The 230,686-nt window shown below is 35.1% G+C and carries 194 protein-coding genes, 5 tRNA genes and 1 rRNA gene (1 of these 200 cut by a window edge); 92 read left to right on the forward strand and 108 right to left on the reverse strand.

Annotated elements, in window-relative coordinates:
* The 10 genes from rrf to G3A47_RS11800 form a co-directional block, all read left to right on the forward strand.
* Window positions 1–73, forward strand: a 5S ribosomal RNA gene (rrf, locus tag G3A47_RS24735); the annotation flags it as partial.
* Between the two features lie 383 nt (window positions 74–456).
* On the forward strand, window positions 457–780 hold the full coding sequence (locus G3A47_RS11760) for a LytR/AlgR family response regulator transcription factor (protein ID WP_166922522.1): 324 nt from the start codon (window positions 457–459) through the stop codon (window positions 778–780).
* Window positions 781–887: 107 nt separating this feature from the next.
* The gene (locus G3A47_RS11765; RefSeq protein WP_243860432.1) at window positions 888–1,412 is read left to right on the forward strand and encodes a hypothetical protein; all 525 of its coding nucleotides are present in this window, start codon (window positions 888–890) and stop codon (window positions 1,410–1,412) included.
* A 196-nt stretch (window positions 1,413–1,608) separates the two neighbouring features.
* On the forward strand, window positions 1,609–1,971 hold the full coding sequence (locus G3A47_RS11770) for an S-adenosylmethionine decarboxylase family protein (RefSeq protein WP_166922524.1): 363 nt from the start codon (window positions 1,609–1,611) through the stop codon (window positions 1,969–1,971).
* 3 nt (window positions 1,972–1,974) lie between these two features.
* Window positions 1,975–3,204, forward strand: a complete 1,230-nt coding sequence (locus G3A47_RS11775; RefSeq protein ID WP_166922526.1) for a DUF4178 domain-containing protein — start codon at window positions 1,975–1,977, stop codon at window positions 3,202–3,204.
* Between the two features lie 5 nt (window positions 3,205–3,209).
* Window positions 3,210–3,389, forward strand: a complete 180-nt coding sequence (locus G3A47_RS11780; RefSeq protein ID WP_243860434.1) for a hypothetical protein — start codon at window positions 3,210–3,212, stop codon at window positions 3,387–3,389.
* Between the two features lie 11 nt (window positions 3,390–3,400).
* Window positions 3,401–3,616 (forward strand): DUF350 domain-containing protein, encoded by a 216-nt coding sequence (locus G3A47_RS11785; protein WP_166922528.1) that lies wholly within the window; start codon window positions 3,401–3,403, stop codon window positions 3,614–3,616.
* Window positions 3,609–5,129 (forward strand): polyamine aminopropyltransferase, encoded by a 1,521-nt coding sequence (locus tag G3A47_RS11790; protein ID WP_166922530.1) that lies wholly within the window; start codon window positions 3,609–3,611, stop codon window positions 5,127–5,129. Before G3A47_RS11785 ends, G3A47_RS11790 begins: the two co-directional genes overlap by 8 nt.
* Window positions 5,104–6,732, forward strand: a complete 1,629-nt coding sequence (locus G3A47_RS11795) for an NAD(P)/FAD-dependent oxidoreductase (RefSeq protein WP_166922532.1) — start codon at window positions 5,104–5,106, stop codon at window positions 6,730–6,732. The genes G3A47_RS11790 and G3A47_RS11795 overlap by 26 nt, the downstream gene beginning before the upstream one ends.
* Window positions 6,710–7,732: a hypothetical protein gene (locus G3A47_RS11800; RefSeq protein WP_166922534.1), complete on the forward strand. Its 1,023-nt coding sequence runs from the start codon at window positions 6,710–6,712 to the stop codon at window positions 7,730–7,732. Before G3A47_RS11795 ends, G3A47_RS11800 begins: the two co-directional genes overlap by 23 nt.
* Before the next feature lie 132 nt (window positions 7,733–7,864).
* Here the strand turns inward: G3A47_RS11800 and G3A47_RS11805 are convergent, their stop codons facing one another.
* From G3A47_RS11805 to G3A47_RS11830, 6 genes are all read right to left on the reverse strand, one after another.
* Window positions 7,865–8,371 carry a GNAT family N-acetyltransferase gene (locus tag G3A47_RS11805; RefSeq protein ID WP_166922536.1) on the reverse strand — a complete coding sequence of 169 codons (507 nt, stop codon included), beginning with the start codon at window positions 8,369–8,371 and terminating at the stop codon, window positions 7,865–7,867.
* Between the two features lie 77 nt (window positions 8,372–8,448).
* A complete protein-coding gene (locus tag G3A47_RS11810; protein ID WP_166922538.1) occupies window positions 8,449–9,411 on the reverse strand; it encodes a nitrilase family protein in 963 nt (320 codons plus the stop codon).
* A 344-nt stretch (window positions 9,412–9,755) separates the two neighbouring features.
* Complete coding sequence (locus G3A47_RS11815; protein WP_166922923.1) at window positions 9,756–10,583, reverse strand: helix-turn-helix domain-containing protein; 828 nt, start codon at window positions 10,581–10,583, stop codon at window positions 9,756–9,758.
* 403 nt (window positions 10,584–10,986) lie between these two features.
* Window positions 10,987–11,718: an SGNH/GDSL hydrolase family protein gene (locus G3A47_RS11820; protein ID WP_166922540.1), complete on the reverse strand. Its 732-nt coding sequence runs from the start codon at window positions 11,716–11,718 to the stop codon at window positions 10,987–10,989.
* Window positions 11,719–11,779: 61 nt separating this feature from the next.
* Window positions 11,780–12,562 (reverse strand): DUF3050 domain-containing protein, encoded by a 783-nt coding sequence (locus G3A47_RS11825; protein ID WP_166922541.1) that lies wholly within the window; start codon window positions 12,560–12,562, stop codon window positions 11,780–11,782.
* A gap of 85 nt (window positions 12,563–12,647) precedes the next feature.
* Complete coding sequence (locus G3A47_RS11830) at window positions 12,648–13,829, reverse strand: acyl-CoA dehydrogenase family protein (RefSeq protein WP_166922543.1); 1,182 nt, start codon at window positions 13,827–13,829, stop codon at window positions 12,648–12,650.
* A 165-nt stretch (window positions 13,830–13,994) separates the two neighbouring features.
* Here G3A47_RS11830 and G3A47_RS11835 point away from each other — a divergent pair, with 165 nt between their 5' ends.
* Window positions 13,995–15,740: a helix-turn-helix domain-containing protein gene (locus G3A47_RS11835; RefSeq protein ID WP_166922545.1), complete on the forward strand. Its 1,746-nt coding sequence runs from the start codon at window positions 13,995–13,997 to the stop codon at window positions 15,738–15,740.
* 36 nt (window positions 15,741–15,776) lie between these two features.
* On the opposite strand, the gene G3A47_RS23665 is transcribed toward G3A47_RS11835, so the two are convergent.
* Genes G3A47_RS23665 through G3A47_RS11855 form a run of 4 tightly spaced genes read right to left on the reverse strand, consistent with a single transcriptional unit; the run spans window position 15,777 to window position 16,504 of the window.
* The gene (locus G3A47_RS23665) at window positions 15,777–15,929 is read right to left on the reverse strand and encodes an rSAM-modified peptide (protein WP_208328362.1); all 153 of its coding nucleotides are present in this window, start codon (window positions 15,927–15,929) and stop codon (window positions 15,777–15,779) included.
* Between the two features lie 45 nt (window positions 15,930–15,974).
* Window positions 15,975–16,118, reverse strand: coding sequence for an rSAM-modified peptide (locus G3A47_RS11845; protein WP_166922547.1), 144 nt, complete (start codon window positions 16,116–16,118; stop codon window positions 15,975–15,977).
* Between the two features lie 52 nt (window positions 16,119–16,170).
* Window positions 16,171–16,314, reverse strand: coding sequence for an rSAM-modified peptide (locus G3A47_RS11850; RefSeq protein WP_166922549.1), 144 nt, complete (start codon window positions 16,312–16,314; stop codon window positions 16,171–16,173).
* 46 nt (window positions 16,315–16,360) lie between these two features.
* Window positions 16,361–16,504 (reverse strand): rSAM-modified peptide, encoded by a 144-nt coding sequence (locus tag G3A47_RS11855; RefSeq protein WP_166922550.1) that lies wholly within the window; start codon window positions 16,502–16,504, stop codon window positions 16,361–16,363.
* 259 nt (window positions 16,505–16,763) lie between these two features.
* On the opposite strand from G3A47_RS11855, the gene G3A47_RS11860 reads away from it, so the two are divergent.
* The 5 genes from G3A47_RS11860 (at window position 16,764) to G3A47_RS11880 (ending at window position 22,973) form a co-directional block, all read left to right on the forward strand.
* Window positions 16,764–18,323, forward strand: a complete 1,560-nt coding sequence (locus G3A47_RS11860) for a vitamin K epoxide reductase family protein (protein WP_166922552.1) — start codon at window positions 16,764–16,766, stop codon at window positions 18,321–18,323.
* A gap of 75 nt (window positions 18,324–18,398) precedes the next feature.
* The gene (locus G3A47_RS11865; RefSeq protein ID WP_166922554.1) at window positions 18,399–18,551 is read left to right on the forward strand and encodes a hypothetical protein; all 153 of its coding nucleotides are present in this window, start codon (window positions 18,399–18,401) and stop codon (window positions 18,549–18,551) included.
* Window positions 18,552–18,613: 62 nt separating this feature from the next.
* Window positions 18,614–18,850 (forward strand): hypothetical protein, encoded by a 237-nt coding sequence (locus tag G3A47_RS11870; protein ID WP_166922556.1) that lies wholly within the window; start codon window positions 18,614–18,616, stop codon window positions 18,848–18,850.
* Between the two features lie 632 nt (window positions 18,851–19,482).
* Window positions 19,483–21,675 (forward strand): peptidase domain-containing ABC transporter, encoded by a 2,193-nt coding sequence (locus G3A47_RS11875; protein ID WP_166922558.1) that lies wholly within the window; start codon window positions 19,483–19,485, stop codon window positions 21,673–21,675.
* Between the two features lie 2 nt (window positions 21,676–21,677).
* Window positions 21,678–22,973, forward strand: a complete 1,296-nt coding sequence (locus G3A47_RS11880) for an HlyD family secretion protein (RefSeq protein WP_166922560.1) — start codon at window positions 21,678–21,680, stop codon at window positions 22,971–22,973.
* Between the two features lie 174 nt (window positions 22,974–23,147).
* On the opposite strand, the gene G3A47_RS11885 is transcribed toward G3A47_RS11880, so the two are convergent.
* The 4 genes from G3A47_RS11885 to G3A47_RS11900 all read right to left on the reverse strand — a co-directional run bounded on the left by G3A47_RS11885 (window position 23,148) and on the right by G3A47_RS11900 (window position 25,637).
* Window positions 23,148–23,855 carry a tRNA1(Val) (adenine(37)-N6)-methyltransferase gene (locus G3A47_RS11885; RefSeq protein ID WP_166922562.1) on the reverse strand — a complete coding sequence of 236 codons (708 nt, stop codon included), beginning with the start codon at window positions 23,853–23,855 and terminating at the stop codon, window positions 23,148–23,150.
* 141 nt (window positions 23,856–23,996) lie between these two features.
* Complete coding sequence (locus G3A47_RS11890) at window positions 23,997–24,347, reverse strand: four helix bundle protein (RefSeq protein WP_166922564.1); 351 nt, start codon at window positions 24,345–24,347, stop codon at window positions 23,997–23,999.
* A 195-nt stretch (window positions 24,348–24,542) separates the two neighbouring features.
* The gene (rimM, locus tag G3A47_RS11895; RefSeq protein ID WP_166922566.1) at window positions 24,543–25,067 is read right to left on the reverse strand and encodes a ribosome maturation factor RimM; all 525 of its coding nucleotides are present in this window, start codon (window positions 25,065–25,067) and stop codon (window positions 24,543–24,545) included.
* 15 nt (window positions 25,068–25,082) lie between these two features.
* Window positions 25,083–25,637, reverse strand: a complete 555-nt coding sequence (locus G3A47_RS11900; protein ID WP_166922568.1) for a 30S ribosomal protein S16 — start codon at window positions 25,635–25,637, stop codon at window positions 25,083–25,085.
* A gap of 194 nt (window positions 25,638–25,831) precedes the next feature.
* On the opposite strand from G3A47_RS11900, the gene G3A47_RS11905 reads away from it, so the two are divergent.
* Complete coding sequence (locus G3A47_RS11905) at window positions 25,832–26,308, forward strand: DUF6252 family protein (protein ID WP_166922570.1); 477 nt, start codon at window positions 25,832–25,834, stop codon at window positions 26,306–26,308.
* A 145-nt stretch (window positions 26,309–26,453) separates the two neighbouring features.
* Complete coding sequence (locus G3A47_RS11910; protein ID WP_166922572.1) at window positions 26,454–26,801, forward strand: RNA recognition motif domain-containing protein; 348 nt, start codon at window positions 26,454–26,456, stop codon at window positions 26,799–26,801.
* 118 nt (window positions 26,802–26,919) lie between these two features.
* On the opposite strand, the gene leuB is transcribed toward G3A47_RS11910, so the two are convergent.
* The 4 genes from leuB to leuC all read right to left on the reverse strand — a co-directional run bounded on the left by leuB (window position 26,920) and on the right by leuC (window position 31,900).
* A complete protein-coding gene (gene leuB / locus G3A47_RS11915) occupies window positions 26,920–27,984 on the reverse strand; it encodes a 3-isopropylmalate dehydrogenase (RefSeq protein WP_166922574.1) in 1,065 nt (354 codons plus the stop codon).
* A 115-nt stretch (window positions 27,985–28,099) separates the two neighbouring features.
* Window positions 28,100–29,620 carry an alpha-isopropylmalate synthase regulatory domain-containing protein gene (locus tag G3A47_RS11920; protein WP_166922576.1) on the reverse strand — a complete coding sequence of 507 codons (1,521 nt, stop codon included), beginning with the start codon at window positions 29,618–29,620 and terminating at the stop codon, window positions 28,100–28,102.
* Between the two features lie 125 nt (window positions 29,621–29,745).
* A complete protein-coding gene (gene leuD, locus G3A47_RS11925) occupies window positions 29,746–30,342 on the reverse strand; it encodes a 3-isopropylmalate dehydratase small subunit (RefSeq protein ID WP_166922578.1) in 597 nt (198 codons plus the stop codon).
* Between the two features lie 163 nt (window positions 30,343–30,505).
* Complete coding sequence (gene leuC, locus G3A47_RS11930; RefSeq protein ID WP_166922580.1) at window positions 30,506–31,900, reverse strand: 3-isopropylmalate dehydratase large subunit; 1,395 nt, start codon at window positions 31,898–31,900, stop codon at window positions 30,506–30,508.
* A 589-nt stretch (window positions 31,901–32,489) separates the two neighbouring features.
* Here leuC and G3A47_RS11935 point away from each other — a divergent pair.
* Entirely contained in the window at window positions 32,490–32,909 is a 420-nt protein-coding gene (locus G3A47_RS11935; RefSeq protein WP_166922582.1) for a DUF417 family protein, read from the forward strand.
* 15 nt (window positions 32,910–32,924) lie between these two features.
* On the opposite strand, the gene G3A47_RS11940 is transcribed toward G3A47_RS11935, so the two are convergent.
* From G3A47_RS11940 to G3A47_RS11950, 3 genes are read right to left on the reverse strand one after another with little or no spacing between them, the layout of a single operon-like run.
* On the reverse strand, window positions 32,925–35,546 hold the full coding sequence (locus G3A47_RS11940) for a carboxypeptidase regulatory-like domain-containing protein (protein ID WP_166922584.1): 2,622 nt from the start codon (window positions 35,544–35,546) through the stop codon (window positions 32,925–32,927).
* 6 nt (window positions 35,547–35,552) lie between these two features.
* A complete protein-coding gene (locus G3A47_RS11945; protein ID WP_166922586.1) occupies window positions 35,553–36,338 on the reverse strand; it encodes a GLPGLI family protein in 786 nt (261 codons plus the stop codon).
* A 41-nt stretch (window positions 36,339–36,379) separates the two neighbouring features.
* Window positions 36,380–36,655: a hypothetical protein gene (locus G3A47_RS11950; protein WP_166922588.1), complete on the reverse strand. Its 276-nt coding sequence runs from the start codon at window positions 36,653–36,655 to the stop codon at window positions 36,380–36,382.
* A 742-nt stretch (window positions 36,656–37,397) separates the two neighbouring features.
* On the opposite strand from G3A47_RS11950, the gene dnaE reads away from it, so the two are divergent.
* Both dnaE and G3A47_RS11960 read left to right on the forward strand, forming a co-directional pair.
* Window positions 37,398–41,936 carry a DNA polymerase III subunit alpha gene (dnaE, locus tag G3A47_RS11955; protein WP_166922590.1) on the forward strand — a complete coding sequence of 1,513 codons (4,539 nt, stop codon included), beginning with the start codon at window positions 37,398–37,400 and terminating at the stop codon, window positions 41,934–41,936.
* A 177-nt stretch (window positions 41,937–42,113) separates the two neighbouring features.
* Complete coding sequence (locus G3A47_RS11960) at window positions 42,114–43,034, forward strand: outer membrane beta-barrel protein (protein WP_166922592.1); 921 nt, start codon at window positions 42,114–42,116, stop codon at window positions 43,032–43,034.
* Between the two features lie 94 nt (window positions 43,035–43,128).
* Here the strand turns inward: G3A47_RS11960 and G3A47_RS11965 are convergent, their stop codons facing one another.
* The 3 genes from G3A47_RS11965 to G3A47_RS11975 all read right to left on the reverse strand — a co-directional run bounded on the left by G3A47_RS11965 (window position 43,129) and on the right by G3A47_RS11975 (window position 47,191).
* On the reverse strand, window positions 43,129–44,121 hold the full coding sequence (locus G3A47_RS11965) for a Gfo/Idh/MocA family protein (protein ID WP_166922594.1): 993 nt from the start codon (window positions 44,119–44,121) through the stop codon (window positions 43,129–43,131).
* Between the two features lie 352 nt (window positions 44,122–44,473).
* Window positions 44,474–46,681, reverse strand: a complete 2,208-nt coding sequence (locus G3A47_RS11970) for a TonB-dependent receptor (RefSeq protein WP_166922596.1) — start codon at window positions 46,679–46,681, stop codon at window positions 44,474–44,476.
* Window positions 46,682–46,837: 156 nt separating this feature from the next.
* Window positions 46,838–47,191 (reverse strand): hypothetical protein, encoded by a 354-nt coding sequence (locus tag G3A47_RS11975; protein WP_166922598.1) that lies wholly within the window; start codon window positions 47,189–47,191, stop codon window positions 46,838–46,840.
* Window positions 47,192–47,382: 191 nt separating this feature from the next.
* Between G3A47_RS11975 and G3A47_RS11980 the strand changes: the two genes are divergently transcribed.
* On the forward strand, window positions 47,383–48,117 hold the full coding sequence (locus tag G3A47_RS11980) for a porin family protein (RefSeq protein WP_306783635.1): 735 nt from the start codon (window positions 47,383–47,385) through the stop codon (window positions 48,115–48,117).
* On the opposite strand, the gene G3A47_RS11985 is transcribed toward G3A47_RS11980, so the two are convergent.
* Window positions 48,112–48,717 carry a hypothetical protein gene (locus G3A47_RS11985; RefSeq protein WP_243860436.1) on the reverse strand — a complete coding sequence of 202 codons (606 nt, stop codon included), beginning with the start codon at window positions 48,715–48,717 and terminating at the stop codon, window positions 48,112–48,114. The two genes, G3A47_RS11980 and G3A47_RS11985, sit on opposite strands and share 6 nt — an antisense overlap.
* Before the next feature lie 591 nt (window positions 48,718–49,308).
* Between G3A47_RS11985 and G3A47_RS11990 the strand changes: the two genes are divergently transcribed.
* The 3 genes from G3A47_RS11990 (at window position 49,309) to G3A47_RS12000 (ending at window position 53,382) form a co-directional block, all read left to right on the forward strand.
* Complete coding sequence (locus tag G3A47_RS11990) at window positions 49,309–51,777, forward strand: bifunctional UDP-N-acetylmuramoyl-tripeptide:D-alanyl-D-alanine ligase/alanine racemase (protein WP_166922600.1); 2,469 nt, start codon at window positions 49,309–49,311, stop codon at window positions 51,775–51,777.
* A gap of 70 nt (window positions 51,778–51,847) precedes the next feature.
* Complete coding sequence (gene mscL, locus G3A47_RS11995) at window positions 51,848–52,225, forward strand: large conductance mechanosensitive channel protein MscL (protein WP_166922601.1); 378 nt, start codon at window positions 51,848–51,850, stop codon at window positions 52,223–52,225.
* A 167-nt stretch (window positions 52,226–52,392) separates the two neighbouring features.
* Window positions 52,393–53,382 carry an aspartate-semialdehyde dehydrogenase gene (locus tag G3A47_RS12000; protein ID WP_166922610.1) on the forward strand — a complete coding sequence of 330 codons (990 nt, stop codon included), beginning with the start codon at window positions 52,393–52,395 and terminating at the stop codon, window positions 53,380–53,382.
* A gap of 331 nt (window positions 53,383–53,713) precedes the next feature.
* On the opposite strand, the gene G3A47_RS12005 is transcribed toward G3A47_RS12000, so the two are convergent.
* The 5 genes from G3A47_RS12005 to G3A47_RS12025 form a co-directional block, all read right to left on the reverse strand.
* Window positions 53,714–55,042, reverse strand: a complete 1,329-nt coding sequence (locus G3A47_RS12005) for a zinc-dependent metalloprotease family protein (protein ID WP_166922612.1) — start codon at window positions 55,040–55,042, stop codon at window positions 53,714–53,716.
* 229 nt (window positions 55,043–55,271) lie between these two features.
* Window positions 55,272–55,589, reverse strand: coding sequence for a 2Fe-2S iron-sulfur cluster-binding family protein (locus G3A47_RS12010; protein WP_166922614.1), 318 nt, complete (start codon window positions 55,587–55,589; stop codon window positions 55,272–55,274).
* A gap of 63 nt (window positions 55,590–55,652) precedes the next feature.
* Window positions 55,653–56,138, reverse strand: a complete 486-nt coding sequence (locus G3A47_RS12015) for a hypothetical protein (RefSeq protein WP_166922615.1) — start codon at window positions 56,136–56,138, stop codon at window positions 55,653–55,655.
* A gap of 216 nt (window positions 56,139–56,354) precedes the next feature.
* Window positions 56,355–56,594, reverse strand: a complete 240-nt coding sequence (locus tag G3A47_RS12020; protein WP_026982674.1) for a NifU family protein — start codon at window positions 56,592–56,594, stop codon at window positions 56,355–56,357.
* 118 nt (window positions 56,595–56,712) lie between these two features.
* Window positions 56,713–57,843: an Mrp/NBP35 family ATP-binding protein gene (locus G3A47_RS12025; RefSeq protein ID WP_166922617.1), complete on the reverse strand. Its 1,131-nt coding sequence runs from the start codon at window positions 57,841–57,843 to the stop codon at window positions 56,713–56,715.
* A gap of 425 nt (window positions 57,844–58,268) precedes the next feature.
* Between G3A47_RS12025 and G3A47_RS12030 the strand changes: the two genes are divergently transcribed.
* The gene (locus G3A47_RS12030; protein ID WP_166922619.1) at window positions 58,269–59,894 is read left to right on the forward strand and encodes a L,D-transpeptidase family protein; all 1,626 of its coding nucleotides are present in this window, start codon (window positions 58,269–58,271) and stop codon (window positions 59,892–59,894) included.
* Between the two features lie 24 nt (window positions 59,895–59,918).
* Here the strand turns inward: G3A47_RS12030 and G3A47_RS12035 are convergent, their stop codons facing one another.
* Entirely contained in the window at window positions 59,919–61,304 is a 1,386-nt protein-coding gene (locus G3A47_RS12035; protein ID WP_166922621.1) for a T9SS type A sorting domain-containing protein, read from the reverse strand.
* Between the two features lie 250 nt (window positions 61,305–61,554).
* Between G3A47_RS12035 and G3A47_RS23880 the strand changes: the two genes are divergently transcribed.
* Window positions 61,555–61,713 carry a hypothetical protein gene (locus G3A47_RS23880; protein WP_243860438.1) on the forward strand — a complete coding sequence of 53 codons (159 nt, stop codon included), beginning with the start codon at window positions 61,555–61,557 and terminating at the stop codon, window positions 61,711–61,713.
* 24 nt (window positions 61,714–61,737) lie between these two features.
* Here the strand turns inward: G3A47_RS23880 and G3A47_RS12045 are convergent, their stop codons facing one another.
* On the reverse strand, window positions 61,738–63,132 hold the full coding sequence (locus G3A47_RS12045) for a T9SS type A sorting domain-containing protein (protein WP_166922623.1): 1,395 nt from the start codon (window positions 63,130–63,132) through the stop codon (window positions 61,738–61,740).
* 250 nt (window positions 63,133–63,382) lie between these two features.
* Here G3A47_RS12045 and G3A47_RS23885 point away from each other — a divergent pair, with 250 nt between their 5' ends.
* Window positions 63,383–63,532: a hypothetical protein gene (locus G3A47_RS23885; protein WP_243860440.1), complete on the forward strand. Its 150-nt coding sequence runs from the start codon at window positions 63,383–63,385 to the stop codon at window positions 63,530–63,532.
* A gap of 82 nt (window positions 63,533–63,614) precedes the next feature.
* Here the strand turns inward: G3A47_RS23885 and G3A47_RS12055 are convergent, their stop codons facing one another.
* The 3 genes from G3A47_RS12055 to G3A47_RS12065 form a co-directional block, all read right to left on the reverse strand.
* Complete coding sequence (locus G3A47_RS12055; RefSeq protein ID WP_166922625.1) at window positions 63,615–66,050, reverse strand: ABC transporter permease; 2,436 nt, start codon at window positions 66,048–66,050, stop codon at window positions 63,615–63,617.
* 151 nt (window positions 66,051–66,201) lie between these two features.
* The gene (locus G3A47_RS12060) at window positions 66,202–66,909 is read right to left on the reverse strand and encodes an ABC transporter ATP-binding protein (protein WP_166922627.1); all 708 of its coding nucleotides are present in this window, start codon (window positions 66,907–66,909) and stop codon (window positions 66,202–66,204) included.
* Between the two features lie 147 nt (window positions 66,910–67,056).
* Window positions 67,057–68,301 carry an efflux RND transporter periplasmic adaptor subunit gene (locus G3A47_RS12065; RefSeq protein ID WP_166922628.1) on the reverse strand — a complete coding sequence of 415 codons (1,245 nt, stop codon included), beginning with the start codon at window positions 68,299–68,301 and terminating at the stop codon, window positions 67,057–67,059.
* A gap of 159 nt (window positions 68,302–68,460) precedes the next feature.
* Here G3A47_RS12065 and G3A47_RS12070 point away from each other — a divergent pair, with 159 nt between their 5' ends.
* Both G3A47_RS12070 and G3A47_RS12075 read left to right on the forward strand, forming a co-directional pair.
* A complete protein-coding gene (locus tag G3A47_RS12070; protein ID WP_166922630.1) occupies window positions 68,461–69,807 on the forward strand; it encodes a sigma-54-dependent transcriptional regulator in 1,347 nt (448 codons plus the stop codon).
* Between the two features lie 2 nt (window positions 69,808–69,809).
* Entirely contained in the window at window positions 69,810–71,135 is a 1,326-nt protein-coding gene (locus G3A47_RS12075; protein ID WP_166922632.1) for a sensor histidine kinase, read from the forward strand.
* Window positions 71,136–71,289: 154 nt separating this feature from the next.
* On the opposite strand, the gene G3A47_RS12080 is transcribed toward G3A47_RS12075, so the two are convergent.
* From G3A47_RS12080 to G3A47_RS12100, 5 genes are all read right to left on the reverse strand, one after another.
* On the reverse strand, window positions 71,290–71,616 hold the full coding sequence (locus G3A47_RS12080; RefSeq protein ID WP_166922633.1) for an MGMT family protein: 327 nt from the start codon (window positions 71,614–71,616) through the stop codon (window positions 71,290–71,292).
* Between the two features lie 173 nt (window positions 71,617–71,789).
* Window positions 71,790–72,425 (reverse strand): LysE family transporter, encoded by a 636-nt coding sequence (locus G3A47_RS12085; RefSeq protein WP_166922635.1) that lies wholly within the window; start codon window positions 72,423–72,425, stop codon window positions 71,790–71,792.
* Window positions 72,426–72,468: 43 nt separating this feature from the next.
* Window positions 72,469–73,146 carry a tRNA (guanosine(46)-N7)-methyltransferase TrmB gene (trmB, locus tag G3A47_RS12090; protein WP_166922929.1) on the reverse strand — a complete coding sequence of 226 codons (678 nt, stop codon included), beginning with the start codon at window positions 73,144–73,146 and terminating at the stop codon, window positions 72,469–72,471.
* Between the two features lie 281 nt (window positions 73,147–73,427).
* A complete protein-coding gene (locus G3A47_RS12095) occupies window positions 73,428–74,810 on the reverse strand; it encodes an ammonium transporter (RefSeq protein ID WP_166922637.1) in 1,383 nt (460 codons plus the stop codon).
* A 263-nt stretch (window positions 74,811–75,073) separates the two neighbouring features.
* Entirely contained in the window at window positions 75,074–75,565 is a 492-nt protein-coding gene (locus G3A47_RS12100) for a nuclear transport factor 2 family protein (protein ID WP_166922638.1), read from the reverse strand.
* Between the two features lie 535 nt (window positions 75,566–76,100).
* On the opposite strand from G3A47_RS12100, the gene G3A47_RS12105 reads away from it, so the two are divergent.
* Entirely contained in the window at window positions 76,101–76,781 is a 681-nt protein-coding gene (locus G3A47_RS12105; RefSeq protein WP_166922640.1) for a hypothetical protein, read from the forward strand.
* A 127-nt stretch (window positions 76,782–76,908) separates the two neighbouring features.
* On the opposite strand, the gene wrbA is transcribed toward G3A47_RS12105, so the two are convergent.
* Both wrbA and G3A47_RS12115 read right to left on the reverse strand, forming a co-directional pair.
* The gene (gene wrbA, locus G3A47_RS12110) at window positions 76,909–78,075 is read right to left on the reverse strand and encodes an NAD(P)H:quinone oxidoreductase (protein WP_166922642.1); all 1,167 of its coding nucleotides are present in this window, start codon (window positions 78,073–78,075) and stop codon (window positions 76,909–76,911) included.
* Window positions 78,076–78,300: 225 nt separating this feature from the next.
* Entirely contained in the window at window positions 78,301–78,615 is a 315-nt protein-coding gene (locus G3A47_RS12115) for an HPF/RaiA family ribosome-associated protein (RefSeq protein WP_166922643.1), read from the reverse strand.
* A 365-nt stretch (window positions 78,616–78,980) separates the two neighbouring features.
* Here G3A47_RS12115 and G3A47_RS12120 point away from each other — a divergent pair, with 365 nt between their 5' ends.
* The gene (locus G3A47_RS12120; RefSeq protein ID WP_166922645.1) at window positions 78,981–79,214 is read left to right on the forward strand and encodes a hypothetical protein; all 234 of its coding nucleotides are present in this window, start codon (window positions 78,981–78,983) and stop codon (window positions 79,212–79,214) included.
* 294 nt (window positions 79,215–79,508) lie between these two features.
* Here the strand turns inward: G3A47_RS12120 and G3A47_RS12125 are convergent, their stop codons facing one another.
* The gene (locus G3A47_RS12125) at window positions 79,509–81,971 is read right to left on the reverse strand and encodes an AsmA family protein (RefSeq protein WP_166922647.1); all 2,463 of its coding nucleotides are present in this window, start codon (window positions 81,969–81,971) and stop codon (window positions 79,509–79,511) included.
* 531 nt (window positions 81,972–82,502) lie between these two features.
* On the opposite strand from G3A47_RS12125, the gene trxA reads away from it, so the two are divergent.
* The 9 genes from trxA (at window position 82,503) to G3A47_RS12170 (ending at window position 93,118) form a co-directional block, all read left to right on the forward strand.
* Window positions 82,503–82,820, forward strand: coding sequence for a thioredoxin (trxA, locus tag G3A47_RS12130; RefSeq protein ID WP_166922649.1), 318 nt, complete (start codon window positions 82,503–82,505; stop codon window positions 82,818–82,820).
* Window positions 82,821–82,991: 171 nt separating this feature from the next.
* The gene (locus tag G3A47_RS12135) at window positions 82,992–85,568 is read left to right on the forward strand and encodes a M1 family metallopeptidase (RefSeq protein ID WP_166922650.1); all 2,577 of its coding nucleotides are present in this window, start codon (window positions 82,992–82,994) and stop codon (window positions 85,566–85,568) included.
* Window positions 85,565–86,491 carry a DUF58 domain-containing protein gene (locus tag G3A47_RS12140; protein WP_166922652.1) on the forward strand — a complete coding sequence of 309 codons (927 nt, stop codon included), beginning with the start codon at window positions 85,565–85,567 and terminating at the stop codon, window positions 86,489–86,491. Before G3A47_RS12135 ends, G3A47_RS12140 begins: the two co-directional genes overlap by 4 nt.
* Before the next feature lie 86 nt (window positions 86,492–86,577).
* A tRNA-Asp gene (locus G3A47_RS12145) sits at window positions 86,578–86,651 on the forward strand.
* Window positions 86,652–87,217: 566 nt separating this feature from the next.
* Window positions 87,218–87,291: transfer RNA gene (locus tag G3A47_RS12150), tRNA-Asp, on the forward strand.
* 400 nt (window positions 87,292–87,691) lie between these two features.
* Complete coding sequence (locus G3A47_RS12155; RefSeq protein ID WP_166922654.1) at window positions 87,692–88,522, forward strand: helix-turn-helix transcriptional regulator; 831 nt, start codon at window positions 87,692–87,694, stop codon at window positions 88,520–88,522.
* A gap of 580 nt (window positions 88,523–89,102) precedes the next feature.
* Window positions 89,103–90,467: a TolC family protein gene (locus G3A47_RS12160; protein WP_166922655.1), complete on the forward strand. Its 1,365-nt coding sequence runs from the start codon at window positions 89,103–89,105 to the stop codon at window positions 90,465–90,467.
* Between the two features lie 19 nt (window positions 90,468–90,486).
* Window positions 90,487–91,533 (forward strand): HlyD family secretion protein, encoded by a 1,047-nt coding sequence (locus G3A47_RS12165; RefSeq protein WP_166922657.1) that lies wholly within the window; start codon window positions 90,487–90,489, stop codon window positions 91,531–91,533.
* Window position 91,534: 1 nt separating this feature from the next.
* Window positions 91,535–93,118 (forward strand): efflux MFS transporter permease, encoded by a 1,584-nt coding sequence (locus tag G3A47_RS12170; RefSeq protein ID WP_166922659.1) that lies wholly within the window; start codon window positions 91,535–91,537, stop codon window positions 93,116–93,118.
* 143 nt (window positions 93,119–93,261) lie between these two features.
* On the opposite strand, the gene G3A47_RS12175 is transcribed toward G3A47_RS12170, so the two are convergent.
* Both G3A47_RS12175 and G3A47_RS12180 read right to left on the reverse strand, forming a co-directional pair.
* Entirely contained in the window at window positions 93,262–93,666 is a 405-nt protein-coding gene (locus G3A47_RS12175; protein WP_166922660.1) for a HEPN domain-containing protein, read from the reverse strand.
* Entirely contained in the window at window positions 93,659–94,162 is a 504-nt protein-coding gene (locus G3A47_RS12180; protein WP_166922662.1) for a hypothetical protein, read from the reverse strand. Before G3A47_RS12180 ends, G3A47_RS12175 begins: the two co-directional genes overlap by 8 nt.
* Window positions 94,163–95,035: 873 nt before the next feature.
* Here G3A47_RS12180 and G3A47_RS12185 point away from each other — a divergent pair.
* The 8 genes from G3A47_RS12185 (at window position 95,036) to G3A47_RS12220 (ending at window position 104,597) form a co-directional block, all read left to right on the forward strand.
* A complete protein-coding gene (locus G3A47_RS12185) occupies window positions 95,036–96,343 on the forward strand; it encodes a tyrosine-type recombinase/integrase (RefSeq protein WP_166922664.1) in 1,308 nt (435 codons plus the stop codon).
* Entirely contained in the window at window positions 96,327–96,575 is a 249-nt protein-coding gene (locus G3A47_RS12190) for a hypothetical protein (protein ID WP_166922666.1), read from the forward strand. Before G3A47_RS12185 ends, G3A47_RS12190 begins: the two co-directional genes overlap by 17 nt.
* Before the next feature lie 133 nt (window positions 96,576–96,708).
* The gene (locus G3A47_RS12195; RefSeq protein ID WP_166922668.1) at window positions 96,709–96,999 is read left to right on the forward strand and encodes a helix-turn-helix domain-containing protein; all 291 of its coding nucleotides are present in this window, start codon (window positions 96,709–96,711) and stop codon (window positions 96,997–96,999) included.
* A 184-nt stretch (window positions 97,000–97,183) separates the two neighbouring features.
* Window positions 97,184–97,423: a hypothetical protein gene (locus G3A47_RS12200; protein ID WP_166922670.1), complete on the forward strand. Its 240-nt coding sequence runs from the start codon at window positions 97,184–97,186 to the stop codon at window positions 97,421–97,423.
* 438 nt (window positions 97,424–97,861) lie between these two features.
* A complete protein-coding gene (locus G3A47_RS12205) occupies window positions 97,862–100,693 on the forward strand; it encodes a CHC2 zinc finger domain-containing protein (protein WP_166922672.1) in 2,832 nt (943 codons plus the stop codon).
* Between the two features lie 645 nt (window positions 100,694–101,338).
* Window positions 101,339–102,784 (forward strand): hypothetical protein, encoded by a 1,446-nt coding sequence (locus G3A47_RS12210; RefSeq protein WP_166922673.1) that lies wholly within the window; start codon window positions 101,339–101,341, stop codon window positions 102,782–102,784.
* Window positions 102,785–102,794: 10 nt separating this feature from the next.
* A complete protein-coding gene (locus G3A47_RS12215; RefSeq protein WP_166922675.1) occupies window positions 102,795–103,394 on the forward strand; it encodes a DUF6705 family protein in 600 nt (199 codons plus the stop codon).
* 66 nt (window positions 103,395–103,460) lie between these two features.
* Window positions 103,461–104,597, forward strand: coding sequence for a hypothetical protein (locus tag G3A47_RS12220; protein ID WP_166922677.1), 1,137 nt, complete (start codon window positions 103,461–103,463; stop codon window positions 104,595–104,597).
* Window positions 104,598–104,682: 85 nt separating this feature from the next.
* On the opposite strand, the gene G3A47_RS12225 is transcribed toward G3A47_RS12220, so the two are convergent.
* Window positions 104,683–104,764: transfer RNA gene (locus G3A47_RS12225), tRNA-Leu, on the reverse strand.
* Window positions 104,765–104,872: 108 nt separating this feature from the next.
* Between G3A47_RS12225 and G3A47_RS12230 the strand changes: the two genes are divergently transcribed.
* The 4 genes from G3A47_RS12230 to G3A47_RS12245 all read left to right on the forward strand — a co-directional run bounded on the left by G3A47_RS12230 (window position 104,873) and on the right by G3A47_RS12245 (window position 109,110).
* Window positions 104,873–106,261: a dipeptidase gene (locus tag G3A47_RS12230; RefSeq protein ID WP_166922678.1), complete on the forward strand. Its 1,389-nt coding sequence runs from the start codon at window positions 104,873–104,875 to the stop codon at window positions 106,259–106,261.
* A 417-nt stretch (window positions 106,262–106,678) separates the two neighbouring features.
* On the forward strand, window positions 106,679–107,101 hold the full coding sequence (locus G3A47_RS12235) for a hypothetical protein (protein WP_166922680.1): 423 nt from the start codon (window positions 106,679–106,681) through the stop codon (window positions 107,099–107,101).
* Window positions 107,102–107,317: 216 nt separating this feature from the next.
* On the forward strand, window positions 107,318–107,689 hold the full coding sequence (locus G3A47_RS12240) for a BlaI/MecI/CopY family transcriptional regulator (RefSeq protein WP_208328363.1): 372 nt from the start codon (window positions 107,318–107,320) through the stop codon (window positions 107,687–107,689).
* A complete protein-coding gene (locus G3A47_RS12245; RefSeq protein WP_166922682.1) occupies window positions 107,686–109,110 on the forward strand; it encodes a M56 family metallopeptidase in 1,425 nt (474 codons plus the stop codon). The genes G3A47_RS12240 and G3A47_RS12245 overlap by 4 nt, the downstream gene beginning before the upstream one ends.
* Window positions 109,111–109,193: 83 nt before the next feature.
* Here the strand turns inward: G3A47_RS12245 and G3A47_RS12250 are convergent, their stop codons facing one another.
* Window positions 109,194–110,558, reverse strand: coding sequence for a saccharopine dehydrogenase family protein (locus tag G3A47_RS12250; RefSeq protein WP_166922684.1), 1,365 nt, complete (start codon window positions 110,556–110,558; stop codon window positions 109,194–109,196).
* A gap of 192 nt (window positions 110,559–110,750) precedes the next feature.
* Between G3A47_RS12250 and G3A47_RS12255 the strand changes: the two genes are divergently transcribed.
* A complete protein-coding gene (locus tag G3A47_RS12255; protein WP_166922685.1) occupies window positions 110,751–111,137 on the forward strand; it encodes a DUF423 domain-containing protein in 387 nt (128 codons plus the stop codon).
* 209 nt (window positions 111,138–111,346) lie between these two features.
* Window positions 111,347–112,951 (forward strand): phosphoenolpyruvate carboxykinase (ATP), encoded by a 1,605-nt coding sequence (gene pckA / locus G3A47_RS12260; RefSeq protein ID WP_166922687.1) that lies wholly within the window; start codon window positions 111,347–111,349, stop codon window positions 112,949–112,951.
* Window positions 112,952–113,158: 207 nt separating this feature from the next.
* Here pckA and G3A47_RS12265 read toward each other — a convergent pair whose 3' ends face one another.
* Window positions 113,159–114,214 (reverse strand): phytase, encoded by a 1,056-nt coding sequence (locus G3A47_RS12265; protein ID WP_166922689.1) that lies wholly within the window; start codon window positions 114,212–114,214, stop codon window positions 113,159–113,161.
* A gap of 75 nt (window positions 114,215–114,289) precedes the next feature.
* Window positions 114,290–117,100 carry a TonB-dependent receptor gene (locus G3A47_RS12270; protein ID WP_166922691.1) on the reverse strand — a complete coding sequence of 937 codons (2,811 nt, stop codon included), beginning with the start codon at window positions 117,098–117,100 and terminating at the stop codon, window positions 114,290–114,292.
* 240 nt (window positions 117,101–117,340) lie between these two features.
* Between G3A47_RS12270 and G3A47_RS12275 the strand changes: the two genes are divergently transcribed.
* Window positions 117,341–118,441, forward strand: coding sequence for a DUF4407 domain-containing protein (locus G3A47_RS12275; protein ID WP_166922693.1), 1,101 nt, complete (start codon window positions 117,341–117,343; stop codon window positions 118,439–118,441).
* A 266-nt stretch (window positions 118,442–118,707) separates the two neighbouring features.
* On the opposite strand, the gene G3A47_RS12280 is transcribed toward G3A47_RS12275, so the two are convergent.
* The 8 genes from G3A47_RS12280 to ruvC all read right to left on the reverse strand — a co-directional run bounded on the left by G3A47_RS12280 (window position 118,708) and on the right by ruvC (window position 124,715).
* Complete coding sequence (locus G3A47_RS12280; RefSeq protein ID WP_166922695.1) at window positions 118,708–119,412, reverse strand: PH domain-containing protein; 705 nt, start codon at window positions 119,410–119,412, stop codon at window positions 118,708–118,710.
* A gap of 71 nt (window positions 119,413–119,483) precedes the next feature.
* Window positions 119,484–119,855 (reverse strand): MmcQ/YjbR family DNA-binding protein, encoded by a 372-nt coding sequence (locus G3A47_RS12285; protein ID WP_166922697.1) that lies wholly within the window; start codon window positions 119,853–119,855, stop codon window positions 119,484–119,486.
* A 5-nt stretch (window positions 119,856–119,860) separates the two neighbouring features.
* Window positions 119,861–120,922: a DUF4421 family protein gene (locus tag G3A47_RS12290; protein ID WP_166922699.1), complete on the reverse strand. Its 1,062-nt coding sequence runs from the start codon at window positions 120,920–120,922 to the stop codon at window positions 119,861–119,863.
* Between the two features lie 100 nt (window positions 120,923–121,022).
* A complete protein-coding gene (locus G3A47_RS12295) occupies window positions 121,023–121,376 on the reverse strand; it encodes a DUF4260 domain-containing protein (protein ID WP_166922701.1) in 354 nt (117 codons plus the stop codon).
* Window positions 121,373–121,774 carry a GNAT family N-acetyltransferase gene (locus G3A47_RS12300; RefSeq protein WP_166922703.1) on the reverse strand — a complete coding sequence of 134 codons (402 nt, stop codon included), beginning with the start codon at window positions 121,772–121,774 and terminating at the stop codon, window positions 121,373–121,375. The genes G3A47_RS12295 and G3A47_RS12300 overlap by 4 nt, the downstream gene beginning before the upstream one ends.
* Window positions 121,775–121,826: 52 nt before the next feature.
* Entirely contained in the window at window positions 121,827–122,609 is a 783-nt protein-coding gene (locus tag G3A47_RS12305) for a cyclase family protein (protein ID WP_166922705.1), read from the reverse strand.
* Window positions 122,610–122,936: 327 nt separating this feature from the next.
* Window positions 122,937–124,070 carry a radical SAM family heme chaperone HemW gene (gene hemW / locus G3A47_RS12310; protein ID WP_166922707.1) on the reverse strand — a complete coding sequence of 378 codons (1,134 nt, stop codon included), beginning with the start codon at window positions 124,068–124,070 and terminating at the stop codon, window positions 122,937–122,939.
* Between the two features lie 90 nt (window positions 124,071–124,160).
* Window positions 124,161–124,715: a crossover junction endodeoxyribonuclease RuvC gene (gene ruvC, locus G3A47_RS12315; RefSeq protein WP_166922709.1), complete on the reverse strand. Its 555-nt coding sequence runs from the start codon at window positions 124,713–124,715 to the stop codon at window positions 124,161–124,163.
* Window positions 124,716–124,838: 123 nt separating this feature from the next.
* Here ruvC and G3A47_RS12320 point away from each other — a divergent pair, with 123 nt between their 5' ends.
* Complete coding sequence (locus tag G3A47_RS12320) at window positions 124,839–125,783, forward strand: lysylphosphatidylglycerol synthase transmembrane domain-containing protein (protein ID WP_166922711.1); 945 nt, start codon at window positions 124,839–124,841, stop codon at window positions 125,781–125,783.
* Window positions 125,780–126,883: a glycosyltransferase family 2 protein gene (locus tag G3A47_RS12325; protein ID WP_166922713.1), complete on the forward strand. Its 1,104-nt coding sequence runs from the start codon at window positions 125,780–125,782 to the stop codon at window positions 126,881–126,883. The genes G3A47_RS12320 and G3A47_RS12325 overlap by 4 nt, the downstream gene beginning before the upstream one ends.
* 239 nt (window positions 126,884–127,122) lie before the next feature.
* On the opposite strand, the gene G3A47_RS12330 is transcribed toward G3A47_RS12325, so the two are convergent.
* Together G3A47_RS12330 and G3A47_RS12335 are read right to left on the reverse strand one after the other, a co-directional pair.
* A complete protein-coding gene (locus G3A47_RS12330; protein ID WP_166922715.1) occupies window positions 127,123–127,608 on the reverse strand; it encodes a hypothetical protein in 486 nt (161 codons plus the stop codon).
* 48 nt (window positions 127,609–127,656) lie between these two features.
* Window positions 127,657–127,995 carry a hypothetical protein gene (locus G3A47_RS12335; RefSeq protein WP_166922717.1) on the reverse strand — a complete coding sequence of 113 codons (339 nt, stop codon included), beginning with the start codon at window positions 127,993–127,995 and terminating at the stop codon, window positions 127,657–127,659.
* Between the two features lie 93 nt (window positions 127,996–128,088).
* Here G3A47_RS12335 and G3A47_RS12340 point away from each other — a divergent pair, with 93 nt between their 5' ends.
* Entirely contained in the window at window positions 128,089–128,589 is a 501-nt protein-coding gene (locus tag G3A47_RS12340) for a DUF456 domain-containing protein (protein WP_166922719.1), read from the forward strand.
* A gap of 284 nt (window positions 128,590–128,873) precedes the next feature.
* Window positions 128,874–129,473, forward strand: a complete 600-nt coding sequence (locus tag G3A47_RS12345; protein ID WP_166922721.1) for a DUF937 domain-containing protein — start codon at window positions 128,874–128,876, stop codon at window positions 129,471–129,473.
* Window positions 129,474–129,559: 86 nt separating this feature from the next.
* On the opposite strand, the gene G3A47_RS12350 is transcribed toward G3A47_RS12345, so the two are convergent.
* The 7 genes from G3A47_RS12350 to G3A47_RS12380 all read right to left on the reverse strand — a co-directional run bounded on the left by G3A47_RS12350 (window position 129,560) and on the right by G3A47_RS12380 (window position 134,978).
* The gene (locus G3A47_RS12350; RefSeq protein WP_166922723.1) at window positions 129,560–130,468 is read right to left on the reverse strand and encodes a pseudouridine synthase; all 909 of its coding nucleotides are present in this window, start codon (window positions 130,466–130,468) and stop codon (window positions 129,560–129,562) included.
* A 211-nt stretch (window positions 130,469–130,679) separates the two neighbouring features.
* On the reverse strand, window positions 130,680–131,636 hold the full coding sequence (locus G3A47_RS12355; protein WP_166922725.1) for a geranylgeranylglycerol-phosphate geranylgeranyltransferase: 957 nt from the start codon (window positions 131,634–131,636) through the stop codon (window positions 130,680–130,682).
* A 147-nt stretch (window positions 131,637–131,783) separates the two neighbouring features.
* Window positions 131,784–132,293: a DUF502 domain-containing protein gene (locus G3A47_RS12360; protein ID WP_243860442.1), complete on the reverse strand. Its 510-nt coding sequence runs from the start codon at window positions 132,291–132,293 to the stop codon at window positions 131,784–131,786.
* A 75-nt stretch (window positions 132,294–132,368) separates the two neighbouring features.
* The gene (locus G3A47_RS12365; RefSeq protein WP_166922727.1) at window positions 132,369–133,307 is read right to left on the reverse strand and encodes a mevalonate kinase family protein; all 939 of its coding nucleotides are present in this window, start codon (window positions 133,305–133,307) and stop codon (window positions 132,369–132,371) included.
* 3 nt (window positions 133,308–133,310) lie between these two features.
* A complete protein-coding gene (locus tag G3A47_RS12370) occupies window positions 133,311–133,613 on the reverse strand; it encodes a type II toxin-antitoxin system RelE/ParE family toxin (protein ID WP_166922729.1) in 303 nt (100 codons plus the stop codon).
* 12 nt (window positions 133,614–133,625) lie between these two features.
* On the reverse strand, window positions 133,626–133,844 hold the full coding sequence (locus tag G3A47_RS12375) for a hypothetical protein (RefSeq protein ID WP_166922731.1): 219 nt from the start codon (window positions 133,842–133,844) through the stop codon (window positions 133,626–133,628).
* Between the two features lie 30 nt (window positions 133,845–133,874).
* Window positions 133,875–134,978, reverse strand: a complete 1,104-nt coding sequence (locus G3A47_RS12380) for a diphosphomevalonate decarboxylase (protein WP_166922733.1) — start codon at window positions 134,976–134,978, stop codon at window positions 133,875–133,877.
* Between the two features lie 276 nt (window positions 134,979–135,254).
* On the opposite strand from G3A47_RS12380, the gene G3A47_RS12385 reads away from it, so the two are divergent.
* Entirely contained in the window at window positions 135,255–135,728 is a 474-nt protein-coding gene (locus G3A47_RS12385) for a TspO/MBR family protein (RefSeq protein WP_166922735.1), read from the forward strand.
* A gap of 63 nt (window positions 135,729–135,791) precedes the next feature.
* A complete protein-coding gene (locus tag G3A47_RS12390; RefSeq protein ID WP_166922737.1) occupies window positions 135,792–136,781 on the forward strand; it encodes a tetratricopeptide repeat protein in 990 nt (329 codons plus the stop codon).
* A 59-nt stretch (window positions 136,782–136,840) separates the two neighbouring features.
* Here G3A47_RS12390 and G3A47_RS12395 read toward each other — a convergent pair whose 3' ends face one another.
* Window positions 136,841–138,004 (reverse strand): AraC family transcriptional regulator, encoded by a 1,164-nt coding sequence (locus tag G3A47_RS12395; RefSeq protein WP_166922739.1) that lies wholly within the window; start codon window positions 138,002–138,004, stop codon window positions 136,841–136,843.
* 384 nt (window positions 138,005–138,388) lie between these two features.
* On the opposite strand from G3A47_RS12395, the gene G3A47_RS12400 reads away from it, so the two are divergent.
* The 5 genes from G3A47_RS12400 (at window position 138,389) to G3A47_RS12420 (ending at window position 148,221) form a co-directional block, all read left to right on the forward strand.
* Complete coding sequence (locus G3A47_RS12400) at window positions 138,389–141,001, forward strand: glycosyl hydrolase 2 galactose-binding domain-containing protein (RefSeq protein ID WP_166922741.1); 2,613 nt, start codon at window positions 138,389–138,391, stop codon at window positions 140,999–141,001.
* Window positions 141,002–141,394: 393 nt separating this feature from the next.
* The gene (locus G3A47_RS12405; protein ID WP_166922743.1) at window positions 141,395–142,654 is read left to right on the forward strand and encodes an MFS transporter; all 1,260 of its coding nucleotides are present in this window, start codon (window positions 141,395–141,397) and stop codon (window positions 142,652–142,654) included.
* A gap of 18 nt (window positions 142,655–142,672) precedes the next feature.
* Complete coding sequence (locus G3A47_RS12410; protein WP_166922745.1) at window positions 142,673–143,530, forward strand: ROK family protein; 858 nt, start codon at window positions 142,673–142,675, stop codon at window positions 143,528–143,530.
* 78 nt (window positions 143,531–143,608) lie between these two features.
* Window positions 143,609–146,650, forward strand: coding sequence for a SusC/RagA family TonB-linked outer membrane protein (locus G3A47_RS12415; RefSeq protein WP_243860444.1), 3,042 nt, complete (start codon window positions 143,609–143,611; stop codon window positions 146,648–146,650).
* Between the two features lie 11 nt (window positions 146,651–146,661).
* Window positions 146,662–148,221: a RagB/SusD family nutrient uptake outer membrane protein gene (locus tag G3A47_RS12420; protein WP_166922747.1), complete on the forward strand. Its 1,560-nt coding sequence runs from the start codon at window positions 146,662–146,664 to the stop codon at window positions 148,219–148,221.
* A gap of 167 nt (window positions 148,222–148,388) precedes the next feature.
* Here G3A47_RS12420 and G3A47_RS12425 read toward each other — a convergent pair whose 3' ends face one another.
* The 12 genes from G3A47_RS12425 to G3A47_RS12480 form a co-directional block, all read right to left on the reverse strand.
* Window positions 148,389–149,114 (reverse strand): transthyretin-like family protein, encoded by a 726-nt coding sequence (locus G3A47_RS12425; protein ID WP_166922749.1) that lies wholly within the window; start codon window positions 149,112–149,114, stop codon window positions 148,389–148,391.
* A 122-nt stretch (window positions 149,115–149,236) separates the two neighbouring features.
* Window positions 149,237–149,908 carry an MBL fold metallo-hydrolase gene (locus G3A47_RS12430; RefSeq protein WP_166922751.1) on the reverse strand — a complete coding sequence of 224 codons (672 nt, stop codon included), beginning with the start codon at window positions 149,906–149,908 and terminating at the stop codon, window positions 149,237–149,239.
* 60 nt (window positions 149,909–149,968) lie between these two features.
* The gene (locus G3A47_RS12435) at window positions 149,969–150,541 is read right to left on the reverse strand and encodes a Crp/Fnr family transcriptional regulator (protein ID WP_166922753.1); all 573 of its coding nucleotides are present in this window, start codon (window positions 150,539–150,541) and stop codon (window positions 149,969–149,971) included.
* 10 nt (window positions 150,542–150,551) lie between these two features.
* Complete coding sequence (locus tag G3A47_RS12440; protein WP_166922755.1) at window positions 150,552–151,760, reverse strand: BaiN/RdsA family NAD(P)/FAD-dependent oxidoreductase; 1,209 nt, start codon at window positions 151,758–151,760, stop codon at window positions 150,552–150,554.
* A gap of 328 nt (window positions 151,761–152,088) precedes the next feature.
* Window positions 152,089–152,766: a glycerophosphodiester phosphodiesterase gene (locus G3A47_RS12445; protein WP_166922757.1), complete on the reverse strand. Its 678-nt coding sequence runs from the start codon at window positions 152,764–152,766 to the stop codon at window positions 152,089–152,091.
* Between the two features lie 298 nt (window positions 152,767–153,064).
* Window positions 153,065–154,729, reverse strand: coding sequence for an alpha-amylase family glycosyl hydrolase (locus tag G3A47_RS12450; RefSeq protein ID WP_166922759.1), 1,665 nt, complete (start codon window positions 154,727–154,729; stop codon window positions 153,065–153,067).
* A 356-nt stretch (window positions 154,730–155,085) separates the two neighbouring features.
* On the reverse strand, window positions 155,086–156,960 hold the full coding sequence (locus G3A47_RS12455) for a glycoside hydrolase family 13 protein (RefSeq protein WP_166922761.1): 1,875 nt from the start codon (window positions 156,958–156,960) through the stop codon (window positions 155,086–155,088).
* Window positions 156,961–157,062: 102 nt separating this feature from the next.
* Window positions 157,063–159,177: a glycoside hydrolase family 97 protein gene (locus G3A47_RS12460; RefSeq protein WP_166922763.1), complete on the reverse strand. Its 2,115-nt coding sequence runs from the start codon at window positions 159,175–159,177 to the stop codon at window positions 157,063–157,065.
* A gap of 26 nt (window positions 159,178–159,203) precedes the next feature.
* Window positions 159,204–161,507 carry a glycoside hydrolase family 65 protein gene (locus G3A47_RS12465; protein ID WP_166922765.1) on the reverse strand — a complete coding sequence of 768 codons (2,304 nt, stop codon included), beginning with the start codon at window positions 161,505–161,507 and terminating at the stop codon, window positions 159,204–159,206.
* Between the two features lie 65 nt (window positions 161,508–161,572).
* On the reverse strand, window positions 161,573–162,232 hold the full coding sequence (gene pgmB / locus G3A47_RS12470) for a beta-phosphoglucomutase (protein ID WP_166922767.1): 660 nt from the start codon (window positions 162,230–162,232) through the stop codon (window positions 161,573–161,575).
* A complete protein-coding gene (locus G3A47_RS12475; RefSeq protein WP_166922769.1) occupies window positions 162,225–163,742 on the reverse strand; it encodes an MFS transporter in 1,518 nt (505 codons plus the stop codon). The genes pgmB and G3A47_RS12475 overlap by 8 nt, the downstream gene beginning before the upstream one ends.
* A gap of 181 nt (window positions 163,743–163,923) precedes the next feature.
* Window positions 163,924–164,955 (reverse strand): LacI family DNA-binding transcriptional regulator, encoded by a 1,032-nt coding sequence (locus G3A47_RS12480; protein ID WP_166922771.1) that lies wholly within the window; start codon window positions 164,953–164,955, stop codon window positions 163,924–163,926.
* A 236-nt stretch (window positions 164,956–165,191) separates the two neighbouring features.
* Between G3A47_RS12480 and G3A47_RS12485 the strand changes: the two genes are divergently transcribed.
* The 4 genes from G3A47_RS12485 (at window position 165,192) to G3A47_RS12500 (ending at window position 173,888) form a co-directional block, all read left to right on the forward strand.
* Entirely contained in the window at window positions 165,192–168,167 is a 2,976-nt protein-coding gene (locus G3A47_RS12485; RefSeq protein WP_166922774.1) for a SusC/RagA family TonB-linked outer membrane protein, read from the forward strand.
* A gap of 36 nt (window positions 168,168–168,203) precedes the next feature.
* Window positions 168,204–169,832, forward strand: coding sequence for a RagB/SusD family nutrient uptake outer membrane protein (locus G3A47_RS12490; protein WP_166922776.1), 1,629 nt, complete (start codon window positions 168,204–168,206; stop codon window positions 169,830–169,832).
* A 19-nt stretch (window positions 169,833–169,851) separates the two neighbouring features.
* On the forward strand, window positions 169,852–170,949 hold the full coding sequence (locus G3A47_RS12495; protein ID WP_166922777.1) for a SusE domain-containing protein: 1,098 nt from the start codon (window positions 169,852–169,854) through the stop codon (window positions 170,947–170,949).
* A 71-nt stretch (window positions 170,950–171,020) separates the two neighbouring features.
* Window positions 171,021–173,888: an alpha-amylase family glycosyl hydrolase gene (locus G3A47_RS12500; protein WP_166922779.1), complete on the forward strand. Its 2,868-nt coding sequence runs from the start codon at window positions 171,021–171,023 to the stop codon at window positions 173,886–173,888.
* 580 nt (window positions 173,889–174,468) lie between these two features.
* Here the strand turns inward: G3A47_RS12500 and G3A47_RS12505 are convergent.
* The 4 genes from G3A47_RS12505 to G3A47_RS12520 form a co-directional block, all read right to left on the reverse strand.
* Complete coding sequence (locus G3A47_RS12505) at window positions 174,469–174,690, reverse strand: DUF6814 family protein (RefSeq protein WP_166922781.1); 222 nt, start codon at window positions 174,688–174,690, stop codon at window positions 174,469–174,471.
* 11 nt (window positions 174,691–174,701) lie between these two features.
* Window positions 174,702–176,195, reverse strand: coding sequence for an MFS transporter (locus G3A47_RS12510; protein WP_166922783.1), 1,494 nt, complete (start codon window positions 176,193–176,195; stop codon window positions 174,702–174,704).
* Window positions 176,196–176,598: 403 nt separating this feature from the next.
* Window positions 176,599–176,674, reverse strand: a tRNA-Phe gene (locus G3A47_RS12515).
* Window positions 176,675–176,939: 265 nt separating this feature from the next.
* Window positions 176,940–177,015, reverse strand: a tRNA-Phe gene (locus G3A47_RS12520).
* Between the two features lie 100 nt (window positions 177,016–177,115).
* Between G3A47_RS12520 and G3A47_RS12525 the strand changes: the two genes are divergently transcribed.
* From G3A47_RS12525 to G3A47_RS12550, 6 genes are all read left to right on the forward strand, one after another.
* Window positions 177,116–177,850, forward strand: coding sequence for a type III pantothenate kinase (locus tag G3A47_RS12525; protein ID WP_166922785.1), 735 nt, complete (start codon window positions 177,116–177,118; stop codon window positions 177,848–177,850).
* Window positions 177,843–179,075, forward strand: a complete 1,233-nt coding sequence (locus G3A47_RS12530; protein ID WP_166922787.1) for a porin family protein — start codon at window positions 177,843–177,845, stop codon at window positions 179,073–179,075. Before G3A47_RS12525 ends, G3A47_RS12530 begins: the two co-directional genes overlap by 8 nt.
* A 50-nt stretch (window positions 179,076–179,125) precedes the next feature.
* On the forward strand, window positions 179,126–179,677 hold the full coding sequence (gene lptC, locus G3A47_RS12535) for an LPS export ABC transporter periplasmic protein LptC (RefSeq protein WP_166922789.1): 552 nt from the start codon (window positions 179,126–179,128) through the stop codon (window positions 179,675–179,677).
* A 10-nt stretch (window positions 179,678–179,687) separates the two neighbouring features.
* Complete coding sequence (locus tag G3A47_RS12540) at window positions 179,688–179,882, forward strand: hypothetical protein (protein WP_166922791.1); 195 nt, start codon at window positions 179,688–179,690, stop codon at window positions 179,880–179,882.
* A gap of 2 nt (window positions 179,883–179,884) precedes the next feature.
* Entirely contained in the window at window positions 179,885–181,144 is a 1,260-nt protein-coding gene (locus G3A47_RS12545; RefSeq protein WP_166922793.1) for a hemolysin family protein, read from the forward strand.
* A 107-nt stretch (window positions 181,145–181,251) separates the two neighbouring features.
* Window positions 181,252–183,351 carry a peptidylprolyl isomerase gene (locus G3A47_RS12550; protein ID WP_166922795.1) on the forward strand — a complete coding sequence of 700 codons (2,100 nt, stop codon included), beginning with the start codon at window positions 181,252–181,254 and terminating at the stop codon, window positions 183,349–183,351.
* Window positions 183,352–183,417: 66 nt separating this feature from the next.
* Here the strand turns inward: G3A47_RS12550 and G3A47_RS12555 are convergent, their stop codons facing one another.
* From G3A47_RS12555 to G3A47_RS12565, 3 genes are all read right to left on the reverse strand, one after another.
* Complete coding sequence (locus tag G3A47_RS12555) at window positions 183,418–183,750, reverse strand: hypothetical protein (RefSeq protein WP_166922797.1); 333 nt, start codon at window positions 183,748–183,750, stop codon at window positions 183,418–183,420.
* Window positions 183,751–184,164: 414 nt separating this feature from the next.
* Entirely contained in the window at window positions 184,165–185,079 is a 915-nt protein-coding gene (locus G3A47_RS12560; RefSeq protein ID WP_166922799.1) for a GYDIA family GHMP kinase, read from the reverse strand.
* Window positions 185,080–185,175: 96 nt separating this feature from the next.
* On the reverse strand, window positions 185,176–186,489 hold the full coding sequence (locus G3A47_RS12565) for a hydroxymethylglutaryl-CoA reductase, degradative (protein ID WP_166922801.1): 1,314 nt from the start codon (window positions 186,487–186,489) through the stop codon (window positions 185,176–185,178).
* A 184-nt stretch (window positions 186,490–186,673) separates the two neighbouring features.
* Here G3A47_RS12565 and G3A47_RS12570 point away from each other — a divergent pair, with 184 nt between their 5' ends.
* From G3A47_RS12570 to G3A47_RS12590, 5 genes are all read left to right on the forward strand, one after another.
* Entirely contained in the window at window positions 186,674–188,845 is a 2,172-nt protein-coding gene (locus G3A47_RS12570) for a S9 family peptidase (RefSeq protein WP_166922803.1), read from the forward strand.
* A 37-nt stretch (window positions 188,846–188,882) separates the two neighbouring features.
* Entirely contained in the window at window positions 188,883–190,559 is a 1,677-nt protein-coding gene (locus G3A47_RS12575) for a peptide MFS transporter (RefSeq protein ID WP_166922805.1), read from the forward strand.
* A gap of 78 nt (window positions 190,560–190,637) precedes the next feature.
* Window positions 190,638–192,296 (forward strand): peptide MFS transporter, encoded by a 1,659-nt coding sequence (locus G3A47_RS12580; RefSeq protein ID WP_166922807.1) that lies wholly within the window; start codon window positions 190,638–190,640, stop codon window positions 192,294–192,296.
* A gap of 14 nt (window positions 192,297–192,310) precedes the next feature.
* Window positions 192,311–193,795, forward strand: coding sequence for a peptide MFS transporter (locus tag G3A47_RS12585; RefSeq protein WP_166922809.1), 1,485 nt, complete (start codon window positions 192,311–192,313; stop codon window positions 193,793–193,795).
* Window positions 193,796–193,847: 52 nt separating this feature from the next.
* Window positions 193,848–194,315 (forward strand): thioredoxin family protein, encoded by a 468-nt coding sequence (locus tag G3A47_RS12590; protein WP_166922811.1) that lies wholly within the window; start codon window positions 193,848–193,850, stop codon window positions 194,313–194,315.
* A gap of 157 nt (window positions 194,316–194,472) precedes the next feature.
* Here the strand turns inward: G3A47_RS12590 and G3A47_RS12595 are convergent, their stop codons facing one another.
* The 3 genes from G3A47_RS12595 to G3A47_RS12605 all read right to left on the reverse strand — a co-directional run bounded on the left by G3A47_RS12595 (window position 194,473) and on the right by G3A47_RS12605 (window position 197,880).
* Window positions 194,473–195,423: a hypothetical protein gene (locus G3A47_RS12595; RefSeq protein ID WP_166922813.1), complete on the reverse strand. Its 951-nt coding sequence runs from the start codon at window positions 195,421–195,423 to the stop codon at window positions 194,473–194,475.
* A gap of 687 nt (window positions 195,424–196,110) precedes the next feature.
* Window positions 196,111–197,067 carry a hypothetical protein gene (locus G3A47_RS12600; protein ID WP_166922815.1) on the reverse strand — a complete coding sequence of 319 codons (957 nt, stop codon included), beginning with the start codon at window positions 197,065–197,067 and terminating at the stop codon, window positions 196,111–196,113.
* A 165-nt stretch (window positions 197,068–197,232) separates the two neighbouring features.
* Window positions 197,233–197,880: a hypothetical protein gene (locus tag G3A47_RS12605; protein ID WP_166922817.1), complete on the reverse strand. Its 648-nt coding sequence runs from the start codon at window positions 197,878–197,880 to the stop codon at window positions 197,233–197,235.
* A 435-nt stretch (window positions 197,881–198,315) separates the two neighbouring features.
* Here G3A47_RS12605 and G3A47_RS12610 point away from each other — a divergent pair, with 435 nt between their 5' ends.
* On the forward strand, window positions 198,316–198,768 hold the full coding sequence (locus G3A47_RS12610; protein ID WP_166922819.1) for a thioredoxin family protein: 453 nt from the start codon (window positions 198,316–198,318) through the stop codon (window positions 198,766–198,768).
* A 305-nt stretch (window positions 198,769–199,073) separates the two neighbouring features.
* On the opposite strand, the gene G3A47_RS12615 is transcribed toward G3A47_RS12610, so the two are convergent.
* Window positions 199,074–201,110 (reverse strand): ComEC/Rec2 family competence protein, encoded by a 2,037-nt coding sequence (locus G3A47_RS12615; RefSeq protein ID WP_166922821.1) that lies wholly within the window; start codon window positions 201,108–201,110, stop codon window positions 199,074–199,076.
* A gap of 153 nt (window positions 201,111–201,263) precedes the next feature.
* Between G3A47_RS12615 and G3A47_RS12620 the strand changes: the two genes are divergently transcribed.
* Complete coding sequence (locus tag G3A47_RS12620) at window positions 201,264–201,428, forward strand: hypothetical protein (RefSeq protein WP_166922823.1); 165 nt, start codon at window positions 201,264–201,266, stop codon at window positions 201,426–201,428.
* A 318-nt stretch (window positions 201,429–201,746) separates the two neighbouring features.
* Here G3A47_RS12620 and G3A47_RS12625 read toward each other — a convergent pair whose 3' ends face one another.
* The 4 genes from G3A47_RS12625 to surE all read right to left on the reverse strand — a co-directional run bounded on the left by G3A47_RS12625 (window position 201,747) and on the right by surE (window position 204,479).
* On the reverse strand, window positions 201,747–202,235 hold the full coding sequence (locus G3A47_RS12625; protein WP_166922825.1) for a C40 family peptidase: 489 nt from the start codon (window positions 202,233–202,235) through the stop codon (window positions 201,747–201,749).
* A gap of 13 nt (window positions 202,236–202,248) precedes the next feature.
* Complete coding sequence (lpxB, locus tag G3A47_RS12630) at window positions 202,249–203,367, reverse strand: lipid-A-disaccharide synthase (RefSeq protein WP_166922827.1); 1,119 nt, start codon at window positions 203,365–203,367, stop codon at window positions 202,249–202,251.
* A 67-nt stretch (window positions 203,368–203,434) separates the two neighbouring features.
* Window positions 203,435–203,707 (reverse strand): hypothetical protein, encoded by a 273-nt coding sequence (locus tag G3A47_RS12635; protein WP_166922829.1) that lies wholly within the window; start codon window positions 203,705–203,707, stop codon window positions 203,435–203,437.
* Entirely contained in the window at window positions 203,700–204,479 is a 780-nt protein-coding gene (gene surE, locus G3A47_RS12640) for a 5'/3'-nucleotidase SurE (protein WP_166922831.1), read from the reverse strand. The genes G3A47_RS12635 and surE overlap by 8 nt, the downstream gene beginning before the upstream one ends.
* A gap of 203 nt (window positions 204,480–204,682) precedes the next feature.
* Between surE and G3A47_RS12645 the strand changes: the two genes are divergently transcribed.
* A complete protein-coding gene (locus G3A47_RS12645; RefSeq protein WP_166922833.1) occupies window positions 204,683–206,866 on the forward strand; it encodes a carboxy terminal-processing peptidase in 2,184 nt (727 codons plus the stop codon).
* An 84-nt stretch (window positions 206,867–206,950) separates the two neighbouring features.
* Window positions 206,951–207,730 carry a DNA/RNA non-specific endonuclease gene (locus G3A47_RS12650; protein WP_166922835.1) on the forward strand — a complete coding sequence of 260 codons (780 nt, stop codon included), beginning with the start codon at window positions 206,951–206,953 and terminating at the stop codon, window positions 207,728–207,730.
* On the opposite strand, the gene rpe is transcribed toward G3A47_RS12650, so the two are convergent.
* The 12 genes from rpe to G3A47_RS12710 all read right to left on the reverse strand — a co-directional run bounded on the left by rpe (window position 207,707) and on the right by G3A47_RS12710 (window position 222,403).
* The gene (gene rpe, locus G3A47_RS12655; RefSeq protein ID WP_166922837.1) at window positions 207,707–208,369 is read right to left on the reverse strand and encodes a ribulose-phosphate 3-epimerase; all 663 of its coding nucleotides are present in this window, start codon (window positions 208,367–208,369) and stop codon (window positions 207,707–207,709) included. The genes G3A47_RS12650 and rpe overlap by 24 nt on opposite strands.
* Before the next feature lie 197 nt (window positions 208,370–208,566).
* A complete protein-coding gene (locus G3A47_RS12660; protein WP_007804760.1) occupies window positions 208,567–209,430 on the reverse strand; it encodes a sigma-70 family RNA polymerase sigma factor in 864 nt (287 codons plus the stop codon).
* 85 nt (window positions 209,431–209,515) lie between these two features.
* A complete protein-coding gene (locus G3A47_RS12665; RefSeq protein WP_166922839.1) occupies window positions 209,516–210,985 on the reverse strand; it encodes a hypothetical protein in 1,470 nt (489 codons plus the stop codon).
* Window positions 210,975–211,526: an RNA polymerase sigma factor gene (locus tag G3A47_RS12670; protein WP_166922841.1), complete on the reverse strand. Its 552-nt coding sequence runs from the start codon at window positions 211,524–211,526 to the stop codon at window positions 210,975–210,977. Before G3A47_RS12670 ends, G3A47_RS12665 begins: the two co-directional genes overlap by 11 nt.
* Before the next feature lie 9 nt (window positions 211,527–211,535).
* The gene (locus G3A47_RS12675; protein WP_166922843.1) at window positions 211,536–211,934 is read right to left on the reverse strand and encodes a hypothetical protein; all 399 of its coding nucleotides are present in this window, start codon (window positions 211,932–211,934) and stop codon (window positions 211,536–211,538) included.
* Between the two features lie 134 nt (window positions 211,935–212,068).
* The gene (locus G3A47_RS12680) at window positions 212,069–213,823 is read right to left on the reverse strand and encodes a hypothetical protein (protein ID WP_166922845.1); all 1,755 of its coding nucleotides are present in this window, start codon (window positions 213,821–213,823) and stop codon (window positions 212,069–212,071) included.
* Between the two features lie 20 nt (window positions 213,824–213,843).
* Window positions 213,844–215,070 carry a DUF4249 domain-containing protein gene (locus tag G3A47_RS12685; RefSeq protein WP_166922847.1) on the reverse strand — a complete coding sequence of 409 codons (1,227 nt, stop codon included), beginning with the start codon at window positions 215,068–215,070 and terminating at the stop codon, window positions 213,844–213,846.
* A gap of 12 nt (window positions 215,071–215,082) precedes the next feature.
* Window positions 215,083–217,863 (reverse strand): TonB-dependent receptor, encoded by a 2,781-nt coding sequence (locus G3A47_RS12690; RefSeq protein WP_166922849.1) that lies wholly within the window; start codon window positions 217,861–217,863, stop codon window positions 215,083–215,085.
* 4 nt (window positions 217,864–217,867) lie between these two features.
* Complete coding sequence (locus G3A47_RS12695; RefSeq protein ID WP_166922850.1) at window positions 217,868–218,638, reverse strand: hypothetical protein; 771 nt, start codon at window positions 218,636–218,638, stop codon at window positions 217,868–217,870.
* A 560-nt stretch (window positions 218,639–219,198) separates the two neighbouring features.
* The gene (locus G3A47_RS12700) at window positions 219,199–221,334 is read right to left on the reverse strand and encodes a polyribonucleotide nucleotidyltransferase (RefSeq protein WP_166922852.1); all 2,136 of its coding nucleotides are present in this window, start codon (window positions 221,332–221,334) and stop codon (window positions 219,199–219,201) included.
* Between the two features lie 178 nt (window positions 221,335–221,512).
* Window positions 221,513–221,779: a 30S ribosomal protein S15 gene (gene rpsO, locus G3A47_RS12705; protein ID WP_012023524.1), complete on the reverse strand. Its 267-nt coding sequence runs from the start codon at window positions 221,777–221,779 to the stop codon at window positions 221,513–221,515.
* 168 nt (window positions 221,780–221,947) lie between these two features.
* Complete coding sequence (locus G3A47_RS12710; protein ID WP_166922854.1) at window positions 221,948–222,403, reverse strand: GAF domain-containing protein; 456 nt, start codon at window positions 222,401–222,403, stop codon at window positions 221,948–221,950.
* Between the two features lie 71 nt (window positions 222,404–222,474).
* Here G3A47_RS12710 and xrtF point away from each other — a divergent pair, with 71 nt between their 5' ends.
* From xrtF to G3A47_RS12740, 6 genes are all read left to right on the forward strand, one after another.
* The gene (xrtF, locus tag G3A47_RS12715) at window positions 222,475–223,011 is read left to right on the forward strand and encodes an exosortase family protein XrtF (protein WP_166922856.1); all 537 of its coding nucleotides are present in this window, start codon (window positions 222,475–222,477) and stop codon (window positions 223,009–223,011) included.
* On the forward strand, window positions 223,001–223,447 hold the full coding sequence (locus G3A47_RS12720) for an exosortase F system-associated membrane protein (RefSeq protein ID WP_166922858.1): 447 nt from the start codon (window positions 223,001–223,003) through the stop codon (window positions 223,445–223,447). The genes xrtF and G3A47_RS12720 overlap by 11 nt, the downstream gene beginning before the upstream one ends.
* 43 nt (window positions 223,448–223,490) lie before the next feature.
* Entirely contained in the window at window positions 223,491–223,889 is a 399-nt protein-coding gene (locus tag G3A47_RS12725) for an HYC_CC_PP family protein (protein WP_166922860.1), read from the forward strand.
* A gap of 114 nt (window positions 223,890–224,003) precedes the next feature.
* On the forward strand, window positions 224,004–226,010 hold the full coding sequence (locus tag G3A47_RS12730) for a TonB-dependent receptor plug domain-containing protein (protein ID WP_166922862.1): 2,007 nt from the start codon (window positions 224,004–224,006) through the stop codon (window positions 226,008–226,010).
* A gap of 116 nt (window positions 226,011–226,126) precedes the next feature.
* Complete coding sequence (locus G3A47_RS12735) at window positions 226,127–226,468, forward strand: heavy-metal-associated domain-containing protein (protein WP_166922864.1); 342 nt, start codon at window positions 226,127–226,129, stop codon at window positions 226,466–226,468.
* A gap of 130 nt (window positions 226,469–226,598) precedes the next feature.
* Window positions 226,599–227,279, forward strand: coding sequence for a DedA family protein (locus G3A47_RS12740; RefSeq protein WP_166922866.1), 681 nt, complete (start codon window positions 226,599–226,601; stop codon window positions 227,277–227,279).
* A gap of 571 nt (window positions 227,280–227,850) precedes the next feature.
* On the opposite strand, the gene rodA is transcribed toward G3A47_RS12740, so the two are convergent.
* Together rodA and mrdA are read right to left on the reverse strand one after the other, a co-directional pair.
* Window positions 227,851–229,086 carry a rod shape-determining protein RodA gene (rodA, locus tag G3A47_RS12745; protein WP_166922868.1) on the reverse strand — a complete coding sequence of 412 codons (1,236 nt, stop codon included), beginning with the start codon at window positions 229,084–229,086 and terminating at the stop codon, window positions 227,851–227,853.
* Between the two features lie 15 nt (window positions 229,087–229,101).
* Window positions 229,102–230,686, reverse strand: the 3' portion of a protein-coding gene (gene mrdA, locus G3A47_RS12750) for a penicillin-binding protein 2 (RefSeq protein WP_166922870.1). It continues 383 nt past the right edge of the window; the window shows 1,585 of its 1,968 coding nt (coding positions 384–1,968); its start codon lies off the right edge, out of view — the gene reads right to left on this strand; the stop codon is at window positions 229,102–229,104.

Raw genomic sequence — 230,686 nt, forward strand, 5'->3', positions numbered from 1 at the left:
CCCGAACAGAGAAGTTAAGCCCGCCTGCGCAGATGGTACTGCAGTTATGTGGGAGAGTATGTCGTCGCCTTTCTTTTGAAAACCCTGTTCTAACGAACGGGGTTTTTTGTTTTATAACGTTTTTTAAATTCCGCAGAGATTCGCAAAGAAGACACAGAGAGACACAGAGTTTAATCTAAATTTTTGTGAATCTCTGTGTTTGCTTTGTGCAGCTCTGTGTAATCCTTGGGGATCGGGTATTATTTATAAATAAACGGTTCGTATAAAAACTCTTCCTCCTCTTAAAATAGTGTTGTTTGCTTCGAAAAAATCTATCTTCGTTAATTAAGAAGTATCGCTTAACTTTTAGTAAAGAAGAACCAATCTAGAAAAAAAAGTAAAATGGTTAAAAATTAGAGCTTCAATTTTGAGGAGCTTTGGTATTTAATAGAATTTTACGCTAACAATATTGTGGAAATGACAAATACTTTCGCTTTTATAAAAACAGATAAAAAACTGATTAAGATTTGCTTTGATGAAATAACGGTCATAAAAGGCTTAGGTAATTATGTTGAAATATTGACGGTTGAAAACAAAAGACATATTTATTATAAATCATTAAAGGAATTAATTGACAATTTGCCGGACGAATTCATGAGAGTTCATAATTCTTATATCGTAAACTTGACTAACATCGATTCTTTTGAGGATAATCATTTACTGGTAAATGGAATTAGAATTTCTGTTGCGAAAAGTTATCGGGAATGTCTAAGTTCGAGGATTAATACGTTTATGCTTTAACATTCAAATAAAATTTAATACCAGTCACATAAATAATCCGTTCAAGGAAATAAATATTTTTTTTGACATCATCTAAGCGTGTTAATTTGTTCTCAAATCATAAAAAAATGAAAAGAACAATTTTAAAATTAGCAGTATTAATTATGGTGATGCAAAATGTTAATGCACAGAAAACAAAAACATTTCCTTTAAAGGACGATGTTTTAACAATAGATGGTTTGGTAAAAGCTTTCTACGAAGTAGTGTCAGGTGAAGCAGGGGAAAAGAGACAATGGGAAAGAGATTCATCTCTTCACAACCCCAAGGCTATTTATTCTTATTTATCAAATGAAAAAGGGGAATTGAAACAAGTAGCTTTGTCTGTGGAAGAGTTTCATAAAGAAACAGATGATATGGTGCTGAAAACTGCATTTTATGAAACGGAAATTAACAGGGAAGTAAACGTGTTTGGTGCCATTGCAAACGTCTGGAGTACCTATGAAACCCGATTAGAAAAAAACGGAGCTGTTGTAAGACGTGGCATAAATAGTATTCAGCTTTTTTATTCGAATAATAGATGGGAAATTATTTCTGTAGTTTTTGATAAAGAAAGTGAGCATAATAGAATTCCGCAAACTTTTAATGTGAAATAAAATGGAGCAAAGTTATATGTAGGTTAGAGAAATAGGATTCAAAAGGAATTAAGCGCTTAGTACTTTGGGGTTTCATGTAATAACCGAAATGATACTCAAAAATAACTGGTGAGTAATGATTTTGAATCTTATTTTATGTTAATATTATTAAATAAAATAGTATATATTTGCCCACTTTTGTACCTAAATAACTTTAATGGATTTACCTCCTTACTCACCAGGATTGCATAAACTGGTTACGCTACATGTTGATGAAACTCATAAACTAACCGATAGTAAGGGTTTTGTTGATGTTACCAATTTGATTTTGGAGAAATATTTTCTGGAAAAAGTGGGTGTTGTTGTTCATGATTTTGAAAACGACAGTTTTACGATTTCATTCTGTTTAAAAGAATCTCATATTTGTATACATACCTGGCCGGAATACAATCAGTTAACACTTGATGTTTATTTGTGTAATTATCTTCAGGACAATTCACAGAAGGTAAAAGATGTGATGGCAGATTATGTTGCTTATTTTGAAGGAACAATTATAAAAGATTTTGAAATTAACCGTTAGTATATGAAAGTTCCTTGTTACGATTGCAATACTGTCACCGAATTAGAGGTTGGTTTTGAGGTGATTAATTTTGTTTGTCCAAAGTGTCATAGCGTTTATGAAAAAGACGAAGGCGGAGCGTTCAAACGAAAATCAAAACTTAAGGGAGGTAATAATGATTTTGCCTTTACTATTGGAAACAAAGGATCTTTAAAAGGAGTTGAATATACCATTACAGGTATGATGGTAAAAAAAGTAGGTAGGGCTCATTTGTGGAGGGAGTACATCCTGACAAGCGCAAAAAATGAGTTCGTCTATCTTTCTGAAGTAGATGGCCATTGGATATTTTTAAAAGAAATTGAAGATAAATATGATGTTAAGGGACATCCTCGGTCATTAGATTATAAAGAGGATAAATTTAATTTATATGAATATTGTGATGTTGCAATAGAAAAAGCAGAGGGGTTTTTCGATTTTTCGTTGCCCAATACCTGGATTCACATGGTGGAGTATATTAGACCTCCTTTTATGATTTCTATTGAAAAGATGAGTAATGTTGAAACTACTTATTTAGGAGAGTATATCAGTAAAAATGAAATCGCAAAAGGATTTCCTAATGGTATATTAAGATACCAAACGGGTGTAAGTGTTACGCAGCCTTTTTACTTTAATCTGAATAATACAGCCATAATATTTTGTTTTTTTGCTTTATTGATTATTTCTTCGAACTGGTATATTTATAAAGATCAGGCGAAGCAACAGGTGTTTGACAAGGAAATAACTTTTGATCAGTACAATAATAAAGAGCTCATAAGTGACTCGTTTGAGTTAAAAGGAGGTTCGGCGCCGTTGTCTATTTTAGTGGCAACAGAGGTTGATAATTCGTGGGCCAATGTGGATGTCGCTTTGGTTAACGAAAGAACCAATGAAGAAATTCACGCCAATAAAGACATTGAGTATTATTCGGGCTACGAAGATGGAACAAGTTGGACAGAGGGAAATCAGTCTGAAGAATTTAATATTTGCGGGGTAAAAGAAGGAAAATACCATCTTTTGATTACACCTCAGAAAGCCCCGGAAGATGTTCGTAATAATGTGATGAGAATTAAGGTAGTCTGGAACGAACCTTCAAGTCGAAATGTTTGGTTGGTTATTATCTTTATGGTAGTGGTTCTGGCGATCATATGGTATGCCAGGCTAAATTATGAGAAAAGAAGATGGTCCGACAGTAATTATTCTCCTTATAGCGAATAAAAAGTATGAAAAATATATTTGATTTTATAAAGAGTAATGTAGCGGCACTAGTAATAGGGCTGTTTAGTTTTGGTGTTTATTTGTATTTTGCTTATTCGGGAAACCGAATTTGTGATTGCGAAACAACAGAAAGTTACAGCTCATCAGGAAATAGAAGTTCAGTAAATCGTTTTTATCATAAATAAATCTTTAAACTATGGATTTAATACATTATCAACCCATTGTCAATTCGATTCTTTTCTCTTTGTTAGGAATTATTATTTTGTTGGTCGCTTATTTTATAATCGAGAAAATTACTCCGGAGAATACATGGAAAGAAGTAGTAGAGAAAAACAATGTTGCCGTTGCCATTGTGCTAGCCTCATTTATCATTGGAATCTCAATGATTATTAGTGCAGCAATTCATGGGTAAAAAGTTTATTAAGTTTGAATTTTTGCTTCTCTTTGCGGTTTTCATAATCGCAACCTGTGGACTCGTTTATGAACTTGTAGCAGGAACTCTTGCGAGTTATTTGTTGGGCGATTCTGTAAAGCAATTTTCATTTATCATTGGAGTATACCTGTTTTCTATGGGTATAGGCTCCTTTTTTTCTAAGTTTTTCAATAAAAATCTGCTGAATACTTTCGTTGAAATCGAAATACTCGTTGGATTAATTGGAGGACTGAGCTCTGTTGTCTTGTTTTTATTGTTTGAAAGTGTAGCTTCCTTTCAATTCATTTTATACCTGCTTGTTTTTGTAACCGGTTTTTTGGTTGGACTGGAAATTCCGTTACTGATGAACATATTAAAAGACAAAGTCGAGTTTAAAGATCTGGTGTCAAATGTATTTACTTTCGATTATATTGGAGCGTTATTAGCATCCATACTTTTTCCTTTGATTTTAGTCCCGAAGTTAGGTATCATGGGGACTTCATTGTTCTTTGGAATGATTAATATCAGTATTGCTATTGTACTATGTTTTATTCTGAAATCAGAATTAAAAAGAAGCTATTTTTTAAAAGCAAAAGCTATTTTTTCATTTCTATTATTGTTGACAGTTTTTATATTTTCAGAATCTATTTTGTCTTATTCTGAAGGAAAGTTATACGGAGAAAATATAATTTATACCAATTCAACACCCTATCAGCGCATTGTTTTAACGCACAATAAAAGTGATTACAGGCTTTATCTTAACAACAATCTACAGTTTAGTTCTGCCGATGAATACCGTTATCACGAAGCATTGGTGCATCCCGTAATGTCGATTGCTAAAAAAATCGATCGCGTCTTGGTTTTGGGCGGAGGAGACGGTTTGGCGGTAAGGGAAATTTTAAAATATAAGGATGTAAAAGCAATTACTCTGGTCGATTTAGATCAGGGGATGACGAAGTTGTTTAAAACCAATAAAGTTTTGACCGATTTTAATCAAAATTCATTAAACAACTCAAAAGTTACCGTAATCAATACCGATGCCTATATTTGGGCAAAAAGTTGTAAAGTAAAATATGATGTCGTAATTATCGATTTTCCGGACCCTTCAAATTACAGTTTAGGGAAATTGTATTCTTTAAATTTTTATCAAACAATTCAAAATATTATTCAGCCAGATGCAGCAGTCGTGGTACAAACAACGTCGCCTTATTTTGCCCCAAAATCTTTTTGGTGTATCAATAAAACGGTGATGGCTGTTTTCCCTCAGGTCGATGCCTATCATGCTTATGTACCTTCTTTTGGAGAATGGGGATTCACCATTGCCATAAATGGTTTTAATACCACTTTTAATACGGTGAACAGAAAAGTGTCCGGATTGAAATTTTACAATTATCAGTTTGATCGATTCAATTATTTTACCGGAGATATGATTTCAAATGAAATAGAGATTAATCGTTTAGACAACCAAATTTTAGTACGCTATTTTGATGAAGAATGGGGAAAGTTACAGTAGTTCCAGAAGAAGCTTTGTAAAAGGAATTACGGCCTCATTGCTTCTTGTTCCGTTTTTGCAGTTTTGTACCGATAAAATAGCTGTTTTAATGATTCGTTTGTCAGGTACAAAACATCTTTTGGGACACCGCTTATGGATCAAAGATTTTCCGGAACCTGTTTCTCAGATACAAACTTCCTATCTTATTGTTGGAGGTGGAATTTCGGGCTTAAGCGCTGCACGTCAACTAACAAAAAGAGGTATTTCCGATTTTGTGTTGGTGGAGATGGAAGGACATCTAGGAGGAAATTCTTCAAACGGAGAAAACCAATATTCCAAGTATCCTCTTGGGGCTCATTATCTGCCTTTGCCTAATTTTCAGGATAAAGAATTATTGAATTTTTTGGAAGAAGAAAAAATAATCCTGAGTTATGATACAAAAGGCTTTCCTGTTTTTGATGAATTGCAGCTCACTTTTGCGCCCGACGAAAGATTGTTTTATAAAAACAGTTGGCAGGAAGGTGTAGTTCCGAAAGAAGGAAATTCTAAGGCAGAAGAGGAAGAATTAGTAGCCTTTTTTAAGCTAATGGATACTTTTAGAGCCGGAAAAGGACAAGATGGAAAATACCTGTTTGATATTCCGCTTTATCTTTCTTCTACTGATGAAAATTCGAGAAGTTTAGACAAAATAACGATGAAAGAATGGTTTGTGAAAAACAATTTCACATCGGAACCTTTATTCAATTATATCGACTATTGTTGCAAAGACGATTTTGGTTTGGGAATCGAATATGTTTCTGCTTGGGCAGGAATTCATTATTTTGCCGGAAGAAAGCAGGATGTTACATCAGATAAAATAGAAAGTGTTTTAACATGGCCTGAAGGAAATGCCAGATTAACAAGTCATTTAAAGAGATATTCAAAAGACAAAGCACTTAAAAATCATTTGGTTTACGAACTCAAAATCGAGAATAATAAAGTAATTGCGAAAACATTTGATGACCATAAAAAAACGACTGTTGCTATTGTTGCCGATAAAGTCATTATGGCAACACCTCAATTTGTAAATCAATATATTCTAAAAGAGAGAAAGCAGTATGCAAAAGAGTTTCATTATGCGCCCTGGCTTTTGGCAACTCTTGTTGTTTCGGATTTGGGAGATAATTTTAGTTTTCCGTTGTCTTGGGATAATGTCATTTATGGAGCAAAAGGCTTGGGATATGTATACGATCAGCATCAGTCTTTAAATCAGGTACAATCTAAAAAAGTGATTACGTATTATTACAGTTTTTCGGGCCCTGATCTCAAAAAGACCAGAAAAGAAATTCATAAAAAGAAAACGGACTATTGGAAACAAATGGTTTTTGACGATTTAAAGATGGCGCATCCGGATATCGAAAGTGTAACCGAAGAAATGAATGTTTTTGTGTTAGGCCACGGAATGATTAGTCCGGTTCCGGGTTTTATCTTTGGAGAAGCTAAAAAACAAGCATCAAAAAGTATTGAAAATCGAGTGTATTTTGCGCACACTGATTTATCGGGGATTTCTATTTTTGAAGAAGCCTTCCATCAGGGGGTTAATGTTGTAAATCAGATTCTAGATGAGACAACCCTGGATTCATAAATCTAAAACAGATTTCTTTTTTATAATTGGTCCATCCTTTTTTGTGCTGGCTGTCATTTTCCTGTTTCAGGATTTTATAAGCAAGATCGAGGAGCAATATTCATTTTATACTTGGCTTTTTTTAATTGTTTTTATAGATGTTGCACATGTTTATGCGACTTTATTTAAAACCTATTTTGTGAAAAATGAGTTTGAAAAGAGGAAAAAACTCCTGACAATTTTACCTCTAATCTGTTTCTTTATAGGTTTTGTTTTGTATGCTTTTGGTGCAATTGTATTTTGGTCTTTTCTGGCTTATGTTGCTGTTTATCATTTTGTCAGACAGCAATATGGTTTTATGCGACTGTATGCCCGAAATGAGAACAAAACAAAAATGTCGGTTTGTATAGACAATCTGGCCATTTATGCGTCAACCGGATACCCAATGTTGTATTGGTTTTTGTCGTCCCCAAGAAAATTTAATTGGTTTGTGGAGAATGAATTTTTCCATTTTCATAATCAACAGGTTTTGACAATTGCATTTTGGATCTACCTTACGATTTTAATGGTATATCTGATTTATACTTTGTACAAATCATTAAGAAACAGCTTCTTTAATATACCTAAAAACAGCATTATTTTAGGGACTGCGCTTTCTTGGTATTTTGGGATTGTGTATTTTAATAATGACTTAATTTTTACATTGTTGAATGTTATTTCTCACGGCATCCCTTACATGGCGCTGGTTTATTTTAGAGAAATAGAGAATAAAACAGCTGTTGAGTTGGGAATGTTGCGGTATTTAAAAAAGTACAAAGGTATTTTTTGCTATGCCTTAATTTTAGTGTGTATAGCTTTTGCAGAAGAATTTCTTTGGGAAGTTTTTGTGTGGAATGAAAATATCTCTTTTGAAGCAACTAGTTTTTCAGGATGGGAATTTTTGGCAGTACCTTTATTGAGTGTCCCGCAGTTTACGCACTACATTCTGGATGGATTTATATGGAAATCGAATAAGGGGTAATAGAGTATCGAATTTGTTTTATAAAATTGGAGATTACAAACAATAAGTTCAAATAGGATTTGAAAATTATACTAAAAACCCTTGTAAAAATATTCTACAAGGGTTTTTTTACTATTCTGTAAAACCGAATTATTAAAGTTTAATCTCAAATAAACTAAAAGAACCTTCTTTATAATGTTCCGGTAATTCCGATGTCCATTCGATCGTACTGATTCCTTTATAATTAAAACCGCAACTGGTGTAATATTTATTTATTCTTTCATTTCCGCTGTGGGTGTCAAGTCTGATATAGGTTTTGTCATTTTGAGCAGCATATATTTTGACCCATTCTATGATCTTTTTGACATAAGAACGTCCTCGGAATTTTGGATTCGTAGCAATACGATGTATATATACTGCAGGATCTGCAGCGGCTTCTTTCCAGATGATTAAGTCATTAAAAGTTAAAACAAATGTACAGGCAATTTCACTCTCTTCTTTGATTATAAAATGTCGCCCCTCTTTGATTTCGGTTTCTATCAGTGATTTTTCAAAGCCTCTCCAACTCTTTATGTTAACTGTTTTTTGATAAGATGTAGCCTGATTATAGATATCGAAAACGGTATCGATATCTTTGTGCGTTGTATTAAGAAATTCCATTTATTGTATTTATGCGGTAAATTGATCTATACCAAAGATAAAATTTTGAGAAGGGAAAGGTTTTAAAATTTTTGATTTTAACTTTTTTTAATTTCTGCAGTAAGCCACACTACATTTTGTTCCGATTGATGATCCTGACCAATGATAGCTCGATATAAATCGGGTCTTCGGGCTTTTATGTATCGATTTCCTCCTGCCTGAAGACATTTTTCAGGAGTAAGTAGTGCGGTTGTAAAAGAATTTTCAAAAGAGCGACATTCGGCAATGATATCACCGAAAGGATCAATGATCATCGAACAGCCATTTTTCAACTGATCATCATCCATGCCAATGGGATTTGAGAAAACAGCATATATAGCATTGTCATAGGCTCTTGCCGGTAGCCATTTCATTAACCAGTCACGACCTTTCATTCCATCAAATTCTATTCGTAAAGAAGTTGGGTCGATTTCGCGGTTTTTCCAAAGTTCTGGTGCGACAAAACCTGCTCCGGGCCTTGTAGAAGGAGTGCACATGGTCACATGTGGCATAAAAATAATCTGAGCTCCCAGTAGTGCTGTTGCGCGTACATTTTCGATAATGTTATTGTCATAACAAATTAAGATGCCGCACTTCCATCCCTTGATTTCGAAAATGCAATATTGGTCTCCGGGAGTGAGATACGGGTTTATAAAAGGATGCAGTTTGCGGTATTTGGCAACTAAACCATTTTTATCAACGCAAACATAAGCTTTGAATAAATTATCATTTTGGTCTTTCTCAAAAAGTCCCGCAAGGATTATAATATCGTGAGTTTTGGCTATTTCGATAAGTTTTAGAATGCTTTCCCCAGTTGGGATAATTTCTGCAATATCCAGCATTTGTTCTTTCGATAAATGTCTGGCAAAAGTATAACCGGTTATGGAGCATTCATGAAAGGCAATGGCATCACAGCCTTCTTCGGAAGCTTTTTGCGAAAGTTCTTCAATTACGGATAAGTTGTAATTTTTGTCACCGCTTTTATTTTCAAACTGAGCAGTAGCTATTTTTAAATTTTTCATTTGATGGACTATTAAGAATAGACCAAAAGTAGGAGTAGAGGTAATTTAGAAATTGTATAAAACCGACATTTAAAACTGGCCACTAATTGCGCAGATTTTCACGAATTGTTATTTTTTTAACTAAGAAACAATCCATTTAATTCTTTAAATCTGTGGAAAAAAAAGTAGCCACAGATTGCACTGATTGAAAGGATTTTTTTGATTCAACAAGTACGATTCAATAATGGAGTTCAAAGCAATCCATTTAATCCTTTAAATCTATGGCAAAAAAGTGGCCACAGATTTCACTGATTTAAAGGATTTTTTTCTGGTTCAATAGCACTATTCAACAATCGAATTTGGGTTTAAAGAATGTTTTTTGGAAAAGTTTCGATAAAATTGTTGGTCAGTTTTCCGGTGTTGCGTAGATATTCTTTTGGTGTCATTCCTGTGTGCTTTTTAAACGCTTTTATGAGGTGTGATTGATCAGAAAATCCCGTTTCATAAGAGATTGATGTAAGCGAGGTATTCTCGGGTTTGTTTTTAAGAAGTTTTAGAAAATGATGCAGTTTTATAATATTGCCAAATTTTTTAGGATTTAGCCCCACACCTTCCGTGAATTTTCTTTCAATATGTCTTTCCGTATAACCGGTGTAAGCTACTAATTGGTTTAGAGAAAACTGTCCTTTGTTTTTGATGATAAAATCTAAGGAAGCTTCTGTTATCACTTGGTTTGTCTTTGGTTTTTTCTCCTGAATTGTTTTGAAAAACCGATTCAAGAGCTGTAGACGATCTGGAATTGTTAGTTGTTCCGCTAATTTTTCTTCAAGCTCTGTACCTATTTGACCAAAGATAGTATCAATAGTGACGATGGCATCTCGAAACTCACCACTGTCAACTCCTAACAGCTGGTTTATGCCATTAGGTTGAAAAACGACAATTATAATCAACATTTCACTACCGGAATAGACATCTTTAAAATTATTTAGTTGTCCATATAAGAACGAAGCAGGGAGATGATTTTGTGCTTCATAGTTACTTAATCCGGATATAAGTCTGCTTTTTAGAGAGAAGACCATACCGGTATTACCATCAGAGAAAAAGCGAAGTTTCTGAGTGATATCACCTTTATTTTCTAAAAAAAGGTAATGTTTTATATAGGTTGATAATTCTTTTGAAGGTAAAACTTGCATAGTATAAAGTAGTTTCAACTTGTCCTTTTAGTAGTAAGAGGTAAAATTAAGCTTATTTTTTGAGATTTTATTTTTACCGTAGATGTTAAATATAGATATTTTTTTTAAAGGTAATATTTGTCTTAATCAGTTATTTTAATGTCTTTTACGGATCATCTGTTTCTTTGGGGATTTTAATTTTACAGAATAAATTTATGTTATGAGTGATCAGGATAAAATGGAAATTATACGTGACAATAGAGTTTCAAGACTTTTGTGGTTTGCGCTTGGTGCAATTTCATATTTTGTGATTAGTTTATTGCTGTGAAAAAAACGTCTAAAGACTTAGCAGGGAGCAAAATAACTGATATACAGAGTTATTCTATTGTACTGTTTGTCATTTAGATGGTATTTTGCTGAAATCTCACTTCTGAAGCGTTATTATTGCTTTAGGTAACATTCTGTCAACGAATAATTTATAAGCGCTCTCCGATGGATGTAGGCCGTCTGAGGCGACTAAAGCGGGGTTGTCTAGTCCTTGTCTTGTAATATCTGTTACTGAAACAAATACAATATCGTTGTTTTTGCAATAATTCTCCGCAAAATTATTGTATTGGTTTATTTCCAGACTTATTTTTTCGCTTTGGTCTCCCATTAATCTTTGACCAAAAGGAGTGTAAGCATAATCCGGAATCGAAAGAACAATCACATTTTTTTTATTGCCTTTGGCCAAAGTGATTGCCTTGCTGATTAATTCTGGAAAATCTTTTTCATAGATCGAAAAATTTCTTCCCTGGTATTGATTGTTAACACCAATTAGTAAAGTTACCAGATCATAATTTGATTCGGGATTCTCTGTGTTTATTGCCGAAATTAGATTAGAAGTTGTCCATCCGGTCGTAGCAATTATTTTTAATGAAAAGCTGGTTTGCGGATAAATTGCTTTGAGGCTTGTTTTAAGCTGTTCGGGATACCTGCAGGTTTCACAGACACTTTGGCCAATTGTATAACTGTCTCCTAGGGCTAAGTACCGTATTGAACTTGCAATTGGTATTGGGTGGGTAGTGCCCGTTTCTGATAATGTCTCATCAGAAGTGCAGCTCATCAGGAAAATAGAAAGTAAAACGATAACTATTTGTTTGAACATTGTTGTCATGATTTATCTCAATTAAGATCATTCTAAACAAATAGTTACGTTAAATAGGTGGTTTTGGTTTTTACACCATTTCTGCTTTCATTATGATTTCTTCTTCAATAGCATTCCAAAGACCGATTCTTTTTTCTAATGCCAAAATAGAAATTTCTTCAACATCTTTCCACTTCTGTGCGTCATCACCACATAAATCTGTGATCATTTGCATGGCCATTGGTCCATGTTCATCAGCATCAAGTTCGATATGTCTTTCAAAATAATAAAGCAGTTTATTTAAATTGACTTCCGGTAAGTTCTTTTGGAAATTTTTTAGAATTTCGGTAAACATACTCGGAATTAAATCTTCTCTTCCAAAGGTAAAGGCAGCAGCAATTTCATGCGGTTTTCCTTGTTCAATAACTCTGAAGGTAAAATCAAGAAAGGCTTTTACATCAATAGGTAAAGCACTTTGTTTGATACTGACAAAGATGTTATGAAGTGAATTTACGTCAGCTAAAAAGGTATTTATTCCGCTTGTATCAGCTCCACAGTCTTCCATGGCTTCCAGATACATTTCGTAATGGCTTTGTCTTCTTCCGTCAAGCGTTAAATCGGTTTCTTCCGCCAGAACAATTTCGTTGATTAAATATCTCGTTTCCGGATTTTTTGTTGCAAACCAAGGTGTTGTCGTACAGGTAAGTTTTGTTTGTAGTGCTTTTAGCAATGACATAAAATCCCAAACCGCAAAAACATGGTTTTCAAGAAAACTATGCAAATCATCGATATTTTGAATTTTATTGTATAAAGAATGTTGTAATAATTTGTCTTTTTGGGGTTGAATGCTATTGTTTATAGTTTCAATATTCATTGTTCTAAATTTTGGTACAAAGATAAAAAGCTTCTTGGTAAGAAGAAGCTTTTAATATTGATTTTGTGTATATTTTAATAGTTATTTACGATTTAAATGCTGGAATTCCAGTTACATCCATACCTGTAATAAGTAAATGAATGTCATGTGTTCCTTCGTAAGTAATAACGCTTTCCAGGTTCATCATATGACGCATAATTGAATATTCGCCCGTGATTCCCATTCCGCCTAACATTTGTCTGGCCTCACGTGCAATATGAATTGCCATGTCTACATTGTTTCTTTTTGCCATCGAAATCTGAGAGGTTGTTGCCTTTCCTTCATTTCTCAAAACACCCAAACGCCAGGTCAATAATTGCGCTTTCGTGATTTCGGTAATCATTTCGGCTAATTTCTTTTGCTGTAATTGTGTTCCTGCAATTGGTTTTCCAAACTGAATTCTTTCTTTTGCATAACGCAAAGCCGTATCGTAACAATCCATCGCAGCTCCGATAGCTCCCCAGGCAATTCCGTATCGGGCAGAATCTAAACATCCAAGAGGTGCGCCTAGACCTGATTTATTTGGTAAAAGATTTTCTTTTGGAACTTTTACGTTATCAAAAATTAATTCACCTGTTGATGATGCACGAAGTGACCATTTATTATGAGTTTCAGGAGTAGAAAAACCTTGCATACCACGTTCTACGATTAAACCGTGAATTCTTCCTTCTTCATTTTTAGCCCAAACTACAGCAATATCTGCAAAAGGGGCGTTTGAAATCCACATTTTGGCACCGTTCAAAAGATAATGATCTCCCATATCTTTAAAATTGGTAATCATACTTCCTGGATCCGAACCATGATCCGGTTCTGTTAAACCGAAGCAGCCAATAAATTCACCGGTAGCCAATTTTGGAAGGTATTTTACTCTTTGCTCTTCGTTACCATATTTCCAGATTGGATACATAACCAAAGAGGATTGTACCGAAGAAGTCGATCGTACACCGGAATCACCGCGTTCGATTTCTTGCATAATCAACCCATAAGAAATCTGGTCTAATCCTGCTCCGCCATATTCTACCGGAATGTACGGACCAAAACCACCAATTTCTCCAAGACCTTTGATAATCTGTTTAGGAAATTCTGCTTTTTGAGCGTATTCTTCTATAATAGGAGAAACTTCTCTTTTTACCCATGCTCGTGCTGAGTCGCGAACCAATTTGTGTTCGTCTGTCAATAAATCGTCAAGATTGTAATAATCCGGGGCCTGAAATAAGTCTGGTTTCATTTTTAGTTAGTTTTACAAAACAAATTTACGTAATATAAATATAACAAAATACAGTTAATTTGTTATATTTCTATATCATTGAATAAAAAAAAATAAGAATAAGAGAAACTAATACTAGTTTATTGGTTATTTATAAACTAATTTTGAGTTTCAAATATAATTTAAATGAGGCTGATCATCTCTTTTTTACTTCTTTTTGTTCTAAATGTCACTTTTGCTCAGCAAAAGAAAGAATTAACGGAACAGGAATATTTACTCTTGCAGGATAAAATACGGATAAGCGGGAATACAGATAGAGACCTGGCTATTACGTATGCCTCTGAGATGCTCAAATCCAATAATGACAAACATTTGGCTTTCGCAAATGGTGCATTGGCCTATTTATATCAATTAAAATCAGAAACGGCAAAATCAAAAGAAAAATACATACTGGCATTTAATTATTTGAATAAAATGCCGGAGTCAAGAGATAAAACACAGCTTAAATCGTATCTCTATAATTATGGTGGTTTGATTGAATGGAAAAGAGGAAATTTTGGTGAAGCTCTTGAAAACTATCAGACGGGGATAAAACTTTCGATACAATTAGGCGATATCATTCAGATTGTAAAGTTTAAAAGTAATATTGCTATTATTAATGAAGAAGTTGGTAATTACCAGTTGGCTATAAAAAATTTGAGACATCTTAATGATTTTATAGACAAAAATCAAAGTTATTATTCCAAAGAACAATACAATATTATAAAGAGTAATAATAATATCCATTTGGCAGGATCTTATGAAGGCTGGTATATGAAAAATCGTACACAGCTATCTTTGTTGGATTCTGCGGCATACTTCTACAAAAAAACAGTTTCTTTTTCTCATGATTTTCCAATTAATAATATTAATGCGAAGATAAGTCTGGGGAATGTTTATTACATGAAGAATGATTTTAAGAATGCTGAAAAGACATACTACGATATTATATTCTTTTCTAAACAGAATAATTTCAAATCAGAATTTAAAGTAGCCAATTACAATTTAGGTAATTTATATTATGAAGTGAAAAAATATGATAAAGCATTGGTCTTTTTCAAAAAAGTAGATTCGGTCTGTTTGATAGACAATTCAAAAGATGAAAGCTTTTTAAAGTCAAATTATTATCAGGCAAAAATCTACAATATATATAAGGAACCGGAATTGGCCTTTAAATATTCAAAAATCTATCTGGACAATTATGAAAAAACAGAGGCCAAACTAAATAATGAAGCCTTAGAAGTGAATTATAAATTGGGCGTTGGAGATTTGAGTGAGGAGATGGTCACCATTCAGAAAAAGTATGAATTTGAAGTTTTCTTCAACAAAGCATTAAAGGTATTTTATGTTTTACTTGTAGTTGGAATTGTCTTTTTGCTTGTAAAAAATATAAGGGATAAGAATAAGGCGCATAAGAAAATGAATGCACTTATTGAAGAATTTAAAGCCAATCTGGAGAAAAAAGAGAAGCTCGAAACGCAGACAGTATTGCTTGAACAGGAAGAGGATCCGCTTACTAAGAAGGAAAATGTTAATCTGAGTATCGATGAGGATAAAGAGAATAAAATTGTCGAAAAACTTCTGGCCTTAGAAAACAAGCTGGAATATCTAAATGCAGATTTTACATTGTCTTATGTGGCCAAAAAAATAAAAACAAATACCACTTATTTGTCCTATATAGTAAACAAACGATTTGGTAAATCTTTTGGAGAGTATTCTAATGAACTTAAAATTAATTATGTAATTAATCAAATGATTACAAATCACATGTATCGAAAGTACTCTACTCAGGCTATTGCAGAAAGTGTAGGATTTAAGAATGCAGTCTCTTTTGCCAAATCATTTCGCAAAAGAACTGGAGTATCTCCAGCTCAGTTTGCGAATAATATTTAATGAAGAAATTGTATTTAACAATACAGTTTTAGGGAGCTACCCGTTACCACCTGTACCGCCAGTATGTCCTGTGCCTCTTATCGGGTCTTTTCCATCTACCCAGTCATCTCCGCCTCGGACCGTTTTTTGTTGATTTACAGGTAATTTTTCTGTTCCAAAGTCTTCAAAGTTAAATGTTCTAATTTTCATGGTTTTCTAAATTATTGGTTTGTTTGAGTTAAGTTTTTATAGCTTTTATCCGTTTCCTCCAGTATTTCCACCACCTCTTATCGGATCTTTTCCGTCACCCGGGCCATCTCCGCCACGAACTGTTTTTTGCTCTTTTTTAGACAATTTCTCTGTTCTAAAATCTTCGAATTTTAATTTTTTAGTTTTCATGATGTTGTAAATTATGATTTATATTTTAAGTATCAATATTTTATATTAAATTTTATCCATTTCCTCCGGTATTTCCACCGCCTCTTATCGGGTCTTTTCCATCTATCGGCGCATCTCCGCCGTGAACCATTTTTTGTTGTTTTTTGGATAATTTTTCTGCTTCAAAATCTTCGAATTTTACTATTTTAGTTTTCATGATTTGAGTATTTAGAATTCACAATAATTATATTTTTAGGATTTTTTTATCCGTTCCCACCGGTATTTCCACCACCCCGAATTGGGTCTTTGTCTTCCTCCAGAGGACATCCTCCAAGTACTTTTTTTTGTTGATTTTTAGGTAATTTTTCTACTTGAAAATCTTCGATTGTTGTGTTTTTTTTTGTCATGTTTTAATGTGTTATGGATTATCTTTTTCAAAACTAGACAAAAAGCAAAACCCTTAATCGAGAATGGGCTTTTTGAGATTTTTCGAAGATGTAATTTGGTTTAAAATGCTGTATTTCAAATAGTTGACCAATGTATTCAGACTGGTATAATTTATAAATTGTATGTGCTATAATTAATAAAAAGTATATACATAGGCATTTTTTCTCAATAAAAACCGCAATATTTGCATCGTAGTTATGAATTAAACGGCACAAAAAGATGTTAAAACTGGTTCAGAAATTTCTTCTAATAAACAAGTACTCGGAGGTGAAAAATGAGTTCAAAGATTTGTTTCTTTCTCATCCAAATTATCCAAGCTTGTTTGCGATAACAGATTCGTTGGATTTGTTGTCTGTGGAGAATGCTGCCGTAAGAGTTTCGAAAGAACAAATAGAAAATTTACCGTCTAATTTTCTGGCCTATTTTAAAGAGGAACTTATTTTGGTTGAAAGAGCAAAAGAGTTTGTTCGTATCAATACAATTAAAAAAGGAAGTCAGAAAATATCCTACGATAATTTTCTGTTAGATTGGAATGGAGTTATTGTGGCCATAGAGCCAAATAATGTAGTGGGAAGAGAAAGTTTCAGAGACGAGTACAAAACTTTGAAATATTATGTTCCGTTATTTCTTTTGGTTGGGTTGTCATTTTTTTACAATGCATATAATTTATTCAGCAGCATATTTTTAATAACATCGCTTTTAGGATTAATTGTAAGTGTTTTTATAGTACAGGAAAAATTAGGCATTAAAAGTAGCATTATTTCAAAATTTTGTAATCTAACGCCAAATACTTCTTGTAACTCTGTTCTTAATTTTGATGGTTCAGGTAGAAAATGGGTTAGTTTCTCAGATTTGCCTTTGATGTTTTTTGGTGCAAGCTTTTTAGCCATTTTGATTGAGCCTTCCAATTCATCAATTTTTATTGGATTTTTAAGTTTATTGGCTATTCCGGTGGTAGTAACCTCGGTTTGGATACAGAAATTTGAGATTCAAAAATGGTGTGTGATGTGTTTGGGAGTATCATTTCTGATTTTAGTACAAAGTATTATTTGGTTCGCATCAGATTTTTTTACGCTAAGCTTTAGTGTTGATAGTATTTTTCCTTTTGTGTTCTCATTGATTTTTTTAGCAGCATTTTGGACGGCTTTAAAACCAATTATCAAAAACATGCTAAATGTTGATACGGACTTGAAGGAGTTGAAAAAATTTAAAAGAAATTTTTCGCTATTAAATTTTTTATCGCAAAAAGTACCTTATACAGCAGATTTTGAAGATTTAAGAGGATTGAATTTTGGAAATAGAAATGCAGCAATAAAATTGTCGATTATAATAAGTCCAAGTTGCGGGCATTGTCATAAATCATTTCAGGAAGCATTTGATCTGGTTCTAAGATTTCCGGAGAAAATATTTTTAAATGTATTGTTTAATGTTAATCCTGAAAATGTTGATAATCCATATAAAATTGTTGTGGAAAGATTGTTAACGATTAACAGAGCTACACCCGGAAAAACGGTGGAGGCCATTTCAGACTGGCATATTAAAAAAATGGGACTCAAAAAGTGGTTGAAAAAATGGAATGCTGAGCCTGTTGGATTAATAATAAATCAGGAAATACAAAAACAATACGATTGGTGTTCTAAGAATAATTTTAATTATACACCGGTTAAGATTGTAAACGAAAAAATATTTCCTAATGAATATGAATTAAACGAACTCAAGTATTTTTTAAATGATTTTGTGGAAGAGAAAGAAATTGAAGTTTTAGAGAAAATAGCCTAAGACAAAAAATCAGTTAAAAAAGAGATTCAAGATTCTTAAAATGATTTTAAACATTAACTAAAAAACCAAATAATCATGTTAAAAAACATTTTGAAATTAGAAGGAGCTCAAGAGCTTACTAAAAAGGAGAAAAAAAGCATCCAAGGTGGGTTAGCTTGTGATCAGGATGGAAGATGTCCTAAAGGTTCTTATTGTGATTATGATTCGTCTCTTTGTAAACGTGTCTAGTTACTAAAAGTAATCTTTAGTATTTTTTAAAATCACAATAGTAACCTAATTAAAACCTAAGTATGTTAAAAAAAATTTTAAATCTTGAAGGTTCGCAAAAATTGCAAGCCACTGAGTTAAAAAGTATTATGGGCGGACTGCCGGTTCAGCCTGCGAATTGCAAATGTTTTTGCTATTCTGGTGGACAACAGGTAAATGCTTATTGTTTCTCTTATTGTCCGGACGGATCAATTCCGGGATTATCACCAGGAAGTACAGGAAACTGTAAATTCCCGAATAATCCGAAACCAGAATTATAGAATACGTTCATCTCTTTAAATTGTTTAAAGAAAATTTTAGAATTGTAAAGTTACTTGGAAAATTAGAATGACAGGTTAAAAAAACAAGGAAGGAGGAATTCCGGACTGTTGTGTTCCTGTTGTAGGTTTTCTAAGTTTTTGAAAATATTGAATTGAAAGCCTTATTTAAAATTTAGTCATGTTTTTTTTGAATTTGTAGGCGCCCGATCGTGGAACATTGGGCAAACATCCCCACATTGATGATTGGTGTTGGGATTCTCAGGAAAATTGGTCACTGAGTTGGTTTTATTTGGTTAGAGCTAACCGGTGCCATCTCCTAGAGAAATTGATGTTGACTCTCATTGAAGTTAGAAACTTTTTGTTAAGAGCAGCATTTCTTTAAAGTATGGAAAAAATATAGGACCTAAAAGTCTGAAAGAAGTTCAAATATTGAAGAAGTAAGGTAACAAGTTGTATAAGTGCGGAACTTTATTTTAATTGAAATATGGGACAAATATGTTACGAAATGACAATTGTAGAAAGATCATTTATTGTAATATAAATATAACAGTTTTGAATAATTTTAACAGAGAGGAAGTATTTTCCTCTCTGTTTTTTTTAAATAATGTAGATTTGTATAAATCAAAAGTAAATTGAAAAAATTCGCCAATTATAAACAAGCTGATTTTAAGGATTGTGGCCCCACATGTTTAAAGATTATTGCAAAGCACTACGGCAAGACAATCCATATTCAGGAGTTGAGGGATCATAGTGAAACAACTCGTGAAGGGAGCAATTTGCTTTTTTTAAGCGATGCAGCTGAGAAAATTGGTTTTAGGACTTTAGGCGTTAAGTTAAGTCCCGAGCGGTTAGAAGAAGCACCGTTACCTTGCGTTTTGCACTGGAATCGGAATCACTATGTTGTACTTTATAAAATAAAAAAAGATACTTATTATATATCAGATCCGGGTTTTGGTTTGATCGAATACAATAAAGAAGACTTTATTAAATTCTGGATCGGAAATAATGCCGATGAATCAACTCAGGAGGGAATTGCCTTGTTGATTGAAGCAACCCCAAAATTCTTTCAGACCGATTTCGACAAAGAAGATAATAAAGGCATCGGATTCGGATTGTTATCTCAGTATGTTTTAAGATATAAAACCTTTTTAGTTCAGTTAAGCATAGGGTTATTGGCCAGTAGTTTGCTGCAATTAATTTTTCCTTTTTTAACCCAGAGTATAGTCGATATCGGTATACAAAATCAGAACATTAATTTTATTTATCTGATTCTGTTTGCGCAATTGTTTCTTTTTGCCGGAAGGACAGGTTTAGAACTCATTCGAAGCTGGATATTACTGCATCTTTCAACGCGAATAAACATTTCGCTCATCTCTGATTTCTTTATTAAATTAATGAATCTGCCCATTTCGTTTTTTGATGTGCGAATGACGGGGGATATTATGCAACGTATAAATGATCACCGTAGAATTGAGCGTATTTTGACCACATCTTCATTAAACGTTTTATTCTCTGTAATCAATATGTTTGTGATGGGAGGCGTTTTGGCTTATTTTAATCTCAAGATATTTCTTGTGTTTTTTGCAGGAAGCGTTCTCTATTTTGCGTGGATAACATTGTTTTTAAAACGAAGAGAAGTTTTAGATTACAAGCGTTTTGCAGAGATTTCTCAAGAGCAAAGCAAAGTGATGGAACTTATCAACGGCATGCAGGAGATTAAGCTCCACAATGCCGAAAAACAAAAGCGCTGGGGCTGGGAATACGTACAGGCAAGATTATTCAGAGTTTCGATAAAAGGACTAGTTTTAGAGCAAACACAAACCATTGGTTCCTCAGTGATCAACGAATTAAAGAATATTTTTATCATTTTTTTATCGGCCAAATTAGTTATTGACGGTTCCATTACACTGGGTATGATGCTGGCAATAAGCTCCATTGTAGGGAGTTTAAATGGGCCAATCACGCAACTTATAGAGTTTGTTCGGGAGCTTCAGGATGCTAAAATTTCATTGGCAAGACTATCTGAAATTCATGAAAAGGAAGATGAAACACAGCAAGAAGTACATCAAACCAGCGAAGTTCCTTTTGACGCTGATATCGAGATAAAAAACCTGTCCTATCGTTATTTAGGATCTGATACACCTGTGTTAGATGATTTAAGCCTGATAATTCCTGCTAATAAAGTTACCGCAATTGTTGGTGTGAGCGGAAGTGGAAAAACAACGCTAATGAAATTATTGCTTAAATTTTATGAACCGGAAAAAGGAGAGATCCATATTGGTCCTACACAATTAAAAAATGTGTCGCAAAAAGCATGGAGGGCAAATATTGGTGCTGTTATGCAGGAAGGTTTTATTTTTAGCGACACTATTGCCAATAATATTGCTATTGGTGTTGATAAAGTAAATAAAGAACGATTGGTTTATGCAGCTGATGTAGCAAATATAAAGGAATACGTTAGTGGTTTGCCGCTGGGTTTTAATACCAAAATTGGTTCTGAGGGACTAGGAATGAGCACAGGTCAGAAACAACGATTGCTTATTGCCAGAGCTGTGTATAAAAATCCGGAGATCTTGTTTTTTGATGAAGCCACTTCGGCTTTAGATGCCAATAATGAAAAGGAAATTATGAGAAAATTAGATATTTTCTTCAAAGATAAAACGGTAGTTGTAATTGCGCATCGTTTGAGTACGGTAATGAATGCAGATCAAATCGTGGTTTTAGACAAAGGACGCATTATAGAAATAGGAAGTCATTCGGCTTTAGTGGAACAAAAAGGGAATTATTTTGAATTGGTCAGGAATCAATTACAATTAGGAAACTAATCATGGCAGAAGATAATAGTACATTCGAATTAAGAAGTGAAGAAGTTCAGGACATACTTACCAAAGTGCCACATTGGATGATACGTTGGGGAACAGTACTGATTTTTACCATAATTGTAATGCTGTTTTTTGTTTCCTGGTTTATTAAATATCCGGATGTTGTCAATACCGAAATTGTAATTACAACGAATATTCCGCCCGAGAAAATAGTTTCTAAAACTTCCGGGCGAATAGAAGCGATATTAGTTAAAGATAAAGCGATAATACAGAAAAACACGACTTTGGCAGTTATTGAAAACACAGCCAATTACAAAGATGTTTTTTTATTGAAAGGGATTGTTGATGGTTACAATATTAATGATTCTAAAAAAGATTTTCCTTTTGCATTGTTGAAAAATACACAATTAGGTGAGATTGAAAGTGCTTATGCCGTTTTTCAAAAAGACTATCAGGCACAGGAATTAAATGAAAATTTACAACCTTTTGAAGTAGAAAATAGAGCGCAAACATCAGAAAATATTCAAATAAAAGAACGGCTGGATATTTTGCAGCAGCAAAAAGCAATCAATGAAAGTGAGTTGCAGCTTCAGAAGAATGAAGTAGCGCGTTTTGAAACATTGTTTAATAAAGGAATAGTCTCCACTCAGGAAATGGAAGCTAAAAAATTAAATTATCTTCAGGCGCAAAAGAATTACAGAAGTCTATTGTCTTCGATTTCGCAATTGAGATCTTCATTAATTGATAATAGAAAATCAAGCCAAAGTTCACATATTAACAGCACTAAAGAGGAAGTTAATTTAGGACGGAATATGGCGCAGTCTTTTTATCTGCTCAAAAAGGTAATAAAAGATTGGGAGCTTAGCTATACGCTGAAATCCTCCGTTAGTGGTGTTGTTACTTTTTTGCAGGTTTGGACAGAAAATCAAACGATTAATATGGGGGACAATGTTTTTTCGATAATTCCGGATGAAAGAAATGGTTTTGTCGGAAAAGTAAAAGCGCCTGCTTTAAACTCCGGAAAAATAAAGATAGGTCAAAGAGTAAATATAAGATTGTCTAATTTTCCGGATAGGGAATTTGGAGTATTATATGGTAAAATTCAGAACATTTCGCTGGTTCCGGATAAAGATGGAAATTTATTACTGGATGTTGCTTTGCCAAACGGATTAAAAACCTCTTATAAAAAGAAGATCCCGTTTCAGCAAGAAATGAAAGGAAGTGCCGAAATCGTGACAGAAGATTTACGATTATTGGAAAGAATTTTATATCAGTTCAAAAGTATTTTTGAGCAGGTCTAATTAAAGAAAAAGTGGAGCTGCTCTCAAAAATCAGTCTCACAGATAAACTGATTAGTTCAATTTTAGATTTTTGGCCAAGTCTTATTTTGGTTTTTAGTTTGGAAAGCTACTAAAAACTTTTGCTTACTGCGTTAGAAAGGTAGCAAATTAGAATGGCAAATTTGTAAAGACTATTTACATCTTCAGATAAAAATCCTGCGTCAGTGCAATATATTCAGGTGTGTAGATATGTCTTTCGATTTCGATTGTTAGTTCGTCGATTTCAATTTCGGGATTTTCATTTCGGCTAAAAGCCATTAAACTACGCTTAATGCTTGAAGTCGGAGTTCCTTTTACACGCGTGATTTTTGTGGGATATAGTTCTGATTCCTTTGCCAGAGCAATAAAACGACCTTCTTCTTTATAGGGAAGGATAACGGCAAATATTCCATTTTCAGAAAGCAATAAATCGGCAGCCTCAATTAATTCTTCAAAGGGCATAGCATCTTGAAAACGAGCTAAATCGCGTTGTTCATTCTCGGTTTTGTAATCTTCAGAATAAAAAGGAGGATTTGAAACAATTAAATCATACTCATCTTCCGGTTCTTCTATAAATTCATCTAAACCGGCATGAAAGCAAAACAGACGGTCTCCCCATGGAGAATTTTCGAAATTTTCTACGGCTTGTTCGTAGGCATCTTCATCAATTTCCAAAGCGTCTATTTGCTCCGCAGCTGTGCGTTGCGCAAGCATGAGAGCGATAATTCCGGTCCCGGCGCCAACATCTAAAATACTAAACGGATTATGAGTTATGGGAGCCCATGCGCCTAATAAAACACCATCGGTTCCTACTTTCATAGCGGTTTTGTCTTGTTGAATAGCGAATTGTTTGAATGTAAACATAGTTTTAATAAAATTCCAAGATTTTTTAAATTCCAAATTCCAACTTATAATCCTGAGCGAAGGACAAATTCCAAAATTAATGGGGATGCGAAATTTATAATGTGATTTTTTTTGCAAAAGTAAGGCTAAAATCTTGATTAATCAGTGTGTAGTTTTGGTAATTATTGTTGATAAAATCTTCCACAGTTGTTCTATTTCAAGTAAAAGAGATTCAGAAAATGTTTGTTCCTCGGGATTTAGATCATGTAGCAAACACAACCAGTATTTGGATTCTTTAGCTTCTTTTCGGGCTACTTTAAGTCTAAAGACTAAATCTCTATCGCTAAGTTTTTCATTAGCTTCAATATAGTTTGCTCCAACAGAACCGGAAGAGCGTATTAATTGTTTCCCATCTTCAATATTGGATATCGTTTTGGGTAAAATCTTAATGTAGTGACGACATTCCTTAGCAAACAAAAAGGTCCTCTCTTCTAAATCATAAGGTTTATCCATATTCAAAGTAAGTTAAATAGATGGAATTAAGATTTTTCTTTCAAATCAAAAAATAACCACAAATAAATATTTGGAACTTGTCTTTCGGCTTCGCTCAGGATGACAAGTTGGAATTTGTCCTTCGGCTTCGCTCGGGATGACAAGTTGGAATTTGTCCTTCGGCTTCGCTCAGGATGACAGATATGGGATTTTACTCTACATGTACATCTCAACCAATCCTTCCGGAAGGTTCATGATGATTTTTTTATTTTCGCGATCTACTTTTACTAAGAAATGATCGATCATAGGAATCAGCATTTCGACTTCACCATTTAAAACTTCAAAAAGTGGTTGTGCAGTGCTATCGTTTACAGCAGCTATTTTTCCGAAAACGCCCAAACGCTGGTCTTCTATTTCGAAACCGATAACTTCGTGAAAATAAAATTTGTTACCGGAAAGTTTTGGTAACATTGATAATGGAAGGTAAATAGCGTTGCCAAGAAGAGCATCAGCTTCTTCTTCTGTATTTACATCTTCAAAACGAATTCTAAGAAAATCGTTTTTGTGTAAGGAGCTTTTTTCAATAAAAAAAGGAACCAAGTGTTTGTTGCATTCAACAAACACTGATTCCAGATTTTCGTATAACTCAGGTTCGTCTGTGTCTAGATAAGCCAAGACTTCTCCTTTGAAACTAAATTTTTTAGCGATCTTACCTAAATAAAAACATTCTTCTTTACGCATTCCCGCTAACTAAAATTATGCTTCAGTTGTTTCGTTATTCTCTTCAGCAGCAGGAGCTTCTTCAGTTGCAGCAACTTCTTCTTCAACTGCAGGAGTCGCAGCAGCAATAGCATCAGCTTCAGCCTGAGCTGCAGCAGCTAAACGCTTAGCGTTAACTTCTTGTTCTGCTTTAAGAGCTTTAGCTTTAACATCAGCTTGTGCTTTTGTTAAACCATCTTTCTTAGCATTAACTTTTCCAGATTTAGCTTCCAACCAAGCAGCTAACTTAGCATCAGCTTGCTCTTGAGTTAAAGCACCTTTACGAATACCTCCATCAAGGTGGTGTTTCAATAAAGCCCCTTTGTAAGAAAGGATAGCTCTGGCAGTATCAGTTGGTTGTGCACCATTGTGTAACCATTTAACTGCACTATCAAGGTTTAAGTCGATAGTTGCTGGGTTTGTGTTTGGATTGTAAGTACCGATTTTCTCTAAGTATTTACCATCTCTTTTTGAGCGTGCATCTGCAGCTACAACCCAGTAAAAAGGTTTTCCTTTTTTACCGTGTCTTTGTAATCTAATTTTTACTGACATAATCGTATGATTAAATTTTGAGGTACTCGACCTCTGTTAATTAAGGGCGCAAAGATATAATTTTTTTCTGAATTGTACGTTCAAAACTATATTAAATGTCTTCAAGCTGAATTATTCTTAAAGTTTTGTTGTTTTTGAGGCTCTGTTTTAGCTATTTCTTTTAAATCAAATACTTTTGCATTAAATTATTCTGTATGAAAAAATATTTTTATTTTCTTTCATTACTTTTAGTACTCACCTCTTGCACAGAAGAGATAAAGTTCAATAATCCCGCATTTCAAACTTTAAAAGATAATGTTTTCTGGAGAGCTCAGAGTTATAGTGCGCATATCGGAACAAATGGGAGAGTGGTTATTGAAGGGACATTGGGTTTTGAAAAAGTAAGCCTGCAAACAGCTTCTACAGCCGAAAAAACATATTTTCTGGGCGTTGATGATATTTCAAAAGCATCCTATTTTAATACACTCCCGGCAGAATTAGCCGAATTTTCTACAGGAACTAATCTTGGAGACGGGCAGATTGTGGTTACCGATTTTAATACTGAAACGAACACTATTTCAGGGACTTTCAAATTTAATGCAGTCAATTTAAAAGAAGGTAATACCGATAAATCAGAGGTTCATTTTACAGAAGGAGTCTTTTACAAAGTTCCGCTCGAAGCGGCCAAATAAGGCGTTGATTATAATTTGATTTCTCATTGATTGATTTCTTTCGAAATTTATTTTTTTAAATCAAAATAAAAGCATAAATAAACTAATATATAGTGTATTAGAGAAAAATAAGATTACATTTGCTATATATTATAAATAAGTATCTATGAATATTTTTGTTGGAAGCCTTCCATTCAGTATTGAGGAAGCAGATTTAAGAGAGTCTTTTGAGGCTTACGGAGCAGTTGATTCTGTTAAAATTATTACTGATAAATTTACTGGAAGAAGTAAAGGATTTGGTTTTGTTGAGATGCCAAATGATAGCGAAGCTCAAAAAGCAATCGATGAATTGAACGGAGCTACTGTTCAAGGTCGTGCTATCGTGGTTAACAAATCTGAGCCAAAACCGGAAGGTGAAAGAAGAAGTTTTAATAACAACCGTGGTGGAGATCGTGGAGGTTACGGAAACAACCGTGGTGGAAATGACCGTGGTGGAAACAGAGGAGGATATTAATATTTTTTTCTAAAATATATAAAAGGCGTCAATTTTTATTGACGCCTTTTTTTTGTTTCATATTACACCTGCATCTGTAGAGACGCACAGCAGTGCGTCTCTACAGAGCAATGCGTTTTTAAGATAGATTAGCAACCAACCAGTCTCCAACTTCGCTGGTTTTGTATGTTTTGGCACCTTTCGCAGCTAGATCTTCTGTTACAAACCCTTGTTCTAAAGATTTATTAACCACTGCTCTTATAGCTTCTGCTTCTTCTTTTAGTCCGAAAGCATCTTCAAACATCATAGCGGCAGATAAAATAGTCGCCAAAGGGTTGGCGATATTCAGACCTGTAGCTTGTGGGTAAGATCCGTGAATTGGTTCGTAAAGAGAAGTGTGTGTACCAACAGAAGCGGAAGGCATTAATCCCATGGAACCTGAAATTACAGAAGCCTCGTCTGTTAAAATATCTCCAAATAAATTTTCGGTGATTAAGACGTCATAAGAATTGGGCCATTGTACTAAACGCATGGCAACAGCATCTACAAATTCATAAGAAACCGTTACTTCGGGATAGTCTTTTTCCATTGCTTGTACTGTTTCTCTCCATAAGCGTGAAGTTTCTAATACGTTAGCTTTGTCAACGCAGCATAATTTTTTGCTACGGGTCATAGCCAATTCAAAGCCTTTTTTTGCCAGACGTTGCACTTCAACTCTTGTGTAAACACAATTGTCAAAAGCAGTTTCGCCATTATCTTTTCTTCCTTTTTCGCCAAAGTAAATTCCGCCCGTAAGTTCTCTTAAGAAAACTAAATCGGTTCCTTCTATTCTTTCTCTTTTTAAAGGAGAATTATCGATTAAAGAAGGGAAAGTAAAAGTTGGACGAACATTGGCAAATAAACCTAGTTTTTTGCGCATCAATAATAAACCTTGTTCTGGACGAACCGGTGCGCTCGGGTCGTTATCATATTTTGGGTGTCCGATGGCTCCAAATAAAACCGCATCTGATTTCATACAGATTTCATGTGTTTCATCCGGATAAGGAACACCAACGGCATCAATTGCACAAGCACCTGTAAGTGCCGGTGTCCATGTTATTTCGTGATTGAATTTTTTTGCAATAGCATCAGATACTTTTACGGCTTCATTAATTACTTCAGGACCAATTCCGTCTCCTGCTAATAGGGCTATGTTTAATTTCATTATTTTGTTTTTTTAGGTTCAAAGGTTCAAAGGCACAGAGGTTCAAAGGGCAAAGTTTTAAAGTCAGATTCTGAGACCTCTGTACCTTTGCATCTTTGTATCTCTGTACCTTTTTTTAAGCAACTACGTTCAACATTTTTTGAGTTGCAATAATTGCGGCAACAGTCTGGTCGGAATCCAGACCTCTGGTTTTGAATTCTTTTCCGTTGTTTATCCAGGTAATGATGGTTTCGCATAAAGCGTCTGAACTACTTCCCGGAGGAATTCTGACGGCATAATCGATTAACTTGGGCAATGTTAGTTTTTTTTGCTTGTAAATTTTAGCCAAAGCATTCATAAAAGCATCAAACTGACCGTCTCCTTGTGCATTTTCTTCGATTATTTCTCCGTCAAATTTTAGGCATAAAGTAGTTGACGGACGCATTCCTTTTGAGTGTACTAATATATAGGACTCGATTTTTATTCTTTCTTCGTAAGTGTGACTGTCTAAAACATCAGAAATAATATAAGGAAGGTCTTCTTTGGTAACCGTTTCTTTTTTGTCTCCTAATTCGATAATTCTTTGTGTGACCAATTTTAAATCTTCCTGATTTAGTTTTAGGCCTAATTCCTGAAGGTTTTTTTCGATATTGGCTTTCCCGGAAGTTTTTCCAAGAGCATATTTTCTTTTTCGGCCAAAGCGCTCCGGAAGTAAATCATTAAAATACAAGTTGTTTTTGTTGTCACCATCAGCATGAATACCGGCAGTCTGGGTAAAAACATTATCACCGACAATGGGTTTGTTGGCAGGAATTCTGTACCCAGTAAAAGTCTCCACTAATTTGCTTACACTATAAAGAGAGGTTTCTTTTATCGTAATGCTAACTTCGGGCATATAATCGTTTATTACCGCTACAGTGCTTTCCAGTGGGGCATTTCCGGCACGTTCCCCCATTCCGTTTACGGTAACGTGCAGGCCATGAATGCCTGCTTTTATAGCCTCCATAACATTGGCAACGCTTAAATCGTAATCGTTATGGGCGTGAAAATCAAAATGGGTATTCGGATATCGGGCTGTGATTTTTGAAATAAATTCAAAAGCTTGTGAAGGAATTAATACGCCAAGAGTGTCCGGGAGCAAAATTCTTTTTACAGGTTGTTGAGTTAAAAAATCTAAGTATTGAAACACATATTCAGGAGAGTTGCGCATACCGTTGCTCCAGTCTTCCAGATAAACATTGGTGTCTATGTTGTTTTCCTTGGCAAGTGTGATGGTTTGGGCAATTTCAGAAAAATGCTGTTCCGGTGTTTTTTTTAATTGATGTGTCAGATGATTCAAAGAGCCTTTCGTTAGTAAATTCTGAACTTTAGCTCCAGTTTTTTTCATCCATTCAATCGAAAGACCACCGTCAACAAAAGTTAAAACTTCGATTCGGTTGGTATAGCCTCTTTCTTCGGCCCAGGACATGATGCCTTTTACGCCTTGAAATTCTCCCTCGCTTACACGGGCAGAGGCAATTTCGATTCTGTCAATATTCAGTTCTTCCAACAGCAATTGGGCAATGGTTAGTTTTTCTGCAGCAGAAAAGGAGACTCCTGAGGTTTGTTCACCATCGCGGAGTGTCGTATCCATTATTTCAATTTTTCTTTTTTTCATAGTCAGCTTCGGAATTCCTTTTTTAAAAGTAAAATTTAGTTGTGTTGTTTTGCTTGGTCTAACTTATAAAGACCCGACAGGTTTCAAAAAAAACCAGTCGGGCCTACTAGACGGAATTTGATTTTTTAGTACGGAAGTTTATCGGCAAAAGCGACAATATCTTCTCTGATGTTTTGTAGGTAATCAATGTCGTCAAAGCCATTGATCATGTTGTTTTTTTTGTATCCGTTAATGACAAAAGATTCTTTTTGGCCTGTTGTCAACAAAGTAATTGTTTGTTCCGGTAAATTGATTTCTAATTCTGTTTTAGGATCGGCTTCGATTGCTTTAAAAATAGTTTCAGCAAATTCCGGGCTTACCTGAACCGGTAAAACACCAATATTCAGACAGTTTCCTTTGAAAATATCAGCAAAAAAACTGGAAACTACAGCGCGAAATCCATAGTCGTAAACTGCCCAGGCGGCATGTTCTCTTGAAGACCCTGAACCGAAGTTTTTTCCTCCGACTAAAATTTTTCCGGAATAAGTAGCATCGTTTAAAACGAAATCTGTTTTCGGAGTATCGTCTCCATTGTATCTCCAGTCTCTAAAAAGGTTGTCTCCAAAACCTTCACGTTTTGTGGCTTTTAAGAAACGGGCCGGAATGATCTGATCGGTATCTACGTTTTCTATTGGCAGCGGCACAGCGCTGCTGGTAAGTATATTAAATTTATCGTATGCCATTTTTGTAATTTTAGATTTTAGATTTTAGATTTTAGATTTTCTGCGAAAACTTAAAATTTGAAAGCTAAAAATGTTTTGTATTAGATGAAAGTGAGTGAATCTTTAGTAGAAGGTTACAGATTTTAAAGTAGCAAAGCAAAATCTAAAATCTAAACTCAGCAATCTAAAATAATTCCCTCGGGTCAGTTAGTTTTCCGGTAACAGCAGCGGCAGCAGCCATAATTGGACTTGCCAAAAGTGTTCTTGATCCAGGGCCCTGACGACCTTCGAAATTTCTGTTTGAAGTACTCACTGCATATTTTCCGGCAGGAACTTTGTCATCATTCATAGCCAGACAAGCAGAGCATCCGGGCTGACGTAATACAAAACCGGCTTCTGTCAGAATATCCAATATCCCTTCTTCTTTAATTTGAGCTTCAACCACGTGAGAACCCGGAACTAACCAAGCGGTGACATTTTCTGCTTTTTTTCTTCCTTTTACAATTTCGGCAAAAGCTCTGAAATCTTCAATACGGCCATTGGTACAGCTTCCTAAGAAAACATAGTCAATTGGTTTTCCAATCATAACGTCGTCTTCCTGAAAGCCCATGTAGGCAAGCGATTTTTTATAGGTTTCCTCGCCGCCTTCTACTTGTTTAGCACTCGGAATATGTTTGGAGATACCAATTCCCATTCCCGGGTTGGTACCGTAAGTAATCATAGGTTCGATGTCTGAAGCTTTGATGTTTAATTCGGCATCAAAAACAGCATCAGGATCTGTTTTAAGGGTTTTCCAGTAGGCTACAGCATTGTCCCAGATCTCGCCTTTGGGAGCGTATAGTTTTCCTTCAAGGAAATCAAATGTGGTTTGGTCGGGAGCAATCATACCACCACGGGCACCCATTTCGATACTTAGGTTACAAACTGTCATACGGCCTTCCATAGTCATGTTTTCAAAAACATCACCGGCATATTCTACAAAATATCCGGTACCTCCCGAAGTAGTTAATTGAGCAATAATATATAGAGCAACATCTTTTGGTCCGACCCCTTTGCTTAATTCGCCGTTTACGTTAATACGCATTTTCTTTGGTTTAGGCTGCATAATACATTGTGTAGAAAGTACCATTTCAACCTCAGAAGTTCCGATACCGAAGGCAATAGCTCCAAAAGCACCATGAGTAGAAGTATGAGAATCTCCACAAACAATGGTGGAGCCTGGCAAAGTAATTCCGTTTTCAGGACCAACTACGTGTACAATTCCATTTTTCTGATGTCCTAATCCCCAGTGCGAAATGCCATATTCGGCTGCATTATCTTCAAGGGCTTTTAGCTGATTGGCTGATAAAGCATCCTGGACTGGTAAATGCTGGTTTATGGTTGGTGTATTGTGATCGGCAGTTGCAAAAGTGCGTTCCGGATATAAAACCTTTACGCCTCTGGCTTTTAATCCTAAAAAAGCAACAGGACTCGTAACTTCGTGAATGAAATGACGGTCAATAAAAAACACATCCGGTCCATCTTCAATTTTACGTACTACATGCGAATCCCATACTTTGTCAAATAATGTCTTACTCATTTTTTATTTTTTTTAATTGTAATTTTATAACTACAGCAATTTTCTGATAATTACAAATGGAAAAACAAAATTAAAAAAAGGTGTAAAATCGTCAATTTGAATATTTCATTATATACGATGCCCAAACTAAAATACAAATTAAGATTCGCTTTTATTCTGTAAATCTAAAATCAAAAAATAGAGTGGAAATTGATTTTGTATTCCTTTTGAGGATTATAGGTTTTGTGGTTGTTATAGTTTTCCGGAATTTACATTTTTTCCTTAAAATCAATGCGAAATGACTGTTTTTGTGGGTTGTAATACAGTGAAATAGTGAAAATTGATAGTTTTGTTTTTGTTTTTGAATTTCTGAAATCTCGGATAAACCCTCTTTTTTGAGGTGTAGAATCGAGATTTTTGAAAGAGTTTATTTGTTTTTTTTTGATTGCAATACTACGACATCCAAGAAAGTGAATTTTTGTTTTTTTAGAATGTAAACAAATAAAAATATTCTTGTTTAGAGTGAATTTAGGACTAATGACAGCTATCTGACATTTGCCTTGCATAAAGGCTCTTAATTTTGATATTTCTAATAAAAACAAATAAAATTATGAATTTGAATCAGATTGCTTACAGAATTGGTGTTTTCGGAACGGTTATTATTTTGCTTTGGGTTGGGCTTTTTAAGTTTACTGCCGTAGAGGCGGGGGCGATAAAAGAATTAGTCGAAAATCATTTTGCGATGGGCTGGATGTACAAAGTAATGTCTGTGCAGCAGGTTTCGAATGTAATAGGAATATTTGAAGTGGTTACAGCAATTGGATTGGCGCTTTCTTTTTTTAATAAAAAAGTAGCCATGTATTCCGGTTTGGCATCAGCGGTTATTTTTGTTACAACACTGAGCTTCCTTTTTACAACACCGGGTGTTTTTAAAATGGTGGAGAATTTCCCTGTTACTGATTTTTTTATCCTTAAAGATATTCCTTATCTGGCTATTTCGCTGATGGTGTATGTGAAAGGCAAAGAATAATTAACGGCTTTTATTTTAAAACCGATATTTTACTGTTGCCAGTAAATATCTTGGCACTAGATTTATGGTAGACTTAAAAGAGGTGTAATTGTCTAATGTAACCAATGTAAATTCGTTTTCATTGGTTATATTATTGAATAGAAAACGATAGGAAAAACGGCTGTTTTCCGGAGTATAGTTGGCGATGATATTAATGAAACTGTAATTCTGGGAGTTCATTTGATAAAAAGTGGTGTTGACTTCGGCTAACCAGACTTTCGAGATTTTATAATTGCAATTAATAAAAGCATCTTTTGTTTTATTTGTAGTAACAGTATTGTTGAAATTGGTTTGATAATAGTTGTAATTGAAACCAAAATCAAAATTTACAGGTAACTTGTAATAAGTCGTTGCAGAGAAAGTGTATTGGCTGTTGTAACTTTTTAGGTTTGTAAAGTCTTGGTTGTTTACTTTTGTCGGACTATTACTCCAGGTTTGTTGTGTGGCTATCTTGGTGGCCCATTTTAGTTTTTTCAGGTAATTAATGAGGTTAAAAGAGGCGTTATAATTTTCTCCTCCGTTTGTAACGATATAGTTTTTGAAGTTGAAATTCTGAGTAATCAGGTTATCGATATTAAGTGTTTTCTTCAATTTTGTATAGACTAAATTGGTCTTAACAGAAAATCCCTTTTCATCTTTGTACAAGGTGTGTAAAAAAGAAATGGTTTTGTTTTTTAAAAGTGCAACATCAGAAACTCCCTTTTCGAAAGTTCGATAGTCTGCCAGTAAATAGTTTGTTTTTAGATAATTGATTTCAGGCAGAGAACTGTTTTCGGAATAGCTTAACCGGAATGTCCCTAAGCGTGTTTTTTTTAGATTAAATGAAAATACAGGATTAAAAAAATGAAAATGTTGCTCAGAGATATTGCGTGCAAAATTATTTTGAACATATTTCAGATTAGCTGTAAAATCTGTTTCAGAAGTAAAATTGTACCGGATTCCCGCATCTAAAGAAAATAGGGTTTGATTGGAGTTTGTGTCTACCTGGTAGTCTGTCTTTTGTTTTTGGTCGATATGAAAATCTGAAACGATTGATTCTTTGCTTTTTTCGTATTGAAAAGCAAGAACAGATTCTAGTTTTTTGTACTTCGAAATCAGTTTACTTTTGATTCCAAAATACTGGTTTTTAGTATCCCCCTTTTGGTCAATCTGAGCTTCCGGATCTATTTTGAAAAATTCATTTAAAAAGGGAGATTTTAATCTGTTTTTCTCATTCAGATAATCGCTTCCCAAATAAATATAATTGTTTAATATTGTTTGATTCGATAAGCTGTAACTGTGGTTAAGATGATTGTAAAAAGTATAATTGCTGTTTTTGGAATTCTGATTGATTTGCTCATTATTAAATATGAGATTTGAATTTATGATATCAGGATTGTTCTTGTAAATAAATAAGTTGGTGAGATAATTGTCTTCATTCCCTGAATATTTAAGTTCAATTTCTCCTGATGAAAGTGTTTTTTTGCCGGAATAGTGATTGGCTTCGGAGTTGATTATAGGTTGTTGGTCTATGTTGTAAATTGTTTCGGAGAAAGAATTCTGAATCTGATTGTCATTTGTGAAATAGCCTACTCCGCGAATTGATAATGAGGGTTTTAGTTTTGTGGTAAAACTTAAAGAATTAAAAAGTGCTTTGTTAAAGACGCTTTGAGATTTACTGAAAGAACTGTTTTCATTACTGTTGATAACGTACTGTTTTCTTGCCTTTTTTTCGATTCGGTCTGCCCCAAAAAAATCAAGATTTATACTGGATTCTTTTATAAGTGAAGTTGCTTTTTCGCCTGAATTGTTGTAGTCTGCCAAGTAAAAGATTTTGACCTTCTTTTTTAATAGTCCGAGATTAATACCTTCTTTCCATCGGTTTTCAGAAATTATGCCTGCTCCGGCCGTTATGTTGCCGAACCAGATATTTTGCTTGTCTTTTTTTAACTTCAGATTCAACGCAACTTTATCCGAATTATTCATTTTTTTGAAAATGGGATTATCTTCAAATGCTTCTATTATTTGCACTTCATCAAGTGTTTTTGCATCCAGATTTTTGGACAGTAAGGTGTAGTTCTTATCAAACAAATCTTCTCCTTCAACAAGTAATTTATCAATAGGTTTTCCATGGGCTTTTATAGAGCCGTCTTTCTGAACTTCGATACCGGGTAATTTTTTTAAAATGTCTTCTATGGTTTGCTCTGTTTGGTTAGAAAAAGCGCTCGTCTTTATAGTGGTCGTATCTTGATTGATTCTTACTTTTTTGTGCGATTCTATTACCACTTCCTTCAAGCTTTCTTGTTGGGATTCCAGAGAAACAGAGTGGTTTATTTCAGTCTTTGTGCTGAGATCAACTACGTTTGTGCTTTTAGCAAAGCCTAAGCAAGAAATTTCTATACTTACAATTCCGCTGGCTGGTTTTTTTAATTGAAGAGTATAGTTTCCATCTTCATTAGCAAAAGTATAGAATAGAATATTCCCGGAGTTGTCTAAAATAATAACAGAAGCCCTTTCGACGCTTCTGTTCTGTTTGTCTTTTATAGTTCCCGATATTTTAATATTTTGGGAAAATGCAATAAAAGGGATGAAAAAAATAAAAGAGAATAGTTTTAGCATTTAATTTCAGAATATTTCGGTGCTAATATCATTCATTCCAGCTGCTTTTATCGTAACACCATGTTCTTTACCTAATAAAATAGCCTTGTTTTTGTTTTTTTCTATCAATTTTTCTAAAATCACTTTATACTCGTCAATTGAGACCCAATGGGTAGGAGTGCCTTGATTGATGGGCTTAATTTTCGGAACAGATACATTTTTCGACGGGTATTCTAGTGATTTGAAATAGATGTATAATTCCTTTTTGGTGTCATAAGCTTCGAGTATTAATCCGGGTAATCCCTGCAGTTTCCAAGGCCCAAACGGAACAGGAATCTCTTTGGTAAACCAGGCGGTGTAATCCCGTCCTCTAAAATGCCCGGTTGCTTTATTGCAAAGAAGATTTCCAATTTTTTTCGTTTCAGGGTCAATTTTCCATTCTATTGCTTCACGCTTTTCTTTTCCGTAAATCTCATTAGAATATTTTTTATTCCACCACAAACTATCTTTGGCTCTGTCGTAATATACCTGTTTTCCTTGTTCTAAGGTATGTTTCCCGAGGTAAATCTGTTTGATTTCCCCTTCTGCCTTTTTTTTCTTTTGACTTTCAATATTAGATTCATTTTCCAGAGAATCTTTGGCGCTAACATAATAGGACTGGTTTTGGTCAAAAATAAGGTAAGAGTTAAAATCTAAGCCATTAGGACCTCCTTTGCCCGGACTTTCGATGTGCCCATAATACACAATTCCTTTGTTTTGAGCATAAGAGTAGGTGTAAATTGTAAATACTGTGAGGAGTAGTAGTTTTTTCATAAGTATTATTTTATAATGCTTTATGCTGTTGTTTTTAGATTTTAGTCACAAAGTGCTAAAGCTATATCTACTATTTGTCCAATGGAACATCCGTCGCAAGTAAATGCCCAGCCGGTGCCGTCTCCACAATCAACAGTTACATCGTATACTTGAATTAAGGGGTTTGATTCTAAAACGGGTTCAACAATTTTATTTTCGATTACAAAGGATTTGTCGATTTCCTTATTTACTTCTGGATTTATGTTTTTTGAGCTGCTATTTGCGAAAACTCCAACAGACATAAGAACTGTAATGGCTAATGTGAATATTGTTTTCATAATTTTTTGGTTTTTTGGTTAAATTAATAAAATTTTAACAGCATAAAGCAGGCTAATTTATAGAATAAAACCATATAAAAATTAAAAAATTAACAGGTTTTTTTTTAATCAAGTATAATTACGCAGGAATAATAGTATAATTAATAAAAAACTTATGTGGTTTTATCGGCAAGCCTCCTTAAGTATTTCTGCTATTGTTTCAGGGGAGCAATAATGACAATGTACGTAATAAAGGCTGCCATTTCCGCAATCAATAGCGATTAAAGTTACTTCATCTGCAATTATGGAATTTGATTCTAAAATTGTTTCTGGTGCATTATTTTTTGATCGCGAAAGGTTTAATAATGTTTTTTGAGTCGTTGTTTGCGAAAGCACCAACAGACGTAAGAACTGTGAGGACTAATGTGAATATTGTTTTCATCGTTTTTCTAGTTCTTTCAGCTTAATTAATAGGTGGTAACAGCATAAAACGCAGCTAATTTACAGAAAAGGATTAAAATTAATAAAAAATTAACAGGTTTTATTTTAAAAAAAACGACAATCCCGATAGGATTTTGCTCAAAAAAGAGAATGTCGGGAAAAATCCTGATGTTGATAAAATGTATTTCGTCAATAGCCTAAAAAAGACTAAATTTGAACTTCCTCCATTTTTTAATTTAAAGTTCTTTAAGATTCATGAAATCAGTGTTTTATGAATGATGAGGTTTTGAATTTGGGGGTTTAATTTTTGTCTTTTAAACCTATGTATTTAATATTCGATACTGAAACAACCGGATTACCAAAACGTTGGGATGCTCCAATTACCGATTCTGATAACTGGCCTCGCTGTATACAAATTGCCTGGCAGTTGCATGACGATATGGGGAAACTGATAGAACATCAGGACTATCTGGTAAAACCTGACGGATTTAATATCCCGTATGACGCAGAACGTATTCACGGTATTTCTACAGAATTAGCAGATGCCGATGGAATTACGCTGGCCGAAGTTTTAGAGAAATTTAATATCGCTTTAAGCAAAACCAAATATATTGTAGGTCAGAACTTAGGTTTTGACGTTAATATTATGGGAGCTGAATTTCATAGGATGGGTGTGGACTCTCCGATGAGCTCGATGCCTGTTTTAGATACCTGTACAGAAGTTACGGCTTCTTTATTGCAAATTCCCGGAGGTAGAGGTGGAAAATTCAAATTACCAACTTTAACAGAATTACACAGTTATCTTTTTGATAAACCTTTTGCAGAAGCGCACAACGCAACTGCCGACGTTGAGGCTACTACCCGTTGTTTCCTGGAGTTAATCAGAAGAGAGGTTTTTACCAAAGAAGAGCTTGATGTTCCGAAGGATTATTTTAGAGAATTTCAAAGTAAAAACCCGGAACCGATCAAACTTATTGGTCTAAAACACATTAATTTAAAAGCCGCTTCTGATAAAATCAGAGAACAGTTGCGAGCCTTAGAATCTGATGACAAACAAACGGTTGTTTCAGAGTCTGATCAAAGAGAATTTAAAGAAGCAAAATTTTCACATCTACACAATCATACACAGTTTTCGGTTTTACAATCTACTATTGGTGTGGGGAATATCGTTGCGGCTACAGCCAAAAATGGTATGCCGGCCGTTGCCATGACCGATACCGGAAATATGATGGGAGCCTTTCATTTTGTGAGTGCAGTGATGAATCACAATAAAGCGGCATCCGGTAAAAATAAAGCTTTGGTTGATGCAGGCGAAGAGCCGACAGAAATGGAAATTAAGCCAATTGTCGGTTGTGAATTTAATGTCTGCGATAATCATTTAGACAAAAGTAAAAAAGACAACGGTAATCAGATTGTGTTGTTGGCCAAGAATAAAAATGGCTACCACAATTTAGCTAAAATGTCTTCGATTGCCTTTACCGATGGATTCTATTATGTTCCCAGAGTCGATCGAAAAATTATCGAGCAATATAAGGAAGATATTATGGTGCTTTCCGGGAATTTGTACGGAGAGATTCCCAGTAAGATTTTAAATGTCGGTGAAAATCAAGCCGAAGAGGCCTTGATTTGGTGGAAAGAGCAATTCGGAGCTGATTTTTATCTTGAGCTCATGCGCCACAATCAGGAAGATGAAAATCGTGTCAATAAAACCCTGATTGATTTTTCGAAGAAACACAATGTCAAGTTAATTGCGACAAACAATACCTACTATTTAAATAAAGAAGATGCCAATGCACACGATATTTTATTGTGTGTAAAAGACGGCGAGAAACAAGCCACACCAATTGGCCGTGGCCGTGGTTATCGTTACGGATTGCCAAATCAGGAATACTATTACAAGTCGCAGGATGAGATGAAAAAGCTCTTTACCGACTTGCCGGATGCGATTATCAACATTCAGGAAATTGTCGACAAGGTTGAGATCTATTCGCTTTATCGTGATGTATTGCTTCCTAAATTTGATATCCCGCAAGAATTTGTGGTTCCGGAAGATGAAATAGATGAAGGGGTAAGAGGAGAGAACAAATATTTGCGACACCTTACTATGGTTGGCGCGAAAAAAAGATACGGTGAAATTACCGAATCAATTCAGGAGCGTCTGGATTTTGAATTGTTAACGATTTCGAATTCAGGATATCCGGGGTATTTCTTAATTGTTCAGGATTTTATTGCCGAAGCCAGAAACATGGATGTTTCGGTTGGTCCCGGTCGTGGATCTGCAGCAGGTTCGGCAGTAGCGTATTGTTTGGGAATTACCAATATTGACCCGATTAAATACGATTTGCTTTTTGAGCGTTTCCTGAATCCTGACCGTGTATCCATGCCCGATATTGATATCGATTTTGACGACGAGGGTCGTGGTCGAGTTATGGATTACGTAATCAATAAATACGGTAAAAATCAGGTAGCACAAATTATCACCTATGGTAAAATGGCTACCAAATCAGCGATTCGTGATACGGCTCGTGTATTGGATTTGCCTTTATTTGAAGCCGATAGAATCGCAAAATTGATTCCGGGTATGATGCCGTCAAAATGGAATTTGGCGCGTTTTATATCTGAAAGCGAAGACGATGTTAAAAAAGCGCTTCGTTCGGATGAGTTTGATAATATAAAGGAATTAATCGCTATTGCCAACGAAGGTGATTTGGCAGGTGAGACTATTCAACAGGCAAAAATTCTGGAAGGATCGATGCGAAATACGGGTATACATGCCTGTGGGGTAATTATTACGCCATCGGATATTACCAATTTCGTTCCGGTGACAACCGCAAAAGATTCGGATTTATATGTAACACAGTTTGATAACTCGGTTGCGGAAAGTGCCGGATTGCTTAAAATGGACTTCTTGGGTCTGAAGACCCTTACACTAATAAAAGATACTGTTAAACTGGTGAAGTACAGAAATGGAATCGATCTGAATCCGGATGAATTTCCGATTGACGATGCTCCGACTTATGAGCTTTTCCAAAGAGGAGAAACAGTTGGAATCTTCCAATACGAGTCACCCGGAATGCAGAAATACATGAAGGAGTTGAAACCAACGGTTTTTGGGGATTTAATTGCAATGAATGCTTTGTATCGTCCGGGACCGTTAGAGTATATTCCTTCTTTCGTTCGAAGAAAAAATGGAGAGGAAGAAATCAAATACGATTTAGATGCCTGTGAAGAATATTTAGGAGAAACCTACGGAATTACTGTTTATCAGGAGCAGGTAATGCTTTTGTCTCAGTCACTCGCTGATTTTACAAAAGGTGAGGCCGACGTTTTGCGTAAGGCGATGGGTAAGAAACAAAAGGACGTTCTGGATAAAATGAAACCTAAATTTGTGGAGCAAGCCGCAAAAAAAGGCCATGATGCAAAGGTCTTAGAGAAGATCTGGAAAGACTGGGAGGCTTTTGCGAGTTACGCCTTCAACAAATCCCACTCGACTTGTTATGCCTGGATTGCTTATCAAACGGCTTATTTAAAAGCGCATTATCCGGCAGAATATATGGCGGCGGTTCTTTCGAATAATATGAATGATATTAAACAGGTATCCTTCTTTATGGAAGAATGTAAACGTATGGGGCTTTCGGTTTTAGGTCCTGATGTAAATGAGTCGTACTATAAATTTACAGTAAATGATGATTACGCGGTTCGTTTCGGAATGGGAGCAATCAAAGGGGTAGGTTCCGGAGCTGTAGAGACCATTGTTGAAAGCAGAAAAGACGGAAAATATAAATCTATTTTTGATTTAGCCAAACGAATTGATTTGCGTGCAGCTAATAAAAAAGCGATCGAGAATCTGGCTCTTGCCGGTGGTTTTGATTCGTTTGAAGGAACTACCAGAGCGCAGTATTTTCATGATGATGGCGATGGAATTACATTTTATGAAAAAGCAATGCGTTACGGATCTAAGTTTCAGGAGAATGAAAACTCATCACAAGTGAGTTTGTTTGGGGAAACAAGTGAAGTACAAATTGCAGAACCTATTGTGCCTCCTTGTGAAGACTGGAGTACAATGGAAAAGCTTTCCAGAGAAAAAGAGGTTGTTGGAATTTACATTTCGGGTCATCCGCTGGATGATTTTAGATTTGAAATGAAATATTTCTGTAATGCCCGACTGGAAGCTCTAAAAAATATGGAACTTTATGTAGGTAAGAGTTTAAACTTTGCCGGTATTGTGAGTAATTTTCAACGGAGAACGGCTAAAAATGGTAAGGATTGGGCGATTTTCACTCTAGAAGGATACGATGAGAGTTTTGAATTTAAAATTTTTGGAGAGGAGTATCTGAAGTTCTATCATTTCCTATATAACAACCAGTTTGTTTACCTGAAAATTTTAATTAAGGAGGGTTGGGTAAACAGGGATACCGGTAAAAAAACAGATCCGAGGATGCAGTTTGTTGAGGTTAGACAATTGCAGGATATCCTGGAGACATTTGCTAAAAAATTGATTTTGTTATTAAATATTAAAGATCTGCAGGCGGAGTTTATTCATAAATTGAGTCATTTATTTAATGAAAATAAAGGGGATAATTCGGTGACTTTTGAGATCATGGAATTAGAAAAGGTCAAGCGATTGGTTGAGGTAGAAACGCCAACAAATTTTGAAGAAACAGAAGATGCTGTTTTTGAAGATGAGAATGAAGGTGAGGATAACGCAATTGAAGAAACCAAAATTCAGGAAGTAAATGAGGTAGAAGAAATAAAAGTGGTGACCAAATTAACAATGCCAAGCCGCAGACTAAAGGTTAAGATTTCGGCGGAACTATTACAGGAATTGGAAAAAATGCAGATTAATTTTAAGCTGAACTAAATTTTAACAGTTAAAATTTAGAAGGATGTATTTTTTTTTAGTTAAAATTATGCATGCATAATAGTTTTTTAGTAATATTGCCCAAAATTACAACGATTTCGTTCCAAGTCTAACCATGCAAACTCGCGGATTATGTTAAAATAATCTAAGTTTGTATAAATTAATTAAAACAAAATTATGAAAAAGAACCTATTTTTATTAGGGTTATTAGTTTGCTCTATGGCCACAATGGCGCAGACAGGAAAAGCAGAAAAACCGGAAAGCTGGTATTTTAAATTGGGAGGGTCGTATTTTAATCAGACTGCATCCACAGAATTTCCAACAGTAGGAGGAAATGACGCTTTAGACAGAACTTATGTAGGAGGAAAATTAGTATCTGAAAAAAGTATTACAGGTTCTTTTGGACAGGGTTTTAGAACAGGTATAACTGCAGGATACCGTTTTTCAGTTCGTTTGGGAGTTGAATTAGGAGTTAATTATTATAGTAGTACTGATAAAAAGATGGCACAAACGACTACAGATGCAATTTTTGTATCAGGAGGTAAGCCAATTTATAACTTTAAATCAGTGGGGCAAATTACAGCTTTTGATGTTGCTCCTGCACTTGTTATGTTTTTAGGAGAATCTCATGGTTTTGAACCTTATACTAAAGTTGGGGTTTTGGTGCCTATTCATGGAGATTTAGAAATTACTACTGATGCAATCGCTCCAACTGGTGTTGCTAATCCGGCAACAGTTGCAGTTCATAGTGTTGATAAGATAAAACCAAATCCAACAATCGGATTTACTGCTGCTTTAGGAACTTCTTACAAATTAGGAAAACACATATCTGCTTTTGCAGAATTAGAATACCGTAACTTTACAGTACACGGGAAAACGAAAGAAACTACTAAGTTTACTCAAAATGGGCAAGATGCTTTAGCGACTAGAACTCCTTCTCAAATTCATACCAATTATCAAGATCATTTAGATGTTAATTCTAATAACGCTTTAACGAATCCGAATGGGGTTGATAAAACGAAACCAACGGACGAATTAAGTTCTTATGTTGGAATTAGTGGTTTAGGTTTGACTTTAGGTCTTAAATACAGCCTATAATCTTTTTGCAATTTTAGTTTTTAGAAAAAAGAGGATATTCAGATTTGAGTATCCTCTTTTTGTCTTTACATTTCAGTCAAAGTCATATAGATTTCTACTTTAAACCCCTAAACTCCTTCAAAACTTCATCAATAACCCAGGTGGTTCTTGAGGCGGAGATCCCTTTAGACGGAGAGGCATTTTCGTTACCCAGAAGTTCAGCAACTATTGTTTCGATAAGAGGTTGTTGTATGTGAAGCGGATTTTCGATAGTGATGCTTTCTTTTTCGCCATTTGTAAGTTGAATGTGAATTGGGTCATTGCCAAAAGTAGCGAAAGAGATTTTTCCTTTGTCCCCCACAATTTCAGTATGGTCATAACGTTCAAAACTGGCAAAATTCCATAAACCCGAACCGTGAATTCCATTCTCAAACAAAAAAGACATCGAAACGGTATCTTCCGCCGGATAAGCCAAAAGTTGAGAACTCGCATGTCCCCGAACAGATTGGATTGGGCCTAATACATAATCCAGAAAATCGAGTGTATGACAGGCTAAATCAACAAAAATCCCACCACCTGAAAGATGTGGTAAAACGGTCCACGGCAAATTGATCTCGTCATCATAACGTTGCTCAAACGGGTGGTACAAAACACAATTTACATGTCTTACAGTTCCTATTTTTCCTTGGTCGATTAATTCTTTTATTTTAAGAAATCGGGGCAAACGTCTTCTGTAGTAAGCTACAAACAAAGGTACATTATGGGCTTTACAGGTGCTTATCATTTCGTTGCATTCTTCAAATGTCAATGCCATAGGTTTTTCTACATAAACCGGTTTTCCGGCTTTGGCACACAAAATAGTGTATTCTTTGTGAGAAGAAGGAGGTGTCGCAATATATACCGCATTGACTTCAGGATCGTTTATTAAATCAACGGCATTTGAATACCATTTTGGGACATTATGACGTTTGGCATAATCTTCAGCAAGTTTAGGATCTCTCCGCATTACCGCAACTAAAGCAGAGTTTGGTGTTTTTTGAAAGGCAGGCCCACTTTTGACTTCGGTTACATTACCGCAGCCAATAATTCCCCATTTTACAATTTTCATTTCTTGGATTTTTTAGTTGTTTCAAATTTAAGAGAAAAGGATTGGTTAAAAAAGGGTTGCCGCGAATTACACAAATTAGCACGAATTTTTATTTCGAAATGTTTTGCTCAAAAGTACTGCCACAGATTGAAATGATTCTCACAGATTGAAAAATCATTTCAATCTGCCAAATCTGCGTGAAAAAAAATCTCGCAAAGTCGCAGAGTCACAAAGAAAAACAACTTTGCGCTTTTGCGTCTTTGCGAGAAAATGTAACCGTAAAGAAATACGCAAGATAATCAGCGCAAAGCCTTATAATAAAACTCTGCGAACCTTGCGTAACTCCTTTGCGCTCCTTGCGGTTAAGAAAAAACTACAAATTGAAGTTAATCCCTAAAACAATATTTCTTCCAATATTAGGAATCCCGTCTGTTTTTAATCTCGAAAGGTGTGCAATGTATTTTTGGTCAAATAAATTGTTTCCGTTCAGGCTCAGATCAAAAGCGGTTTTACCTAGTTTTACGGTTCCGCCTAAACCAAAATTCACCAAAGTATAACCTTTAGAAGCCGTTTCAAAACCACTTACATTATTCTGACTGAAAGTTGATGAAACGTTTAAAGAAGCAAATCCCTCTTTTAGCCAGTTTTTAATATTGAACTCAGTTCTAAGCGTATTGTTCCAATTGTTAGCCGGAATTAAAGGCAAATAATCGTTGTTGTCTTTTTTGCCCGTTACGGTTTCAAAACTGGTTTCAAAATGCAACCAATCCAGTGGATGTGGATGTAGGTGTAAACCAACTTCACCACCAAATAATTTCGCATTGTCCTGTACATAAGCAAAAACATCATTTTCGTCTAAGACTTCTCCGGTTGGGGAAGTATAGATGTAATTGTTTATATGATTGTAGAAACCATTAATGAAAAATTCAAAATGGGTGTTTTTATATTCTAAATTCAGGTCGGTCTGAACGTTTTGTTCTGTTTTTAAATTAGCATTTCCAATCTCGTATCGGTTGGTTCCTTCATGAACTCCGTTTGAAGTTAACTCTGCTAAATTTGGTGCTCTGAATCCGGTAGCTACATTTAAACGAAGCGTCAAAGGTTCTGCCAGTTTGGTTTTGTAGCCTAAAGAAGCATTAAAGCTGTCAAAAGAGCGATCTAAAGCCTGAAAATAGCCTTCCTCACCTTCAGTTCCATGTGCTTGAGAAGTGATGTTTCGGTTGTCAAAGCGCAATCCGGCTTGGATAACACTATTGTCCCATTCGTAATTTGCTGTTCCGAAAACACCAAAATCATTGGTTGTAGCGTCCGGAATTAAGAACTCTTCACCGGAATTTTTATTGGTCTGATGCATTCCCTGTACGCCAAGAATTGTTTCGATTTTGCCAAATTTCGGAAAATGATATTTTGCATTGTAATTGAAGGTGTTCAGTTTCATTCGCAAAGCTGCATTGTTGCTGTCCTCAAATTCGCTTCTGTCATTAGAAATATAACCCAAATCAACATCTAATTTTGAGTTCTGAAAAAAGATAACGTTGTTTAAACTCAATAAATGATTAAAAATTCCCTGTCTTGGAAACTGAGTGTCTTTACTGGAAGATTGCTCTGCGATTCCTTCTTCAGGGATTCCGATATCTAATTTGTTGTAATTGTATCTTAAAACACTTGAGAAACTGGAGTTGCTGTATCCGATTCCGGTTTTAAAATCGGTTTCGTTGTAACGGGTATTGGTCACGCGATCTCCATCGGCAATTTTATAATCAGAATGCGTATTGAAACTTCCTCGGGCTAAAAATTTCCAGTTATCGGTAGACGTTTTTAGTCCAATAGAGGAATTACTACCTTCTGTATTGGTAAAATATTTTTGACTGAAATTGGCTTTGAAGGTATTGGCATCAGCAAATTTTTCAGGATTGAAATATAAAACACCTCCCAAAGCATCCGATCCGTAGAGCAAAGAAGCAGGGCCTTTGATTACTTCAACACTTTCAATTCCGGCGTCATTTAGTCCTAAACCATGTTCGTCTCCAAACTGCTGATTTTCGATACGAACTCCCTGTGAATATACCAAAACACGATTGCCGCTAAGTCCTCTGATTACCGGTTTTCCGATTGAAGTTCCAGTTGAAATTTGAGAAACTCCCGGAATGGTCGCCAAGCCTTCAATTAAGGTTGAAGTTCCTTTTTGTTGTAATGTTTTGATGCTTTCGTGCTCAATTTTCATTACGTTCTGGGATTGCAATTTATTAAAAGGTGTAGAGACAATTACTTCGTCCATTTCAAAAACAGATTCCTGAAGTGTCACATCTAAGGTGTTTTCTTTTACCAGTTTGACAATAGTTTTGTTTTCAGCTGTAAAACCAACAAAAGTAAAAGAAAGTCGTAAGCTTCCGTTTGGAAGATTAGAGAGTTCGTACTTTCCGTTTGCGTCGGTAGTGGTGCCTTTGTGTAATTCCGGGGCATAAACCGAAACTCCGGGCATTGGTTGATTTTGAAGATTGGATACGGTTCCGGAAACAACGTTTTGAGCTGAAAGCAGCCCTGAAAATCCTATAATAAGGATTAATATTATTTTTTTCATTTGAAAATGATGCTATAGTTAAATGGATTTTTCCTGACTAAATAAAAAACGAGAACAACAATAACGCCTGCCAATTCTGATCCAGTCAGAATGGAAAGATGCTGTGTTCTTTTTTAATTAAGAAAGTAATGATTTATGTTTCGAGTGTTTCGAAATTCAGGCAACTATAGCAACAGGTGGTCCGCGCAATAAATAAGCGCTTTCCGGAAAGGAGAATATCTTTTCTGAAAGGGTGAAGAAATAAGGAATTCCTTCGGTTGTGGTGTGGAACTGAAATGAAAATTGTTCAGGAAGTACATAACTTTCAAAAGAAAAATGGCATACAAAACAAACGTCATAATTATGATGCTGGTGGGTGATTTCACCGCTTGGATCATTGTAGTCGTGATGACATTGTTTCTCCGAGAGTTGTTTTACAATATGCTCATAACTGTGTATCGACTGAAACAATATTGAGAACAATACTGTTAGAGCGAAAGAGACACTTAATATGAGTTGCTTTTTCTTCATGCCTCACAAAGGTATAAAAGAACTATCAAAAATGAATTTATTTTTTTAATTCTATTGTTGATTCCTTAAAAATAGGACTTTAAATCGTTTTATTTTCAATGAAAAAGAGAATAATTGCTTTCAAATTGCCTCCTGAGTTGTCATTATAGTATATTTGTAATTGAAATAAATCAACTCCAAAAAACGTTTACTTGAAAAACTCTTTAAAACCAAAATACGATATGCGATTACTTTTTAGTTGTTTGTTTTTAGTGTCTTTTCTTTCTGTTTTTTCGCAGGAGGAAACAAAGCCTAAAATAGAACCGGTCGTTAAAATCGATTCGTTGTATCGTGAAGATCAGTTTTATTTTTCGGTTACCTATAATCTTCTTACCAATAGTCCGGTTGGGCTTAAGCAGGATAAGTTCTCAGTAGGACTTTCCGGCGGTTTTCTGCGCGATATGCCTATCAATAAAAAAAGAACCTTTGCAATTGCTACAGGTTTAGGGTTGAGTTATCAGAATTTCAATCAGGATCTGACAATCTCAGAGGATGCTGAGGGAAATATAGTGGGAGGAACAAAAAAAAACAGCGAAATTGTTTCCAACAAATTCAGGCAATATTTGCTGGATGTTCCGATAGAGTTCCGATGGAGAAATTCAACCTATGAAAGTTATAGATTCTGGAGGATTTATGGAGGGATTAAATTGAGTTATATGTTTTCTAACAGATCGGTACTGAGTGATGGAGAAACGACTTATAAAATTACAAACAATCCTAATATTACGAAGTTTCAATACGGGGCTTATGTAGCAACGGGCTACAATACCTGGAATATTTATTTTTATTATGGTTTAAACCCTTTGTTTAAGTCTATCAAGACAAGTTCAGGTGAAAATGTTGTGGTAAGAACCATTAATGCCGGCTTGATTTTCTATATTTTATAACCACAAATACAAAAATAACAGTTGCGGAAGTACTCCAATTGCCAGGCCAATAAGTAATTCTTTAGGGGTATGTGCCTCCATTTCCAAGCGGGAGGACGCTACTATTCCGGTCAATAAAACGAGCAAAGCGCTCCAATACGGATTTTGCATCTGCAAATGAATATTTAATCCGAGGACAAAAATAGTGAGTCCGCTAATGGCCATTAGGTGCAAACTCGCTTTTGTTTTAAAAAGAGTAAATACCAAAGCTAAAATGGTACTAAACAGCGCTCCGAGAAAAAAGAAATGAAGCTCCGGATATCGTGTGATAATAATACTTCTCTTTACCAACAAAATATATAAGAAACACTGTAAAATCAATGGGATTTTGCGCTGAGAAGTTTCGTGAACCATAACCGATTTTACATGTCCGGTCGAACGAAGCAGCATAAAAAACAATATAGGAACCAAAATAGTTATAATCAGAATCTGAAATAAAACATAGTATTTTTCTCTGTCCGTAAAAATATCTTCTTTGCAGTACAGATAAAACAAAGTGGCGTACATCGATATAAAAATCGGATGAAAGATATAAGAGAACAGTGGCAGTATTTTTTTCAAAACGTGATACTTTATGGTAGTAAACAAATATAATAAAATAAAGGTTTTTGCTTCGGTTTTTGCAAATTTTAACCAATTAGCTACTGGGAATTGGGTTTTGTAAGTTTTTTTATATTTTGTAGTTCTGAAAAGTAAAATCTTATTTATTTAATTCAAGTTGATAGTTGTATACTGTAAGATGCAAAATGTGAAATGTATACTGTAAAATGTGAAATGTAAAATGTGATACATTAGTCTGAAAGGGCAAATACTTTAATTAACGGATTTTCGTATCTTTAAACGAAGCATTAGAATTTTTAAGTATATTGTTACTGTATTTCGGTGATCTGGCACAACAATATGCTCTTACAATGTAAGCCGGTAATCAATTAAGAAAAACGTATTATTTTTCGCATTTCACATTTCACATTTCACATTTTACATTTCACATTTTACAATATACATTATTATTCAACTAGCAACTTGAGTTATTTAGTTGGAATTTAAGAATTGATGCCCTGCTTTTTTGGAATATTTTGTCTTTGTATTTTTAAGAAAATCACAACTCTTTTCTGTCTTTAATGTTTTAAATTTGACAAAAAGAATTTTTAAATGAGCATTAACCTAAGAAACCTTATTCCGGTTCTTCAAGCCGAATGGATTGGTTTAAATACAGCTATTTTTGTTGATCATGTTTCGATTGACAGTCGTTCGTTGCAAAACGGATCTCAAACCTTGTTTTTTGCCTTATCAGGTGTTAATAACGATGCTCATCTGTACATTTCTGAACTTATAGATAAAGGCGTTCAGAACTTTGTAGTACAATATGTGCCTGATAATTGTAAAGGAAGAGCTAATTTTCTAATCGTAAAAGACACCTTAAAAGCCTTGCAGGAATTTGCGGCTTATTATCGTGCTCTTTTTGATTTTCCTGTAATCGGACTAACAGGAAGTAACGGTAAAACCATTGTAAAAGAATGGCTTAATTTTTTACTGAGTCCGGATTTTAATGTTATAAGAAGTCCTAAAAGTTATAATTCTCAGGTTGGTGTTCCGCTTTCGGTTATTGCGATAAATGAAAAACATAATTTAGGCATTTTTGAGGCCGGAATTTCCACAGTGAATGAAATGACCAATCTCGAGAAAATCATTAAACCAACTATTGGTGTTTTAACCAATATTGGATCGGCACATGATGAGGGATTCCAGAATTTAGAACAGAAAATAAACGAGAAGCTGCAACTTTTTAAAGATTCAACGGTTGTTATTTATCAAAAAAATGAAATTGTCGATTTGTGTCTGGCTGATTTTACAAAAGAAAATCAATTAAAAGAGCAGGTTCTTTTTTCCTGGAGTTTCACCGATAGAACCGCCGCTGTTTTTGTCTTAAAAAAAGAAAGTAAGGACGATAAAACACAGATTCAATATCAGTATAAAAATGAAATTTTCAATTTAGAAATCCCTTTTCAGGATTCTGCTTCTGTAGAAAATGCTATTTCCTGTTTATTGGTTCTGCTTTATTTTAAGTATGATTTTGAAACCGTCCAGAATCGCATGCAAATGTTGTATCCGGTAGAAATGCGTCTTGAAGTAAAAAACGGAATCAACAATTGCAGTATTATTGATGATAGTTACAGTTCCGACTTTCAATCACTCAAAATTGCTTTGGACTTTCTGGAAAGCCAAAAAAAGAATGCGGCTAAAACCGTTATCTTATCGGATATTTTTCAAAGCGGATTTTCAAACGAAGAGTTGTATTCTAAAGTGGCACAGTTAATTGCCGATAATAAAATAAATCGCGTAATTGGAATAGGAACGACGATTTCTTCTTTTTCGGATAAGTTTTCAAATGCCGTAGTGTTTGATAGTACGGCTGATTTTATTGCTCATTTTGAAAGTCTGAATTTTGCCAATGAAACCATTCTGATAAAAGGAGCAAGATCATTTCAGTTTGAAGAAATTGTCGCCTTATTGGAGGAGAAAACACATGAAACGATACTGGAGATTAATTTGAACTCCATCAGTCATAATCTTAATTTCTTTAAATCGAAGTTAGCCACCAATGTAAAAATGATGGTGATGGTGAAGGCTTTTGGTTATGGAAACGGAGGTTTGGAGATCGCAAAGCTGCTCGAGCATCATAAAGTAGATTATTTAGGTGTGGCTTTTGCCGATGAAGGGATCTCGCTTAAGAATGGCGGAATCAAATTGCCTATTATGGTTTTGAATCCGGAGTCTACCAGTTTTCCGTCAATTATTCAATATCAGTTGGAGCCGGAGATTTACAGTATAAAAGGATTAAATGCCTTTTTGAAAATTGCCCGGGAAAAGAATCTTAAAGATTTTCCGGTTCACATTAAACTCGATACCGGAATGCATCGTTTGGGTTTTGAAGAAAACACGATCGACGAATTGATTGCAACCTTAAAAGGAAATTCCACCATTCGGATACAAAGTATTTTGTCGCATTTGGCTACAAGTGACGATATGGATCATTATGAATTTGTGCTTTCTCAAATTCGTTTATTTGAAAAACTGTCTTCGAGACTAATGTCTGAGTTGGGTGTAAATCCGATCCGTCATATTCTGAATACGTCGGGGATCAGTAATTTTCCGGATGCACAGTTTAATATGGTACGTTTAGGAATCGGTCTTTATGGCGTTTCGAATGATGCAAATGAGCAAAAGTTTTTAGAAAATGTAGGGACTTTAAAATCGATTATTTCTCAGGTTCGTACGATTCCGGCAGGAGACAGTGTGGGTTATGGCAGGCGATTTATGGCAGCTAAAGAAACAAAAATAGCCACGATCCCGATTGGGTATGCCGATGGCATTTCGAGGTTATGGGGAAATCAGGTTGGTTATGTAATAGTTAGGAATCAAAAAGCATCAATTGTAGGTAGTGTTTGTATGGATATGCTCATGATCGATGTTAGTGAAATTGATTGTAAAGAAGGGGATTCTGTAATCATTTTTGGAGAGAATCCAACCGTGACCGAAATTGCAAATGCTTTAAAAACAATACCATATGAGATCCTGACGAGTATTTCACAACGTGTAAAAAGAGTATTTTTTAGGTGATTTTTAACAACTTTGAAGAAAATTATGTATTTTCGATATTCATTTAATTATAAACTTAAACAAATCAATTATGGGATTTTTTTCTGAATTTAAGGAATTTGCAATGAAAGGCAATGTGGTTGATCTGGCTGTCGGGGTAATCATTGGAGCTGCTTTTAGTAAAATTATCACCTCATTTATTGAAGATGTGATTACACCATTGTTACTGAAGCCTGCTTTAGAGGCGGCAAATTTGTCTAAAATCGAAGATTTGACGGCTTTTGGTGGTGTCAAGTATGGTTTGTTTCTGTCAGCAGTAATTAATTTTGTAATTGTTGCTTTTGTGTTATTTCTAATTATTAAAGGAATAAATGCTTCAAAAAAGAAAGAGGAAGTTATTGCTCCTCCGCCTGCAGGACCAACTCAGGAAGAGTTACTTACACAAATTAGAGATTTGTTGAAAAAATAAATACCGCTACACTAAGTCTAATTTAACCGCTTCTTAACTGAGGCGGTTTTTTTGTGTAATTGTTTCATTTATAACATTTTGTTATTTTTTGTGAAGCTCTTGTTTTGTTTTTATTTATACCTACTTTTGTGTAAATATTTACATTAATTCATACTAAAAATATAAAAATGAGAATAGCGGTTGTAGGTGCCACTGGTATGGTTGGCGAAATAATGCTTAAGGTTTTGGCGGAAAGAAATTTCCCTGTTACCGAATTGATTCCTGTTGCTTCTGAGCGATCAGTAGGAAAGGAAATTGAATATAAAGGAACAAAATATAAAGTAGTAGGAATGCAAACAGCTGTTGATATGAAGGCTGATATTGCTGTTTTTTCTGCCGGAGGAGATACTTCGTTAGAGTGGGCACCAAAGTTTGCCGCTGCCGGGACTACTGTTATTGATAATTCTTCTGCCTGGAGAATGGATCCGACAAAAAAATTAGTCGTTCCGGAAATCAATGCATCCTTATTAACAAAAGAAGATAAAATTATTGCAAATCCAAATTGCTCTACGATACAAATGGTATTGGCATTGGCACCTTTGCATAAAAAATACAACATTAAAAGAATTATTGTTTCTACCTACCAATCTATCACCGGAACAGGTGTGAAAGCGGTAAGACAGCTTGAAAATGAGTATGCAGGAGTGCAGGGAGATATGGCTTACAAATATCCAATTCACAGAAATGCAATTCCACATTGTGATAGTTTTGAAGAGAACGGGTATACTAAAGAAGAAATGAAACTAGTTCGTGAGACGCAAAAGATCCTTGGCGATAATACCATAAGAGTTACGGCTACCGCAGTTCGTGTGCCTGTTGTTGGCGGTCACAGTGAAGCGGTAAATGTAGAGTTTACAAATGATTTTGATGTAAATGAAGTTCGTGAAATTTTGCACCACACAGACGGAGTAGTAGTTCAGGATAATTTAGATACTTTTACCTATCCAATGCCATTATATGCTGAAGGTAAAAATGATGTTTTTGTTGGAAGAATCCGTCGTGATGAAAGCCAGGAAAACACATTAAACTTATGGATTGTTGCTGATAACTTAAGAAAAGGAGCAGCTACAAACACTATCCAAATCGCGGAGTATTTACTTGCAGTGGGTTTGGTATAATCAGAGATTAAAGTAAATTGTTATAGAGAAAGAGCCGTAATTGCAGTAATGCAATTGCGGTTTTTTCGTTTGTGAAAGATAGTTTCGGATTTTTAGCAGTTAGTAATTGCTTCCGGTTTGAACAGGAGATGAAGAATTGATTCATAATAAAAAGGCTTTAGCCAAACACTTTGAAGGTTTGGCTAAAGCTTTTGTGTTTTTCTTGTTACTATAGTTTTAACTAAAGGAGGTTCAAATAAAACTTAGATTATTTGTATTCGGCTAAAAACAAAGTAATCAATTAATAACTTGAATTACTGGGGTATGTTTATAAGTATGCAAATTAAAATTATTATAAATCACTTTTAATAATTTCAATATTGGAAATATTAAAATGTATTGCTTTTTTTCCGGCTCCTGAAGTAGTATTTGGAAACATGAGGTCCTCAATATTACTCTGATCGTGAAAAGCACCTAAGGCATGACCACATTCATGTGCCAGAGTTTTGTTATCGTAGTCTGCTGAAGAAGAAATGAGTATAGATTGAGCATATGGACCAGGAGGTAGGTTCGTGGAATTTACATATGCTCCTATATTTGCCATTCCCAAAGTCATTTTATCCCAAGAATCGCCATATAAAAGACATCTGACCAAATTCTTTTTTGAAGTGTCAGGATTCTTAACTGTAAACATTCCAAGATTATAATATTGTGCATCAGGATCCGGTTTTTTGTCCAGTAATAACATGTATTCAAAATAAATACTTGCATTTCGTTTTATCTGTTCTTGTGTATCGCCTGATTGGATTGTAGGAATAGTATATTGAGAAACAGTAGGAACCGCAGAAAAATAAGATTCAATATTTTTGCCGTATTTTGATTCCTTTAATTTCATAAAAGAAAAGATCAGATTTACGTAGCTCGGTAAAAAATCATAATTGGGATCCATATAAACGACTTCCATGTTAAAGCTATCGGCATTGCTACTATTTTTTTTAGATTCGGAAGATCTTAGATTACTTGGGGTGTAAATTTTTGGCTCGGAACAATGACCAACACCCATCAATGAATTGCTATTTTCTAAGTTATAGTTGTTTCTGTTTTGGAATTTTGAACCGGAAGTTTTGCTTCTGGTTATTCGATTTCTAAAATTGCTAATCAATGTTTCACCATTTTGACCTTGTTTTTTCGCTAAATCAAGAAAAATAGTTTTAAAGTTATTGTCAAAATCCAGACTAATATTTTTGTAACCTATGTCCAGATTTTCTTTACTGTCAATATGAAAAAAGGCATTGGTGTTATCTTCAAAAAAAAGTTCAAAACCATTCTCTCCAATTATCATTATTGCTTTTCCGGATTCGGATCCATTTAAATTTACACTTCCCGTAAAAGTTCGCATTTTTCCAAACAATTGCTGTTTTGAGCTTTCTAAAATAAAATTAAGTTTTGAACCATCATCTTTGATCAGCGTAAAACTTCGCTTTTCGCCTTCTTTAATTATCGGCGTTGCAAAGTCAGGGATTTTGGGTAATTGAGAAATTTTGTAAGCTTTGTTTCCATCAGGTTGAACAGGAGTTGTAATTTTGATTTCTTTAGTCGGGATTGTCTCATCTTCACTGTTTTTAGAGCAAGAAGCAATGATTATGATCATGATTAATCCTAAAGTCAAATTTCTTTTCATAATTAATTTTTTTTGAATAGAAATAAAGTTATGTATAAGTTCCCGGATGCATTTTTAATACTTAATAGATGTGGCCTTTTTTTAGATAAATGGTACAATTTGTTGTTGACGTTGATATGAAGTAGCGATATGAAAAAAGGATCTAAGGAAGTTTAAAAAATAAAAATCCCGATTGCAATTTGCAATCGGGATTTTAAATATTAATTTGTAAACCTAAATTTGGTGCGATTTAATATTCAGGTGCTAACTCCAGCTCTAATCCTTCTAAGTCTGTAGTGATTGGAATCTGACAACCTAAACGACTATTTGATTTAACGTAAAATGCTTCCGAAAGCATGGCTTCTTCTTCATCACCCATTTCCGGTAATGCAACATCATTTAGAACATAACACTGACAAGAGGCGCACATTGCCATTCCTCCGCAGGTTCCTTCAACAGGAAGTTCGTATGCTTTGCATAACTCCATTACATTCATTGCCATATCAGTTGGAGCTTGTAATTCGTGTATAACTCCTTCTCGATCTTTAATCTTTATTAATACATCCATTTTAGTTGGTTGAATTTTTCTTATTCAGGATTCGAAAACGTGAACAAATCCTAAGGTTTAAAACTAACTGTTAGGTTTTAAGCTAAAAGCATATTCTCTTGTGTTGTTGTCTTTTAAATGCATCTTTACACCAAGCATATTTCCTCCTTTTTCCAGTAAGGTAACTACAGCAATTACGGAATAATAATCTCTGTCGTCCTGAAAAATTAAAGTCCCTTCATAAGTAGAGTTTACAACTCCTTGTTTGTCTGTGGTTACAGAAACTTTTCTTGGGTGAGCAAATTCTGCTGCGCTGTAAGTTGCTTTGTTGGCAAATTTAGCTTTTCCTTCGCAGAAATCATATAAAAAATCATAATTACCAATTCTTAGTGCTCCTTCTTCACTGTTTGTATTTCTTGAAAATACAATTTGTCCGGCGTAGGTAAAATCAGACCATTCTTCAGAGTCGTTTACCCAGGCTTTGTCAACTACTAAGGTCTTGGTGCTTTGTTGTGCATGACTCGTTAAAACAAAAAATAACAATAAAATTAGAGCGTAATAATTTCTCATAAGATTTGTGATTTAAGGGTTATGTCACAAATTTAAGTTAAAAATGTAAAAATAACGCAATGAAATCCCCTAAATCTTTGTGTAGTTTTCTGTTAAAACCGCAAAAACAAGCATTTTTATGAATGTTTTTTTGATTTTTTCAAATAAAAACAGCTTAAGACCTATTATTCTTGTTAATTTATTGAAAATGAAAAACTTGCAAAATCAATGTTTTGATTACATGATATTTACTACAGTTTCAATCTGTGGCGCGTATTTTTTTATTGTTGTTTCAACGCCTGCTTTCAAAGTCATCTGATTCACGCTACAGCTAATGCATGCTCCTTCAAGACGAACTTTAACATGTTTATCATCGTCAATAGAAATGAGTGTAATGTCTCCTCCATCAGAATTTAAAAATGGTCTGATCTCGTCAAGAGCCAATAATACGTTGCTTGTTAATTCTTCTGTTGTCATAATTTAATGTGTCAATTAGAAAATGTGTCAATTAAACAATATGGAAATTAGAAAATCGGTCAATAGGCCCAAAGTATTTAATTTCCTTATTGTCAAATTATAGCATCATCTAAATTATCTAATTTTTCTTTACTGCTGAACAACCTGCCATAGTTGTAATTTTGATGGCTTCTGTAGCAGGTAAACTATCGTTTCTGTTTACTGTTTCTTGTACAACATTTCGGGTAATCGCTTCAAAAACAGTTTCGATTACAGAAGCTGTCTGTAAAGCTGCCGGGCGACCATAGTCTCCTGCTTCACGAATAGATTGTACAATTGGTACCTCTCCTAAGAAAGGAACATTTAAATCTTCGGCCAGGTTTTTAGCTCCTTCTTGTCCAAAGATATAATATTTATTGTCAGGTAATTCTTCCGGTGTAAAGTACGCCATATTTTCTATAATTCCCAAAACAGGAACATTGATATTATCCTGCATAAACATCGCTACTCCTTTTTTAGCATCAGCAAGCGCTACGGCTTGTGGTGTACTTACCACTACAGCTCCTGTAATGGGTAAGGATTGCATGATAGAAAGGTGGATATCACCTGTTCCCGGAGGTAAGTCGATTAACATAAAATCTAATTCTCCCCAGTCTGCATCAAAAATCATTTGGTTTAATGCTTTTGCAGCCATTGGTCCTCTCCAGATTACAGCCTGACTTGGCGCTGTGAAAAATCCGATAGAAAGTATTTTGATTTCATAACTTTCAACCGGTTTCATTTTTGATTTCCCGTCAACGGTAGTCGAAATTGGTTTTTCATTCTCTACATCAAACATAATTGGCATAGATGGACCATAAATATCAGCATCAAGAATACCAACTGCAAACCCCATTTTTGCTAATGTTACCGCTAAATTTGCTGTTACAGTAGATTTTCCAACACCACCTTTACCGGATGCAACGGCAATTATATTTTTAATTCCCGGAATAGCACGACCTTTAATTTCGTTTTTCTCAGGAGTTTCAACTTTAATATTTACTTTGATTTTTGCTTCAGGTGATATCAATTCATGAATTGTTTTTTTAATATCATCTTCAGCTCTTTTTTTGATGTGCATAGCAGGCGTATGGATCACTAGATCGACTACAACTTCATCGCCAAAAGTAATTACATTGGCAACAGCTCCGCTTTCAACCATATTTTTTCCTTCTCCCGCTATAGTAATTGTTTCTAGAGCTTTAAGAATTTCTTTTCTGTCTAATTTCATTTTTAACGTCGTGTTTTTCTATTGAGCGAAATGATTTTAAAAACTATTTTTATTTAAACGCATTTCAGAGTGCAAAGATAGCGGATTATGTTTGGATTTTTAACTTTTTTAGATTGGATTTGTTGATATAGAGATTACTCAAAATTATACCGTCTTACTTTAAGTTTGTTTTTCTTTTCCAAAATGGACTCATTTTTTTTTAGAAAATTGTTCCGGAAAACGGGTTGTTAAAATAATATGAATTTTAATACAAGTTTCTAATCTTGTATAGATGTTAATTTCAATAATCTTCTGTATCTTTGATCTGCCACTAATCCTTGATTTTTAATGTGTTAAAAGAATATGTGAGAGCTAGTTATAACCTGCCTCGTAGGCTTTCGCTATTTTTCGTAAAGATTTATTTATATAACTTAAATAAGATAATTATGCGAAATTCTACTTTTTTAATTCTAATTGGTACGATTAGTTTTTTTACATCTTCTTTTAAATCATTTCGTAATAATGAAGTAATAACAAAGAAGACTTTTGAGAATTCTATTGTGGTTCCCAATACTATTTCGGCAGTTTCTCTGGATAGTGTTGTGGTGAATCAGTTTTTTAAAAAATATTCCAAACTAAAGAAATACAAAAAAGATGTTGTGGATATTTATAAAAAAAGAGCCTACAAATCGATTTGGTACGATGAAAAGAACATCACCGAGTTTGGTAATTTATTGTATCAAAAGGTAAATGTGCTTAAAGACCAGGGGATAGAAAATGTGATGCCCTATAAAGAAGATATTGATGAAGCTTTTAACGAAAGCTCGACAGAACAACCGAGTGAGATCGATACGGAATTATTGCTGACCAATATGTACGTCTTTTATGCCAGTAATGTTTATTCGGGTGTTGATCCTGCAACACTCAAGAAAATAGGGTGGTATCTTCCTGCCAAGACTATTTCGTATTCCAGAATATTAGATTCGCTTATTGTTGATTCTAATCGTTTAGACAAAGATGATAATCTTTTATTTGAGCAGTATTATAAACTTCAGGCGGCACTAAAAAGATACCGAAAGATAGAAACGGATAGTTTGTGGAAGCCCATTAGGATTGATGCTGCGACTTATAAAGATTTAAAACCGTTTGATATTTCTAATACGGTAAAGGATGTGAGACAACGTTTATTTGCGGTCGGAGATCTTGCTCAGGATTCTAAAAGCGATGTTTACGATGAAGAGCTTATGGCAGGTGTTCTCAATTATAAAAAGAGATACGGTCTGAAGCTGAATTATGCTTTAACAAAAGAACACATTGATCAGCTGAACGAACCTATCTCTAAACGCATCAAGACCATTATGCTCAATATGGAGCGCTGCCGATGGATTCCTACTAAATTGGCGAGAGCTGAGGAGTACATTATGGTAAACATCCCTTCGTTTAGACTGATTTATGTAAAGGATGGCAAATACAATCTGGTATCTGATATTTTTGTGGGTACCCGAATGACCGAAACCGTGATTTTTAGTGGTAATATGGATCGAATTGTTTTTAGTCCGTATTGGTATGTGCCAACCAGTATTATTAAAAACGAATTGAAGCTTCAGATTGCCAGCAATAAAAATTATCTGGCAGAGCATAATATGGAGTGGAATGGCGGTCGTGTACGACAAAAACCCGGACCCAAAAACTCTTTAGGATTGGTTAAGTTTATGTTTCCAAATCCGAATGATATTTATCTGCATGACACTCCTGCAAAAAGTTTGTTTGATTTTGAGAAGCGTACATTCAGCCATGGCTGTATCAATGTAAAAGAAGCAAAAGGGCTGGCGCTTGCCATTTTAAAAGACGATCCGGACTGGCCTGTTGATAAAATCGATACTGCGATGAGCGGTGAAAAAGAAACCACCTGTATGCTTAAAAGAAAAATCCCGATTTATATAGGCTATTTTACCTCCTGGGTAAATGACAAAGGAGAAATTAGTTTTTTTCCTGATGTTTACGGAAGAGATGCAAACCTGGACAAACTGCTTTATTCTGATTCGGCGGTTAGTATGAATCTAAAAAATTAATAACTTGATGTTCGATCTGTCTTTTTAATTTTTTAACACTGTTTTGGTCGTTTTTCCTTTATCGGTAATTATTTCAAAAAAATAAGTTCCGCTTGAAAGAGTGCTCACATCAATGACATTCTTTTTGGCAGGTTTTATCAATTTACCTAATACATCGTAAATGTTTACTTCTTTTAGCTGTACATTTTTTTGAAGATCGAGTGTTATTAGCTGTGAGGCAGGATTAGGATATAACACGGCAGCTATAGTTTCAGAACGATCTGTGCCTAAGGTAGAGGATAAATCAAATATCTGAATCTTTGTCCTAAAACTATTGTTATAACTAAAGCTAGAGTTAATAGCTAAGGTTAAGCCATCGCCGGATAATAAAACATCTGTAATTTCATTCTTGTTTTCTGCAAAGATATTTTTTCCTATCTGTGTCCAGGCTCCTGCGGTATATTTATAAATTATAACATGACTTGAATTTTCTCTGATAGAAGGAGCAGTAAAAGCCAAAACGGTGCCATCATCAGAAAGTGATGCATAACTATTGTTAGCAATGTTTTCATGTTGAATATCGGTACCTAGCTGAACCCAAGTCCCGGAAATATTGCGATATACTTTTGCAATACTTGTACCGTAATCCGAAAGAGTAGCTAAAGTAGTACCATCATGGGATAGTAAGACCTTATAACCTATTTCACCAAACCTATCGTTTTGTTTTTTTTTTCCATAAATGTTTTTGCCTATTTGTGTCCAAGTTTCTGCAATATTGGCGTATACCCGTACTACGCCCGAAAAGTTTGAACTACTTTCAGAAGGATTTCCAATGGCTAAAACATGACCATCGCTAGAGAGAGAATTTGTAGAATATTCGGAACTTATCTTGTCTCCGATCTGTCTCCAGACTCCGGTGCTATTTTTATAGACTATATTTCCTGTGTCACTCCCAATAACTAAAGTACTACCATCTGCATTTAGTGAAATAGTGTAGCCCAATCGATCACTAGTCCCTACTTCATTAAAAGAATCTCCTATCTGTGTCCAAACATCCATTGTATTTTTATATACCCGAACTTGGCCCTGATATTTCCAATTTACCTCTTTTTTATGTACTCCAACAGCTAATATACTGCCATCTGCATTCAGAGAAATAGTAGAGCCAAATTGTTCTCCGGCTTCTTCTCCATTAAGAGATTCTGTTAGTTTCCAGATATCGCCGGTTTTTTTATATACCTGAACCTGACCTGACCTGTTGGCGTTTACACTGCTGTTAGGTAATCCAACAGCCAGAACAGTACCGTCTTTAGAGAGTGAAATAGTTGTATCGGAGTCAAATCCATTGCTAGCATCTCCAATTTGTGTTTGCCCGAAACCTACTATAGGAAACAAGAGAATAAAAAATTTTGCTTTTAATTTTGTTCTCATTTTGCTATATTTTTTAAATTAACATGAGAAAATTACCACTTTTATGAGATGTAATTCTTCGGGGTTTGATTTTAGATATAGATAAAATTATATTCGTTTTTTTTAGATTTGATTTATGGTCTTAGTACCTAATATATAGTTGTGGCTCTGTCTTTAGTTTAAAAATTAAGATTGCGATTGTAAAAACAATCCGGATTGACCTGTCGATAAAATCGATATTGCGATGCGTGGCGAAAAAGAAACCACCTGTATGCTCAAAAGAAAAATCCCGATTTATATAGGCTATTTTACCTCCTGGGTAAATGACAAAGGAGAAATTAGTTTTTTTCCTGATGTTTACGGAAGAGATGCAAACCTGGACAAACTGCTTTATTCTGATTCGGCGGTTAGTATGAATCTAAAAAATTAATAACTTGATGTTCGATTTGTCTTTTTAATTTTTTAACACTGTTTTGGTCGTTTTTCCTTTATCGGTAATTATTTCAAAAAAATAAGTTCCGCTTGACAGAGTGCTCACATCAATGATATTCTTTTTGGCAGTTTTTATCAATTTGCCTAGTGCATCGTAAATGTTTACTTCTTTTAGCTGTACATTTTTTTGAAGATCAAGTGTTACAAGTTCTGAGGCCGGATTAGGATATAGTATGGCGGTTATTGTTTCAAAACGGTCTGTGCTTAAGGGGGGAAAAAGAGAGGATAAATCATATACCCTGAAAAGCTTGTTATATTGGTTGTTAACAATAAATTGACTGGAAGTAGCCAGAGTTAGACCATCACCAGAAAGTGAAACGTTGATAAAATATTCTCTTTTTTTTGTATAAATTTCTTTTCCTATTGGCGTCCAGTTTCCTTTAGTATATTTATATATGATAATACTAGTATTGGGATTTCCGTTAGAAGAATTAGTTTTAAGAGCCAGAATGGTGCCGTCATCAGAAAGTGATACGTCAATAGTGTTGGGATAATATCCATTCGGGTTAATAGGTTGTATATCAGCGCCTAATTGAACCATCTCACCTAAAATATTGCGATATATCCTTACAAGTGCTGGGCTATCATAGCCGGAGGTGACGGCTAAAGTAGTTCCATCACCGGATAGTATGACATTAAACCCCATCTTCTCAAGTTTTTTTCCATGAATATCTTTTCCTATTTGTGTCCAAGTATCTGAAATATTAGCGTATACCCGCACTACGCCCGAAAAGTCTAAACCACTTTCATCGTATTTTCCGATAGCCAAAATGTTACCGTCTCCGGAGAGTGAAAATGTAGAAGGGTCTTTTAGATCGATCTTATTTCCTATCTGTCTCCAAGTTCTGGCGTTATTGTTGTATGTTTTTATTTCACTATAACTTTTAATAGCTAAGATTTTGCCATTTTCATTCAGTGAGATTTTAATACCAAAGTAATTGTCAGTGTTTTTCTCGTTAAAAGAATCACTTAGCTGCGTCCAGACATTCATGGTCTTTTGATATATGCGAACTCGACCTCGTTTTGCGTTTTCTAAAGGAGCTCCAATGGCTACAATACTGCCATCTGTGTTCAGTGAAATACGTGAGCCAAAAAAGTCTTGAGCTCCTCCTTCATTAATAAAATTTCCCTGCTGTTTCCAAACATCGCCGTTTTTTTTATATATCTGTACCTGACCTGGAATTTTGGGATTCAACTTGTCGAAAGGTATTCCAATGGCCAAAACAGTACCATCTTTAGAGAGTGAAAAACTGGAACTTTCTATATTAGAAGTAAAATCATCTCCAATTTGTGTTTGCCCGAAACCTACTATAGGAAACAAGAGAATAAAAAACTTTGTTTTTAATTTTGTTCTCATTTTGCGATATTTTTTAATTTAACATAAGAAAATTACTACTTTTATGAGATATAATTCTTCGGGGTTTAATTTTAGATACGGATAAAATTATATTCGTTTTTTTTAGATTTGATTTATGGTCTTAGTACCCAATATATAGTTGTGGCTCTGTCTTTAGTTTAAAAATTAAGATTGCGATTGTAAAGACGATCCGGATTGACCTGTCGATAAAATCGATATTGCGATGCGTGGCGAAAAAGAAACCACCTGTATGCTCAAAAGAAAAATCCCGATTTACATAGGCTATTTTACCTCCTGGGTTAATGACAAAGGAGAAATTAGTTTTTTTTCTGATGTTTACGGAAGAGATGAAAACTTAGATAAATTACTTTATTCTGATTCGACGGTTAGTATGAAATAATTGGAATATTCAAAAAAACAAACCCGACAGCTTTTAAAAAACTGTCGGGTTTAAATTAAAAAAATGGTATTGGTCTACAAGTTTATTCGTATTTTAAGTATTTCAGTACATCTATTTTAGTTACCTGATAAGCTTTTGTTAAAACAATCAATAGCGTTAAGGACAGTAAAGAAATAAGAGCAATACTAAAAGGGACAGGCGAAATTCCGATTCGGAAAGCGAAATCTTCAAGCCATTTCTGCAATAAAATGTAAGCAGGGACGATTCCCACAAGAAATCCCATCAGACAGAAAAGAATGTATTGTTTGGATAATTCTTTCAATAAAATATTGGTTTCCGCACCTAAGGTTTTTCGGATTGCAATTTCTTTTAATCGTCGCTCCATTGAAAAGGATGCCAAAGCAAAAAGTCCAAAAATGGCGATGATAATTACAACAAGATTTAGAATAAAAAACAAGTCTTTCTGTTTTATCTGCTCTTCGTAGGTTTTTGCAAAATCTTTATTGACAAATTCATATTCAAAAGGATAATCTGCGTTTATATTTTTTTCCATGTAAGCTTGTAATTTTGCTAAAGTTTCCTTTAGGTTATTGGGAGAAACTTTTACATAGATATTGTTGAAATTATTCCATTCTAAAGTTTCAAGATTTATAAAAACCATAGGAGGAACTTTCTCTTGTAATCCGGTAATATGAAAGTCTTTTACAACTCCAACAATTCTAAATTTCATATTTTCACCCTGATCATTCGCCCAGCCTGAGCTAATAATAGTGTTTATAGGGTTTTTAAGGTTTAGGGCTTTAACAAGGGTTTCATTGAGTAGCATGTTGCTCACCGTGTCTGAAGCAAATTGAGGAGACAAATCACGACCTTTTACTATTTTGATTTTCATCATTTCAAGAAAACCAAAATCCATTTCAACATTTCGAGGTTGAACAAAAATGCCATTATGTGTAAATCCTGAACTCGAATTGGTACTGTTTCCAAAAGTTCCGGCAAAAGTAGAAACATCTTCAACTCCCGGAATTTTTCGGATCTCTTGTTTTGATGCCAGATATTTGTCTGTTCTTTTAATACGTTCCGGAGTGTTAAAAGGAATTCTGATGACCTGACTGCCACTAAATCCGAGGTCTTTGTTCATCATGTAGTTTACTTGCGAGTTTACGATTAAAGCACCTACAATAAAAAAGGCCGCGATTCCAAATTGGAAAATAAGCATGGAGTTTCTAATCCAGATACCGCTTTTACTTCTGGAAAAATTACCTTTTAAAACCTTAAGTGTTTCAAAATTGGAGATATAAACGGCAGGGAAAATACCCGCAAGAATAATTACTAATCCAAAAATAAAAATAAGCTGCAGGTAAAATTCACCACCATTCATGGTTAGGTTTTTATTTAAAAAGCTGTTGTAAAAAGGTAATGAAAGCTCGACTATAGCCAAAGCAAAGAGAATAGCCAAAACAACAATTATAGTAGTTTCAAATATAAACTGCTGGATAATTTGATTTTTTGAAGCCCCGACAATTTTACGAACGCCAACTTCTTTAGCTCTTTTTATAGCCGATGCTGTTGCCAGATTGATATAGTTTACTAATGATAAAACCAAGATCAAAATCGACAGACCAATTATGATATAAAGCAATTGCAAGTTTCCTCTTCCTTCAGGATAATTGCGCCCTGTAGAAGATTTGGTACCATGCAAACGAGAGGTTTTTAACTGGTCAATTATTACAGTGGTTTCGCCATTTTCTTTTACGTAGTCGGCAACTGTTTTACCGCTTTCTTTGGCTTCTTTTTCGGTTCTGTTGACAAAGTTAACATGCTGCATTTTTTTTAAAACAGCATCCGGATCGGCTCCTTTTTTGGTTTTAACTAACAAACCATAATTAAAATTACCCCAGCTGTTTTTGTCAGAATCTCTGAGAATTCCGCCAAAAACATAATTTGGCTCGATTGAAGAGGGACTGATTATGCGGTAAACCGATTTTACGATGTAAAATTTATTGGCATAATTAATTGATTTGCCAATCGGATCTTCGTTTTTAAAAATTAATTCTGCCGCTTCTTCAGATAGAGCAACACTATTAAGCTCTTTAAGAATATTCGTTTTGGCTCCTTTTATGATTGGGAAAGGAAAAACATCAAAAAAGCCATTGTCGGATAAGGTGATTTTTGAACCGATTATCTTTTTTCCATTGTATTTTATAGGAGCATCGTCATACCAAATATTATTAAGGAAACAGATCGATTCAATTTCAGGAATAGTGGCTTTACAGGTTTCCCCAAAAGGAATAGAATTGGATGCCCAAATGTCGCCGGTCATGCCGATTTTGTTTAGGACCTGATAAGTGTTTTCTTTTTCGGGATTCCATTGGTCATATGCATTTTCGTTGTTCCAATATAAAATAGCGAAAATAATACTTGCAATACCGATGCTTAATCCTAAAACATTTAAAAAGGAAAACAGCTTGTTTTGTTTTAAATGGTAAATAAATATTTTGAACCAGTTAGAAATCATTTTTTTAAATTTATAGTTGTTACAGTTACTTTTTAAGTAACTAAAAAGTTTTACAAACCCGTTTTGGGTTTTTAAATCATTGCTAAAATTTTGCTAACAAATCCTAACAGGATTACGATTGCAGTTACGATAAATTTGATCATTTTGTCTTTTATTTTACGTCCATAAAAACATCTACATTTCTCTGATTTAATTTCTCAGAGAAAATAACTCCATCCTTCATGTGAATTGTTCTTTGCGAAAAAGAAGCATCATAATCAGAGTGGGTAACCATCAGAATTGTAGCACCTTTAGCGTGCAAATCTGTTAAGAGTTCCATTACTTCGTTACCGTTTTTACTGTCCAGATTTCCGGTTGGCTCATCGGCAAGGATAATTTTAGGGTCATTTACCAAAGCTCTTGCAACGGCAACTCTTTGCTGTTGTCCCCCTGAAAGCTGTTGCGGGAAGTGTTTTAGTCGGTGCGAGATATTCAGTTTTTCAGCAATTGCTTCGATTTTTTGTTTTCTGTCGGCAGCTTTTACATTGTTGTAAAGCAAAGGCAATTCGATATTGTCATAAACCGAAAGTTCATCGATCAGATTGAAATTCTGAAAAATGAAACCGATATTTTCTTTGCGCACCTGCGCTCTTCCTTTTTCCTTTAGGCCGATCATCTCCTGATCTAATAATTTGTAGCTGCCGTCAGAGGCACTGTCCAATAGTCCTATTATATTTAGTAAAGTTGATTTCCCACAGCCCGAAGGTCCCATAATGGTTAAAAAATCCCCTTTTTTAATGGTTAAGTTAATTCCGCTTAAAGCTGAGGTTTCTACTTCTTCAGTTCTAAAAACTTTGGTTAAATTCTGAATGGTTATCATATTTTTAAGATGTAAGTTGTTATTAAAAACGTTTTTTGATTGATGATTGATGATTTTTTTTGTTGTAAAATGTAAAATGTAAAATGTAAAATGTAAAATGTGAGATGTGAGATGTGAGATGTGACTGACACTGCGATTGCAAACGAACTATTCAGTGCCGATCGATAACTCATCGATATCTTTGTAGTCTGTGTAAGAAGAAGTAATCACGGATTCTCCTTCTTTTAATCCTTCCAGAACCTCGTAATAAGAAGGGTTTTCACGACCTAGTTTGATATTTCTTCGTTCGGCTTTATTGCCTTTGACTACAAAAATCCATTTCCCGGCTGTTTCCTGATTAAAGCTTCCTTTTGAGATGACCAAGGTTTTGTTTTTCTCAGATAAAATTAGTTTTACCCCAAAGCTTAAACCGTCTTGCAGTGTGATTTTTTCTTTAGAAGTAAAAACCAATTCTGCTGTAAAATGACCGCCTTTTACTTCCGGAATCACTTTGGTTACCAAAACTTCAAGAGTTTGTCCTTTAAATTCAACCTGACCTTTTAAACCTTCTCTGATTTTTTCGAGATAAAATTCGTCAACGTCTGCAACAAGTTTATATCCTTTTTTAGAATCTATTTTTCCGATGCTTGCGCCAGCCTGAAATGTTTTTCCTAAAACCGGTTCAAAAGAAGTCAGTCTTCCGGATTCCGGAGCTGTAATCAAAAAGTTCTTTTTGTTGTTTCTTAAGATATCCAGACTTTTTTCCATGGTTTGTATCGAAAGGTTGATTTGTGAAATCTGAACCTGATTGCTCGCCTTTTCTTTTTGAATACTTTGCTGAATCGTCTTTTTTCGCTCTTCCTGAAAACGTAAGCTCTCTTTAAAAGTATTCCAGTCATTTTTCGAAATCACATCTTTGGCAAATAATTTCGAGTTCATGTCGTACAATCTTTTGGCGTCGTTATAATCGTGTTCTATTAAAACCAAATCCTTGGTTAGGTTTAGTTCCTGATTTCTGATGTTTAGTTTACCTGTATTCAGATTATTGATTTGTTCGATAATTGCTGTTTCCTGAGTCAGATAATTTAGTTCGGTATTCGGATTGTATAAGCGGGCCAAAGATTGTCCTTTGGTTACCATTGCCCCATTTTCAACAAAAATCTCTTTTACAGATCCTCCTTCGGTTACATTTACCAACATTACATTTAGAGGTTCTACTTTGGCTTGGAAAACGACAAAATCTTCAAAAAAAGCTCTTTCGACATTTTGTATTGTTAGTTCATTTGCTTTTACATTTAGATTTCGTTTCGTGCTAAACGAAAAAAAGAAGAGTGCGGCCAAAACTAAAAAAACACCAATTAGTATTGTGAGATTTCTAAATTTTCTATTTTTACGAGGGATTATCGTGTCCATTTTTTAAAATAATTTACTGATAGTCAATAGGTAAATACTGTGCCACAAAAAGTATTATTTGTAAAGCCTTGATTTTAAAGAGGCTTTAAAAACAACCCAAAAAAAGGACTGTTCGATAATGAACAGTTGACCGTTCGAAATCGAACAAAAATAAAAACCATGCGAAAAAAACTAGCTCAAATATTAATCGTTGACGATCAGGAAGAGATTCTTTTTTCGGCGAAAATGATCCTCAAAAAACATTTTGAAACCATTTTTACGACAAACAGCCCTAAAAAAATCATTTCAATTTTAAGTGAAAATGAAATTAATGTGGTTTTATTAGACATGAATTACCGAATTGGTTTTGAAGACGGACGGGAGGGAATTCATTGGCTCAAAGAAATTAAGGCACTTTCGCCACAAACCGTTGTTATTTTAATGACTGCTTTTGGTAAAATTGATACCGCCGTCGAGGGCATAAAAATCGGTGCGTTCGATTATGTGCTCAAACCCTGGCACAATGAAAAATTATTGGAGACCATAGATAAAGCGGTTTCCGAAAGCAGGAAAAACATAAAGAAAACACCAACAGAAACAACAGAGAAAAGATACTTTACAGGGACTTCTGCTAAAATCAAACAAGCCTATTCTATTGCTGAAAAAGTAGCCCGAACCGATGCCAATGTTTTAATTCTGGGAGAAAACGGAACCGGGAAATATGTCTTTGCGGACTTTATTCACCAAAAATCAGAAAGAAAGAAACAGCCTTTTGTGCATGTTGATCTAGGGTCATTAAGCGATAGTTTGTTCGAAAGTGAACTTTTTGGATATGCAAAAGGCGCTTTTACCGATGCAAAGGTCGATACAGCAGGAAGATTCGAAATGGCTTCAGAAGGAACTATTTTTCTGGATGAAATTGGTAATATTCCCTTGCATCTTCAGGCTAAATTATTGCATGTACTACAAACGAAAACCGTTACCCGTCTGGGCGAAAGTAAGGCAAGACCTTTGAATGTGAGGATTATTGCCGCAACAAACAATGATATTAAAGCTGAGGTAAAGAACAAAACGTTTCGGGAGGATTTACTGTACCGGATCAATACGATGGAAATTTATCTGCCACCCCTGCGCGATCGAAAAGAAGATATTGTCCCGATGGCTGATTTTATTTTAGATCAGATTGCCGAAAAGTACAATCAGGAAAACTGGTATTTTGAAGATAATGTGGCGCCTTATTTAGAGAAATATCCATGGAAAGGAAATATTCGAGAAATGGAAAATAAGATCGAGCGTGCTTTGATTTTAGCTGAGAACAATACGATTTCGGTAACCGATCTGGATATTCTTGACTTTGAGGATTTTCAGGAAAACGATGATAATCCGTTATCTGAAATGGAAAAACATGCAATTGAAAAGGTTTTGTTTAAGCACAATGGCAACATCAGTAAAACAGCCGAAGAGCTGGGTTTATCAAGAGCGGCTTTGTACAGAAGATTGGAGAAATATGACTTAAAAAACAACTGATCATGAGAGACTGGAAGTTTTATAACGGTTTGTTTGTTCGCGTATTATTGGTAATGGTACTGTTCTTCTTTTGTGCCTTTTTGTTTTATAAAGGCTTTCATTATAACTCAATCCTGGTTGGTGCAGCTGTAATTATAGCCTTGTCAGAAATGTATTTTTATATGAAAAGCGAATTGGTTTTTTATGATAAAATAGTGCTTTCGATATTAAAAAATGACTTTTCGACCAATTTTCCGGAAGAGAATAAAAAAGGTAATTTCAGTAATTTGTACCTTTTATACGAGACCTTAAAAGTCCAAAAACAGGAACATACATCCAAAGAATTGGTTTATCGTTCGATTCTGAATAGTATCGACACGGCCACTTTGATTTTGGAAAAAAACAATGAAGAATGGGATATTTTTTTGATGAATGATTGTTTCTCCAATTTATTCAAAGTCCCGAAAGTTAGTCATTGGAATTACCTCAAAAATTATCTGCCCTCCCTTTGTGATGAAATTGAGAACGTAGAGTTTGCCGAATTAAAAACAGCGATTTCAATTAAAATAGAAGATCAGGATTTGCAGACTTTTATGTTACAAACCTCGCGTACAAAAACCTACGACAAAGAATATTTTATTATTTTATTGGATAGTATTCAACGTGTAATTGAGAAAAAAGAGAAAGAAGCCTGGATCAATTTGATGAAAATTATTTCTCATGAATTGATGAATTCCTTAACACCAATTCGTGCGCTTTCTCAGAATCTGTTACATATTGTGGATCAGGAAGCACTCGAAGAAGAAGATTTTGATGATATTAAAAGCAGTATTTCGACCATTATAAACAGAAGTGATCATCTGCAGGTTTTTGTCGAAAATTACCGAAAACTGGCGATGCTTCCAACTCCGAATAAGGCAATGACACCTATAAATGCGCTTTTTGAGGATTGTCTGAGAGTTATGATGCCAATTCTGAAAGCGGAAAATATCGAGTTGATAAATGAAATCAATAGTTCACGTTATATTTTGATTGATAAAAACCAAATGGAGCAGGTGATTATCAATCTAATTACCAATAGCGTTTATGCGCTGAAGGACAAAAGTGAAAAGAAGATGTTTTTGTCCAGTTATACCGAGAATAATCGATTTTTCATCGTGATTTCGGATAATGGAAAAGGAATCGATCCCGAAATTAAAGACAAAGTTTTCCTGCCGTTTTTCACCACCAGAAAAGACGGCGCCGGAATTGGATTAACACTTTCAAAAAACATTATAGAAGCTCACGGAGGCTATCTGAGCTACCAAACCGACGAAGATAAAACCGACTTTGTGATTTGCCTTATCTAAATTTTGAACCATATAAGTTATGTAAGTTTATTTAAGCTTTGTGGGTAAAGTCTTTGCTCGCTTGTAGTTGCAACTCAAATACCCGCCCACAATTAATATGAACTTACATCACTTATATGTTGGAAAAAAAATACTTATATGTTTTAAAAAAAAACTAGGAGTCTATTTTTGGTTCCCAAAAATGTTTGTCAAAATCTACAATTTGATTGTTGACAACTTCAATACCTTCGCTTTCGAGTAGTTGTTGCATTAGATTGGTTCCGTCAAAATGATGTTTTCCGGTTAGAAGTCCTTTTCGGTTTACCACACGATGTGCAGGAATATCGTCTCTATTGTGACAGGCATTCATTGCCCAGCCGACCATTCTGGCAGAACGAGCCGTTCCCAAAGCCTTTGCAATGGCGCCATAAGAAGTGATCTTTCCATATGGAATTTGTTTGGCGATACTATAAACTCTTTCGAAAAAATTATCTTCAGCCATTTTTTTGAAATTAAAGTTAATTTTAAAGAAGGTTCTGAGGCACTAAGTTGCTAAGATTCTGAGTTATATTTTTACGCAAATTCGTAGTAATTTCCCCTAACGGTTAATTTAATATTTCGGAACTCAAAACCTCTGCACCTTTGAGCCTCTGTACCTTTGTACCTTTCTAAAGTTTAACTAAAATAGTAATTTAAAATATTAAAAAGCGTAGCAATTGAAATCAATCCGGTAATGCTTCCAATGATGGTATTCATGTTTCGCATCATGTAATCCGTTTTTTTTTCGATTCTTCCAAAGAAAGCGATATAGCTGTACAAAGCCATAAAGGAACCCAAAACAGAACCTAAAACAAAAGTAAAGATAATGTTGTTTTCAAAGGCAAAAAGGTGGTAAGACGCCAAAGTGACACTTACCACTACATAATAAGGAATCGGAAAGAAATTTAAACCCGAAAGCAACATACCTAAAAAGAAGCGGCTTTTTTTGCTGCTTTTTTTAATTTTTGACTTTTTGGCTTTGGGTTCTTTTGCTATAAACAGAAAATAAATCGTTAGTATAGAAAAAATACCAAAACCAACTTCACGTAATAAAGTAACAACATCCGGTCGGCTATCAATCACCCTGGCAAATAAAACGGCCAGGGAAACCTGAAATAAAATAACCAAAACGGCTCCGACCGTAAACCATAAAGCATTCTTTTTTCCTTCTTTCAGGTTTATTTTAGCGGCTGTCATATTAATTAATCCGGGTGGGATAATTCCAATGAAAGCAGCAATAAAACCGGAAAGTAGAGGAGTGAGTAATGTCATTCAGTTGATTGATGGGTTAAAAAAAGGTGTTTTTAAAATTAAACTAGTCTTTAATTTTAAAACGAATATACGTAATTGCCTTGTTAATTTCTAAATATTGTTTTTCATAGAAAGTCTGAAAAGCAGTAACTTCTTCAGGGCTACCTTCGTTTTTGTATACATTGTGATTTGCATATAAAACTTCATGACCTTCTCCGTGTAACAATCCAAGTGTATAACCGTGCATAAATTCGCTGTCGGTTTTAAGATTGACTACACCGTCTTTTTTAAGGATTCTTTTGTACAATTTCAAAAATTCAGAATTGGTCATTCTGTGTTTTGTTCTTTTGTATTTGATTTGCGGATCCGGAAAAGTAATCCAGATTTCGTCTACTTCGTTCTCTGCGAAAATATGATTGATTAATTCGATTTGAGTTCTGACGAAAGCAACATTATGCAAACCTGTTTCCACTGCAGTTTTAGCTCCTCTCCAGAAACGGGCACCTTTAATATCAATTCCAATGAAATTTTTGTTGGGATATTTTTCTGCTAATCCAACAGAATATTCACCCTTTCCACATCCTAATTCTAAAACTAATGGATTGTCATTTTTAAAGAAATCAGAATTCCATTTCCCTTTCAGAGGCATTAAATCACCTACAACCTCTTCTCTGGTCGGTTGAAAAACGTTTTGAAATGTTTCGTTTTCTCTGAATCTTTTTAGTTTATTTTTACTTCCCACTTTTACAAAAATTTTCAGCAAAATTAAGGAATATAAACGGAATGACTATAGCGCTGATGGGTTTAAATTTTTTCCCACGAATTTCACGAGTTGCCGCGAATTTTTTTATTGATGTTTTCCTGGTCTTGAATTTGTTTTAATCGTGTACATAGATTGCGTCGAAATGGACGCGGATTATACGGGTTTGTTATCGCAAAAACGCGGATAAAACGCGGATTCTTTTGAATTAAAAACAGAAAATAATTCGTGTAGATTCGTGCAATTCGCGGCAAACGATACTGTTAAGTGTAAACTGTTTCGGGTACTGCTAACATTTTGGGATCCAGTGTCTCGTCATGTTGGGATAGATCGAGACCGATGTGTTCAGATTCTTCGGAGACACGGAGTGGAATAATGAAATTTGTTAATTTGAATAAAAAATAAGCACCAAAGAAAGTAAATACAGAAACCAGAATCAATGCCATCATATGATGTGCAAATACGTTCCAGCCACCGTGTAATAAACTTGCTTTTTCACCATGGGCAAAGATAGCTGTTAGAATCATTCCCATAATCCCGCCAACACCATGGCAGGCAAAAACATCTAGTGTGTCATCAAATCTTCTTGAGAAACTGCAGTTCACCACCGAGTTGGAAACCAAAGCGGTAATAAAACCAAAAAACATACTCTCAGGAACTGAGACATAACCTGCTGCAGGGGTTATAGAAACCAGGCCTACAACTGCCCCGATACAGGCTCCCAGAGCTGAAACTTTTCTGCCGTTCATTCGGTCAAAGAAAACCCAAGTCAACATGGCAGCGGCCGATGCTGTAGTGGTTGTGGCAAAAGCCATTGCAGCCGTTCCGTTGGCAGCAAGTGCCGAACCGGCGTTGAATCCGAACCATCCAAACCACAACATTCCTGTTCCTAATAATACAAAAGGAATGTTCGTTGGTATATGCAGACTGTTTTTTCTTTTTCCTAAAACCAAAACTCCGGCCAGTGCTGCAAAACCCGAACTCATATGCACTACTGTTCCTCCTGCAAAATCTTTCACGCCAAAATAACTTCCTAAAATACCTGTTGGGTACCAAACCATGTGACACAACGGAGCGTAAATGAAAATGGTAAACAAACTAATAAAAATCAGATACGAAATAAAACGAACACGTTCTGCAAAGGAACCGGTAATAATAGCCGGAGCGATAATCGCAAATTTCATTTGAAATAAAGCAAACAACATAAACGGAATCGTACTCGCAAGTTTTTTATGTGGAAGAACACCAACATAATCCATGAAGGCAAAAGTGGTCGGATTGCCAAAGAAACTGTAAAAATGGTCTCCTGAGCCAAATCCTATAGGATCTCCAAAAGCAAGGCTAAAACCAACAGTAACCCATAAAAGCGTTACAACGCCCAGACAAATAAAACTTTGTAACATGGTCGAAATAACATTCTTTTTACCCACCATTCCTCCGTAAAAGAAGGATAGTCCCGGAGTCATAATCAAAACGAGACAGCAGGAGGTGAGCATCCAGGCAACATCGGCAGGAATGATATGTTCAGTAGTACCAAATTCAGATCGTATATAATCGTTTTCTGTAACAGTTGGCCAAATGGCACCTGTGATACTAACGATACTGATAATAATAAAGGAAATGATCCAGCGTTTTTCTATTTTCATTTTTCAAATACTTTATATTGACCCTGTTTTAATTAGGGGTAAAGTTATGAAAAAATAAATATTTTGAATTTAATAGCTTAAAAAATAGGGGTATGAGTTCTATTTTGATGTATTTTATAAAATCAGGCTCGTTTTTTTGATAGTATTCTATTTTGAAGATCAAAAAAAGAGCCCTAATTGATAAATGTGATACAATTAAATACGCATTTGGTTTTGTAAAGTGTTCGAAAAGTTACAATTGTAAAAAGAAAACGCGAAAATGTTTATTTTTTTCGAAGTTTTTCGATTAACACGTCTTCAATTGGTGCTTTTATTTTAATAGCGGCATCCACTTCGTCATTTGGAACGGTCATGGATAAAACATAATGTTGAATTTTCCATTCTTTTCCAACTTTTACTAAAACACCCGATCCGCGGCAGATTTTCATCTGTGTATTTAGTAATTCATCAAACCAGGCTGTTTTTCCGGACTTATCAAAAAAGATATGACGTTCTAAAGTGGTAAAGTTCCAGGTGGTTCCTTTATCGAAAAAGGGTTTTGCCCAGATTTTAAAGTCAGGTTTTACCCAGTTTTCTGTTGCATCTGTACCAATAAAAATGGCATCGTCGGTCATGAAATCAAAATAAGTTTCAAACTTTACATCGGCAGCTGCTTTGTGCCAGGCGTTAAGGACCTGGTTGATTTTTTCCTTTTCTGCATTTTGTGCATTCGTGAAGGTGGTAATGAAGAATAGGAGTAAGAGTAGTTTTTTCATAAGTGAGATTATTTGGTTTTAAAGTTAAGAAATATAGTAAAAGTTTTTTTAAACCATATAAGTGATGTGAATTCATATATATTTTGTGCCGGGGTTTAACCGCAAGGTGCGCAAAGGGTTTTCGCAAAGGGCGCTGGGAGTTTTTATATAAAGCTTTGTATACTTTGCGTTTAAAATTTCACGCCAAGTCGCAAAAGCGCAAAGTGATTTTGAAATAAAAACTTTGCGACTTCGCGTCTCCTATGTTCGCAGTGAAATTTTTTCACGCAGATTTAGCAGATTTATTTAGATTGTTTTTACCAAAATAACAAAACAAAAATATCGGCTTAATCTGCTTAATCTGCGTGCGAAAGGCTTTCCGTCTTTGCGAGCAAAAACAGACCCTTTGTAAAAAAAACTTTGCGAAACACCACTACAAGTAGCCATAAAGTTTACATGAACTTACATCACTTACATGGTTTCAATTTTTTGCCAAATACAATTATAAAATCAATCAAAAACGAGTATATTTGATTGCACTAAAAAATGAAAAATTATGAATCCGAAAATCTATATAAGCGCTCTGGTAATCTCCTCTTTAGTTCTGGTGTCTTGCAAAAAAGAACTGGAACCACAGGAAAATACTCCGGCATCAGAATTGATAAAATTAGGATTGATGAAAGATACGACGAAAGTCAATCCGGTAGCTCAGGCACCCGTTGCAAATCAAAATACAGTTATGAATGCAACAGGAGGAATAAATCCGGCGCACGGAAAACCCGGACATCGTTGTGATATTGCCGTAGGCGCACCTTTAAATTCAGCTCCGACACAAACGCAGCAAACACAACAAACGACTACTGCGCAACCGGTGCAAACGATGCAAGTAAAACCGGGTCAACCGGTCGTTACAACGTCTACGGTTGCTCCTGTAAAAGTAGCCAAAGGAATGAATCCATCGCACGGACAACCCGGACACAGATGTGATATTCCGGTGGGAGCTCCTTTGAACTCTCCGGCAGGGACTAAACCTGTTGCGGCTTCGCAAGCGGGAACTCCCTCACAAAGCGGAACTTCAACGCAGAAATTTACCGTAACTCCACCCGCAAATAATCCGGTTCCGGCATTGTTAAGCACAGAAACCGAAACAAAAGTAGCCGAAGGAATGAATCCGGCACACGGACAACCCGGACATCGTTGTGATGTTGCTGTTGGTGCACCCTTACCAAAATCATAAAACATAATTTCATATAAACAAGAAACCCGAATACAGCAGTTGTATTCGGGTTTCTTGTTTTGTGAAAAATTGGAATTTGGAATTTCAAAAGATTGGAATTTTTACCCCTTTATGTCTGTCCTAAAACTTATTCTATTTCAAAAACAGCCTGAATCTCAACAGCTGAGTTGACTGGCAATGAAAAAGCACCAATTGTTGCTCTGGCGTGTTTGCCTTTCTCTCCGAAAACCAAAGCGGTTAAATTCGAAGCCGAATTCATGATCGCAGCATGTTGCGTGTATTCGGGAGTAGTGTTAAAATAACCCGTTAGTTGCACACATTGTTTTACTTTGTTTAAATCACCACCGCAAGCTTCTTTTAACACGGCAATTACATTTAGCATCGTTTGATAAGTAGCTTCTTTGGCTTGTTCATCAGAAACGGTTGCACCGATTTTTCCGGGATTTAAAATTTTCCCTTCTTTTAGAGCTACTTGATTGATGTAAACTTTATGGTCCGAAATGGTAAACGGCACATAATTTCCAACCGGTTTTGGAGCTTCGGGAAGTGTGATATTATTCTCTTTTAAAGTTTTATTGATGTCAGAACCAACATTAGATTCTATCGAAGTTGTTTTTAGAATTTTGGCACTTACCGTATTTTTCAATCCGGAAGCGGCTCTTGCTAAAGCTTTTCCTTGTTCTTTGGCTAGATTCAATTCGCTTTGAGAAGGTCTTGTTCCCGTTGATCCGGCTAAGGAAGTAGCACCAAAAGGCGTATTTCCTTGTGGAACTGTTTTGTCTAAAGTGGCTGTTCCCATAATTCCTGTTGGAACAATGATCATTCCGTGTGAAGCGAGGATATTCCAAAAAGATAAAATGGCAGCTTCTTTTCCTGCTCCCGATCCTGCCGACATGAAAACGGTTGCCGGTTTTCCTTCTAAAGCTCTCGAAGTCCAAAGTGGAATGCTCTGGCTGAAAAAGGAGCTTATCTCTGCGCTGATATTCGCAAAATGAACAGGGCCTCCAAAAGCGATTCCGTCGTAATTAGCCAATTCGTCAATCGTTGCGATGAGTAATTTCTCTACCTCGGCATTTAGTTTTTCTTTTGTATTTATGGATGGAACTCTTTTTATAGTCGCTTTTGCGTTTGGATATTCCTGAATTCCTTCGGCAATTGCTTTTGCCATTTTGTAAGTTCCTCCGCCTTGCGAATGAATCAGAATTAAAACGTTTGTTTCGGTGGTTTTTACCTGTGCATTTGCACTAAAGCCAATAAATAGTACTGCCAGTAGTACGAGTAGTTGCTTTTTCATGGATGTATTTTAAATGATTTGTTATTGAAAATCCTTAAAAGAAGTAGGTTTCATGAGAAAGTACAAGCCTCTTTTTTGGGACAGCAAATTTACTTCTTACAATATCGAAAACCGTTATTATTATCTTAATAGATTGATAAAGTTTAGTCGAAGTGGTAACAGCAGGAAATAAAAAATGGCATTATCCCGTAAGACAATGCCATTTTTTATTTGTTAGTATATAGATTAATACGCTTTCATTTTTTCGAAAGTAGTAGTAAGTGATTTTTTAATTTTAGCAGAGGCACCCTGAAAAGCTTTTTCGATACTTTCCGCATGTTCCGTAACGGTGATGGGTTGTAATTTTGCCGTACGAACTTCAATAACACATTTCTTGTCGTGCAGGCTGAATTTCTCACCATTTTCGTCTCCAAAATGTATTTCTACGCGTGTAATTTTATCTTCAAAACGGGCTAATGTTTTTTCTAATTCGCCAGAAAAATAAGCTCCTAATCTCTCATGTCCCTCAATGTTTTTGTCTGTGTTGATTTGAATTTTCATATTACTTATTGTTTATATGTTCTTTCTCAAAGCTATTATTTTTAGCATTAAAAAACAATCGAGTTAAGGAAATATTATGAAAATGTAAAGAAAAAAATTAGCTGTATTTTGTTTCGGTAATCTTGTCATTTCTGAGGGATAAAGAATTTGGATAACAGTTATAAAATGACAGTAGATAAAAATTAAAGAGAGTACCGATAACTTTTTTGGTTTTTGTATGTTTGCAGTCCTAAACACAAAGATCATGAATTCAGAAAAACTTTTGCCCGTGTGGTATGGTGACAGTATTGGAAACAACTGTAACGCACTTTGTGGCGTAGGACACCTAAGCTATGCGGGTTTTATATTTCCTAACCACAAAGATTATGAGTACAAACACCTTTTCGAAAGAAACAGAATTGAGAGTAATTGATTTTTTCAATAATTCAATTGACTCTAAAAGTATGGCTAAAACCATTAGACAAGTAAATTATTTATTTGCTCTAAATGTAATGCGAGAACAGGAATCCCTTCAGTTGGATAATACAAACTTCGATGATAGCTTTTACTGGCTGAACAAATTAGCAGAAACTCTGGATCCTTATTTGGAGGTTGAATGATTAAACGGGAAAAGCCACTGAAGAGTGGCTTTTTTTGTTTTTGACTCCTATTTGCACTTAGTTTGTCATTCGGAATGACAGATGAATAAGATTAAGCGACAATTTTGTCATTCCGAAGAATGAGGAATCGCACAAGAAATTCAACAAAGATTGGCGACATGCTGTATGGAGCTACTACTGCGATTCCTCATTCTTCGGAATGACAACAAGACGGCAACTCTGCAAACATAGAATGACAAAAAGAGAGTGAGTTGACAGGTGTTCTTTATCTCACTCCAGAACAAATTACAACGTCTATTTATCCCTCTTTCCCCACTTAATTTTCATCTTCCCTTCATCATCCAAAGCTATCAAATGCAACACAATACCACGTTGGCGGACGGCATCACGTTCGGCTTTGCTGGCTAGTTTGACGTCATTTTTGGAGTTGCGGAGTGGAATGGTGAGGCCTAGATTAGTGCCACGGCCAAAAGAATAAATGCCTTCGATGTCAAAGTTTAAGACACTTGAGCTGATGGTTAGATTGTGGACATCGATTTGTTCTCCACGTAAATTGACATTGCCGGATAAATCGCTAAAGGTGATGTTTTTGACATCTCGAAACGGAAAAGCAAATTTGCCGACTCTTACAATTGGTTCGAAATCCAGCAGGGCTCCCTGATTGACTTTGAAATTCAGACTTCCCGTCATAGAGTTGGTGACTAGTTCACCTTTGCTGTTTATTAAACCACTTACATTGGCATTCGAACTGAGTTTTCCCTTGATGTTTTTTGGACTGAAAGACTGAATTCCGAAGTTGTTGAACGAATGCAAAAAGCTTGCAATATCAACACGGCTAACTTGTGCATTAGAGCGGAACGTATAATTAGTTCCTTTTGGTTCGATTGATCCGCTAAATGCGATGCTTCCACCTGAAGTTTGCACCGAACCGTTTTTTAAGGACAATTTTGAATCTAACATCTGAATCACGGCCGATGTATGGGTGGCGGTTAGTTTTCCGTAGTTGATTTTATCGGCTTTGAGGTCGATTACTACCGCGCATTTTTCGATTACAGACCGCATCTGATTAGAGAAATTGATATTTTTGGCCGCCTTTTGCGTGGATCTTTTGGTTTGAGAGGTTTTTAAGATTCCTAAAAATTGTTTTACATCGATGTTTGGGCAATAGACATTCCAGTTGACAACCATTTTTTCGGGAGCGTCATAATAGAGGTTCAGGAAGTTGTCGATTTTTCCGTTTATGCGAAAACTGTTGTTCTTGTGTTTGTAGGTAATTTGTTTAATGATAAGCGCCTGCTCGGTAAAATTGAGTTCAATGTTTGTTTTTTCGGCGTGAATTTTTTTTGGCACATAGTCAAACGAGGCGTCGCTTATGTTTACATTGCCCGTAAATCGGGGTTTGGTGATGTACAGATCGACAATGTTAAATTGAAAATTCAAACCTGCATGCGCATGGCCACTAGTAAAATGAATCCATTTATCACTGCACATTTCGTTGATATTCTGAATGTCAAAATCAGAACTCATGTTTCCTGTGGCAATGGGATTTTCTAAATTATTGATGACGACACGTGGAATTTTAACTGGAATTTTATGGTATTTCGCATCAAAATAACTCAGAATAATGGCTGAGTTGGCATCGTTGAATCCGTCTTTGGACTTGAAATTATTGGTAAAAATCCCTTTAAAATTACAATCGGTAAAAAGTCCGTCGGGGATGGTGAGTTCGTTGTTGGCGATTTCGGCTTGAACCACAATTCTCGGATCGCCCTGATCATTAAAGTCTCCTTTGATGTCGCAATTGACGTCAATTTCTTTTTTTAGATTAAATCGGTTAAGCTTAGAACTGATGTTATCCGATAATAAGTTCGAAGCATTTTGCCATAAAATAGTAGTCCCGATATTGATTCCGAATTGGGAATTGGCTTTGCCGACATTAAAAAAAGCACGAATATCAAAAGAATCCGTTCCGATTTTTAAGTTACGGGTGTTCACATTTATTTTCTGATTTTTGGAGGAGTACGAAATGTCAAAAGTACCCTGAAGTACTTTTTGCTTAGCGAAACTTCCATGAACGGTATTAAAGGCCAGACTTTTAATAGTAGTTTTTAAAAATAAATTGGTCTGCCAGTCGTCGCCATCGTAATCTACTTTTGATTTTAAACGGGCAACATCAAAATCAAAGAGTTTATGACCAATGCGATTGTCTAAAGTAAAATGTACATTGTTGAGTTCGATCTGACCAATTGTAGTTTCCGTTTCGGATTTGTCCTCTGGCGTTTTTTTCTTTTTAGGTTTAAAGATATCCGAATTCGAATAACCATTTTCGGCTTTATAAAGGTAGATTTCGGCCTCGTTTATCAGGATTTTACGAATGTTGATTTCGTGTTGCAGCAAACTCCAAACGTTCAGGCGTACTTCTATTTCTTTGGTTTTTAGTAAGGTATGTTTGTGTGTTTTCCATTGTTTGTCTTTGAGGCTGACCTCTTTTAAAGCCAGAGTAAAGTTCGGAAAACCGGTTAGAAACTTGTACTGAAAATCACCAATATGAAAATCACCGTTGATGTTTTCGTTTATTTTAGCATTTACTTTGGTTATAATTTCAGGCTTATTCCGGTTGAAATAAAAAGACAAAGTACCCGAAGCAAGAAGAAGAAGTGCGATGCAACTCAGAATAAAAAAGCCAAAGCGTTTGGCATATTTTTTAAAATGAACCGATTGCAAAAAGTCTTTTATTTGAAGTAAAGTTGCTTTCATCTTAACAAATTTTCGGAATGATTAAAGATACATTAAAAAAGAAAGGTATTTTTAAAAAGATGTTTGGGTTTAAATTTACGGATCAAACCTAATAAACCTGAAACTGATATAATAAAGAGGGGGCTTCGACTTCGCTCAGCTTGATAAACGGGTTTTAATCAATTTAGGTTGTGAGTTGTAAAAGGTAAATTGTAAAATGTAAGCTTGAAAGGTTTTGTGTTTTGTTTGATATTTCTAAATGTAATATTATATTCATAAGTGTTTGTATGCTATAAACAAAACTTACTGCTTTCAGTATCTCACATCTCACATTTTACAACTTACAACCTGAATTAATTATTAATCGAGTTAAGGTCAAAAACAGGAATTCTATCATTAATATAAGTATTGACAATACATTTATAATGAAAACTAATTTACGAATTGCGTTTGATTGGTTTTAAATTTCTAAATTTGTACCTCAGATTAAAAAACGAATTAAGAAATGTTCCCTGAGAAATTTCAAAGGGATGAACTTTAAATGAATTTATTATGGCATTAGCAATTACAGATGCTACTTTTGAAGAAGTAGTTTTGAAATCAGATAAACCGGTAATGGTAGATTTTTGGGCAGCATGGTGTGGTCCTTGTCGTATGGTTGGTCCAATCATTGACCAATTAAGTGACGAATACGCAGGAAAAGTAGTTGTTGGTAAGGTAGATGTAGATGCAAACCAGGAATTCGCTGCAAAATATGGTGTGCGTAACATACCAACTGTTTTGGTTTTCCATAACGGTGAAGTAGTAGGGAAACAAGTAGGAGTTGCTCCGAAACAAACCTATGCAGATAGCTTAGACGCTTTGTTGTAATCGTAAGATTATAATTTATACTCAAGGTCTGACGAAAGTCGGACCTTTTTTATTGAAAGAGTATGGTGAAAATTGTTTCTTTCTTTGATTAAATAAAATAAAAAAAGCAGGTTGTTTAGTAAAAGCTAAGAAAGTGTTTTTTATTTTTAACGAATCTTAACTTCTTTAAAAATGAAAATTTTCTACAGCCTTCTTTTCTGTTTTACGATCGCAACAACCGGATTCTCTCAAACGAAAGAAAAAGGAACCCTTGTTTTAGATAATGGTGTTTCAGAGCAATTGGCTCGTTTTCGAAAGCAGCAAATTTCAGAGTTGTCTTATGGATTGTCGTTTGAGATTCCGAATCAAAAAGACCAAGATATCAACTCCAATCTGGTTTTGAATCTTACGCTGTCTACTTTAAAAGAGCCTTTGTACTTAGATTTTAAAGAGCAAACGCAAAACATAAAAGCAATCAAAATAAACGGAAAAGGCAGTGCCATTTTGCATGAAAAAGGCCATGTCGTTATTCCGGCTCAAGATTTGATTTTAGGCAAAAACACGATCGAGATTTCTTTTATTGCGGGGAACTTATCCCTAAATCGTAACGATGATTTTCTGTATACTTTATTAGTTCCGGATCGTGCAAGTACATTATTTCCGTGTTTTGATCAGCCTGATATTAAGGCGACTTATAAACTGAGTCTTACCGTTCCAAAAGAATGGTCGGTTTTGGCAGGCGGTTTTGTAAAAGAGAAACAAGAGCAAGGTGATTTTGTAAAATATACTTTTGGTGAATCAGATAAGATGAGTACCTATCTGTTTTCATTTGTTGCCGGGAAGTTTAAAAGCGTTACCCAAAAACCGGGTAATTTACAGATGACGATGTTGTATCGAGAGAACAATCCTGAAAAATTGCAAACCAGTACCGATACTATTTTTAGACTGCATCAACAATCGTTGGATTTTTTAGAAAAATATACGAATTGTAAATTCCCTTTTCAAAAGCTGGATTACGCTTCGATTCCTGTTTTTCAATATGGAGGAATGGAACATGTTGGCGCCATTCAATACAAAGAATCGACTTTGTTTTTGGATAATACGACAACGGATAGCGAGAAACTGGACCGTGCTAAACTAATCGCTCACGAAACATCGCATATGTGGTTTGGAGATTTGGTGACGATGAAATGGTTTAATGATGTCTGGATGAAAGAGGTGTTTGCAAATTTTATGGCAGATAAAATTATGAATCCGATTTTCCCGAAGGTCAATCATAATCTGCAGTTTTTTACCGCTCATTATGCCAGTGCTTATGCCGAAGATCGCTCATTGGGAACACATCCGATCAGACAAAATTTAGCAAATCTGAAAGACGCCGGTTCACTTTATGGAAGTATCATTTACAATAAAGCGCCTATTATGATGCGTCAGTTAGAAGCTTCAATGGGAAAAGAAGCTTTTCAGAAAGGAATTGAAAAATACATTAAAAAATACGCCAACGACAATGCAGAATGGAATAATCTGGTTGAAATTCTGGATGCCGAAACGCCGCTGGATATGAAGAAATGGAGTACCGTGTGGGTAAATAAGTCAGGAAGACCTCTACTGAAAGACAAAATAACATACGATGCTCAAAACCGAATCTCGAGCTTTGAAATTCTACAAGTAGCAGAAGATAAATCAGCAAACGTTTGGCCTCAGATTTTCGAAATCGGTTTGGTTTATGCGGATAAGGTAAAAGTGGTAAGCGTAAATCTAAAAGGCAAAAGTATTGCTTTGAAACAGTTAATCGGACTTCCAAAGCCGATTAGTGTGGTTTACAATTACAATGGTTTTGGATATGGCGTTTTTCCGCTTGACGGGAATAATTCGGAGGTTGTCTTGACTTTAAAAGAGGAGGTTGCTAGAGCATCAACATACAGCAATATTTATGAAAATACCTTAACAGGAACTATTTTACCGGTTAAAGCGTTTGATTGTTTTATAAAAGGAATTCAAAGTGAACAAAACGAATTGGTTCTAAAAATAATTGCCAATCAGACCAGCGCTATTTTTTGGAAATTCCTGACCGAAAAGCAGCAAGCTGAAAGACAAAAACAATTAGAAGATATTGTTTACGATCGTTTGCAGGCTAATTTACCGGGGAACATCAAAAAGACGCTGTTTAATTTGTTTAGTTCAATTGTCTATTCAGATTCAGGTAAAGAGAAGCTGTATAAGATTTGGACTAAAGAAACGGTTATTTCAGGTTTGAAATTAAACGAAGACGATTATACCAATATCGCAATGAATTTGGCTATATTTAAACATCAAAAAGCAGTTGAGATTTTGGATAAAACCAAAACAGCGATTTCAAATCCGGACAAACAAAAACGTTTCGAGTTTCTGCTTCCTTCTTTATCTAGTGAAGAATCCGTTCGAAATGGCTTCATGGAATCTTTAAAAGACGATAAAAACAGAGAAAAAGAATCATGGGTTTCCGTAGGTTTGGCTAACATACATCATCCGTTACGTCAGGAAAGCGCGCAAAAGTATATTAGATTTTCATTAGATTTGACAGATGAAATTCAACGTACAGGAGATATCTTCTTTCCAAAAGACTGGTTGAATAATACCGTTGGTAAATATTCTTCAAAATATGCTTTTGATGAAGTACAGCGATTTCTAAAAGAGAATCCGGGGTTTAGTCCAATTCTCAAAAGAAAATTATTGCAGGCAACAGACGGGTTGTACCGTGCTCAAAAAATTAAAAAAGAAACCGAATGAAAATTGAATCGGAAATAGAGAAAGTCTCCAGTTTTCAGCATCTCGAAATGCTGGCCAATCAGGTGGTGGAAGGTTTTATCTCCGGAATGCATAAAAGTCCGTTTCACGGCTTCTCGGCTGAATTTGCCGAACATAAAGTGTATAATGCCGGCGAAAGCACCAAACATATCGATTGGAAATTATTTGCCAAAACAGACCGTTTGTATACCAAACGTTTTGAGGAAGAAACCAATTTGCGTTGTCATATTATTGTCGACAATTCGTCGTCAATGCATTATCCGGAGCTAAAATCAAATCAGCCTTTTTACGAAAAGAAGATTGGTTTTTCGGTTCTGGCCTCAGCAGTTTTAATGAACATCCTAAAGAAACAGCGTGATGCCGTTGGTTTGAGTGTTTTCTCAGATACGTATGAATATTATGCTCCCGAAAAAGGAAGTGATCGCCATCACAGAATGTTGCTGAACAAATTAGAGCAACTGCTGGAACAACCAAAAGTCAAAAAAAGCACCGATACTATTACCTATTTGCATCAGATCGCGGAGAAAATACACCGTCGTTCGATGATTATCCTGTTTACAGATATGTTGCAGTCTGAAGAAGATGAAAAGTTGTTTAATGCGCTGCAACATCTGAAACACAACAAACACAAAGTGGTTTTGTTTCACGTGATAGATGATAAAACAGAGCTGAAATTTGACTTTGATAATACGCCGCGTAAGTTTATAGACGTAGAAACAGGAGAAGAAGTATCGATTTTTGCCGATAATGTAAAAGAGGAATATGAAAAAAGAGCAGAGGAGTACTTTAAAAAATTGTATTTGACCTGTGCAAAGAACCAAATTAAGTACGTTCCGGTAAATGTTGGCGATAATTTTGAAAAAATACTCACGACATATTTGGTTGAAAAACAAAACTTTGCGTAATTTTTTGAAAATTTATTTAAATTTTTTTACAAAAACGCTTGCAGAAACGAAATTCTGTACTATCTTTGCAACCGCAATAACGCAGAGGTTTGGTAGTTCAGTTGGTTAGAATACATGCCTGTCACGCATGGGGTCGCGGGTTCGAGTCCCGTCCAGACCGCAATATTGGGAAAAGCCTTTCTTAACGGAAAGGCTTTTTTGCCCAAATACGGTATCTAAGATTAGTTGTGTTGTTTTGCTACGAATTTGTAACTCGTAGCTGGTTTAGTAGTTAGACCAATGAAAAGCTTTCCACTTTTGTGGATGGCTTTTTTGATTTATACCATTTCGGGTTTTCTTTTCGAGTTTCGAGTTTCAAGTTTCGAGTTTCAAGTTTCGAGTTTCAAGTTTCGGGCTTCAATAACTTTGCGTTTTCGCGACTTTGCGAGAGGTATAAAGAGAATTTGTTTTTCAACTCCCATTATTGGAATTTGGGATTTTAAAAATTTGGAATTTCCCTCCCATTCCGTAGTCATTTCCAAATACACCCTATATCTTATGACTAAAAAAAGTAGTCTTCCCGCTTCAAAATTGGAATTTGGAATTTTTAATCATTGGAATTTTAATTTCAATCAACCTAGTTATCAGACTGTTCTAAAAATTAACATTTTTATTTGTTTAAAAAACGCGAAAAAGCTTGTGAAATCAGAACTTCTGTCGTAGTTTTGCACTCACAATAACGCAGTTGGTTTGGTAGTTCAGTTGGTTAGAATACATGCCTGTCACGCATGGGGTCGCGGGTTCGAGTCCCGTCCAGACCGCAATATTGGAAGAAGCCTTTCTTAACGGAAAGGCTTTTTTATTTTGGAGTAATTTTAGATCTTATCCTTGTATTTAGCTAACTTTATGTTTTTAACCGCAAAGTCGAAAAGTCTTTTGCACGCAGATTTAGCAGATTAAGTTGATATTTTTGTTTGTTATTTCGATAAAAACAATCTGAATAAATCTGCGTGAAAAAATTTCACTGCGAACATAGGAGTTCGCAAAGGTTTTACGCAAGGTCCGCTAAGATGAAAAAAGTTGTTTCGGTATAGCTTTGTGCACTTTGCGATTAGCTTGAACAAAAATCCTTACGATCTCTGCGGTTAAAATAGAAGTTTCTATAAAAACACACACAGTTTTTAATCTTAATCCAAAGTTTGTCGATATTCAGGTACTTCAATGGAACAATCAGCTCATAAATTAGACAAGTATTACATCAAAAAAGTAGATGCCGATAAAAAAAGTATTTACTGTCATCATGATTTGATGGGAGAGTTATTTGTTCCGACGCATAAACACAACAAAGCACAGTTGCTTTATGCTGAAGGCGATGTTGTATTTGTGACTACCGAAACCAAAACCTATTTTTTACCCGCACGACATTTTATATGGATTCCAAGTGGAGTAGCGCACAGCATTCAGCCGAAATCTGAAAATGTGATGATGCGAAATTTATATTTTCCTGTTGAAAAGAACGAAAATGATTTTTACGGAAACGAAGGAATTTATCCGGTGAATAACCTACTTCTTCAAATGATGCTTTTTACGAATCAGTGGAATGGGGATCTAAAAAAGGGAAGTCCCAATTTTGTAATTGCCAAAGCGATAAAAGCTATCCTTCCTCAAATTTGTCTGTCCCACTTGCCTTTGGAGCTGCCTTTGCCAAAAGATCCCCGCTTAGGTAAAATTTTGCGTTATGTAGAGAATAATTTAGGCGAAACAATTTTGTTTGCTGAGGTTGCGCATGAATTTGGATACAGCGAACGCTCTTTGTATCGCTTGTTTCAAAAGGATCTTAAAATGTCATTCATTCAATATTATACCATTAGAAGGATTTTAAAAGCAATTGAACTTTTACTAGAAAGAAAACTTTCCGTAAAAGAAGTAGCTCAGGAAGTAGGGTACAGTAGTGTTCCGACTTTTAGTAATACCTTTTATAAGATTTTAGGACAGCGCCCCTCTGATTACCTAAGTGGAGAAGAGGTCTTGGTAGGGACAAAGCAGAAATAGTTTTAGACAGTTTTCTGTCATTCCGAAGAATGAGGAATCGCACTAGTAGCTCCGCACAGAATATCACCAATCTTTGTCGATTTACGTGTGTGACTTCTCCTTTGTCGAAGTGACAGAAGTAGGGGGTGATCGGATTACTAAAAGCTGCAAGTTTCACTAATCTGCGCACAGTATGTCATTCCGAAGAATGAGGAATCGCACTAGTAGCTCCACGTAGAATATCGCCAATCTTTGTCGATTTACGTGTGTGATTCCTCGTACCTCGAAATTGACAGGCGAGTAGGGGGCTCAGGTAAATAGGGCTAAGTGATGAATTGCGTCAAGAGGCGGTTCTATTATCCCGACAGAGAAGGAGTCTTCATTATTTACTCCCGTTGTAAAATTCGCCATTATAGCTATTACAAAATAAATCTGCTGAATCTTCGTGAGACTTATGTAGCTGTTTTGTAGTGATTTAAAGCGGTTCTTCTCAAAGCAATAATTTTAAAAAATGTCCGAAATGAATATGTTGTTGGCTTTTTAGGATTATCAGTCAATAAAAAAATGCAGGAACTTTGCATTATTATTTATTTAAGTATTCATGTTCCTTATAAAACCGATTTCTACACTAGAAAGTTTCCTGAAAAAATCAGCTTTATTGTTGCTTTTTTTAGGGTTTGCAACTTTACACGCTCAGCGGGTTACTACGATTTCACTAAATGAAGCCATAAAAATAGCCCGTGAAAAAAACAGAAATATTCTCAAATCAAATCTGGAGGTCACGCTTTCTGAAGAGAATATAAAAGAAAACAAAGAACTCCGTTTGCCTGAAGTGGAATTGAACGGTATGTATTCCCGAATTACCAATTTAACCGAGTTTAAAAGTGGTTTTCTAAAAGACAAAGAGGTGATCAATACGATTCCTGAAATTTATCAGGTTGAAACTACGATCAAAATGCCAATTTATGCCGGGAATAAAATCAACAATGCAATTAAGATTGCCAATCAGGAAAGTAAAATTGCTCTTATAAAAAAGGAGAAATCCGAAAATGACATTCAATTGGAAGTAATTGGAACGTATCTGGGGATTTATAAAATGATGGAACTTCAGAAAATCATTGATGAGAACATTAAAGAAGAACAAAACCGACTGAAAGAGGTTCAATCTCTGCGAAAACATGGAATAGTGACCCGAAATGAAGTACTTCGTGCCGAGCTTCAGCTTTCGGATCGGGAGTTAAACGCTTTGACGAATGCTAAAAACATGAAAATTGCGCTTCATGATTTCAAAACGCTGCTTCAATTACCGGAAGAAGAGGAAATCACCATTGATACCACGGCAAATATTGACGAAATAGAAGGGATTGATCCTTACGATTCTTATATGAATCATGCTTTGCAAAATGAAGAAATGAGGATTTCGAGCCAGGAACTTGCTATTAAAAAAACAGAATTGAATTTAGTGAAAGGGAATTATTATCCCAGCATTCATTTTTTTGGGAATTACAGTTTGAATTATCCTAATTACAAGTTTTTTCCGCCGGAACCGTATTTGTATTCGCTGGGACAGGTGGGTATTGCGGCTAGTTTTGATCTTTCGGGTTTGTATAAAAACAGAACGAAAGTAGAGATAGCGAACACTAAAATTAAATGGCAGGAAATGCAATCCGAAATTGTGAGGGACAGGGTGAAAGATAAGTTGTATCGAGATCATACACAATATCAGGAAATCCTTGAAAAATTCAGAGTGGTGGATAAGGCTTTAGAATTAGCAGGCGAGAATTACCGCATCGTTAAGCTGAAATACTTTAATCAGTTGGTTTTGGTGACCGAAATGGTCGATGCTGATAACGCTTTGCTACAGGCGAAGTTCAATAAAATTTCGACCCGAATTGATGCGGCAATGAAACATTACGAATTATTGCACACAGCTGGTATGCTAAAAGAAGAGTTTAAAATTCAATAAAAAATTAGGAATAAAATTTATGGCAAATAAAGGAAAAAGAACCAATTTGTTCTTTCATGTTTTTGTAAAGTTAGTAGCGGGTGGTCTTATTGTAAGTGGAATTGCTCTTGGAATCTGGTTTTATGTTTTTACTAAAAACCACGAAGAAACCAACGATGCGCAAGTAGAGCAATATGTTACCCCGATTATGTCCAGGATTACAGGTTATGTGCAGGAGGTTCGTTATGAAGAAAATCAATTGGTACATAAAGGCGATACATTGGTTGTGATGGATAGCAGAGAATACAAATCAAAGTTGGATGTGGCTTTAGCTGATGTTCAGAATGCGAGGCAAAATAATGTTGTTGCCGAGAAAAATGTGAGAACAACATCTGGAACGGCGGCCATTAATGAATCACAACTAACGGCCGCTAAAACAGATTTGTGGCAGGCAAAATTAGAATACGATCGTTACAAGGCTCTGGTAAAAGAAGAGGCGGCAACGCAACAACAATTAGAAAAAGTAAAAGCAGATTTCGAATTGGCCCAGGCGCACTGTCAGGAAATCAAAAACCGAATACAATTAGCGGGTTTAACTACTTCTCAGGCAGAAGCAAATGTTCCTACCACGACAACGATAATCCAGTCCAAACAGGCAATTGCAGATAATGCGGCTTTGTATCTTTCTTATACAGTTATTACGGCTCCATATGATGGATGGGTCGGGAAGAAAACAATTCAGTCCGGACAACTAATTAAAGAAGGGCAATCGTTGGTTGCTATTGTAAGTAAAGAAAAATGGATTACAGCCAATTTTAAGGAAACGCAACTTCAGTATTTAAAAGTAGGGGAAAAGGTAACTGTTAAAGCAGATGCAATAAAAGGAAGAGAGTTTGTGGGGGTTATTACTTCCGTGTCACCGGCAAGTGGTGCCCGATTTTCATTATTACCGCCGGATAATGCTACCGGAAATTTTGTTAAAATAGAACAGAGAATACCGGTAAAAATTAAACTTCAGGAAAATGATGCACAAACCGATTTTCTTAGAGCAGGAATGAATACAACCGTTATTGCGCAACACGAGTAAAATGAATGACAGAACTATTTTTAAATCCTGGGTGCCTAATTGGTTAATTGTTGTAATTCTGTTTATTTGTTTGCTGCATTCCATGATTTTGTTGGGAGTTTATACGTCAAACGTAACCTATGCGGCCAGTTTTTTAGATATCGAGGCCGAGGATTTGCAGTTTGCTATGTGTGTAACCTATGGCACATTGCTGGCAACAATTTTGATTGAAGCCCGATTCTCTAATTTTTTTCCGACCAAAAATTATCTGATGGCGGTTTATTCCTTAATAGGGATTACCATAGTTTCATCGGCTTACATTACTAATTTTGCTGTTTTTTTGGTGTTAAGAGTTGCTGAGGGAATTCTAATGGCGTTGCCGGTAATTACCGTCAGACAATTATTAATTCAGCAATTTAATTCTAAAAATGCCATTATCATTGGTTTCTCCTTTTATTATGGGGCGTTATTGTTGTCAACACCGTTTATTATGAATATTGCGGTTTGGTTTCTGGATCATTACGATTGGAAATACATGCTGTATGTTTCAGGAATGCTTCAGGTTTTGAATGTTTTTTTGATTCTGATTACTTTTAAAGGACATCGAATAACAAAGAAAATTCCTTTGTATCAAATAGACTGGATCAGTTATGTTTTGGTATTGACTGCAATTCTCACAGGAGCGTATTTTTTTGTTTATGCCGAAAAAAAGTATTGGTTTGAGTCTTCTCAAATGGTTTTGATGTTGTTAATTTCTTTGGTTACAGCGGGTTTATTTGTTTTTAAAGAGCTTTCGGTTAAACGACCTAGTTTTAATTTTGAAGTGTTTAAATATGCAAATCTGCGTATCGGATTTCTGTTGTTTTTTCTTTTTTATATTAGCAGAGCTACACTTAGTCTTTGTCATGCCGCCATGTTTTCAATTTGGAATTGGGATCCGTCACGTGTGGCAGGAGTGCAATACATTAACGGACTGGGTAATGTAATCGGATTGATTCTGGCAGCCGTTTTTTTGATGAAATCAATGTCAACTAAATATATTTTTCTGATTGGATTCTCGCTTATAATGCTGTTTCATTTCTGGTTTACGTTTCTTTTTGTGCCCGATGTTGCTTTGAGCGATATTATAATTCCATATGTTTTACAAGGAATTGGAGTGGGGCTTTTGTTTGTGCCCTTGATTTTGTTTACTACCTCTTCAGTGCCACCTACATTGGCGGTATCATCCGGAATTGTGGGTGTTTCCGGAAGATTCTGGGGAAGTACAATAGGTTTTTGTATCATGCAGAATGTAATGGCATTTTTGAATAAAAAACACTTTTTGAAATTAAGTCAGTTTGTAACCGATAATAGTACCGAGACTCAGCAAGCGATTGCAAGAGCAACCCAGAGTTTTATCACAAAAGGATACACTGAGGAAAATGCCAATACACTGGCTTTAAAAAAGATTTTTAGTACGGTCACCAAACAAGCTGTTTTGTTGTCTGATATGGAAATTTTTACGGTTGTAGGTTACGGTCTGTTGGTTTTGATTGTGTTGATTGCGTTTAATCAACATTTGAAACAGACGGTGAGTTTGGTTAAGAGTAAGGTTTGGATTGGGTGATTTTGGGGTAGAAAAATCTAATCTTTAAAATTGTTTCGGATGCTAATTGAAGTTTGGGTTCAAATTTCAAAGACAAAAGGAATTGATACAATATGTAGAATTACTAACATTCATTTCCGGAAAATGATCATTATTTGTGGTTGTTATATTTGAAGACCTTGGCCTTTCATATATTTTTTGAAGTTGTCTAAATGTTGTAGGCAGTATTCGTAATCAGATTTCATTAGAGCTTCAAAAGTTTCAGAATCAGTATTTATGCCATCATAGCGGGAATTTTTGGAATATCGCAAAAGATTTTTGTATTCCTTCCAGACAGTTTTGCTTATTCGCATAGAAGAATTGTGTCTGTCAGGATTTACATTTAGTTCTATTTCATGATGCGTTTGACCAATGTCGATACCTCTTTTTGAGGCTAAAGCTTTTAAATAGTGTATAGCAGTATAGAAAAGCGAAGTTATCTTCCAATCATAAAAATTATCCGAAAATTTTTCGCAAATACAGCTGTGAAAGTTTTCATTGTGAGAAGCTTGGGTTAAAAATCTATTCATTCTTTGTTAGCTTAATTTCTTGTTCAAATTTTATTTTTTCAACTAGTTTCGATGGAATAAACTGAAAATGAATATGATGTTTGTTTGAAGTGTTGGTTAAGTCGATGTTGTTTAAAAAATCAAAAAAAATAGCTCTGTTTTTGATGTTGTCTTCTCTTAAAACGATGGAATAATGTAAATCATTAGGATTTTTTCTCGTTTTGAAAGCTTTCTCAATTAAAGAGTGATTTTCACTAAAACAACTTCTTGCCAGTTTGTCAAGTAGGTAATTTGTTTGACTCTCAATTTTATCGGATAATTGAAATATATCTCGGATAGGGTTTTCAGTAGTTTGTTTCAGACATTTATACAATGTATTTCTTTCTTCTACTTTTAGAACGTAGCTATCATCATCTTCCTCTTTGAAATCTTCTAAATGCGTTTGCAATAGATACAGTAGAGCCCTTAGTTGATTGATTTTGGTGTCGTTTTTTTTGTCTAATGCTGAACTGTCCATGATAATGAAGTATTAATCTTAAAGGTACTATAAGTTTTAGCCCAGAGGGTTAGCGGGTATGTTTTTTAACGTTTTGTGGGATTGTATAAGTTGTAAATCGATTTATATTGTTTGTTTTTGGCTAATTCTGTGGTAATATTCAATTTCGGGATTTAATAAACGATACTTATAACTTTTGGAGGTGTTGCCAAAAGAAAATTTATCTAAAAAAATTGCAGATAGCTATAGTGATGTTTTTGTAACCCGTAAAACGTACTCTCTGTGGAGCTGCAATTTTTTTATGTTTAAGTGTCTCCTGTTATGGGTATTAAGCTAATTAGTTATTTAATACAAATGTAGGATAAATTTTACTTTAAAGAGTTTTTTATTTTAAATTTTATGTTTTTTAACGTTTAGATGGGTTGTAGTTATTTTGGGCTATGAGATATTTTGTGTTGATCCCTAATTTTTTTTAAATAAAGATGTAGTATTTCTTCTTCTTTGTTGTAAGAGGTAAGTTCAAAATAATCAGTTGTGGTTTCAGGAAGTAATAACTTAAGGATGTTTAAAAAAGAATCTTGCGTGGTGTGTAGAATTGGAAAATGTAATTTTTAATATTTCTCCAGAACTTTTTTGAGCTGACTAAAAGCCCTAAAAACACAAAAGCTTCTGATTTCTCAGAAGCTTTTTCAGTGCGGATAATAGTTTGATAACTTTCTTAATTTGTAAGAATTTAAAAAAGCTGTATAAAACGATTAGTACCAATTAATTTGAGACTTAATTGTTTTAATTCTTACAAATAAAATTAAAGTAAATTAGGTTGAATTAAGATAAATTAAGATATTTTCGGCAATATTTCGGCAAAAAGTTATATTTGTTCTCTAATTTATTTTTATGAGAGTATCATTTTTTGTGGTTAAAGGAAAAAACGAAATATGCAGTATTTACGTTCGATTTGCAGATAGTAAAAGATTTGATAAAAAAGCTAGAACGGGGCTATCTGTAAATTTCAAAGACTGGAGCGAAAAAAAAGAACAGGTAAAAATAACGAGCTCTAACAGTCAAAAAGATTTTATCAATAATAAATTACGAGTACTTCAAAATTATTTAATTGAGCAATACAATTTAGACTATAACACACAACAATATATTGGTGATAATTGGCTTAAAGACAATATTAAAAGTTTTTTTGGAAGAGCCGATAAAAACGAACAACACAAAATTTATTTTGTAGAGTGGATACAAAAATTTATTGACGATTGCAGCAAAAGACTGTATAAAGGTAAACCAATAGCAAAAAGAACCATACAACACTATCAGACTACAATAAATAAGATTAACAACTACGAAAAACAATTTAAAACGAAGTTGCGTTTTCAAGATATTGGACTGGAATTTTATCGAAACTTTTTATCTTACTGTCTTACCGTCGAAAAATTAAATGAAAATACTACTGGCGGTTATGTCACAAACATTAAAAAATGGTGCAAAGAAATTGAGATTGAAGGACTTCCTATAAATCCACAGTATCGACATTCTGAATTTTGTGTTATTTCAAACAAAACAAAAGATATTTATTTAACTGAAAAAGAAATAGATATAGTTTTTAATTATGATTTCTGTTATTCTGAGAAATTAAGCAATGTGAAAGATAATTTTATTATTGGAATGCGAACGGGATTAAGAATCTCTGATTTTCTGCGATTAAAAAAAATTGACATTAAAGATGGATTTATTGAAATTGAAACTACAAAAACTTCTCATCCTGTTGTAATACCATTACATCCGCAAGTAAAAGATATATTATTGAAAAGAAATGGAAATTTACCAACCCAAATTTCCGACCAAAAATTTAACGAATATGTAAAAGAAGTTTGCAAAGCGGTTGGTTTTACTGAAATGGTTGAAGGTGCAAAAATGATAAATAAAAAAGACGAAAAAGACTTTTTTGGAAATAGCACGATTGAACTAAAAAACAAATCTCGCAAAGAGTTCGGAATTTATCCAAAATATGAATTAATAACCTCACATACCTGTCGACGTTCTTTTGCTTCAAATTTATACGGGAAATTATCTAATATGACCATTATGGCTATAACAGGGCATAAAACAGAAACACAGTTTTTAAAGTACATTAAAATTACTCCAAGAGAAAACGCAGAAAAATTAAAAGAGCATTGGGAAAATGAGAACAATTCCTGATAAAATAACGAAAGCTTTTATGTTTGAAGCCTACAGCGACCAACTACCGGAAAAAATAATTAGAAAGACAATTAATCATTATATTAAGCTTTTAGGGGGTAATATTAGAAACAAAATAGTCTCAGATATTGTTTTTGTTTCATTTATAAAAATTTTCGGGATTCCTAATGGTTATGAAGCTTCAAAGGAGTTAAAAGAAAAGTGTCAGAAAGTAGGTGTGTACTGTCGTTAAAATGTTAAAATTTAATTGTAGACTTCCTTAAGTTAAGCTATCCTAAACTATCCTGACGAATACTCTCTAATCCCCTTACGTCTAACTTAATCTAACTTAAGTTTGTCATATCAATCTAAAAAAGATTTAAATTATGACAAATGTACTTCAATTAGAGAACACAAATGCTCAGGATTTCAAGAACGAAATTTCAGTGCTCATGGAAAATTTACTAAATAGATTTTCTAATAATTTACAAAGCCCCGAGAGTGAAAAGCTTTTAACTAGAGAAGAAACAGCTAAAATGTTATCTGTTTCATTAGTTACTTTGTGGGACTGGACACGAAAAGACCTTATTCCTGCCTATCGAATCGGAAACAAAGTACGTTATAAAAAAAGCGAGGTTTTCGAAGCTTTACAGAAAATGAATAAATTTCAATCTTAATCTCATTTAATTGAAATTTATTTGTACGTTTGCTATGCAATCATATTACAGAGAACTATCTCTAAAAATCTTATCGACAATAACGAAGCGCCCTAAGGGTCTCAACTGCGAAAGCGTTGTTATCTATTCTCTGAATATGATTGCAACCCTAAGGGGTGCTTCGCCTATAAAAAACTTTTTTCTTATGCAATCAGAAAAAACACCACAGCAGTTATTACAGGAGAACTACGATTTTTTAATAAAAAGCCACGAAACAACACGTTGGTTAAAAAACGTCTACAAGCAAAAAGTTGAAATTCAAAACATTGAAATTGAATTGCTAAAAAAAGGAGTTAAATCTGAACCGGCAATTGCTTTTATAGATTTTAAAAAGGCGGAAATCTTAATAAAACCCAATTTTTTTGAACTACAAATGCTCAATTAAGATCGTTACTATTCTGAGAATTATTTTCTATAACAATCCTTTGCAAAAGCTTTGCAACTCACCCATTAATCCATTGCAATTTTGTGATGGGTTCTAAATACTTATAATATTATGAATCTAAAAGTATTACAAGCTATAAATAATAAAGCGGAACTACAGAATTTATACATAAGTCAAATGTCCTGCGAATGTATCCGCAAAGAAATAAACGCAATAATCAGAGAAACAAGAAAGTCTATTACTATGGGATCGATAATTCACGCTAAGCGAATATCTACTATAGAATCAATAATTTTCATATCTAAACGTGGGACACCTGATGGTTATATACTATCGGAGAGATTGAAAAAAGCTGTAGATAACTACAAAGAAACCAATTCGTAAAAAGAAAAACCCATTGCAATTCCCTTTGCAATGGGTTCTAAAATATATAATGATATGATGTCAAATATTTTAACCAAAGATATAATTTTTAGCCATACTACGGCAGAAAATATTTATCTAAAATTTTTAAATCTCACAGAAACACCAAGAGGAAATATTTCGAGTCCTTTTTCAGAAGATAAAAATGCCTCGTTTAAACTTTACAAAAATGGAACTTTTAAGTGTAATAGTTCAGGAAAACAAGGGGATGCGTTCGAGTTCGTGGCCAACTTAAAACAACTGGATTGTAAAGTACAATTTAATAAAGTTTTAAGTGTGATTGCGAAGGAAATGAATTTGCCGGTATCTGCTGAAACGAATAAAAAAAACGTTGCAATGAAAAATCAAATCGTTGCAAAGCAATTGCAAAGCTCTACCATAGAAGAAAAGCCTTTTGTACTTAATGTTGTTAATACTCAAATGAAAGAACGACATTTTGCTTTCTGGAATAATTTAGGCGTGCAAAAAGAACTTTTAGAGAAGTACAATATTAGAGCTGTTGAGAAATATAGTTTCTTTAGTAGCGCTAAGAATAAAGATTTCAATTTTACCATAAAGGAAAATGTTTTGGCTTTCAGCTATGAAGTAAACGGAAATTTTGAAGTTTATGCTCCTGCCCAACCTGATAAGAAACAACCTAAAATATTTAGTAATGGTTTACAGAATGGGGATATCTTCGGACTTGAACAATTAGAAGAGGAGAAAACAGAAAATCTAATTATCTGTGCAGGAAAAAAAGATACTATTGTAGCGGTTTCAAGAGGTTATAAAGCAGTCACATTTAGAAGTGAAACCCATAACCCGACAAGTGCTCAAATTAAGGCTTTGCAAAGCCTTTGCAAAAATTTGTTTATCTGCTACGATAACGATAAAGGTGGCGAGACTGGGCGTAATGCAATTACTAGTAAATTCCCCCAAATTATACCGTTACAATTACCAAAAAAGGAAAGTATTAAAGGTTATGATCTGACTGATTATTTCCAAGAACACACGCCCGAAGATTTTCAAAAAATCATTGATTTAGCAATAAAAACCAAAAACGACATTCTTTGTTTACAGAAAAATAAAGAGTTGTATACTCAGTACGAATTACCTAAGGAGGTAAAAACGCCCATTAAAGAGCTTATCGATGATATAGAGAAATATAGAATGTTTATGGCAAACAATCAAATTTGGATAATGCAGGGGGACACAAAAAAATACTTTAAATCAGTCTCTAATTTTGTTGTAAAAATCATTCAGCATATGCAAGACGAAAAGCTCCCTATGAAGCTTATTAAAATTAGGAATGTATACAAACAGGAGAAAATATTTGATGTCCTTTCCGATAAATTAAACACTCCGCAAAAATTTGATGATATTGTTACCTCTCACGGGAATTATCTTTGGTCGGGAACTCCTAAGGATTTCCACCTTTTAAAAGCATTCTTATTTGACAAAATGGGAAACGGAAAGAAAATTGATTGTTTAGGGTGGCAAAAAGAGGATAATTTTTGGTTATGGAATAACAAAGTAAATCTTTGTGATGGTAATAAAATTGAAATTGACGAAAACGGAATTTTTAAGCACAAAGAAACTTCGTACTATGTGCCGTCAGCAAACAAGGTTTATAAAGAAAATGTCTTTAAATATGAACCTCAAAAAAGAGTCTGTATTAAGGCTTCAAATGTAACTATTGATACCTATTTGTCTAAGATGTTTGAGGTACATAGAAGTAATGCCATATCTGCAATACTTTTTACTGTAGCGAGTATATTTCAGGATATCGTAGTAGACGAGCTAAAAGCTTTTCCAATATTGTTTTTTCATGGTAAGGCTTCATCGGGAAAAGATCAACTAGCGAATTGTTGTCAAAGTTTTTTTGGCAAACCACAATCGGCAATTAATATCGAGGGCGGAGCATCTACATTAAAGGCTCACATTAGAGAATTTGCACAATTCGTTAATATAATTTGTCAATTTTCGGAGTATAAAAACGGAGATAAACAGCTCGACGGAATATTAAAAGGTATTTGGGATAGAAACGGTTATAAAAGAGGGACATTAGATAGTCATGTTAGTACTGAAACAGTACCGATATTGTCTTCATTAATTTTAACGGGTAATCATTCTCCGGACGATGAAGCTTTGATAACTCGTTTGCTTTGGTTAGATATGAGTAAGAACACTTTTACGGAGGATGAAGTAAAAAAATACGATGAACTTGCAGATATGACCGAGAAAGGAATTAGTTCGTTTACGGATGATTTATTAAAAGAAAGGAGTCGATTTTTGACCGATTTTAAAACGAAATTCAGACTCTACAAAACTAGTATATCGGCAAAAATGCCAATTGGTTCACCAAGTCGATTCTCTACAAATTTTGCAATTTTGGGGGCTACTTACGACATTTTTAAAGACACTATTCTTTTTCCTTTTACCGCTGTTCAAATGATGGATCACTTTGTTAAAATTAGTGAATTCCAAATGAACAAAATTAGCTCTGCAAGTGCTTCGAATAAATGGTGGGATTGCTTTTTGGTTTGTATAAAAACCAATGGAGAGAACAAATTAGATTATGACAGGGATATAAAAGTAGAGGGTAATATTTTATATTTTAATTTTTCGAATACTTACAATAAAATACAAAGACAATGGTATAATCAATACAAAGAAATGATACCGACTAAAGCAACGATGCAGGAAACAGTAAAAAAAGAAAATTCATTTATAGAAGTTAAAAGCAGCTATCGTTTTCGAACAGGGAGAGACGGTTCGGTAACTTCCGCTTTTGTTGTTGATTTTAGCAAATTGAGCAATTTTGATGAAATAAATGAAGCTGTTCATTTTATGAATACACTACCATAAATTAAAAAAAACAGAAAAAATAAAAGCTTTTTTGTTTTTTGTCTATACTTTTTTGAAAATTTTGTTTTTCCCGACCTACACAACCTACAAAAATATTTTTCATGTTATTTATTTAGAAATCAAGCAATTGTGTTTTTAGATTATAATAAAAGGTGTAGTATTTATGTAGGTTTGTGTAGGTTTGTGTATTTTCAAAAAATCGAAAACCTACACAAACCTACATGTTTTACCCCGTTTTTGAGTATAAGTAATTGATTTACAATATCTGTAGGTTGTGTAGGTTTGTAGGTTTTTGATTTTGCCAATTTAAGATTTTTAAAGATTTATTTTTTACTGTTAAAAATGTAGATTTTTATTGATTCCTGGAAAAGCAGCAGGGGCAAAGCTTCTTAAAATTAATCTACTTTTTTTTAAATAAAAATCTTCTTACAATTGCTTTGAAAGCCTAAAATGTATATTTTCGTCCTTTTTTTAAGAAAAAACTGTAATGTAATACCCTCTTCATTACAGGAAATAGTACAGAAAACTATAGTGTTTATCAAATAACAGGTAGTATGAAGTAGTATTTAAAATTGAAAAATGGGAACTAACCAAATCCAATTCAGCCCTGCAAAATGCGAAATGAAATGGTAAATAAGCAAAAGAATGAAAATTAAAAATGCGATTAAAGCTGTTTTTATTTTTAGTATTGCTATGCTTACGGTCAATTGCGAAACTGAAAAGTTAGCAATGGATGAATCAGCGCATCAAACTAAAACGATCTTATCAGCTAAAAAATGGTTTAAGGAGTATGAATCCAATGGTAAAAATTATGAATTAGTTCAAAATTTAAATTACGATTGGCAAGAAGCAAGCCTTACAGAATCGGAAGACGGTACACCGACTATTGTTGTGCCAGTTTTGGAACTCAAAAAAGACGAGCGAGAATTTTGGGAACAAAAATTGTATATTTATAAATTAGATGATAACAAGTTTAAAGCTCTTGTGTTTGAAGCGTATTCTAATAAAAATGTGAAACCGGAGAGTCAAGTTGTAGACGGGGGAGATTTTACGGGTTATATGACGGTTTGGGATTTAAAAACGGGTCCGGTGAGAGCTGCTAAATTTGAAAATAACCATTTAGTTGAAGAGGGAGTTGCTGAATTTTCGATTGATAGAAATAAGACAGGTAAAGCTCCGCCTGATCCTCCATGTGTTTACGCTGATTTTGGTGATGGTGGCTGTGGCGGTTTAGGAGACGGTGAAAGTCCAATTCCGTTAAGACCGGTTATTGTAACGGGACCAAGTACAGGAACTCCAGTAATATACAATCCACGTCCTCCTATACCAACACCGACGGGGGGCGGTACGACTCCGGGCGGTTATACAAACCCGGGGGGCGGTAGCAGCAATGGCGGAACACCTCCACCTAATGCTACAAATCCGTGTAATCAACTCAAAGGGCTTACTGATGTTACTAAAACGGGAAACATGAAACCTTCTATCGATTGGTTAATAGGAAAAGTAAAGGCTGCCAAAAACGATAAGGAACATGCCATAGAAGTAGAAAGAAGAATTAATTATGATGCGACTTATAGGTATGACTACACTCAGATATCGTCACAAAATGAGTTTTCGGCTCCAGTGACAACGGGTGAAAGATTTGTTGGTAGTGCACATTCACATCCGAAAAAAGGAGTTGCAATGTTTTCTTTTCAGGATGTACGACTTTTAAGAGATACTTATGAACAAGCTGGTCCAGAGATAAAACAGGATACCTTTGTAATGGTAGTTGTTAAAGATAATTCAAACAAAGTACATGTTTATGCTATTAAAGTAAATGATTTTAACGCATTAAACACCAAAGTAAATGCAAAATGGAATGATCCTAAATATGCTAGATATAACACAGAAGAAGGAAGACTTGATGAAATTCACAAGAAGCAGGCAGTTGATTATGACGAAAGTGGAGGAAAGTTGGAGAAGAGTTTTCTACAGCAATTTGATGCTTTCGGAATAACCCTTTATGAAGCAGATGAATTGCTTACGAAATGGGATAAAATAGAGATTGATAAAACAACAAAAGATGCAACCGCAGTACCTTGCACATAAACAACAAATAATGATGAAAAACTATATTAATTTTGCAGTATTCTTTATTCTTTTAAACAGCTGCGTGGCCCAAAGTCCAGTACTTGATATTAAAGATAACTCATTTTCTAAAGGAAGTATTAGTGGTGCTTATTATAAAGACACTAAAAATGTATTAAGTGGGTATGACGGCACTTATTTATATACCAATGGTAATACGTCATTTAAAATAAAACTGCAAAAAAATGTCATGGTCAACAATGGTTATTATTATGAAGATTTGATAGTAGGAGAATACCAATTAATTGAAAACGGAGTTGAAAAAGTCAATACATTACATAAATTAACGTCAACAAGTTTCAATAACAATATAAGTGGCGCATTGGTGTTAACGGGTACTAAATGGGGCTGTGACGATTGTAGAGTTGATGAAAAGCGATTAAGACTTGGTTTTATCGAAGCGACATCTCCCCATATAGGAGAAATTGAAATTAGAAAGACAACCGTAGGAGGTAAAGAAGCTATTCTAGTAAATCTTTGGTATACAGGGCCTATTATTGTTAAAGAAGGCGCTCCAAAGCCAAAGGATGGGGTTGTTAGGGCAGGTGAATATATTATGATAAAACAGTAAAAATGAAGTAATAAAAAATCCTCAAATTGAAATATTTGGGGATTTTTGTTAAAACAGATCGTCAGAATGAAAAGAAAGATAATGTACTCCTTTTTATTGTTGTCTCTTGTGTCTATCAATGCAAAATCACAAATTTTGAAGGATAGTCTATATGGCAATGTAAAAAGGTTAAGTGAAAAAGTGATTTTTTTAACTAAAAAAGAAAATCCGCAATTAATGTACTATCAAGATTATGGACATTCCGGTTTTATGGGACCTCAATCAACTATTTCTAAGTTTCGTGACTTTTGGTATACCTCACCATGGTGTTATTACTTAAATTACGTACGGGATTTCGATAAAAAAAGAAGAGTTGTAAAAGACATGTGGTTTGGTAAAAAGAATAATTTTATGAATGCTTATAGATATACCTATGATAAAGAAGAGAGGTTAATAAGTGTAGTCGACTCGACTGAATATTCAAAAGGAACAGAGAATCATTATTATACAGATAACGGTGAAGAAAATATCATTAAAGAATATTTAAGTTATAACTTGTTTTCTCATACTTATAAAAAATATAAACACGGGAAAATTATATTTTTAAAAAAATATAATAAGCATGGAGTAGTTGATGAATGTGGGTATCATTATTCTGAAAATGGTAAACTAGAATATAGTGTACGTAAAAATTCCAATAATTGGAGACACGAAGATGAAAAAAACTTTTCCTATGGGCTTGCAGATTCTACAGCAAGAACTTATAAGAATTTAATCAATGTATATGACAATAAAAATAGACTTATAAAGCGACAAATGTTCAGTTTAGAGGATGAAGAAAAAAGTCAAAATCCGGTCTTAACAAATGAAAAGATATATAAATATAAAAACGATAGCATTGTTGCTACTATCGAGTATTTTCAAGGAGGAGGATCTCTCAGCTATTTACACCTTAAAAGAGATAAGTTTGATAGAATAGTCGAAAGATATTGTTGCGGTAAAGAAATTTCTCAAGCAACGATAGTTGAGAAATACCGTTACAAAGACAATAAAATATCAATTCTGGATTATGCAGAGGAATCGCTTAACGATAAAGGGAAAATGGATAAATATCATGTTGTCTTCACCTATAAATTTGACAATCAAAATAACTGGATTGAAATAATTAAAAATGTAAATGGAGAGAATTTGTATAAATGGATTAGAGAAATTGAGTATTATTAAAAAATATTTTCGGCAAATTTTCGGCAAAAAAGAAAACAAAAAACCCTTAAAATATTGATTTTAAGGGTTTTGCTTGTTTATTAAGTGCGGATAATAGGACTCGAACCTACACGCCTTGCGGCACCAGATCCTAAGTCTGGCATGTCTACCAATTTCACCATATCCGCTCAATTGTGGGTGCAAAGATAGACATAACTTTGAATATTCAAAGCATTTTATCAAAAAAAAATGAATATTTTTTTTCGTATTTTTGAATTTCTATAAAAATCAATTAAATGGAAAATATTAAGGCTTACGTTCAACAACATAAAGATCGCTTTATCAATGAGTTGGTCGAATTATTGAAAATTCCGTCGGTAAGTGCCGACACTGCATACTCGCAAGATGTTATCGATACGGCCGAGGCTGTTAAGGAAAGTTTATCAAAAGCTGGCTGTGATTTAGTCGAAATTTGCGATACTCCGGGTTATCCAATTATTTATGGAGAGAAAATAATCGATCCAAATTTGCCTACAGTATTAGTATACGGGCATTATGATGTTCAACCACCGGATCCAATCGAATTATGGACGTCTCCTCCTTTTGAGCCTGTTATTAAAACTACAGAAATTCACCCTGAAGGAGCGATTTTCGCTCGTGGAGCTTGTGACGATAAAGGTCAGATGTACATGCATGTAAAAGCACTTGAATATATGGTGCAGACGAATACGTTGCCATGTAACGTAAAATTCATGATCGAAGGAGAAGAAGAAGTAGGGTCTAAAAGTTTAGGCTGGTTTGTAGAACGCAATCAGGAAAAATTAAAGAACGATGTGATCTTAATCTCGGATACAGGAATGATCTCTAATCAACAACCGTCAATTACGACAGGTTTACGTGGTTTGAGTTATGTTGAGGTTGAGGTGACTGGACCAAACCGTGATTTACACTCAGGATTGTATGGTGGAGCAGTGGCGAACCCGATCAATGTTTTGGCAAAAATGATTGCTTCGCTTCATGATGAGAACAATCATATTACGATTCCGGGATTTTATGATAAAGTAGAAGAATTGTCGCTTGAAGAAAGAGCCGAAATGGCAAAAGCGCCTTTTAATCTGGAAAATTATAAAAAAGCATTAGACCTAAACGATGTTTATGGTGAAAAAGGGTATGTGACGAACGAACGCAATTCAATTCGTCCAACTTTAGATGTAAACGGAATTTGGGGTGGTTATCAAGGTGAAGGAGCAAAGACAGTTATTGCAAGCAAAGCTTTTGCAAAAATCTCAATGCGTTTAGTTCCAAATCAGGATTGGGAAGAAATCACAGAACTTTTTGCAAAACATTTCACAAATATTGCTCCGGCTGGAGTTACTGTAAAAGTTTCACCACATCACGGTGGACAAGGTTATGTTACGCCAATAGATAGTATTGGTTATAAAGCAGCGAATATGGCGTACACAGAAACTTTTGGAGTGCCGGCAATTCCGGTTCGTTCCGGTGGAAGTATTCCAATTGTAGCTTTGTTCGAAAAAGAACTTAAAAGTAAAACTATCTTAATGGGATTCGGACTTGACAGTGATGCTATTCACTCGCCAAATGAGCATTTTGGAATCTTTAATTATCTAAAAGGTATCGAAACTATTCCTTTGTTTTATAAGTATTTTGTAGAGCTTTCTAAATAGAGTTTAACCGCAAGGAACACAAAGTTTTCGCAAAGTGCGCAAAGTTTAAATAACTAAATCCGTTTACTTCTTAGTAAGCGGATTTTTTTTGCCTTCTTATTTCAGTTCCAGTCTCAGTCTCAGAATTTGCCCTTCGGCTTCGCTAAGGGTGACATCAGGTATCTATTTGTGCTTCCTCTGGGTTTTGGAATTTGCCCTTCGGCTTCGCTCAGGGTGACATCGAGTATTGATTTGTGCTTTCTTCGAGTTTTGGAATTTCATTCTTCATTCCTTACTTCCGTTAGGTACTTTAAGGTGTTTTTGCAAGTCTTAGTATCTCAGTACCTTATCATCTCACTAACTTTTTTGAAAAACCTCTTGCGCAATTAAAAATTATTTCTACATTTGTAGAATGACATCTATAAATGTAGAAATAAAATGGCTAAGAAAATATTTTTTATATTATTTCTGTTTACATTTTTTGGATGTAAAACACTGCCTATTAATCAGAAGATTGATAAAAAGAAAGAAGGTAAATGGGTTGATGTTTATGTTCAGGATAGTATCGAGTATAGATCAACAGAATATTACAGACACGACGTTCCTGTAAAGAAATGGAAGACCTATATTGGTGGAAAAATTTACAAAACCGAGAAATATAAAAACGGAATCTGTATTGTGAAAAATTATTATGAAAATGGAAAACTGGAGTCTAAAGGAAATACAAAACTGGAAGTAACTGCCCTGCAATCGCATTGGTTTTATTTTGGAGATTGGAAATTCTATTCAGACAAAGGAAAGCTTAAGGGGATTAAGAAATATGAAAAAGGAGAATTGCTATCGGAAGAAAAGTTTAATTAATTCAAGTTGCCGGTTGTGAAATGTAAAATGTAAAATGTGAATTGCTACTGTATTTCAGTGATCCGAAGCAGCTATATGTTCATAAAAAGTAAGATCGTAATCAATCAAACAAAACGTATTACTTTTTGTATTTCACATTTTACATCTCACATTTTACAACTTGAATTAATTAACGGATTGCAGAAAAATAAAAAATTAAAAAACCTTAAAATAATTATGCAACTATCAAATTCAGAAGAACAGTTAATGGAACATCTTTGGAAGCTTGAAAAAGCATTCATGAAAGATCTGCTCGAGGCTTATCCCGAGCCAAAACCGGCCACAACAACGGTGGCGACTTTGTTGAAGCGGATGATTGACAAAAAATTCATCGCTTATAAGGAGTTCGGAAATTCAAGAGAATATTATCCGTTGGTAAAGAAAACAGCTTATTTCTCGAAGCATGTCAATGGCTTGATTAGCAATTTCTTTAATAACTCGGCTTCGCAATTTGCTTCGTTTTTTACGACTGAAACCGATTTGTCGACTTCGGAATTAGAGGAGTTGAAAAAAATTATCGATAGTCAAATTCAAAAAAAGAAAAAATGACAGACTTTCTTGTAAAATCAACGATTGCGTTAGGGGTGCTTTTGGTAGCCTACTATTTGCTTTTGGAAAAAGAAAAATTTCACCAGTTTAATAGGTTTTTCTTGTTGGGAAGTCTTTTGATTTCTTTTATTATTCCGTTTGTAACTATCGAAGTAATAGAAGAGGTTTCTAATGTTGCGGCTAGTAATAGGGTGGTTCCGGGGCAAATTACGACGCAAATAATAGAAGAGAAAATGTCTGTTTATGAAATTGCAGGCTGGATTTTATATGGGATGGTTACGGCAGTTTTGTTTTTTAGATTTATAAAAAATGTGTCTAAACTAATCAAAATGACAAAAGCGGTTCCGGTGATAAAGTACCAGAATGCCCAACTGATTTTGTTGAAAGAAAAAACACTACCCTATACTTTTTTGAATGCCATCTTTATAAATGAAGAAGATTATCAAAACAAAAAAATAGAAAGCGAATTGTTTACCCACGAGTTGATACACGTCAATCAAAAGCATTCTTTAGATGTTTTATTAGTTGAAATCATAAAAATGGTCTTTTGGTTCAATCCGATTTTTATTTTTTATAAAAAAGCAATACAGCTAAATCACGAATTTCTTGCTGATACTAAAGTTGTTAAATCACATAACAATGTCTCGTTCTACCAGAATCTATTATTATCTAAAGCGAGTCAAAGACCGATATATTACCTGGCCAGTAATTTGAACTATTCTGTAACTAAAAAAAGATTAATTATGATGACAACCACGACATCTGTTTCAAGAGGATTGTTTAAAAGGACAATTCTTGTGCCTTTATTAACCGGACTTGTGTATTCTTTGTGTACGAAAACTGTTGCACAGGAAAAAAAGCCAGCAGTAACTTTAAGTAAAGAGAGTGCTAAAAAGTCAAGTCCTGCCAATAAAACAACTGGGATAACAGCGGGAAAACAAAAAGAATTTACTTCGGGAGAAAAGGAGGTGGTTTCGAATAAGCTTGATGAGGCAATATCGCTGCAGGCTTATGAGGAATTGAGAAAAAAGAGCAAAAAGGATGGGGGGAAATCCGGAGGGGATGATTTGCATGATTCAAAGAATCAGACTGAAGGGACAGTTTATAAAACAGCCGATTTAACAGAAAATCCTGTCTATCCTGAAGGGATAGAAAAGTTTTACCTATTTGTTGGTCAGAATTATAAAATGCCGACAACGCCGCCAGATGTAAAGCTAAAAGGGAAGGTGTATGTAACTTTCGTAGTGGAAAAAGACGGTGCTTTGTCCGATTTTAAATTACTAAGAGATATTGGGTACGGAACCGGAGAGGAAGTAATAAGAGTGCTTAAATTATGTCCAAAATGGATTCCCGGGAAAGTTAATGGGGAGCCAGTAGCTACTATGTACAGCTTGCCTGTTACTATCCAATCTGATAAATAGGAATAAAAAAATCCGCTTCTTGAAAAACAGAAGCGGATAAAATTAAAAACTAAAAAAAAATCTCAAAAAAAATAAACCTGAACCTAAAATAGATCCGGATTGTATCCAAAGTAAGGCATGGTTTGTTCGTTAAAAATAACGCCATACTCTTCTAATTCTTTCAAAATAGGTAAATACACTTCTTTGTTTATAGGAAGTTGTACACCAGGGGTTGTGATTTTGCCATTCAAAATCAACAGGGTGGCCATGGCAACCGGCAGACCAACTGTTTTTGCCATTGCCGTATAAGTCTGATCGTCTCCGATGCAAACCATTTTAGAGTCGATTTGTTTTTTCTCTCCGTTTAATTCGTAACCGAATTTGTGATACATGACAATCATGTCCTTGTCGTCGGGCTCTAAAGACCAACTGTCAGAAAGTATTTTTTCTAGTATCTGAGCCGGAGTAGCATTGGGAAGATTGATTTTTTTGTTCGGATTGAACAAATCTAATTCCAAAAGTTTGTCCCACATGATATCGTCCTGATCAATCTTTAAAATCAATCGTGTTTTAATTTCTACAGAATCGGTTGGGTGATACGGTAGAAAAGAATTCACAAACTGGCGATAGCTCATGTTTTCGGAATCTTCCATGATGTAGCTGTCATCGGTCATCCCGAGTTGTACAAACATATTCCAGGCTTTCGAAAATCCAACTCTTCTGATGGTTCCACGATATAAAGTCAGGATATCGTCTAAGCCGTATATAGAGCGGTATTTTAAAGAATCGCGGTTGGAGTAGGCTTCGAACTTGCCGTAATCTTCTACTTCAAGAAATTCGGTTCTTCTAAATAAATTGCAATACGGGATGTATTTGTAAGTGCCTTCCTGAATAAATTTTGCAGCACCACCCTGACCTGCTAAAACGACATTTCTTGGAGCCCAGGTAAATTTGTAATTCCATAAATTATTGTCTGATTCAGGAGCTACTAATCCGCCGCAAAAAGATTCAAAAAGCAACATATTTCCACCTTTTGCCCTGATTTCATCAATGACTTTCATGGCGCTCATATGATCTATTCCCGGGTCAAGGCCAATTTCGTTCATGAAGATCAGATTGTTCTTTTTAGCTTCTTCGTCTAAAGCTTGCATCGCATCACTGATATAGGAAGCCGTTACAAGATGTTTTTTAAATTGAAGACAGTCTTTCGCAATCTCAATATGTAAATGGGCGGGCAACATCGAAATTACAATGGATGCTTTTTCTATTGCCGCTTTTCTTTCTGCGGTATTAAATATGTCTAAAGCCATTGGAGTGGCGTTCGGGTGTTTCTGTGTCTTTTTTTCGGCCAAGGCCAAAGACAGATCGGCTACTATAAGATGTAACTTTTCACTTTCAGATTTTGCTAGTAAATAACGTATCAGGGAAGAGGCAGATCGACCGGCTCCAATAATTAAAATGCTTCTCATAATTTATATTTATAACACAAATATATTAAAATGTTATAAATATAACAATGTAGTGCGCTAAAAAAAATCATTTATTTTTAATTTTAAGAGTAAAGCAGCTGAATTCCTTTTATTGAAAAAGATTTTTAAAAAGTGAAAAGCTTTTCAGATTGTTTGCAGTATTTTTGTTAGTGTATTAAAAACATAGAAAAAATGAAAAGAAAAATTGTTTTGACAGGTGCTTTTTTAGGGATGGTGGCTATTATCTTAGGAGCTTTCGGAGCTCATCTCTTAAAAAAATGGTTATCGGTTGAACAATTAAATACGTTTGAAGTTGGAGTTCGTTATCAAATGTATCATGCTTTTTTTCTGTTTTTTCTTTCTACCAGAAAAGAGATTGCTGAGAAAACTTTAAAAACAATCTACAGCCTTGCTGTTGCTGGTGTTCTGCTGTTTAGTGGGTCTATCTATTTATTAGTTACAAAAGACTACACTATTTTTGATTCGAAAATTATTGTATTCGCAACACCTGTGGGCGGATTTCTATTAATTCTAGCCTGGTTGGTGTTATTTGTTACTATTTTGAAGAAAAAATCATAAAATTCAGAATAAAAAATTCTATCTAAAAATTAATTTTTAATTTTGTCTCATAAATAACATATGATATTGCTTATGTGAATTTTTATTGGATTTTATCGGTATTGGTAAAAAATTTAACAATTCGTATTTCAAGAGTATAACAGCTTAAGAATCAAAGTAAAAATTATGTTTGTTCACTAAAAAAAGAAACATACACAACAACAAAATTTATGGACGCTAACACACTTTACACGCAATCGATTTCGTTAAAGGAACTAGGAATTGAAAATGCAAAAGTTCGCTATCAATTATCAGCTGATGAATTGCATGCGATTACTTTGCAGTCAGGCCAAGGTGTTGAGAACTCTACTGGAGCATTGGCAATTAATACAGGTGAGTTCACAGGACGATCTCCTCAGGATCGTTATATCGTAAAGGACAGTATTACTGAAGACCAGGTATGGTGGGGAAAAGTAAATATTCCGTTTTCTTCTGAAGCTTTTGAAAAATTATATAATAAAGTAGCACAGTTTTTATCTAACAAAGAAGTTTTTGTTAGAGACTCTTATGTTTGTTCTGATGCAAATTATAGATTAAATGTTCGTGTAGTAACAGAAACGGCATGGTCTAACTTGTTTTGTTACAACATGTTTTTAAGACCGGAAGAATCAGAATTAGCTAATTTTAGCCCGGAATGGACTGTAGTTTGTGCACCAAGTTTTATGGCAGATCCTGCTGTAGACGGAACACGTCAGTCTAATTTTGCTATCTTGGATTTTACTAAAAAAATTGCACTTATTGGAGGAACTGGATATACAGGTGAAATGAAAAAGGGAATTTTCTCAGCTTTAAATTTCATTTTACCGGTTTTCAAAAATACATTACCAATGCACTGCAGCGCCAATGTTGGTGAAGCAGGAGATACAGCAATTTTCTTCGGATTGTCAGGAACTGGAAAAACAACTTTATCAGCAGATCCACAGCGTAAGTTAATTGGAGATGATGAGCACGGATGGACAAGCGAAAACTCTGTTTTTAACTTTGAAGGAGGTTGTTATGCTAAAGTTATTAATTTAACAGAAGAAAACGAACCGGACATTTTCAGAGCAATTAAAAAAGGAGCGCTTTTAGAAAATGTAGTTTTCAAAGCCGGAACTAACGAAGTTGATTTTGATGATGTTTCAATCACTCAAAATACTCGTGTAAGTTACCCAATAACACATATTGATAATATTCAACCGGGATCTATAGGACATAATCCTAAAAATATATTCTTTTTGACGGCGGATTCTTTCGGAATTTTGCCTCCAATCTCAAAATTGACTCCAGGTCAGGCTGCTTACCACTTTATTTCAGGATATACTGCAAAAGTTGCCGGAACTGAAGCAGGAGTTACAGAGCCACAACCTAATTTCTCAGCTTGTTTCGGAGCGCCATTTATGCCGTTACACCCAACACGTTATGCAGAAATGTTAACTAAAAAAATGAAAGATGCAGACGTAAAAGTTTGGTTGATCAATACAGGTTGGACAGGTGGAGCATACGGAACAGGAAGCCGTATGAAATTAAAATACACCCGTGCAATGATTACCGCTGCATTAAATGGTGAATTAGACAATGTTGAATTTGAAAATCATAAGATATTTGGAATTGCAAAACCGCAAACTTGTCCAAATGTTCCAAACGAAATCCTTAACCCTAGAAATACTTGGGAAGATAAAGATTTATACGATAAAAAAGCAATTGAATTAGCTCAGAAATTCAAAGCTAATTTTGCCAAATTTGAAGAGTTTGCCAATGCCGAAATTTTGGCTGGTGCACCGATTACAGAATAAGGAAAATTACTAATTCAAATTTTAAAAAGCTGTTCGTTAAGAACAGCTTTTTTTGTTTTTGGTGATTTCGGTTTACGTTAACCTTAGTGCTGTCAGGCTGAGCGAAGTCGAAGTCCTCTCCGTAAAGCCCTTCGACTTCGCTCAGGGAGACAAATAGGACTGAATACGGTTTACAGCGACTAAAAACTGAAGACCGCGACTAAAAAACTATTTCCCCTTATCAATACGCTGTTGCATTAAATCCCAGGTGTAGTAATGAAAAGTCATTCCGTTGCTCATGGCTACTAAAAGGCCATTTTTAAATTTTCCTCCTAAGTTTATACTGGTGGCATCCGCTCCGTCGCATTCAATTGTCGAGGTTGGAATTTCTGCCAATAAAGGATATTTGTTTGGATTTCCATTAGCGCCTTCTCTTGGGTAAACCATAAAGGTATTGGCTTGTTGGTTGGATACTAAGATGTAACCTGTGGTAGCTGTTTTTTTATAAATTGCGATTCCTTCGTTATCTGCTTTGAATCCTGTTTTCCCAAAGAGAGCCAGTTCTTTATTGTCATTTAAAGCAGGGTCAGCCTTGTACTTTCTGATTCCGAATTGCTCATCACAATACAAAATAGTTCCTAATTCGTTATCAATGGCTATAGCTTCGATTTCTTTTTTGCCACTATAAGCACCAAACTTTCTAACGACTTTGGCAATTGCTGTCTTTCCGGTTGATGAAAGTTCATATTGCCATAAATAACTTCCTGATGGTCCTGATTTTCTCCCTACGATTGCAAAGATCTTTTTGTCGCCAGGGCGCGTGTACAAAGCGACTCCCATTGGATCTCGTAACGATTCACCTTCAAAAACAGGGATTCCGCCATTGTCAATTGGTTCTAAATCAGGCAGACTGAAAATTCTGATTTTATTGCTTTCTCGTTCTGTAGTAACGGCTATATCTGTTTTTTTACCGTTAATCAATAAGCCGTAAGCGATGTCCACATTGTTTGGACGTTTTAAAGGAATTGATTTTTTTAGAATTTTTCCATTCAGATCAAAAGCATACAAGGCACCATCTGTGTCTTTGTCTGTTCCTACAATAATACTTTTTGTAGCATCAGTTGGATGAATCCAGATCGAAGGATCATCTGTGTCATGAGGCAGCGCTTTTGTAACGATAGTTGGCTTTACCGCATTTTTGGCTACAGGAGCTAATTTGTCTTCTTTGCAAGCGATGCATAAAAAGGTAAAAAGTAAAAAGGTCAGTGCTGATATATTTTTCATTTTGTTTGGTTTTTTTAATGCAATTAGACAGAGCGATTAAACCCTGTCTAATTTAAGAATTATATAAATGGATTATTACAAGTCGAGTTTCAAGCCAAAATTATATCTGGCCTGATAGTATTCTACTTGTTTGGTGTGCGCCTCAACTCCCTGGTAGTAGCGTAGAGGCTGGTTAGTTAAATTGTTGGCCTCGGCAAAAAGACGAAGTTTAGGTGTGATTTTGAAAGAAGCATTGGCGTCAACAAAAAGTTGTTTGTCATAATAGCTGTCTTTGTAGGATTCTGAACCTAATTCATCTAAATAATCTGAGGTAAAATTGGTTGAAACTCTCGCAGAAAAGCGTTTGTTTTCCCAAGACAATGATCCGTTAAACATGTGTGGAGTTGTTCCCGGAAGACTGATGTTGTTTCTTTCGTTTCCGTCTTCATCCGCAATTCCCTTTGCTTTAGATTTGGTGTACGTATAGTTTAAATAGATACCAAAACCTTTAAGGAATTTCCCTGGCAAGAAATCTAACTGACGTTGAAAAGCAATTTCAAAACCGTAAACATCTACATTATCTCCATTTCGGGATTGCACAAACGACCAGTTTTCGCCAACCGGAATCGGGTTGATCTGACTTGGAAAATCATTTGCGAATTTTGCAGCTGTATATTGATTGTCGCTATAATTGTAAATGAAATCATTTAATTTTTTATAGAAAACGCCACCTGAAATTAATCCGACAGATTTAAAATAATTCTCCGCCATGAAATCATAGTTGTAAGAATACGTTACATTCAGATCCGGATTTCCTGCTGTAATGGCTTTGTCAGCAGCAATATTGTTTACGTATGGAGCTAATGCATAATAATTAGGTCTTGCTAATGCGGTCGTAGCTGCAGCTCTTAAAACCAAATCCTTAGTGGCATTGTATTGGAAAGAAATACTTGGCAGTACATTCGTATAAGAATTGGTATTGTTGATTTTGCTTTCTAATTCTTCTTCGTCAAGAACACGATTTCCTGTATAATTGATATGTGTATTCTCAACGCGGAAACCTAAAACCATCGATAATTGATCATTAAAATCCTGATCCCATCTCACATAAGCAGCATAAATGTTTTCTTTAGCGTTATAGTTTACGGCTAAAAATTCGGCAGCATCCGCTTCTTTGTCAAATAAAGAGGCATTGTTTAAATCAAGACTTCCTAAAAAACTTGCCGAAGCAAAAGTTCCCGGTACATATTTGCTACCCGGATTAAAGTTTTTGCCATCAAAATAACTTGTTGGGACTTGTGATAGTAATTTCAAACCGTCGCCGGTAGGTTCGTAAGAATAGAAAACATTATCCCTCTTTTTTTCTTTTAAACGAAGTCGAAGTCCGGTTCTAAGCCTTCCTTTTTGTGAAGGGATAATAGTAAAAGGAAAACGGATGTTTACTTTGGCACCAAATTCACTTTCGCTGGTGTTGTCTGTGTTTTCTGTAACCGAATCGAATTTGAATTTATCGATAGCTTCTCCGGTTGTAGTGAGTAATGGAAATCTCAGATCCGATAAATCTTCGGTCATTTCCAAACCTTTCTGACGGTATTCGATGTAACGTTCTCCCGGACGATATTCTCTTGCCTTTGCATAGTTGGCAGACCAGTCGAGATCTAATTTGGAATTGATTAAATGCTCTCCACGAATAGAATAATTCTGTACCCTTTGGTCTTCTAATCGTCTGTTTTTGTTTCTGTTGTTGTCAACTCCACCTTTTGTCTGACGTTTTACACGACCTTCAAAACCAATGATTTTCTCTCCGTTATAAATAGGTTCAATATCATCATAAGTGGTTCTGAAACGATTTTCGCGATCGTCTCTCCAATTGTAAATGGCATTGGCAAAAATGGTGTTGTTTTCATCAAATTTATAATCTAAAGCGACAGACCCGCTACGACGAATACGTTGTACATCGTACTTTCTAATTTCGGCTGCCTGTAAATATTCATTGCCAAATTTGTCTTTTACCCATTCGTTTTCGATGTTATCCGAACCGTAATCTACATTATTATAAGAACCACTAAAAACGAGACCAAGTTTATTATCGAAAAGCCTGTTTCCGTATACTAAACCTGCTGTATAACTTGCGTGCTCGCGTATTGGTAAATAGCCGCCGGCAAGAGTTGCAGAGATTCTTTCACCGTTTGGAGTGGCTCTTGTAATTAGATTTACTGAACCTCCGATTGCATCCGCATCCATATCTGAGGTTAGTGTTTTGTTGACTTCGATTGTAGATATCATATCAGACGGAATCAAATCCATTTGTACGTTTCTGTTGTCTCCTTCAGCAGATGGAATTCGATCGCCATTTAAAGTTACCGAGTTTAAAGAAGGAGCTAAACCTCTTATAATGATATTACGCGCTTCTCCCTGATCATTTTGCATGGTAATACCCGGAACACGTTTTAAAGCATCTCCCACGTTGGCATCCGGAAAACGCCCTACCTGATCGGAGGAGATTACGTTTCCGATATTTTTATTATTTTTTTGTTGATTCAAAGCCTTGGCCTGACCTTTTAAAAGATCTCCAACAACTACTTCATTCAATTCAGTGCCTGAGGTTTTGAGGGCAAAATCAAGTACGTTGTTTTTTCCTTGTTCTGCTGTAATTTCATGTGTTACGGGGGTATACCCAATATATTTTACTAAAACCTGATACGTGCCGGGGTTTATATTAAGCAATTCAAAACGGCCATTGTAATCGGATACCGTGTATTTGTTTTCGCCTACAATTTGAATCATTGCCCCGGGTAGGGGAAGTTTGTCATCAGCATCTAATACCTTACCGGATATTATGGCTTTCTGCGCATAACCTGAGAGAGTTAATAGAAAAAGGGTTATTACTAAATAGAAGTTTTTCATTATGTTTTTTTGGTTTGATTTTAATTGCGAAAATAAAGCCCGGGTATTATTAAACACATAGGGGAAAATTAACATAGTGTTATGATTTTCAGTCCAAAACAAAAATCTATTAAAGTTAAAATAACATTTAGTTTGTAGGATTTGAAAGCGGATCAATCAAAAACAAATGGACTATTAACATGAGAATCAAAAAATTGGCGCTAAATTTGCCGTATCAATCACAATCAAAAATCATCAATCATGTTAAAACAATTTTTTATCCTTTGTTCAGGAGTCGACCGAGACCTTCTGGACGGTTGCTCAGAAGGGGAGCAAACCAAATATGTAGGTATTGGCGCTACTGTTTTTTTTACTGCCGTTATGGCTTTTCTTGCCAGTGCATATGCACTTTTTACTGTTTTTGACTCTATTTACCCGGCTTTAATTTTTGGATTTGTGTGGAGTTTACTGATCTTCAATTTAGATCGGTTTATTGTCTCTACAATTAAAAAAAGAGATCGTTTCTTAGACGAGTTTCTTCAGGCTACACCCCGAATTATACTGGCAGTTATTATTGCAATTGTAATTTCGAAACCATTAGAAATTAAAATTTTCGAAAAAGAAATCAATACGGTTTTATTGAAAGAAAAAAATGAAATGGAATTAGCCAATAAAAAACAAATTGGAACTTATTTCAAATCAGATTTAGACAAGAATAAAGCGGAGATTGCGGTCTTGAAAAATGACATTCTGAAAAAAGAGAAAGAAGTAAACGCTTTATACTCCACTTATATTACCGAAGCCGAAGGAACTACAGGAACCAAAAAGCTAGGCAAAGGTCCGGTTTATAAAGAAAAACGAGAGAAACACGATGCGGCCCTAAAAGAATTTGCCACATTAAAAGCAGCTAATGAAGCTAAAATTGCGGAGAAAGAGAAAATAGGAAAACAGCTTCAGGCAGATTTAGATAAAAAGGTATCGCAAACGCAACCGATCATTGAGGGATTTGATGGTTTAATGGCGCGTATTAATGCGTTAAATAAGTTACCTTGGCTACCATCCTTTTTTATAATGTTGTTATTTCTGGCGATCGAAACTTCTCCGATTATTGCTAAATTATTATCTCCAAAAGGGGAGTTTGATTTTAAACAGGAAGAAGCCGAAACAGCTATAAAAGCGACTTTGGAACAAAATAAATACCAACGCGATTTGTTGGTAAAAACGAGTGCTGCCATGCACGATAAAGTCTATGCTGATATTGCGGAAGATAAAACACTCTACGATTTGCAACGTAAAAATGCAAAAGAACTATTGGAACTTCAATCGAATAGTTTTGTTGATAAGCAGAAGGCTACATTGTAGCGTTATTTAACCGCAAGGAGCACAAGGATTTACGCAAAGTGCACAAGGAAAAGAAAAAGCCCAACAGATTAATTTGTTGGGCTTTTACTTTTCACGCAGATTTAACAGATTTATTTAGATTTATTTAGATTGGTTTATAGGAACCACTAAAAAAAAGATCAGCATAATCTGCAAAATCTGCGTGAAAAAAACTTTGCGATTTCGCGACTTTGCGAGCTAAAAAACGCCCGGTTACGCAAAAACTGCAAACCTTGCGAGCAAAATCACTACATATAGCTTAAGATTTCTTTTTTGAATGTATCGTATTCTCCTTGCATGATCAATCCGTTGTCGAGTAACTTTTTGTAATTCTGTAATTTGTCAAAAAGTTCTTCTTTAGACAACTCGCTTAATTTACGATCTCCGGCTGGTGCCTGAGGCTGAATTGGCTCAAAGGTTTCTGTAAAGGATGGAGTAGCAGCAGGCATAATTTCTGCAAAGCTGGTTACTTCTTCAGTTTCAATTTCTTCGATTTCTTCTTCCGTTTCTGCTTCTTCTGTCTGAACAGCTTCAACTACCGGGGTAGCAATTACCGGATTTTTTAAGAGATCCAATTGTTCTTTAGCGTAAGTAAAGATTTTACGAGCCTGTATTTTAGGGATATAATCGATAGAAACCTGAATGTCTGTTTTTGTAGAAAAAGAAAACTCTGAACCCAGTATATTTTCTTTTACAAAAGTCCCGGCAATATCATCCCAGGTATAATCTGTAAAATCCATAGAAAGACCTAAATTTTTAGGTTTACAGATAATGATTCTTTTGTTTGTTAATACGATACTATCAGGAAAAACAGTAATTGCCGGTTTTTTCTGAACAGCAATATAACCAACCTCTTCGCCTCTCATCAATAAATCGTTAAGTTTGGAAGTGATTTTTTCAATCGCTTTAGGGTCTTGTTCTTCGTTTAAAAACTTTTTAAATTGTTCTTTCATGTGTTATAAGTTGCTAAGTTACAAAGTAACTGAGTTGCTAAGTTTTTTTTCTTATGCTGCAAATGTAATGCCTAATTTTCTAATTGAGTAATTTCACTTTGAATTTTCTTGGTCAAACTTTTGAAAACCAATTCATAGGAATGATCTATTAATTCTTTTATAAAACCTGTTGGTAAGCTTCCGTTTAAGGCAACCGTATTCCAATGGACTTTATTCATATGATAGCCCGGTTTTATTTCTTCATATTCCGCTCTTAGCTCTTGTGCACGTTCAGGATCACATTTTAAATTGACGGAGGGCTCATTTTTTTCCCACTGTTGTAAGGAGGATAAGGCGAATAATTTGCCGCCAACTTTAAACACTAAAGTGTCTTCGTCAAAAGGGAAATGTTCCGTAACTCCTTTTTTAGCAAGACAATATTCATAATAAGTTTCGAGGTTCATAGTTCTTATAGTTTTATTTTTTCTTCAATTTTTTTGGCTGGTTTTGCTATAAAATCAGGAGCATCAAAACGATATCCAAAGTAGAGTAAACCATATATTCTATTGTTTTCAATAGTGTTTTTCCGTTCTTCTTTGTACCAATTTACATTAAAATTAAAATTGGCTCCAAAAAGTATATTATTCGAATTATAGCCTATTTTAATACCGCCTTCGAGGAATTTTGTAAAATAGGTTTCCTTTTCTGTTGTATTCCCTTCGATGTCCTGGGATTTGTTTGTAGAAAAGCGAATTCCCATTGAAGGGGTTAAGTTCGGAGCGATATAAAATTTCTCATATAGTATAAAATTATAAAAATAACTCAAACCCAGTCTTATATTATAGTTATCTTCTTTGGTTTTATTTTCGTTCTGATCAAAAGAAAAACGTGTGTAATCGTATGTTAAAACAGGAATAAAACTTCCGGCACTTTGTTTTTGCCATTCGGTAAAGGAGGTAATACTTCTTAGTGAAAACTTAGGATTAAAAACATAAGAAGTTGACATGCCAAAAGTTTCATTTTTTAGATTTGGAAATTGAATATAAGGATCTTTTCCTTCTGCCCAATTAGGAAAATAGTCGGCTGTGTTTTCTACATAATAACCTCTGACTTTGCTGTATTGAAAGTTTTGCAGCCAATGCCCTAAAAACAAACGGAAGTTGTAATCGGAAAAAGAAGATTTACCTTTTAAATTATTGTCGTTATTTACTCCGAAAAACTTCGGGGAAAATCCATAACTGAAACCGATGAATTTGTAATCGACAGTCAGGAATAATTTGTAGTCATTATTAGGGGTAATTTTCAGGTTTTGACTTTCGTTGGGGGTATAAGAGTAAGTGTCTGTTTGGGTGCTCAAATTGGCTTTTATCATTATTTTGTCAGGATAATAAATAAAATTTGAAGTGTCTTTTTGAGGATTGTTTTGCGCAAATCCGAATTGGAATAGAAAAAAAACAAACAGCAGATAGCCATAAGGTTTGAATAAACTTAAAAGATCAATTTTGATATTTAATTTTGCAGTTATTCTCATTTGGGGAAAATGATGTGTTAGAGAGCAGTCCTAAATATAGTGAATTAATAGGTACATGTTTAAATGACTTTATCAATGTAGATTAATACGTTTTTAAAGTTTAGTTTTTACCAATTTCTCCCAAATGAGTATACTTAAAACCGGTTTCGTATTTTAGACCATACCCAAAGAAACGATCCATAGCACTGTGCGAAAATAGAATGATCCCGACTAATTGGACGACTTCAATGTTCAGGTAACATCCTGAAATATAAAATAAGACGGCAATACCTCGATGGTGGAATAAATTGTATAAAAAAGCCCCTGTTTTAGCATTAACAGCATAACCAATCATGGATAAATCGGGTGCCAAAAGCAATACTAAAAACCACCACCATTGATAACTCAAAAGGCTAAATAAATAGATTCCGAGGAGAAATAAACCTAATTCTTCTAATTTAATAACTGTTTTCATCTGACCACTTTTTCCATCATTTTTTCAGGATGATTTAATGCCGTAAATCCAAATTTCTCGTATAAAAAATGGGCGTCGGTTGTGGCCAATCTCCAGATTTTAATTTCGTTCAGCTGTGGTTCTTTCATCATATTTTCAATCAAAATAGATGAATATCCTTTTCCTCGATGTTCTTCTGTAATAAAAACATCCATAACATAAGCAAAAACCACATAATCGGTTATGACGCGTGCAAAACCGATTTGTTTGTCATTTAAATAAATTCCGAAGCAAACCGAAGCATCAATGGTTCGTTGTACTTCTTCCATTGTACGCCCCGCAGCCCAATAAATATCTTTTAAAAAGTGCTGTATAAACGGAACGTCCAATTTGCTTTTATCAGTCGAAACAGTAATCATTTTAATTGTTGATTTAAGATTTAAGATTGCAGATTTAAGATAGATTTGAAATCTAAAATCTAAAATCTGCAATCTTAAATAGAATTGGTTTTGATGGACTTGCGTCATTTTCAAACGAAGCGATTTGTAAATTTAGTATATAATCTCCATCATTAATCGTGTCAGGGACATAAATCATTTCGGTAATGGTGGCTTTTAGTCTCGCATCAGTATTTAAATGAAGCGTGTCTTTTACATTCCAGAAGGCTTTGTGTGCGAGTAATTTCCCTTCGTCATGTTCTCTGTCAACACTTGGTAAATCAATTAGTAAATGTTCGATTTCGCTTTCACGGATAAAAACAGCGGCTTCTTCAGCCAAATAAGGCGGATTTGTATTGGAGTACTTTCTTGATTTTTTGTCTTTTTGATTCGGAAGCGTTCTTATGATTAAAGCTTCTGTTGTCCCATTGAGCGAAGTCGAAACGGTCATGGCTTTTTGAACTTGCTCCTTAGTTATCACCAAATCTTCTCCAATTGCCTCCGGTTCAATAGTGATCAGTTTTGCTAAAAAGAAAAATTGAGTCAGGGATTGGTTAATGCTGTAAAAATCGTTTGTAATGTGACCTAAACATTCCGTGTGGGTGCCGTGTCCATGTGGGTTGAAGAAAATATTGTTGAAGTTGGTTGATGATTTTCCTTCTGAAACTTTGCCGATCCAATCTCCAAAAACTACGGGTTCAATGGTTGGTTTTTCGATGTACCAGGCAATCGGGTTTTCATCTGTATTGGTTAGTGGAATTGAGATGTCAATTGGTTTTGATAAGTCAATTTCGAAGTTGTTTATTTTAGCTTTCATAGTTTTGGGTTAACTGCAAAGATTTTTTTTATTATTGTGTGTATTTAACCGCAAAGTGCTCGCAGAGTTTTTACAAAGTCGCGAAGTCACAAAAATTTCGTTTTTTTCACGCAGATTAAGCCGATATTTTTTTGTAGCTCGATAAAACAATCTGCTAAATCTGCGCGAAAAAAAATCTACGCAAACATAGGAGACGAAAAGCCTTTTGCACGCAGATTAAGCCGATATTTTTGTTTTGTTATTTCGATAAAAACAATTTGAATAAATCTGCTAAATCTGCGTGAAAAATTTCACTGCGAACCTTGCGTACTTTGCGGTTAAACCAGTTTATTTCAAATTTAAGAAAAATAAATCTGAAGCAATTCCGTCTGTCAAAAATTTTCCTTTCGCGGTAGGTCGCAGAATATTCTCAGAAACATAAACTAAATCGTCATTTAAGAATTTTTGTGTTTGTTGATTTAGATACTCTAAATATTCCGTTCCAAATTCGTTTTTAATTCTTTCCAGAGAAACGCCCCAAATGGTTCGCAATCCGGTCATAATATATTCGTTGTAGCGATCTGATATCGATAGAATTTCAGTTTCTATTGGCAAAATGTTGTCGTGTATAGCCTTTAAATAAAGTGAATTGTTTGCCACATTCCAGCCTCTTTTCTCGCCATCATAACTATGTGCCGAAGGTCCTACGCCGATATATTTTTTACCCAGCCAATAAGCGGAATTGTTTTTGGAGAAGTAATTTTCTCTCCCAAAGTTGGACAATTCATAATGAATGAAATTGTTTTTCTGCAGCATCTCAACCAAAATCATAAAGTGATTGGAAGCCACCTCGTCCTGTGGCTCTGCGATTTTCCCGGTATCAATCAGTTTTTTTAATGCCGTTTTCGGTTCAACCGTCAACGCGTAACTTGAGATGTGTGGAATACCGAAACTTAATGCTGTTTCAATATTCTGTTTCCACATTTCATCCGTCATTCCGGGGATTCCATAAATTAAATCCAATGAAATGTTATCGAAGTATTTTGTTGCTTCCTGCAAACAATTTTTAGCTTCCGTCGAATTATGCGCTCGGTTCATTAGTTTTAAATCTTCTTCAAAAAACGACTGAATTCCAATACTCAAGCGGTTTATTGGACTTTTAGATAACTCAAAAATTCTTTCTTTTGACAAATCATCCGGATTCGCCTCGAGTGTTATTTCCGGGTTGTCAGCTACATTATAATTTTCATATACGGTATCAATTAAAAGCTGTAATTCTGAATTTTCTAAGACAGAAGGAGTTCCTCCACCAAAATATATGGTTTCTACAATTTCCTTTTCAAACTCATTTTTACGCAATTGGATTTCTTTGGCAATAGCCAAAACCATTTCCTCTTTCTTCTTCATCGAAGTCGAAAAATGGAAATCGCAATAATGGCAAGCCTGTTTGCAAAAGGGGATATGGATGTAGATGCCGCTCATTTTTTCTAAATTAGCAATTAGGTGATTTGACAATGGGATAATTATAAAGACCTGAAACGAATTATCTGATTATCAAATTATCTCGTTGTCTTATTTTCTAATTTTATCTTCATTTTGTTTTACAAAAGCATCCCAGCCCGAGTAACTTTTTCCGGCAACAATTTTTCCGGAATTGAAGAAGTGACAAACGGCTGCTGCCAAACCATCGGTTGAATCGAGATTTTTGGGTAGCTCTCTTAAACCTAAAAGCTGTTGGAGCATTTTAGCAACTTGTTCTTTGCTGGCATTTCCGTTTCCGGTAATCGCCATTTTTATCTTTTTAGGTTCATATTCTGTAATCGGAATGCCTCTTGAAAGCCCCGCCGCCATTGCAACACCTTGCGCACGACCTAACTTTAACATTGATTGTACGTTTTTGCCAAAGAAAGGAGCCTCGATTGCAATTTCGTCCGGATTATGCGTTTCGATTAATTCTATGGTACGCTCAAAAATGATTTTAAGTTTCAGATAATGATCGTCATATTTAGAAAGCTGTAGTTCGTTAAGCTGCAGGAATTCCATTTTTTTGTTAATGACTTTAATCAATCCAAAACCCATAATCGTTGTTCCGGGGTCAATACCTAATATGATGCGTTCTTTTGTCAATTTTTAAAGGGTTTCGCTAAGTTGCGCAGAGATTCACTAAGTTTTAATTTTGTGCAGCTTCGTGATTTCTTTGTGAATCTTTGTGGAATAGCATTTTTACAATAGTTTGCTTTACTTTGCAGTATGATTACAATTCCTCACAAAGCTAAACAATTCCTTGTTCTTCTGATCAAACTTTTGATTGTTGGTGGTGCATTTTATTTTATTTACGATCAGTTGGCACACAATGACAAACTTGATTGGCAGAAATTCATTACTTTATTTCGTAAAAACCAATCTGTTTTAGGAATTGCCTTTATTTTGTTTTTGAGTGTTTTAAATCGTTATTTCGAGATTTTAAAATGGCAGAATCTGGCTAAAGTGCTACACGAAATCTCGGTAGGACAAGCTACCAAAGAAGTTCTGGCAGCATTAACAGCGGGAATTTTTACGCCAAACGGAGTAGGGGAATACGCAGGAAAGGCATTGTTTTATGCCAAATCGGAAGCCAAAAAAGTAGTTTTCCTGAATCTGATCTGTAATGGAATCCAAATGATTCTGACCGTGATTTTTGGTGTTTTTGGCTTGTTGTATTTCAATGCAAAATACAATGTAATTACTACCAAAACGGTTGCGATATTGTTTACCGGTTTCTTTCTGTTTTTTATCGTTTTGTTTTCATTAAAAAAGATAAAAATCAAAGGATATTCTATCGAAAAATTGCTTCATAAGATTAACGAAATTCCGAAGCCTGTCCATCAAAAAAATATACTTTTAGGGACCTGCCGTTATTTGGTTTTTTCACATCAATACTATTTTTTGTTTCTGGCTTTTGATGTCGATTTGCCTTATTTTACCTTAATTGCTACAATCGCGGTGGTTTATTTTTTAGCTTCTTCTTTGCCGACTTTTCAGTTTCTGGATTTTGCCGTAAAAGGAAGTGTTGCCATTTATTTCTTTGGAATTTTAGGTGTAAACGAATGGATTGTTGTTTTTATCTCGACCTTAATGTGGTTCTTAAATGTGGTTTTGCCGGTAATTTTAGGGAGTTATTATGTGTTGAATTTTAAAACTAAAATCTCCGAATGAGCTTGGTTTTGTTTGTCATATTGATACTTTATATGATAACAATCGGATGGCTCATTTATGGTTACGGTAAAGTAAAAAAGTACCAAGAGAAAAATTTGGAGCCTAAAACCAGTTTTACAATTATAGTTCCCTTTAGAAACGAAGCTGATAATTTGCCCCTTCTTTTAGCCAGTTTTTCAAAGCTTAATTATCCGGATGATTTGTTTGAAGTTATTTTGGTTGACGATGAGTCTCAGGATGAGTTTCAAGTTTCAAGTTTCAAGTTTCAGGTGTTGGTAGTTGATAATGTCAGGGTTTCGAAATCGCCTAAGAAAGATGCCATTTCAACGGCAATGAAACACGTAAAAACAGATTGGGTAATCACTACCGATGCCGATTGTATTGTTTCGGAAAACTGGTTGTTGATTTTTGATAATTATATTCAGGAGCATACTGTTTCGATGTTGGCGGGCGCGGTGACCTACGATTGTGATGACTCCTTTTTACACCATTTTCAGCAATTGGATCTTACCAGCTTACAGGGAGCAACCATTGGCAGTTTTGGAATTGGAAAAGCTTTTATGTGTAACGGAGCCAATTTTGCATATACAAAAAAAATGTTTGAAGAATTAAATGGCTTTGAGGGTAATAATAAAATTGCCAGCGGAGATGATGTTTTTTTACTCCAAAAGGGAGTAGAATTACATCCTGATAAAGTTCATTATCTAAAAGCGAGTGAAGTAATTGTGCAAACAAAACCAACTCCGGACTGGAAATCATTGTTTTATCAAAGAGTGCGATGGGCAGCTAAAACGAGTTCTTACCACAGCATTTTTGGTAAGGTACTGGGGTTAATTGTTTTCTTCGGGAATTTGAATTTTATAATAGGGACTGTATTTTTTCTTTTTGGAGCCTGGCCCTGGTGGCTTTCTGTTTTGTTTGTTTTTTCAAAATTTGCAATTGATTTTGTATTGCTTTATACAACAAATCAATTTCTGAGAAAGACCAGAATACAAAATCTGATTTTAAGTAGTGTCTTATATCCCTTTTTTAGCATGGCAGTAGCTTTTTACAGTTTGTTTGGTTCTTATGAATGGAAGGAAAGACAATTTAAGGCGTAGTTTTAAAGAATATGAATTTTTGTAAAGTTTGTTGTGTGTTTAAGGATAGAACAAACTGAACTTAATCTGAACCATATAAGTAATGTAAGTGCATTTAAAAGCAGCTATTACGTGACTAATATGGTTTATAGCAATTGTGCGTTGTTAGCTTTAGAGTAAATAGCGTTTAATTTGAGCTATGTAAATTCACTAGAGACAAACTTATATTTTCTTAAATAACTTATATGGTTTAAACCAATTTACTTATTGTCTTTTGCTTTAATAATAACAGGTAAGATAAACTGAGTTTTTACCGGAATTCCGCGTTTGATGGCAGGGTTAACTTTTGGGAAATCGACTAAACGCGCGTGAAGGATACTATCGATTTTAATAGTATCGTAAGCGACAGAATCTTTTGGGAACTGCGGCTCAAATTGCATGGTAGCATTAGGAAAAACGGTTACTTTTACTTCGATCGTATCAAGTTCAGGGTATAGAACAGAAAGTGAATCGATGTCTAGTTTTTCCTGAATTAGCTGTGTCATTTTTTCGAAAAAACACTGCTGACGGAGTTTTTTGTCTGCTATTTTTTCGCAATCCGTTACCGACGGAAATTCATCTACTTCTTTCCAGTTAATTGATTTTAATTCTTTTTGCAGCAATTCTTTTTCAGACGGAACCTGCTTCTCAAAATATTGACAAGAATTGAAAAGTAAAACGACTATAAAAAGAGGAAGTTGTCTCAAGATTTTGATGTTGAATTGCACGGAATTAATTAGGTTGTAAAAATACGATTATTTTTTTTGAGATGCTTTGTATTGAATATATTCTTCGTAGCTTTTTGAGAGCCATTCTTCTTTGTTTTTAGCTGCAACTTCTTTCTGATCAGGGTATAATGCTGATAAACGATCAGAAAATGTGGCAATTTGAACGGTATAGTTGTAAAATTCTGTTTTGCTTAATACAATATTTGGATCACTTCTCCGATTAAAATATTCCAGAAAAACGGCATTAAAATCTTTCATAGAAAAATTTAATACTTTTTTCTTATTACTTTTATAAATACTGTCCTGAATTAATTGGTCGTCTATGGAAAGCTTTTTAGTCTGTGCCAGTATATTTGCATTGCTCATAAAGAGTAAAAAACAAAATAAAAATAAGGACAAAAGTCTTGGCATTGTTATAGTTGATTAAATAGCTCGTAAGAACGAATTTACAAAAAAAATATGGATTTAATATTGGTGTTACTTGGTTTTATATGTGTAATTGTTGGTGTTTTTGGTAGTTTTTTACCGGTTTTACCGGGATTATCCAGCTGTTGGGTGGGTTTGTTGTTATTGAATTTGACCAAGGCTGTCGAAAATAATTATTGGCTTTTGGGAATTACACTGGTGATCACTATAATTATTACGATTCTGGATTATGTTATTCCTGCCAAAGGAACTAAGAAGTTTGGTGGAAGCTCTTACGGAATCTGGGGTACCAATATTGGTTTAATAGTTGGAATTCTTTCTCCAATTCCTTTCGGTGTAATTTTGGGACCCTTTTTTGGGGCTTTTATCGGAGAGCTTATTTATGATTCTAAAAACCATCGTCGCGCACTAAAAGCAGCAACAGGATCCTTATTGGGATTCTTGGCGTCAGGGTTTATTAACTTTTTGTTTTGCATCATTTTTCTGGGTATTTTCATAAGTGTAGTTTTGCAGAATTGGAGTTTATTGTTTTAAAACGCCTCTCAGGATTTAAGCTTTTTCTTATTTTTTCTGTTTTTTTTAAAAATAGTTTAATTTTCTTTCCCTGTTTTTTTCCTTTGTTTTGATAACGAAAGGGTTATGTTTATTGAGCCTTTTTGTTTTTAGGGTTAAAAAAGTAGTAAATGGTTTGGTAAATTTTAAACAGATCTTTTGAAAATGTTAAAATATTTTATATTTTTATCCAGATAAACGATTAAAAGCCCCACTTTGTCGATTATTTGGAATGTGTTTAAATAATTCTAACAAATAATAATGCCATGACTCCGAACCTACAAATTGAACTTAGACGTTTCATATCTTCTAATGTTGTCTCAAAGTTAAATAAGTTTTATTTTGAAAATGACGCTCTTTTAATAAAGGGAATTGATGTTTCAATTGGTACAGTCCTGATGGGATTGTATAATAAAGCGGAGGAATCGGGTTTTTATAAGCAAATGGTGTCAATGATAGAGGAAAACTCCACATTTTACGGAGAAGTTGATTTTGCTTCCGGTAGGATTTTATCAGTTGACGATTGTTATCGCTTAGAAGGAAATGGTTTATTGAAAGAGATTTTTGCCAACAAGAAAGGACGGATTTCTGAAATGATTTCCAACGAAGTCGGAATCAAAAGCGAAACCGCAAGAGAAATACTTAATTTTTCAGCACTACTGGTCGTCTCGTATCTTAAGAATAATATTCAGCTTTTAGATAGTTTAAAATTACTGTTAGAAGAACAGAAAAGAGATATTTTAAACAGTATTCATCCCGGAATAAAAATCATACTTGGATTTTCATGTTACGAAACGGTAGATGACAAAAATCAAGCAAGTTTAGGAAGGTCCATTTTTACACTTTTCGGACATAACTTCTTCTAATCTTTTCCTCAGAATTACTATAAAATAAAAAATCCCATTTTACAGAAGCAAAATAGGATTTATATGATTTATTTGAAGACGTTGTACTAAACGTTTTTCAAATTAATGATTTCTTGTTCCGTTAAAAAGCGCCAGTTACCTCTTGGCAGATTCTTTTTGGTAAGCCCGGCAAATGAAACACGATCGATGCGTAAAACATCGTATTCAAAATGTTCAAAAATGGCACGAACCACTTTTACATTTGAAGAACGCAATTTAAGTCCAATTTCGCTTTTTGGCTCATTGTCAATGTAGCTCACTTCCTCTACAAAAACGCGGTGTCCGTCAAGAACTAAACCTTTACTGATTTTCTCTAAATCTTCGTATTTTAGATTTTTGTCTAAAGAAACCTGATAGATTTTAGATGATTTCTGATTTGGTAAAGTAAATTTACGAATCATATCAGTATCATTTGTAAACAACAACAAACCGGTTGTATTCTTGTCCATTCTTCCAATTGGACCAATTTTAGCGGTAGTAGAACCACGAACTAATTCCAGAACATTACGGTATTCCTGACCTTCGTCAAGAGCAGTTGTAAAGTTTTTAGGTTTGTTTAGCAAGATGTATTCTTTTTTCTCAGGAGTAAGCGTAACACCGTCAAAGTTTACAACATCATTTATTTTTACTAAATATCCCATTTCAGTAACGGGAACACCGTTTACCTTAACGTTTCCGGACTGAATGTATATATCAGCATCACGACGTGAACAAACCCCTGAATTAGAGATGTATTTGTTCAAACGAATTTCGTCTGCAGCTTTTTGTCTTTTTGGAGCCTGATTCTGTTTTTTAATTTTCTGCGCCTTTTCTTCTTCGGCAGCCTTCACAGCAGGTTTCACTTTTTTCGGCCCTTGAGCACGTTTTGCCATAGGAGGTTTTGGCTTGTTAGAGTTTGGTCTAGAGCTATTTGGTCTCGAACCGCCTCTTTTATTATTGCCTTCCTTATTGTTCATAAATTCTGTAATTTGTGCAAAGATAGTTTATTCTTGCTAAATAATCCTAAGTTCATTGTTCTTAGATTAATAGCCTTCGTTTTTTGTTGCTTATAAGCGCTGTAATCGCTCTTTGAATTAGAAGGTTTGTCACTTTCAGTTACAGTTAAAAGACCATAAAAAGAGAGATAACGATCTGTATGACTTTGTTTTATTTGGGGTAATGTTAAATCTAAATTTTAAGGAGCAGACTTTTTCCGTGCCATAAAACAGCAGGGTTGATCAATACAATGCAAAAAACACCTGAAACGATTAAAAATTTCAAAACATTGTGTAATACTAAATATTGTTCTTTAGAGTTTGATTTCCAGAGGTAAAGCAGAAAGAAAAGCAAGAAAATGTAGCAAACATAAAAGTAAATGTCCATATAACCCACATCGTAAATGTTGATCAGAATATAAACGGGTAGTATAGTTAAAAAGGTCAAAGCAGTTATAATTTGTTTGGAGACCTTTTCATTGTAAAGTATCGGAATGGTTTTGTAATTGTTGGCCAAATCACCTTTAAGGTTCTCTAAATCTTTTATCATCTCACGAATCAACAACAATAAAAACAAAAACATGGCATGGGCTGAAATTACTGCAAAATGGTTCATGTGGTTTTCAATTTCTTCAAACGATATGGCGTTGTAGAAATAGAGTAAGATTGCAAAAAAAGGAATAACAGCCAGTAAAGCTGCTGTTAGGTTCCCAACTATAGGGTATTTTTTTATTTTATGAGAGTAGAACCAAATTAGGAAAATGTAACCGGAAAAGAAGAAAAAAGCCCTCCAGGAAACAATCAGAGCCATTAAAGCGGCAATAAAATTTAAAGTGAAGTAAACCGATAATTTGGTCTTCTGACTTACCAGTCTGTCCAACATCGACTTGTTGGGTCTGTTGATTAAGTCCTTTTGGCTGTCGTAAAAATTATTGATAATGTATCCGGAAGCAATTGTAATAGCGGAAGCAAAAACAATTAGAAACAGATGAAAATCGAGTAGAATGTCTAATGCCCTTTTTTCGGGAGTCAGAATAAAAATCGATGACAAATATTGTGCTAAAACGATGATGGGAATGTTGTAACCTCTCACTACAGAGAACAAACTAATAACTTTCATCGCTAAAATTTTATTCTTTCTGCTTAACATTTTATGAATTTGGTTTCGAATTGTAATTTAAGGCTTATTTTTTAATGGAGTCTTTTCTGATGTAATTTTAAAGCTTGTCTTTTAATATGGTTTTAGCGCCAAAGCCTAATTTACGAATGCAGGCTAAGGCTTGTTTTTGGCTCCTCTTCACTTCTTTGATGTTTTTTTTTCTACAAAGCAAACGGAGCCGCTGCACGGATTTGGCCCATCCGGAATAAATACAGAAAAGTTGTTTTCGTTTATTTGTTCGATCACAAAGGGAAATTGCCAATCTGCATCTGTGGGAACTAAAACGACTTTTAAATTCTGCTTAGATTCGAAACCCATGATGTTTTCGTTCATGCTTTTCATAAAGGAATAACCGGGAACGAAACTTAGAATCCCTTCTTCGAGTCTTTGAATCAGTTTTTTTGCGTAGGCAGTTTTAGCAATTAAACCTACCGTGAAGCAAATAATGACGATGATGGTGATGACTACAATTTCCTCAATTGCCAATCCTAAAATTTTTATTTTTGGGAAGTGGTTTAGGATCGGATTTGTAATTTTCTGAACAATGCTAAAACCTTTCTCTAAAAGTACCAGTACTAAAATTAAAGGGGCTAAAAATAAAATTCCACCTAAAAAAGTTGCTTTGATAATCGCTAAAATACTTTTCATATTAAATAACTTTTAAGATGATGATTTTTGGAAAAGCGTCTTCAATAAGGCTGATTATTTAAAGAGAGCTGAGTTTTAGAATTGATACACAACCTCTAATTTATAGTCTTTCAAAGATAATTTGGCGCGCTCTAAATCTTCGGTGAAACCTAAAATATAACCTCCTCCGCCGGAACCACAAAGTTTTAAATAATAATCGTTGGTGTCAATTCCGTGCTGCCAGATGCCATGAAATTGTTCCGGAATCATTGGTTTAAAGTTATTCAACACCACTTTAGACAGTTTTTTAGTATTGGTAAACAATGATTTCATATCGCCATGTAAAAAGTTCTCTACACAGGCATCCGTATATTTGACAAACTGGTTCTTAAGCATGGTACGGAAACCTTTATCTTTTAGATTTTCCATAAAAATATTCACCATCGGAGCCGTTTCGCCTACAATTCCTGAGTCTAACAAAAAGACAGCCCCTTTTCCGTCAAAACTTTGAGTCGGAATACCGGTTGCTTCAATATTGTCTTTCGAATTAATTAAAATCGGAATGCTTAGGTAACTGTTTAAAGGATCTAAACCGGAGCTTTTTCCGTGGAAAAAACTTTCCATTTGAGAGAATATAGTTTTAAGCTGTAACAGTTTTTCACGAGTTAAATTCTCTAAAACGGTAATTTTGTCTTTGGCATATTTGTCGTAAATCGCTGCTACTAGAGCACCGCTGCTCCCAACTCCGTATCCTTGTGGGATACTGGAATCAAAATACATGCCTGTTTCAACATCACTTTTTAAGGTAGTCAAATCAAAAGTAACCAATTCCGGTTGTTCGGTTTGTAGTGTTTCAAGATAGTCTACGAAACGTTTTAGACTGGCGTTTGATGCAATAGCTTCTGCCGAAGGATCTTCGGTTTTCTTCAAAGCGCCATTGTAAAAATTATAGGGAATAGAAAGTCCTTTAGAGTCGCGGATGATTCCGTATTCTCCAAAGAGTAATATTTTTGAGTAAAATAATGGTCCTTTCATAATTTATTTAATGTCTTTCTTTATTTTATTTGGGTCTTGTCTGGTGTCGAAAACAGCTATTATTTCAATTTTTCTGGTGTTGAACTTATAAAAAATGGTGGTCTGTTTTGTAATAACACATTTATGAATTCTTTTATTGTCTTCAGATTTTGGAAAAGCCTCCGGATTTTCTTGAATAACTTTGATGCAATAATATAATTTTTGAGCGAATTTTTGACGAGTATTTACAGACCATTTATCTTCTATGTATTCTAAAACATGTTTAATTTTAGCTCGAGCAAAATCTGAAATTATAACTTGCCTCATTGCTTTTAAATCTTATCGATATTTTTCAATGAAATCATTAAAATCAGAGTATTCTCCATTTTCAATTTGTCTTTCTCCAAGATAAATCTCTTCTTTCTGCTCTTCAGTCAAATCATCCCACCAATCTTTTTTTTCGGTTTTGAAAATTTTCCGAATGGATTGAATGATAGCCGGATCTTCTGTATCGGCTAACATTTTTATCAATTCGAGTTTTTCTAATTGAATGTCCATGATCTGAATTTTTAATTAAAGATACAAAAATTATAATGCAATTGCACCATCTCCAATTTTGTCGCAAATGTACTGACCATTCTGGCAAAATACAACTAATTCGTCCTGAATAAATTGTAGTACTTTTTCGCTAACGTTTTCGGGATACAGTACATGTACATTTGCACCGGCATCAAGCGTGAAACAGACCGGAATTTGAGTGTCATTTCTGAATTTCCAAATCGCATTTATGATCTGTAAAGTATTAGGCTTCATTAAAATATAATACGGCATTGAAGTCATCATCATAGCGTGTAAAGTCAAGGCTTCACTTTCGACTACTTTTATGAATTCATCCAGATTACCGCTTTCAAAAATGGCAATTAATTGATCCAGATTTTCGTGTGCCTGTGCAAAACGTCTTTCAGCATACGGATGGTTGTGCATTAAATCATGACCAACAGTGCTTGAAACCTGTTTTTCGCCTTTGTCTACCAATAAAATAGTGTCCTGATAGTTCTTGAAATTGTTATGAATCGCATGCGGAAATTCAACTCCAAACAAATCTGAACTTCCTTTTATGTTGGCCTGATTTCCCCAGACTACTACTTTTCCTTTTACGCTACGGCAAGCACTTCCAGATCCTAAACGCGCTAAAAAAGAAGCTTTTTGAAAGAAATAATCATCTGTCATTTCAGGATTCAGTACTTTTTCCAGACTCATAAAGTTCATTGCCAAAGCAGCCATTCCGGATGCCGATGAGGCAATCCCTGAACTGTGTGGAAACGTATTTTGAGTATCAATTGTAAAATGATAGTGTTTGAGGAAAGGAAGATACACTTCAATTCTTTCCAGAAATTTCTGGATTTTGGGTTTGAAATCTTCTTTAGCCTTTCCTTCAAATAGCAAATCAAACGAAAAACTCTCGGTTGTCACGCTGAGCGGAGTCGAAGCGCTTTTTTTTATGAAAGCCAGTTTCGTAATCGTTTTGCAATTGTTGAGTGTAAAACTCACGGACGGATTCGCCGGAATCTGATTGTCTTTTTTCCCCCAATATTTAACTAGTGCAATATTGCTGGGAGCGCTCCACTCAAAATTACCTTTTTCGATATCCGAAGTATATTTTTCTGGAATAAAATCAGTTGCTGTAAACATGAAATATAAAATTTGGGCAAAGATACTTTTTCTTATTTATTTGGCGCTAAAAGCTGCGAATTTAAACCATATAAGTTATATAAGAAGATATTAAAATAGCGCTTAATATTAAATGAACTTACTTAACTTATATGGTTTATATAAAAATGAAGTGTAAATTAAACCATATAAGTTATATAAGAAGATATAAAATAGCACTTAGTATAAAATGAACTTACCTAACTTATATGGTTTAAAGTCCATTTTTTGCCTATTTTTGGCTTAAAATTAAATAGAATGAATAAAATTGTCCGAATTGTAATTGCTTTAATGGTTTGTTTATTAGTTGGTTATTCTGCCAGCATGGTTACAAGACCCAGTATAGAGACCTGGTACGTTACGCTTGTTAAGCCTGGGTTTAATCCTCCTAATTGGATTTTCATGCCGGTTTGGACATTTCTTTATATTTTAATGGCAATTGCAGCAGGATTAGTCTGGGATAAAATCAAAGAACAAAATCAAAAAGTAAAAACAGCTTTGGGGTTCTTTTTAATTCAATTGGCTTTAAATGCGATTTGGTCGTATCTTTTCTTTGGACTAAAAAATCCGATGCTGGCCCTAATTGAGATAACGATTTTAGAATTGATGATTTATGAAACCTATCTGAAATTTGGTAAAATCAATAAAACCTCGGCCTATTTATTAATTCCTTATATGGTTTGGGTTGCTTTTGCTGCCATTCTGAATGCCAGTATCTGGTGGTTGAATTAGCAATAAGGTTTGTTTTAGGTTTGTTTAGTTTCAGGTTTCAGGTTTAATCGATACGGTTTGTTTATGAATAAATTTAGGATTTTTGTTGTTCTGGTTTTAATTTCATTTAAGAGTTTTGCCTGTTTGAATGGGGAAACTAAGGTGCTAAAAAACGGAGAGATGGTTTATATAGATCATCAGGGGCTTGTTCCTCACGGGCATAATTTTTTTTTAGAGGAGTTCCCAAGATTGATTTCTGAGCTTGATCGTTTATATAAAAAAACAAATGATGTAGATTATTTGTCTGACAAAGGATACCTTTTAATTATCCAAAAAAAATACGATGAAGCTTTAAAATTGTATTTGAATATTGAACGAATTAAACCCAATCGATATTCTACCGCATCAAATGTTGGAACGCTTTACGAGCTAATCGGAGAAAATCAGAAAGCTTATCAATGGATTAAAAAATCAATTGAGATTAACCCTGAGTCTCATAATGGCTCTGAGTGGTTGCATTTAAGAATTTTAGAAGCAAAAATTAAGAATTTGACGGATGTTTCAGGTCAGTTTTTAATAAATACTAATTTTGGAGATAAAGGCGAACCTAAATCAAAATTATCGAAAGACGAAATAGATAAGCTGGCAAAAGAAATCTATTATCAAGTAAATGAAAGAATTACTTTTATAAAACCACAAGATAAAGTTATTTCGATTTTACTTTTCGAGTTAGGGAATCTGGTAAGATTAAAGGGAGAGCCTGAAAATGCTGAAAGAATTTATAAACTTGCAAGGGAGTACGGTTTTGAAGAAGGATTATTGAATGCAAGAATCAAGAATATCTACGAGAGTAAAACTAATTATTTTGAAAAAAGAACTTGGGACTTAGAAAGTAAAATTAGAGTACTGCAAAAAAGTAAAGATGGGGTTGATTTGGATTATGTATATCAAATAGAAACTGCTTTGCTAATTGTGTCTATCGTTGCTGGCATTTTAGTAGTTGTTTTGTTGTTATTGTATTTTAAGTGGAAGAATTTAAAAGATTATATATTTTTGAATGATTCTCCAAGATAGAGACAACTCTCTTACGAAATTGGAATACGAGAATTTAGTAGCCAAATAAAATGAATTGATTACTTCACCTGCCTTAATTTCCGAAACTCCAAAGGATTAACACCTTCATGTCGGCTAAAATATCTTGAGAGGTTTTTGATGTCGGTATAACCGCAAGCATCTGAGATTTCTGTGATCGATAATTCGGTTTCGATTAGAAGTTGTTTGACCTGTTTAATTCGTAAAGTATTGATTTCGTCGAGTATACTTCGTTTTAAAACCAATTGAAATCTCTTTTCTAAAACCCTTCTCGACAAAGCAGTTGCTTTTACGACATCATCTACCGCTATTCTTTCTTTGTAATTGTAATAGATGAAATGCAGGGCTTTGCTTATTTCTTTGTCGTTTACGGCCAGAAAATCGGTTGATCTGCGGGTAATTATCTGCAAATGTTCTACGTGTATATCATTGTTAACACCTACTTTATTCTGCATCATTTTACTGAGAAGCTGTGCTGTCTCGAAACCGGCTTTTTCGGTATTCAAAGAAATGCTCGATAATGGAGGATCAGATAAATTGCAAATGCTTAAATCATTGTCAACTCCAAGTACAGACACTTGTTCAGGGACGTTGATGCCAATTGCTTTGCAGGCTTCCGTGACATGCTGACCCTGATTGTCATCGCAGGTCATAATGGCGATGGGTTTCGGTAATGCTTTGAGCCAATCGGCAAGCTGCGACTCTTTGTAGCTCCATAGTGGTGGCGTTTCTTCTTTTTGGTGCTGGTAAATGTGAACGTCACAATTGAATTCTTTTACTTTTTCGCAAAAACCTTCGCATCTTTCCCGAGACCAGACAATATTGTCGAAACCATAAAAAGCAAAATTTTTAAATCCCTTTTCAATAAAATAAGAAGCGGCCATATGCCCCGTTTCTTTATAAAATCCCGTAATATTAGGGATGCCGCTAAACCGTTCGTTAGTATCCTGAGCAATGATCGGAATATTTAAAGCAAGTAATTTTTCAAATACCTGTTCATTTTCTATTTGAGCTATAATACCATTTGCCCCCCAGGTCCTCGCCCATGAAATGGCATTTTTTAAGTCCTTTTTATTTCCGCTTACAATTGGAATCCGGCAAAAGTTAAGTGGACCAAATAGCCTGGAATATTTCGCAATTCCGCTTAAAAGACCTCGACCATATTCTTCAGAAAAGTTAACTAATAGCAATACTTTGGGTGTCATTTTTATCAAAGGTTAATTGGTGTAGAACGCTTTACATAGGAATGAAATCTTAAAATAGCGAACGATTTGCTTTGAATTTGGGAATTGTAAATATTCGCAAAATGAAGATTAATTATCGCAAATATACCATTATCAATTCAATTACAAGCCTACTTTTGTTTTGTGGTTTTTAATTAAATGCATAAAAATATTTTAATTATTAGTTTTTTTAACTTTTTTTCAAGGTATTTAATTTTTTTTAATGCTTTTAATGAAATGTATGGGTTGTTGTTTTGTAGTAAAAAAATGATGAATTCTAATAGCTAAGTCAAAAAAACTAAAATTGTTTCAAACGCGAATTTTGTTAACCAATAGTAATCTCCTTATTCGATTAAAAGAAAAATTATGAAGAACAAAAAATATATAAATAGTACATTAATTTTATTTCTTTTCTGGGTAATATGCACTATGATTCCTGCAAATGCTCAAAATGTAAAATTCGAACAACAATTAAAAGAAGGGTGGAGGATAGAATCATCTGCCAAAATAAACAGCTCCGGAACTAAAATTTCTGCAACCGGTTTTGATGTTTCAAAATGGTATAAAACCACAGTTCCATCGACGGTGATGGCTGCTTTGATTGCGAATAAGGAATACGGGGATATTTTTATGGGCGAAAATATCAGCAAAGTAGATACGGCACGATTCAGAGTGCCTTGGTGGTACAGAAACGAATTTGTGATTGAAGATGCGTCAAAAAACACAGAATTAGTATTTGAGGGAATCAATTACAGAGCCAATGTTTGGCTCAACGGCAACCAGATTGCTAGTGCAGATCGTTTGTTTGGGGGATTTAGAATTTTTGCTTTAAATATTTCAAAATATATAAAAAAGGGAAAAAATGTGCTTGCTGTTGAAGTCTTTCATCAAAAAGCAGACGAACCTTCGATTGGTTTTGTCGATTGGGCGCCTATGGCTCCGGATCGGGAGTTAGGACTTTGGAGACCTGTAAAGCTTAAAATTTCAGATCAAACAAGTCTGAACAATATCTTCGTTATTTCAAAAATTGATAAAAAAGAATACAAAAGTGCCGATCTAGAAGTTTCTGCTGAAGCTGTAAACCATACAAACGGAGTATTGGAAGCCGTTTTAAAAGGGAAAATTGAAAACATCACTTTCGAAAAGAAAGTGACACTACAGCCTTTTGAGAAACGTGTAGTTGTTTTTAAATCGTCGGAATTTAAACAGCTGAAAATCGACAATCCTCGTTTGTGGTGGACCTATGAATTAGGGAAGCCAAATCTGTACAACTTAACCCTGTCGATTGAAACCGATAAAAAAGTTTCCTATTCCAAATCGGTTTCTTTCGGAATACGTGAGGTCGAAGATTATATAACGGCAAAAGGATACAGAGGTTACAAATTAAATGGTGTTGAAGTCCTGATTAAAGGCGGTGGCTGGGTTGACGGAATGTTCTTAAATGATACCGAAGAAAAAGTAAAAGCGCAATTAGAATACGTAAAACAGACTAACATGAACACGGTTAGGATGGAAGGTTTTTGGGGAAACGGCGAAAGAATTTATGAAATGGCTGATGAAATGGGACTTTTGATGATGGTGGGGTGGAGCTGCCAATGGGAATGGAAAAGTTATCTTGATAAACCCGAAGATGATTTTATGTCGATTAAAACTCCGGAAGACATGGACCTTATTGTAAACTATACCCGTGATCATGTCAATTGGCTGCGAAACCATCCGAGTATTTTTGTCTGGGTCATGGGAAGTGATAAACTACCTCGTCCGGAATTGGAAGAGAAATACAATGTTCTTTTTAAGGAAGTTGATCCGTCGAGACCACTTTTAATGTCCTGCAAAGGCATGGAAAGTACCATTTCTGGAAAAACAGGAGTAAAAATGAACGGCCCTTATGAGTATGTGGCTCCCAATTATTGGTTTGTGGACACGGAGAACGGAGGGGCTTTCGGATTTAATACCGAGACAGGTCCGGGGCCACAAGTTCCTTCGCTTGAAGTCGTAAAAAGTATGATTCCGAAAGAAAAACTGTGGCCTATAAATGCAACTTGGGATTTTCACTGTGGCAGAAACGAATTTCAAACACTTGACCGTTTCACAACGGCCTTCAACAAAAGATACGGAATTCAGAATAATGTTGCCGATTTTACTTTTAAAAGTCAGGCGTCTAATCTGGAATCTATGCGCTCTATGTACGAAGCCTTTGCCATAAACAGAAGCAATACAACGGGGATTGTACAATGGATGTTTAACTCTCCGTGGCCAAAATTAATCTGGCAGTTTTGGGACTATAATTTATTGCCGAATGCAGCTTTTTATGGTGCAAAATTAGGGGCACGTCAGATAAATATTGCTTATAATTATGGTGATAACGCGGTTTATGTGAGCAATTTAAATCCGCAGAAAACTAAAAATCTGAAGGCTCAGGTGAAACTGTTTGATTTTAACGGAAAATTAATTTTCGAAAAAGAAGAAACAGTCTCTGTTAATGGGAATGCTTCTCTAAAAACCATCGATTTACCAAGTGATAAAAATTACACAAAAGTATATTTTTTGAAAATGTACTTATCGGATGATAAAGGAAAAGAAATCGCAGACAATTTTTATTGGTTGTCGACTCAAAAAGACGTATTCGATTTTAAAAAATCAGACTGGATACACACACCGCTAATGGAATATGCAGATTTTACCGATTTAGACCAATTACCAAAAGTAAAAATTGAGGCTCAGCATACTATTAAAAAGGAAAAAGATAACTACGAAGTTACGGTAGAACTTAAAAATCCATCAACCGCTATTGCGTTTTTAATTGAGTTAAACATTGTGGGGTCAGTTTCAGGAAAATCAATAGTTCCGGTTTTGTGGGACGATAACTATATCTCATTAGTGCCAAACGAAAGCAGGAGGCTTAAAGTCACTTTTCCGGTTGCTGCTTTAAAAGGCGAAAAACCTGTTTTTAGCTACAAAGGCTGGAATGTAGACTAAGAAGAACAAGGTCATTTTTATTGATAACTCAAGTTGTGAAATGTAGAATGTAAAATGTAAAATGTAAAATGTAAAATGTGAAAAGTAGTAAGTTTTGTTTAATTGATTATTATTTTATTTTGTATGAACATATAGTTGCTGTGGATTACTGAAATACAGTAACAATTCATCTAAATTTTGTTGCTTCGTATAAGACTAAGAAAAATCCGTCAAATAAAGTATGTACCCTTTCAGACTAACATGTCACATTTTACATTTCACAATTAACAACTTGAATTAGATAGTGAAAGTACACTATTTCAAATAGGGTGAATAAAAAATCCAAAACAGGGCTTTTTTGTTCGCAAGGAAAACGAATGCCTAAATCTAATTTTTTAATTAATAAACAAATCAATGAAAACGAGTAAGTTAACAGTGGGATTGGTGTTTTTAACCTTTTTTGTTATTTCTTTTCTAACAAACATTATGGGACCATTGATTCCGGATATTATCAATAGTTACCATTTATCGCTTGGGATGGTGGGCTTCCTTCCGTTTTCGTTTTTTGCAGCTTATGGTGTAATGTCAACTTCTGCAGGGGTATTACTCGAAAAATACCGGGAGAAAAAAGTAATGGCATTTTCCTTTTTGATAGCCGCAGTAGGTTCACTGTTATTCGGATTGTTTCCTTATTATGCGATGGCGTTGGTTTCTTTGTTTTTGATAGGCATCGGGATGGCCGCTTTGCAGGTAGCCATTAATCCATTGTTAAGAGTTTCAGGTGGCGAAGAGCATTTTGCTTTCAATTCTGTAATGGCGCAATTGTTTTTTGGATTGGCTTCTTTTCTGAGTCCGCTGGTGTATAGTTATTTGGTGACGAACATCAAACACGGCAAAACAAATGCAAACGAATTTCTGGAAATCTTGTCAAAACTGGTTCCCGAAAATCTGAATTGGGTTTCCTTATATTGGATTTTTGCTCTAACAGCACTTGCCATGGTTCTTATTATTTTGCTTTTTAAATTCCCCAAATTTGAACTGGAGGAATCTGAAAAAGCAGGAACGTGGAGTGTTTACAAAGATTTACTTCAAAACAAAACCGTGCTATTCTTCTTCTTCGGAACTTTTGCTTATGTAGGCACAGAGCAGGGAATCGCCAATTGGATGTCAAAATTTTTAAGCGATTATCACCAGTATTCCCCTCAGACTATTGGTGCAGAAGCAGTGGCTTATTTCTGGGGACTTCTCACCGCAGGTTGTCTTCTGGGCCTGGTCTTACTTAAGTTTCTGGACAGTCGTAAAGTACTTATTTTGTTTGCAACAGCAGCTATTATAAGTCTGACTCTTGCGTTGTTTGGTGCTGCGGAGATTTCGCTTTACGCTTTTCCACTTTGCGGTTTTGCCCTTTCGGTCATGTGGTCTGTTGTTTTTTCATTGGCTTTAAACTCTCTTAAAAACAATCATGGAGCCTTCTCCGGTATTTTATGTACGGGTATTGTTGGCGGAGCAGTTACGTCTTTAATAATCGGGAAACTGGGCGATATAATGGGACTCCGCTATGCCATGACGGCCTTGTATATTACCCTCGGTTATATCCTTAGCATTGGTTTTTGGGCTAAACCATTAGTAAATAATGCGACAATAAATTTAAAGAAAACAAAAGAAAATCAATAATTATATAAAGTTGTAAAAATGTCGGAAAGAAAAATCATAGGCGTTGACATGGGAGGGACAAAGATTCACACCAGCCTTATTTTAGGGAAAGAAATTATTTCCGAATGTATAGTAAATACACCCGCCAAAGAATCTGAAAAGGTCGTTTTAGACCGATTAATAGAAGCCATAGAACAAGTTTATCAGCCCGACTGTGAAGCGATTGGTATTGGAGTACCGAGTGTAGTAGACTGGAAAGAAGGAATTGTATATGATGTTGTGGCGATACCGTCGTGGAAAGAAGTTCACTTAAAAAAAATACTCGAGGCTCATTTTAAAATACCGGTATATGTAAACAATGATTCCAATTGTTTTGCCTTGGGTGAAAATTTCTTCGGGAAAGGAATTGATGCGGTAAACTTTGTTGGAGTGACTATAGGAACCGGACTTGGCAGCGGGATTATTATCGAAAATAAATTGTATCAGGGTGTCAATACCGGAGCCGGAGAAATAGGAAGTATCTCGTACAAAGAGGGCATTATCGAACAATATTGTGCCAGTGAATTTTTTACCTCAAGAGGATTAGATGGAGAACAACTCTATCTGGAAGCCCAAAAAGGAGATTCTAAAGCGCTCGAAGTTTTTAAAGATTACGGAAAAAACCTTTCTGAGGTTGTAAAAATAGTTTTATACGCCTACGACCCTGAAAGCATCATTTTGGGCGGTTCTATCAGTAATGCTTACGAGTTTTTTATCGATGCCGTTTGGCAGGGACTTGAGGATTTTATGTTTCCCGTGGAGTTGAAGAAACTCAAAATCGAAAAATCACAACTTAAAAACAGTGCCGTTTTAGGAGCTGCTGCATTGGTGTACAACTTTAAGCTCGAAACAGTTTAGTTGCTGATTCAAACTATCAAAAAACAGATTTAAAATAACTAACAACAAACCAAAATTATTAACTAAAATAGTATTACAATGAAAAATAGTCTACAAAAAGGCTTATTGGTTATTCTAACCATGCTATGTACCGGCTTGATGTATTCGCAGGAAGTGTCAGGGCTGGTGTCAGATTCTAATGGCCCGCTCCCAGGCGTTTCGATAATAGTAAAGGGAAGCAAAAACGAAACTCAAACCGATTTTGACGGAAGATTTACGATTAAAAATGTAGGGAAAGGGGCTGTTTTAGTCTTTAGTTATATCGGGCTTAAAAACCAGGAAGTAAATGTAGGGGACAAAACCAGGATCAATGTAACAATGGCGCAAGACCGCAGTGAGTTAAGTGAAGTGATAGTAGTGGGTTACGGAACTTCCAAAAAGAAAGATTTAACGGGGGCGGTAGATGTACTTTCTTCAAAAGATTTTGATGGTGTTTCAAATACTTCACCGGCTTTATTGTTAAGAGGTAAAGTAGCCGGCGTACAAATTACACAAACCAGCGGAGAGCCGGGTTCTGCTGTTACCATTCGGGTACGTGGCTCCTCTTCTGTACGTTCGGGTAATGGCCCTTTGATTGTGGTAGACGGTGTTCCGTTGAGTGGAGGAGACGTATCGGCAGAAGGAACTGATTTACTGGGGACCTCTTCGGCAAAAAATCCTTTAAATTTTATAAATGACGCAGATATTGAGTCTATTTCGGTATTAAAAGATGCTTCGTCTACAGCCATATATGGTGCTCGTGGAGCAAATGGCGTAATCGTAATTACAACCAAAAAAGGAAAATCTAATGTTCCTGAATTCAACTTTAGTATTTCAACGCAGTTTAGTACAAAAGCAGGGGATTTTGGTGTCATGAATGCCGAGCAGTTTGTTGCAGCCAGTAAAGCAGCCGGTGTACCTTCTATACCGGCAGATCCTATTGGAGGAACTCCACAAATTAATAATCAGGATTTTGGAGGAAGGGCTTACAATTGGGAAGATGCTGTATTGCAAAAAGGAATTGCAATAAACAATAATTTGTCTTTTAACTCAGCAAGTGAAAATTCCAGTACCAGGATCTCTTTTTCTACCAGTAACAACAAAGGAATTGTAAAAAATACGGGTTTGGACAAGTACACTATTTCGTTTTTCAATTCCAATAACTTTTTTGATAAAATACTAAAAGTTGATACAAAATTGCTTTATGCCAGTATAAACGATGAAACAACTTTAATAACAAACAATGCCAGTTATATCGGAAACGTTATTGGAGCGGCTTTATACTGGAACCCGACACGACCAATCTATAATGCTGACGGACATTATAATGTAGTAAGCGAAACCTACCTGAATCCGGTGCAGTTATTAGATTCCTATAAAGATTATACCAACACAAATAAAATATTGGGAAGTATTAATGCGACCCTTAAATTAGGAAGTCATTTTAAATATAATTTCTTATTTGGCGTGGAAACTTCTGGTTCTACCAGAAAAAGTCAGATTTTGCCAACGATGCAAATTCAGGGCGATGCTTTCTTCGGGACGGTTCCCGGCTCTGATCCTGTTATTACAAAATACGGTACCGCTTCTATTCAGGGAATCACTAATTTTAATAAAACCTTTGAGAACAACTTAAACTACACTAATAAATTTAGTGACAATTTTAATGTAAATGCCTTAGTGGGCTATTCGTATTATTACTATCTGGCCAGCGGTTTTGTAACTTCAGGAAAAGGATATGATCTGGCGCAAACCAATCTGATAGATAATATTGAGGGCGGACTTCAGAACGAATTTAGAAGCAGTTCTTTTAAAAATGTATCTGAATTACAATCTTTTTATGCCAGAGCAGATGCTACTTTTTTTAAGAAGTATGTTGTTACGGCCACCGTTCGTACAGATGGATCTACAAAATTGGGCGCAAACAACAAATATGGAACCTTTCCGTCGATAGGTTTAGCCGATAATTTATTCGAAAATAAAGAAGGACTGGTTAATAATTTAAAAATCAGAGCCAACTGGGGGATCACCGGGAATCAGGAATTTGCGCCAAACTCAGCAATCGGGAGAGCCAGTTATGGAAATAACGGAAATTTAAATATCGATTCGAATGCAAACGATAATCTGAAATGGGAAACGACTGAATCATGGGGGATCGGAACCGATTTTACTTTGTTAAAATACCGATTAACGGGTAGCGTAGATTATTTTTACAGAAACACTAAAGATTTAATTTTTCCTGTCCCACAAGCCTCAACACAGCCGGGGCCGAATACACCACGTAACAAAAATTTACCCGGGAATTTAATCAATCAGGGACTTGAAATTAGTCTGGACTATAAAATAATTGAGTCCGAAAATATCTCTTGGGAAATTGGAGCCAATGCTTCATTTCTGAAAAATGAAATGAAAAATTTTAGAGGAACTGTAGGAACAGGAGGTTTAAATGGTCAGGGACTAGATGGTGCTTATACACAGGTAATTACCAATAATAAACCGCTTTATTCGTATTATCTGTATGATTTTAAGGGATACGATGCCACCGGAAATTCTATTTATACAAATGCCGCAGGACAACCGGTTGGACTTGGCGAGGCTTCTAAACAATTGCTGGACAAACAACCGTTGCCAAAACTAAATTATGGTTTCTCTTCTACCTTCAGATACAAAGGATTTGATGCAGTAGTTTCGTTTTACGGAGTGGCAGGAAATTACATTTATGACAATACACAAAATGCTTATTTCTTTAAAGGAGCCTTTTTAGGAGGTCGAAATGTTACGGAGAAAGCGGCTTACTCTCCGCAAGGGCAGGGTGATCCTAATTCGCCTTCGACAAAATTTTTGCAAAAAGGAGATTTCTTAAGAATGGGTGAATTAACATTTGGTTACACCTTTACCGGAGCTTTAGTGGAGCGAATGAAATGTAAAAATGTACGCATTTATGCAAACGGCTCCAACTTATTATTGTTTACCAATTATACCGGATTTGATCCTGAAGTAGACATTAATAAACAAGTTAACGGAGTTCCTTCCGCAGGTATGGATTATCTGGCTTACCCAAGATCAAAAGGCATTGCCTTTGGCCTTAACGTAACATTTTAATTGTAAAAACTATGAAAACTATAAATATTATAAAAAGTATCTTTTTTGTCGGCACGCTGTTTTTAGGTGTTAGCTGTACTAATTTGAATGAAGAAGTTTTAGACGGAACCCTCACCGGAGGAGATAATAGCCCTGTTAATACAGCCGCTTTATTGAGAACCGCTTATCAGGGATTAAGAAATTTTCAGGTTCAGGAGCAAATGCATACACTCAATGAGATGTCAACCGATGCATTAGTGGGGCCGACCAGAGGAGGAGATTGGGATGATAATGGTACCTGGAGACAGTTTCATGCCCTTACATGGACACCCGATAATGTCGAGATCAGAAATGCCTGGAACAGTTTATTGGCGAGTGTGTACGACTGTAATACGATTATCGAAAAGTCTAATAATCCGTCAGAAATTGTTCAGGCGCGTTTTTTAAGAGCATTCTATTATTACAATGTTTTGGATTTGTACGGACAAACACCCTATAGAGAACCGGGATCTCCGCTAACAAGTGATCCTAAAGTATGGACAAGAGCACAGGCAACCGATTTTATAATTACTGAATTAGAAGCTATTTTGAATAATTTGCCGGAGCGTGTTGCCGGAGACGCCAGTATCGTGAATAGCGATGCAGGGCATTTTTTATTGGCTAAAATTTATTTGAATATCGGGGTTTTCAAAGCAGCGAACCCGGCAGGGCCCTATACTTTTGATGCAGTAAATATGAACAAGGTTATTGCACATGTAGAAGCCATAAAAAGTAGTTTAGCGGCTTCTTATTGGGATAATTTTACACCCGATAATAATACTTCGCCGGAGATTTTGTTTTCTTCGAAAAATGTATTGGGAGATGGCGGAGCACTAGGGGATTACTGGCGCTACGGAATGCATTACAACCAATCACCTGATGGATACAATGGTTTTTGCACGGTTGGAGAATATTACGATCGTTTTAATGCCGCAGATGAACGTCGTCAGCATGCAACACCTGAAATTATTGCGCATTTTGGAAACCCAATCGGATTTCAGTTCGGACAAATGTATGCTCCGGAGACCACTGATGAGGTTACCGGTGTAGTTACGCCAGGAGGAACAGTTCCTTTAAAAGACAGAAATGGGAACCTTTTGTTTTTTACCAAAGACGTGAAACTAATTCTTTCTGGCCCCACGATTGAAACAGCCGGAATCAGAACTCAAAAATACCAGCCGGATGTTAACAATTTAGACAACCCCGAAAACGACTTTATTTTAATGCGTTATGCTGACGCTTTGTTAATGGAGGCCGAAGCAATTCTTAGAGGCGGTTCAGTATCAGGTAATGGCTCTGCTCAGGATATTTTGGATAAAATTGCCGTCCGAACAGGCGTTCCAGCTCCAACTGCAACTCTCGAAAATGTATATTTTGAAAGAGGAAGAGAACTATGGTGGGAAGGATGGAGAAGAAATGATATGATTCGTTTTGGAACTTTTCTTTCTCCCAGAGAGCTAAAAAAGAATACCTCTTCAGAGAAATATTTGCTGTATTGTCTTCCGTCAGACGCTTTGTTTAATTTGAATTTAAAACAAAATCCGGGGTACTAAACGTATATTTTCATGTTTCAAATTCGGTATGCAAATTCCTCTGGTTAAAGGAGTTTGTATATCGAATTTGTGTTTTGAACCATAAAGAAAATCCCTTAAATCAGTGAAATCTGTGGCAGCTTTTTTTATTTTGCCTCAGTTTTTGTACCTGATCCATTTGTGTTTTATTAATTTTTAGCGTCTGTCTTTAGTTTCTTAAATTCTTCATTTTTAGCGTATAAAAAATCCATTGTGGTTAAGATATTGCTATGTTCTAAAAGTGTTTTAGATCTTGGGTCAGCATCGCAAAATTCAAGATACAAAGAAACTTCTTCGGCGTTTAGTTTTAAATCCTTAGTAAAAAAATCAGGAGGGCAGGTTTTGGTAATTAGTTTTTTGAAATCATTCTGCTTTTGAAGATCTTTTTTGGGTTTTCCGTTCCCGAAAGGGATTGCAAGCGACATTCCGTTTGCTATTGTACCATCTTTATAACCGGGGATCGTACGGGTTAAATCATTGGCTCTTTTTAAAACGTCTATTTTAAAAGTAGCTTCCGCATCGTATTTGATTTTGTCAAATTTTATGTTTGTGATAACGACTTCATTTAGCTCTTCCGGCCTGACTACCATATTGACCATAAGATTATCGGCGTCGATATTTTCCTGTGTTAACTTTATTCTTGTAAAAAAGAAATCTTTGGAGAAAAACAGCAAACTGTCCCGCACTTTTACCGCAATTGAAAATTCTCCCAGATCATTGGTCGTGGTACTGGTTTTGGCTGTTTTATTAATGACTTCTACTTTTCGGAGGGGTTTATTGTTGAAAAGAACTTTTCCATGAAGTAGTTTATCAGATTGGGAAATAGAAAGTTGGTAGGTGAAAAAAGAAATTGTGGTAAGTAATTTTACTTTCATAAAGGGTTAGTTTGTGAAAGTAAAATTATTAGAATTGTCTTAATGAAAACTTATGGAAGATGTAAAGTCTTGTTAATTGATTTTGGAAATCAAAAGTAACATCCTTTTCCGGTTTCATAAATTTAAAGGAATATTTTTTCTGTAAATTTTTCTAATTCTCCATTATTTATTAAAACCGGCCCATGGCCAAAACAGAGTGTCTTAGGTTTTAAAGCGGTTAATTTTAGAATAGACTTTCTGTTTAATTCTTTATCTGTAGTAAATAAACCGAGAGGTTCATGTAACCCGACTATTGTGGTTAATAAATTCATATTGGTCAAAACATCGCCAACTATCAGCAGACCGTCTTTTTCTCTGAAAAAAGAAAGATGTCCGCTCGAATGTCCCGGAGTTTCGATTACTGTAAATCCGGCAATAGAATCTCCTTCTTTCAATGTTTGCGATACAGAATGTCCTTTTCCCGCCCAGAATTTTTGTTGAAATTTTGGAATCAAATGTGTGGGATTTGGATATTCAAAAGTAACATTTCCGTTTTCTGCAGCTGTTTTTTCTAATTCGCTGCACCAAAGAGGAATGCTTAACGTTTCACAAATCGTTTTACTGCTTCCCTGATGATCTGCATGGGCATGCGTCAGTACATGTTTGGATACCGTGCGGTTTTTTAAAGCATTTAAAATAATTCCGGCAGAGCTTTTAATTCCGGCATCAACAAGAACGTCTCCTATCAGATAACAATTAATCGCATTTCGTGGAAATAGGGGAATCTGGTAAACATCTTTGGCTATAGTCTTCATCTTTTCAAATTTTATAGAAGCAAAGATTTGAATTCAGCCATTAAATTCTCTTGACAAATGTTAAGAAATGCTTTGTCTGACTCGGCTTAAAGATTCCGCCGTGATTCCTAAAAAAGAAGCCACATGAATCAAAGGTGTTCTTTGAATGATTTTTGGGTGAGCCGTTTCAAGAAAAGTCAGGTATTTTTCTTTTGCAGGAATCATTTGAAGTTTCAGTATTCGATCGGCCATACAGAGATAGTTTTGCTCAGCGAGAATTCTGCCAACACGCTCCCAATTTGGAATTTCAGCATATAAAGACTGCATTTTTTCATAACTTATAGAAAGAACTTCACATTCTTCAAGGCACTGAATATTCTCGTAAGACGGAGTTTGGTTGATGAAACTGGAGTAAGAGGAAATAAAACCATTATCACAGCTTAGATAAGTAGTGATCTCTTTTCCTTCTTTTATATAATAGGTGCGGGCTAATCCGTTACTAATGAAGAAAATCCTGTTGCTGATTTTTCCAATAGAAGAGAGGTAGGTTTTTGCATCAAATTTTTCATATTCGAAACTGGAAAGAATCTTTTCTGTTTCCTTTTCTGTAAAGGAAGCAATCGAAAGAATTTGTTCTTTTAATGAAGATTCCATAACTATAAAACTAAATACTGTTGGCTAAAATAAATCCGCTTGTCCAGGCATTCTGAAAATTAAATCCACCGGTAATGGCATCAATATTTACAATTTCTCCCGCAAAATAAAGATTTTGATGCAGTTTGCTTTCCATGGTTTTAAAGTTAATTTCCTTTAAATCAATTCCGCCTGCAGTCACAAATTCTTCTTTAAAAGTACTTTTTCCATTGACCTGAAATTTTGCTTTAGTAAGCTGTGCAGCTAAATTCTGCAATTGAATCTTAGATAAATCCGCCCATTTTGTTTCTGCTTCGATTCCGGAAGCTAAAACTAAACTCTCCCATAAACGATTTGGGAAATCAAAAGGGGACTTTTTGGAAACCGCTTTTTTAGCGTGCTCTTGTTTTAAATCTTTCAGTATTTTTTCAGCATCTTCGGTGTCAACATCATTCAGCCAATTGACAAAAATGGTAAACTGATAATTTTTATCAAATAAGATTCTGGCTCCCCAAGCTGAAAGCTTCAGAATCGCAGGGCCACTCATTCCCCAATGGGTGATTAACAAAGGACCTGTCGATTCGAGTTTGGTGTCTTTTACCGTTACGGTTACCTGAGTTGCTACTCCGGGCAATTCTTTGATGCGGGAATCTTTGATATTAAAAGTAAACAGAGAAGGAACAGGGCTCACGATAGCATGGCCTTCTGCTTGCAGCATTTCCCAAACTTTCGGATTGCTTCCTGTGGCAAGAATTAATTTTTCGGCAGCGTAATTTTCGTTTTGAGTATCAATTTTCCAATGATTTTCTTTCTTGAAAATGGATTGCACACTTTGACCAGTCAGTACTTTTATCCCTAGTTTTTCGGTTGCTTTTAGAAAGCAATCGATAATGGTTTGGGATGAATTGGAGACCGGAAACATTCTGCCATCTTCTTCGATTTTAAGTTCTACACCATGTTTCTCAAACCATTCAATTGTATCGCCTGAGCAAAACTGATGAAAAGGACCACGAAGTTCTTTCTCGCCACGCGGGTAAAATTTGACTAATTCATTTGGTTCAAAACAAGCGTGTGTCACGTTGCATCTTCCACCGCCGGAAATGCGGACTTTAGAAAGGACTTCTTTTCCTCTTTCTAAAATAACAATTTTTAGTTTTGGATTTTTCTCCGCAATATTAATAGCGGTAAAAAATCCTGCTGCGCCTCCGCCAACGATTAGTATGTCGAAATTTTTGATCATATTATTTTTTTTGCCACGAATTACGCGAATTGGCTCGAATTTTTTTTGCCACAGATTAATGAGATTAAAAGGATTTAGAATCTGTGCGAATCTTTTTAATCTGTGGCTTTTTTTAAAAAATACTTTATACGAGTATTCCGTTTATTTTTTTGCCACAGATAAAGAGAATAAAAGGATTTAAAATCTGTGTGAATCTTTTAATCTGTGGCTGTTTTTTTTAAATACTTTATATGAGTATTCCGTTTATTTTTTTTGCCACAGATTAAAGCGATTAAAAAGATTTTGAAATCTGTGTGAATCTTTTTAATCTGTGGCTATTCTCTAGATCTTATATTTTGTCCGGAAAATCACTGATGATTCCGTTTACTTTATAGCTTTTTATTTTTTGAATGTCTTTCGGTTCATTGACGGTCCAGGGTAAAACCCAGAAGCCTTTTTCCTGTATTTCTTGGGTGTTTTCCTCATTTAACATCTGGTAATCCGGATGAATGGCTTTTGCTTTTATGGATTGGGCGAAAGTCAAAGCGGCATCAAGATCTGTTTCGGTTAAAACTCCAATAAGGATTTTTGAATCTAAATGGTGAACTTCCAGCAAGGCATTCCAATCAAAACTGGAAACGATAAAGTGGTCGTAACTCCAACTTTTCTCGGCAATATATTGATGAATTAAAGCAACAACTTTGACGGCTGTATCTCCATTTTTTAATTCGATATTGATCAGGCATTTTTTGTCTATCAGATCAAAAACCTCGTTTAAGGTTGGAATTTTATATTGGTCTGCAATCAAAAAAGACTTTAATTCGGGCAAAGATAGTGTATTTACAAAGCCTTTTCCGTTGGTCATTTTGTCGATGGTTTCATCATGCATGACAATTAAATGTCCGTCAATGCTGAGGTGAACGTCGAGTTCGATTCCGTCTGCATTTAGGTCTAATGCTTTTTGAAATGCTTTTAAGGTGTTCTCCGGTTCATAGCCTTTGGCACCGCGATGGGCTATTTTTAGCATGTGGTTTGTTTTTAACCGCAAAGGTCGCAAAGATTTTGTTTTTTTAACCGCAAAGGGCGCTAAGATTTACGCAAGGTTCGCAAAGTTTTTTATGCACGCAGATTTGCTCCGCCAGTTCGCTATCGCTCGGGTTGCAGATTAAACAGATTTATTTTTTTTCGGCATTACAATCTGCTTAATCTGCAAAATCTGCGTGAAAAACTTAATTATGCGCTCCACTATTTATTTAAAAGCGCACAGCCTTAAAGAAAACTTTGCGAACCTTGCGTAAATCTTTGCGCTCCTTGCGGTTAAACCTTTATAAGCTTTCCAACAAAACAATATCAAATTCGCTGTCCAGAATAACTTTCCCATCCATAACTTCAACTTCCTGATTTGAGTAAAAGTCTCTCAGTTTTGTTCCGTCTTTAAAAAGAGAATTTACAGAAAGTTCTTTAGGTCCTTTTGCTAAATCCAAACCAATAATAACGATATCTGAAAATTGGTCTTTAGAATAAGTTCTCGAAAAAACATAAGGCTGAGTCGATAGTTGAGAATGAATTCCAGCTCCAACCGCAGGATGATTTCGTCTAAATTGCCCTAATTTCTGCCAATGCAAGAGGGTTCTTTGAGTCTCCGTATTATTTTGAATGTCATTCCAATTCATATTAGAGCGCAAAGTAGCATCGCCTTGGGTTCCTTCAATTATTAAAGAACGATTAGACTCATCTCCATAATAGACCTGAGACATTCCCGGGGAGAGTAAAAGTTTTGTTCCAGCTTCGATACTCTTCGTTCTGTTGGCGTCAAAAGGCTGACCGTCGTCATGTGATGACAAATAGTTTAAGACAGAATAACCTTTAAGTTCGTTATTTAAATGATTTGAGTATTTAGAAAACAAACTTTCATAATTGTTTTGAGCTGCATTCCATTTAAACTCAAAATTTATCATACTGTTGAAGCCATTCTGAAAGTAATTTACTTTTCGGTCTCCAAAATCATACTCCAGTCCTCCGCTTATGCCATAACCATACACTTCGGCAATGGTATAAAACGGATTTTGATCTAAAACTTGTGCCGGATGATTTTTTTTCCAGGTTTCAAAAGCGTAATCACATTCTTTTTTAAAATCTGCCCATACATTTTCATCAGTGTGTTTTACCGTATCTCCACGATAACCGTCAATTCCAAATTCAACGATGTAATCTGTTAGCCATTTTATAATGTAATATTTTGGACTTCTCGGATAACCGGTTCTTTCAAAAAAGGCATTTAAAGAAGCTATTTCTTTTTCGTAACGACCTTCCTTTTTCCATTTTTCGATTAAAAAAGGAGGGAGTGCTACATTTTGAGTGCTTTCGGTTTTTACATCGGGAAGATTTTCTACCAAAGTACACATCGTTGTGTTTTCGAATGATTTATAATCGCAAACTACTCCCGTTCTGACCCAGTCTTCCGGCCAGATCGGATCTTCGGCCGTTACAGGTCCGGTATGATTGATGACACCGTCTAAAACAATTCTAATCCCTTTTTGGTGTGCTTTTTGGACCAGATTGGCTAAGTCTTCTTTTGTGCCGAAATTTGGATCCAAAGCCGACCAATCCCGTGCCCAGTATCCATGAAATCCATAGCTGAGGCCTGTTCCTTCGTCGACACCATCGTGAATTTGCTCTACAACAGGCGTAAGCCAGATGGCATTTATTCCAAGTTGGTCAAAGTAGCCTTCGTCAATTTTTTTGGTAATTCCGATGATATCGCCACCTTCAAAACCGCGCAGTTTTCCGGGTGTTTTGGTTCGGTTGAAATTTAAATCGTTTGAAGGATTTCCATTGTAAAAACGATCTGTAAGCAGAAAATAAACATTGGCTCCTTCCCAGACGAAAGGTGTTTTTGAAGTGTCTTTATTCATTGTAACTGATTTAGAGCCAGAACAACCCATGATTAAGAATACTAAAGGTAGAAAAAGGGAGGTGTATTTTTTCATTTATTATAGATTTTTTAATGCCATCTGGTTTTTTAACCGTAATGCGCGTCTCTCCGTATTAGGGATAAAAAATTCGTAACGCAAAATATTTTAACACATAGGAACATAGATTTAGATTCTTTTTTTAAGACTAAAATAGATAAATCTTTATTTCACATAGTAGAGACGCACTGCAGTGCGTCTCTACGGTGTGCGTCTCTACTATGTGTATATATGCAAAGTGAAACGACTTTTATCGATTCCTACAAGCTATGTTTCTATGTGTTAAAAAATAACCTCGTCATTAGAGATCATGCCATTTGTTAATTTTTGTGAATTGTCGTAGAGACGCACAGCAGTGCGTCTCTACGATACGGTTATTCCAGTTCTAAAATCACGGCCGATTTTGGTTCTAAAATGATTTCAGAAGACAGATCAAAAGATTTTCCGGTCAGAACATCTTTTCCTGATTTATAGTTTTTGATGTTTTCTTTAAAACGATCGGTTTTAATGGTTTGTTCTTTTGCATTGTTATTAAAAACCACCATTACCGTTTTAGCATCAGTATATCTAAAGTAAACATACGTATTGTTCTCCGGAATATAATGTGTCATTTTCCCGAAGTGTACAGCCTCATTTGATTTTCTCCAGTTGAATAATTTCGAACTAAAGTCAAAATATTTTGCCTGTAGATCTGTTCGGCCTTCTTTGGTAAAGGCATTGTTTTTATCGCCAATCCATCCTCCGGGGAAATCCTGACGAATTCCTCCGTCACCATTGCTTTTGTCACCGCCCATTCCGATTTCTGAACCGTAGTAGATTTGCGGAATTCCACGAACGGTTGCCAGCAAAGTCATTACCAATTTGTATTTTGCCAGATCGTATTTGTACACATCGTTGATGCGGTTGGTGTCGTGATTCTCAGCAAAAACCAGGATATTATCCGGGTTTGGATAGAGGTAGTCTAATGCAAAATTGTTGTAAAACTTAATTAGTCCACTATCCCAGTTAGGTTCATCTTCACTAAAAACTGAACCAATCTGATCTTGTAAAGTAAAATCCATTACACTAGGCAAGTTCGAATTGTAGTTTTGGATAGCGCCTACTTTACTGTCTTTTTGCCAATAAGCTAATTGCGCCTGATTGTGCATCCAGATTTCTCCAACTATATTAAAGTTTGGGTATTCATCTGTAACCGATTTAGCCCAATTTGCCATTGCCGTTGGATCAGAATAATTGTAGGTGTCGACTCTAAATCCATCCAGATTAGCGTATTCAATCCACCAAATGGCATTTTGGGTTAAGTATTTTGCAACCAGAGGATTTCTTAAGTTCAAATCAGGCATAGAAGGAACAAACCAACCGTCTATACAAACCTCCTGATCTAATTTGGAAGCGTGAATATCGGTGATTACTTCACGTCTGTGGTGAGTTTGGGTATATTTTTCAAATTGGTTGATCCATGATTTTGCCGGTAAATCTTTTATCATCCAATGGGTGATTCCCCAGTGATTGGTTACATAATCCATGACCAATTTCATGTCTTTTTTATGCATTTCGGCAGACAGACGAACGTAATCTTCATTGGTTCCGTAACGCGGATCTATTTTGTAAACATCAGATTGCGCATAGGTATGATAGGAATGTTGTTTGTCGTTGTCTTCGTTTAAAGGCGTGCTCCAGATTGTGGTAGCCCCTAAGGAAGCAATATAATCTAAGTTTTTAATGATTCCTTCGATATCGCCGCCGTGACGTCCACTTGGCTCTTTACGGTTTTCTTTATCTGTTAAGGAAGCGTTGCTGTCATTTTTAGGATTTCCATTGGCAAAACGATCCGGCATGATTAGGTAAATCAGATCTGATGCATCATAACTTTTTCGGTTTGCAGAGTTGGCTCTTCTTTCTTTTAGGGCATATTTTTGAGTAAAAGCGACTTTGTTTTTCATTTTAAAAGAGAAAACCAATTCAGAAGCTTTGATGTCTTTTGTGTCGATGGTAAGGAAAACGTAGTTAGGGTTTTCTGTTTTTTCTACATTTTTAATGGTAACATTGTTAGAAACCGAAGCTTCATATTGGGCAATGTTTTTTCCGTAGAACATAATTTGTAGCTCGGGGTTTTTCATTCCCGCATACCAAAATGGCGGTTCTACTTTTTGGATTTGTGCTTTCGCGGAAGCGGTAAATAGCAGCACTAAAAGGATTAGTTTGTAGAAGAAATGGTTTGTTTGGGACCTGTTTTTTGAACTGTTCATAGCAAGCTTGAATTTAAACCATATAAAAAATGTAAGAACAAATAAGTTAAAACGGAGAAGATTTAAATTAAATGCACTTACATTTCTTATGTGGTTATTAAATTATTTATTTTCAATAATACTTATCGCATAACCTCCACCCGGTACAGATAACTGTGATAATTTTGATTTATTTGTTACAGCAATTTTCTTGATGGTGTAAGCTTGTGGATTTGTTTTGTAATGCGCGTCTTTTGCATCAGCATAAATCGTAGCGGTATATTTTTTACCTTTTTCAAGGAAGCTGAAATCGATGTTTGATGTACGGGAAGTTTCTCCGTTTACATTTCCAACGAACCAGTTGTTTGTTCCTTTTGCTTTACGGGCAACGGTAATAAAATCTCCCGGTTCTGCTTCAATGTATTTACTTTCAGACCAGTCTATCGCCACATCTTTAATGAACTGGAAGGCATCCGGGAAACGATCATAGTTCTCCGGAGTATCAGCAGCCATTTGCAATGGACTGTACATGGTAACATACAAAGCCAATTGATTTGCGATCGTGCTGTTTACATGAGATTTGTTGTCTGGATTTAGTTTGCTGATATCCATTTCGAAGATTCCTGGTGTGTAATCCATTGGTCCGCCAATTAAACGTGTAAAAGGTAAAACAGTAACGTGATTTGGTTTAGAACCACCAAAAGCCTGGTATTCTGTTCCTCTTGCTGCCTCGTTTCCAATTAAGTTTGGGTAAGTTCTGCAAATTCCGGTCGGACGAACTGCTTCGTGTGCATTGACCATAATTTTGTAATCAGCTGCTTTTTCGATTGCATATTGGTAGTGGTTGATAATCCATTGGTCGTAATGGTTTTCACCGCGAGGCAGGATATCGCCAACATAACCACTTTTTACAGCATCGTAACCATTGTCTTTCATGAATTGGTACGCTTTGTCCATATGGCGCTCGTAGTTACGCACAGAACCTGAAGTTTCATGGTGCATGATAATTTTTACACCTTTTGATTTTGCATATTCATGTAAGCCTTTCACATCAAAATCCGGATAAGGCGTTACAAAGTCAAAAACATAATCTTTAGAATGACCAAACCAGTCTTCCCAGCCTTCATTCCAACCTTCAACCAAAACAGCATCAAAACCGTTTTTAGCAGCAAAATCAATGTATTTTTTTACGTTTGCATTGGTTGCTCCGTGTGTACCGTTTGGTTTTGCTTTTGAAAAATCAGAAACTCCAAGTTGTACTGTCGGGAAATCGTTGGTGTACGACCATGAACTTTTTCCTGTAATCATCTCCCACCAAACTCCGATATATTTTACGGGTTTAATCCATGAAGTATCATCGATTTTTGAAGGATCATTTAAGTTCAATGTCATTTTTGAAGCTAAGATTTCTCTCGCATCATCGCTCACCATTATTGTTCTCCATGGCGAATGACTTGGTGCCTGCATGTATCCTTTATCGCCTTTTGCATCGGGTGTTAACCAAGATTCGAAAATCATGTTTTTATCATCCAGATTCAAATGCATACACGAATAGTTAATCAAAGCCGCTTCGTGTAAATTGATGTAAATACCCTCTTTTGTTTTTAACATCAATGAAGTTTGCACGCCTGTTGGAGAGAAAGATTTTTGCGAAACATTTGCCGTATAGGCTTTTTCAGACAAACCTCTTATCTCAGACAATTTCGATTTGGTATAATCGTATTCCTGCGTATCGTAATCTCCCGGAATCCAAAAAGCAGTGTGATCACCTGCCATTGCAAATTGCGTTCTTTCTTCTTTAATGATAAAGTACGTAAGGTTTTTTTGCGTTGGAAATTCATATCGGAATCCCAAACCGTCATCAAACAAACGGAAACGAATCACGATTTGACGATCTGTTCCTTTCTGATTTAAAGTAACCGCCAATTCGTTATAATGATTTCTAATTTGGTCTACTTCTCCCCAAACCGGTTTCCAGTTTTCGTCAAAAGTACTTGTTTTAGTATCGGCAATTGTAAAATCATTCAGTAACGATTTTTGGTCTCCTTTAAGTTCAAGACCAAGTTTACTTGTTTTTACAACTTCTTTATTTTTATACTTTAAATTATAAGTTGGTGTTCCGTCATTCTGAAGTGAAAATTCCATTACAAATTTTCCTTCAGGTGATTTTAATTGTTGCGCTTCTGCTACCGTGCTTAATGCAAACAGTAGGAAACTTGCAAAAAATAATTTCTTCATGATTTTAAGTTTAAAAATTTTCGACTCTAATTTATTTGTGCCATTTTGCTTATCGTTAGTGGCTTATCATTGACTATGATGGTCAAATCCTGATCGCCATCTACTGTAAATACGGTTTCAACATGATTTACAGCGACTTTCACGATTTGATTTCTAAAGTTTATTTTAAAGGAATAACCGTCCCATTCTTTTGGAATTTTTGGAGAAAAATGAAGTTGATCTTTTACCACACGCATTCCTCCAAAACCTTCTACAATACTCATCCAGGTTCCGGCCATTGATGTAATATGACAACCTTCTTCGACTTCTTTGTTGTAATCGTCCAGATCTAAACGGGAAGTTCTTAAATAAAACGTATAGGCCATATCCATTTTATCCAAAGCAGCTGCCTGAATAGAGTGTACACAAGGCGAAAGTGAACTTTCATGAACCGTAAATGACTCGTAAAATTCAAAATTACGTTTTAATTCTTCTTTAGTGAAGTGATTTTCAAAGAAGTAAAAACACTGCAAGACATCAGCCTGTTTAATATAAGGCGAACGTAAAACACGATCCCAGGACCATTTTTGATTGATCGGTCTTTGCGAACGATCCAGATCTTTTACGGGAACTAATTCCTTGTCTAAAAAGCCATCTTGTTGCAGATAAATCCCTAATTCTTCTGAAACCGGGAAATACATATTGTCGGCTACTTTTTTCCATTCCTGAATTTCGGCAGCGGAAAGCGTTACCTTTTCTAAGATACGTTTGTGATCTGAAGGATATTCAGTCGCTACTTTTTTGATTTGTTCTTCGGCATAATCAATACACCATTTTGCAATATAATTGGTATAGAAATTATTGTTGATGTTGTTTTCGTATTCATTAGGACCAGTAACGCCCAAAATTACATATTGGTTTTTGTCTTTAGAGAAAGAGGCTCTCTGGTGCCAAAAACGGGCAATTCCGATTAAAACTTCCAATCCTTTTTCGGGAATATAAGAGTAGTCTCCGGTGTAACGATGGTAGTTGAAAATAGCAAAAGCTATTGCTCCATTTCTATGAATTTCTTCATGGGTAATCTCCCATTCGTTATGACATTCTTCCCCATTCATCGTAACCATTGGGTATAGAGCCGCGCCATTTTTGAAACCTAAATTATCGGTAGCATTTTCAATCGCTTTGTCTAATTGATTGAAACGATACGTCAATAAATTACGAGCCACCTGCTGATCTTTGGTTGCCATGTAAAACGGAATACAATACGCTTCGGTGTCCCAGTAAGTAGACCCACCGTATTTTTCTCCGGTGAAACCTTTTGGTCCAATGTTTAGTCTGCTGTCCTTTCCTAAATAGGTTTGGTTTAATTGAAAGATATTAAAACGAATTCCCTGTTGCGCTTTTACATCGCCATCGATTGTAATATCTGACATCTCCCAGATTTTGCTCCACGCCTCAATTTGATTTTGGAGTAAGGTAGCATAACCTGAATTTAAAGCTGTTTTGATACATTTTTCGGCAGCCGTTAAGGTATTTTCATGATTTAAAGAAACCGTATAACCACCAATTTTCTGAATAGAGGAGGTTTGTCCTTTTGCGATAATAGTTCCGTACGTATATTGAACTCTGTCTGCAGTTGAATCGATTGTGGAAGGGGAGATTGTTGCATTTTCTCCATTGGCCAAAATCGTATTGTGCATGAAAGTCGTAACTTTAAAATGCGTTTTAAAAGTCTGTGCTGTTACAAAAGCTTCATTTGTACCTTTTTTAACCTCCAATGGTTCCCAGAATTTTTCGTCCCAGTTGGCATCTTCATTAGTTACTCCGGCATCGATATAAGGTTTGTAAACAATTTTTGCGTCTTTGTTTAAAGGCGTAATATCGTATTTGATAATTCCTGCTTCGTCTAAATCTAAAGAAAGAAAACGACGAACGTTTACTGCGATTTCGGTTCCGTTTTTCAGAACTGCTTCAAAAGAACGATTGTACCATCCTTCTTTCATATTGAGTTCTCTGCGAAAGTTTCGTACTTCGGTACATTGGTGTAAGTCCAGATTTTCTTCGTTGATTTCAATATCGATTCCGATCCAGTTTGGCGCATTTAATACTTTGGCAAAATACTTTGGATATCCATTTTTCCACCAGCCCACTTTGGTCTTGTCCGGATAATAAATTCCTGCAATATAACTTCCCTGAAAAGTTTCACCTGAATACGTTTCTTCAAAATTGGCGCGTTGTCCCATAGCACCGTTTCCAATGCTAAAAAGGCTTTCGGAGGATTTTACACGATCTGCGTCAAATCCTTCTTCTATGATGGACCAGTTGTCCGGTTTTATATAATCTTGATTCATTTTACTAATTTGATGATTTGATATGTTGATTTGATGATTTATTCATTAAGAAAGAGTCAATTAGTTTATTGACTAATCAGCTTTTCGATAAAGTCTGTTCCGATTTCGGTGAAATCTTTAAAAACATAGTCGGCTTCGTGTAAAATGGTTTGCTCACCAATTCCAACACTCACCATTTCGCCTGTGTTTGCCGCCTGAATTCCGGCAACAGAATCTTCGAATACAATTGCATTTTTGGGATCAATATGTAATAATTGAGCCGCTTTTAAGAAAACTTCAGGATCGGGTTTAGCATTGGTAACGTCATTTCCGTCTACAATAACTTCGAAGTAAGAGAGGATCCCTGTTTTTTCTAAAATAGGTCTTGCATTTTTACTGGCTGAGCCTAAGGCAATTCCCTGGTTTTTATCTTTTAAAAGTTGTAACGTTTTAAAAACTCCCGGAAGAATCTCACTTTCATCCATATCAACTAAATAAGATAAATAATCTTCATTTTTTTGAATTAACCATTTGTCTTTGTCTTCTTGTGAAGCCTGATCATTTCCTAATTCAAGAATAATATCTAAAGAACGAACGCGACTTACACCTTTAAGCAATTCGTTATGTTCGTGTGTGAAATTTATATTTAATGCCTGAGCAATTTTCTGCCAGGCCAAAAAATGATATTTAGCGGTGTCGACAATTACACCGTCAAGGTCAAATATGAATGCTTTTCTGTTATTCATGAATTTCAATTTTAGTTCTGTTGTTTACCCTTAGCGTTAGCAAGCCGGCAAAAATCATCGATACTCCTCCAATAATTAAGGCGTATATAGGTTCATTATCGAAAAATTGTTTGATTACAAAGCCTAATATGGTAGCAGCCACAATTTGAGGGATTACCACAAAAAAGTTGAAAACGCCCATATAATACCCCATTTTTGCTGCGGGTAAAGCACCGGACAACATGGCGTATGGCATAGATAAAATACTGGCCCAGGCGATTCCGATACCCAGCATTGGCAGTATAAGCAGTTGTTTATCACCTATGAAATAAATTGAAATTAAACCAACACCTCCGGCACATAATGCCAGTAAATGTGTTGCTCTGATTCCTACTTTTTTCGCAATAACCGGCAACAAAAAAGCAACTGCAGCGGCGATTCCGTTATAAACAGTAAACAATACAGAAACCCAATCGGCAGCATCATTGTATACTTTTGAAGTCGTATCTGTTGTGCCAAAAATATGTTGTGTAACGGCTTGTGTGGTATAGATCCACATAGAGAAAAGCGCAAACCAGGAGAAAAACTGCACCCATGCTAATTTTTTCATAGTAGCAGGCATGTTCAGTAAATCGGTCATGATAATAGTAAAACCATTATTGACTTGTGAAGTTCTTAATCGGGAGGCTATTATAAATAAAATACCCATGAAAATCAGTCCGATAAAAAGAATGTAAAGTTCTTTTGCTAAATGATTTTCGAAAATCAGAAAAGAGGTCAACGTACCAATTACGGCCAACAAAATACCTAAAGTAAGCTGTTTTTTAATGTTATGGTCCGATTCGGTTCTGGGATTAATGATTTCTTCTTTGTCTTTTTTGGCTTGCTCTTCAAAAGCATGAAGTTCTTCCGGAGTATATTCTGTTGTTTTGAAAACCGTCCATAAAACAGAAAGTAAAAAAACAATTCCACCAATGTAAAAAGACCATTTTACAGAATCAGGGATAATTCCTTCTGCGGCGGTATTGCTAACGCCAAAAACATTGGTAAAAAGATAAGGCAAAACAGAACCGACAACGGCTCCGGTACCAATAAAGAAACTTTGCATCGCAAAACCTAAAGTGCGTTGTTTTTCGGGTAAATTGTCACCCACAAAGGCACGAAAAGGTTCCATCGAAACATTGATCGAAGCATCCATCATCCATAAAGTTCCGGCAGCAATCCATAAAGTCGGAGAGTTGGGCATAATGAATAAGGCAACAGACGATAGAATCGCACCAATTAAAAAATAGGGACGACGTCTGCCTAATTTTGTCCATGTTCTGTCGCTAAAATAACCAATTACAGGCTGGATTATTAATCCTGAAACAGGAGCAGCAATCCATAAAATCGGAATTTCGTCAATTTTAGCACCAAGGGTTTCAAAAATTCTGGAGGTATTTGCGTTTTGCAGTGCAAAACCAAACTGTATTCCTAAGAAACCGAAACTCATGTTCCAAATTTCCCAGAAACTTAATTTACGCTTTTCCATTATCGTAATTAAAGAATTAATTAGACGATAAGCGCTTTGCTTATCAAAACTTACTTATTATTTTCGAAGTAAAAGTAAAAGCTTTGAGCGGTGGTAAAAGTATTAATTATTTTTAGATATATGCTAATAAAAAAGTCATAAAAATTAATTATGACTTTGGAAAAGGTTGATTTTAAGAAATTTAGTCCGTAGATTCTCTTTTTATAAGATGTGTTTCGATTACTTCGGTGGTGTAGTTTTCCTCTTCTTCTTCGTCATCCTCATGCTCGGCTTCCAGTCTTTCTATAAGCATTTTAGCCGCTTTGTTCCCCATTTTTTCACCACTTTGACTCACGGTCGTAATGCTTGGTGTGGAGTATTTGGATATAATTCCGTCCGTAAAAGCAATTACCGCAATATCTTCGGGAACTTTAAGACCCATTTTGTTGGCCGTTTTGATAATCGTTACGGCAAAAAGTTCATTTACAGCAAAGACAGCATCAAAAGCCCTGTCGTGTAAAAGTTGGCTGATGGTGATTTCGCAAGTATCGACATCTTCAATTTTAATGATTAAATCTTCATTAAAAGGCAGTCCGTTGTCTAATAATGCTTTTTCGTAACCGTCTGTTCTTAGCTTTCCGACACTCACATAATCTACTGTGGTAACCAAAGCGATCTTTTTTCTGCCATTGTCAATCAGGCTCTGAACGGCTTCGTAGGCAGCAGCTTTGTCATCAATAATTACTTTGTCACATAAAATATCGTTGGTAACACGGTCAAACATTACCACCGGCATACCCTGATTGATAACTTCGGTAATGTGGTGAAAATCGCCTTTGTACTGGGTTTCTTTTGAGAGCGACATGATAAAACCGTCGATGCTTCCGTTGGCCAGCATTTCCATATTCAGGACTTCTTTGTCGAAAGAATCATCCGACAAACAGATGACAACACTATAGCCATTTTCGTTGGCTACCTGTTCGATTCCATTGATCACGGTAGAGAAAAAATAATGTACAATTTCCGGAATGATAATGCCGATACTTTTGGTTTTTCGATTTTTTAGACTAAGGGCAATGTTGTTGGGCTTGTAGTTGTAAAACTTGGCAAAAGCCTGCACTTTTGATCGTGTTTCTTCGCCAATTTCAAGGCTGTTTCGCAGTGATTTCGAAACAGTTGAAATAGAGACGTCGAGCTCTTTTGCGATTTGTTTTAGGGTTATTTTGCGTTTCATATAGGGATTTGAGAAAAATCTAATTATTAATAAAGGTATCGAATATTTCTATAATTGATAATTTTTGTTCAAAAAGATTACAAAAAATAGAAAGTTTTCAACACTACCACGTTTTCGTAGCGCTATGAAAATCGTAACTCGTTGAGCATGTTAATTAATTCATAATTTTGAGATTCGAAGTAAAATTAAAAACTTAACTAACAATCAAAAACTCAAAACTAATTTAAACAAAAAGTATGAAAACAATTTATAAAAAGTTGTTATTTTTATTCCTACTGCTGCCTTTTAGTGTGTTGGCTCAAAGCACATTAAATGGTGTTGTGAATGATTTGGCTACAGGACAGCCGATTCCGGGAGTAAACGTAAATGTACAAGGCGCTCCGGGTGGAACTGCAACAGATTTTGATGGTAAATTTCAGTTGTCTAATGTCAAAAACGGAGACAAAATTCTGGTTTCCTTTATTGGATATAAAACGTCAACTGTAGTTTTTAACGGACAAAAAACGTTAACAGTTTCTCTTGAAGAGGATACGAATCAACTTAAGGAAGTTGTAGTACAAGTAGGTTACGGAACTGTTAAGAAAAAGGATGCTACGGGTTCTGTATCACAAATTTCCGCAAAGGAATTTAACAAGGGAATCAACGTAACTCCGGAAAGCTTAATTAGCGGACGTATCTCGGGTGTAAATGTTACCGGAGGTGGAGCACCGGGAGCTAAAGCGGATATCAGAATTCGTGGAGGATCTTCATTAAGTGCTTCAAATGAGCCATTAATCGTATTAGACGGATTGCCTTTAAGTAATGCAGTTCCAAGTGGAGCTACAAGTATCCTGTCTACTATTGATCCTAACGATATTGAATCTTTTACCGTTTTAAAAGATGCTTCTGCAGCTGCAATCTACGGATCCAGAGCAGCAAATGGGGTAATTGTTATTACTACTAAAAAAGGAACAAAAGGGGCTGTAAAAGTTAATTTTAGTTCTCAGATTGGTGTCAATACGGTTGCCAATACAGTTGATGTAATGAACGCAGATCAGTACCGTGAATTGGTAATGACAAAAGGTACTCCGGAGCAACAGGCTCTATTGGGTAATGCCAATACAAACTGGCAGGATGAAATTTTCCATACTGCTTTAACAACAAACAGCAATATATCGGTAAGTGGTGCTTTATTTAATAAATTACCGGTAAGATTATCTGTAGGAAATATTGATAATCCCGGAATTCTAAGAAACACTTCTTTTGAAAGAACTACGACATCGATATCGTTAAATCCGGTATTGTTTGACAATCATTTAAAAATTGATATTAGTGGAAATTTATCGTTTGGTAAAAATCAATTTCAGGATGAGGGGGGAGTAATTGGTAGTGCTATCGGATTTGATCCTACACAATCTGTTTACGAAGCCGGTTCTCGTTATGGAGGTTATTTCGAATGGTTAGACCCTACAGGAAATGTGCCTTTATTACCGGCAAGAAATCCTGTTGCAAGATTGAATCAGGATAACAGACGAGCAACTTCAACAAGAAAATGGGGTAACATCAGATTAGATTATAAATTACATTTCTTTGAAGACTTAAGAGCTGTTGTAGAAGCAGGTATTGATAAGTTTGACAGTAGTGGGTATACTGAAGTAAGTACTCAAAGTATTTTAGGATTTCAGCCAAAACCTTTTACTGATCCGGGTTATATGAATTTTGGAAACTACAGTCACTATACAGAGTCACTTCAAAATAAAAACTTAAATGCTTATTTTAATTATGTTAAAGATTTAGGAAAAATTAAAATTGATGCAACAGCTGGTTATAACTATCAATTGTTTCAAAAAGAAAAGTATTCATCAGGAGAAGTTAGACAGCCAAATCCAAATGCAGATGTTACAACGGATCCGGATGTTAACTTACAATCTTTCTTTGGACGTTTGAATGTAGGGTATGACAGCAGATATTTATTGACTTTAAATTACAGAAGAGATGGAACTTCCCGTTTTTCTGAAGATAACAGATGGGGTAATTTTGGAGGTGCTGCTTTTGCATGGAATTTGTCTGAAGAAGCTTTCTTAAAAGATAACGAAACTGTTTCAAGTTTAAAATTAAGAGTTGGTTATGGTACAACAGGTCAGCAGGATATTTCTGCTCAGTATGATTACTTACAAAGGGTAACTTTGGGAACAATCAATTCGCAGTATATTTTTGGTAATACAATTTATGCAACTGCAAGACCGGAGGGATATAACCAAAATATAAAATGGGAAGAATTAGCGGAGAGTAATATTGGTATTGATTACGGGTTCTTAAATGACAGAATAACCGGAACGATTAACTACTTCGATAAGAAATCAACAGACTTATTGGCTGAGATTGCAGTTCCTGACGGTGCTAATATAAGAAATCAGGGTTTCTTTAATATTGGTAGTGTAAGAACAAAAGGGGTTGAGTTTAGTGTTCAGTCTGACATTGTTAAGAATGATAATTTAACTTGGAACGCAGCTTTTAATTTTACTTATATCGATCAGAAAATTTCTGACTTGGGAATTACAGTTCCTGGTTTTCAGGGGTATCTTATCGGGGATAATATTGCCGGTGGAAACGGAAATAAAATTTTAATTAATACGGTAGGAAATGCTCCAAATTCATTTTTTGTATACCAACAATTGTACGATAGTAATAAAAGACCAATAGCCGGAGCTTATGCTGACAGAAACGGAGATGGAAAAATTGATACCGCAGACCGCTACAGAGCCGGTAAGGCAGCTCCGGATTATACTTTTGGCCTGTTCTCTACTTTAAACTACAAAAAGTTTGATTTTACAATGAACTGGAGAGCAAGTTTAGGAAATCATATTTTTGATAACGTAAGTTCTAATTTAGGGTATTCTGATGCCGGATTAAGAAGACAGAGTGATTTGTCTAACGTAAGTTCAGATTACTATAATACCGGTTTTACTTTTGAAGATAACGGAACAGCACGTTATTTGTCTGATTATTTTGTAAAAGACGCTTCTTTTATCAAATTAGATAACGTTACACTTGGATATACTTTTGATAAAACAATCATTAAAAATGCTTCTTTAAGATTTACAGCAGGCGTTCAGAATGTTTTAATTCTTACCAAATACAATGGTTTAGATCCTGAGAAATTCAACGGTATTGATAATAATGTTTACCCAAGAGCAAGAACTTTCTTATTTGGAGTAAATGCTAATTTCTAATCGTAGACTGAAAATCAAAATTTAAAAACAAACAAAATGAAAATATCATTTAAATATATATCTTATTTTTTCCTATTCGTTTTAGGAATAAGTATGACGTTTACTTCGTGTACGGACGATTTAAACGTGACGCCAAAGGATGATGATGAATTTTTATCTGAGACCTTTTTTCAGAATCCGGCATCTTACAAACAAGTATTAGCAAAATTATACGCAGGTTTGTATGTTGGAGGTAATGATGGTGATGGCGATGCTAATGTTCCGTCTAAAAGTCCGGATATTGCCGGGCTTGGAGGTGATTTTAGCAGTTACTTAAGATTACTTTTTGTAACACAGGAGTTCCCAACAGATGAGGCAATTATTGCCTGGGCTGATGGTACTTTACCAACATTGAATTCTCAAACCTGGTCTCCGGCCAATGAGTTTTTAGAAGGAACATTCTCAAGAGCATTTTATCATATTAGTGTTGCCAATGAATTTTTGAGACAAACTACAGATGATAAATTAACGGCAAGAGGAGTAGACGCCGCATTGAAAGCTGATATTGCTAAATTTAGAGCAGAAGCCCGTTTCTTAAGAGCTTTTTCTTATTATAACTTAATGGATTTGTTTGGTAATGTGCCAATTACTACAGAAAACGATCAAGTTGGATTCTTTTATCCGGTACAAAAATCAAGAGCAGAAGTTTTTGCTTTTGTGGAGTCTGAATTAAAAGATTTAGACAATAGTTTAGTGGCTTCTAAACAAAATGAGTATGGAAGAGTTGATAAAGCTGCTGCCAAGTTTTTACTGGCGCAAATTTATCTGAATGCTAAAGTATATACAGGTACAGCCAGAAATAATGAAGCAGCAACATTATGCAGTGAAATCATTAATAGCTCAGGATATACTTTTGCAAATGTTCCTTATCGTTATTTATTTTCTGCAGATAATAACAGAAACGGGGCTCAAACTGAATTTATTTTTCCAATTGTTAGCGATGGTAATGCTATTAGAGCAACTGGTGGAGGAATGAGTTTTATTATGCATGCTTCTATTGGAGGCAGTATGATTCCGGCTTCCAGAGGAATGGACGGTGGATGGCAGGGAATCAGAACCCGTAGGGAGTTTGTTAATCTTTTTGCTGACGAAACTGCAACTGCCGATAACAGAGGTACATTTTACACAGATGGACAATCAAAAGACATTAATAATGTTGGGACTTTTACAGATGGTTATGCTGTAACAAAATATATTAATAAAAATGCTGATGGTTCTGCGGCACAAAGAAATGATATTCCGGATATAGATTTTCCAATGTTCCGATTGACGGATGCTTATTTAATGTATGCTGAAGCGACTCTTAGAGGAGCTACTACCGGAAATATTACTACTGCTTTAGGTTATATTAACCAAATTAGAACCAGAGCAAATGCACCAACAATTTCTGCTCAGGAGTTAACGCTGGATTTTATTTTGGATGAAAGAGGGAGAGAGTTGTTTTGGGAATGTCACAGAAGAACTGATTTGATTCGTTTTGGAAAATTTAGTGGTGGATCAAAAATCTGGCAATGGAAAGGTGGAACTCTAAATGGTCAATCTACAGAATCATACAGAGACTTAATGCCGATTCCTGCAAGAAACATTCAGGCAAATCCAACATTAAAACAAAATCCGGGATACTAACATCTTATAAAATATTAAAATGAAAAAGATATATATAATTTTAATCACATTTATTGGTGTATTAGCGGTATCATGTAATGCTGATGCTGTTGACGAAAGAGAAGTTCTTAGTACTATTACTGCTCCGGAAATTACTGCACCGGAAACGGGACAAGATTTTGTCTTAGATGTTGAAAAAGCAGCTACAGTAGCTACTAAATTTAAATGGTCAGCAGCGCAATATTCTACTGCGGTATCGGTAAAATACACTTTATTGATAGATAAAAAAGGAGGTAATTTTGCAGCAGCAAAAGTGCTCGGAACTACTACTAATAGCATTACAGAACTTTCTGTACTTGTTAAGGATTTAAATCAAGCTGCAATAGATTTGGGCGGAAAACCTGAAGTTACCGCGATGTATGATGTGAAAATTACGTCAAATGTATCCGGTGGATTTGCGCAGGTAGCTAAAGGTTTAATCACAATTAGTATAACGCCTTACACAGGAAAAGTAGACTATCCTTTTACAGATTGGTATTTAGTGGGAGATGCAACAGTTTCCGGCTGGGATAACAATAAAGGAAATCAAATTTTGTTTAGAAATCCTAAAAAGGCTGAAGAATATAAGTTTACAGGATTTTTTAAAGCCGGTTATTTCAAAGCAATAAAAGACTTAGGGAACTGGGCTCCTATGTACGGTGGAGCTAATGGAGATTTGGTATATAGAGGAACAACTGGTGACCCGGATCCTGCAAGTATTGCAATTGCAGCAGACGGATACTATACTTTTACTATGAATGTAAAAACTCTAAAATATACACTAGTTCCTTATGATGCTACTGCAGCGAAAAGTTATGCAACAGTTGGTGTCATTGGAGATAGCACCGCTAAAGGATGGGATGCATCAACTCCAATGATTAAATCCTCTTTTAATGAACATATCTGGACTTTAGGTGTAACCTCTTTGAATGATGGTGGAATGAAGTTTAGAGCTAATAATAACTGGGATGTTTCCTGGGGCGGAAATACTGCTTTCTCAGGAGGAGGTACAGGGGACAATATACCTGTAGCAAAATCTAAATATGTTATTTATTTTAATGATTTAGACGGAAGTTATTTGATGATTCCAAATCAATAATTGAAATTCTTAATAAAAAGGGCTATCTCAGGATGGCCCTTTTTAATACTAACTAACCAACCAACCACATTATGAAGAAAACAATACTTTTATTTTTCCTTTTGTTATCTGGGTTCATTTTTGCCCAACAGCAAACGGTAACGTATACAATAAATCCATCAACTTTTGAGGATACTACTTCAATAACGATTACGATCGACGGAACCAGTATCAACGAAGGAACATGGTCGGTAACAGGAAATGCACTCTATCTTTGGTCGTGGTCTTATAATGTAAATGATGCCGCTCAAATGGACTCCCCCTCAAACGGGTCGTGGACTGCCTCTGATGAAGCGAGCCGATTTACTTATAATGCAGTTGCCGATACGTATACAAAAACATTTGTGCCTTCCGTTTATTTTGGCAGAAACGGAATCGGAAAGATGGGTTTTTTAATTAAAGCCAAGGATGGATCGGGAGGAAAACAATCGCAGGACATATTGGTTGAAGTGGGGTCTTTTCAGTTAACATTAACGACTCCGGTTGAAAATAGTACTTCGATTATTTCATCCGGTTCTAATTTTTCTATTGCAGCAACAAACACAAACGGTACAGCGAGTTATACTTTAAAAGCGAATGGAGCCACGGTTAATACTAATGCTGCCACGGCAAGTTATTCGTTTACGGCGACGAACATTACAAGTAATCAAAGTTATGAATTATCGGCGACGCAATCCGGTGTTACTATCACTAAGAAGTTTTCGGTAGTCGTAAATCCAAATACCGTTTCTGCTGCTATGCCTGCAGGTTTAGTAGATGGGATTAATTATAATACAGCCGATGCCACAAAAGCAACTTTGGTTTTAGATGCTCCGCTGAAAGATTTCGTTTACGTTGCCGGAAGTTTTAATAACTGGCAGCCAACATCGGCCTATGCGATGAAAAAAGATCCCGCATCAGGTAAATTCTGGTTAGAAATAACCGGATTGGTTTCGGGTGTAAACAATACCTATCAATATTGGGTGGTTGATACGACACCGCTGGCCAATTCACCGGCTATGGTAAAAACAGCAGATCCTTATTCTACTTTGGTTTTGTCTCCTTATGATGATTCTTCTATTCCTGCGACTTCTTATCCCAATATGCCGGTGTATCCGGTGGGGCAGCAGTTTGAAGTGACGGTACTTAAGACAGGACAAACGCCATATGCATGGCAGGTAACCAATTTTACAAAACCTGAAAAAGATAAATTGGTGGTTTATGAAGTTTTGGTTCGCGATTTTGATGCGGCCAGAAATTACCAAAGTTTAATAGATAAAATAGAGTACTTTAAAAATCTAAAAATAAACGCAATCGAATTGATGCCAGTAATGGAGTTTGAAGGCAATGAAAGCTGGGGGTACAACACCTCGTTTCATATGGCTTTGGATAAATTTTATGGTACTTCAGATAAATTAAAAGAGCTTATAGACCTGTGTCACCAAAACGGAATTGCGGTTATACTAGATGTAGCTTTAAATCACGCATTCGGCAGGAATCCAATGGTAAGAATGTGGATGAACGATCCTGATGGTGATGGTTTTGGAGCTCCAACAACAGAGAATCCTTATTTTAATACTGTAGCGAAACACAGTTATAGTGTAGGGGAAGATTTTAATCACCAATCCCTTAAAACTCAATATTATGTGGATCGTGTGATCAAACAATGGATCGAAGAATATAAAATTGACGGTTTCCGTTGGGATTTAACCAAAGGATTTACACAGCTTTGTACTGCTTCAGATGAATCCTGTACCAATGCGTATCAACAGGATAGAGTAGATGTGTTGAAAAAATATGCAGATTATTCCTGGAGTCTTGATCCGACACATTACACTATTTTTGAACACTTAGGAACAGATGCCGAAGAGCAACAATGGGCCAATTACAGAATTGCTGAGACACCAAGCAAAGGAATTATGATGTGGGGTAAAATGACAGATCCCTACAACGAATTGTCTATGGGATATACCAGCAGTATTTCCAGAATGACAAGTGCCAGTCACGGTTTTCAGTCCAACCGTCTGATGGGGTATGCGGAAAGTCATGATGAAGAACGTTTGATGTATAAAAACATTCAATACGGAAATTCAAACGGTACTTATAATGTAAAAACATTAAATACCGCTTTGTCAAGAATGTCGGCTATCGGAGCTGTTTCCTTGTTGGTTCCCGGCCCAAAAATGATTTGGCATTTTGGTGAATTAGGCTGGGATGAATCTATTTTTACATGCAAGAACGGTACGGTAAATGATAATTCGGGAACTATTCCGGGAGACTGTAAATTAGATACCAAACCACAACCGCAATGGGTAGAAAACTGGTTAGGAGATACAAACAGAAATAAAATTTACAACGATTGGGCAAAGATGATTACGTTAAAAACAACGGAGCCTGTTTTTTCAGGAACGCCTACCATTGCAAGTGGAAGTTCGTTAAATGTGAATATAAAAATCACCAATGCAAGTTTGGCTTCCACTCAATTAAAAGACGTTTTAATTATAGCCAACTTTGATGTTACGACAAAAAATGTTGCGACAGGTTTTCAATATACCGGAACATGGTACAACTTAATGGATAATACAACTATTACCGTTACTGATGCTGCTGCGCCGATAAGTTTAGCCGCCGGTGAATACCGAATTTATGGGAATAAACAAGCGAACTTAGCGATCGAAAATTTTGAAAAAGCAAACACAGTAAATCTTTATCCGAATCCGGTTTCGGATTATTTTACTTTAAATGTAACGACAACTAAAGTTCAGATTTACTCGATTTCAGGCCAGTTGGTAAAAAGTTTTGCCCCCAATGGAAAATCAGATTTTCAGTTTGCGGTAAGCGATTTAAAAACGGGATTGTATCTGGTGAAAGCAAGTGATGAGAACAACAAAGTACAAGTGATGAAATTCATTAAAAAATAATGGTTTGTTAGTTTTAGTAAGAGAAGGTTGTCTGGAAACAGGCAGCCTTTTTTTTGCCACAGATTTCACAGATTAAAATGATTATTTCTTAGTTTAAAAAACAATTCGTAAAAATTCGTGCAATTTATGGCAAGTTTTTTTGTCTCCATTCTTGCTGATTCCTAATCCTTCAAACTGCTTAGTTTTTAGTCTAAATTCGATCGTTGAATGGTAACGTCAATAAATGAATAATCGGGTTCAGGTTATAAATCAGAAAAGAAATCCTTTAAATCAGTGCAATCTGTGGTAAGCTTTTTTATTTAGCCATAGATTTCACAGATTAAAATGATTATTTCTTAGTTTAAAAAACAATTCGTAAAAATTCGTGCAATTTATAGCAAGCTTTTTTGCCTCCATTTTTGCTAATTCCTAATCCGTCAAACTGCTTTGTTTTTTGGTCTAAATTCGATTGTTGAATAGTAATGTTAATAGATGAATAATCGAGGTCAAGTTATAAATTAGAAAAGAAATCCTTTTAATCAGTGAAATCTGTGGCAAAATATAAAAAACAATCACCGCAGATTTCGCTAATTATCAGTTGTTATTTTTTGTTGTATTCTCCAATTACGGAAAAATAGCCAAAAGTACCCAGGCCTAAGACAATCAATGGCGTAAGGATAAAAAGGATAATAACGCCAAAAACTAAATCGTCTTGTTTGTCTGAAAGTAGTTTTGGTAAGCCAAATTCAAAGACGCAGAAATAAGCCGCCGCCGCCGCGAGGATAACCCATATAACGCCTAAAATTTGTTTAATCGCATTCATAATTTGTAGTTCTAAAGGTGAGTGGTTTGGTTTTTGGTATCAATATAAATCATTCCAATTACAAAGCATATCGAAGCAATAATAATAGGGTACCATAATCCGTCCAGATAAAAATCTTGTTTTCCGGCTTCTTTGGCGTGTGTTACGAAGTAGGTTGAAATGGCAGGTAGCAATCCTCCAAAAATTCCATTCCCTACATGATACGGCAGAGACATTGAAGTGTATCTGATTTTAGTTGGAAACATTTCTACTAAAAATGCGGCAATCGGCCCGTACACCATCGTAACAAATAACACCTGAATGAAAACGAGGAAGATTAAAGTCCATTTATCACTTGAGTTTATTGTAATTGAAATAGTTTTTTGTGTTTCTTTTTTTGAATTATATGTTTCTGTCTCAATGGCAGATGTACCATCGGTGTAGTTTTTTGTGGTTGTAGTTACAATACTTCCGTCGTTTGTATTTTCGACTGCTTGTGTTGTTTTTGAGGTGATTTCAGTTTTGTGAGCCACGTCAGTTGTGGTGTACATGCTTTTGTAGATAGGTCGGTAAAACAAAATGGCCAGTAGCATACCCGACATCATGATATATTTGCGCCCGGTTTTGTCACTCAGCCATCCGAAGAAGATAAAAAAGGGAGTTCCGAGTAAGAGTGCAATTCCCAATAGGCTATCGACTTGCGAAGAATTAATGTTCATCACCGTTTTCATAAAACTCATGGCGTAAAATTGCCCGGTGTACCAAACAACGCCCTGTCCCATTGTCGCGCCAAATAAGGCCAGTAATACAAATTTTAAGTTATATCGGTTTCCAAAGCTTTCTCTAAGTGGGTTTTTGCTCGTGGTTCCTTCTTTCTTTGCTTTTGCGAAAACCGGAGATTCATCCATGTTTTTTCTAATCAAGTACGAAACACCCACCATAACGATAGAAATCCAAAAGGGTACACGCCATCCCCAGGAGTCAAAAGCCTCTGCCGAAAGTGTATTTTTGGTTATTAGAATTACCATTAAAGAGATAAATAAGCCTACAGTAGCAGTGGTTTGAATCCACGAAGTCCAATAGCCTTTCTGTCCTTCGGGCGCATGTTCTGCAACATAGGTAGCAGCTCCTCCATATTCACCACCAAGAGCTAGACCTTGTAATAAACGCAGGATTAAAACCAATACAGGAGCTAAAAAACCGATTGTTTCATAACTCGGAATACAGCCAATTAAAAAGGTAGAACCACCCATTAATAATAAAGTAGCCATAAAAGTATATTTACGACCAATGATATCACCAAGTCTTCCAAAAAATAAAGCACCAAACGGACGCACCACAAATCCGGCCGCAAAGGTGGCCAATGTAGATAAAAAAGCAGCAGTAGGATTATCACCCGGAAAGAATTTGGTTGATAACACAACAGCTAAACTTCCAAAAATATAGAAATCGTACCACTCTATCATGGTTCCCATGGAAGAGGCCGAAATTACTTTCCAAATTCCTTTTGTAGAAGTCTTGCTCATTAATTAAAAATCCGATTCAGATGGCAAATAAAGTATTATTTATTTTTTTTACGAATATAAAGGATAATTTTTTATTTATTCATTACTTTTTTTACGAAATATGAATTTATAGTATTGACAATGGTTTTTGTGGATTTGCTGTAAGGAAAGTACTTTAGGTATGAGGGAATCTGCAATATTTTTTTTGTGCTGATCCTTTTTTTTAACCCCGTTTTGGTGTTTAAAACAATTACAAGAGTAGCGTATAAAAGATTAAACTAGGGAGTTTCTATGTTAATCAATCGTAAAGAGGAGTTAATTTTTGTGGGGTAGAAATAAAACATAAACCCGACAGGTTTTAGAAACCTGTCGGGTTTGGTTAATAGATAAAAAACAAAAAACCCGAATATTTCTATTCGGGTTTTGGTGGTGCCTCCAGGGATCGAACCAGGGACACATGGATTTTCAGTCCATTGCTCTACCATCTGAGCTAAGGCACCATTGCTGATTGCGGGTGCAAAGATAGAAGGTTTTTTGGTTTATCCAAAACATTTTGCAATTGATTTTTGTGTTGTTTTTGATTTTTAATTTAAAGCTCTAAAATCCAATGCTAAAGCCCGATGATAAATTTTTAAATTATTTGAAATTTGGAATTAAATAATCTATTTAGTCCTTAAATTTTACGTAAACCCGACAGGTTTTAGAAACCTGTCGGGTTTGGTTAATAAATAAAAACAAAAAACCCGAATATTTCTATTCGGGTTTTGGTGGTGCCTCCAGGGATCGAACCAGGGACACATGGATTTTCAGTCCATTGCTCTACCATCTGAGCTAAGGCACCATTGCTGATTGCGGGTGCAAAGATATAATCATTTTCGGTTTATGCAAAACATTTTTTTAAAAAAATCAATTCGTATCTTCGCATTGGTAAAAAAATAAATATGGTTTTAGCAGTTGATGTTGGTAACACTCGAATTAAAGCGGCTGTCTTTGAGGGAGGTAGTGTTCTGGAGAGTTTCGTTTTTGAGAAAGGGGAATTCGAAAATAAAATTAAAAATATTTTAAAAAAATTTCAAAATTGTACCGATCTGGTCGTTGCATCGGTGGGAAATATCGAAAAACAAGCCTTTTTAACTTTCGAAAAACAGCTTACGATTCATTTTTTGACACATGAAGATGTTTTTCCTTTTATAAATAAGTATGCGACTCCAAAAACTTTAGGCATAGACCGCATGGTTTTGGCTGCCGGAGCCACTTTGCAATTTCCAAAACAAAACAGACTGGTGATCGATGCGGGAACATGTATTACCTATGATTTTATCGACGAAAAGGACCACTATTTGGGTGGCGCAATCTCTCCGGGGCTCAGATTGCGTTATGAAGCCTTGCATAACTTTACGGCCAGACTGCCTTTGCTGACTTTAGAGGCGCCGGAGCACTATATAGGAGATTCAACAAAAGAGGCCATTCACTCAGGGGTTGTTAATGGTTTCGTCTATGAGATTGATGGTTTTATCGATGAATATAAGGCAAATTTTTCAAATTTTATAATAATTTTAACGGGTGGTGATGCAGATTTTTTGGCTAAACGATTAAAAAATACCATATTTGCCAATTCAAATTTCCTTTTAGAAAGTTTGAACCAAACATTTCAATATAAAATCGACAATGATTAAAAAAATTATAATAAGTACTTGTTTACTTATATCGTTCGTTTCATTTGCACAGCAAGGGACTTCATCGCCTTATTCTTTCTACGGAATTGGTGATACAAGATTCAAAGGAACTCTTGAATACAGATCTATGGCGGGAGTTGCAGTAGAGCAGGATTCGATACATTTGAATATTGAGAATCCGGCAAGTTATGCCAGTTTGGGGCAGACTACTTTTTCTGTTGGAGGTACTTTTGGAACAACTAATATTAAAACAGATAAAGAGACTTCAAAAGCGCAAAGATCAACTTTTGATTATTTGGCTGTAGGGATTCCGATGGGTAAATTTGGTGCTGCGTTTGGTTTGGTACCTTTAACTTCTGTTGGATATAGAATTTCAAATGACAATACAGCTGATCCGAACGGAATAAGCAGTCAGTTAGAAGGAAAAGGCGGAGTTAACAAAGTGTTTTTCGGATTGGGTTATAAAATCACACCTAAGTGGAACATCGGAGCTGATGTACAATACAACTTTGGTAAAATCACGACCACAAGTGTTGAACTTGTGACAGGTGTTCAAAATGCAACCAGAGAAACAAATACTTCGGAGCTATCAGGAGTAAACTTTAATATTGGTACCATGTATCAGACTAAGGTTGATAAAAAATTAAGTTTGTTTACTAGTTTGAATTATACTTTTTCAGGTAAATTAAATTCAGACAATACCAGAGTTACTGAGGTTGACGGAGATCCTACATCGTATACGTATCCTGAAAATTCTGTTAAATTAAAACTTCCTGGTAAATTTACATTTGGTGCCGGTATCGGAGAAGCAAGAAAATGGTTAGTAGGTACTACCTTGGCTTTTCAGGGAGATGCGGGATCACTTGCTAATTATTACAATACAGCTGATAATGTACGTTACGAAAAATATTCAAAATATGCAGTTGGGGGGTATTATGTTCCTAATTATGGTTCTTTTACAAATTATTTCAGCAGAATTACTTACAGAGCAGGTCTTAAATACGAAAAATTGGGGCTGATTGTAAATAATCAATCTATTAATGATGTTGGTATGACTTTGGGTGCCGGTTTTCCGATTACAGGGACTTTTTCAAATGTAAATGTGGGAATTGAATTTGGTAAAAAAGGAACTACCTCTGCCGGTTTGGTTCAGGAGAACTATATGAACTTTAGCGTGAGTTTCTCTTTTAACGACAGATGGTTCGTGAAAAGCAGATTCAACTAAACATAACTTTATGTTTTTTTAAGCTCATTACAATTTACTACATTTGGCAAATGAATTTACCAAAGAAATATATACTAATAATTGTCACAGTTCTTACTGTGACAATGTTTTTTGGATGCGAAAGTAATTTTAAAGAAGTTCAGAGAAGTAACTTCTCAGAGTTTGTTCCCGGGAGTGATGCAGATACCGTTAATATAAAGTATACAGATTCAGGGCGCATAACCGGAGTTTTGATTAGCTCTAAAATGCTGGATTATTCTAATCTCGATTTTCCGTTTACAGAGTTTCCAAAAGGACTTGATGTTACTTTGTATGATAAAAAACAAAAACGTACTTTTATAAGATCAAATTATGCTATTTCGTACAAGCCAACCGGAATTATTGACTTGCAGGGAAAAGTGAAGATTACATCAGAAACCGGGCAGATGCTTGAAACAGAGCAACTGTATTTTGACCAGAAGAACGAATGGTTTTATACCGAAAGAAAATTTAAGCTCACAGATGCAAAAGGAGTTTCTTACGGACAGGGAATTGATTTTAGCAAAGATTTTAAAGTGATAAATTCACAACGAATAACCGGCGAACTGGAAGCCGAAGAATAAAATATACATTATGAGTTATTTAAAATATACATCTTACGTTTACATATTATTTGCAGTTTTCTTTATTTATGATGGAGTTGTAAAGCTAAATGAAGGAAAAGAGAATGCTACTATGAGCTTCATAATTGCCGGTTTAGCCGTTTTTATGTTTTTCTTCAGAAGAAAATTTGGAAGAAAATTTAGCGATCGTGACAAAGAACAATAGAAATGGAGATCGGTATTATAATACTATGTTTAATACTATCAGCCTTTTTTTCAGGAATGGAAATTGCTTTTATTTCCTCGAATAAAATTTATCTTGAAATAGAAAAAAAACAAGATAATTTTCTCTCTCAAATTCTTACCAAACTTACCGGGAATCCCTCTAAATTTATTGCTGCAATGCTCATTGGTAACAATGTTGCGCTCGTAGTTTACGGGTTTTTCATGGGGGATCTGATTCTGAATCAGATAATCGGATTAGGTTATCACTTCTCTGAGGTCGCCAGTTTGTTGATTCAGATCGTGATTTCTACTTTTATAATTTTGATTACTGCGGAGTTTCTTCCGAAGGTTTTTTTTCAGATTTATGCCAACTCCCTGATTAAGTTTTTTGCCATTCCGGCTTATCTTTTTTATAGGTTATTTTACTACATATCTACTTTTTTTATCTGGATTTCAGATTTTATTTTAAAGAAATTCTTTAAAACAGAAGGCGATCAGGTGCAGTTGTATTTTAGTAAAGTAGAACTTGGTAACTATATTAACGAACAAATGAGTTCTGTTGAAGATAGTGAAGAAGTAGATTCGGAAATCCAGATTTTTCAAAATGCTTTAGAGTTTTCGGGCGTGAAAGCACGCGATATTATGACACCGCGTACCGAAATTGTTGCGGTCGATTTATTTGACAGTGTTGAAGAGCTTAAGGAAGTATTTATAGAAACCGGATATTCTAAAATTGTAGTGAATCAAAACTCGTTGGACGATATTGTGGGTTATGTGCACTCTTTTGATTTGTTTAAAAAGCCTAAAACAATCAAATCTGTTTTGATGACCGTGGAGTTTGTTCCCGAAACTATTTCGATAAAAGATGCGTTAAATCTTTTAATCAAGAAGAGGAGAAATGTCGCTGTTGTTTTAGATGAGCATGGAGGGACAGCGGGGATCATTACCATAGAAGATATTGTAGAGGAGCTTTTTGGCGAGATTGAAGACGAACATGACCTGGACGAAGAATTGATAGAGCTGACACTGGGGGAAGGAAAGTATTTATTTTCGACCCGTTTAGATGTGGAGTATTTGAATGAGACCTATAAATTAGGCATTCCTGAGGAGGATTCCTATGGTACTTTGGGAGGTTTTATTGTGAATTCAACAAAAGAAATTCCCCAAAAAGGAGAAGAAATAGTCATAGATAACTATCATTTTGTGATAGAAGAAGCGACAAACAAGAAAATTGAATTGGTAAAAATGACTATAAAAGAGTGAAATTTTTAGTAATTGAAAAAAAATGTGTAAAATAAAACCCTAGTTGTATTGTTATTAACTAGATAATTGTATTTTCGCAAACTGAATATAAAATTAACGATATAAAAATGGCAGTTTTAGCAAAAATTAGACAGCGTTCCGCTTTATTAATAGGAGTTATTGCACTTGCATTATTTGCATTTATAATACAAGATCTATTCACCAGAGGGACTTTCGGTCAAAGTTCAAAAGATGTAGGAAGTATCGATGGAAAAGACATTTCATTTGAAGACTTTAGAGTTAAAGTTAGTAATGTTGAAAAAAGCGGTCAGGGGATTTCTTCTACTGAAGCTTCTAACAGAGTTTGGGATCAAGAGGTTTCAATTGCATTATTATCAACTCAGTTTGATAAACTAGGATTGAGAGTAGGTGAAAAACACCTAATCGAAGTTTTAAAAGCAGATCCGAATATCGGGAAAAACCCAATGTTTTTGAACGCTGCCGGTATGTTTGATATTGCTAAATTCAAAGAGTATTTTAAAACGAATCCTGAAGCAAAACAATATATTGCAGATAGAGAGAAAGATGCTACATTAAATGCAAAATTCCAAATCTACAATACATTAGTAAAATCAGGACTTTACACAACTGCCAGTGAAGGAAAGTTGAAATATGAAATGGAAGCTAACAAAGTAAACTTTGCTTATGTTGCCGGATTGTATTCTTCTATTAAAGATAGTGAAGTAAAAATTTCTGATTCAGAAATTGTTGATTATATGAAGAAAAACGAGAAGAAATTCAAAGCGGATGAAACTCGTGAAATTCAATATGTATTAGTGGAAGACAAAGCGTCAAAAGAAGACGAAGCTGAAATTAAAGCTAAGATTACTGCTTTGTTATCAGGAAGTGTTGTTTACAATGCAAAAACGGGTAAAAACGATACTTTGCCAGGTTTCAGAAATGCAACTAACATTGCAGAATTTGTAAACTCAAATTCTGATATTCCTTACGATTCAAGTTATGTGGCTAAAAATAGCTTGCCTGCAGTTGATGCTGATAAATTATTTAGCTTAGCGCCGGGTGCAATCTACGGACCATACGTTTATGGTAAGTACTACTGTATTTCTAAATCTCTTGGATTTAAAGCAGGAGTTAACGCAAAAGCAAGTCATATCTTAATTGGATATACAGGATCTCAAACGCCAAATACAAAAGAGAAAAGAACAAAAGAAGAAGCTAAAGCTAAAGCAGAAGAAATTTTGGCTCAGGTTCAGGCTAATCCGGATAGTTTTATGATGTTGGCTTTTACAAGCTCTGATGATTCATCTGCACAACAAGGTGGTGATTTAGGTTATTTTGGTCCAAACCAAATGGTAAAACCTTTCAATGATTTTGTATTCAGCAACGGAATTGGAAAAGTTGGTTTAGTTGAAACTCCTTTCGGATTTCACATCATTAAAATTACTGACAAACAAGACGGAATTCGTTTAGCTACAATTGCTCAGAAAATTGAGCCTTCTGAAGTAACTTCTGATAAAGTATTTACTTTAGCAACTAAATTTGAAATGGATGCTGCAGATAAAGATTTTAATGCAACTGCAAAAGAATTAGGATTAAAAGTAGCTCCTCCTGTAACGGCAAAAGCTATGGACGAAGCATTTGGTTCATTAGGAAATCAGCGTAACATTGTAAGATGGGCATTTGATAAAGAAACTGATAAAGGTGATGTTAAGCGTTTTGAAATCGCTAATGTTGGTCACGTTATTGCTCAATACAAAAGTGAAAACGCATCAGGTTTAGTATCTGTAACTGTTGCAAGACCATATGTAGAGCCAATCTTGAAAAACAAGAAAAAAGCAGAAATGCTAAAAGCTAAAATGACAGGATCTAGCCTTGAAGCAGTTGCTAAAAGTGCAGGAGTTGCTGTTCAACAAGCTGCTGATGTAACTATGGATAACCCGGTTTTACCTGGTGGAGTTGGACAAGAGCCTAAAGTTGTTGGTAACGCATTTGCTTTAGCTGCAAACAAAATCTCTGCTCCAATTGAAGGAAACACAGGAGTTTATGTAGTAAAAAACATTAAAGTGGTAAAAGCACCGGCAATTGCAAGCCATGCTGCTTATATTGAAAAAGTAAAAGCACAAAGTGCATCTGATGCAAGCAGAATTTTACCGGCTTTGAAAAACAATGCTAAGATCAAAGACAACAGATTAGAGTTTAACTACTAATCTAAGTACATAAATACTAAAAGCCGTTTCTAATTTAGAAACGGCTTTTTTTGTTTTTTAGATCTTTTACTTAATAACAGTGAAAAGATGATTTTCGGAGGTGCTAAACAGAACCAATCCTCCCGATATTTTGGAAAAGCTGAGCATGATTCTGTAGCTTTTTCCAATTGCAACGTTATTGGGGACTTTAACCGAAAAACGAGTGTAACCTTTATGGTCGAATATTTGAAAAGGTGAAATCACAGAATGCCTGTCCTTTGGGTTAAAAAATTCAGCATTAATTCCTATTAGCGATCCCGGTTCAATCCCGTGTTTCCTTTTCGCAGGGATCATAATAATTGTTGTTCCTATTGTACCCATAGACGGTGACATGCAAATTTCATAATCTGGTTTAGGCATAATGCTTATGGTTTTAAATAATGAAAAGCATACTTTTAATTATGTGCTATTGGTAAGATTTTTAGTTCAATTGAGCGGTTTTGTAAAAATAAGAATAAACCTTCAGAATGAATGTTGTAGAATTAATAACCGAATGCTTTAGGGTTATATTCGTAGAAGTTGCCACCAATTGCACGAATTTTTACGAATTGTTTTGTTTTAAATCTGAACTCAATTACTGAATGATAAGACTAACATCAAGAGAAAAATAATCAAGTTCACGTTATAATCCAGCGAAGAAATCCTTTCAATCTGTGAAATCTGTGGCAAAAAAAAAGCGGCCACAGATAAATAAAGAACAATTCGTGAAAATTCGTGCAATTAGTGGTAAGTCTTTTTTTGTTGAAGGCGTGATTCAAAAGATTTATGCTAATTCTATAAGATCATTTCGGCATAAGTAAGGATGGTTTCGTATCCTTTTGAGGTAAAATAGGCAGTTGGATTTTCTTTAGAAAGCACCATTACAAAATCGCCACCCCATGCCCCGAGGCTTTTTACGACACCTTTAAAATCCGGAAAAGCAATTTCTTTTATTGTTTCCAGTTCTAAGATATTGCTTAAGTGCGTTTCATGTTTTTCTAAAGCGTAGGCAAATTCAGTTAGTGTTTTTGCATTTAAAACCATTTCCGTGATTTTGTTGTTCTCGGCAATGTTGTCAGTCAGGTTTTGGTTTTTGTTATTGTAATAGGCATTTATAGCCGTTTTACTGCTTTGCTTTTTGTTAAGATATACAAAGAATATATTTTGAGTAAAATCCGGATTAAAAGCTACAGATTCAACGATAGGCCTGTTTTGTTCTAAACGATACGTTATGGGTGTGTTGTTCTGCGCACAGGCAATGTCGTAACCACTGCCTCCGAAACTGTTTTTTAGTAGTGTGAAAGCATCAATTTTAGTCCATTGAGCGATATTGTTCAGTAAAGTAGAAGAAGTGCCTAATCCCCAGTTTTTAGGAAATGTAAGCTGAGTAGTAATAGTGTAACCTTCCGCCTGATTAATAAAATCAGGATTTAGAAGATAGGCCTCATGCAAAATCGTAATTAAAGTCGTTTTTACGGTTTCAATTTCAGCAGTTGGGGGATTTACAATATCAGAAAAAGAAAAACGGTCTTCAAACCAGATCTGCTGGTCAAAATCATAGCTTTTCCATTTAATTGTTTTATTTGTTCCCTCTTCTACGATTAAGTTCTGTCCGAATTTTGTGGGTAATGCAAAAGCTTTGGCACCATCTAAAACCAGATATTCGCCTGTAATTAAGAGTTTTCCGTTACTGTAAAAGGTTGTTTTCATGCTGTCTCTTTTGACTCCGACGCGGCTTGTTTTTTAGGATCCTTGAGAAATGTTAGGAATTAAAAATGAAGCAATAAACCGCCAAAAAACGTCTGATTATTTTCGTAAATTATCTATAAACTCCACTACTGCACTATGAGAAATAGCATTGATCTTAAAATGTGATTTAATCAAATGGCGCTCTTCGTCGTTGGCTTCAAATTGGTTGATGATATTGTTTAAGTGCATTTTCATATGACCAGCCTGGATTCCGTTTGTTGTTAAGGAACGCAAGGCGGCAAAATTTTGTGCCAGACCCGCAACAGCCACAATTTCCATAAGCTCTTTTGCTGAAGGTTTCTGTAGAATCTCCAAACACAATTTTACTAAAGGATGTAAGGAAGTTAGCCCGCCAACGGTACCTAATGCAAGTGGAATTTCGAGCCAAAAAGTAAATACGCCATCTTCAATTTTAGCATGTGATAAACTCGTATATTGACCATTTCGCGAAGCATAAGCATGAATACCGGCTTCTACTGCTCTAAAATCATTTCCTGTTGCCAGAATTACGGCATCAACACCATTCATGATTCCTTTATTGTGAGTTGTGGCTCTAAAGGGCTCTACTTCCGCAATTTGAACCGCTTGTACAAAACGTTCTGCAAATTCCTGCGGATTGGTGATGTGTTTTTCTGCTAAGTCTTCAACCGGACAAGAAACTTCGGCTCTGACAACACAGTTTGGGACATAATTAGACAAAATGCTCATTACCACCTGTAACGTTTCATTTTTGGCAAGTAAATCAGAATTATGAGCTTCTTCTTTTAAAGTTGTCGCAAATTGTTCCAGACAGGAATTAATAAAATTAGCCCCCATACTGTCTTTGGTCTCAAAAGTAGCATGCAACTGGAAATAATTTTCAAGTAAATTTCTTTTGTCTTTTAATTGAATATCCAGTATTCCTCCGCCACGCTGTTGCATGTTTTTGGTGATGCTTTGCGTATCTGAGAAAAATTTAGGTTTGATCTGATCGAAGAACGATTGTAGTTTTTCGGCGTTTCCGTTGAATATAAAATGAACCTGTCCGATTTTCTCCGTATTCAGTACAGTGGCTTTAAATCCGCCACGTGTAGCCCAGTATTTGGCTGCTTTTGAAGCGGCGGCTACGACAGAACTTTCTTCAATAGCCATTGGGATTGTTTTGTACTTTCCGTTGATTAAAAAGTTAGGAGCAATTCCAAGTGGGATGTATAAATTAGTGATGGTATTTTCTATGAATTCATCGTGCAGTTGTTGGAGCTTGTGGTCTGAATTCCAGTAATTTCTTATTATTTTAAGAGCCTCGTCAGGAGTCGAAAAATAAGTGTCAGCAATCCAGTTTATTTTTTCATTTTTGGATAATTTTGAAAATCCGGCAACGGCGTTGTTCATTCTCAGTAGATTAAATTGTAATATTGCGGCAAATATACCAATTTAAGAGCTTTGTTTGCAATCTGTAATTGAAAATTGGAAGTACGCAATCGTTATTTTTTTTAACATTTAACAGTTGAAATATGCATTATGTTTATTTTTTTTACTAAAATTGGGCTCTTTTTTATATTTTAAAATAATACTAATGAATACAAATAGAATAACAGTTGTACTATTGTTGCTGGTTGCTACCGTTTTTGGACAACAAAAAATCACTGTTGAAAATATTTATACCGGAGCTTTTCAGGCCAAAGGAATGGACAAATTGCAATCCTTAAAAAATACAAATCAGTATACGGTATTGAATGTGGATAGGGCAAATAGAAGCATGGAAATTGACTTATATGATTTTGCTACGCTGAAAAAAGTATCCAATTTAATTGAAACAAAAAATCATCCGGCATTAGCAAACGGAATAGACAGTTATACTTTTGATGCTGCCGAAAAAAAGATTTTAATTGCAATTAATACCAAAAAGATTTTCCGGCACTCGTTTACCGCAGATTACTTTTTGTACGATATTACTTCCAAATCGCTAACTAAGCTTTTTGATTTTCAGGTTCAGGAACCAACTTTTTCTCCGGATGGATCTAAAATCGCTTTCGCTAAAGAAAATAATCTGTATGTATATGATGTTGCTTCCAAAAAAGTAACGACAGTCACGACAGACGGTAAGAAAAATGCAGTCATTAATGGTATTACCGACTGGGTCTATGAAGAAGAGTTCTCTTTTGTAAGAGCATTTGACTGGAGTGCAGACAGTAAAAAACTGGCTTATATTCGTTTTGACGAAAGTGCAGTACCTGAGTTTTCAATGTCTATGTTTCACAAAGACCTCTATCCGAAAATTGAAACGTTTAAATACCCGAAACCGGGAGAGAAAAATTCAGTAGTCTCTTTACATATTTATGATGCCGTAGCAAACGCTACCAAAAAAGTAGATCTTGGAAATTATAATGATTTTTATATCCCAAGGTTAAAATGGACAAATGATGCTAATGTATTGTCTGCACAAGTTTTAAATCGCCATCAGGACAATCTGGATCTTTTATTTGTTGATGGAACAACCGCTGCTGCAAAAGTGGTTTTGAATGAAAAAGACAAAGCTTATGTTGATATTACAGATAATCTGACCTTTTTAAAAGACAACAGTTTTATCTGGACAAGCGAAACAGACGGATTTAATCATATTTATCTGTATGACAAAACCGGAAAATTAAAAAATCAGGTTACAAAAGGAAACTGGGAAGTAACATCTTACTACGGTTTCGACGAAAAAACAAAAACTATTTTCTATCAATCTACAGAGAATGGTTCTATAAACAGAGCAATCTACCGCATCTCATTAGACGGAAAAAACAAAACAGCTCTGGCTAAAACTACAGGAACAAACGCGGCGACTTTCAGTCCAAATTTCCAGTACTTTATCAATACTTTCTCTAGCGCAGTTCAGCCAACTACCTATACTTTAAACGAAGCGAAAACGGGTAAAGAAATTCAGGTGATCGAAAACAACAAAGCCCTTTCTGATAAATTAGTGGCGTACAACTTGCCGGCTAAAGAATTCTTTGTTTTAAAAACAGCAAAAGGAAACGAGTTAAATACATGGATTTTAAAACCAAAAGATTTTGATCCTTCAAAAAAATACCCGGTTTTTATGTACCAGTATTCCGGTCCGGGTTCACAACAGGTAAATAATGACTGGAACAATAAAGACGATTATTGGTTTATGTCTCTGACTCAGCAAGGATATATTGTAGTTTGTGTTGATGGTAGAGGTACCGGTTTTAAAGGTGCTGACTTCAAAAAAGTAACACAAAAAGAATTAGGAAAATACGAAGTAGAAGATCAAATCGATGCGGCAAAAGTACTTGCAACTTATCCGTATGTTGATGCTTCAAGAATCGGAATCTTCGGATGGAGCTATGGAGGATTTATGGCTGCAAATTGTATTTTTCAGGGGAATGATGTTTTCAAAATGGCCATTGCTGTTGCTCCGGTAACCAACTGGCGTTTTTATGATAGTGTGTATACAGAAAGATACCTGCAAACTCCTCAGGAAAATGCAAGTGGTTACGATCTGAATTCACCAATTAATTATGTAGATAAATTAAAAGGAAAGTTTTTGTTGATACACGGATCAGGTGACGACAATGTGCATCTGCAAAACTCAATGCAAATGATGGAAGCATTAATCCAGGCGGGTAAAGAATTTGATTCTGAAATCTATCCGGATAAAGACCATCATATTCTCGGAACAAAAACGAGAATTCACCTTTTTACCAGAATGACTAATTTTATCAAAGAAAATTTATAGAACAACTTTATAACCTTAAAAATAAATAACAAATAATATGGGAGAGAAACAAGTAAAATCGGCGCATCCAAAAGGGCTTTGGGTACTGTTTGGAACGGAGATGTGGGAGCGGTTCAATTTTTATGGAATGCGAGCTTTATTGACTTTATTTCTTGTTAACTCATTATTAATGAAGGAAGAAGAAGCCTCATTGATTTATGGTGGGTTTCTTGGTCTTTGTTATTTAACTCCGATGTTGGGAGGTTTTATTTCCGATCGTTTTTTAGGAAACAGAAATTGTATTTTATTAGGCGGATTATTGATGGCAATTGGACAATTGCTGTTGTTTACAAGTGGTAGTGTTTTTGAAGATAATCTGTCTTTGGCTAAAACAATCATGTACACGGCTTTGGGAATCATTGTGTTCGGTAACGGATTCTTCAAACCAAATATCTCAAGTATGGTGGGAAGTTTGTATCCGAAGCAAGAGAAAACAAAACTGGATACCGCTTTTACTATTTTTTACATGGGAATCAATATGGGAGCCTTCTTAGGGCAGTCTATTTGTCCGTTGTTAGGAGATGTAAGAGATAGTGGGGGAATTAGAGACATTCACGCTTTCAAATGGGGATTCTTAGCTGCTTCAGGTGCTATGCTTGCCGGAACAGTTCTTTTTTACTTCCTGAAAAATAAATACGTAGTAACTCCGGAAGGAAAACCATTAGGAGGTTTACCATCTAAAAATGAGGCTTCAGATTTTGAAGAAGGAGAAGCACAAAAAGCTAATTTCTCTTCTACAGCATTAATTGGAGCCGGAATTGCCTTTTTAGTTTTAGGAGCTATTTTTCACTATGTTTTCGGACAAAATTTAATTTATACCTTAATCTATTCCAGCGGTTTATCTTTGGCCGGATTGATTATTTCAGATACTTCTTTAACAAAAATCGAAAGAGACAGAATTATTGTAATTTATATCGTTTCGTTTTTTATTATCTTCTTTTGGGCCGCCTTCGAACAGGCCGGATCTTCATTGACTTTTATTGCTGATAATCAAACAGACAGAAATTTCTTTGGCTGGCAAATGCCTCCGTCAATGGTTCAGATTTTCAACGGATTGTTTGTTGTTGTAATGGCAGTTCCTTTTAGTATACTATGGGATACTTTGAGAGCAAAAGACAAAGAACCAATTTCACCGGTTAAGTTGGCTTTTGGTTTGGTGATTATTACGATAAGCTTTTTTATGATTGCAACTCAGGTTTCTTACATCGGAACTTCAGGTTTGTTATTGGTAAAATGGTTGATTTTATTGTATTTCCTAAACACTTGTGCGGAGTTATGTTTATCTCCAATCGGATTGTCATTGGTGGGTAAATTATCACCAAAACGTTTTGCTTCTTTATTGTATGGGGTATTTTTCTTGTCTAATGCATCAGGTTATGCTTTAGGAGGAACTTTGGGTTCTATCTTGCCTGCAACAGGAGATAAGTACAAAAAAGCACAAGAATTGGGGATTGACTTACAAGCGGTTTTGGATAAAAAAATCACACTAACTCCGGCGCAGTTAGAATTATTAGACAAGCACCAGATTAGTGATCATTATCCAGATTTTGCAGGATTCATAATCCATAATTTATACGAGTTTTTCATGGTATTTGTTGTTCTTACAGGTATCGCTGCAATTGTATTGTTTGCATTGACTCCATTTTTGAAAAAAATGATGCACGGTGTTAGATAAATCATTGTCATAGATATATAGAAAATTACCTGCAGGTTTCGGCTTGCAGGTAATTTTAATTTTAAAGAGTTTACAGTTATGTGGAAAAAACATCCAAAAGCATTGCCTTTTTTGTTTCTGTCTGAAATGTGGGAGCGTTTTGGTTATTATTTAATGATCGGAATTTTTACTTTATATCTAAAAGATGTAAAAACCGGTTTTGCAATGACAGAGAAAGAAGCCTCTGATTTATACGGGACTTTTATAGCATTAGTTTTTTTGACACCTTTTATAGGCGGACTGATTGCTGACAGGTATTTGGGATATAGAAAGTCTGTTGTTCTGGGCGGAATTTTAATGGGGATTGGTTACTTCTTAATTGGAATACATGATCTGACAATGCTTTATATCGCCATGACTTTGATAATTGTTGGGAATGGCTTTTTTAAACCAAATATTTCCACTTTACTGGGGAGTTTTTACTCTAAAGAAGAGTATCAGGATAAAAAAGATGAAGGCTACAATATTTTCTATATGGGAATTAATGTTGGTGGTTTTATCTGTAATTTCTTCGGTGCTGCCCTGCAAATCCTTTTGGGATGGCATTGGGCATTTATGGCTGCAGGAGTAGGGATGTTTATTGGTGTTATAGTGTTTTTATTGGGGACTAAACATTATGTAGGCTATGACCAGAAAAAAGGGATACAAGAAGGAGATATGCCATTTTATAAAATTATACTTTTTATCCTGTTGCCTTCATTTGTTTTTGGTGCAATTGGCTGGATGATAAAAGGAGTGGCTTCAGATGCCAATGCAGATAGTGCTATCTTTGGTTCAGACAGTACAGATGCTTTTATTTTTGCCTGTATTCCGATAGTTATCTTTTACGGATCTCTTTATTTTAAAGCAAAAACAGAGGATAAACGATCCATAGGTGCTTTATTGGCTATTTTTGGAGTGGTGATTTTATTTTGGGCCGTCTTCAAACTTAACGGTTCTGCCCTTACGACCTGGGCAGATCGATATACTGACAGAGAAGTAACGGGAACATCCGGTAAGGTGATTGCGAAGCTAAAACTGGCAAAAGAGGTCGAGTATAAAATGGACTCTACTGAACTGTACGATAAACAGTTTCGTTTGCAAAAAGTAAACGGAGTGGTTAAGAAAGAAGTAAATTATCCTTTATATTTTAGAAATGTTGCTCCGGACAAATTACCGGAAGAAGGTGCCAAGGTGCATCTTTGGGCCACCAATTTAAGTCAGTCTATTAATCCGGCCTGGGTTGTTATACTAACACCTTTGGTTGTCGCATTTTTCTCTTTTTTACGATTGCGAAAAAAAGAACCTTCAACGCCTACAAAAATTGCTTTTGGTTTACTGATTTCAGCATTGTCTGTTCTGGTAATGATAGCTGCCGTAAAAATTGGAGGTAACGGAACAGAGAAAGTTAGCGCCTGGTGGCTGGTAGCCAATTATGGTATCATAACAATTGGAGAATTGTTTTTAAGTCCGATGGGACTATCGGTGGTTTCTAAACTGAGCCCGGCTAATATAACTTCTTTAATGATGGGAGGTTGGTTTTTATCAACTTCTATCGGAAATAAGTTAAGCGGAGTTTTGGCCAGTATGTGGGATACTTACGACAATAAAGTCAACTTTTTTTGGATAAATTTTGCACTGTTAATGTTTGCAACTGTATTGATGTTTGCTTTGCTAAAGCAACTTAACAAAGTGATGAAAGAAAGAGGAATTAATTAATTATTTATAAATAAATGGAGCAAAAGGTCACTTTAGAACAAATACAGAATTTTGAAGGCAAGTACCCAAAGCAATTGTGGTACTTGTTTTTGGTTGAAATGTGGGAGCGCTTCTGCTTCTACGGAATGAGAGGGGTTTTGGCGTTTTTTATGGTAGACCAATTAGGTTTATTGGAGGGAAAAGCCAATTTGCAGTACGGAGCCATTCAGGCTTTTGTTTATGCTTTTACGTTTATTGGAGGAATTTTCGCCGACAAAATTTTAGGATTTAAAAAATCATTACTGTTCGGAGGAATAATAATGATTTTAGGAAACTTGCTTATTGCGGTTTCGCCCCATGATTTTTTCTATTATGGGATAACATTATCGATTATCGGAACGGGTTTTTTTAAGCCCAACGTGTCTTCGATGGTAGGAGAGTTGTATCATGAAAACGATGGTAGAAGAGACGCCGGATACGGAATGTTTTATGCCGGAATCAATATTGGCGGAATGTTAGGAGGAGCGATTCCTATTTATCTGGGGAAAAATTACTCCTGGAGCCTATGCTTCCTGTCTGCTGCCATTGTGATGGTTATTGGGGTTATTACATTTCTTTTGACCAAAAAACATTTGGCACCAATAGGGAATTCACCTCTTGAAAACCACACGCCTAAAAAACGTAATCTTTATGAAATCGCAGTATACGTAGGTTCATTAGTAGTAATACCATTGGTATATATCATGGTAATCAACTCTGATTTTACAGAATACTTTATGTACACTATAGGCGCTGTTGCCTTGTTGTATTTTTTATTCGAATTATTGCGAATTAAAGACCGTAACCAACAATATAAATTATTGGCCGCATTTGTTTTTATCTTCGGTTATTTTATGTTTATGGCTATTTCGGAGCAATCAGGTGGTTCCTTGTCTTTGTTTGCAAAGGACAATCTGTCTGATAAATTGTTGTTTTTTAGTATTGATCCCAATGTGGTTAACAATAGTATCAACTCTTTGTATGTGATTATCTTTAGTCCGCTTGTCGGATTGCTTTGGATCTTTTTGTACAAAAGAAAAATAGAGCCCAATACCGTTATTAAATTTGGATTTTCTTTTATCCTTTTAGCTATCGGTTTCTTTATTTTTTACAGTGCCAGATTTTTTGTAGACGAAAAAGGTTTAAGCTCGTTAGACGTGTTTGCGTTCGGATACCTGATCTACACCTTAGGAGAATTGTGCATCGGACCAATCGGAATGTCGGTAATTACCAAATTGTCACCAAAAAGATTATTTGGTATGATGATGGGATTGTGGTTTTTATCAAGTGCATTTGGTCAGTTTGCTGCCGGGAAGCTGGGGTCGGAAATGTCTAATGCCAATACCGGAACAACCTTAATGTCTAAGCTTATTGCGTATACAGACGGATACTACCAATTGGCAATCTACTCGTTAATTGCCGGTATCGTTTTAATCGTGACGACACCATTAATTAGAAAATTAATGCAAGAAGTAAAGTAGATGACATTTTGCAAGGCAAATTTTGTTTAAATTTGATATAAAAATAAACAACATGAAAAAAATATTTGTAATAGCTTTCTTTTTGGTTGGCGCATTGGCGACGCAAGCCCAGGAACTGAAATGGTATACCGATGTAAAAGAAGCCATCGCTATAAGTAATAAAGAAAAAAAACCGATGCTGCTGTTTTTTACCGGTAGCGATTGGTGCGGCTGGTGTATCCGACTGCAAAATGAAGTTCTAAAAACAGCTGAATTTTCAAAATGGGCGAGCCAGAACGTTGTTTTAGTAGAGTTAGATTACCCAAGAAGAACACCGCAAACCCCGGAATTAAAAAGCCAGAATAACGAATTGCAACAAGCCTTTGGCATACAAGGTTTCCCGACGATTTATTTTTCCAGTGCCGAATCTAAAGATGGAAAGATCAACTTTAAAGGTCTTGGTTCTACCGGTTATGTTGCCGGAGGCCCGACGGCCTGGTTGGCTGTTGCTGATGGGATTGTGCATCCTAAGAAATCGTAATTTTTTTGTTGTATTCGGTAAATAATACAAAAAAAAAAGGAGCGAAAATCTAGAGATTTTCGCTCCTTTTTTTTGATTTTTCTTTCAGGATTTCTATAATTATTTAAATTCTTTTGCGGGAATTTACTTTTTAAGCTATTATGCTTTTTGTTTTTGTCTAAAAGGTATGCCAAGTGTCGTTTTTTTGGCACACAAAACGAACCGTTTGCCCTCTTGGAATTTCGAAACCATATTGATATAAAACACCATTCACATAAAAATCAGCACCAGAATCATTTAGGTTTACCTTACAAACAGCACTGCTGTTATTATTCTTTATAGTATACACTGTACCACTAGTAATATTTACGTTATACACTGAACCACTAAAGGTCTTATTTGTACAAGAAAAAGTGATAAAATTCGCCCCCGGCCCTGTGTAATTTGATACAATAAAAATGTCTTGACTGTATGTATTATTTATATATTGATTAGAAGATATTTCTGACAGTAATGCTTTACTTTTCCAAACAATATTACCATTTTCAGCTGCTTTTGCTACTTGGCCAGTTTCAGGAGCAACACCATCAGTACCATTTGCAATGGAAGCAGAGGTTAAGACCGTTTTTCCCGTAGTTGCATTAATCATTAACGCATCACTAGAGGTGTTGGAAGACCAAATTTTAAATAAACCACCCTGATTATAGAGACTAAAATAAGGACTGTTTGTTTTAGAATTCGGATATTTTAGAAGCATTTGATAGTTCAGGTCAATTTGTTTTACATCGGAAATTGAATTATTTTTCATGTCCAAATCTTTCGTAGCAGTATGGTCTCCTAAATTGTCGTTTCCTCCTCCTCCGCTGGACCAACTTGTTCCATCGAATACTTCCAGTTTTTTTGTATCCGTATTATAAACGATTAAACCGTTTGCAGGAGTGGTAATAGCATCTCTTTGTACAGTCGTCATTCTGGGCGGTAAAAAGCCTTTTGTGCTAGATGCCACTTCCAGAACGGCAGTTTTGTTTATCTCTGTGGGATTGTCCCCTATTTTTTGTACCGTTTGTGCCTGAGTGATAGAGCAGGCTAGAAAAGCAAATGTTATTGCTGTTATAATTTTACGCATCATAAAAATTTTGTTTGATAAATATTATATGCAAATAGAATTATTTTGAGTGTTTTACTGATCAATGAATATAGGAGTGTTTGTTTTAAATTTATGAATGAAAAACCTTATATTAAATCTGGTAAAATGTTTTTATGTATGTTATACCAGTGTCAGTTGGAGATCGGGAAATAAAAAAATCAGTTTTTAGTTTCACCTGTGTAGCAAATCCTTTTTGTCGGGGTCGGAAAATAAACATTGTAAAGTATTTTCAAAGTAAAATAAGCCGGAAGGTTGTTGTTTGAGTAGATTTAGATTACCCTAAAAGAACACCACTATCCACCTAATAAAAAGCCGGAATAACGAATGGCAACAAGCCTTTGGCATAAGGTTTCCCGACGATTTATTTTTCCAGTGCCAAATCTAAAGATGGAAAGATTAACCCTAAAGGTCTTGGTTCTACCGGTTATGTTGCCGGAGGCCCGACGGCCTGGTTGGCTGTTGCTGATGGGATTGTGCATCCTGAGAAGTTGTAGGGTATTTTTTGTTTTGCTCGGTCAAAAGAACGAAAAAAAGGAGTGAAAATTTTAAGATTTTCACTCCTTTTTCCTTTTTTTAGTCTATTTTTTTTAATGTTAATTTTGTATATGTTTCGTAATTATTTTTTATTTAATTCATAAAGATTAAAATTCTTGTTTAAAAGATTTTTATCTAAAAAGTATAATACTCTCCGTAAGAGTACATCACAAAATTGTATGATTTCCCAGGAGCTATGAGAAAATTTTCATAAGAATCAGTAACGATTGGTCCTCCTCCATTATCATAAAAACTGGAATAATGAACACCATTAACAGTATAAGGTCCATTATTACAAAGATAAACATCTTTTGACCCAACATTTCTTATTGTAAATCGAACTCCACGTACAGGAGTCTTAGGATCACTTGGATCTAAAGTCCAAATAAGAAAAACTAACGCTAATTCATTACAATCAACCTTTGTAAAACTGTCTCGTGAGCCATCAATAAATTCAAATCTGTTAGTGATATAATCAACTTGAGTTCGATTACTTCTCCAAACAATATTACCGTCCTTATCTCTGGCAGTTGCAACCTGACCTGCCGTAGGAGCAACACCATCATGACCTGTAGTAATTGCTGCAGAGGTTAAGGTTGTTTTTCCTGCTTCATTAAGATAAAACACATTTTTTGAGGTAGCAGAGTCCCAAATTTTAAATTCACCATCTCTTTTCCATAGACTAACGTAGTTGCCTGTAGGTACGGTCGACTGATCATATATACGCATTTCATCTTTTAGATCAATCTCCGCGACATTGTTAATATTCTTATTTTTCATATCCAGATCTTTTGTAGCAGTATGGTCTCCTAAATTGTCGCTTCCACTAGACCAAATTGTTCCATCCCATACTTCCTGTTTTTTTGTGGTCGTATTATAAATGACTAAACCGTTTGCAGGAGTGGTAATAGCATCTCTTTGTACAGTCGTCATTCTGGGCGGTAAAAAGCCTTTTGCGGTAGATGCCACTTCCAGAACGGCAGTTTTGTTTATCTCTGTGGGATTGTCCCCTATTTTTTGTACCGTTTGTGCCTGAGTGATAGAGCAGGCTAAAAAAGTAAATGTTGTTGCTGTTATAATTTTACGCATCATAAAAAATTTGTTTTTAAATGTTCATGATGCAAACAAAGTTATTTATATGTTTTAAAGATATAATGAATATACAGGTGTTTGTTTTTAATTTATATGCGAAGATTTTTTGATGTACGTGTGATAAGATATTTGTTTAAAAAGGATTAAAATATATTTTGTTTTTATCTAAAAAGTATACCATAATTGATGGGCTAGTTGTATGAAATTATAAGATGTTCCGGGTGCTATGAGGAAAGATTTAGTGTCATCAGTGATCGCTCCGCCTCCATTACTGTCAAATGTATATTGGCCGGTATAACTCTTATTATCGAGAGCAAATCCGTCTTTATGACCGACAAAATAAGCATTATGTACTCCGATATTTTTTATTGTATATCGATTTCCAAATGCAGGGGAGCCGCAATTTTTGTCAGCTTGAATTATCATTGGTTGACCAGAATTAATAAATATAATATTATGATTCATGCAATCAAAAGCGGCAAATTGGTTATGAGCAAATACAGGTTTACTGGTAATATTTCCTAAACCTAAATTGTCTTCTCTTGCTACCTTCGACCAACTTATTCCATCCCATATTTCCAGTTTTTTTGTGTCTGTATTGTAAACAACTAAACCGGTAGCAGGAGTAGTTATGGCATCTCTTTGTATAGTCGTCATTCTAGGGGGTAAAAAGCCTTTATTTGTAGACTCTATTTCAAAAACCGCAGATTGATTAAGCATTGTAGGATTATTGCCTGTTTTTTGTGCCGTTTGTGCATGAATAGCGAAACTGGCTAAGAAAACGAATGCTGTTACTTTAGTGTAATTTTTCATAATGATGGGGATATTAAGTTTTTGGACTTTGATTTTGAAGCAAAAAAAACAATATCACATAAATTAAATTTTAGAAATTTATAAATGGCATATTTTAATTTACAAACGATTTTATAGTTTTTATTTGTGTAAGTATAGTAAGAGATTTCAATGTAAGTTTATGTAGTACTTTAGTCGCTGGGCAAATAAAAAACATCAGCTTTATCTGTGTCTCTATGAAGTAAATCTGCCTTATTCACGCCAAAAACACCGCTTCTTTTATTATTCTCAAAGCAGAAAGGTAAAATCTGAATTATTCCTTCAAGTCTAAAAAACGCTTTTGATTCTTAATGATTCGGGCAAAAAAATAAATACACTGATTTTTGTGCTAATAAAATTGGAAAATTAAAATATTATGTTAATTTCGTCAATCTAATCTAACCAAAGCCTATTGATATGACTAAAAAATTACTTATCCTACTTCTTTTTTTAGGTTCATTTTATATGCAGTCCCAAAATTTAGTTTGGAAAACTAATATGACGGACGCAATTGCATTAAGTAATGAGCAAAAAAAACCAATGTTAATTTTATTCACCACCGCCGATGCGCCAAATAATCTGCAAAACGAAATCTTTAGAACTCCGGATTTTGCCGTTTGGTCAAGAGACAATGTCATTCTTGTAAAACTGGATTTATCAGATGCTAACGTATCCGATACCGACAAAGAGCAAAACATGAAGTTGAAAGATGCTTTCGGTGTTGATGATTTTCCGCAGGTATGCTACGCGAGTGCTACTATCAGAAAGAATAAAACAACGTTTAGTGCATTAGGAAAAATTTCCTATAAGCCAGGAGGAGCAAAATCATGGATCTCAGAATCTAATGCTATTTTGCATCCAAGCGAATAACTAAATTTTAAATTAAGTTACTTAATTTAATTTGTAGAGTCCCTTTTTACCACCGTGTGAAAAGGGATGTTTTTTTAATAGTTGTATCAGAATTTGCGGCAAAAAGACTTAGCCACTAATTGCACGAATTTGCACGAATTAATTTTTTTAAGCTTGGAGATAATCTCATTAATCTGTGAAATCTGTGGCAAAAAAGGGTCGCCACAGATTTCACAGATTAAAAGGATTTTTTATTAGAAAAAAATTAGTGAAAATTCGTGTAATTAGTGGCAAAAAAATCATAGCCGAGAGTTACTGTAAACGGGTTAATTTAATTTGTAATATCCTTTTTCACCGGTAGAATGAAAAGGAATTTTTCTCTTGGAGCAGCTTATTTTCCAACGTTTCTGAATAGAATAGGAATTGGACGCATCCGATACTACTATTTTTGGTTTTAGTTCAGACAAAACACGATCCAGATTTATTTTGGGAGATTGTGTCAGGAGGAGTATATCAGGAGAAGTGTTTTTTGTATAGACGCCACCGCTGTCAATCAGGAGGATTTTTTTGGTGTTAAAAAAGAGGATGTTTTTAATTTTGTGGGTAGATTTTAGCGATCCAAAACTGCCAACGAGATAAGGACTTATATTGTTTTTTGCGGAATCTTTTCCTGAAAGCATGTCGTTTGTAAAAAGAGTAATGTTTTGACCTGTTTTCTGGGTGATAATCGTCTTTTTCTTTATATGATGAACGATAAGTTCCGGTCTGCTTTCGATTTCTTTTTTGGTGCCGATATAGGTTAGTTGCACAACTATTATAGAAACCATAGTAGCTATTAATTTACTGTAAGTTGGTTTTTTGAACCAGATAACAGTTGTAATGATCAGAAGATAATAAGCCAGTAAATAATAAAAATTAAAGCTAATATTCCGAATGACGAAAAACTCAAAAGAAGCGACGTAGTGTATAATCGTATTGAGCAGATAAATACTTTTTTCAAAAGTAAAAATTAAGTATAGCGGACAACTGAAAAAGGCAGAAAGCAGCAGTACTACAATTCCGGTAACCATTGTAAAAGACAAAACCGGAAGAATAAGGATGTTGGTTACGAAGAACAAAGAAGGGAATTGGTGAAAGTAATACAAACAAATAGGGAATGTTCCTATTTGGGCGGCAAACGAAACCGTTAAAGCTTCCCACAAGTAAGTCATTAATTTAGAAGAGGGTTTCCAAATCTCTTTTAATAAAGGCTGTATCCAAAGAATGGAGAATAATGCGATATAGCTTAATTGAAATCCCGCATCAAATAAAAAATAAGGTTCGAATAGTAAAATGAGCAATATAGAAATCAACAAAGTGTGGTAAATGTTGCTGCCCCTTCTGAGATGATTTCCAATAGCCAGAAAGGAGAACATGACCACAGAACGCAAAACCGGAGGCGATAGACCGGAGATAATACCAAAAAGACTCAGCGACACCAAAATGGTGATAAGCTTTAGAGCAGAACCTTTGCGTGTATTGGGGATTGGTTTCAGAATAAAGAGGATAAACAACATAATGTACCCGACGTGCAATCCTGAAACAGACAAAATATGCGTTGCCCCCGAATACTGATAATCCTTAAGGATTTCGGATGAGATTTCTTGTTGCTGCCCTAAGATTAAGGCCATTGCGACATTCATTTCTGTTGGATTTAAACCTGCTTTAGTAAGGTTGTAAAGGATTCTGGAATGTAGTTTCGCGGTATAAAACCAGATGTCTCTTCTGATTTTTTTATGAATGCTGATTTCTGATTTAGAAGTAAAAACCTGTGCATATATTTGTTTGTTCGCCAGATAAGTACCGTAATCAAATTGATAGGGATTTTTTGGCATTGGAATGCGCTGCAAAGTAGTTTTGGTTCGGATTGTATTCCCAATAAGTAACGGATTTGTAGTACTGTCTTTCTCAATATTTATAATAATTTTTCCTTTATAAGTACGATCTGCAATATGGTTTAAAACAGCAATATAACGATCATTGTAAGCATTGCTTTTTAGCTTTTCCACCAAAGTAAAAGATATTGAATGCGCCTTTTCGAATCCGTTTTGATACTGAATATAATGCGATTTCTGAAGCGTGTTGGTGTGGAGCAACAGGCTGGTTATACCAATGCAAAAGGATATTAAATAAGTGCTTGTCCCAAAGAAAATAAGTAGTTTTGGATTCTTTTTTGATAAAAAATACAGTGTTGAAAAAAGGATTACAATAAATCCAGCCGAGACAATTGTAGTTAAAAAGCTTGGTCGCCAATAGTAAGAAACCATTATACCAATTATAAAGGCGATCGTGATTTTTGTCAGCGGAAAATCGAATACTTTCATGTTTTATAAGTAGTAATGTTTTGTAAGGGAAAAAATATTTAATTTATTAAAGATTTAGATGTTTGTGCTTGATTGTTTCCTGATACATAGAATCATAGTTTGATTATATGATTGAAGTGTTTTTTTTTTTGGATCTTTTAATTGCCTTCTGCTATGGCTACAGAAATAATGTTGGGTTTTATTAGGGTTTTTAGTCAAAAAGTAAGTTTGGCTAAAGCCCTTTTTTTTGTGCATTTTATAAATCTCCAGCTGAAGCTGGAGGCAATTAAAAAGAAGGGAGTTATCGCGGCGAAGGATAAAATTAATAAACTAAGATAAAAAAGGAATAGCCGCCCGCTTTAACTGAAGGCGAAGAATTGATTAATGATAAAAAGGCTTTAGCCAAACTTTTTTGAGCGTTCAGCTATGTGATAAAAATGTATTTTCAAAAACTCTTTCAATTGCCTACAGCTTCAGCTGTAGGATAAGAATTGATGAAAGAAAAAAAGCTTTAGCCAAATACACAATACAATTTAGTTAAAGGGAAGGCAATTCATAAGCCTTAACACTAAACACTAAACACTTAATACTTGATACTTAATACTTAATACTAAGTAATAAGTACTTCACACAAATTACATCTAACCAGTTTACAAACTATTCAATAACCCTATTAATCTGAACAAAAGAATTTTGATAATAAGGCTCTTTGGTGGAAGAGATTATCACCCCTTTTGAAGTGGAAGAATGTATAAACTTTATTTCACTTGAAGTCGCCTCCGTAATCAGACCAACATGATTGATTTGTTTGCTTTTATTGGTTTTAAAAAAGATTAAATCTCCCTTTTGAGCATCCTTAAATGAGATAATTTTTCCAATTTTAGATTGCTCATAAGAACTTCTTGGCATTGTAATATTTTCGGTTTGGAATGTGGTAAAGACCAATCCCGAGCAATCGTAACCACTTCTGTTTGTACCTCCCGCTTTGTATCGCACGCCAATATTGTCAGTTGCTACATCGACTAAATGTTTGACAACATATTTGTTTTCGTGTTTTGATTCCTTTTTATTTGTTACCACAGTGGAGCTTGATTTACAGGAAGTAAAAAGAAGCACAAGAGAAAGTAAAACGAGTAGTTTTTTCAAAATGAAATTTTTTTTAATTAGGTTTTAAATCAGCAACAATAAGTTTTGCTGTTTTTTTACTGGCTCCAACGCCTCCTAATTTTTGCTCTAAAATGTCATAATTTTTTAGCAATTTTTCGCGATAAGCAGGTTCCAGTAACTTATGTAACTCTTCTTTTATGCGTTTAGTATTGCAGTCACTCTGAATTAATTCGGTAACGACCTCCTTGTCCATAATTAAATTGACCAGAGAGATGTATTTTAAAGTAATAATACGTTTGGCAATCTGATACGAAATGTTGCTGCCTTTATAACAAACTACTTCCGGGACTTTAAATAAAGCCGTTTCTAAAGTTGCGGTACCCGAGGTAACCAAAGCTGCCGTAGATGATCGCAGTAAGTCGTAGGTTTTATTGGAGATAAACTGGATATTTTTATTGGTGATAAACTGTTTGTAAAACTCAAAATCCTGACTCGGAGCGCCGGCAATTACAAATTCATACTCTTGAAAATCGTCTGTTACGCTCAGCATCACACTTAGCATTTTGGTAATTTCCTGCTGACGACTTCCCGGTAAAACCGCAATAATTGGTTTTTCGGTTAATTGATTTTCTTTTCTGAAAACAGCTTCATCAAATGCCGGCTGATTCTGAATGGCGTCAATCAGCGGATGACCCACAAAATCTACAGGAAACTGATGTTTGTCTTCATAAAAGCCTTTTTCGAAAGGTAAGATGACAAACATTTTATCAATATCATGTTTGATTGCCTTGATTCTGTTTTCTTTCCAGGCCCAGATTTGCGGCGAAATATAATAATGTGTTTTGTAATTCAAAGCCTTAGCCCATTTGGCAATGCGCATATTAAAGCCCGGATAATCAATAAAAATAATAACATCGGGTTGGAAGGCAGAAATGTCTTTTTTGCAAAAAGTAATATTGCTTAAAATGGTTTTTAAATTAAAAAGTACTTCCACAAACCCCATAAAAGCCAATTCGCGATAGTGTTTTACCAAAGTTCCGCCTGCTTTTTGCATTAAGTCACCACCCCAGAATCTGATTTCGGCCTGAGGATCTTCCTCATATAAAGCTTTCATTAAATTAGAACCATGCAGATCTCCGGAGGCTTCACCAGCTATTATGTAATATTTCATATTCGTTTTTTTGAAGAGGTGTTCTGTTTTTTTAACACAACTATTTTTTGCAATGCAAAGATAAGATTTAAATAAATACAGTAGAAATTGCCAAAACAATCACAGCCAGAATTACCCCTCGGGCCATAAATTCTTTATTTCGTTTTAAGAAAAAAGCAAAAACAGCAAGATCTAAAAGGGTTCCTAAAGTGATAATTTTTCCTAAATAGCCATATTCTTTAATGGTTTGAATTCCTGTTGAAAAGTCAAAAGGAGCAAAGAAGGTAATGAATAAATAACTACCTAAAACAGAGGTGAAAATTCCGGCAATAAAACCAATTAAAATGTCTTTTTTATTCATTTAAATTCCAGGTGTTAAGCTGTTGTATAGAATGGTGTGCTGTCAGATCAAATTGCACGGGAACTACCGAGATGTAACCATTTTCAAGTGCCCATTCATCGGTGTCTTCTCCTTTGTCTTCATTGACAAATTTTCCCGAAAGCCAGTAGTAATCTTTTCCAAACGGCGTTTTTCGCTTGTCAAATTTTTCAACCCAAAGTGCTTTTGCCTGACGACAAACCTTTATGCCTTTAATTTCGTTCTCTTTTAACTTTGGGAAATTAACATTCAGAACAACACCTTCCGGTAATTTATTCGCAAGTGTTTCTAAGGTTATTTTTTTTATGAAAGATTTTATAGGCTCAAAATCGGCATTCCAGTCGTAATCCAACAGCGAGAAACCAATTGCGGGAATTCCTTCAATTCCGGCCTCAACAGCAGCACTCATTGTTCCGGAGTAAATTACGTTTATAGAAGAATTTGATCCGTGATTAATACCCGAAACGCATAAATCAGGTTTTCTTTTTAAGATTTCATTTACCGCCAGTTTTACACAATCAACAGGAGTTCCGGAACAGCTGTATTCGGTAATATCGGCATTTTCTTTAGAGATTTTATCCAGATACAGTGTGTTGTTGATCGTAATAGCATGTCCCATGGCACTTTGAGGTTTGTCGGGTGCTACAACAAGCACTTCTCCGATGGTTTCCATAACACTTATCAAAGCTCTGATCCCGGGTGCCAGAATGCCATCATCATTGGTAACTAATATAAGTGGTTTTTCGTGTTTCATGTTAAAAATAGTACAGAATTAATAGAGTTATAAGAGCAAATGTAGTGACAGATTTTTTTAGAATTGACACAAATAAAATAAAAATTGTCAACTAAGTAAAAGTTGGCTTTGGCAAGTCAAACATTTTTATACCTTTAACAAAAAATTATAGTGAACTTGGCTGTAGTGGCATAGTTTTTACCGTAACTTAGATTAAAAAATTGATGAATGCTATTATTAAATTTATGAAAAGAAATTATAAAATACTTATAGCTGTATTGTGTTTGTCAGTAACCTTGTTTGCTTTCAAAATAAACGCAGATAAGACAGTTGATCCGGACCCGAACAGAGATAAAACTCTTTTAGAATTATTGGCTTTTGTTATTGAGAAAGGACATTATAGTCCGGCAGAAATTAATGACGAGTTTTCTAAAGGAATTTTTAAAGGTTATATCGAGGCACTGGATCCTTCAAAAAGATTTTTCCTGCAGTCTGATATTGAGGAATTCAGACAATATGAGTTAATGCTGGATGATCAGTTCTTAAATAAAGACCTTACCTTTTTTAATCTTACCTATACAAGATTGATGAAACGTATGGAAGAAAGCAAAAAAAGATACAAGACTATTTTAGCACAGCCATTCAACTATAGTGTTGACGAAACTTTTAATTCTGATTATGAGAATTTGCCTTATGCAAAAAACACAACAGAAATTAATGAAAGATGGAGAAAGCAAATCAAACTTTCGACACTTTCTTCGCTTGTTGCCAAACAAAAAATAGAAGAGGATAAAAAGAAAACGGACCCTGCTTATAAAGCGAAATCTTTTGAAGCTTTAGAGAAAGAAACACGTGAAAGTTCACTAAAATCATTAGATGATAATTTCAGTCTTATTAAAGATTTAAATAAAGAAGACTGGTTTTCGGTGTACGTGAATTCTATTATGACCCGTTTTGACCCGCATACCAGTTATTTCGCTCCCGAAGACAAAGACCGTTTTGATGTGAATATCAGCGGAAAACTGGAAGGTATTGGAGCAAGATTAACAAAGAGAAATGATTTCACTCAAATAGACGAGCTGATTTCCGGTGGACCTGCCTGGAAAGGAAAACAATTGGAAGCCGGTGACTTAATTCTGAAAGTTGGACAAGGAAACGAAGAACCTGTAGATGTTGTAGGGATGCGTTTGGACGATGTGGTGAAGAAAATAAAAGGACATAAAGGAACTGAAGTTAAGCTTACCGTAAAAAAAGTAGACGGAAGCATGAAAGTTATTTCGATAATCAGAGACGTAGTAGAAATTGAAGAAACGTACGCGAAATCAAGTATTGTTGAAAAGAACGGATTGAAATACGGAGTGATTTATTTGCCTAAATTTTATATCGATTTTGAAAACAAAGACGGGCGTGATGCCGGAAAAGATATTGCTCTTGAAGTAGAAAGACTAAAAAAAGAAAATATCAACGGAATTGTACTTGATGTACGTGATGATGGTGGAGGATCTTTGTCTACAGTAGTTGATATTGCCGGATTGTTTATTGAAGAAGGACCAATTGTTCAGGTGAAATCTGCCGGAAAAAAGAAAGAGGTTTTATACGATAAAGATAAAAAAATCGAGTGGGACGGACCATTAGTAATTATGGTAAATAGTTTCTCGGCTTCTGCATCAGAGATATTAGCTGCAGCAATTCAGGATTACAAACGTGGTGTTATCATTGGAAGTAAACAAACTTACGGAAAAGGAACGGTACAAAATGTACTTGATTTGAATCAGTTTGTTCGAAATGCAAACTATGGTGATTTAGGTGCTTTGAAAATTACAGGCCAAAAATTCTATAGAATTAACGGTGGATCAACTCAATTAGAAGGGGTACATAGTGATGTTGTGATGCCGGATCGTTATGCTTACCTGAAAATGGGAGAGCGCGATATTGATAACGCAATGCCTTGGGATAAAATAGATCAGGCCGATTATGTTACCTGGACTTCAAATGAAAATTTTGCAAGAGCAGTTGCGAACAGTAAAAACAGAATTGCTCAAAACGCTCAATTTAATTTAATTGAAGACAACGCAAAATGGATTGATGTGAAGAGTAAAGAGAATACGTATAGCTTAAACATCACCAACTTTAAAGCCACACAAGAGCAGGTTGAAAATGAAGGTAAAAAGTATAAACCAATTTCAGATTACAAAAACAATTTGGTGTTTAAATCCTTGCCTTATGAAGAGCTTGAAATGAAAAGCGATGCTACTTTAAAAGAGAAAAGAGAAGCTTGGCATCAGGCATTGTCTAAAGACGTTTATGTAGAAGAAGCCTTAAATGTTTTAGATGATTTGCAAACGAAAAGCAGTGTGGTGAGAACTAATTCTCCAAAAATGAAAAAAGATAAATTAGTAAAATCTTAAATTTTTAAAATTTAATTTGTTATTAAAACGCTCCGAAAGTTTATATTTACGGAGCGTTTTTTTTATGCATTTAAAGTATAGCTTATGAAAGGATTTGTTGTTTTTGGGTTGTTAAGTCTGGTGTTTCTTTCCTGTAAAAAGGAAGCGGAAGTAAAAAGAGAATTGAAGGAAGAGCAATCTCATTTTGTTTCCAATCAAAACGTTACAGATTCATTGTACTCTGTTGCTTATTTGCCTACATCAACAACAAAACAAATTGTAAAACACAAATATTATACGCTTTCTTACCATGAGAAGTTCGAGCAGGCAGAGTGGGTGGCGTATGAACTTAAAAAAGAATATTTGAAAAACGCCGATTATAAACGTCCGTATTTTATTGAAGACCCGAAAGTAACAACCGGTTCAGCCGATTGGAGGAATTATAAAAAATCAGGTTATGATAAAGGGCATCTTTGTCCTGCCGGCGATATGGAATTTGATAAAAATGCTTATAATGATACGTTTTATACCTCTAATATTTCCCCTCAAAAACATGATTTTAATAGCGGAATCTGGAATAGAATAGAACAGAAAACACGATACTGGGCAGAGAAATACAAAGATGTTTATGTGGTTACCGGAGGTGTTCTGAAAGATTCGGATAAAAAAATAGGAACAGAAGAAGTTGCTGTTCCTAAATATTTTTATAAAATCGTTCTGGCTAAATCAGGGAATAAACACAAAGCCATTGCTTTTTTAGTTCCAAATGAAAAGAGCGATAAGTCACTTTACGATTTTGTAGTTCCAATTGAAACGATTGAAAAAATGACGGGAATTGATTTCTTTCCGAATTTGAAGGATCTAAAAAGCAGTCAGGACTTTTAGATCTGCAATAGTTGCTGTTGGGTTCTCGGCTTTAAAAACAAAGCTTCCCGCTACCAAAACATCGGCACCGGCTTCTACCAGTTGTTTTGCATTTTTGTTGGTTACACCACCGTCAATTTCGATAAGTGTTGAAGCATTTTTTCGGATAATCAGCTCTTTTAGCTTTTTTACTTTTGTGTATGTGTTTTCAATAAAGGACTGTCCACCAAAACCGGGATTTACACTCATGATACAAACAAGATCAATGTCGTTGATTACGTCTTCCAGTAAATCAATATTGGTATGCGGGTTAATGGCTACTCCGGCTTTCATCCCTTCAGCTTTGATGGCTTGTAGCGTTCTGTGTAAATGGGTACAGGCCTCGTAATGTACGCTTAGTATATTGGCTCCTAAATCAGCAAAGGTTTTGATGTAGCGGTCCGGATCAATAATCATTAAATGTACATCGATTGTTTTTTTTGCATGTCTTGAAATGGCTTCTAAAACGGGCATTCCAAAAGAAATATTCGGAACAAAAACACCGTCCATAATATCAATATGAAACCAATCTGCTTCACTGTTATTGATCATTTCGATATCGCGTTGTAAATTGGCAAAATCAGCTGCTAAAACAGAAGGAGCTATAAGTGTATTCTTCATTGTGTAGTGGTGTGTAGTGTTGTTTTTTTACAAATGTAATTATAAAAAATAAAAAACTCCGGTAATCAGCCGGAGTTTCAATCATCAATCAAAAAACGAACAGTCAATCAAACTGTTGTTCGCGGTAAAATTCCAAGTCTAAGATTTCAAATGCCAATTGATTGGAATTTGGAATTTAAAGATTGGAATTTAGGCGATTAACCTAAGTAAGTTTTCAGAATTTTACTTCTAGAAGTATGTTTTAATCTGCGGATTGCTTTTTCTTTAATCTGACGAACACGCTCACGAGTTAAGTCGAAAGTTTCTCCAATTTCTTCCAGAGTCATTGGGTGTTGATCGCCAAGACCAAAATACAAACGAACAACATCAGCCTCTCTTGGCGTTAATGTTTCTAAAGAACGTTCGATTTCAGTACGCAAGGATTCATGAATTAACTCTCTGTCCGGATTTGGAGATTCTCCTGAACGTAAAACGTCATAAAGGTTAGAATCTTCTCCTTCTACAAGAGGTGCATCCATAGATAAATGACGACCGGAGTTTTTCATAGACTCTTTTACATCATTTACAGTCATATCAAGTTCTTTTGCAATTTCCTCAGCAGAAGGCGGACGCTCGTTAGATTGCTCTAATAAGGCATACATTTTGTTGATTTTATTGATAGAACCAATTTTGTTTAATGGTAAACGTACAATACGTGATTGTTCTGCCAAAGCCTGAAGGATCGATTGACGAATCCACCAAACGGCATAAGAGATAAATTTGAAACCACGGGTTTCATCAAAACGTTGAGCCGCTTTAATCAGACCTAAGTTTCCTTCGTTAATTAAATCCGGAAGTGTTAATCCTTGATTTTGATATTGTTTTGCTACAGAGACTACGAATCGTAGGTTGGCTTTTGTTAATTTTTCTAAAGCTCTTTGATCACCTGCTTTTATTCTTTGTGCTAATTCTACCTCTTCATCTGCGGTAATTAGGTCAACTTTTCCGATTTCTTGTAGATATTTATCTAACGATGCAGTTTCACGATTGGTTACCTGCTTGGTGATTTTAAGTTGTCTCATGTTGTTGTCTCCCTATTTTTTTTAAAGTGTACAAATGGTTATACGTAGGAAGTATTGAAAAAGTTACAACGAAATAAAAATAATTTTAAAATTTATAACCAATTCCCGATTGAAGAGAAAAACTATAAGGTTTGGCTTCTGCATTTTCTTTAAATGTGCTTAGATAATATTTGAAAATAGGGTTGATTCCCAGAGTAAATCGGTCCGTTAATTTATAACTTAATTCTAAACCCAGATCATATGAAATATTAACTCCTGATATATTTTTTACTTCGCCGATAGTTTGTCTTGATACTTTTTCGGATTTCATATACAGTTCATTTTTATCTAAAAATAAAAAGCTAAATCCTGTAAAGGTATCAATGGCTATTTTGCTTTCGTCTTTTTTTACAGCATAATAAAACTCCATCGGAAATTCATAGTAGGATAGTTTTTGCAAGAGATCAACATTCTCGGAACCTTTAAACAGCTCTTTTGTATTGATTTGATTTTTTAAGATAATATTATCGTAATTGGATATTAGAACATTCTGATCTAATCGGGTGGTAATTTTTAAATTGATCTTAGAAAATCCGGTTCTAAATCCGATTCGGTTGAACATTGTTTTTAGGTAGATGCCATAATGTGATGTAATTGGATGTGTCTTATCTAAATCGTCCATTGTCGGACTTATTAATGATTTAGAATTCAAAGAACCAAAAAGGGCAGGGCCGTATAACACAGATAATGTAAAATCCGGATGTAAATCCTCTTTTGTGTTTTTATAGTCTGTTTTTTTATACTCTCTTTTTTTAGTTTTTTTCTTCAGGTTTAAAGTGTCTGTCTTAGGTACCGTATCAATTTTTGTCTCAATTTGGAGTGGTTCACTTGGAGTAGTATTTTTTAATGGATCTTCGGTATCTGTTTTTATTAAGGGAATTTCAACTGCGGTTGATTTTTTTTCAGTTTTTTTGTTATTGCCCGATTTAAGAGCTTTAGGAGTTTTCTTTGAAACTTTTTTGGACGGTTGAGTTACTTTGCCAACAACAGCTAAGCTTTTATTAACTTCTCGTTTTTGTTTTTTATTTGCAGTAATAGGCGTTACAGGTTTTGTCACGACGTGATTTGTTCTTACAATTACTTTGTATTTTTTTACAACTTCGTACTCTTTGTATTCCTTTGTTGTTGTTATTAGTTTGCTGGATTGTTTGACCAGTTTTATGGTTTTACTTCTTTTTATCGTTGTAGTCTCGTCCGGTTCTGATTTTTGCTGTATCTGAACCAGGGTTGATTTGGGATCTGAATTTTGATCTGTTTTTACTTTTTTGGATTGAGACTCTTTTGTCTTATTAGCTTCTTGTCTTTGTTTTGTATCTTGAAAGTTTGAAAAAACATAAAGTGATGTTGAAAAAAGGAATGCAGCAATGATAGCCGGAATTGCCCAGTATATCATTCTTCGTTTTCTTTTTTTATTAAGATCAGTTTCAATTTTTGACCAGACAAAATCACTTGGAGTTTTGTCCAATTCAGCTAATTTACTTTTGATTATTTTTCCTATTTCAGTTCTATTGTCCATTTTTCTCTTTAGAATAATAAAAGTTGCTTTTTGATTTAATCTTTTCTTTTAAAATTTGTTTTGCCCGGTGTAAATTCGATTTTGAAGTGTTTTCGGATATGGATAACATTTCTGCAATTTCGCGATGCGAATAATCGTCCAGCTCATACAAATTGAAAACCAGTCTGTATTGATGGGGGAGATCCTGAACAAAAGATAAAATAGTATCAAGAGAAAAATCAATTTCTGACTCATCTATGCGTTCCTCCTGAGGATAATCGTCTATGATGGCGGTTAAGGTATAGGATTTTTTGTATCTGGATATTGCTTTGTTGATGGCGATTCTTTTCATCCAGCCTTCAAAACTTCCTTTTTCTTTATAGTTTTTTATGTTGGTAAAGATCTCAATAAAGGTATCCTGAAGATTGTCTTCTGCTTCGGCCACATTAGAACAATATTTAAGACTTAAAACAAATAGCGCATTCTTATACATATTGTATAATTCTTCCTGTGCCTTTCGGTTCTGCTTAGTGCAAGCCTTTATGAGTAGATCTAAATTCAAATCTCAGGGTTATAGTTTTGAAATATTAATTATGTTATGACAGTAAAGTTCATTAACATATCCCTTTGCCGAAATTTGTCCTGTAGTAAAATCTTTTCCAAAGTAAAATTCTGCTTCATTAGTGCCTTGCCCTTGTACAATAGTAATTGATCCGCTGAGAACTGTCCAGGTTACATTAGCGGTTGCTTTATTTCCTTTGTAAGTATAAGTATATTTATTGCCGGCATTTACCAATATCCTGCCATCGACATCGCAGCAAGTACCGCTCATTGTAGCGTCACAGTTGGCATCGGGATCTAAATATTTAAGATCATATTTTCTATATTTAAAATGATTGTCCCCGTCGTTGGAACAAGAAAGAGTAAAAATAAGGAAGAGCGTTGCTGCAATTGTGGTTGCTTTTTTCATAGTTGTTGGTCTTTTTATAATTAATAGTATTTTAAAAATAAAAAGGTTGCGTCATAAAATATAAAAAGAAGCAAAACCCTTGTTTCATAAATCTGAAACAAGGGTTTTGTCAGGGAATGTTTAAGCTTAATTTTTTAATTTGCCGATGTATCTTTTACTTCAATAATTTCTTTTATCGAAACCGGAAGTCCGTTTTCGGTGAATCCTTCCAGACTAATTTCGAATTTTCCTGACACATCTGAAGTGAAAAACGAAACTATGTTTTCTTTGTTCTCTAAAGTTAATTCCGGTTGCCAAAGCAATTGGTATCTGTAATCCGGAATCCTGTTCTGTTTGGTTTGATCGGTGTAATTTTGCTTAAACCCGATGATTTTATTTTGAGGTCTCTGAATTTCTGTATTTAAAATATAATTCCCGTTTGCTGAAGTTACATAATCATTGTTTTTTGTGGTGAAATTTATAACGCCATTAAAAGCTTTTGGGCCATAAAAATAAATACCGGGTACAATAGTAACTTTGTATATGTTTTCTGTTTTATAGCTAAACAACTCATTTACATTCTGAATTAGAAGCCCATCAACTAACACCAAAGCAGGTTCAGAAAAATATTCCAGATCATAATTAATGTCTCTGAGGCCTAAAGTGTAATTTTTATCTTTTTCACGATAGTACATTTCTTTTATGACTTCGGTAATGGTTTCTTTTAAAGTAGGGAACTTGGTATAGTCACCAAGGATATATTCTTTTTGTAAAGGATTATAAAATGGTAAAACTGCAGCACCGGTTGTAATACTGTCTTTTTTTAGCGAATAATAGGCGTTTTCAATCTGATTTGCAATTGATCTTTGTTCAATACTGTTTTTGTAATCAGCGTTTAAATAGGTTTCATCTGTAGTCTTTGGTTCAGATAAATTATATCCTTTGTTTTTATCAATTTCTATTTTATAGTCATTTTTATCATTGTCTACTAGCTGAACCACAGCATTAGCATAATTAGGATTTTTATCCAAAACAAAATTAAACTTTCCGGATGAGTTGGTCTGTGTTAATTTAAAAGCATATTCTTTACCCGGGATCGATAAAGCCACCGTTTTATGATTTATTTCTTTAGGGTTTTTGGTGTTTGTAATGCTGCCGGATATGATTTCACCTCTAAGCTCCGGAAGAAATTGAATCGAATCATTGATGCTGTTTGTCAATTCATTATTGGAGTTGAATTTTACGAAGTCAGAAGAATTCATTTGCTTTTTAGAAGGCAAGTTGTCCATTTTCTTTACAGAGAGAGAAAAGCTTCCTTTGTTTGTTCCGGGAGTTAATGATTTTATTTTTAATGCAACTTGTTCTCTTTCATTAAACGTATTTTTGTCCAGTTCTATGGCAAAGGTTTTGTCTTTTGTTGGATTTTCAGTAACAGATTCATTTCCGGTTGTTTTTGCCTCTTTGTTTGCAGCGTTCGAATCTTTACCGGCATTAGTTTTGTTGCTTACCAAATAAGGATTTATGAGTAAAAGGTCTGTTTTGAAAGTTTTGAAATTCTTTTTGTTTAACATCCATTTTGTGTAGGCTATAAGTTTGTAGTTGCCCGTTTCAATTGTTGACGGGATGAAAAAATCACCTTGCCCTTTTCCATTCTCCAAATAAATTTTATTGCTAAAAATCACCTGGTTGTCGCTATTAATAAGATCAACATAAGCAATCTTGCTAATCTGGCTCCAGATGTTACTTGCCGGATTGGTACAATACAATTTACAATGCAGTGTTTCTCCTGCAATTAATGTGGTATTGTTTAGATGAACAAATATTGTTTCATTAGTAGTAATACTGATCGGTTCATCTTTGCTCAATGAACTATTTTGTGCTATAGCAAAAGTATGTATTGCCAGTAGCATAATTACGCTTGTTATTTTTTTTAATCTATCCAAAATAAAGGTTTAATGTTAGATGAAATTTTAGTACAATCTCCACAAGGTGCAGGAGTAAATATATAAGTTACACCTTTATTAGGAGTGGCGTAAAAAACATACTCCATGCCGCTTCCCGTGACTATTGAATATATTTGCGGGCCTCTGCAAAATTTTTCGTTAAAGCAATTTGGCAGCTCTATTTTGTTTCTGCAATCGGCAATAAAGGGAGGATAGGGATCGTCTTTAAATATATCTCTGAAAGTAAAAAAGATTCTTTTTGAGGAAACCGATGAAACTTCAAAATACCCGATTATTTTATCATCTGGATTGTCATTACATTTTAGATTACCGTAATTAAAACCCGGTTGAATTTGTGATAAAAGACTCGCAGAAGTAGAAAGGCTTTTTAATGTTTTGTAATAGGTGTAGGAAGTTAAATTCTGAACATACTCGCGTACTATAATACTGTATCGTTCGTAAAGAATCGGGCTTTTAATATCTATAAAACGTATCGGCAGGTTGATTTTGTCTTCGCTAAGCCCCACATTACTGATTAACATTAAATCATCTGATTTTTTGGTGGTATAACATACTCTTGATTCGCCGCTGTCTCTGGGAACGATCAGATAAGTATAATCGGTAGTCGGGTTGCTTGGATCCGGTTTTAGCTTGTTTGGTATCCAATCAGGAGAGACAATTTTATAGGTTTCGTCATATTCGAATCTGTAAAATTGCGATTTTGCAGTCGGATCGTGGCTGGTCACGACTATTTGTACTCCTTTTTCTCCGTCTACTGTTTCTATTTTTGGTTCGACCTGTATTTCATTAACAGGAGTCAGAGTTTCGGTTGCAGACGAGTAGGACTTTCCGTCATTAGTGGTGATGTTTAGCTGATAGGACTTCCCGGGAATTGCCTGAAAAGGATTCTTTGAAACGTAAAGATCGGAAAAATCTTCATATTCAAATTCATAGGTATTGTTGTCGCTATCAGTCATATAAACAGTTGCCCCTTTTTCAGCTGTTGGGCCATATTCCTCAAGGCGATACGATCGGGTAATTTTGATTTCTTGCTTTTTTAATTCGTTAGTGATAATTGCCTGAACGACAGGGATACTTTCAAAAGTATTGGTCTGAAAAACATATTGCTCGGTACAACTGCCTATAGAAAGACAGAAAAGAATTAGAGCGAATGTTTTATATAAAAATTTGATATGTCGGTTAGTAAATTCCATTTGTTTCGATTGTTAGAATTTGATGTTATAAGTAATGGTTGGAATCGGCACAGAAAAGATAGACGTTTTATAGGCTTTTATCTGACCATTTGTGGTAACAAAAAAGATAGAATACGGATTGTTTCTTCCTAAGACGTTATAAATCGAGATGTTCCAAAAACTATGTGATAGTTTTTTAATTTTGTGATTTCCTTCAATGTTAAAACCAACATCTAATCGATAATAGTCCGGAATTCTAAACTTGTTTCTGTCACTGTACAGGGTATATTTCAGACCATTGTATTCGTAACTTCCAATAGGGTAGGTGATTGGTCTTCCGGATTGGTAAACAAAATTGGTAGATAAACTGTATCTTTTTGTGAATTTATAATTTAGTACAGCACTTACTTCATGAGGTTTGTCAAAATTTGTTGGGTAGTAATGACCGTTATTTACTTTTTCGTCAATAAATTGACTGTCAGACTTAATGAAAGTACGCGCATAAGTATAACCTAGCCAACCATTAAGTTTTCCCACATTTTTTTTAAGTAATAACTCAACTCCGTACGCTTTTCCTTCTCCCTGAAGCAATTGTGTTTCAGGGTTTTTGTTTAATAACAATTCGGCACCAACTTTATAGTCTAACAGGTTTTCTGATTTTTTATAGTAACCTTCTAAGCTTAGTTCTAATTTGTCATCGTCCAGATTTTTGTAGAATCCTAATGAAAATTGCTGTGCTTTTTGAGGAGCAATATTTAAATCGGATAATTTCCAGGCATCAGTTGGAGATTGTGTAGTATTGCTGGTTAATAAATGAATGTATTGATAAGTTTTATCATAGCTGGCTTTTACAGATAAATCGTCAGTTATTAAATAACGTGCGGCAATTCGGGGTTCGAATCCGCTATAGGTTTTAATAGTTTCATTTTTCTTGTAATATTGTGTTCCTATGACTGTATCGTCAGTGACGGGAGAATTACTTTGATAGATTCGTTCGGTTGCTTCTCCCAATGCCGAATAAGTTGAGTAGCGTAAACCTAAGGTAATTAATAGTTTTTCGGTTAGATTGTAATTGTCTGAAAAATAAACAGCCGATTCTAATGCTTTTTCGTTGTCAATGTTTACCGGGATCAATGTTGCCTCATCCGGTTTCTTCGGATTAAGATAACCCGGATCTACTTTGTAAAGTTTACTTGAAACCCCATAGTTGAAAGCGTGTTTTTTGTTTAGGGTATAGTTACCATTCAGAATAACCTGGCTTTCATTTAGTTTGTAGCCATAGTCAAACGAATTTATTCCTCCGTTGTCATAGTCAATATTAAATTTGTATTCACTATTCGTAAGAATTAAGTCGGCTTTGCTTTTAGCGTTGAAAGAATGATTCCATTTTAAAGACACTAAGGCATTACTGTATTTATAAACAGAATCCGAAGAAATGCTAAAACGGTCTTTGCTGTAATAGAAAGTGGATTCGATCGTATTGTTGGCACTTATTTTATGATTGTATTTTAAGATTCCGTCAAAGAACTTAGCTTCACTGTTTTTCAGAGATTCATCGTCCAGTTTTTTCAGAATCCATTCCGAATAGGTACCTCTTATACCAACGATTAAACTTGATTTGTCTTTTACTATCGGAGTACTGATCGAAAGATTACTGGTTACAGCCCCAAGTCCGGCCTCACCTGTAAATTTTTCAACATTACCGTTTTTTGTTGTAATATCAAAAACAGAAGACAATCTTCCACCAAATCTTGACGGAATACTACCTTTGTAAATATCAACTTTGCTGGTAGTGTATGGATTTACAGCGGAGAAAAAACCAAGAAAATGCGAGGTATTGTATAAAACAGCATTGTCTAAAAGAATTAAATTCTGATCGTCTTTTCCACCACGTACGTTGAATCCTGCAGAGCCTTCACCGGTAGTTTTTATCCCGGGTAAAGTAGTGGCAACTCTAAAAATATCACGTTCACCAAGTACTAACGGAACATTTTTTATTCCTTCGACATCTATAGTGGAGACTCCGGCAACAGCCGTTTTTACATTTCTGTTAGCATTTTTGTTGATGACCACCTCGTCCAGTTCATTGATGCTTTCGTGAAGCGATACATCTAAACTACCATTGTCATAAATCATTACGGGTTGTGTATCTTTTCTATGATTGATGGACTCTATCTGGATGTAATTAAGACCAAAAGGCAGTTCGATTTTGTAGAAACCCTGGTCGTTTGTTGTTGTGCTGATGTCTTTATCACGCACTTTAATGGTCACATTAGAAAGCGGTTTTTTGTTTTTTTCATTTTTGATAGTACCGGATAAGGTATATGATTTTAACTCTTCGCCTTTTTTCTCTTTTCCGATGTAAACGATGCCGTTAACAGTAGTGTTTCGTTTTTTTGTTTCGACTTGTTGATGAAACAAAGGTTTTGTTGCGCTCTTGTTTGCCGCAATAACTGTTGAAGCGGCTACTGCAGGTTCAAAATAATTATCAGGTAATGTACTGTGGATGATACTGTTTTTTGTTAGAATTATTTTTTTTTCCGTGATAAAATAATTAAGATTCGTTTTTTCAAAAATGCCGGCAAGTATCTCGTCGATAGAGGTGTTGGTGTAGGTCTTGTTTATTAGAAAAGCATCAGATTTTATCCAGCTTTCATCAAAATAAAATTTGTAGCCTGTGTTTTTTTCAAGACTTTCAATTGCTGTTTTCAAATCAGCATTTTTAAATTCTATTGAGATAGTATTCTTTTTTTCCTGACTAAATGCTAATATTTGAAAAGCGAATAAAAATAGGGTAAGTATAATTTTTCTCATTTTTTTAATTGGCTTCATTAGGCATTAGGTTGTTGATTCTTTTTAGCAGATTTTCAAGAAAAAGGTTCTTGTCTGATTCCTCTAATTGAGTGTTAGAGTTGTAGTACTTTCGTATTTCACTTTTGTGATCAGGAAAAATTTTAATAATATCGCTTTTAGAACTGATCTTGTAGTAGACGTCTTTGTATTTTAAGATGTATTCGTTTTTATCTCTGAACTCATCAGAACTGGCCTGGTTGGTTCCGTCGGATATTCTTTTAGTGTCAATAACCCTTGTCTTGGTTTTGTGATGTTTGATGTACAGAATGTTGTTCTTAGAAAAAATAAGTTCCTGATAGTAACCACTCATGTAAACAGGACAGTTTGGGTTGTTGAAATTTATATTGATAAATTTTTTGTTGTAAAGCGTAAAGAAGGCAGTTTTCTCCTTGATCAGGCTGATGCCTAAATAGTCGTATCCGCCATTGGCTTTCAAAATTAAAATGTCATTATTGACATCGTATTTGAGGTCAAGATCATAATAATCTTGATTTTGATAGTGAACATCTCCTTTGCTGTAATCGTTGGAGAAATAGAAACTATGGCTTTTGTCAATAGTCCTGTAAAGATTTACATAACGTGGACCATTGTAGAGGTCTAAGTTGCTTTTGCCAATAGTTTTGTCAAACCAGCTGTATAAAGAAGTAGCATTGCCTGATTGACTGTGTACGGTGTTGATTTGTAAGAATAATCCAAATAAAATAAGGAAAATAGACTTATTTTGATAATTTTTCAAAAGATTGATGATTTTGATGATTTGATTAGATGATCTCAAATATATCAAAAAAATGTTACGTATTACACATAAGTGTGTTAAAATGTAAGGAATAATACATGTTTTTGGGGTAAAAAACGTGGAAAAACTTAATTATTTAAGGCTTTGTGGAGATAAAATCCTAGTGATTTGGCGGGTTAAGACGTGTTGTTCTTAAAATAGTAAATCGACGGGAGTATTTGTCTGATTACTATAGTATTCTATTTTTGAAATGGATTTATGGGTTGTCTCCTGCTTTAGTTGATTGTTATTAAGTTATGGAGTTTAGTTTTTAGTTTTCACGCAGATTTGGCAGATTACGCTGATTTTTTTGCTTTATAATTTTAATAAAAATAATCTGCAAAATCTGCGTGAAAAAAACTTTTCAGATAGTGCCTTGCAAACTCTTTGCGTAAACCTTTGCGCACCTTGCGGTTAAATATTTAGTTGAAGAGATGATTTTTCCTAAAATGTAAAAACCCCAATCCATATAAACGAATTGGGGTCTTCTATAAATAAACCTTTAGTAAACTAAGATCTGATTACTCTTTTTTCTCCTCACGTGGAGGTCTTGGAACAAGTGCTTTTTTAGACACTTTTTCTTTTTTAGTTTTAGGGTCAACTCCCAGATATTTCACTTGGAAAGTATCTCCCATTTTAACTACGTCAGCAACGTTTTCGGTACGTTCCCAAGCCAATTCAGATACGTGAAGTAATACTTCGTTTCCTGGCGCGGCAACATATTCTACAACTGCTCCAAAATCAAGCATTTTGATTACTTTTACTTCGTAAGCTTCTCCTAATTGCGGTTTGAAAGTAATAGAAGCAATTTTTGCCAATACTGCTTCAATTCCGGCAGGATCTGTACCTAAGATTTCGATAACACCTTGCTCATCTACTTCGTTGATCACAATAGTGGTTCCGGTAGCTTTCTGTAATTCCTGAATTACTTTTCCACCAGGTCCGATTAATGCTCCAATGAAGTTTCCAGGAATAGTTCTGGTAATGATTTTTGGTGCGTATGCTTTTACATCAGCTCTTGGAGTAGCAATAGTTTCAGTTAATTTTCCTAAAATATGCAAACGACCGTCACGAGCCTGATTTAATGCTTGCTCCATAATGTCATAACGTAAACCATCAATTTTGATGTCCATTTGACAAGCAGTGATACCATCAGCAGTACCGGTTACTTTAAAGTCCATATCTCCTAAGTGATCTTCATCACCTAAAATATCAGACAATACAGCAAATTTCTCACCGTCAGTAATTAATCCCATAGCAATTCCGGAAACCGGTTTTACCATTTGAACTCCGGCATCCATAAGCGCCATTGTTCCGGCACATACAGTTGCCATAGAAGAAGAACCGTTAGATTCTAAAACTTCAGAAACAACACGAATTGTATAAGGACAATCTACAGGAATCATGTTTTTTAAAGCTCTTTGAGCTAAGTTACCGTGACCAACTTCTCTTCTTGAAGTTCCTCTTAGTGGTTTTGCTTCACCGGTAGAGAAAGGAGGGAAGTTATAGTGTAGGTAGAATTTCTCTTCACCTTGCTCGGAAGGAGAATCGATTTGGTTGGCTTCTCTTGAAGTTCCCAAAGTTACTGTCGCCAAAGCTTGAGTTTCTCCACGAGTAAATAAAGATGAACCGTGAACTCTTGGTAAATAATCTGTTTCACACCAGATTGGTCTGATATCAGTTGTTTTTCTACCATCTAAACGTACACCTAATTCTAATACTACATTACGAACAGCTTCTTTGTTTGTTTTGTAGAAATATTTAGAAACTAAATCTCCGTCAGCAGCTAATTCTTCTTCGGTAAATAAAGCTTTTACTTCTTCTTTTACTTCAGCAAATGCAGCTCCTCTTTCGTGTTTAGCCGAACCAACTTTTGCAATAGCGTAGATTTTATCGTAAGCAGCCGCTTTTACTTTTTTATAGATTTCTTCGTTTTCTTTCTCACCTTCGTAAGTACGAATTTCTTTTTTACCGAAAGCAGCTTGCAAACGCAATTGTGCCTGAATCTGAACTTTGATCGCTTCGTGAGCAAATTTAATTGCTTCGATCATTTCAGCTTCTGAAATTTCTTTCATCTCTCCTTCAACCATCGCAACAGAATCCATAGAAGCTCCAATCATCATATCGATGTCAGATTTTGCTAAATCTTCTCTGCTTGGGTTGATTACAAGTTTTCCGTCGATACGTGCAACACGTACTTCGGAGATTAGGTTGTAAAAAGGAATATCTGAAACAGCTAAGGCTGCAGAGGCAGCTAAACCGGCTAATGCATCCGGCATAACCGTTTCGTCATGAGACATTAACTGAATCATAACCTGAGTTTCAGCGTGGTAATCATCCGGGAAAAGCGGACGTAAAACACGGTCTACTAATCTCATTGTTAATACTTCGCTGTCACTTGGTCTGGCTTCTCTTTTAAAGAAACCTCCAGGGAAACGACCTGCTGCCGCAAATTTTTCGCGATAATCTACCGTTAATGGTAAAAAATCAACACCCGGGTTAGAGGTACGAGCTGAAACTGCTGTTGCAAGTATCATCGTATCTCCCATTCTTACTACTACAGAACCGTCAGCTTGTTTGGCCAAACGCCCTGTCTCGATTGTGATGCTTCTGCCATCACCTAAATCGATTTTTTCTACAAATAATTGTGGAATCATAAATTTTTTCCTTATTGGTTATACAATGGGTTTTAGTTGTGTTGTAGTTGTTGTTGTGTGTAGTTGTTGTTTCTAAAACCCAATGAAAAACCAAACTTTTTTTCTTGTAAAATGCTTGTAATAAATAATTTCTGTAAAAAACAAAAAGAGGCACTTTCGCACCTCTTTTCTATATTGATTATTTTCTGATATTCAATACTTTGATAATCTCACGATATCTGTTGATATCTTTCTTTTTCAAGTAATCCAACAAAGCTCTTCTTTTACCTACCAAAAGTACAAGCGAACGCTCAGTGTTGTAATCGTGACGATTTTTTTTCAAGTGCTCAGTTAAGTGTGAAATTCTGTAAGTGAACAATGCAATCTGACCTTCTGCTTTTCCAGTGTTTTTAGCATCACCGTGTTGTGCGAAGATTTCTTCTTTTTTTTCTTTAGTTAAATACATTCCAATATTTATTTAATGATTTTTATGTATGTCCTACATCTCTTGTAAGACGGGTGCAAAATTACATTTTTTTTTCGAAAAAATAAATTTAAAGTTTAAAAAAGTTTAATATTAAATATTTTAATAGAAAAAGCACCACTTGATAAGGGTTTTAGGTCTTTTATTTTTTTAGAATAGTTTTGCAACTTCCTGATTAACAAATTCTAAAAACCTTTCGTCAGCGGCTGTAAACGGATCAATAACATGGCTGTCAATGTCAATTTGCCCTATATTTATTCCGTTAACAAATAAAGGAACTACAATTTCTGACTTTACCGTAAAGCTGCAGGCGATGTAATTGTCCTGCGCTGCAACGTCCGGCACCACAAAGTTAGCATTGCTTTCTGCAACCTGACCGCAAATTCCTTTACCAAAAGGAATTACTGTGTGGTCCGTTTCTGCTCCTATATAAGGACCCAAATGAAGGGTTTTGTTTTCGTGATTGGCGAAATAGAATCCAACCCAGTTGTAATACTCAACGTTTTCGTTTAATAGTTTACAGATAGAGAGTAATTTTTCGTCTCTAACAGTGGTTGTGTCAGCTACAATAGCGCTTATTTTTGGTTGTAATTCCTGAAATGTCATAATGCAAGATTTTTATGCAAAAGTATTTAATGCTGAATTTAAAAAATACATAAATTTGTTAAAAATTTCTTTTGAAAAAATATTTCCTTCGATTTAAACCGTTTCTGATTTTTATAGGCACTTTTTTCGCCGCTTATATCGGATTTACACTGGTTTATAAATTTTATTTAGATAGTTTTGAGACAACAGATGTTGATGGCGTAACGGCCGTCGTAGGGCATCATGTGGATCAGTTGATGCAATTGTTTAATTGTGACAGCAGGATTTTCAAAAGTCCTTTAAATCCGTATTTAGAGGTTTGGTACCGGAACAGGTTTACGATTAAGATTGTCGAAGGATGTAATGCGGTAAGTGTGATTATTCTGTTTGTTTCTTTTGTAATGGCATTTTCCGGAAAGTTTAAAACCACTTTGGTTTTTATTCTGTTTGGTGTTTTCTTTATTTATGTGCTCAATGTGATTCGAATTGCATTATTAACGGTTTTGTTATTTCGTTTTCCTGAAAAAGAGCATATACTTCATGGTGTTTTGTTTCCGCTGGTAATTTATGGATTGGTTTTTAGCTTATGGGTTTTCTGGGTGAATAAATTTTCAAAATATGCTAAGTAAAATAAAAGATCATAAAGTTAAAATCCTGTTTTCAATTTTCATCATAGTGTGTTTTGGTTTGATAAGAGGTTTTGAAAATACACTGTTTTATGATCCTTTTTTGGATTATTTCAGTTCTGATTTCAAAAGTTCCCCTTTTCCTGAAGTTGATACTTTTAAGCTTTTTTGCGGACTTTTGTTTCGGTACTTTTTAAATTCCGGTTTGTCTCTGATCCTTATTTATGTACTGTTTCAGGATAAAGAAATCCTTAAGTTCAGCGCATTTTTATACAGCTGTTTCCTGCTGTTTCTTTTTGGGATGTTTTTTGTAATTGTTGCCTATTTTCCTGATGCAGGGTGGCTGCTTTTTTACGTCAGAAGGTTTATTATTCAGCCGATCTTCGTATTGCTTTTTATTCCGGCGTTTTATTATCAGATGCAAAACCTGAAAAAGTAATAGATTATTCGTTTTTTTAAAGTCTTTTAGATAATTTTGCAGCATGATTATTAAGAAATGCACCGGCTTATTTTTGGCTTTCCTATTGTTGGTTTCCAACATCGGGTTTGCCTTCGATGTGCATTATTGCGGAGGCAAGATTGCTTCGGTTTCTTTAAATACAGCGACTTCTGTTGCTCCGGAAAAGAATTGTTGCGGGATTTCAGAAAAAAAGGCATCCTGCTGCAAAGATAAAGTAGTGCATTTTGAAAAAAAATCAGATGATGCTACCTTTAAGATGTTCTTTTTTCAGTTTGCTTTCCCTGCTGCAATAGAAGAATTTAAACCAATTGCTTTTCTTTCTGTTTCCGGTTCTAAAAAGAATCAAATCACTTCGTATTATGCTGATGCGAATGCGCCTCCTTTATTTAAATTATACAATCAGTATATTTTTTACTCCTGATTTTAATGTGTTAGAATCAAGCTTCTAGCTTGTGTTTTGTTGTTTAGTGGTTTCTCTTTTTTTTGGGGGGAAGCATTAAATAGCAGTTTTCTATTTCACATTAAAATAAATTTTATGCAAAAGAATATACTGCTTTTTGTGGTATCGCTGCTTTCTGTTTCTGTTTTTTCACAGGAAGATTTACAGGAAGTAAAGATTACAAAAAAGCAAAAAGGAATTAAAAAATCCTATACCGTTACAGCCAATACATCTGTTATTACAAGTAAAGAATTATTAAAAGCGGCCTGTTGTAATCTTGCCGAGAGTTTTGAAACAAATCCGTCTATCGATGTCAATTTTTCGGATGCTTTAACGGGAACGAAACAAATAAAAATGCTGGGTCTGACAAGTCCGTATTTGATGATTACGGAAGAAAATATTCCGTCAGTACGCGGGGCTTCTCAGGCTTATGGGCTGTCATTTACACCCGGAACCTGGATTGAAAGTGTGCAAATCACCAAAGGCGCCGGAAGTGTGGTTAACGGTTACGAAAGTATCTCGGGACAAATTAACACGGAGCTTTTAAAACCTTTAAGCGATGATCCTTTTTTTCTGAACGTATACGGGTCTACTGATTCGCGTTTTGAATTGAACACCCATTTCAATAAAAAATTGTCCGATAAATGGGCAACAAGTCTTTTTCTTCATGGAAATGCCCGCGTCGCAAAAAATGATATGAATAATGACGGTTTTCTTGACAATCCGCTGGGAAAACAGATCAATGTTCTGAATCGCTATCAGTATTATGATGCCGAAAGTGGTTTGGTAAGTTTTATCAATTTCAGATATATGAATGATAAAAAACAAACCGGAGAAGTTGATTTTGATGCAGACAGAGACAGGGGGACAAAGAATTATTGGGGCTCGGAAATCAACACTGAACGTTTTGATGTTTCGTCAAAAATCGGATATGTTTTTCCGGATATGCCGTTTCAGAGTATCGGTTTTCAGAATGCTTTCAACAGTCATAATCAGGAATCTTATTTTGGACTGAATCAATACAACATCAAACAAAGCAGTTATTATTCAAATTTGATTTTCAATTCGATTATCAATAATACGATGCACAAGTTTACAACCGGTTTGAATTTTTCATACGATCGATATCAGGAGTTTGTAAATGTGAATGATTACAGCAGAATAGATAATTCGGTTGGAGCATTTTTTGAATATACCTACGACAATACAGATAATTTTAGTCTGATTTTAGGAGGAAGAGTTGATAATCATAACAGACTCGGGGTTTTTGTAACGCCACGTTTGCATTTGCGATACAACCCTTGGGAGTTTGGAGTGCTTCGTTTTTCGGCAGGACGCGGGAAGCGTTCGGCTAATATTTTTGCCGAAAACCAACAGCTTTTTGCGAGCTCGAGAACTTTTTCTATTTTAGATAACGCTGGAAAAATTTATGGATTAAATCCAGAAATTGCCTGGAATTACGGGCTGAGTTTTTCTCAGAAGTTCAGGCTGTTTAATAAAAATGCCGAAGCAGGTTTTGACTTCTACCGTACCGATTTTCAAAAGCAGGCTGTTGTAGATGTAATGCAAAGTCCTCAGGAGGTTTTGTTTTATAATTTAAAAGGAAATTCGTTTGCCAATAGTTTGCAGGTGGAGTTTAATTTGGAGTTGATTCATCATTTAAACCTGAGAACGGCTTATAAATATTATGATATCCAAACCGATTATTTGAGAGGAACATTTCAGCGTCCGTTACAGGCAAAACATCGTTTTTTAGGGAATCTGGAATATGAGACTAGTTTGAATAAGGGCAAACAATGGAAGTTTGATTATACTTTTAACTGGTCAGGAAAACAACAATTACCTTATACGGCCACTAATCCGGCGGCAGATCAGTTTTCTGACTTTTCGCCTTCGTATGCGGTTATGAATGTTCAGGTAACACGTGTTTTTTCTCCTGTGTTTGAGGTTTATCTGGGAGGAGAAAACATTGGAAATTACAAACAGGAAAAGGCAATTTTAGGCGCAGATGATCCTTTTGGTCCTAACTTTGATGCATCGATAGCGTATGCTCCAATTTTTGGACAGATGTTTTACGCGGGATTGCGATTTAAGATAAAATAAAATGCCCTATTTGGGTGGATGTTTTTAACACATAGGAACATAGTTTTGAAAACGAAGTAATTACGCTCAACGATTTAATAAAACAAATAAATTTAAAAACTTTAATACTAAATAAAATGAAACACTTGATTTTAATTGCACTGGTAACTTTTTTTGGATTTTCTGCTCAGGCACAAACTAAAAAGAATAAGAATTTAAAATACACTACAGAAGTAAATGGTACTTGCGAGCAATGCAAAAAACGCATTGAAAAAGCAGCTTTTGGAGTGCCGGGAGTAAAAACGGCTTCCTGGGATATTAGTTCTCATCAACTTACTGTAATCTTGAATGAAGAGAAGTCTTCTCCGGCAGATTTAAATAAGGCCATTGCTAAAGTAGGGCACGATACCAAAGAGGAAAAAGCGACTCAGGAGGATTATGATAATTTGCATAGCTGTTGCAAGTACGAAAGACAGTAATTAACAAGAGCCCGGAGACAAACCCGGGTTCTCTCAGAATCGTTAATTAATCTTTAAAATACCGCATTTTATTGTGGTTGAAGTAAATTATTGCTACTTTCACGGACTTATAATATAACTAAACGCATTTATGAATAATTTTGACTGGACTCAATTAATTAACCCTGAGTTTTATATTACATTAAGTATCGGAGGGGTTCAAATTGGGTTATATATTGTTCTGTTTATAGTATTCGCTGAAACAGGACTTTTTGCAGGTTTTTTTCTGCCTGGAGATAGTTTACTTTTTTTGGCAGGTATCTATAGTCGTGATTTGGTTCAAAATGTTGTTTACATACCAGGAGACTTTTTAAATGTATTTTTACTTGCTCTTTTGGTTGCCATAATGGGAGTCTTAGGGAATATGACAGGCTATTGGTTTGGAGCCAAAAGCGGATATTACTTATTTAAAAAAGAAGATTCATTCTGGTTTAAAAAGAAATATTTGTTACAGTCAAAAGACTTTTTTGAGAAATACGGAGGTAAAGCTATTATCTACGCTCGTTTTCTTCCAATCTTTAGAACTTTTGCCCCAATTATTGCCGGGATAGTTTCTATGGATAAAAAGAAATTTATGTTTTTTAACATATTGAGCTCGTTTCTTTGGTCATTTATTCTAATCTTTTCAGGACATTATTTATATGGTGTCTTCTTAAAAGAGGGAATAGATTTAAAACATCATATTGAATATATAATCATTATAATCATTATCATTTCTACATTTCCGGTCTTACTGAAACTTTTAAAGAAAAGACCAAGTGAGAATGTCTAAATACTATAAAGAGCCTGAAGTTTAACTTCGGGCTTTTTTTTGTATATATCTTTTAGGTTTTTTAAACTTCCAGAGCTAAATCAGATAATTGAGGTAAGTTTCTTTTGGATTACTTCTTTGCGCTGCTTGCGGTTGAAGTGAGCGGTGAGTAAGAGAACTTAGTATTTTTGTGTTTTTTAACCGCAACGGGCGCAAAGGATTACGCAAAGAAAAGTCTTTTTCACGCAGATTTAGCAGATTATTCAGATTATTTTTATCGAAATAACAAAACAAAAATATCAGCTTAATCTGCTAAATCTGCGTGAAAAAATTTCACTATAAACATAGGGGCACTAAGATAAAACAGTATTTAATTATCCTTTAAATCGTATTGAAATTGCAATTGTCCGTCTGAGCGAAGTTGAAGGCCTTCTACTTCGTTCAGGATGGGATTTTTGTGCAAAACCAAGATTTAGAGCCTGAATCTAGGCATTAAGAAAAGTGCAAAGCAGTTTTCAAATTTGGAGTTTGCCCTTCGGCTTCCCTCAGGGTGACATTTGGAATTTGGAATTTCAAAATTTGGAATTTAATCCTACCATTCATTAACCTTATTCGCATCCATTTTTAAGAATATAAACAACAAAATAGTGAATCCCCAAAGTCCGGAGCCTCCGTAAGAAAAGAAGGGCAGAGGGACTCCAATGGTTGGGAAAATTCCGGCTACCATGGCAATGTTTACAAAAAAGTGTGTAAATAAAATTCCGGCAACACAATATCCGTAGACACGGCTAAATTTAGTTTTTTGTCTTTCGGCTAAGTAAATAACTCTTAAGAATAATCCAACGAAAAGGCCAATGACTACAATTGAGCCAATAAAACCCCATTCTTCACCTACTGTTGTGAAAATATAATCGGTATGTTGTTCCGGTACAAAACCGCCTTTGGTTTGTGTTCCTTCTAAAAAGCCTTTTCCTATCCAGCCACCCGATCCAATAGCGATTTCGGATTGATTGGTGTTGTATCCTACACCTTTCATGTCAACCGTTTTTCCTAAAAGGATATTAAAACGGTCTCTGTGGTGCTGTTTGAAAACATTATCGAAAACGTAATCAACAGACAAAACGAAACAAGATACAATAGCCAGTAAGATTCCGCTTAAAAGAAGGTTTCGGTCTACAACGCGGCCTTTAAAATGAATTATGACTAAAACGCCTAATGAAATTAATATAACGATATAAGGTTCCAAAACGAGCGTTAGGACAAATAATAATATTGCCAGAAAGCCTGTCCATACGTACCATGAAGGTAAGCCTTCTCTAAATAAAACAACAATAAAAATACTGTATATCAGGGCACTTCCCGGATCGGGTTGTGGCAGGATCAAAAGTACAGGCAGGAAAACAATGGCCAAAGCCTGAATCTGTCTGTTTGTTTCTTTTAAATTTATTTGGCTGTCACTTAAGTATTTTGCTAACGCTAAAGATGTTGCTGCTTTTGCAAATTCAGAAGGTTGTATGGTAAAACTACCAATAGCATACCAACATCTCTGACCCGCGATTGTTTTTCCAAAAAGAAATAATCCGGCTAATGATAATAAAGCAACACCGAAAATAATTGTAGCATATTTCTCGTAGAATTTACCATCTACAAAAAGAACAACAAATATTAAAGGTACTGTACAGGCAATAAATATTAATTGCTTTTCGTAAGTGCCATCAGTAGATAATAAGGAGGAAGAATAGATGTTCAGCCATCCCAATATTACCAAGATAATATAGATGACCACGCTTATCCAGTCAATATTATTTTTTACACTTTGATTTTTCATTTGAAATAATCTTTGTTAATTCTTTTTTGTTGTGTCTACTGTTGTTTTTTTAATCTCTGTTTTCGGAGTTACCTTCTTTGGGGTGATTATCTTAGCTTTCAAAATAGAATCTTTAGGAGTAGATTCTATTGCGGCTGCTTCGTTTATTCCTCCTAATTTTGCATATTCGCTTATCAGGCTTTTATTTAAAACACGAACCTCTAAATCATTTCTTGAAGTGATTTTTCGTCTTAAGTACTTTTCTATCATCAAACTGGCAATAGGCCCTGCTACTGTTGCTCCAAAACCTCCGTTTTCAATCATGATCGCAATGGCAATTTTCGGATTGTCTTTAGGTGCAAAAGCAACAAAAATCGAGTGATCTTTAAGCTGTGTTCTTTTTCCGTTGATTTTAGCAAAGTTTTCCGCTGTACCGGTTTTTCCGCAAATGTCAATTCCTTCCACTCTTAGCGAGTAGGCAGTTCCTTTGTTGTACACGTCAAACAAACCGCTGATCACGGGAGGGAAATATTTTTTATCTATCGTAGTCTCGTGTCTGGTTGTAAACTTGGCGTCTATTTTTTTTCCTTCAATTTTTTTAATGATATGAGGCGTGTAATAATAGCCTTGATTGGCAACCGTTGCCATCATATTTGCCAGCTGAATTGGGGTCATTAAAACCTCACCCTGACCAATAGAGTTCGAAACAATTGTTGTGCTTCTCCATCCGCCATTTGGGTATATTCTTTTGTAGGTTTTAGAAGTTGGGATGTTTCCTTTTTTACCGGTAGGCAAATCGTAGCCCATAAACTGACCTAATCCAAAACTTTTTACGTGATTACTCCAAATGTCAACAGCTTGCCCCGGGTTTTTGTATTTGTTAATTGTTAACATATAAGACTGCGCAAAATAGGTATTACAAGAATTGTAAATTCCGTTGTGCAATTGGTGCGGACCAAAACCGTGACATTTCATAAAACGACCTCTACCATAACTAAAACCGTGATGGCACATAAAAGTAGTTTGCTCGTTGACAACGCCCTCCTGTAAAGCAACCAGTCCCGTTAAGATTTTAAAAGGGGAACCCGGAGGATATTCTGCCAGAAGTCCTCTGTCGTACAATGGTTTTGCGATAGAATCATGATACAAAAGAGTGTAGTTTTTAGATCTTTGTCTTCCGACCAAAATACCCGGATCATAAGAGGGAGCAGTAACTAATGCTAAAATCTCCCCTGTTTTAGGTTCAAGCGCAACAATTCCTCCTCTTTTGTTGATCATTAATTCTTCACCGTATTTCTGCAATTCGGCATCAATCGTTAAATTGATATCTTCTCCGGCTACTGCGATAGTATCGTATTTTCCGTCTTTATAAGAGCCAATTTCTCTGTTGTATTTGTCTTTTTGAATGTATTTTACCCCTTTTATTCCGCGTAAAATTTCTTCATAGCTTTCTTCAACTCCTTGTTTTCCAATTAAATCTCCACTGTTGTAATACGGATTTTTAGCAATTAATCTTTCGTTTACCTGTGTGATAAAACCGAAGATGTTGGCTCCGTAATCTACTTCGTAATCTCTAAGTGATCTTTTCTGGAAATAGAAACCTTCAAATTTTCTGATTTTC

Origin of the sequence: Flavobacterium poyangense (assembly GCF_011751075.1) — a bacterium.
GTDB classification, from domain to species: Bacteria; Bacteroidota; Bacteroidia; order Flavobacteriales; family Flavobacteriaceae; genus Flavobacterium; species Flavobacterium poyangense.

What these genes read in the sequence shown, in the direction of transcription:
- G3A47_RS12600 (WP_166922815.1), bottom strand. Translation starts at nt 197,067, where the DNA reads ATGATGCGTAAAATTATAACAGCAACAACATTTACTTTTTTAGCCTGC.
- G3A47_RS12460 (WP_166922763.1), bottom strand. Translation starts at nt 159,177, where the DNA reads ATGAAGAAATTATTTTTTGCAAGTTTCCTACTGTTTGCATTAAGCACG.
- G3A47_RS11780 (WP_243860434.1), top strand. Translation starts at nt 3,210, where the DNA reads ATGAAAAATATATTTGATTTTATAAAGAGTAATGTAGCGGCACTAGTA.
- G3A47_RS12185 (WP_166922664.1), top strand. Translation starts at nt 95,036, where the DNA reads ATGAGAGTATCATTTTTTGTGGTTAAAGGAAAAAACGAAATATGCAGT.
- G3A47_RS12025 (WP_166922617.1), bottom strand. Translation starts at nt 57,843, where the DNA reads ATGAAATTAGACAGAAAAGAAATTCTTAAAGCTCTAGAAACAATTACT.
- G3A47_RS12605 (WP_166922817.1), bottom strand. Translation starts at nt 197,880, where the DNA reads ATGAAAAATTACACTAAAGTAACAGCATTCGTTTTCTTAGCCAGTTTC.
- G3A47_RS11790 (WP_166922530.1), top strand. Translation starts at nt 3,609, where the DNA reads ATGGGTAAAAAGTTTATTAAGTTTGAATTTTTGCTTCTCTTTGCGGTT.
- G3A47_RS11970 (WP_166922596.1), bottom strand. Translation starts at nt 46,681, where the DNA reads ATGAAAAAAATAATATTAATCCTTATTATAGGATTTTCAGGGCTGCTT.
- G3A47_RS12200 (WP_166922670.1), top strand. Translation starts at nt 97,184, where the DNA reads ATGCAATCAGAAAAAACACCACAGCAGTTATTACAGGAGAACTACGAT.
- lpxB (WP_166922827.1), bottom strand. Translation starts at nt 203,367, where the DNA reads ATGAAATATTACATAATAGCTGGTGAAGCCTCCGGAGATCTGCATGGT.
- G3A47_RS12345 (WP_166922721.1), top strand. Translation starts at nt 128,874, where the DNA reads ATGACTCCGAACCTACAAATTGAACTTAGACGTTTCATATCTTCTAAT.
- G3A47_RS12550 (WP_166922795.1), top strand. Translation starts at nt 181,252, where the DNA reads ATGGCAGTTTTAGCAAAAATTAGACAGCGTTCCGCTTTATTAATAGGA.
- G3A47_RS12070 (WP_166922630.1), top strand. Translation starts at nt 68,461, where the DNA reads ATGCGAAAAAAACTAGCTCAAATATTAATCGTTGACGATCAGGAAGAG.
- G3A47_RS12560 (WP_166922799.1), bottom strand. Translation starts at nt 185,079, where the DNA reads ATGAAAACAACCTTTTACAGTAACGGAAAACTCTTAATTACAGGCGAA.
- G3A47_RS12370 (WP_166922729.1), bottom strand. Translation starts at nt 133,613, where the DNA reads ATGAGGCAAGTTATAATTTCAGATTTTGCTCGAGCTAAAATTAAACAT.
- G3A47_RS12480 (WP_166922771.1), bottom strand. Translation starts at nt 164,955, where the DNA reads ATGAAACGCAAAATAACCCTAAAACAAATCGCAAAAGAGCTCGACGTC.
- G3A47_RS12240 (WP_208328363.1), top strand. Translation starts at nt 107,318, where the DNA reads ATGCAACTATCAAATTCAGAAGAACAGTTAATGGAACATCTTTGGAAG.
- G3A47_RS11890 (WP_166922564.1), bottom strand. Translation starts at nt 24,347, where the DNA reads ATGGATAAACCTTATGATTTAGAAGAGAGGACCTTTTTGTTTGCTAAG.
- G3A47_RS12465 (WP_166922765.1), bottom strand. Translation starts at nt 161,507, where the DNA reads ATGAATCAAGATTATATAAAACCGGACAACTGGTCCATCATAGAAGAA.
- G3A47_RS12635 (WP_166922829.1), bottom strand. Translation starts at nt 203,707, where the DNA reads ATGAATAAAAAAGACATTTTAATTGGTTTTATTGCCGGAATTTTCACC.
- G3A47_RS12405 (WP_166922743.1), top strand. Translation starts at nt 141,395, where the DNA reads ATGAAAACGAGTAAGTTAACAGTGGGATTGGTGTTTTTAACCTTTTTT.
- G3A47_RS12690 (WP_166922849.1), bottom strand. Translation starts at nt 217,863, where the DNA reads ATGAGAAAAATTATACTTACCCTATTTTTATTCGCTTTTCAAATATTA.
- G3A47_RS12615 (WP_166922821.1), bottom strand. Translation starts at nt 201,110, where the DNA reads ATGAAAGTATTCGATTTTCCGCTGACAAAAATCACGATCGCCTTTATA.
- G3A47_RS11975 (WP_166922598.1), bottom strand. Translation starts at nt 47,191, where the DNA reads ATGAAGAAAAAGCAACTCATATTAAGTGTCTCTTTCGCTCTAACAGTA.
- G3A47_RS12675 (WP_166922843.1), bottom strand. Translation starts at nt 211,934, where the DNA reads ATGAAAAAAGCAACCACAATTGCAGCAACGCTCTTCCTTATTTTTACT.
- G3A47_RS12245 (WP_166922682.1), top strand. Translation starts at nt 107,686, where the DNA reads ATGACAGACTTTCTTGTAAAATCAACGATTGCGTTAGGGGTGCTTTTG.
- G3A47_RS11775 (WP_166922526.1), top strand. Translation starts at nt 1,975, where the DNA reads ATGAAAGTTCCTTGTTACGATTGCAATACTGTCACCGAATTAGAGGTT.
- G3A47_RS12730 (WP_166922862.1), top strand. Translation starts at nt 224,004, where the DNA reads ATGCAAAAGAATATACTGCTTTTTGTGGTATCGCTGCTTTCTGTTTCT.
- G3A47_RS12060 (WP_166922627.1), bottom strand. Translation starts at nt 66,909, where the DNA reads ATGATAACCATTCAGAATTTAACCAAAGTTTTTAGAACTGAAGAAGTA.
- G3A47_RS11945 (WP_166922586.1), bottom strand. Translation starts at nt 36,338, where the DNA reads ATGAAAAAACTACTACTCCTCACAGTATTTACAATTTACACCTACTCT.
- G3A47_RS11990 (WP_166922600.1), top strand. Translation starts at nt 49,309, where the DNA reads ATGAGCATTAACCTAAGAAACCTTATTCCGGTTCTTCAAGCCGAATGG.
- G3A47_RS11965 (WP_166922594.1), bottom strand. Translation starts at nt 44,121, where the DNA reads ATGAAAATTGTAAAATGGGGAATTATTGGCTGCGGTAATGTAACCGAA.
- G3A47_RS12580 (WP_166922807.1), top strand. Translation starts at nt 190,638, where the DNA reads ATGTGGAAAAAACATCCAAAAGCATTGCCTTTTTTGTTTCTGTCTGAA.
- G3A47_RS12395 (WP_166922739.1), bottom strand. Translation starts at nt 138,004, where the DNA reads ATGACACCCAAAGTATTGCTATTAGTTAACTTTTCTGAAGAATATGGT.
- G3A47_RS11795 (WP_166922532.1), top strand. Translation starts at nt 5,104, where the DNA reads ATGAAGAATGGGGAAAGTTACAGTAGTTCCAGAAGAAGCTTTGTAAAA.
- wrbA (WP_166922642.1), bottom strand. Translation starts at nt 78,075, where the DNA reads ATGAAAAAGCAACTACTCGTACTACTGGCAGTACTATTTATTGGCTTT.
- G3A47_RS12005 (WP_166922612.1), bottom strand. Translation starts at nt 55,042, where the DNA reads ATGAAAAGAAATTTGACTTTAGGATTAATCATGATCATAATCATTGCT.
- G3A47_RS12365 (WP_166922727.1), bottom strand. Translation starts at nt 133,307, where the DNA reads ATGAAAGGACCATTATTTTACTCAAAAATATTACTCTTTGGAGAATAC.
- G3A47_RS12595 (WP_166922813.1), bottom strand. Translation starts at nt 195,423, where the DNA reads ATGATGCGTAAAATTATAACAGCAATAACATTTGCTTTTCTAGCCTGC.
- G3A47_RS12020 (WP_026982674.1), bottom strand. Translation starts at nt 56,594, where the DNA reads ATGACAACAGAAGAATTAACAAGCAACGTATTATTGGCTCTTGACGAG.
- G3A47_RS11900 (WP_166922568.1), bottom strand. Translation starts at nt 25,637, where the DNA reads ATGTCAGTAAAAATTAGATTACAAAGACACGGTAAAAAAGGAAAACCT.
- G3A47_RS12555 (WP_166922797.1), bottom strand. Translation starts at nt 183,750, where the DNA reads ATGCCTAAACCAGATTATGAAATTTGCATGTCACCGTCTATGGGTACA.
- G3A47_RS12350 (WP_166922723.1), bottom strand. Translation starts at nt 130,468, where the DNA reads ATGAACAATAAGGAAGGCAATAATAAAAGAGGCGGTTCGAGACCAAAT.
- G3A47_RS11770 (WP_166922524.1), top strand. Translation starts at nt 1,609, where the DNA reads ATGGATTTACCTCCTTACTCACCAGGATTGCATAAACTGGTTACGCTA.
- G3A47_RS12120 (WP_166922645.1), top strand. Translation starts at nt 78,981, where the DNA reads ATGAGTACAAACACCTTTTCGAAAGAAACAGAATTGAGAGTAATTGAT.
- G3A47_RS12085 (WP_166922635.1), bottom strand. Translation starts at nt 72,425, where the DNA reads ATGACATTACTCACTCCTCTACTTTCCGGTTTTATTGCTGCTTTCATT.
- G3A47_RS12290 (WP_166922699.1), bottom strand. Translation starts at nt 120,922, where the DNA reads ATGAGAATAACTGCAAAATTAAATATCAAAATTGATCTTTTAAGTTTA.
- G3A47_RS11865 (WP_166922554.1), top strand. Translation starts at nt 18,399, where the DNA reads ATGTTAAAAAACATTTTGAAATTAGAAGGAGCTCAAGAGCTTACTAAA.
- G3A47_RS12355 (WP_166922725.1), bottom strand. Translation starts at nt 131,636, where the DNA reads ATGTTAAGCAGAAAGAATAAAATTTTAGCGATGAAAGTTATTAGTTTG.
- G3A47_RS12295 (WP_166922701.1), bottom strand. Translation starts at nt 121,376, where the DNA reads ATGAAAACAGTTATTAAATTAGAAGAATTAGGTTTATTTCTCCTCGGA.
- G3A47_RS11885 (WP_166922562.1), bottom strand. Translation starts at nt 23,855, where the DNA reads ATGTTTACATTCAAACAATTCGCTATTCAACAAGACAAAACCGCTATG.
- G3A47_RS12215 (WP_166922675.1), top strand. Translation starts at nt 102,795, where the DNA reads ATGATGAAAAACTATATTAATTTTGCAGTATTCTTTATTCTTTTAAAC.
- G3A47_RS12425 (WP_166922749.1), bottom strand. Translation starts at nt 149,114, where the DNA reads ATGAAAGTAAAATTACTTACCACAATTTCTTTTTTCACCTACCAACTT.
- G3A47_RS12265 (WP_166922689.1), bottom strand. Translation starts at nt 114,214, where the DNA reads ATGAAAAATATATCAGCACTGACCTTTTTACTTTTTACCTTTTTATGC.
- G3A47_RS11870 (WP_166922556.1), top strand. Translation starts at nt 18,614, where the DNA reads ATGTTAAAAAAAATTTTAAATCTTGAAGGTTCGCAAAAATTGCAAGCC.
- mscL (WP_166922601.1), top strand. Translation starts at nt 51,848, where the DNA reads ATGGGATTTTTTTCTGAATTTAAGGAATTTGCAATGAAAGGCAATGTG.
- G3A47_RS12205 (WP_166922672.1), top strand. Translation starts at nt 97,862, where the DNA reads ATGATGTCAAATATTTTAACCAAAGATATAATTTTTAGCCATACTACG.
- G3A47_RS12410 (WP_166922745.1), top strand. Translation starts at nt 142,673, where the DNA reads ATGTCGGAAAGAAAAATCATAGGCGTTGACATGGGAGGGACAAAGATT.
- G3A47_RS12475 (WP_166922769.1), bottom strand. Translation starts at nt 163,742, where the DNA reads ATGGAAAAGCGTAAATTAAGTTTCTGGGAAATTTGGAACATGAGTTTC.
- G3A47_RS11905 (WP_166922570.1), top strand. Translation starts at nt 25,832, where the DNA reads ATGAAAAAATATTTTTATTTTCTTTCATTACTTTTAGTACTCACCTCT.
- hemW (WP_166922707.1), bottom strand. Translation starts at nt 124,070, where the DNA reads ATGAGCGGCATCTACATCCATATCCCCTTTTGCAAACAGGCTTGCCAT.
- G3A47_RS11820 (WP_166922540.1), bottom strand. Translation starts at nt 11,718, where the DNA reads ATGACAACAATGTTCAAACAAATAGTTATCGTTTTACTTTCTATTTTC.
- G3A47_RS12360 (WP_243860442.1), bottom strand. Translation starts at nt 132,293, where the DNA reads ATGAAAAGTATTTTAGCGATTATCAAAGCAACTTTTTTAGGTGGAATT.
- G3A47_RS12620 (WP_166922823.1), top strand. Translation starts at nt 201,264, where the DNA reads ATGGCTACAGAAATAATGTTGGGTTTTATTAGGGTTTTTAGTCAAAAA.
- G3A47_RS12390 (WP_166922737.1), top strand. Translation starts at nt 135,792, where the DNA reads ATGAATAAATTTAGGATTTTTGTTGTTCTGGTTTTAATTTCATTTAAG.
- G3A47_RS12400 (WP_166922741.1), top strand. Translation starts at nt 138,389, where the DNA reads ATGAAGAACAAAAAATATATAAATAGTACATTAATTTTATTTCTTTTC.
- G3A47_RS12510 (WP_166922783.1), bottom strand. Translation starts at nt 176,195, where the DNA reads ATGAGCAAGACTTCTACAAAAGGAATTTGGAAAGTAATTTCGGCCTCT.
- G3A47_RS12645 (WP_166922833.1), top strand. Translation starts at nt 204,683, where the DNA reads ATGAATGCTATTATTAAATTTATGAAAAGAAATTATAAAATACTTATA.
- G3A47_RS12685 (WP_166922847.1), bottom strand. Translation starts at nt 215,070, where the DNA reads ATGGAATTTACTAACCGACATATCAAATTTTTATATAAAACATTCGCT.
- leuD (WP_166922578.1), bottom strand. Translation starts at nt 30,342, where the DNA reads ATGGCATACGATAAATTTAATATACTTACCAGCAGCGCTGTGCCGCTG.
- G3A47_RS12285 (WP_166922697.1), bottom strand. Translation starts at nt 119,855, where the DNA reads ATGAACCTCGAAACTTATTATGAATATTGTCTTGCTAAAAAAGGAGTT.
- G3A47_RS12170 (WP_166922659.1), top strand. Translation starts at nt 91,535, where the DNA reads ATGAATGACAGAACTATTTTTAAATCCTGGGTGCCTAATTGGTTAATT.
- G3A47_RS12440 (WP_166922755.1), bottom strand. Translation starts at nt 151,760, where the DNA reads ATGATCAAAAATTTCGACATACTAATCGTTGGCGGAGGCGCAGCAGGA.
- leuC (WP_166922580.1), bottom strand. Translation starts at nt 31,900, where the DNA reads ATGAGTAAGACATTATTTGACAAAGTATGGGATTCGCATGTAGTACGT.
- G3A47_RS12585 (WP_166922809.1), top strand. Translation starts at nt 192,311, where the DNA reads ATGGAGCAAAAGGTCACTTTAGAACAAATACAGAATTTTGAAGGCAAG.
- G3A47_RS12175 (WP_166922660.1), bottom strand. Translation starts at nt 93,666, where the DNA reads ATGAATAGATTTTTAACCCAAGCTTCTCACAATGAAAACTTTCACAGC.
- pckA (WP_166922687.1), top strand. Translation starts at nt 111,347, where the DNA reads ATGGACGCTAACACACTTTACACGCAATCGATTTCGTTAAAGGAACTA.
- G3A47_RS12045 (WP_166922623.1), bottom strand. Translation starts at nt 63,132, where the DNA reads ATGAGAACAAAATTAAAAACAAAGTTTTTTATTCTCTTGTTTCCTATA.
- G3A47_RS12740 (WP_166922866.1), top strand. Translation starts at nt 226,599, where the DNA reads ATGAATAATTTTGACTGGACTCAATTAATTAACCCTGAGTTTTATATT.
- G3A47_RS11835 (WP_166922545.1), top strand. Translation starts at nt 13,995, where the DNA reads ATGAGGCTGATCATCTCTTTTTTACTTCTTTTTGTTCTAAATGTCACT.
- G3A47_RS11920 (WP_166922576.1), bottom strand. Translation starts at nt 29,620, where the DNA reads ATGAAAAAAAGAAAAATTGAAATAATGGATACGACACTCCGCGATGGT.
- G3A47_RS12610 (WP_166922819.1), top strand. Translation starts at nt 198,316, where the DNA reads ATGACTAAAAAATTACTTATCCTACTTCTTTTTTTAGGTTCATTTTAT.
- G3A47_RS12105 (WP_166922640.1), top strand. Translation starts at nt 76,101, where the DNA reads ATGAATCCGAAAATCTATATAAGCGCTCTGGTAATCTCCTCTTTAGTT.
- G3A47_RS12235 (WP_166922680.1), top strand. Translation starts at nt 106,679, where the DNA reads ATGGCTAAGAAAATATTTTTTATATTATTTCTGTTTACATTTTTTGGA.
- G3A47_RS12305 (WP_166922705.1), bottom strand. Translation starts at nt 122,609, where the DNA reads ATGAAAGCTAAAATAAACAACTTCGAAATTGACTTATCAAAACCAATT.
- G3A47_RS12195 (WP_166922668.1), top strand. Translation starts at nt 96,709, where the DNA reads ATGACAAATGTACTTCAATTAGAGAACACAAATGCTCAGGATTTCAAG.
- G3A47_RS12680 (WP_166922845.1), bottom strand. Translation starts at nt 213,823, where the DNA reads ATGCTACTGGCAATACATACTTTTGCTATAGCACAAAATAGTTCATTG.
- G3A47_RS12000 (WP_166922610.1), top strand. Translation starts at nt 52,393, where the DNA reads ATGAGAATAGCGGTTGTAGGTGCCACTGGTATGGTTGGCGAAATAATG.
- G3A47_RS11765 (WP_243860432.1), top strand. Translation starts at nt 888, where the DNA reads ATGAAAAGAACAATTTTAAAATTAGCAGTATTAATTATGGTGATGCAA.
- G3A47_RS12100 (WP_166922638.1), bottom strand. Translation starts at nt 75,565, where the DNA reads ATGAAAAAACTACTCTTACTCCTATTCTTCATTACCACCTTCACGAAT.
- G3A47_RS11880 (WP_166922560.1), top strand. Translation starts at nt 21,678, where the DNA reads ATGGCAGAAGATAATAGTACATTCGAATTAAGAAGTGAAGAAGTTCAG.
- lptC (WP_166922789.1), top strand. Translation starts at nt 179,126, where the DNA reads ATGAATTTACCAAAGAAATATATACTAATAATTGTCACAGTTCTTACT.
- G3A47_RS12335 (WP_166922717.1), bottom strand. Translation starts at nt 127,995, where the DNA reads ATGAGCAATGCAAATATACTGGCACAGACTAAAAAGCTTTCCATAGAC.
- G3A47_RS12230 (WP_166922678.1), top strand. Translation starts at nt 104,873, where the DNA reads ATGGAAAATATTAAGGCTTACGTTCAACAACATAAAGATCGCTTTATC.
- G3A47_RS12420 (WP_166922747.1), top strand. Translation starts at nt 146,662, where the DNA reads ATGAAAACTATAAATATTATAAAAAGTATCTTTTTTGTCGGCACGCTG.
- rimM (WP_166922566.1), bottom strand. Translation starts at nt 25,067, where the DNA reads ATGCGTAAAGAAGAATGTTTTTATTTAGGTAAGATCGCTAAAAAATTT.
- dnaE (WP_166922590.1), top strand. Translation starts at nt 37,398, where the DNA reads ATGTATTTAATATTCGATACTGAAACAACCGGATTACCAAAACGTTGG.
- G3A47_RS12125 (WP_166922647.1), bottom strand. Translation starts at nt 81,971, where the DNA reads ATGAAAGCAACTTTACTTCAAATAAAAGACTTTTTGCAATCGGTTCAT.
- G3A47_RS12455 (WP_166922761.1), bottom strand. Translation starts at nt 156,960, where the DNA reads ATGAACAGTTCAAAAAACAGGTCCCAAACAAACCATTTCTTCTACAAA.
- G3A47_RS12575 (WP_166922805.1), top strand. Translation starts at nt 188,883, where the DNA reads ATGGGAGAGAAACAAGTAAAATCGGCGCATCCAAAAGGGCTTTGGGTA.
- G3A47_RS12650 (WP_166922835.1), top strand. Translation starts at nt 206,951, where the DNA reads ATGAAAGGATTTGTTGTTTTTGGGTTGTTAAGTCTGGTGTTTCTTTCC.
- G3A47_RS12160 (WP_166922655.1), top strand. Translation starts at nt 89,103, where the DNA reads ATGTTCCTTATAAAACCGATTTCTACACTAGAAAGTTTCCTGAAAAAA.
- G3A47_RS12035 (WP_166922621.1), bottom strand. Translation starts at nt 61,304, where the DNA reads ATGAGAACAAAATTAAAAGCAAAATTTTTTATTCTCTTGTTTCCTATA.
- G3A47_RS12010 (WP_166922614.1), bottom strand. Translation starts at nt 55,589, where the DNA reads ATGGATGTATTAATAAAGATTAAAGATCGAGAAGGAGTTATACACGAA.
- G3A47_RS12450 (WP_166922759.1), bottom strand. Translation starts at nt 154,729, where the DNA reads ATGAAAAAATACACCTCCCTTTTTCTACCTTTAGTATTCTTAATCATG.
- G3A47_RS12340 (WP_166922719.1), top strand. Translation starts at nt 128,089, where the DNA reads ATGGATTTAATATTGGTGTTACTTGGTTTTATATGTGTAATTGTTGGT.
- rpe (WP_166922837.1), bottom strand. Translation starts at nt 208,369, where the DNA reads ATGAAGAATACACTTATAGCTCCTTCTGTTTTAGCAGCTGATTTTGCC.
- G3A47_RS12210 (WP_166922673.1), top strand. Translation starts at nt 101,339, where the DNA reads ATGAAAATTAAAAATGCGATTAAAGCTGTTTTTATTTTTAGTATTGCT.
- G3A47_RS12385 (WP_166922735.1), top strand. Translation starts at nt 135,255, where the DNA reads ATGAATAAAATTGTCCGAATTGTAATTGCTTTAATGGTTTGTTTATTA.
- G3A47_RS23885 (WP_243860440.1), top strand. Translation starts at nt 63,383, where the DNA reads ATGCTCAAAAGAAAAATCCCGATTTACATAGGCTATTTTACCTCCTGG.
- G3A47_RS12055 (WP_166922625.1), bottom strand. Translation starts at nt 66,050, where the DNA reads ATGATTTCTAACTGGTTCAAAATATTTATTTACCATTTAAAACAAAAC.
- G3A47_RS11805 (WP_166922536.1), bottom strand. Translation starts at nt 8,371, where the DNA reads ATGGAATTTCTTAATACAACGCACAAAGATATCGATACCGTTTTCGAT.
- trxA (WP_166922649.1), top strand. Translation starts at nt 82,503, where the DNA reads ATGGCATTAGCAATTACAGATGCTACTTTTGAAGAAGTAGTTTTGAAA.
- G3A47_RS12015 (WP_166922615.1), bottom strand. Translation starts at nt 56,138, where the DNA reads ATGAGAAATTATTACGCTCTAATTTTATTGTTATTTTTTGTTTTAACG.
- rpsO (WP_012023524.1), bottom strand. Translation starts at nt 221,779, where the DNA reads ATGTATTTAACTAAAGAAAAAAAAGAAGAAATCTTCGCACAACACGGT.
- rodA (WP_166922868.1), bottom strand. Translation starts at nt 229,086, where the DNA reads ATGAAAAATCAAAGTGTAAAAAATAATATTGACTGGATAAGCGTGGTC.
- G3A47_RS12725 (WP_166922860.1), top strand. Translation starts at nt 223,491, where the DNA reads ATGATTATTAAGAAATGCACCGGCTTATTTTTGGCTTTCCTATTGTTG.
- G3A47_RS12255 (WP_166922685.1), top strand. Translation starts at nt 110,751, where the DNA reads ATGAAAAGAAAAATTGTTTTGACAGGTGCTTTTTTAGGGATGGTGGCT.
- G3A47_RS12530 (WP_166922787.1), top strand. Translation starts at nt 177,843, where the DNA reads ATGATTAAAAAAATTATAATAAGTACTTGTTTACTTATATCGTTCGTT.
- G3A47_RS12485 (WP_166922774.1), top strand. Translation starts at nt 165,192, where the DNA reads ATGAAAACAATTTATAAAAAGTTGTTATTTTTATTCCTACTGCTGCCT.
- G3A47_RS12495 (WP_166922777.1), top strand. Translation starts at nt 169,852, where the DNA reads ATGAAAAAGATATATATAATTTTAATCACATTTATTGGTGTATTAGCG.
- G3A47_RS11785 (WP_166922528.1), top strand. Translation starts at nt 3,401, where the DNA reads ATGGATTTAATACATTATCAACCCATTGTCAATTCGATTCTTTTCTCT.
- G3A47_RS12140 (WP_166922652.1), top strand. Translation starts at nt 85,565, where the DNA reads ATGAAAATTGAATCGGAAATAGAGAAAGTCTCCAGTTTTCAGCATCTC.
- G3A47_RS12095 (WP_166922637.1), bottom strand. Translation starts at nt 74,810, where the DNA reads ATGAAAATAGAAAAACGCTGGATCATTTCCTTTATTATTATCAGTATC.
- G3A47_RS12220 (WP_166922677.1), top strand. Translation starts at nt 103,461, where the DNA reads ATGAAAAGAAAGATAATGTACTCCTTTTTATTGTTGTCTCTTGTGTCT.
- G3A47_RS11950 (WP_166922588.1), bottom strand. Translation starts at nt 36,655, where the DNA reads ATGAAAACAATATTCACATTAGCCATTACAGTTCTTATGTCTGTTGGA.
- G3A47_RS12525 (WP_166922785.1), top strand. Translation starts at nt 177,116, where the DNA reads ATGGTTTTAGCAGTTGATGTTGGTAACACTCGAATTAAAGCGGCTGTC.
- G3A47_RS12735 (WP_166922864.1), top strand. Translation starts at nt 226,127, where the DNA reads ATGAAACACTTGATTTTAATTGCACTGGTAACTTTTTTTGGATTTTCT.
- G3A47_RS11960 (WP_166922592.1), top strand. Translation starts at nt 42,114, where the DNA reads ATGAAAAAGAACCTATTTTTATTAGGGTTATTAGTTTGCTCTATGGCC.
- G3A47_RS12375 (WP_166922731.1), bottom strand. Translation starts at nt 133,844, where the DNA reads ATGGACATTCAATTAGAAAAACTCGAATTGATAAAAATGTTAGCCGAT.
- G3A47_RS11760 (WP_166922522.1), top strand. Translation starts at nt 457, where the DNA reads ATGACAAATACTTTCGCTTTTATAAAAACAGATAAAAAACTGATTAAG.
- G3A47_RS11825 (WP_166922541.1), bottom strand. Translation starts at nt 12,562, where the DNA reads ATGAATATTGAAACTATAAACAATAGCATTCAACCCCAAAAAGACAAA.
- G3A47_RS12660 (WP_007804760.1), bottom strand. Translation starts at nt 209,430, where the DNA reads ATGAGACAACTTAAAATCACCAAGCAGGTAACCAATCGTGAAACTGCA.
- G3A47_RS23880 (WP_243860438.1), top strand. Translation starts at nt 61,555, where the DNA reads ATGCTCAAAAGAAAAATCCCGATTTATATAGGCTATTTTACCTCCTGG.
- G3A47_RS11830 (WP_166922543.1), bottom strand. Translation starts at nt 13,829, where the DNA reads ATGAAACCAGACTTATTTCAGGCCCCGGATTATTACAATCTTGACGAT.
- G3A47_RS11860 (WP_166922552.1), top strand. Translation starts at nt 16,764, where the DNA reads ATGTTAAAACTGGTTCAGAAATTTCTTCTAATAAACAAGTACTCGGAG.
- G3A47_RS11940 (WP_166922584.1), bottom strand. Translation starts at nt 35,546, where the DNA reads ATGCTAAAACTATTCTCTTTTATTTTTTTCATCCCTTTTATTGCATTT.
- G3A47_RS11935 (WP_166922582.1), top strand. Translation starts at nt 32,490, where the DNA reads ATGAATTTGAATCAGATTGCTTACAGAATTGGTGTTTTCGGAACGGTT.
- G3A47_RS12505 (WP_166922781.1), bottom strand. Translation starts at nt 174,690, where the DNA reads ATGAATGCGATTAAACAAATTTTAGGCGTTATATGGGTTATCCTCGCG.
- G3A47_RS11910 (WP_166922572.1), top strand. Translation starts at nt 26,454, where the DNA reads ATGAATATTTTTGTTGGAAGCCTTCCATTCAGTATTGAGGAAGCAGAT.
- G3A47_RS11800 (WP_166922534.1), top strand. Translation starts at nt 6,710, where the DNA reads ATGAGACAACCCTGGATTCATAAATCTAAAACAGATTTCTTTTTTATA.
- G3A47_RS12710 (WP_166922854.1), bottom strand. Translation starts at nt 222,403, where the DNA reads ATGACATTTCAGGAATTACAACCAAAAATAAGCGCTATTGTAGCTGAC.
- G3A47_RS12115 (WP_166922643.1), bottom strand. Translation starts at nt 78,615, where the DNA reads ATGAAAATTCAAATCAACACAGACAAAAACATTGAGGGACATGAGAGA.
- G3A47_RS11855 (WP_166922550.1), bottom strand. Translation starts at nt 16,504, where the DNA reads ATGACAAAAAAAAACACAACAATCGAAGATTTTCAAGTAGAAAAATTA.
- G3A47_RS12565 (WP_166922801.1), bottom strand. Translation starts at nt 186,489, where the DNA reads ATGAACAACGCCGTTGCCGGATTTTCAAAATTATCCAAAAATGAAAAA.
- G3A47_RS12080 (WP_166922633.1), bottom strand. Translation starts at nt 71,616, where the DNA reads ATGGCTGAAGATAATTTTTTCGAAAGAGTTTATAGTATCGCCAAACAA.
- G3A47_RS12590 (WP_166922811.1), top strand. Translation starts at nt 193,848, where the DNA reads ATGAAAAAAATATTTGTAATAGCTTTCTTTTTGGTTGGCGCATTGGCG.
- G3A47_RS12570 (WP_166922803.1), top strand. Translation starts at nt 186,674, where the DNA reads ATGAATACAAATAGAATAACAGTTGTACTATTGTTGCTGGTTGCTACC.
- G3A47_RS12320 (WP_166922711.1), top strand. Translation starts at nt 124,839, where the DNA reads ATGATTACAATTCCTCACAAAGCTAAACAATTCCTTGTTCTTCTGATC.
- G3A47_RS12500 (WP_166922779.1), top strand. Translation starts at nt 171,021, where the DNA reads ATGAAGAAAACAATACTTTTATTTTTCCTTTTGTTATCTGGGTTCATT.
- G3A47_RS11845 (WP_166922547.1), bottom strand. Translation starts at nt 16,118, where the DNA reads ATGAAAACTAAAAAATTAAAATTCGAAGATTTTAGAACAGAGAAATTG.
- G3A47_RS12250 (WP_166922684.1), bottom strand. Translation starts at nt 110,558, where the DNA reads ATGAGAAGCATTTTAATTATTGGAGCCGGTCGATCTGCCTCTTCCCTG.
- G3A47_RS12135 (WP_166922650.1), top strand. Translation starts at nt 82,992, where the DNA reads ATGAAAATTTTCTACAGCCTTCTTTTCTGTTTTACGATCGCAACAACC.
- G3A47_RS12380 (WP_166922733.1), bottom strand. Translation starts at nt 134,978, where the DNA reads ATGTTTACAGCAACTGATTTTATTCCAGAAAAATATACTTCGGATATC.
- G3A47_RS12435 (WP_166922753.1), bottom strand. Translation starts at nt 150,541, where the DNA reads ATGGAATCTTCATTAAAAGAACAAATTCTTTCGATTGCTTCCTTTACA.
- G3A47_RS12190 (WP_166922666.1), top strand. Translation starts at nt 96,327, where the DNA reads ATGAGAACAATTCCTGATAAAATAACGAAAGCTTTTATGTTTGAAGCC.
- G3A47_RS12075 (WP_166922632.1), top strand. Translation starts at nt 69,810, where the DNA reads ATGAGAGACTGGAAGTTTTATAACGGTTTGTTTGTTCGCGTATTATTG.
- G3A47_RS12445 (WP_166922757.1), bottom strand. Translation starts at nt 152,766, where the DNA reads ATGCTAAAAATAGCCCATCGCGGTGCCAAAGGCTATGAACCGGAGAAC.
- G3A47_RS12065 (WP_166922628.1), bottom strand. Translation starts at nt 68,301, where the DNA reads ATGGACACGATAATCCCTCGTAAAAATAGAAAATTTAGAAATCTCACA.
- G3A47_RS12180 (WP_166922662.1), bottom strand. Translation starts at nt 94,162, where the DNA reads ATGGACAGTTCAGCATTAGACAAAAAAAACGACACCAAAATCAATCAA.
- G3A47_RS12280 (WP_166922695.1), bottom strand. Translation starts at nt 119,412, where the DNA reads ATGAAAGAACAATTTAAAAAGTTTTTAAACGAAGAACAAGACCCTAAA.
- G3A47_RS12165 (WP_166922657.1), top strand. Translation starts at nt 90,487, where the DNA reads ATGGCAAATAAAGGAAAAAGAACCAATTTGTTCTTTCATGTTTTTGTA.
- G3A47_RS12430 (WP_166922751.1), bottom strand. Translation starts at nt 149,908, where the DNA reads ATGAAGACTATAGCCAAAGATGTTTACCAGATTCCCCTATTTCCACGA.
- G3A47_RS12665 (WP_166922839.1), bottom strand. Translation starts at nt 210,985, where the DNA reads ATGGACAATAGAACTGAAATAGGAAAAATAATCAAAAGTAAATTAGCT.
- G3A47_RS12275 (WP_166922693.1), top strand. Translation starts at nt 117,341, where the DNA reads ATGTTAAAACAATTTTTTATCCTTTGTTCAGGAGTCGACCGAGACCTT.
- surE (WP_166922831.1), bottom strand. Translation starts at nt 204,479, where the DNA reads ATGAAACACGAAAAACCACTTATATTAGTTACCAATGATGATGGCATT.
- G3A47_RS12700 (WP_166922852.1), bottom strand. Translation starts at nt 221,334, where the DNA reads ATGATTCCACAATTATTTGTAGAAAAAATCGATTTAGGTGATGGCAGA.
- G3A47_RS23665 (WP_208328362.1), bottom strand. Translation starts at nt 15,929, where the DNA reads ATGAAAATTAGAACATTTAACTTTGAAGACTTTGGAACAGAAAAATTA.
- G3A47_RS12325 (WP_166922713.1), top strand. Translation starts at nt 125,780, where the DNA reads ATGAGCTTGGTTTTGTTTGTCATATTGATACTTTATATGATAACAATC.
- pgmB (WP_166922767.1), bottom strand. Translation starts at nt 162,232, where the DNA reads ATGAATAACAGAAAAGCATTCATATTTGACCTTGACGGTGTAATTGTC.
- G3A47_RS12030 (WP_166922619.1), top strand. Translation starts at nt 58,269, where the DNA reads ATGCGAAATTCTACTTTTTTAATTCTAATTGGTACGATTAGTTTTTTT.
- G3A47_RS11810 (WP_166922538.1), bottom strand. Translation starts at nt 9,411, where the DNA reads ATGAAAAATTTAAAAATAGCTACTGCTCAGTTTGAAAATAAAAGCGGT.
- G3A47_RS11850 (WP_166922549.1), bottom strand. Translation starts at nt 16,314, where the DNA reads ATGAAAACTAAAATAGTAAAATTCGAAGATTTTGAAGCAGAAAAATTA.
- G3A47_RS12270 (WP_166922691.1), bottom strand. Translation starts at nt 117,100, where the DNA reads ATGAAAAACTTCTATTTAGTAATAACCCTTTTTCTATTAACTCTCTCA.
- G3A47_RS11815 (WP_166922923.1), bottom strand. Translation starts at nt 10,583, where the DNA reads ATGCAAGTTTTACCTTCAAAAGAATTATCAACCTATATAAAACATTAC.
- G3A47_RS12720 (WP_166922858.1), top strand. Translation starts at nt 223,001, where the DNA reads ATGCTAAGTAAAATAAAAGATCATAAAGTTAAAATCCTGTTTTCAATT.
- G3A47_RS12540 (WP_166922791.1), top strand. Translation starts at nt 179,688, where the DNA reads ATGAGTTATTTAAAATATACATCTTACGTTTACATATTATTTGCAGTT.
- leuB (WP_166922574.1), bottom strand. Translation starts at nt 27,984, where the DNA reads ATGAAATTAAACATAGCCCTATTAGCAGGAGACGGAATTGGTCCTGAA.
- G3A47_RS12155 (WP_166922654.1), top strand. Translation starts at nt 87,692, where the DNA reads ATGGAACAATCAGCTCATAAATTAGACAAGTATTACATCAAAAAAGTA.
- G3A47_RS12545 (WP_166922793.1), top strand. Translation starts at nt 179,885, where the DNA reads ATGGAGATCGGTATTATAATACTATGTTTAATACTATCAGCCTTTTTT.
- G3A47_RS12490 (WP_166922776.1), top strand. Translation starts at nt 168,204, where the DNA reads ATGAAAATATCATTTAAATATATATCTTATTTTTTCCTATTCGTTTTA.
- G3A47_RS12300 (WP_166922703.1), bottom strand. Translation starts at nt 121,774, where the DNA reads ATGATTACTGTTTCGACTGATAAAAGCAAATTGGACGTTCCGTTTATA.
- G3A47_RS12415 (WP_243860444.1), top strand. Translation starts at nt 143,609, where the DNA reads ATGAAAAATAGTCTACAAAAAGGCTTATTGGTTATTCTAACCATGCTA.